This is a genomic window from Pseudooceanicola sp. NS-SX8, from assembly GCF_057380755.1.
The window spans coordinates 2,458,702-2,683,386 of record NZ_CM170819.1; the positions used below are offsets into that span (position 1 = coordinate 2,458,702).

The following is a 224,685-nucleotide window of genomic DNA, read 5'->3' on the forward strand; positions in this document are numbered from 1 at the left end:
CCGGAAGCAATCGACGAGTATAAGCCGATTCTTATGCGGCCTTGCTCTGAGCGTCCCATTGAAGAAACCTCAGCGGCTCCTTCTCCTAAACTACGGATTATTTGACGAGCGCGTGGGAGAAAACGGCCGCCGGCGTTGGTCAGTCGAACGCCGTAGCTATGCCGGTGGAAAAGCGATGCTCCCATGCGATCTTCTAGATCGCGTATGCATCGACTAATCGTCGATTGCTGTAGCCCGATGGCCAACGACGCCTTGCGGAAGCTCCCATGTTCAGCAGCAGCCAAGAAACAATGGAGATGGCGAAGCTCGACTAACTCGCACCGTTTACGCATGGCGCCAGTTCCTGTGCTGCCGTCGCGCTAAAGTCCCGGGCCGCAAACTGTGACACGCCAGAGTGCCTTGCCGCATATACAATCGGAGCCGAGCACTTTCAGCCGACCTCATTGTCCGCGCCAAGAAGGAAACTATGTGCAGGCGTAAAGGCAGCCATAGAAAACCAACTATATGCGATCGTTTCCCGAGCCTTGCGGCCGGGCTGTCAACTGTACAGCCCACATCTACCTCCTCCCGACACCCAACCGGCGCGGTCGCAATGATGTCGGCAGGTCTCCTGACTACCGGGTCAACGCGAAACTAACGTTCCCTGGAAAAAACCAGTTGCGTGATAGATCTTGCTCACCGTTTACAGTTGCGGGGGCAGTTTTGTTATGCGAGTTCGTGTCTCTAACTGCGAATTCCCTATTAGTTCCTTTCGGAAACCGACGTATTAGGAAGCTGACCATGGGGAAACGCTTCGGTCAAGTGATGCCAATAACGCAGGCGTTTTCCTGCTCGGTGCCGTTCGGGATCATTTCGAGACGCTGGGCAAAGCGTTCGACAAGGAAGACGTTGCACGTGCGGGCATTGACAAGCTCGGTGATCAAGTGAGTGCGCTGAATGCCGAGATCGCAAATTTTACGGATAAGGCGCTGATCCTGTTGCACAACAACGGCGCATTCAGTTCCTTTGGGCAGCAGTCTCGCTATAGGTTTGTCTTTAATGAACTGGGCGTGAACCCCGCCGGGGCGGTGGGTGAAACCGGCCTTCATGGTCAGCCTGTAACAAGTGAATTCATCTAGAAATCGAACGCCGATCTGATCTTTGCGATCGACCGCACCGCAGTGATGGAAGGCCGTCCGACTCTGACAATAGACCAGATCGCCAACCCGCTTCTTGAGGCCACAAAAGCATGGCAGGATGATCATGTGATCTTCGTCCATCCCGGGGCCTGGCGACAGTGACCGGGCCGAGCTTTTTGTCCATCATGATGGACGAGTTCAGCGCCGTTTATGACGATCCGGGCGCCTGCCCGAAAGCGCATTAAAGCGTCTGGAAAGTTTTGGGAGATACTCCAAAATACCTTGCTTTCTGTGAGGCAAAGCTGACGCCTTAGCAGCCTTCGTGCGAACCAAGCGTGTCGGGGTCTGTCACGATTGGCCAGTAGCGCCAGAGCCAAAGTCCAAAGCCCAGAGCCCAGAGCACAGAGGCGCTCAGATGGCCTGCCGTGGCGGAGATCACTCCGAGCTCGGGCAGGATGCGCAACAGGACCGAGATCAAAAGAAGGAGCATGGCGGCTTTGACCCGCCATCCGACCGGAAGCGTCAGCCCTGCGTGGAACAGGCCAGCGATGGAGAGCACCGCCAGAACGGCCATACCGATCCCGCCCATAAGCGCGAGATGCCATCCACCAGCAGGCATCACAGGCGCGCCGAGTGACGACGCCCCAAGCCAGATCAATCCAGCCCCCGCAAGCAGGGAGGGCAGGGTGAGCGCGATGAGTTCTGCGCGCAGCGCCTCGCGCCCGACAAAGCCTTCGCCTGCGCGGTCAAGAAACCCGGCCCCCGCCGCGATCATGAGCCAAGCGGTTACTGTCTCACTCAGGCCAAAGAGTTTGCCCAAAACGACAAGCGCCACAAGACCGGGTGCAAGGTTTTTTCGCCCCGGATGCGGGCGATAGGGCGAGGTTTCTTCGCTTGGGTCCAGCACGAGATTGGTCACAGGCACGGTGATCCGGGCCAGAGCAAGTCCGAGAATGCCCAAAAACACGAGGCCGCTGAATTTCATCGCTTCCCCCGCCAGATAGCTGTCGCCACGGATCATGAAAAAGCGGGTGATCGCCTCGGCCAGAAAGAACCCCGCAAGCCATGGCAGAAAGGGCAAGAGCCGGTCTGTGCGTTTGCGCCATGTGATCGCCATCGCGTAGAAAATCAGCCCGGCCATCCAGGCAAGATCGCAAAGGGCTGCCAAAGGTGTCAGCACATCAAGTCCAATGAGCCCGATCACACGCGCCATGCCCCAGACCGCAGCAAAACTCCAGAGGGCGCGGCCTTGGAGTTTGGGCGTGTCGGTCCATTCCGGAAAAGCTGTGGTCAAAAAACCGATCAGCGCGGCGCCAAAGGAGCCAACGATCATCTCATGCATATGCCAGACCGAAGAGGCGATCTCGGTCGCGCCGACCAGCAGATACCCCTGCACCGCGACCCAAAGAAACGGCCAGACGGCGGCATGTATCGCGGTCAGCGGAAAAAACAGGCGAAAGCCTTCGTCGCTGAGCACCGTTGTGAGAGGGGGCAGGGGCTGAGAGGTGTCTTTCATGCGATCCGCCTTTCATCGACGTCATGCACGTGGCGAAACAGCGCGTCTTCGTGTTGCCAGTGCTGGGTCAGATCGAACAACTCACGTTCACTGCGTGCGCCCGGTTGTCCTTCGATCTCGCGCAGACCCATAATGCCCTGACCCGTCGGGTGCATCACCGCGATGCGACTGGCGATGCGCGCGGCTTCGCTCAGGTCATGGGTCACGAAAAGCGCGCCAAACCGGCCCGATTGCGAGGCCTCGATGACAATGTCCTGCATCCGGCGTTTGAGAGCGGCATCAAGCGCGGTAAAGGGTTCGTCGAAATAGATGAAATCGGGATCAGCGACGAGCGCACGGGCAATGGCGATCCTTTGGCGCATGCCGCCGGAAAGCTCGACAGGGAATTTGGACAGGTCTTCGGACAGAAACCCGACGCGTTCTGCCGAAAGCGCCGCCATCTCGCGGGCGCGCCTTCGAGACTGACCGGACAGCCGTGCGGCATAGGCGACATTCTCAAGCGCCGTGGCCCAAGGCATCAGACGCGGGTCCTGAAACACCATGCCGTGACGCCGATAGGACCGGATCACGCGGCCCTCTTTCGGCTCTGTCAAGCCCGCTGCGACATGGGCCAAGGTAGACTTGCCACAGCCCGAGGGTCCGACCAGAGCCACCACCTCATGGGGGGCGATCTCAAGGTTGATCTTCGAGATCACCTCGCGCCCCAAAAACGCAAGAGAGATGCGGCGAAGTGTCAGCGCAGAAACAGTCATCGTTTGATCCCCCAGGGCCGCGCCGCCTCGCGCCAGCGTTCCACTTCCGCCCGGACCGGATGGACCAGCGCATATTCCACGGCGATCAGCCCGGCGACCGCGATGCCGATCCAGGCAAGCGCCTGAGTCACATCCATATACTGGCGCGCCTTGGCCAACTCGTTGCCGATCCCACCCACGGTAGAGAGCACTTCGATCATCACCGCCACCTTGACCGAGGAGGCCAGACCCAACAGCAACGCGGGGAACAAATGCGCCAGCATCTGACGAAACCCGACGCTCCAGAACCGGCGCAGGCGCGAGGCGCCAAACACCTCGGCCATGGCATCAAGTCCGCGATCACGCGTTGCGATACCTTCGGCCGTTCCCGCAAAGATCAATGGCACGACACCCACTAGAATGGTGACTATCACCATTCCGTCTGTTGCCCCGAACCAGATCAGCGCCAGAACCAGCCAGGCAATCGGCGGCACCCCCAAGATCACGGTCAAAATAGGCCGCGCGAGGCGCATGGTGGCCGGAGAATAGCCCGCAATCAGCCCGGCCAAGCCACCAACACAGGCCGAAAGCGCAAAGCCGATCAGCGCGCGACGCATGGTGGCGGCAAAAATCATCCAGTTCTCAGGTGTGCTCAGGATGTCCATGGCTGCGGTAAGGGTCGCCAGAGGCGCGGGCAGGATGAAATCGCCATAGGCCTCATGACCGGCCTGCCAAAGCGCAGCAAAAAGCGCGAGGGCGGCCAGACCAGACCAGCCGCCCCACATAAACCGCCCGGTGCGCCCGAGCCTGTCGAAAAGCGCCGTCATAGGCGATAAAATCCGTCATCGGGCAGCTTGCCGCCAATCGCGCGCGGCTCGACTTCGGCCACGGCTTTGTACATGGCTTCGAATTGCGGGCGCAGGCTTGCAGCACGATCTGCGGACAGGGCGGAATGCGGGATGGATTTTGCCAGCACGGGTGCGGGCATGCCGAGCGCATCTGCGGCGGCTTTCGCGGCCTCCATCGGATTGGCCATGACTTTAGGCAGGGTTGCCTCAATGGCGCTTTGAATGGCTTCGACCACGCCGGGGTTTGCCACGTCAAAATCCTTCATCACGGCAAGACCTGCCTGTGGTGCGACGGGGCCAAGGCCGGTGATTTTGCCCCATTCATCCTGAATGTTGATCGCGCGATAGACCTGTTGGCCCGCTTGCAACGCCCGCATTTCCGCCATGGTGGTGGCGGGTTCCGGCAACACGGCCGTTTCTGCGCGTCCCGAAAGCAAAAGCTGCACCGCTTCGATCGGCGTGGCGGCATTGACGATCTCCAGGCTGTCTTCAGGGACATCGGCGGCGGCCAGAACCCGGCGCAACAGGATGTCGGGTGTGTCGTTTCGGAAGGGGAAGGTGATCGAGCGGCCTTTGAGATCGGCAGGTGTCTTGATCGCCGGATCCTTGGTCATGATGTAATTGAGGCCAAGTGTCATGGCATTGACCATCTGGACCCCAAGGCCACGATTATAAAGGTTCGCGGCGGCATTTGAGGGCATGATCACGGTTTTCATCGTGCCCGACGTCAGGCCTGCGCGCAACTCGTCGGGGTCGCGCCAGGCTTTGAAAGAAACCTCTGTGGAGATGTCGGCAAATGCACCCAGAGCGACCGCATAGGCCAGCGTGATTGAGGGGCCCGCGGGTGGGCCGAAAAAGGTCAGCGTCTCAATCGGCGTTTGGGCGCGAAGGACTGCGGGCATGGAAAGCGCCGCCGCAGACAGGGCAGAGTTCAGCATAAAATGGCGACGATTGGGGCGGGCGCGCATATCAAAAGACTCCTCAAAGAGTTCCACAAGAGCGGGTTCCACACAGGTATATCTGATATTTTCTGTCAGAAATTGACAATCATCAATTGAATTCCCGGGAGCGCGACAATGTGAGCCGGATGATGCCTCCTGCAATCACGCAAAGTGCTGAGGGTATGAGATAGAGCCAGACCGCCCCGGGTATTGTGATGCTGGAAAGGGGGGCGAAGCCCTGCGCCGGACCGACCAGACCGTGCAGAAGCACCATTGCTGCAACGGTTGCGATCCACAACAGGCTGCGCCAAAGGGACTGCGTCAGCGCCACCGAGAGGATCATCGGGATAAGCCAGAGGATACCCCAGCCGGAAAATATCCCCAAAAGTCCGCTTGCGGTCATCAGAAAAGTTGCGCGCGGGTCAAAGGGCCAGAGCGCGCCACGCCATGTTGCGAGCATGGCTGCGAGGACGACGCAAAGGAACAGAGCGAAAAGATGGAGAGAAAGGCGTTTTGATTTCGACATGACGGGCTCCGGATCATTTTGAGGCTGAGGGTTTCAGGATTGAAATCTCTGCTGAAAAGAGCTTTGTCGGCCCATTCTGGCGTGAGGGAAGAAACATGTCTTCGAAAGTGGAATAAATATATTCATATTTTGCAATAGTTTGGAAGTATATTTCGATCAGAAGTCCTTGATGTAAGTCAAGGCCTCGGAGTTCAAATGGATGCACTCCTCCGAGCATGACACGTTTTGCGCCCCTTGTGATGACTGCGATTCTTGCGTTGAGCCTTATGGTTTCGGCAGGGATGTCGGGTTTTCTCAAAACTGCGCATGAGCTTACGCGTGTGGGACAAACAAGCATCGTCATCTGTGGTCAGAACGGGGCTGAAACTCTCACGCTGAATGCCGCAGGTGTCCCCGTTTCTCAAAAAGACACACAAGAATGCGCGCATTGCGCAGACTGTTCCCTCGTGCCGTTGGCCGCACTGTTCGCGCAGACCTTTAAGGGCCCGGCCGCGACACGAGGGAAACCCGTCCAGCTCACATTGACCACATTGCCGGAACGCAGCGAGCGCATCTGGCAACCGTCCCGTGGTCCTCCCAGCCAGAGCAAGGTTTGACACATGTCCTGTTTTCCCCATTCCTTTCCGATGTGCCTGAATAGGCTGATTTGTCTGTGTCTCGCACTGGTTTGCGCCGCCTTCGTGACCATCGGTAACGCTGCGGCCCAAACGGCCCAGCCCGTTCTCACCCGTTTTCTGCAAAGCGAATCCCCCGCCGATATCGTCGAGGGGGCCGATGCGTTTGGGGCGATGCGCAACGACATTGCGGTTGCGCCGATCCTGCAAGGCGACACGCAGCTTGGATGGGTGTTCATCACCTCAGATTTTGTCGGGACCACAGGGTATTCCGGTAAGCCGATCCACACGATGGTGGCAGTCGACAATGGGGCACGCGTTTTGGGTGTGAAACTCGTCAAACATGCAGAACCCATTGTGTTGATTGGTATTCCGGACACAAAAATCAAATCCATGGCCGCTGATTACAAGGGTGTGAATCTGGTCGAAGAGGCGGCCTCCGGTGGAGAGAGCCATGATCTCAACATCATCTCCGGGGCGACGGTAACGGTGATGGTGATTGATGACAGCATCATCCGCTCAGGTCTCAAAGTCGCCCGTGCTCTTGGGCTTGGCGGGCTGGAACAGGCCGAGGATACAGGGCCAAAATTTACCATCAATCCAGAGGCTAAAGCGCCGGAAAGCTGGATGGAGATGGAGGGCGACGGCACGGTGCGCCGCTTGTCTCTCGATGTGGGGCAGATCAATGCCGCCTTCGCCGATATGGGCGATCCGCGCGCCGCCAAGCGCGCCCTGACCGAGGCGCCGGAGACGGTGTTCATCGACATGCAAATGGCGCTGGTTTCTGTCCCCGGGATTGGCGAGGCTATTTTGGGAGATGCGGAAAACCGCAACCTTCAGAACTGGCTCGAAGAGGGGGAGCATGCCATCGCCGTGACCGGACGCGGGCTCTATTCCTTCAAGGGATCAGGCTATGTGCGCGGTGGCATTTTTGACCGGATCGTGCTCATTCAGGACGATGTGTCGGTACGGTTTCGCGACCGGGGGCATCGTCGGATGGGCGCCATCGCGGCCGCTGACGCGCCTGAATTTGGCGAACGTGATCTGTTTAAGATCCCCGCAGAGGTTGGCTTTGATCCGACCAAACCGTTCCGCATTCAGCTCTTGGTGCAGCGGGAAGTCGCCGCGATTGAAAAGGTCTTTACCACGTTCGATCTGGGCTATCAGTTGCCAGCGGCCTATCTGAGCGCCATCGCCGCCCCGGCACCGCAAGCGATTATCGAAGACACCAGCGAGGCTCAGGCGCAGGCGGCGCTCTGGCAACGTATCTGGAAAGATAAAACGCCACAAATCATCGTGTTGGGTGTCATGCTGGCGGTGCTGACGCTCGCGTTCTTTTTCCAGATGCAGATGACACGCTCGGCGCGGGTGACGTTCTGGTTTCGCATGAGCTTCCTCACGGTGACGCTCGTGTGCCTCGGCTGGATGTGGAACGCTCAGCTTTCCGTTGTAAACCTTATGGCGTTGTTCGGCGCGTTGATGACGGAATTCAGCTGGCAAGCCTTTTTGCTCGATCCGCTGACCTTCATCCTGTGGTTCTCAGTGGCGGCGGCGCTGTTGTTCTGGGGGCGTGGGGCCTATTGCGGCTGGCTATGCCCGTTCGGCGCCTTGCAAGAGTTGACGAACCAGATCGCACGACGCCTTGGCGTGCCGCAGATCACCCTGCCCTGGGGGCTTCATGAGCGGCTTTGGGCACTCAAATACATGATCTTTCTGGGGCTTTTCGCGGTGTCGCTCTATTCGATCGACCAGGCAGAGCATCTGGCTGAAGTGGAACCGTTCAAAACCGCCATTGTACTCAAATTCATGCGGGCCTGGCCTTTTGTGGCCTATGTCGCGGCGCTGTTGATTGCCGGGCTTTTTGTCGAACGGTTTTATTGCCGCTATCTCTGCCCGCTGGGTGCGGCTCTGGCGATCCCCGCCCGGCTGCGCATGTTCGACTGGCTGAAGCGCTACAAAGACTGCGGTAGCCCGTGTCAGACCTGTGCCCACCAATGCCCTGTGCAGGCCATTCATCCGACCGGAGAGATCAACCCGAACGAATGCGTCAACTGCATGCATTGTCAGGTGCTCTACCAATCCAAAGATTTTTGCCCCGTCGTCATCAAGCAACTGAAACGGCGCGCAAAAGTAAGTTCACCCGATTTGTCGGCGCTCAAAACCGCCGGGATCGAAAACCATCCTAACATCCGCACTTAGGGAAAGGAAAAACCATGTCTGAGATGAAGAAAAAAGGACTGAGCCGGCGCGGCTTTATGGGCGCAACGGCGACAGGGGCCGCATTTATTGGGGGGGCAGGCGGACGACTTGGCCTGTTGGGGGGCACTGCGGCTTTGACGGCTGCGGGTGCAGGATCGGCTATGGCGCAATCGGGCCATGGCGCGGCCATTCCCGGCCCGGGCGAGCTTGATGAATATTACGGGTTCTGGTCCTCGGGTCAGACCGGTGAAATGCGCATTCTCGGCATCCCTTCGATGCGCGAATTCATGCGGGTGCCGGTCTTTAACCGCTGCTCGGCCACGGGCTGGGGCTCGACCAATGAAAGCCTCAAGGTGCTGACCGAAAACATGTTGCCGGAGACCAAGGCCTATTTGGAGGCGCAGGGCAAAAAGGTGCATGATAACGGCGATTTGCATCACATTCACATGTCCTTCACCGAAGGCAAATACGATGGCCGTTTTCTGTTCATGAACGACAAGGCCAACACCCGCGTAGCCCGTATCCGGTGTGATGTTATGAAATGCGACAAGATCCTCGAAATTCCGAACGCCAAGGCGATCCACGGTCTGCGTCCACAAAAATGGCCGCGCACCAACTATGTCTTTGCCAATGGCGAGGACGAAACGCCGATGGTCAATGACGGTTCGGTGCTCGATGAACCGGAAAAATACGTCAACTTCTTCACCGCTGTCGATGCCGATGAAATGCAGGTTGCCTGGCAGGTGATCGTGTCCGGCAACCTCGACAACTGTGATGCGGATTATGAGGGCAAATATGCCTTCTCGACCTCCTATAACTCGGAAATGGGCATGACGCTGGCCGAAATGATGGAAGCCGAGATGGATCATGTCGTTGTCTTCAACATCGAAGAGATCGAAAAGGGTCTTGCTGCTGGCGACTACACCGAGATGAACGGCGTGAAGGTCATTGACGGGCGCAAGGGGCAGAACAAGAACTACACCCGCTACATTCCGATCCCCAACAGCCCGCACGGCTGCAACATGGCACCGGACAAAATCCATCTTTGTATCAACGGCAAGCTGTCGCCAACGGTGTCGGTGATCGACGTGCGCAAACTCGATGCCGTGTTCTATGACAACGCCGAACCGCGCTCTGTCGTTGTGGCGGAACCTGAACTGGGTCTTGGGCCTCTTCACACTTGTTTCGACGGTAAGGGCAATGCCCTGACCACGCTGTTTTTGGACAGCCAGGTGGTAATGTGGAACATCGACAAGGCGGTGCGGGCCTATAATGGCGAGGATGTCGATCCGATCCTGACCAAGAAGGACGTGCATTATCAGCCTGGCCACAACTCGACCTCCATGGGCGAAACCCTTGAGGCGGATGGCAAATGGTATATTTCGATGAATAAATTCTCGAAAGACCGCTTCCTCAACGTCGGCCCGCTCAAGCCTGAAAACGAACAGCTGTTCTCCATCAACGGCGAAGAGTTGGAACTGGTGCATGACGGTCCGACGTTTGCTGAACCGCATGACAGCATCATCGTGCACCGCTCCGTGGTGAACCCGGTGTCTGTCTGGGATCGCGAGGATCGGTTCTTTGCCGATGCCCGCAACCAAGGCATCGCGGATGGGGTCGATATGGATGACTGGCATGCCGAGGTCATCCGTGACGGCAACAAGGTCCGGGTCTATATGTCCGCGCAGGCCCCTGAATTCGCGATGGAGAAATTCACCGTCAAACAAGGCGATGAGGTCACTGTCTATGTCACAAACCTTGATGACATCGACGACCTGACCCACGGGTTCACCCTCAACAACCATGGGGTCGCTATGGAAGTGGCGCCGCAGGCGACGGCCTCGGCCACCTTCATTGCCGCGAAACCCGGCGTCTATTGGTATTATTGCCAATGGTTCTGCCATGCGCTGCACATGGAAATGCGTGGCCGTATGTTGGTGGAGCCTGCATAACATGCACAGGTTTGTCCTTTCCCTACTGATTGTTTTGATGCTCGGTACACCGCTTTGCGCCGAGCGGATCATAGTCATGCCGGGAGAGGACGCCCTGTCCCTCGCCGTGTCACAGGCTTCGGCGGGGGATGATCTCATACTGAGTGCCGGGCGCTATGCCGGTCCGATCCGTATTGATAAGGCGATGACGCTGAGTGGCGAATCTGGCGCCGTGGTGGATGCGGGCGAAACAGGATCCGTGATTACTGTCGATGCGCCGGATGTCACGATTATGCATCTGACGATCACCGGCTCGGGACGGTCGCATAGTGATATGGATGCAGGTGTCAAACTGACCCGCAAGGCCACCAATGCGCTGATTTTGGACAATGACATCCGCGATAACCTTGTCGGGGTCGATATCCATGGCGCGCGCGACGCGCGGGTGGTGGGCAACAGAATCCTTGGGTTGCGACTTGCGCGGATGAACGACCGGGGCAATGGTGTTTATGTCTGGAATGCGCCGGGCTCTGTGGTCGAGAATAATGAAATCCGCTACGGGCGGGATGGGATTTTCTCCAATACTTCGAAACGCAACACCTATCGCGGCAATCTGATGCGCGATCTGCGTTTTGCGGTGCATTACATGTATACCAACGACAGCACGATCGAGGGGAATATCTCCATCGGCAATCACCTTGGGTTTGCGATGATGTATTCTGACCGGATTGTGGCGCGGGACAATATCTCGATCAAGGACCGCGATCACGGGATCATGCTCAACTACACCAACCAATCGGATATCTTTGCCAATCTGGTGAGGGGCGGCACCGAAAAATGCACGTTCATCTACAATTCGCATCGCAATCTGCTGGCCGAGAATGTCTTTGACGGTTGCGAGATCGGCGTGCATTTCACGGCTGGATCAGAGCGCAACACGATCACTGGAAATGCCTTTATCGGCAATCGGACACAGGTGAAATACGTCGGCACCCGAGATGTCGAATGGTCCTATGAAGGGCGTGGCAACTTCTGGTCAGATCATGTCGCCTTCGATCTCGATGGCGATGCCCGCGCCGATAGTGCCTATCGCCCGAATGACCTGATGGACCATATTCTTTGGTCGCAGCCGGCAGCGAAACTGTTGCTTGGCACGCCTGCCGTGCAACTCGTGCGCTGGTCACAGGAACAATTTCCCGCCACTCAGGTGGGCGGTGTTGTGGATAGTCACCCTTTGACGCAAGCTCCAGTTCCCGATGTGCCAGCCCCCTATGAAACCCTCGCCCAAGCGACGCCGCTCTGGGCTAAAGGAGGTCGCGATGACGATTTTGACCCTCTCGCATCTCACTAAACGCTATGACAAATCGGCCAGCGCCGCCCTGAGCGATGTGTCCATGAGCCTCGCCGCGGGCGAACGTGTAGCGCTTTTGGGTCATAATGGGGCGGGCAAATCGACGCTGATGAAATGCGTGCTCGGTCTTATTCCCGCAAGCTCAGGTGCGATCGGTATCGCCGGACATGCGCCTGGCTCTGCCGTGGCACGGGCTTTGGTGTCCTACCTGCCGGAAAGCGCAGCCTTTCACCCGGCACTCACCGGGCGTGAACAGATCGGCCATTACCTGCGCCTGCGCGGTCGGCGGGCGCAAGAGGCGGAGACGCTTTTGGACCGTGTTGGTCTGTTGGAGGCGGCGGGACGCCGCATTGGCACCTATTCCAAAGGCATGCGCCAGCGGGTCGGCCTTGCTCAGGCGCTGATCGGAACGCCGCGTCTCATGGTGCTCGATGAGCCAACCTCTGGTCTCGATCCGATTTCGCGGCGCGAATTCTATGATATTCTCGATGAACTGGCCGGGCAGGGCACAGCGATCCTGTTATCCTCGCATGCGCTCTCCGAGGTGGAGGCCCGGACCGACAGAATTGTCATCTTGTCAAAAGGGCATCAGGTGGCGGAGGGCAGCTTGACAGAGCTTCGGCGCGGGGTGGCGCTTCCGCTCACGGTGTCGATGGTTCCACAGCCCGGTCAAGAGGCAGCGCTTGCCTCCGCTTTCCCCGAGGCCCGTCTGCGACATGGCACGCTGTCTTTCACCTGCAACGCCGGGGAGAAATCGATGGTCCTCGCACGGCTTGCCGCCAACGGCGCGTGGGTCGCGGATTTCGATATTCAGCCGCCCTCTCTCGATGACATCTATGCTCATATCAGCCGGAGGGCCGCGTGATGTTTGGTCGTATCCTCAGCACTGCACGCATCGAATTTTCTATCGCCCTGCGCAACCGCTGGGTGGCGGTCGGGGTGGTGCTCATGGTGCTGTTTTCTCTCGTTCTGTCGCTTGCGGGTGCCGGAAGTTCCGGGGCGCTTGCCGCCGATCCTTTGTCGATCACCGTGGCGAGCCTGACCTCTCTTTCGGTTTATCTCGTGCCACTCATCGCGCTTTTGATCTCATTTGATGCCATCGCCGGAGAGGTCGAACGCGGCACCCTACCGCTCTTTCTGACCTATCCCTTGAGCCGTTCAGAGATGCTTTTGGGCAAACTCGCCGCGCAACTGGGCGTGGTCGCCATAGCGGTGCTCTCCGGCTATAGCATCGCGGCGGCCTATGCGTTTGCCACGTCCGGAGCCGAGGCTATAGCCGGGCTGACAGCTTTGTGGCGGCTGATCTGGACCTCTGTGCTGTTGGGCGCGGCGTTTCTGTCGCTCGGGCATATGATGTCGGCGCTGGCACGGCGTCCGTCAGGAGCGGCAGCGTTGGTGATCGGGCTTTGGCTCATTGCCATCGTGCTCTACGATCTGGGTCTTTTGGCCGCCATTGTTGCCGATGATGGTGGCGTGTTCACAACCGATATTTTCCCCTGGGCGCTCGTGCTCAATCCCGCGGATGCGTTTCGTATTTACAATCTCGCGGCTTCCGATGCGGTTAGCGCCGTCTCTGGGCTGGCGGGGGCCGCGTCAAGTATCGCGATCTGGAAACCTCTCGCGTCGCTTTTGCTCTGGCCGGTTCTGGCCGCAGGTGCGGCGAGGTTTGTCTTTGGAAGGGTTATCCCATGAAAAACAAGACGAAAATCAAAATGTCCTGGTGCGTGCCGCTTTGTGTTGCCGTCTTTGCCTCCATGTCACTTGGCGGCTGCAAGGGAGATCGTATCGCGGGCCCTGCGCCAGTCGAGATGACGCCGGAAGCCGTGGGGTTTTATTGTCAGATGAACCTGCTTGAACATGACGGGCCGAAAGCACAAGTTCATCTTGAGGGAATGCCCGCCCCGCTGTTCTTCAGTCAGGTGCGCGATGCGATTGCCTATCTGAATATGCCAGAACAAAGTCACGCGGTCGTCGCCACTTATGTGCAGGATATGAGCGGTGCGCGTTGGGAAGCTCCGGGGGCGTGGGTCGAGGTCAGCACCCCGGTCTACGTCATTGGATCCGATGCACGTGGCGGAATGGAAGCGCCTGAGTTCGTGCCTTTCACAGACACCGTCGCCGCAGAAGCCTTCGTGCGGGAACATGGCGGACGGATCGAAGCCTTTGACGGGATCACCGCCGAAGACGCCCTCACCAATGCGCCGGGCGAGACCGGAGACGAGCAGGTTTCTGACATCGGCGCGCGGCTTGACGCGCTGTCGTCACAGAAAGGACTTTAAATCATGCAAAAGACACGGCAGATCACCCGCAGACGTTTCCTGACCATCGCGGCGGCATCCTGTCTGGGTGCTACAGGCGGGCTTTCGATGTCCACGGCACATGCTGCGCATTGGCGTGGCGTGGCGCTGGGCGCAGATGCTCAGATCATTCTCGACCACCCTGAGGCGACGCGCCTGATCGAGATGGCCCGCGCAGAAATTCGTCGTCTCGAAGCGGTGTTCAGCCTCTATGATCGAGGGTCTGAATTGTCTCGCCTCAATCGGGAGGGGCATTTGCAGGCTCCGGCCTTTGAGTTGCTTGAGTGCCTGGCCCTGTGCCGCCAGGTGCAGCGTGTCACCGAAGGGCGTTTCGACCCGACGGTGCAGCCGCTTTGGCAGGTCTTTGCCGAGGCCGCTGCACAGGGGCATGAACCGGCTCAAGACCGGATTGAGAGGGCGCGTGCGGTGATCGGTTTCCATCGGGTGAGCTTCGATGTAGGCGCTGTGCGCCTCGGGCCGGGACAAAGGCTGACGTTGAACGGCATTGCGCAGGGCTATGTTGCGGACCGGGTTGCAGCCCTTTTGAGCCGCGAAGGGATCGAAGATGTGCTGATCGACACGGGCGAGATCGTGGCGCTTGGCTCCGCACCCCAGAGTGATGGTTGGCCCGTGACGATTGCAGGGGAGCACGAGCAGCAACACCTGCGGAACCGGGCCCTGGCGACATCGGCGTGGCAGGGGACGGAAATTCGGGATGGAGAAGGTCATATCCTCGACCCGCGCCATGGTGGTTTGAGGCAGGGCGGCTTGATGCAGGTCTCGGTCAGCGCCACCTCGGCGGCAATGGCTGACGGGCTTTCGACGGGTTTGATCCTGACGAAGTCCCACGCCGAGGCGGAGCAGCTCTTGAGGAATGTCAAGGAAGCGGGTCTTGAGAGCGTTATGATCTGAACCAAGCGAAATTAAGCCAAATGAAATGGAGACACGTTCATGCGATACCTGAGTGCTGCACTTGTCGCTCTGCCGCTGATGACCACTTTTGCCTATGCTGGTGATCCCGCGATCGGCGAAAGTGATTTCAAGAAATGCAAAGCCTGCCATGCCATCACTGCCGAGGACGGGACGGCTATTCAGAAAGGCGGGAAGACTGGTCCTGATCTGTACGGCATTATTGGCAGACCTGCTGGCAGCTATGAAGGCTTTCGCTACGGCGACGGGCTTGCTGCGGCGGGAGAGGCCGGACTTGTCTGGGATGAGGAGAGCATTGCGACCTACATTCAAGACCCGAAGGCATTCCTGGCTGATGTGACAGGTGATGCTGGTGCCAAGACGAAAATGACTTACAAACACCGCAAGGGGGCTGAGGATATGGCGGCCTATCTGGCTTCGGTCAGCGGGTGAAGTTTTTCGAAGCCGGACAAGTTTTGAAAACGGATAAACTGGGGCGCTTTGGGGCGCCCTTGCTTTGTTGTGAAACGCTTTAGCTGTCGTCCGCCTCATCCAGCAGCTGTTCGACCCAACGCGCAAAGCCCCATGTCGCGGGCAAGCCCAGTGGTAGCGACAGCAAAAGCGCCCAGACCGGGGGCAGGGCTGTCAGGCCGAGGGCCTGAAACATCAGCGAAAGCATGAACAGGTTAATCGCCACGGCGGCGGCTGCGAAGGGGTAGAGCACCAGGGCGATTTTACGCCGAGACCAGCGGGCGTGAGGAAAGAGATCTTGTGAAGGGGGGCGGGTCATGGGACGTCTCCTATCAGACAGGGGCCGATTTCGCGTTTGGCAATCAGATGAACCCGGACACAGCTTTGATCTGCGCGCAGCCCCTCGATGGCGTAGCGGTCCTCTGGATCGGGCCGTAGCGCAACAAGCGGAGCGGTCAGGTCGATCCGCATCCGGGCAAAGCGCTCAGCCTCGGAGACAAGGCTCTCTTCCATTCCGGCGATATAGGAATGCACAAAACCCTGATGAAAGGGACCGGCATCGGGATCCAGCGCGATGAACCACAGCTCGGGGGCATCTTCCAGCGCCAGCACGAACCCAAAAGGATCACCATGTGCCAGAATGGCTGCACTCTGAGATGTGTGGCCATCACGGGCAATGAGGGAACGACGATGGAATGCCGCCACTTCGTCCTGAGCGAATATGACCAGTGTGCCGTGGTCGACGCCAGCACGCCATTGCCCATCGGTGCTCTGTGTCTCGGCCCTGGAGGGCAATGGTGCATGAGCGACCAGAATTGTGGCACACATCAATAACCCGGATTTGAGACCTGACACTTTCATAGTCGTAGAGTGCCGGTGCGAGATGCCTTGCGCATTGATAAAAGTCACTTGGGTCTGCGTTATCCGAGAAGCGGTCAAACATAAGGCCAGCCGCGATGGGGGATCGCGACTGGCTTTGACCTGACACCTGAAAGCGCCAGGTCCTGGGGCTTGGGATCAGTAGATGTCCTTTTGCGTGTTCAGCACGTTGAACTTGCCGGTGGGCGTGATGAGGCGCTCGTCCTTGATCACGTATTTGAGTTCCAATGTGGCGTCATCAACAACCACGATGGCGCTTTCTTTGTCCTTGGCATTCCAGACGGAGAACCAGACCTCGGTGCCCTGTTTGTTATATTCGGGTTGCACGACACGCGGCTGACCATCTGCGATGCCAGCCCATTCGCCGATCGGCAGGGTGACATAGTCTTCTTCGGTCTCGCGATCGCCATCCATCTCGGAAATGTTGAACACGGCCACAGTGGAAGTGATTTCCGCATCCGGGTTCAGCGGGGCATCGACATAGAGGTGATCGGAGTTCGGGTGGGTCTTGATAAATAGCGAACCGCCGCCCAGACCGTAGAAACTGTCGACCAGTTGCCAGGCCTGTTCCGTGTGACCTTCGGGGTCTGTGCCGATCAAAGCGATGGATTCGCCGCCAAGATGCGAGGTGGCCCAAACCGGCCCGAATACCGGGTGATCGAAGTTCGCGCCACGCCCCGGATGCGGGGTTTGGCCCTCTGTGTCGATCAACGCGGTCAGTTTACCCTCTTTCGTATCCACAACAGCGATCTTGTTACGAGCGTTGGCCGCCACAAGGAAATAGCGGTGCGTGCTATCGAGACCACCGTCATGGAGGAAACGTTCGGCTTCGATTTCCACCGTTTTCAGGTTCTTCAGATCGGAGTAGTCGACCATGAGAATCTTGCCGGTTTCCTTGACGTTGATGATGAACTCCGGGTGGAAATGCGAGGCCAGAATAGAGGCAACGCGCGGTTCCGGGTGGTAGGTCTGTTCGTCATAGATGTTGCCGCGGGTCGAGACGATTTTCAGTGGCTCAAGCGTGTCGCCGTCCATGATCACATATTGCGGCGGCCAATAGGCCCCGGCGACAGCGAACTTGTCCTCGTAGCCCTCGAATTTCGACGTTTCAACAGATCGCGCTTCCATGCCGATTTTGATCTTCGCGACTGTATTCGGCTCTTCCATCCAAAGGTCGATCATATTGACCAGACCATCGCGCCCGATCACGAAAAGATAACGGCCGGATGCGGAAATTCGCGAAATATGCACCGCATAACCGGTGTCGATGATCGACCGGATTTCATAGGTGTTGCCGTCGATCAGAGCGACTTGACCTGCATCGCGCAAAGTGACGGACATCAGGTTTTCGATGTCGATGTCGTTCATTTTTTCGGTTGGCCGATCTTCGGGCGCAACCACGACCTCCCAACTGTTTTTCATCTCTGGCATGCCCCATTCCGGCGGGGCCGGTGGGTCGAGCAGGATGTAGCGGGCCATCAGGTTGATCTCTTCCTCGGTCAGTTCCCCCGAGGTCCCCCAGTTGGGCATACCTGCCGGAGAGCCATAGGTCAGGATCGATTCGAGATAGTCATACCCGTGTTCACGGGTGATGTCGGGGGTCAGCGGCTTGCCGGTTGCCCCTTTGCGCAAAACGCCGTGACAGCCGGCGCAGCGTTGAAAATAAATTTCAGTACCAAGCTGGAATTCTTCCTGCGTCATGACAGGATCGCCCGGTTTTTTGCCCGGAAGTTCCACATTGATCTCGGCAAGCGTGGTCATGGACGGTTCATAGGCTGCAGCAGGATCGCTTGCGTGGGAATTGTCCTGGGCGAGAGCGGGCGTGACGGTGCCGGCAAAGACCAAGGCAACCGTCCCAAGCAACATGTGCTTTAGAGTGGTGGCTCGGGTGAACATCTCGTTTCTCCGTTAGCTGGTGAGGCCGAGGACACCCTCACGTCTACGTGATCGTCTCTCCTTGATTTTTGTTAAGGCTCTCGCAGACCAAATTTGAAAAAAACACTTTGACGCGCATAAAAACAGGATCCCAGTGATGAAACGGATGTTCTCACTGTTACTGGGCGAAGGGTTCCGCATTTTCTTTCTGAGCGCGGTACTCTTCGCCCTCATTTCTCTTTCGATCTGGCTGCTTGCCTATTTCGGCGGTCTCTCCCTGACACCGGACCGGATCACCCCGACCGATTGGCATGCGCATGAGCTTGTCTTCGGCTATGGCGGAGCGACCTTGGCAGGATTCTTTCTGACTGCTGTGCCAAACTGGACCGGAGCCAAGGCCGCCCGCCATGTCTATATCGGCGCGGGGGCTCTGATCTGGCTTTTGGGCCGTGTGGCGGTGTTTTATATCGACCTGTTGCCGCTTGCTGCGGTGGCCGTGGTGGACTTGGCTTTCGCGCCGTTTCTTGGCGTCAAAATCGCCACGCAGCTGATCCGCAAGCCGAAGCTGCAAAATCTGGTTTTTCTGATCTTTCTGACCCTGTTCTGGATCGGGGATGGTCTTGTCCAACTCGACTGGACCGGCCTCATGCCTGGACATGCCGGGATCGGGCTCAGGGTTGGGGTGCTGTCACTTGCGGCGATGATCATCGTTTTAGGTGGGCGCATTGCGCCCGCGTTTACCCGCAATGCGATGCATCGCGCCGGGATTGATACGAGGGAGCCCACTGAGCCGAAAATCTTCACGCCGATGGCGATTCTTTTGGCCATTGCGTTTCCCGTGGTCGAACTTGTTGCCCCTGACACGCTGGTCGCTGTTGTAATTTTTGTGACCGCCGGGCTGTTTACCCTGATTCGGGTCGCAAAATGGCACAACCGCTTTCAATGGACGCAGCCGATTCTCTGGACGCTGCACCTGTCCTATGGCGCGGTTGGTCTTGGTCTCTTGCTCTGGGGGCTGGCTGTCTCGGGTCTTGGAAACGAAATCGCGGCGCTGCATTTTCTGGCCGTGGGTGGCGTGGGTGGGATGACGATTTCCGTCATGTCCCGCGCGTCTCTGGGACATTCCGGGCGACCGCTTGTGGCCCCTAAGAGCGTTATCGCCGCTTATGTTTTGTTGCCCGTTGCCGCGGTGCTGCGTTGGTTGGGCGGGATGGATGTCGGTGGGCTTTACACGCCGCTTGTGCTGGTCTCCGGTCTGATCTGGTGCTTTGCCTTTGCGCTCAGCACAGGTGCGCTTTGGCCGATCCTGACCCGGCCGCGTCCGCCGCGCCCCCCGGTCGGCCCTCCGCCCAAGGAGTCGTAGGCGTATCCTCACGCGCCCCCAAAAGGGCCCAAAGCCCAGGATTGACTTTCGTTAAGGAGAGCGGACGAGACATGGGTCACAAGAGGGCATCCAATCGCTCAGCCAAGGAGACAGCGTCATGCGAGAAGTCATGACGAAGAGCATGGCCCGAAACGTATTTTACGGCGGTTCCCTGTTCTTCATCTTCATCTTTCTGGGGCTATCCGTTCATAGCCACATCTATATCCGGAACACATCGACGGATGCCGAAACCCTCACCGCCTCAGTGGTCGAGGGCAAGCATCTTTGGGAAAAACACGGTTGCGTCAATTGCCATACGATCTTGGGAGAAGGAGCCTATTTCGCGCCTGAGCTCGGCAATGTGATGACACGCTGGGGTGTGACGGACGACCCCGAAGCGGCCTTCGAAGGCCTCAAAGGCTGGATGATGGCCATGCCTACGGGCATCGAGGGGCGCCGTCAGATGCCCTATTTCGAACTGACCGACGAAGAATATCGCGCGCTCAGCGACTTCCTGCTCTGGACGGACACGATTCGGGCGCAGGACTGGCCCCCGAATGATGCGGGCTGAGGAGAAAAATTCATGAAATATCAAACTCAAAAAATCGCTCTGGCCTATTTCCTGACCGCGATGGCGCTCTTTGCTGTTCAGGTGACGATGGGCCTCATCATGGGCTGGATCTATGTTGACGGGAATTTCCTGTCGGAAATCCTGCCGTTCAATATCGCGCGGATGCTGCACACCAATTCGCTGATCGTCTGGTTGCTTCTGGGCTTTTTTGGTGCGGCCTATTACCTCATTCCGGAGGAAAGTGAGCGCGAGATTCACTCGCCGGCGCTGGCCTATATCCAGCTCGGGATTTTCATTCTCGGGACTCTGGGAGTTGTTGTGACCTATTTTTTCAACCTGTTCGAAGGGAATTTCCTTTTGGGCAAAGAAGGCCGCGAGTTCCTTGAACAACCGCGCTGGGTCAAGGCGGGCATCGTCGTTGCGGCGCTGATTTTCCTCTACAACATCTCCATGACGGTGCTCAAAGGCCGCAAGACCGCGATCACCAACATCATGTTGTTGGGGCTTTGGGGGCTGGCGCTTTTGTTCCTCTTCGCCTTCTACAACCCGTCCAACCTCGCGCTCGACAAACAATATTGGTGGTATGTCGTGCACCTTTGGGTCGAAGGTACGTGGGAATTGGTGATGGCGGGTATTCTCGGCTTCCTGATGCTCAAACTCACGGGCGTGGATCGTGAAGTCGTGGAGAAATGGATCTATGTCATCGCTGCGTTGGCCCTGTTCTCGGGCATTCTGGGCACCGGCCACCACTATTACTGGATCGGTACGCCGGGTTATTGGCAGTGGATCGGGTCGATCTTCTCCTCGCTCGAAGTCATTCCGTTCTTTGCAATGATGGCCTTTGCCTTTGTCATGGTCTGGAAAGGCCGTCGCGATCACCCGAACAAAGCCGCGCTTCTGTGGTCCTTGGGCTGCGCGGTTCTGGCCTTCTTCGGCGCCGGCGTCTGGGGGTTCCTGCATACGCTGCATGGGGTGAACTTCTACACCCACGGCACCCAGATTACCGCCGCCCATGGGCACCTCGCCTTCTTCGGTGCCTATGTGGCGCTCAATCTGGCGATCATCACCTATGCTATGCCACAATTGCGGGGCCGCGATCCCTATAACCAGGTGCTCAACATGGCCTCTTTCTGGCTGATGTCAGGTGGCATGCTGTTCATGACCTTCACGTTGACCTTTGCTGGCACGGTGCAAACCCACCTGCAACGGGTGAACGGTGAGTATTTCATGGATGTGCAGGATCAACTCTGGATCTTCTATGTGATGCGCTTCGGCTCCGGTGTGGCTGTGGTTCTTGGCGCTCTGCTTTTCATCTACGCCATTCTCGCGCCGCGTCGTGAAATCGTCACGCCCGGTCCGGTCGAGAAACGCCGACTGGAGAGCGACCCTGACCATATCGCCGCGGAGTAAAAGCAATGAAAGTCGCGAACATCACACAAGGCGAAGGGGCGGCAGCCGCCCCTTTCTACCTCCCGCAGGGTGACGAGGTCAGCGTTTTCGAAGCCGCCGCCGCCCATGATCTTCCTGTGCTGCTCAAAGGCCCGACGGGCTGCGGCAAAACCCGCTTTGTGGCCCATATGGCCGCGCGCCTTGGCCGCCCGCTTTACACCGTGGCCTGTCATGACGACCTGTCCGCCGCCGATCTCATCGGGCGTTACCTTTTGAAGGGCGGCGAAACCATCTGGGTCGACGGGCCTTTGACGCGGGCGGTGCGCGAGGGCGCGATCTGCTATCTCGACGAGGTGGTCGAAGCGCGCAAGGACGTGGCGGTGGTGCTGCATCCGCTCACCGACGACCGGCGCATCCTGCCGATTGACCGCACGGGGGAGGAACTGACGGCCGCGCCGGGCTTCATGCTCGTGGCCTCCTATAACCCCGGCTATCAGAACATTCTGAAAACCCTCAAACCCTCGACCCGTCAAAGATTCCTCGCGCTCGATTTCGATTTTCCCGCGCCGGAGCTTGAAATCCCCGTGGTCGCACAGGAAAGCGGCCTCTCCGAAGAGCGCGTCAAACCGCTTGTCCGGCTGGCCAATAAACTGCGCGCTATGAAGGGGCAGGACGTCGAAGAAGGGGTCTCGACCCGCCTCGTGGTCTATGCCGCCACGCTGATTGCGGGCGGGATGCCGATTGAGCGGGCCATTCTGACCGCGATGATTGAGCCGCTCAGCGACGATGCGGACACGAAACGCGGGCTCCTCGATCTTGTCACGGCCGTTTTCGGGTGAGGCAGGCCATGGGCAAGATCGAATTTGAGCCATGGGAACCCGAGGAAACCGTCGGGAAACTCTGGCACAAATGGGCCAGCCGCTTTGATGCGCCCGAGGCGTATGAGGGGGCCCGGGTCGATCTTTCGGGGATCGACGGGCGGCTGGCCGTTTTTTTTCGCGCCATGGGGGGCGATGCCTCGGTGGAGATCAAAGCGATCTCTGACGAGGCCTCCCATCACCGGCTTTCTCGTCGCCGCGCGCTGGGTAGCTTTGCCGATGACGTGCCGCGCGCCAGTTTCGATGGTGGTGCGTTGCGTCTTCCGGCGTCTCTCGCGGTGTTTCCGTTGGAGGCGGCGAATGGCTCGACCTATCTCTGGCTTGCCGCTATGGCGTCGCAAAGCATGGCCTGTGAAACAGAGGACGATCCGCTGCGGCGGGATTTGATCTGTCTGGGCCGAATCCACCGCACGCTCACAGAAACCTTTGACGAAGCGCCGGGTTTGAAAAAACTCTATGAGGAGCTTGCCGCCCTCTATCTGTCTCAGCGCCGCACGGCGGAATTGCCGGAGGCAGAGCGTCTTGTCGAAGCGCTGATACGTCATTTTCTGGGCGATCCAGCGCCGCTCTCGGACAAGGCAAAAAGTCTTCTGAATGCGGTTCTGAGCGAGGATGTCGGACAATGGCAGGCCCCGCGCAAATATCGTTCGTTTCTGCCTGTGCCGATCTGGGTCGAGCCGCGTGCGGCGCTCCGCTCTACCGGCGATGCCGTGGCGACCCATGAAGCCGAACGCTCTGATGAACAGGGCGAGCCGGAGGATGAAAAGACCCACCGTGCGCGTCGGCGTCGCTCCGATCAGGTGGAGCGCAAAGACAGTTTTATTCTGCACAAATTCGAAGCGATCCTGTCCTATGCACAATTCATCAACCTCAACCGCCGGGTTGAGGATGACGATGAGGACAGCGCTAAAAAAGCTGCCGATGATCAGGAAGAGATCAATCTCGGGGACATTCAAAAGACCCCTGCCGCCAAACTGCGCCTGCATCTCGATCTGGCACCGGAGGATGCGGATATCGAACGGTTGGCCGCCAAATGTACCTATCCCGAATGGGATGTAAAACGCGGAGTTTATCTACCGGATCATTGTCGTGTTCTGTCGCATGTCATCGCGCCCGAAGAGGGGGGTGTGGTCGTCTTTGATCGCCATGCACGCAAACGGATCGACGCCGTTAAACGGCAATTCGAGGCGCTTCGCCCGTCGATGATCTCGACGTCTGGACATCTTGACGGTGAAGAATTGGACGATGAGCGCGCGGTGCGGGCCGCCGCAGATTTTGCCGCGACAGGCGAAAGCGATGCGCGTGTCTGGCGTCAGAACCGGCCCTTGAAACGCGATCTCGCGGTGTCGATTCTTTTGGATGTCTCACGATCGACCGAAGCGACAGTCACCTGCCATCAGGGTAAGGCCCGCCCGGTGATCGACATCGAACGCGAAGCACTGACCGCGCTGGCCTGGGGTTTGGAGGCCTGTGGCGACGATTTCGCGATCCATGGCTTTTCCTCGATCAAACGAGATCGCGTGTTCATCGCGGGCGCAAAGGGGTTCGAGGAGCCAATGGGGCCGGCTGTCGAGGCGCGCATCGCCGCGCTCAAACCGGGGTTTTATACCCGTCTTGGTACCGCGATCCGACACGCAAGTGCCGATCTGTCCGCGCAGGGACGCAAACGGCGGCTGTTGCTGGTGATCACCGATGGAAAGCCCAATGATCTCGACCATTACGAGGGGCGACATGGGATCGAGGACAGCCGTATGGCAGTCCTTGAAGCGCGCCGCACGAGCCATGCGGTCTTTGGCATTACGGTCGACCGGAATGGCAAAGCCTGGTTCCCGCGGATTTTCGGGCAGGGGGGCTATGCGCTTGTGCCTGATCCGGATCGTCTGACCGAGGCGCTGCCGCGCATTTACGCGCAGATCGTGGGGCATTGAATGTCCCGAACAGAAGATACGGGCCTTTCCGAAGAGCTCCCGCATGACCTGATGATCTGGGTGCTGATCGTCTCGGAGATGCTGGTGTTCGGTGCGGGGTTATGGGCCTTTCTTGCCGTGCGCCTCTCCGATCCGCTCGGGTTTGCCGAGGCGGCGGCGCATCTGCATCCGATCACGGCAGGTCTCGGTACGATGCTTTTGGTGACGTCGGGCCTGTTCGCGGCCATCGGGGCGCGGCAGTTGACGCTCTGGCCGCTTGTCCTGGCAAGTTTGGGCGGCGTCGGGTTTCTCTGGCTTAAATCGCACGAATGGGTAGCATTGATCGCACAGGGCATTTCTACGGAAACCCATCCGTTTTTCACCTTTTACTACCTTCTGACCGGGTTTCATGCCGCGCATGTCATCGCAGGGATCGTGATCCTGATCGTCGTAATGCTACGTCGACGCGCCGTTGAAATCTCAGCCGGAGTGGCGTTCTGGCATCTGGTCGACCTGGTCTGGGTCGCGGTATTCCCGGTCATCTACCTGATGGGGGGAGCATGAGCGATCTGGTCCGGGCATGGCTGTTGCTGATTCTGGCTTCGGGGCTGACAACGGCTTTGGCGAGCGCTGGGGTGCGCGCGCTTTGGCTGGGGCCGCTTCTCTTGGCTTTGGCCTTTGTGAAAGCACGGGTGATCCTATCGGACTATCTGGACCTGAGACAGGCACCGCGAATTCTCTCCGGAATGACGCTTGCGGTGGCGCTATGGTTCGCCTTGGCTCTTGCTTTGGTTCTGATAGGATAACGTTTTAGCGCGCCCAAGAGGAAGAAGGGTCTTCTTCGACGTAGTCGCGCAAAGCCTCGATCTCTTTGATCTCGGCGGCGTTCTGTTTGATCGTGACGCCCTGTTCCTTGAGTTTCGCAAAGGCGCGCGAGAGGCTTTCGGGTTTCATGCCAAGTCGTCCCGCGATCAGCATTTTGTCATAGGGTAAGATGACCTGACAGGTGCCGCTGTCATGCTCGCACAGATCGAGCAGGAATTCCGCCACCCTCTGCGGAGCGGTGCGGGACTTGAGTTGTTCGACCTGAGACACGAGATCGTGCAGATGCGCATAGGTCGCGGTGAGCATGGAGATGGCGATCTTCGGATTGCTTTCGAGCATCTGGATCAGCGTATTGGCATTGACCGTGATCAGTTCACAATCGGTCACAGCCTCCGCCGACACCGGATAGCGCGCCGAGCGTAACGCCACCGCTTCGCCAAAGGAGTGCCCTTTGGTGAATGTGCCCACGACCGCCTCCGCGCCATTGGCGGCAATGCGGTAAAGTTTCACCCATCCGCTGGCAACGATATGGATCGCATCGGCTGGATCATCCTGGATAAAGATCGTCTCGCCACGGGTATGCCGTGTCACACGCGCCCCCTCTAGCAGGGGTTCGACCAATGCGGGGGGAGCGTTTTTGAGCAAAAGCGAGGTTCTTGCGATCTCTGCGATCTCCTTTTGCATGGCAGGCCTTTCGGAACATGAGCTATGATGGAAATTATCGCGGTGACCCTAGAGACGGGTTCAGGATATGGCAACCCGTACGCAGACGTGTCGCGGAGTGTTTTGACAATAATCAATGTATGACGCTACGACAGGCTTAGATTAATTTCTAAAGCGTTTCTCAAAAACTTGAGGCACTCAATTTTTGAGAAACGCAGCAATATCAATTTTGTGTGGAAACATTTTTCGCTCAATCTGATTCAGATTAAACGAAAAACGCTTTAAGTTAGATCGCAAAGGATGAGACAGTGGTCGGGAGAGGCATGTCATGAGCGGATGGGGCATTTTCATCCTCGCATTCGTTGCGTTCTTCCTGAGCCATGCGATCCCTGTGCGCCCGCCCGTAAAGCCGTGGATCGTCGCGCGGATCGGGGCGCGTGGGTTCGGCATTGCCTATTCGATCCTGTCGATCGCGATCCTCACCTGGCTGATCGTTGCGGCTTATCGCGCGCCATATGTGATGCTCTGGCCAACATTGATCTGGATGTCCCATGTCACGTTGACGATCATGTTGGTGGTCTGTCTGTTGCTCGCCGCCAGCATCGCGCGCCCGAACCCGTTCTCATTTGGTGGCGCACATAACGACAGGTTCGATCCTTCGCATCCGGGGATTGTGCGGTTGTCCAGACATCCGCTTTTGCTGTCGCTGGCGCTTTGGGCCTTTGCGCATGTCTTGCCCAATGGCGATCTGTCGCATGTGATCCTGTTTGGCGCCTTTGGGATTTTCGCCTTGATGGGCGGAAGGATGATCGACCGGCGGACGCGGCGACAGATGGCTGCGCGTGATGTCGATTTTGACGCGCTGCGGGCCGCGACCCGAAAGGGCCGTATCTGGCCGCCGCGCAAATCCATCCCCGCCGCGCTTTTGCGCCTCGTCCTCGGGCTGGGACTTTATGGGGTGCTCCTGAGCCTGCACGGTCCGGTGATCGGGGTCTATGTCTGGCCCTGAAATCGGGTTTGAGCAGAAATGCTTTAAAAGCTTATTGTTTTTGTCACCTATTGACTTATGTCAAGCCGTCCTTGCGTGCTACGCTGTAATTTATCCCCAAACCCAGCCCTCGATTCCGTGCCAGGTGGAAAACGCATTTTGACGCCGGGGGACATATGCAAAAGTTTACCTCATCTACTCTTTCCAGTCTTTTGATGAGTTCTGCGCTTGGGCTGTGCGCGACGGCGGGTCTTGCGGAGGACGATTATATTCTACTGGACACCATCACTGTGATTGGCACGGGTCTTCCGACCGAGGTGATGGAGAACCCGGCTTCGATCACGGTCATCAGCGCCGAAGAGTTGAAAAACACCGCGCCCGTGTCCATCGCCACCCTGCTGCGCGATGTGCCGGGGCTCCAGATCAATGAAGAAGGGATCGAACGTGTGTCGATCCGGGGCGAAACCTCGCGTCGTCTGGCAATCATGATCGACGGGCAAAAACTCACCGATCACACAAATTACGGTCAGCCCATTCTGGTCGATCCGACCACGATCGACCGCATCGAAGTGGTGCGCGGGTCGTCATCGGTGGTGTCGGGCAGCCGCGCCATCGGTGGGGTGATCAACATTATCACCAAGAAGGGCGCCGACAAACCGTTCGAACTGAGCACCACCGCGGGCTATATTTCCGCCACCGAAGGGTATCGCGCATCGGCCTCTGCCAGTGGCACGGTTCAGACGGCGTCAGGGGCGGGCGCGCTCGATTACCGGCTCGACATTGGCAAGATGGATCAGGGCAACCGCAAGACCCCGGATGGGGAGCTGGATCGTTCGTCTGTGTCCGACGACAATCTCGCCGTGCATCTGGGCTACCGCACCGGCAACCATTATTTCGGCCTCAAAGGGCAGGCCTACGATCTGGCGGCGGAGGTTTATACCGGCGATGAGGATTTCATCATCGGCCTGCCGCATCGCGATTTGCGCAAACTCTCAGCCTTTTATGAGGGCACGGATCTGACGCCATGGCTCAACACATTGCATGTCGATGCCTACCATCAGACCATTGATCGCGAATTTAACAATGATGTGACCGTTGCGATCAATCCGATGATGTCGATGAATATCCTGTCCAGCTCTGTGGATGAACAGGAAACCTCGGGCCTCAACATCAAGGCGGAGATGAAGTTCTCAGCGAACAGTCGGACTTTGGCGGGGATCGAATATGAAGATGATGCCCTCACCACCGACAAACAGACCGTGACGACGGTCATGGCGCCTGTCACCACGGTCCGTCATGACGAGGCGAAAATCCGCACGCTAAGCGTCTATGGCCAACATGAGATCTCACTCAGCGACACGCTGACCGCCAACTTGGGCGCACGCTGGTATGACGTTTCCGCCGATCATATCGCGTCTGTTGAAGATGGCGTCGAAGGGGATACTACCTCGAATTCCGATAGCCTTGTGCTGGGCGCGGCTGGGCTTGTCTGGTCCCCGAACAGCGCTCTTGCACTCAGGGCAAACCTGTCGCAGGGCTATATCTACCCAACGCTCGGCCAGATGTTCCTGACCACGACAGGTGGCGGTGTGACGCTTGAGGGCAACCCCGATCTGAAACCCGAACGGGCGACCACCTTCGAACTTGGGGCGCGCTATAATGCCGGGGCGACGACGCTGGATGCGACGCTGTTTTACACCGATGCCACCGATTACATCGCGACCGTGTCGGATGGCACGACAGGCACCTATGAGAATGTCGATCAGGCCAAAAGTTGGGGGCTTGAAGTCTATGCGGAGCATGATCTCGATCTCTGGCAAATGACGCCCTATGTCTCCCTTTCCGCCATGCGTCGCCAATTGCATTACGCCAATGGCTATATGACCTTTGACAGCGGGACGCCGGATCTTTCCGGTAAAATCGGGTTGCGCAAGGATTGGACGCTCGATCAGGTTTCCGGCACTTTCGATCTCTACGTCCGCGGCGAAAGCGGGGTGTCCTATCGCGATGACAGCGGCGCGATCAGTGATAGCACCGCAGGCTACGGCACACTGAACCTGCGCACGGATATGGATTTCGGCAATGGCCTGAGCCTTGTGGCCGAGATGATCAACCTGACCGACCGCAGCTATACCCCCTATGGTCAAATGCCGGGGGCGGAGCGTTCGATCAATCTGTTCTTGACCAAAACTTTCTGAGGTGTGCCATGCTTGAAGTCGCTTTGCTGATCTTGACGCTTGCCGCAGAGGGAGAGCCCCGGCTCACCCTCTCCCCCACGGAGGATATGGAGGACTGCCTGGCGATGCAGGATGTGGTGACGCAAATCCTCACGGAGGCGGGACAGCCGCCTCTGTTGACCCGCTGCGGCGAAACCGATGTGCGCCTGTCGCCGTTCATTCACGGCACCCCGCCCGAGGCGGAAATCCATCGCTACCGTGTGGAATTGCCCGCTGAGGACGGATACAGGGTGTTTCCTCTGACAGATGATCAATCCTGCACAGCCGACGAGGTGGCTGAGTTGGCGATCTATTGCACCAGATCTGCGCAATTTGTGCAGAACGATGGCTGACACATCCCATCCCACCAGTCGCGCCCGCAGGCCGCAGATGCCAGAGCAGGCGGCAAAGCCCGCAACCCTCAAAGACTTCTACGCCCGTGACACCGCAACCCCGCTGGCGGATGCCTTTGAGAGCAAACGCGCGGTGCATCCTTTCGTCGGTATGCGACCCGTGCCGCAGGACGAAGTGCCTGCGCTTTGGTCCGGTTTACATGCCGCTCCCCGCAAAAATCGCGCGGTGGCCTATGTGCATGTGCCGTTCTGCGAAAATCACTGTCTGTTCTGCGGGTTTTATCAAAATGCCTGGCGCGGCAGCGAAGGTGCGCCCTATGTCGATGCGGTCATTGCACAACTTGAGGCCTTTGCCCGCACGCCCGCCCGAGATGGGCCGCCTCTTCAGGCGGTCTATCTTGGCGGGGGCACGCCCACGGCGCTGGCCGCCGGGGACATCGCGCGTCTGATCACGGCGCTGCGCAGCAACCTGCCGCTTGCACCCGATTGCGAGATCACCCTTGAGGGCCGTGTACACTCCTTTGGACTTGAAAAGGCACGCGCGGCCTTTGACGCGGGGGCGACGCGTGTTTCTCTTGGTGTCCAGAGCTTTGAAAACGCGATCCGTCGCCCGCTTGGGCGCAAGGCGGAGCGGCGCGAGGTGATCCGATGCCTGGAGCGGCTTGTGGCGCTGGATTGCGGGGCCATTGTGGTTGATCTGATCTATGGCCTGCCGAAGCAGACGCCGGACCATGTCGCCTCAGACGTGGCGCTCTGTGCCGAGATCGGTCTCGATGGGTTCGACCTTTATGCGCTGAACCTCATCCCCGGCACGCCGCTTTTGACCGCGATCGACAAAGGCAAGATGTTGCCCGCCGCTAGGGCCGATCTGGGCGATTTCTTCACCGCAGGCGAAGAGGCAGCGCAGCGGGCAGGCTGGCGACAAATCTCGACGACCCATTGGCAGGGCAGCCTGCGTGAACGCAATGTCTATAATCTGGCGGTCAAGACCGGGGCCGATTGTCTGGCTTTCGGGGCCGGTGCCGGGGGCTTTGTGAATGGGGTGAATTATCGTATTCTCTCCGATCTTGCGGCTTATGCCGAAAACGCCGGGACAGAGGCTTGCCTCACGATGGGCATGATGCGGCCATCGTCGCGTGCGCCGCTTCATAATGCGATCAAATCCGGCATGGAGCGTGGGCGGTTCGATCCTGATTTGCTTGAGGCCGGTGCACGAAAGCTGACAGCAGGACGTGTCGAGGTGATGCCGCATCTTGCGCCGCTTTTGGCCCAATGGGTGCGGACGGGTCTTATGACTCGCCAACACAGATTTTACCCGCTCACGCGCGCCGGACGGTTTTGGCAGGTTGCGATGACCGCGCGTCTGATCGGCTGGCTTGATCAACATCCCGACTTGGAGGACATGATATGATTGATGACGTTACAACGCCGCAAACTCTGCAAGAGGCGCTTGGCGCCAATCCCACCGCAGCGCTCGAAGACATCGCGCGCGCGGCAAAAACCACACCTCTTGCGGTGCTCAAAGCACTTCCCGAGGGAGAGGTGGTGGAATTCGATGGCGCGCATATGGTGGCGGTGCTCGACGATATCGCAGATTGGGGTGAGGTGACCTTTGTCGTCAACACTGGACCAGTGATCCTGGAATGCAAGGCACCGCTCAAGGGCGGCACGGTTGGCCATGGCATGTATAATCTCAAAGGCAAGCCGACGGGCGGCCACCTCAATATCGAGGCCTGCGCTGTGCTGGCCTTTGTGCGACGCAAATTGTTTTCCATGGAAACGCGCTCGGTTCAGTTTTATGGTCACGACGGGCACTGCCTGTTCAAAATCTATCTCGGACGCGATGAAAATCGCCAGATTTTTCCAGAACAGATGCAGGCCTTCGATGCGCTGGAGGCGCGGTTGCAGAAGGCGAAATGAGGATGACAAAACCTGTTACGGGCGCACTTTCGGGGCGGCACATGCTCATTCTCGGGCCAGGCTATGCCGCCCGCGAGGTGGCCCGGAGGTTCGTGGCAGGAGGCGGGGAAGTCAGCGCGACCCTCAGAGCCACAGAGCATGGACCTGACCCGGAGAAAGCACATGTTCTTGAGGCCATCGGGGCAACACCCGTGGTTTTGGATGTTGAGGGGCGTTTGCTCTCTCCTTCTCTTGATGGGGTCACCGATCTTTTGATCTCCGTGCCGCCGTTAGGGGAGAGCTGTCCGGGGTATGAGGCGATCGCGACCATCCCGACACCGGATTTGCGCTGGATCGGCTATTATTCTTCGACGGCGGTTTATGGGGATTGTGGCGGCGCATGGATTGACGAAACCCGCATCCCCGATCCGCAAACCCGCGACGCCAAGGCGCGCCTCGTTGCGGAAACGCAATGGGCGGAGTTTGCCAAAGAGCGTGCTTCGGCCCTGGACATTTTGCGCATCGCCGGCATCTACGGACCCGAGGGCCGCAATCTGATCGCGCGGCTTTCTTTGGGGACGGCAAAAGCCATCCTGAAGCCCGGTCAGGTTTTTAATCGCATTCACCGCGATGATATTGCCGGAGCGACAGTCGCGTCGCTTTTGTCGCCTGAGAGGCGGCGCGTGATCAACCTTTCCGATGGTGCCCCCTGTGCCGCCTCTGATGTGATATTTGGTGTGGCCGAGATGCTGGGCCTGTCACGCCCTGAAAGCTGTCCGATCGAAGAGGCGGGGCTGCCACCCGTGGCGCCTGTGCGCCTTGCCGGGCTTTGAATTGACATACCCCGACTGGCGATCAGGATATGCGGCACTCCTGAAAGACGACATCGTCACGTTCCATTGATCCGTTCCCATTCAGACCCACCTCGCACACAAAACGCCCCGTCTCAGGGGCGTTTTGTGTGCATGTCGCTTGAGTTCAGATCATTTGAGGCTGTGACGTTTTAAAACGCCAGATTGGCCCCAATAAACACCGCACGGCCTGAACCGGGGATAAACACGGCCTGATTGGTGTACATGACCCGATCTGTCGCGACGATGGCCGAGGCATAGGTCTCATCTGTGACATTGGTAACTTCGGCGACGAGTTCCACCATGTCGCTGACCCGCCAGCGCGCGCCCAGATCGACCAGGACCGCTGACTCTTCCCAAGTCGTGTTCATATTGTCCACCGGCATCTTCTCACGCCAGGTCACCGTGCCGGAAAGCGTCAGGTTCTCCAGCGCATCCCATTCCAGACCCGCCGTCAAAAGATGTTCCGGTGCGCCGGCCAGTTGGTTGTCGCCGCGCGTCGCATCATTGTCGAAATGGAAGTCCTGCCAAGTATAGGCCAGACGCCCGCGCAGAACCGGGCTGAATTCGGCATTGAGGCCCAATTCGATCCCGTTGTGCACGGTTTTATCGGCATTGGTGGTGTAGGGGACGCCAGAGGAGGTGTTGAGCAATAGGAACTCATTGTCCAGCTCTGAATGATAAGCCACAACATCCCAGCCAAACCGATCCACGCGCCCGCGGTAGCCGATCTCGATCGTATCGGCCGTCTGGGCCTCCAGATCGGCGGCACTCACCGTGGTGGGGCTGGTGTTGACATTGCCGCCAACCGAAGAGATCAGATCGTCACTCGTGGGGGCGTCAAAACTGCGCGCAAGCGAAATCCAGGCGGTTTGATCCGCATTCGGTTTCCAACGCAGCGACAGCGAGGGGCTCCACCCGTCATAGGTGTTCTCAAAGTCAGAGCCATTGCCCCAGAGGTCTTTGTTGTCGCGGGTTGCGCGGGTGTAGGACACAGAGGGTGTCACGAGCCATTCGGACCCGATCGGCACATTCGCCCCGGCGTAGAGGCTGAGTGTCGAGACATCGAATGCGTTCTGACCGAATTGCGCCCCGCGATTGCCGCCGGAGTTCTCGTAATAATCCCGATCCGCCTCGCCATAGGCGTAATTGGCGGTCAGTTCCACCAGCGGCAGCTCATAGACATCCGGCACGTAGGCGTAACGTGCCATCAGGTTGGTGTCCCAGCCATTGGTGACCCGCACGCCGTGGGCAATCGGAAATGTGAATTCGTCATCCGTCTGGCTATAAGAGACACCGACATCATAGCGATGTGCGCCGTTTTCAAAGGTCGTGCGGGTGCCGATCAGCGTCTGTTCGGTCTCCCGCGCCGGTTTGTCGCGCACCACATTGGGACCGATCCCTGTGCCATTGCCATTGGCGCCGCCCTGAGCCGGGTTTTCGTTGATCACTGTGGAATCTGCATTCAGATCATCCCAGTTCAAGGGACCGGGAACTTCGAAATCCAGATCGGCGTGATTCAGGAACACCTGTGTCACAACACCGTTGCCCCAGTCGTAAGACATGTTGCCGCCGAAGATTTTGCGCTCCGAACTGTTGAATTCGCGCTCGCCATCCGAGGTGGAGACATCGAAGCGGAACAGAGCGGAGAGATTGCCGTCGTCAATCGCATGGCTGCCCTTAGCGCTATAGCTGTCGAAACTGCCCGCGCCAAAGGACAATCTGGTTCCCGGTTGGCTTTCTGCTGTCGGCGAGATGAAATTGAGCGCGCCACCCATGACCGAAGCCCCCAGACGGTTCGCCGAGGCGCCACGCCAGACCTCGATGGCCTCGGCTTGAGACGGGGCGGCGAGGCCGACGACGAATGTGCCATCGGCGCGGTTGATCGGCATGCCGTCCTGCAAAACGAGGATGCCGCGCTCTGTCGGGTTTTGTTGCAGGCCGGAGCCGCGAATCTGCAATCGCGGCTGGTCATGCCCGCCAAAGAATTCCTGCACCACGACACCTGGCGAGAATTTCAGCGCCTCGGCGAGGGTCGGGGAGGGGGCGGTCGCATAGTCCTCAGCGCCCACCACATCGGCGGCGAGAGGCACGTTTTGCATTTTTTCTTCCAAAAGCTCTGCCGTGCTCATCGCACCTGTGCCCTCGACCACAATGGGCTCAAGTTCGATAATCGCGCCCGGTGAGGCAGATTGCGCAAAAGCAGCGTCGTTCAAAACGGGCGTAATCAGCGCCGCTACGGCCACGCTGGACAATAGAAGTCTGGTGTCAGTCACCTGTGCTATCCCCTGTGTAAGACGGATGGCTGGCGACAGGCGGGCGACCGTGAATGTGTCATCTTGACCATTGCCAGGAATGGTCCTTGCCGCAATCTTACATAAAGTCGCACTGTTTTTGTCTTGATTAAAGTCAATGGTCGAATCATTTGCACATGTGAGGGTCTACCCCATGAAAGGAGGCCCGATGCATCACGATGAAGCGGCACATACATTCGACAGTTCCGATGCTTCATCACGATTGCCCTATTCATGTCCCCAACCGGCGAAACCCGCTCCACGTCCCGAGCGGGTTTCGCTTTTCTCTTATGTTCTGCGATTTCACAAAGACATCCTGTCGGCGCAGCCTGCGCGGCTTTACCGGGCTTGGATGGCTGAATTTCGGACGCCGTTCTTTCGTTCTTTCCTGTGCAACGATCCTGAACTCGTGGATCGTGTCCTGAGTGAAACCCCCGAAGATTTCCCGAAATCCACCCGCTTGTTCGAAGGCCTTCTGCCACTTCTGGGGCATTCTATTTTCATCACCAATGGCGAAGAATGGAGACGGCAAAGGCGCATCATAGACCCGGCTTTTGAAAGCGGTCGGGTGCGCGAGGTGTTTCCTGCGATGTGGGAGGCAGCCGTCGCGGCGGCTCAGCGTCTGGAAGCTATCGCGGATGGTCGCGCGCTGGATGTCGAACCGCAGATGAGCCATGTCGCGCTTGACGTGATTTTTCGCACACTGTTTTCCCTACCGGTCGGGGATGAGACGGCGCAGGCGGTGTTCGCCGCGTTTCGTGTGCATCAATCCTCCCAGCCGATGATCAATTCCGCCTCCTTCCTGCCCTTGCCGCGCTGGGTTCCACGCCTGCGGGCGCGCGCCACGCGAGAAAGCGCGCGTCATATCCGAGCGCTGATCGGACAGTTGGTCGACCGGCGCGCCGCAGAGATCGCGGCAGGCACGGCTCCCGACGATCTGGCCACGCGGATCATGACTACGCCGGACCAGGAGAGCGGTTCGGTTTTTAGCCGTTCTGAAATGGTCGATCAGGTCGGGATTTTCCTTTTGGCGGGGCATGAGACCACGGCGGCGGCACTTGGCTGGGCGCTGTATCTTCTGGCCCTGTCTCCGGAATGGCAGGATCGTGTGGCGATTGAGGCGCAGCGGGAGATTGACCCGGAAAAGATCTATTTTTCAACCGTGTCCAAACTTCGAGATGCCCGTGCGGTGTTTCGCGAGGCGATGCGGCTTTACCCGCCTGTGCCGATGTATCTGCGCGAAGCAGCCTGCCCAACACGGTTTCGAAGTCGCACCGTTCCGAAAGGTTCTCAGGTGGTGATCAGCCCATGGCATTTGCATCGGCATGAGCTGTTCTGGGACGATCCTGATGGCTTTGATCCGTCCCGATGGGAGACCAAAGCGGGGCGCGCGAGTGCACGGATCGCCTATCTGCCGTTCTCCAAAGGGGCGCGGGTCTGTCCCGGATCGGCCTTTGCCATGACCGAAGGCCCGTTGATCCTCGCCATGATGATGCGCCGGTTCCGCGTCTCTCTCGATAGGAGCAATCCACCCGTTCCGGTGGCTCAACTGACCGTGAGGGGACGCGATGGCATTCGGCTTTGTTTTCTGCCGCGAGAGCCGGGGCCGTCGAAAGATCCGCAAAAGGCTCAGCCTTGCCAGGCCGAGGCCTGAGGCGAAGCAAGCCGCAACAGATCGACCGCGCGCGCCGCGATTTGCGCGCTGATGTCTTCCACGCATTGCGGCAAGAGGTAAAATGCAGGCACCGGAGGCAGGACGATGGCCCCCATTTCGGTCACCGTCACCATATTGCGCAGCTGCGCAAGCGTCAGTGGCGCTTCGCGAGTCAACAGGATCAGGGGGCGGCGTTCCTTGAGCTGCACCCCCGCCGCGCGGGTCAGCAAATTGTCGTCAAGCCCATGCGCGATGGCTGCAAGTGTGCGCATGGAGCAGGGTGCAACGATCATGCCGTGCACCGGGGAAGACCCGCTGGCAATCGTGGCGCCGAGGTTCTCGGGCTGATGACATGTGCTGACTTGATCGCGCAAATCATCAAGCGCCTCCGGCCCAAGCTCCAGCTCAAAGGTGCGCTCCGCCATCTTTGAACATACAAGCTCAACTTTGGTTTCACAGTGGTTCAAAACACGCACAATATCGCGCGCCAGAATGGCTCCCGAGGCTCCCGACACCCCTAAAATTACAGTTTTCCTGCTCATAATCCCGCCTCTTCCAGCACATGCTCTGCCTGTGCGACATGGTCGGGGTTGAGCTGCATCACAGTGCCCCAGTCGCGTGAGGTTTCCGTCCCGATCTTTGTGGTGGCATCCAGACCGAGTTTGCCTGACAGCCCCTCTTTGGTGGAGGCAAAATCGAGATAATCCATAGGTGTATCTGTCAGGAGCATCACATCACGTGCCGGGTCCATGCGCGTGGCCAACGCCCAGGCCACATCATCCCAATTGCGCGGGTCGATGTCCTGATCCACCGCCACAAGCGTCTTCGTATAGGAGAACTGTGGCAACATCCCCCAAAGTGCCATCATCACCCGCCGCGCCTGTCCGGGGTAGCCTTTGTCGATCTGGATCACGGCCATGCGATAGGAACAGGCGGCGGGTGGCAGCCAGAGATCTGTGATCTCGGGGATTTGCCCGCGGATGACCGGCAAGGACAGGGTGTTGAACACCTCCCCGATAACCGAGGGTTCGTCTGGTGGACGCCCCGTCACAGTGCTGAGATAGAGCGGATCGCGCCGGTGCGTGATGGCACTTACCTGCATGACGGGGAAGGGTTCGACTGAATTGTAATAGCCGGTGTGATCGCCAAATGGGCCTTCGGGGGATGTCTCTGTCGGGTCGATCCAGCCCTCGATGATGATCTCTGCATGGGCGGGGACGAGTAGTGGCACGCTGCGGGCGGGGACAAGTTCGGTGCGCGCGCCGCGTAAGACGCCGGAAAATGTCAGTTCCGACACAGTCTCGGGAAGAGGCAAGGCGGCAGAGAGCAATGTCGCGGGATCAGCCCCAAGGGCAATGGCCACGGGCATTTTCTCCCTCTCGCTCTGCCATGTCCGATGATGTGCGGCCCCGCCGCGATGTGCCAGCCAGCGCATGATCAGCCTGTCGGCGTCAATCACCTGCGCACGGTAGACCCCAAGGTTGTAACGAGCGGTCTCTTCCATCGTGCTGCCAGCCGGTCGTGTGATTACCACAGGCCATGTGATGAGCGGCCCGGCATCTTTGGGCCATGGAGTCTGGATCGGCAGGGCATGCAAATCTATCGGCGCGTCGATGTCTTGACATGGTCCACTGCGGCGCAGTTTCGGGCGGGTCTGCAAGGCCGCGCGTAACATCGGCCAGCGCGACAGCGCGTCTTTCATTCCCTCGACGGGCGCAGGCGCGCGCAACGCGGCAAGAAAGGCGCCCAACTGTGGCACCTCATCCAAGGTCATGCCAAGCCCGGCAGCCACCCGATCGGGTGTTCCGAACAGGTTCGTTACGACGGGCATCTTGGCCTGCACTCCTCGGGACATGGCCCGTTCAAAGCGCAAGACAGGTCCGCTCCGGCGCAGCGCGGCCAGTTGAATGGCGGTCATTTCCTGTTCGACCGCAACGGGATGTGTGAGACGCACCAGATCGCTCTGGCTTTCGGTCCAGTGGAGAAAGGCGCGCAGATCGGTGAAAACGGGCAGGGTTCGCATGTGGCTCTCTTTTTCTTTGCGCTAGCAGCACGCCGTGGTTCGGGTCTTGACGAAAATCAAACGCCTGCCTCGAAAGATTACCTAGAAAACCGGCAGACAAGATGCAGATGAGACAAGGAGGCTTCATGCCTGCCAACATGCCCGGCGATGCTGTGCGCCTTCCAAAAGTGCTTGGAATGGCGCTGCGCCCTTTGCCGTTGTTTCCGCTGACGCATGTGCTGCAACGCATCACGACGCGAATGATTGCGGACCACCCCGCTATGCTGCGCCGCCTCGGAAGTTATGCGGATCGGCGGTTCCTGATCGACATTACCGATTTGCCACATGTCCTTTTGCTGCGCCCCGACGGCGGACGCATGACGGCTCACCGGCGCGGGGCAAGCCCGGATTACGACGTGCGAATTGCCGGGCCGTTGCCGCATTTTCTGGCGATGATGCATGGCTATGAGGATGGCGATGCGCTGTTCTTTTCACGCGATCTGACCGTCGAGGGGGATACCTCCGCCGCTCTGGCGCTGCGCAATGCGATGGATGATGCTGAGCTTGATCTGACCGAGGATTTGGCGGGCCTGTCCGGCCGGTTTGCCCCTCTTGTGCGCCGCATGTCGTCCTCGGCGGAACGCATGACGGGTTTGCCACTACACCGTGTCGATATGTTCGGAGAGATGCCATGATGGAACTTGTTTGCCCGGCGGGCACTCCCGCCGCCCTGCGTGCGGCCGTGACGGCGGGGGCGCATACCGTATATTGCGGCTTTGCCGACGAGACCAATGCGCGTAATTTCCCCGGACTGAATTTTTCGCGCGACGATTTGGCGGAGGCTGTGCGCTTTGCCCATGACAGGGGCTCGAAAGTGCTGGTGGCGATCAATACCTTCCCGCGCGCAGGGGCAGAACCCCTATGGCACGCTGCGGTGCGTGATGCCGAAATCTGTGGGGCGGATGCCGTAATCCTTGCCGATCTCGGGCTTTTGGCCCACACGGCCGAACACCATCCCGATCTGCGTCGTCACCTGTCAGTGCAGGCCGCCGCCGCCAACCCCGATGCGATCAATTTCTATGCCGAGACATTCGGTGTGCGGCGCGTCGTGTTGCCTCGGGTGCTGACTGTTGCGGAGATCGCCGCGATCAACCGGGAGATCGATGTCGAAACCGAGGTGTTCGTCTTTGGGGGGCTGTGTGTCATGGCAGAGGGGCGTTGTTCCTTGTCGTCTTATGCCACGGGTCAGTCACCCAACATGAATGGCGTCTGCTCTCCGGCAAGCCATGTGGTCTATGCCGAGGAAGGCGATGAGCTTGCGGCGCGGCTGGGCGGCTATACCATCCACCGCACGCCGAAAGAGGCTCCGGCCCCCTATCCGACGCTGTGCAAAGGTTGTTTCACCTCTGGCGCGCAGACCGGACATATTTTCGAGGATCCGGTAAGTCTTGATGCAACCGATCTCATCCCGCAACTGGATAAGGCCGGGGTCACCGCGCTCAAAATCGAAGGGCGGCAACGCTCTCGGGCCTATGTGGCTCAGGTCGTGCGCGCCTTTCGGACGGCGGTCGAGGCGCAGGAGGCTGGGGCGCCCTTGCCGAAATCGACACTGGCGAAACTGACCGAAGGTCAGGCTGCGACCACCGGAGCCTATGCGAAAACCTGGCGTTAAAGCGTCACGCCTTTAACCTGAGGCATCAGATAAAGGCGAGGTGCGTGCAACGCTTTAAACCGGCGCGGACATGGCGCTGCCCATAAAACACGTTGGACAGGAGTGTGACGATGGACCTTACAATCGGGCCGAACCCGTTTTTCTGGCAGGCCGAACGCGTGCGCGAGTTTTATACCGATCTGGTGCAGTCCGATGCGACGCGGGTCGTGCTTGGCGAGGTGGTTTGTTCCAAAAGGTTGCCGTTCTGGCAGGCTGAGATTCCGCAGGCGGTCGAGGCTCTTTTGGCTGCGGACAAGGAGGTTGCGATAACAAGCCTCGGTCTGATTACGCTGAAACGCGAACGCAAACTCACCGCCGATCTTATGGATATGGGCTTGCCCATCGAGGTGAACGATCTTTCTGCGCTTTACCACCTGCCTAAAGGCGTAGACTTCTGGGTCGGGCCTTTGGTGAATGTTTATAATGACAGCACGCTCAGGTTTCTGGCCGGGCGGGGCGCGACGCGGGTCTGTCTGCCGCCGGAACTGCCGATGGCAGCCGTGGTGGAGCTTTGCGCCGTGGGGCGTGACCTTGGTATCGCCATAGAGGTCTGGGGACATGGACGGTTGCCTCTTGCGATTTCGGGGCGCTGCTATCACGCGCGGCTCCATGATCGCGCGAAAGACAGTTGTCAGTTCGTCTGCGGAGAAGATCCCGACGGTCGGGAGGTCGAAACGCTGGATGATCAGAAATTTCTCGTGGTCAATGGCGTACAGACCTTGAGTTATACCACCGCGACCGTGGCCGCACAGATCGAGGAACTTGAGGCCGCAGGCGTGGCCGCAGTCCGCTTGTCACCGCAGATCGGTGATTTTTCTGCGCTTGTCGCGCGCTATGCGGAGCGGGTGTCTGGGCGTCTCTCGTCGGCGGAGTTGATCGCGCATCTCAAAGGGTTCGAGCCCAAGATGGAGCTTTCAGACGGTTTTTTGACGGGGCTCTTTGGCGCGGAATGGAGCGATGGCCCTAGGACATCCTGAGCGCGCGTGCGATCAGCTCTGGCGTTTCCGGCCATTCCATCAGGGGCGGCAGGATCACACCCTCAAAACCGCTTCGGGCAAAGCTGTGGGGCAGATCATCCAGAACATGCCCGGCGCGTTGCACAAAATAGGACAGGCAAATCGCCTGTCCTAGATGGCCGGAAATATCCTGCACGAAGGGCGGGTTTTCGAGAAAGCCAAGCCGGATAGCGCGAAAGTTTAGCCGGTTTGCAAGCGTGGCTTTCAACGTCCGGCAGGCCTCGGGATTGCCCTTGGAACTTTGTCCGCCATGTGCGGCAATGAGCAGGGTTGTGTCCTCTGTGGCCCACCCCTTGGCCTTCAAAACACGGGCCAGACGGGACACGATCAGATCGGGCAGGCCCGGCAAAAGCCCGAAAGGTGCCAGGGTCTCGAGCCCGTGGGGCGCGATGCGTTCGGCCAGAATATGCCGTATGAAATACCCATCGGACATGAAGAGCGGAAAGATCACGGGATGCCCAAGCCGTGCAATCTGCGCTTCAAGGGCGTCAGGGGCGGCAAGCGTGGCCCCAGCGATCACACGCTCCGGCAAGTGCGCGGCGACCCGTTCCGCGAGCGTGGCGATGCTGCGCTCTTGTGCCTCCGGGGCCGAAGGGCTGCCGTGGCTGACGATGAGAACGCTTGTGGAGGATGAGGGCGAGAACATGTCAGTGGCTCGTCCCGTCGGAAAAGGTGATCTTGTTCCAGACATTGTATTTGCCGGAGGGCTTTTTCATCGGCAGGCGCGTCACCTCTTCGAGTGTGGCCGCATCATAGACGATGACCGCGCCGTCTTCTTCCCAGATTGACACAAGGGCATAGCGCCCGTCGCGGGTAAATTCGATGTGTGCCACGGTTTTCCCCGGTGCGGGCGACAAGGTGCGGATAATCTCGAGGCTCTCCTTGTCGATGATATGCAACTTGTCCTTGTTGGGGCCAAAGAACACATCTGCCCAAAGGTAGGGCGTGTTTTCATGGCTGCGCAAAAAGAACCCCGGTCCCGCGGTTTCGATTTCCTTGAGGATGGTCCAGTTGTCCATGTCGATCACGCTCAGCAGACCTTCGCTCAGATGCGGTGTGGCCATGACACGTTTGCCCCCGGAGATGAAACTGATGCCCGAACCCAGATGCGGCATGCCCGGAAGCGGCAGATCAGCCTCTTCCGTGCCGCTTTCCAGTCCGACGACCACCCCGGTTTCCGCCTCTCGGTTGGCACCGATGAGATGGCTATAATCCGGCGTAAAGAAGAAATCGTCCAGAGGCGCGCTGACTGAAATGCGCCGTGGCGTGAACCGGGTTTCGGTGCGGGTTGAAATTTCCCATATTTCAGCGGCATCTTTCAATGACAGGATAAAGCTGTCGCGCTGTGGGGCCTGATAAACGGCGGCGACGCGGCTCGATTGGCCGCCTTTAGCCTCAATGGGGATCACCTGTGCCACGCTGAGATCATCGGTGGACAGGATGGTCAGCGTGTGGGGCAGATAATTGGCCACGGCGAGCCAGAGACCGTCCGAACTCATCGCGATGTTGCGGCTGTTGACACCGGCGCGCACTCGCCCGACCTCTTCCAGTGCCCAGATGTCGTATTTCTGCACCCAGCCATCGCGGGACATGACATAGACATAATGGCCATCGGGGCTGAATTTCGGACCGCCATGAACCGCAAAGGGTGTGGCAAAGCGGTCGAGCACCTCGAAGGTGTCGCCATCCAGAACGCTGACGTGATGATCGCCGGTCTCCACCACCAGAGTGATGTTCATCGGATCGGCGTCAAACGCCGGCGCTGTCACCGGTGTGTACTCCGGGGACAGACTGCGTGTTTCTTCGATTTCCTGCGCAGTCCATCGCGGGATGTCCGGCAAATCGGTTTTGATATAGGCGGCCACGGCGGCGATCTCCGCTTCGCTCAACGTGTCGTGAAAGGCGGGCATCTGGGTCGCCACACGACCGTTTGCGATCAGATCGGTTAACGAGCCGCCGCGCAACCGTGCCAAGGCTTCGGGGATCAGCGCGGGGCCGGTCCCGCCAAGTCGGCTTTCGGCATGGCAGGCGGCACAAAGATCCGCGTAAATCTCCTGACCGTTCGGTTCAGCCGTGGCTGTATGCGCGGAAAGAGCAAAGGCGGCACCCGCTAAAGTGCGGTACAGCAGGTCAGAAAAAGCGATATGCTGGGTCATGGCTTTTGCCTCGAAACGGGGTGACGGTCAGACGCTCGGAATCTGCAATGCCCAATTCTGCATTTGACATGTAACAGGCCGGATCTTCGGCCCAAGGGTCGCCAGACACTTGCAGAGCACGGATGCGGGTGTTGCCGCCGCAAACACGTTGAAAGGCGCAGTCGCCACAGCGTCCTTTGAGTGGACGGGGACGTTGGCGCAGGGTGGCCAGCATCCTGTCGGAGCCTTGCCACAGCTTGGTAAAGGGCGTTTCTTTTACATTGCCGATCCGATAGGCGGACCAATAGGTGTCCGGGTGCACATCGCCGGTCGGATCGATATTGGCGACCCCAAGCCCCGACGAATTGCCGCCCCAGGCTTCAAGATGCTGCGCGACATGCGCCGCCTGGTCCGTGTCGAAATGGCGTTGGACCCATTGCAGGAAATAGACTGCATCCGTGTCGTTGTTGCCGGTGACGATCTCCAGAGGCCGGTTATGCGACACGTCTTCCCAAGCACGGGCGATCAACGTGTCGAGCGCGCGCCGGGCCCGCAGATGAGCGGTGTCCTCGCCTCGGTTCTTGTCGCCGCGCCCGGCATAGACGAGATGGGAGAGGTAGAATTTATCGACGCCTTCGCTGTCACACAGGGCGAGCATGTCATCGAGCATATGGGCATTCTGTTCGGTGATGGTAAAGCGCAGTCCGACCTTGATCCCATGTTTCTTGCATTCGCGCAGGCCGGTCATGGCCTGAACGAACGCGTCGTCGCCGCCGCGAAACCAATCGTTGAAATCGCGCATTCCGTCGATGGAAATCCCGACATAGTCAAAGTTGAGATCGGCAATCTGTGCGGCCTTTTCCCGGTCGATCTTTGTGCCGTTGGTCGACAGCGCCAGATGTCGAAAGCTGAGATCGCGCGCATAACGGGCCAGATCGAAGATATCGAAGCGTGACAGCGGCTCGCCGCCCGACAGGATCAGTGCCGGAATTCCATATCCGTTGAGATCGTCCAGCACGCTTATGGCCTGTTCATGGCTCAGTTCACCAGGAAAAGGAACATCCGCCGATGTGGTGTAGCAATGGCGGCATCGAAGATTGCAGCGCCGCGTGAGGTTCCAGATCACCACAGGTTTGGTGCCTCCCGTTCCTCGACGGGTACGGACTGGGGTGGGGGTGGCGAGTTCGCGCATATATTGCGTCAGGCGAAACATGGCTCAGGCTCCTGTTTGCAGGCGCATTCCGGTCTTCTTCAGAATCCGCGTGGAATAGAGAATGTCATGCGCGCGGCAGGCCGGGCCGAGAATCTCGCGCAACGTGTTGCGATGTGCCTCGACCGCGTGCCGGTCAGGCCCGTGCAGCATGGCGAAAAGGTTGTAGGGCCAGTCCGGCATGGCACGCGGGCGCAGATAGCAATGGGTGACGAAATCGAGTGCGCCAATCTTTGCGCCAAGAATTTCGGACTGATCGTTGTCTACATCCCAGACGCTCATGCCATTGGCTGTCATCCCCAGTGCGTAATGATTGGGGGCAATGCCGATCCGGCGTACGACGCCCGTCTCGTGCAACTTGGTAAATCGGTCTATGACCTCTTGTTCGCTGAGGCCCAGGTCTCGGGCGACCTCGGCATAGGGGCGCGGGGAAAGAGGCAATCCGCTCTGCGTTGCCGCAAGTAATCTGCGATCCGTGTCATCCATCTTCATGCCGTCACCCTGAAGCCGATAAAAAACTCTTTCAGTTTCGGAAAGCGCATGACCCGCAAGCCGGTTTGTGCCTCGATCCGATCCGCGATCTCCGTGATCCTTTCCGGCCTGTCACAGGCCAAGACGAACCACATGTTCAGCCGGTGGTCGCGTTCATAATTATGCGCCACTTCCGGACAGGCATTGACCAAAGTCATGATCGCCTCGAAACGCGCTTCCGGCACCTCCATGGCGCAAAGACAAAACGCCCCGCCCATGGCGGCAGCATCTAGAAACGGGCCGAAACGGGTGATCGCTCCCAGATCACGCAACCGTGCCAGCCGCAGTAAGATACGGGCCTCTGTCGTCTCTAGATCTGTGGCAATTTCGAAAAAAGGGCGCGGAGCCAGGGGCAGGCCGTCCTGCAGCACGTTGATCAGCTTGCGGTCCAGCGGGCTTAACGCATCGGGTGGTAAAGGGGTGCGTCGCATGTCAGGCCACCCTGTCCGCAGAAATTTGTGCCCCGGTCTGTTTGTAGCAACGGACGGAAAAAAGCGTTTCATGGACACAGTCTGTCAACTCCGGCAGGTCGGCAGCCTGTGCCAGAGTGGCCAGTGCTTCATCGCGGCTTCGGGCATGGATCATGGAGTAAAGTCCGTGATCCCAAACCCCAGGTACGGTGCGGCGTTGATAGCAGAGAGTGACACCACGATGAGCTGCCAGAGCGCGACCCGCAGCGATCATGCGTGCTTCCGGCACAGTCCAGACCACCATGGCATTGGCCGACCAGCCCAGGGAGCGATGGCGCACGATGATGCCGACCCGCGTCAGGATACCTGCCGTTTGCAAGATGGCGATCCGGTCGATCACCGCGCGCTCAGACAGGCCCAGCATCGTGCCAAGCTCGGCAAAGGGTGCAGGGGTCAGAGCCAGCCCCTGTGACAGGGCATGAAGCAAGGGACGGTCGCTGTCGCGTAGAACGCTCAGATCCGCGTCGCGCTCCGACATCATGCCATGTGGCATCCCGGTCATGGAAAAGCCAAGGTCGATATTGAACGGGCGCAGCAAACGCAGATCAAGCACGGCGATTCCTGTGTCTGCCTCGATCTCTTTCAGCCCCCTTTCGAGTGCCGCTACATCGGGTGCGGTCAGCACGAACCATAGGTTGCGCTCATGTTCGCGCAGATAGGAATGGTTTACCCCCGGCACTGCGGCGACGCGGGTCGCTACCGCATCCAGTCTGTCTTCAGGCACCTGCATTGCGGCAAGAGTCGAGGCACCTGCGGTGTTCGGCCGAACGGTTGCACCGACACGCGCGATACGACCCTCTGAACGCAAGGTGTGCAAACGGGAGAGGACCTCCTGCTCCGTGGAACCGCACCGCCGGGCGATGATTTCAAAGGGGCGGGGCAGCAGCGGAAAATCGCGTTGGAACCCGTTCAGGAGATGTTGGTCGAGTTGAGGGAGATCGGACAACATAGCTCACAACCCCGGCTGGTGCGCGCGCGCAGTGAAGAAAATGCCGGAGGGGGCCTTCGCCGCGATCTCAGCCTTTTTCGCGAATGTTTTCGTGTCATAGACGACGACCTTGTCCTCATCACGTACCGAGATCCAGACCTCGGCTCCGCGCGGTGCGAATTCCATATGGAGTACCGCCTTGCCCGGCTCCAGCGTCTTGACGACCTCATGGGTGCGACTGTCCACGACCTGCACCACACCGTTGCGCGGTGTGGCGAAATTGACCCAGACATAGGGGGACGCGGGTTGCGCGATGACGAAGACCGGTTGGCCATGCATGTCTGTGCGCCCGATCTGCTCCAGCGTCTCACGATCCACCCACAGCAGCGCATATTGGCCGACAGCGGGCAGGACGAATTGCCCTTCGGTAAAGGCCCAGCCCTGAAGATGCGGCATTTTGTAAACCGGCAGGTCCTCATGATCTTTGCCATAGTCGTTCAGGAAACGTGTCGGGGTTGGAGGCTCGTCCCACAGGTCAATGGCGGTGACGCCTTTTTCGCCGAAAAGCCCGATCAGATAGGTATGAGCATCATCGGTGACTACCGCGTCGAACGGGTTCATGCCGACAGGGCCGAGATTTGTGATGGCCGGGCCCGTCCCCGAAAAATCGCCCAGAAACGCCTCACCAGTATCCCAGACGGTCCAGATGAACCGCCGCCCAGGCAGATCGGCCAGCCCGATGGTTTTGCCCTCTGCGGGCACATCGGCCACAAGATCGAGCGTCTCGGCGTCAAAGACCTTGACCCCGCCAGGTGTGTAATTTGAAACGGCGACCAGAGTGCCGTCATCGGAAATCGCGCCGCCGATGGAATTGCCAGCCTGCATGGTGCGCGCGACGATCTTTTGTGTCAGCATGTCGATCTTGGTCAACCCGCCGTCCCGGCCAAAGACATAGGCGTAGCGCTCATCTGGGCTATAAGTCATGGAGGCATGGGACATGTCGCCCAACCCCTCGACGCGCCCGATGGCGGCATGTTCGGAGCGGTCCACGACAAGTGCCGACCCGGTGGCGCGTTCCACGATCAGCCCGAGATCGCCAGTCGCGCAACAGGGGTCACCGGCGGATGCAACGGTGGTCACAAGCGTGATCACGGTGGCGCAGGCGGCAGAGAGGAGCGGATGTGTCATTTGTCTTCTTTCCTGTTCAAAAGATAGTCGGCGATCCAAAGCGCCTCATTTTCGCTCAAGAGCGGTCGCCACGGCGGCATGGCGGTGCCGGGCACGCCATCGAGGATGATGTAAGACAAGCCCTCACGTGGCAGGCCCCCGATGGCGGCCCGTGTCAGCGGACTGCCCAGCCCGCCTCTGAGCGTTAACCCGTGGCAGGACCCACAATCCTGGATCACCATGTGTTCAAGTTCCGCCGCGCGCTCTTCCGTGATCGGTGAATCCGCACGGAGATCCCCCCCGTGGGCAAGGCACAGACCGGAGAGGGTCAAAAAGGCTACGTGATGCAAAGGCCTAGGCATGAGCCACCTGTCTGGCGGCCTTGGCGATCTGTGCTGCATGATCGGGATGAAGCGCGACGACATGGCCGATGATAAACAGCACGGGAGCCTCTAGGGGTGTGTCTTCGAGATCGCTCGCGATCGTGGCGAGGCTGGAGAACAACCGGGTTTCGCGCGGAGTTGTGGCCGAGGCGATGGCCATGACCGGCGTGGAACCATGTAGTCCGTGAGCCATGAGGTGGCCGGCGATGTTGACCATGTTCATTGCCCCCATATAGACGACAAGCGTGGTCTCTTCGCTGGCAAGACTGGCCCAGTCGAGATCGAGCGCCGCGTCTTTGGCGCGATGCCCGGTGACATAACGCACGCCTGAGGCCAAGCCGCGATGCGTCAGGGGGACACCGGTTGAGCACGCCGCGCCCTGCGCCGAGGTGATCCCTGGCACATAACTCACCGACACGCCGGCGACTCTAAGATAGTCAGCCTCCTCGGAGCCACGCCCGAAGATCAGCGGGTCGCCGCCTTTAAGCCGCACCACATGCCGATCATTTTGCGCCTCTTCGACGAGAATCCGATTGATGTCCTGTTGCGGGACCCGATGATGTTGCGGGGTTTTGCCGACGTCGATGCAACGTGTTGTGTCAGGGACCAACGCCATGATTTCCGGGCTGACGAGTCGATCGAACACGATCACATCGGCGTCCTGGATGGTCTTGAGTGCCATGACGGTCAGCAGATCCGGATTTCCCGGGCCCGCACCGACGAGGCTGACATGCCCTTTCGGGCGAGAGGTTTCATTTGGCTGGTTGATCACTGGCTCAAACTTCATTTCGCGGCCTCGCTGCGGCTCGTGTAAACCGTCGCACGACTGGAAGCTCAAAGAGCAAAGACAGCTATGATGTCGATGGGGCTGAGACGCCATCCAGTTGGTGAGACTAAGTAAACCTGACCCGAGGAGGATTGCGACTGCCTTGACTTTCGTTAAAGCGCTGCGCAAAAATCTGGCAGCCGCCTTTGGGGACGTGCAGGACCTTACAGGGAGCGGGGCGGAACGTTTTAAAGCGTTTCTCAAAAAAAAACTTGAGGCACTCAATTTTTGAGAAACGCAGCACTATCAATTCAGTGCGGTAACGTTTTTCGCTCAATCTGTTTCAGATTAAACGAAAAACGCTTTAAGCAGTTGGCGCGCAGACGAAGCGTTCGAACCAGGCCAAAAGATCCGGGAGTGTGGCCGGGACTTCTTCAGCCAACCCGTCAGAGAATTCCAGAAACGCATCACGATTGAGGGCATTCACTCCGACGAGTACCGGAATATCCTGCATCAACGCTTGGGCGATCACATCACGAAACCCGCGTCCTTCCGCCTCGTGTTTGCCGAATTTGTTGATGATCAGGCACTCTGGCGGTGCGTCGGGACGCGCCAGATCTCTGGCCACATGAGCGACGGCGGTTTCCAGGGCCTCGGGGTTGAGACGACAGCCTTTTGCCCCTGTGCCGAGATGTTGAGATATGCGCAGCGCCGGTCCTTTGGGCAGGATTTTCACATCCATGTCGCAGGGTCCGTCACCGGGGCGTTCCGTGTTGATCTGAACCGTTCCTGCCGGGTGAAAGCCTCTGGAAATGAGCGTGTTCGCAACCTGAAGAAGCAGCCCATCCATATCTCCGCGTCCCGGTGCCATTGTGTAAGCGATTTTCATGTTCTGAGCCTTTCAAACGTCACTAAACGGCAAAAATTCCACCACGGCATTGGCGGGCAGCCTCTCTTGACCGGCCGGAATGAAAATATACCCATCGGCTTTGGGCAAGCCTGCAACGCGTGCGGAATGCGTTGTGCTGTCACAGGATATGATATCCCGACCGATGCTGTCGCAGCCGATGAGGCGGGCCGGGCGTATCTCGCAGCGGGTGCTATGGCAATGCAGAGGCACATCGGAAACGACATGGCGTTTTCGCGAAACCGGCTGGGTTTGACCGCAGAGATGTACCAATACATGCTGTCCGAACAGGTCCCATGTCGTGAGCGCGGACACTGGGTTGCCAGGCAGACCAAGCCAGATGGCCTGACGCAGCTTGCCCAGTGTCACCGGCTTTCCCGGTTTGATGGCGACGCCGCTGAACGCAATGTCCGCCCCCAGGGTACGTATGACAGGTTTCACATAATCTTTGTCGCCAACGGAGATTCCACCTGTGGTGACAATGATATCCGCCTTGCCAGCCAGGTCGCTCAACAGGTCGCTGAGCATGTCGGGATCGTCCCCAACTCTTTCGCAAGCGATCAGGGACAGACGTTCATCTGCAAAGCGCGCGCGCAGCATCGGCCTGTTCACGTCACGGATTTCAGCTGCCGCCAACGTGTCGCCGCAGCCCCGAATTTCATTGCCGGTGACGATCAAGGCGATACGAAGCTTGCGGCGCACACGGACCTCATATGCGCCAGCCGCCGCAAGCGCCGCAATGTCGCGGGGGCCAAGTTTTTTGCCGGCGTCGAGGATGCGGGTTCCGGGTGACATGTCTTCGCCCTTGCGGCGGATGTTTTCGCCTCGCACGGGCTTGCGGTCGAGATGGAGAGATGCATCTCGGCGTTCGACCCGTTCCTGAATCACTACCGTATCTGCTCCGAGAGGCAGAGGGGCGCCGGTAAAGATGCGCACGGTTTCACCGTTCATAAGAGATCTCCCCTTGCCATGGCTGCCTGCGGGAATCTCATCGACGATGGTCAGCCTCCATGGGGCCGGACCGGTCAGGCTTGATGATGCGAGGGCGTAGCCATCCATTGCGGAGGCGTCGAACGGAGGCGTTGCGCCGCGCGCGAAAACCGGTTCGGCCAGCACGCGGCCCTGTGCCGCATCGAGGGGAAGGAACTCCGTGTCTTCGATGGGCCTACAGTAGGTTGCGATCTGCTCAAGCGCTGTGTCGATGCTTGTCAGGCCTGACAGGATTTCCGGCGTATCGCAGCCGCATCCGGATTGGGAAAGAGTGTCGTCCAATATCATGATTTTACCAGTTTCTGAGGCGATCAGGTGACCATTGTCCGGATGCGCCGGGCGATCATTTTGTTGCGCAGGGACACCAGATCGTCAGGCGTCAACCGCGCCTTTGCGAAGGGCAGCAATAGCGCATTTTCCAAGATGATATGCTGTCGCAGACGATTTGCAAAAGCGTGCAGTACGGCACGCTCACGCGCATCGGCGCGCCGATGGCCTTGTGTCAGTTTGTTCAGAGTGTCGCGCAGTTCTGGCAGGCTTTCGGAGAGGTCCACATGCTGCTGATGAAGGCGTTCGAGTGTTGTCTCTATATCGTCTTCGGGAGTGCAACGCGCCAGGATGAGCGTGCCGAGATCTTCCTCCTCATCCTCCACCAGAACGGTTATTTCGCATGTAAGGACATGCAATACATTGGAAATATCTACTTTTTTCGGTAGTATCGCTTCGGCGATCCGGTCGATCTGATCGCAGACCGCACGAATGTGCATGTGGTCTTCTTTGATGAATTCAAGCGGTTCTACCAGCAGCTCCAGACGCGTTGCGGCGTCTCCCGGATTTCCGCGCCGGGTATTCGATACATCGTTCTTCATAGATGGTCCTCCTCCATTTTGACACCTGAGATGTCCGCAGAAGACACCAGAGCCTCGGCAAATGCTTTTGCGGCTTGTGTCCAGGCGGATTTTTCCAACGCGTCCGCAATCTGACTCTTGACGCTCTCAAAGGGCAGTTCCGCCCCTTCGGCACAAGCGTCCATGCGGATCACATGCCAGCCATGTCGGCTCAGCACCGGGTCTGCGCTGATCTCTCCTTCCGACATAGTACGCAAGGCTGCTTCGAATTCAGGCACGGTGTCGCCCGGGCCAAGCTGGCCCAAGGCACCGCCGGAGGTTTTCGAACCGCAATCGCTTTGTTCTGACGCGAGTCGAGAGAAATGTTTCGGATCGGCGCGGGCCTTGTCGGCCATCTCGCGCGCGCGGCGTTCAGCGAAAATCCGGGCCTCACTGTCGCGTGGATCGCAGGCACAAAGAATATGCGATACTTCCCAAAGCGGTGGGGCGCGGAAACGTGACGGGTCGCGGGCCCACTCGGCCCGGACCTCATCGTCGCTTGGCGCACGGGTTTCCATAGCCGTTTCGAGAAGGCCCCTAATCAGGGCATCCTCATAGGTTTCAAAGCGGCCGGGGCCAATTTCGTCGGGCATTGCCTCAATGCCCCGTTTGCGTGCTTCTTGCAGCAATAGCGTACGCATCGCGATAGCCTTCGCCGCCTTGCGCCAGGCAATGCCGGGTTTGCCCTTTGGCGCATCGTGGTTTTGTGCTTCGGCAGCTATCCGTGTGTAGGGAACGGTTTCGCCATTGACGATCAGATCGGGAAACAGCGGTGAGTTCATGTCCGTTACTCCGCCGGGGTGCGGGGGGCCTTACGGCGCGACCGCACGATCTGATAGCCAGTCCGGGTGAAGAAATAGCGAAACGGCGCTGCAAATCCAGACAGGATGTGCACCAGTCGTGTGAAGGGAAAGACAAGAAAGATCGTCAGCCCCAGCACGATATGCAGCTTATAGATCAAGGGGACATCCACGATATGTTCGGCGACGCCCGCCTCAAAGAGGAACACGCCTTGGGCCCATTCCATGAATTTGATCACCTCGCCATGCTCGGCGGTGGCAATCGAATAGGGTACGCTGATAAGCCCAAGCGCAAGCTGGGCGATCAGCATGAGCAGAATGGTCATGTCCCAAAAGCTCGACGTGACCCGGATACGCGGATCGGACAGGCGGCGATGCGCCAACATCACCCCTCCGACAATGGCGGCCACGCCGGCAGTGCCGCCCGCGATGGCGGCGAGCAATTGTTTTGCCTCTGCATGGATGCCAAAGGCTTCGTAGATTTCATGCGGCACCAGAAGACCGAACAGGTGACCGACGAAAATGAACAACACCCCGACATGGAACAGGATCGAACCGATCACCAGTTGTTTGCGGCGCAACAATTGCGACGATGAGGATTTCCATGTGAACGGGTCGCGCTCATAGCGTGCGATGCTGCCCATTATCCCGACACCGAGAGCGATATAGGGGTATATTCCGAAAAAGAAGTTATGCATGGCGGCCTCCCTTATTTGACCTGCGCTTGCGGCGTGGGTGTGACGGGTTGATCCATGCGCGACAGCATATCGCGCACCTGCGGGCATCCGGCGTTCGGATCGGGACCGAAGCGTACTTCGCTCTCTTCCCAGACCTCATCTAGCGCCTCCAGATCGTTGGGATCGACTTCCGGCTGATCCAGAAGCTCCGCCACGGCCTCCTTGTCTGCTTTGCCTCCGGCAATTTGCAGCAGGGCGGCGAAGACGGCTCCATAGGGGCTCTCACGCCGGACGAGCCGGGCATTGAGCGCCTCGAAAATATGCGCCGCATCAGCCAGAATGTCCTGAGCTTCGGCTCCGGGACGGGTGGACAGGAATTCCAGAAGAACCGGCAAATGATCCGGCAATTCCGTGGTGGCTGGTTCGAAGCCGCCGTTGCGATAGGTTTCCATCAGCGACACCATGGCACCGCCACGGTCACGACTTTCACCATGAATATGTTCGAACAGGTTCAGCGATAGGGTGCGGGAGCGGTCGAACAACATGACATATTGTTCTTCGAGGTCAAAGATGTCCCGGCTGGAGAGCTCCTCGACCAGCGGACGCAATGCCCGCCGCGCCGCCGCCGTGAGGCGGGTTTCAGAGGCCAGCACGCCACCAATCTCGGGCATGGCATGCTGCAAATCGCGGCTCGGGTAACTCAACAGCAAAGAAAGGGCCTTGAGTGTACGATCGGTCGGGGAAATATGGGCGTGATAGGTCATCCACGTACCTCCTGTGGCATTTTGAGCGGTTTTTTGGACCCTCCGAAGAGCGAGCCTTTCGACATGCCCGTCGAACAGCCGTTGCCATCGGTAAAGCCGCAGCCGCCGCGCAGATCATAGGCTTCTTCGACCTGTTCGCGATGCGTCGTCGGGATAACGAACCGGTCTTCGTAATCGGCAAGCGCCATGATTTTATACATGTCTTCGATGACGCGTCCCGACAGGCCGACACGTGCTGCGAGCCCTTCGTCGACAACACCCTCGACACTTTTCGTGCGCATATAGGCGCGCATGGCGAGCATGCGTTCCAGGGCTTGAGCCACGGGAGCTTCATCGCCTGCAGTGAGCATATTGGCGAGGTAGCGCAGCGGAATGCGCAGGTTTTTCACATCCGGCATGGCACCATCGGTGCCGATGGCACCGGCCTCAGCGGCGTTCTGGATCGGGGAAAGCGGCGGGATATACCAGACCATCGGCAAGGTGCGGTATTCCGGGTGCAGCGGGAAGGCGACCTTCCACTCCATTGCCATTTTCCAGATCGGGCTTTCTTTTGCGGCCTTCAGCCAGTCCTGCGGAATGCCTTGTTTTTGCGCCTCGGCAATCACTTCGGGGTCATGCGGATCAAGGAATACGCCAAGTTGGGCGTCATAGAGATCCATTTCCTCGGCTGCATTTGCCGCCTCTTCGATCTTGTCGGCATCATAGAGCATCACACCGAGATAGCGGATGCGCCCGACGCAGGTTTCTGAACAGACAGTCGGGTTTCCGCTCTCGATCCGGGGATAGCAGAGCGTGCATTTCTCGGATTTCCCAGTCGACCAGTTGTAATAGACCTTCTTATAAGGGCAGCCCGAGACGCACATCCGCCAGCCCCGGCATTTTTCCTGGTCGATCAGGACGATCCCGTCCTCTTCACGTTTGTAAATCGCGCCCGACGGGCAAGATGCCGCGCAGGCTGGATTCAGGCAATGCTCGCAAAGCCGGGGGAGATACATCATGAAGGTGTTCTCATATTCCCCGTAGATCTGTTTCTGAATGCCCTCGAAATTGTAGTCTTTCGAGCGTTTCTCGAATTCACCGCCGAGGATTTCCTCCCAGTTCGGACCCTTTTCGATCTTTTGAATCCGCTCGCCTGTGATTTTCGAACGCGGGCGGGCGGTTGGAAAAGCCTTGCCTTCGGGGGCCGATTTCAAGTGGTCATAGTCGAAATCGAACGGTTCATAGTAATCGTCGATTTCCGGCAGGTCGGGGTTGCCAAAAATATTGGCGAGGATGCGCCATTTGGCGCCTTGTTTGGGTTGCAGTTTGCCGGATTTCGTCCGGGTCCAGCCCCCGTTCCAGCGGGCCTGATTTTCCCAGTCGGTCGGATAGCCGGTGCCGGGCTTGGTTTCCACATTGTTGAACCACGCGTATTCGACGCCGTCGCGGCTGGTCCAGACGTTCTTGCAGGTCACAGAGCAGGTGTGGCATCCGATACATTTGTCGAGATTCAGCACCATGCCGATTTGTGCACGTATTTTCATTCCGCTGCCTCCTTCGGGGTGGCTTCATTGTCGAGCCAGTCGACCTTGTTCATCTTGCGCAGGATAACGAACTCATCTCGGTTCGAGCCCACGGTGCCGTAATAGTTGAAACCGTAGGACTGCTGGGCATAGCCACCGATCATATGGGTGGGTTTGAGCACCGCGCGGGTGACGGAGTTGTGAATCCCGCCACGCAGACCGGTTTTCTCGGAGCCCGGCGTGTTTACGATTTTCTCTTGGGCGTGATACATGAAGGTCGTACCGTCCTTCATCCGTTGCGACACCACCGCACGCGCCGTCAGCGCGCCGTTGGCGTTGTAAAGCTCGACCCAGTCGTTATCGACGATACCTGCGGTTTTGGCGTCATTCTCTGAAATCCAGATCACCGGACCGCCGCGATTGAGCGTCAGCATCAGAAGGTTGTCGGTATAGGTCGAGTGGATGCCCCATTTCTGGTGCGGTGTGATGAAGTTCAGCACGACATGCGGTGCGCCGTTTTCCGTGTTGATGTCCGCCGTCACGGTTTTGAGGTCCACCGGCGGGCGGTAAGACATGAAGCCCTCACCAAAAGCGCGCATCCACAGGTGATCCTGATAGAGCTGCTGGCGCCCTGTGAGTGTCCGCCACGGGATCAGTTCATGCACATTGGTGTAGCCCGCATTGTAGCTCACATGCTCGCTTTCGATCCCCGACCATGTCGGTGAGGAGATGATTTTGCGCGGTTGCGCGGCAATGTCGCGGAAACGGATTTTGTTGTGATGTTCGCCCTCGGCCAGATGCGCATGTTCGCGCCCCGTATATTTGCTCAGGGCCTCCCAGGCTTTCACGGCGACTTCGCCATTGGTCTCGGGTGCCATCATCAGAACCGCTTCGGCGGCATCAATCGCCGTGTCGATGATCGGACGCCCCTTTGCGGACCCGTCAAGACGCTCTCCGTTCAATTCCTTGAGCGCCTTGACCTCGTCTTCGGTGTTCCAGGAGATGCCTTTGCCACCGTTGCCGAGTTTGTCCATGAGCGGGCCGAGTGCCGTGAACCGGTCGTAGATTGCGGTATAGTCGCGCTCCACCGCAATATAGTTCGGTGCGGTTTTGCCGGGGATCAGATCGCATTCGCCTTTCTTCCAATCCTTGACCTGATCCTGAGCGATCTCCGCCGGCGTGTCATGCAAGATTGGCAAAGCGACCACATCGGTTTCCTGACCGAGATAGCCGGGCGCGATTTCCTGAAACTTCCGGGCGAGAGATTTAAAAATCTCCCAGTCGGATTTCGATTCATAGGCCGGGTCCACCGCCGCTTGTAGCGGGTGAATGAACGGGTGCATGTCCGATGTGTTGAGATCGTCCTTTTCATACCAGGAAGCCGTCGGAAGAACGATGTCGGAATAAACGCAAGTGGTGGACATGCGGAAGTCGATCGTCACCAATAGATCGAGCTTGCCGCGCGGGGCCTCCTCGTGCCACTTGGCTTCTTTTGGCAATTGCCGGCCTTCCTCCCCCATATCTTTTCCAATCACACCGTTGTCAGTGCCGAGCAGGTGTTTGAGGAAGTATTCATGCCCCTTGCCTGACGAGCCCAAGAGATTGGAACGCCATACAAAGAGGTTGCGTGGCCAGTTTTCAGGCGCGTCCGGGTCCTCGCAGGACATTTGCAGCGCACCCGACTTCAACTGTTCCGCAATGTAGGGAGCGACGTCCTGACCAGCGGCCTTGGCGGCTTTTGCCACCTCAAGCGGATTGGTCTTGAGCTGCGGCGCGGAGGGCAACCAGCCCATGCGCTCGGCACGGATGTTGTAGTCGATCATGCCCGCGTCCCAATCGCCCTCGGGGGCGGTAGGGGACAGGATTTCGCCAGCTGTCAGGGTCTCGTAGCGCCACTGGTCGGTATGGGCATACCAGGCTGAGGTCGCATTCATGTGCCTCGGTGGGCGGCCCCAGTCGAGGGCGAAGGCGACGGGAAGCCAACCAGTCTGGGGCCGCAGCTTTTCCTGACCCACATAGTGCGCCCAACCGCCACCGGACTGGCCGACACAGCCACACATCACCAGCATATTGATGATGCCGCGATAGTTCATGTCCATATGATACCAGTGGTTCATACCCGCCCCGATAATCACCATCGAGCGGCCATCGGTCTTCTCGGCATTCTGCGCGAATTCGCGGGCGACATGTACGATTTTGGCGCGGTCCACGCCGGTGATTTTTTCGGCCCAGGCCGGGGTGCCAGGAATATCTTCGTCGAAATCCTGTGTCACCCAATCCCCGCCAAGGCCCCGGTCCAATCCGTAATTTGCGCAGAACAGGTCAAAAACGGTGGCCACTGCCACTTCGCCTTCGGTGGTCATGATCCGCTTTACCGGTAGGTTTTTCGTCAACACATTGGGGCGTTTGTCGCCGGTGGAGAAGGCCTCGGTCGCATCAGCACCGAAATAGGGGAAATCCACGCCGACCACATCGTCATGGTCGCCATCGACAACGAGCGTCATCTTGAGCCGGGTGTCGGTTCCGGCGGCTTTTTCCTCAAGGTTCCATTCGCCTTGCTCGCCCCAGCGATAGCCGATGGAGCCATTGGGCGCGACCAGATTTCCCGAGCTTTCGTCGAGGGCGACGGTTTTCCACTCCGGGTTGTTGTCTTCGCCCAGCTTGCCGTTGAGATCGTCGGCACGCAGGAAGCGACCGGGGATGAGCTTTCCGTCTTTCTCTTCCAGTTTTACCAGCATCGGGAAATCGGAATATTTGCGGCAATAGTCCTCGAAATAGGGCGCCTGGCGGTCGAGATGGAACTCGCGCAGGATGACGTGACCAAAGGCCATCGCCAATGCCGCGTCGGTGCCTTGCTTGGCGTTGAGCCAGACATCTCCGAATTTCGCGGCTTCCGAATAATCCGGGCAAATGACAGCGGATTTCGCACCTTTATAACGCACTTCGGTGTAGAAATGTGCATCCGGCGTCCGGGTCTGTGGGACGTTTGAGCCCCAGAGCAAAAGGTAGTTCGAATTGTACCAGTCCGCCGATTCCGGCACGTCGGTCTGTTCGCCCCATGTCATCGGAGAGGCGGGCGGCAAATCGCAATACCAGTCGTAAAACGACATGCAGGTGCCGCCCAAAAGTGACAAATACCGGGTTCCAGCCGCATAGGAGATCATCGACATGGCCGGGATCGGGGAAAACCCGAAAATCCGGTCGGGGCCATAGGTCTTGACCGTATAGGCATTGGCGGCGGTTACGATCTCGGTCGCCTCATCCCATGTGGTGCGCACGAAGCCGCCCTTGCCGCGGGTTTCGACATAGCTTTGGCGCAGGATTGGGTCCTTCTGGATTGCACTCCAGGCCTCGATCGGCTCCATGGTTTCGCGCATCTTGCGCCAGACTTTCATGAGGCGACCACGGATCAGCGGGTTTTTCACCCGGTTGGCGGAATAGAGATACCAGCTGTAGGACGCGCCACGAGCACAGCCGCGCGGCTCATGGTTCGGAAGATCGGGGCGGGTGCGCGGATAATCGGTCTGTTGCGTTTCCCAAGTCACGATCCCGGATTTCACGTAGATTTTCCAGGAACAGGACCCGGTGCAGTTCACACCGTGGGTTGAGCGCACGATCTTGTCGTGACGCCAACGGTTCCGATATGTGTCTTCCCAGTCCCGGCTCTCGCGCGTGACTTGTCCGTGACCGTCCGCAAAGCTCTCAATCTCTTTCGGCTGGAAGAAGTTTAATCTGTCAAGCAAGTTGCTCATTTCGGCTCTCCTATGGGATGGCGAGAGGGGGTGTCGTTGCGGGTCGCGCGCAGGTGCGCGCGACCCATTTGGAACTCAGCAAGGGACTGGTGCGTTCTTGCGGCTGTAAAAGACCCATGTGATCACCACACAGAGCACGTAAAACATCAGGAAGGCCCAGAGCGCACCGTTCGGAGCGCCGGTCATACTGATCGAGGTGCCGTAGGCTTTCGGGATGAAAAAGGCACCATAGGCCGCAATCGCGCTGGTGAAGGCGATGATCGCTGCGCTTTCACGCTCGGATTGTTTGAGCGTTGCAGCGTCATCAAGCTGTGGCATCAGACGCGGGATTTCCTGACGCATGATCGAGGGGATCATTTGGAAAGTCGAAGCATTCCCTACTCCCGTCAGGAAAAACAGCGCCATGAAACAGGCAAAGAAGCCCCAGAAGTTACCATTGGGCATTGCCTCGGACGGCAGGAATTGCAGCACACCCCAGACCGCGACGATCATGCCGAGGAAGGTCCAGAAGGTGACGCGGCCACCACCGAAGCGATCGGAGATCCAGCCGGTCCCGGCACGGGACAACGCGCCCACGAGTGGTCCGAGGAAGGCATAAGACAGGGCGTTGACCTCGGGGAACTGGGTTTTCATCAACAGTGGGAAGCCTGCGGAATAGCCGATGAAACTGCCGAAAGTGCCCGTGTATAGGATGCACATGATCCAGTTGTGTAGGCGTGAGAAAATGATCGACTGTTCCTTGAACGATGCTTTGGCATCCGCGATGTCATTCATGCCGAACCAGGCCGCGATGGCGCTGACGGCAATGAAGGGCACCCAGATGAACCCGGCGTTCTGAATCCAGAGCTGGCTGTTGTCTGAGAGGGTGACGGGCTCCCCGCCCATGGCGCCAAACACACCGGCGGTGATGACCATTGGAACGAGGAATTGCATGACCGACACGCCGAGATTGCCCAGACCTGCGTTCAGAGCCAAGGCGTTGCCTTTGGTCTTTTTCGGGTAGAAATAAGCGATATTGGCCATAGAGGAGGCAAAGTTGCCGCCGCCAAAGCCGCACATCAGCGCCAATACCAGAAAGATCACATAGGGCGTTTCGGGGTTTTGTACGGAAAACCCGATCCCAAGTGCAGGCAACAACAGAGAGGCGGTGGACAGCGCGGTCCATTTGCGCCCGCCAAAAATCGGGATCATGAAGCTGTAAAAAATGCGCAGCGTTGCGCCGGAGAGGCCGGGCAGGGCGGCCAGCCAGAACAGCTGACCCGTGGAATATTCGAAGCCGATCGCGGGGAGTTTCGCGACAACGACGGACCAGACCATCCAGACCGAGAAGGCCAAAAGCAGGTTGGGAATGGAAATCCACAGGTTACGGGTTGCGATAGCCTTGCCGGTTTCGGCCCAGAAGGTTGCGTCTTCGGGCCGCCAATCGACCAGCGTGTGGGCGTGTTTTGTGTTTTGGGTTTGGGAAATCGCCATCGGGTTCTCCTCCACTTGGCGTAAGTCGAGTTGCCTGCGCCCTGCCGGATGCAGGGCGCGGGATGCTTATTCGGCAGGTTGCCCGTTACGTGACAAAAGTTTGCGGGCTTCGATTGCGTTCAACCCCTCTTCCAGAGCAGCATTTGCCTTGTCCGCGCGGCGACGCAGGGTCTCTATATTTGCCGCAGCGAAAGCGGCGCGTTCTTCATCTTCCTGTCGTGTCGAAAAGCGGACGAAGAAAGCCAGGAAAGAGGCGCAGATCACGACGATGCCCAAGACCTGAAAGGCTTCGGACCAGTCGATCATGTTCTTGAACAGGAACCCGGCCAGCACTGCACCTGCATTACCGCCCGCGCCGACCACACCGGCCACCGCGCCGAGGGCTTTCTTGTTGATGAAGGGCACCACGGAATAGGTCGCGCCTTCGGCCATCTGGGTGAACAGCGAGAAGACGATGAGGGACGGCAGGGCCAGAAAGAGCACATGCATCTGGCTGAAGATGATCAGGGCAATGCCCTCAAACAGCAGGCAGATGAACAGCCAGAAGCTCCGGCCTTTGAGCCCCCAGAGCGCGCCGAAGTTGTCTCCGAAAATCCCGCCAAGAGTCCGGGCAAACAAGTTCATCAGGCCGAAGGAGGCGGCGACGAACCCGGCAGCGACGAGCGACAGGTCGAAGTAATCGGCAAAATAAAGCGCTGCGACGTTGTTCACGGTCAATTCGATGCCGAAGCATGAGCCATAAATCACGAACAGCACCCAGACGCGTGGATCTTTGAGCGCGTTCACATAGTTGCCGGTGACTTTTTTCTTTTCTGGCATCCGGCCCTGAGCGCGCAGATCGTCAAAATTGCCGTCAGGAGCGTCTTGGGTCAGAAAGAAATAGGCAATGCCGATCAACAGGATGATGACCCCGACGACAACCATGGACAGGCGCCAGCCGACCGCTTCGGAAACGCCAAAACCGACGACAAAGACCGAAAACAGCAAGGGCATGACGAATTGCGTCACCCCGCCGCCCAGATTGCCCCAACCGGCGGAGGTCGCATTTGCCTGGCCGACGACATTGGGTGCAAACATCACGGTTGTGTGGTATTGGGTGATCACGAAAGCAGCGCCAATGCCGCCGATCAGCACGCGAAACAGCAGGAAACTCTCAAAGTTCCAGCTGAGCCCGATCCCCATCACCGGAAGAGATCCGATGATCAGAAGCCAAGTGTAGGCTTTTCGCGGTCCGATTCGATCACATAGCCAACCAATAAAGAGACGGGCGAAAATCGTGATTGAAACGGAACCGATAATGGCCCATCCGATCTGATCCTTTGTTAGCATCAATTCATCACGCACGACACTCATCAGTGGCGCGATGCCGAACCATGCGAAAAAACAGGAAAAGAACGCAAACCATGTCATATGGAAGGTTCTGATCTGTGGCATTTTGACGTTTAAAAAGTTTGACCACAATGCCGTGGCCTTGTTCTCTAGCTCCATCGTTTTTCCCCTAATGTGGCAGAGTAACGAAACGCCCTTCATGGGCTTGGCTGTGGTATGAACATGAGAGTCGAAATGTGGGTTGATCTATATCATAAAATATAAAAAATCCTTATAAATAAATGACTTACAGAAATTTGTCATGGTTTTGAGTGACATGTTTTGGTTGGGTTAAGCCGCATTTGCTCTACAGGTACTTGACATATTTCCGGCAAAGGCATGACACTTGTCGGCGCGCAACAGGAGGTTAGATTTCACATGCCAGTGTCGTCCTATCAGGATGTACGGGAGCTTCACTTGTTCTCAGATATGTCGGAAGAGAATTTCCAGCTTTTGATGCGTGCAGCCTATGTTCAGAACTTCCCGCCACAGCTCGAATTGATCGAGGAAGGAGCGGCCAGTGATTTTCTGCATATTCTGCTTTCAGGCTCCGTCGATCTGTTTTCGCAATGGAATGGTCGGGAAACCATTATGGCAACGCTGCGCCCCGTCAGCAGCTTTATCCTCGCCGCGACGGTCAAGGATGCGCCTTACCTGATGTCGGCCCGGACGCTGGAGAAAAGCCGGGTTGCCCTGATTCCCAGTGCGGATGTGCGACGGGTGTTTGAATTGGACAACGCCTTTGCCCGCGCGATGGTGACAGAGCTTGCGGAGTGTTACCGCACGCTCGTGAAGACACAGAAAAACCAGAAATTGCGTACTTCGCTCGAACGTCTCGCGAATTACATCTTGCGCCATCAGATCCGCGAAGGTGGGCAACAAGAGTTCGACTTGCCGTTCGAGAAACGCCGGCTGGCCTCTTATCTGGGCATGACGCCGGAGAATCTAAGTCGCGCTTTTAAAGGATTACAGGGCTATGGTGTAAGCCTTGAAGGCCAGCATGTGACGATTTCGGATCAGGCGACTTTGGAACGTTTCGCCAAACCTGACCGTCTTATGGATGATCCAGCTTATTAAGGAGAGAGACATGACCAAATCATTACCCGGTGCGGCCGGAGAGCTTGCCAAAACATATCCCGATGTCTGGGAGGCCTATTCTTCTCTTGGCAAGGCCGCCGCAGAAAGCGGCCCTTTGTCTGCGCGCGAACGACGCCTTGTCAAACTCGCCCTCGCAATCGGTGCCGGATCGGAGGGAGCCGTGCATTCTCATGCCCGACGTGCAAAAGCCGAAGGGATCGAGGTGGAAGCAATGACACAGGTTGCGCTTTTGGCGATCGGGCCGGTCGGCTTTCCGAGAGCGGTGGCGGCCAAGACCTGGATTGAGGATATTTCAGAGTAAAGCGTATCGCGCACGTGCGATATTCTTGAAATGCTTGCCCCCATCTGCCCCGAATTAAACCTGCCCGTTAGCCTTTGCCGGAATGCGAGCAAAGCGTTAAAAAGCTTTAATATGTGAGCTAGGGTCTGTTGAGATTCAGGATTCACATGTGACTTGAGTTCTGATTCAAGCTCCCAAAAGGGAGGTCAGAATGGACACGAGCAGGTTTGTCATCCGCGATCATCAGTGGGCCAAGATGGAACCGCATTGCCTTGGGCTAAAGGCGCATCCGGGGCGCACGGGTAGCGACCCGCGACTATTCATGGAAGCGGTATTCTGGATTGCGCGCACCGGGTCGCCGTGGCGCGACTTGCCGTCTGGATTTGGGAACTGGAATACGATCTATCGTCGGTTCCGGGATTGGGCGCGTGCTGGTGTTTTCGAGCGCATGTTCAATGACTTGTCTGATCAGCCCGACATGGAGATGGCGATGATTGACGGAACCATAGTCAAGGTTCACCGCGCTGGACAGGGCGCAAAAGGGGGACTCTCCGTCAGGCTATAGGCAAGTCGAAAGGCGGCTGGACGACGAAAGTCCTGGCGCTTACTGATGCGCTTGGGAACCTCGTGCGGTTCGTCCTTCTGCCGGGCAACCGTTATGACACGGTCGGCGTTGCGCCATTGATCCAAGGGCTGTCGTTCGATGCGCTCTTGGCCGACAAGGCCTTCGACAGCAATTGGATCATCGAGGAGATGAATGCGCGGGGCACGACCATATGTATATCGCAACGTCCGCAACGAAAGGCGCCCTTGGCCATTGACGAAGAGATGTACAAATGGCGACATCTGGTTGAAAATTTCTTTTGTGATCTGAAAGACTTCCGCCGCATCGCCTTGCGCACTGACAAAACCGACCTCAGTTTCGCCGCCATCATAAACGCCTGCGCTGCCTTACTGAACTCAAAGTGAATCTCAACAGACCCTAAAGCGTTTCGACTTTAACTTGATCTATCACATAAAGTCGAAACGCCCGCTCCGCTTGGACGTTGCACTGCGTTTCTGCTCAAACCTTGTATCAGGTTTAAACAGAAACGCTTTAGGTTCAGGACTTCGGTAACGGGGCTTTCCCCATCAAGAGATTTTTCGCACTCAGACTGATCCGCTAAGGCGGGTCTAATAGTTCTTTTTGGGCCGTCTCTGCGTTCTGTAGGCTTCCCGTTGAGGTCCTGCGGGCACACGCTTCGGTTCGTGGTCAGCGCGTCGGCCGCCAACATGATGCTGGTTCGATGTAATTCCAATGTGCCCATCTCATAGGCCTGCTTGACGGATGTCATCGACTGTCCTGATCACGGCATCATTGGAACCTCCTCCCTGCGGAAACTCGAAAGCCTGCGACCAAGCAAGCAACGATTAGAGCGTTTCTCAAAAAACTTGAGGCTCTCAATTTTTGAGAAACGGAGCAATATGAATTCAGTGTGGCAACGTTTTTCGCTCAATCTGATTCAGATTAAACGAAAAACGCTTTAAGGGCTCATCCGGTCAGGCCATTTTCGTTAAAGCACCTGGCTGGAAGGTTATGCCATTGACACAAATTCGATGGAGGATACATAGCCACCGGATCAAGTGTCTTTTAATCCGACTCCGCAAAATGCCCGAGCTCTGGAGTGCGACCTTTAAAGAGTTTCGCATCAGATAAAAGCAGTGCGCCGATACCGTTCAGATGGTGCACCGCTTTCGACCAAAACCGTGATCGAGGTTTCTGGGTCGATGGTTTTAGTGCAGTCCCTGTCTCGTCAGCAACTCGACCTCGGTGCGTTTGAGAGCCTATCTGGTGTTCGACCAATCGCAGGTTTCGTTGGTTGCGCCCTCCCGCAACCAATTGTGTGTGGGAAACTTGGCAGCACGTCGACCCTAGATGCGGTGCCACTTGAGTTTGTGTCGAGAGAATTTCCAATTAACCCCTTGGGGCGATAGTTCAGTCGTTGTCGATCGCGAGTTGCAGGCCGTCCCAAGCTGCATACTTGTCGCCTGTTTCACGGATGTGCGTATAACGTTTCAGGCTAACCCAAGACCTGTGTCCGCTGACGGCTGCGACATGAGGAATGTTCCAGCCCATTTCGAACAGCCGCGAAATGCCTTCATGGCGCAGATCGTGGAAGTGCAGGTCCTCGATCCCAAGGAGCTTGCAGGCGCGCGTGAAGTTGGCCGTGATCGCGTCCGGAGAGTAGGGGAAGATCTCAGCCTTGCTCTTCCGCATGCTGTCGATGATCCGAATGGCCTCCTCGGGCAAATCGACCCAGGTATCGTTTCCGAGCTTTTCGCCGGGATGCTTCATGTCACGGACCAGGATGCGCTTGTGCTCCTTCTGAAAGTCATCCCAGGTAAGCCGGGTGATCTCTGCCTGTCGGCGCGTCGAGAAGAGAGCGAAAACGATTACCTTGTGCATGGGCATGGCTTGAGGTGTTCTCTGGCGCCGATCAATGAAATGGGCCAGCAGCCGGTCGAGCTCATCGAGTGTGGGTCTGCGGGTCCGCTGCGCGGAACGGGAGATGATCCCCATACGGCGCGCGACGGTGATCGCGTCTCTCATCTCCCGGTCATCCAGTCGGAAGTCCCACATCGGTCGTGCTATGGCGAATATGGAGGCGAGATGGCTCGCATAGTTCCCGACTGTTTGCGGTTGTCCGGGCAGTGACTGAAGGAACTCGATGATATCCTTCGATTTGATGGTGGAACAGGGCAGATCGGCGATCGGGTAGGAGGCGATGGTCCTAAGGACTTGCGCCTTTGTGCGACCGATGTCCTTCACCGTTTCTTCGGTGTAGCGCTCGATCGCTTTGGACAGGGGAGGGTCGGATGCATTCAGTTCCTCCAGCGCTCCTGGCTTGGCAAGCTCTTTCTCACGCTTCTTTATCCAGGCGGTCGCAGCGGGGCGTCTGTCAAAGGTTTTCGTCTCATGATAAGTAGAGCCCTCTCGCATTACACGCACACGTGCTAGGTAGCTGCTACTGCCATCTTTACGTTTGCGCGTGGTAATCGAGCCCATGATGACCTCCTGACTTGGTACATGGGAATTCTATTTGGTACATTGTGCCAAGTCCAGCGTCGAAATCGGCGTGTTTGGTACAGAATAGGCGGGAACGAGACGAAGATGAGGCGCAGTTAAGTGACGGATAAAATTAAAAAATATGATTTATCAAAGGCCTCTCGCCTGTCCGTCGCACCCATGATGGATTGGACCGACCGGCATTGTCGCTATCTGCACCGGCTGCTGTCGGCAAACACGCTTCTCTATACCGAAATGGTCACTTCGCCCGCGCTCGTCCGTGGCGGTGCCCTGCACCTGCTGGAGTTCAACCCGGAGGAACATCCCGTCGCCCTGCAGCTTGGCGGATCGGATCCGGATGAGCTGGCGCAAGCTGCAAGGCTGGGGGCCGAGGCGGGCTATGACGAAATCAATCTGAACTGCGGCTGCCCGTCGGACCGCGTGCAATCTGGTACCTTCGGCGCCGTGCTGATGAAGCATCCCGATCTGGTTGCCGATTGCGTGGCCGCGATGCGTGAAGCCGTGGATGTCGAGGTAACGGTGAAATGCCGTATCGGCGTGGACGAGCAGGAGCCCGAAGAGGTTCTGCCGGAGTTCCTGGAAAAGATCCGCGGCGCGGGTTGCCGCAGGGTGACGGTGCATGCCCGCAAGGCTTGGCTGCAGGGCCTGTCGCCGAAGGAGAACCGGGATATTCCGCCCCTGGATTATCCTCTCGTGCTGCGCATGCACGAGGCATTTCCCGATCTGCACATGTCGATCAATGGCGGTATCGCGACCCTGGAACAGGCCGAGGCGCTGCTGGCGCAGGGGCTGGACGGGGTGATGATCGGTCGAGCGGCCTACCATGACCCCGCCAACATCCTCTGCCAGGCAGACCAGCGGATCTACGGGGCAGAGGCGGAGGCCATGACGCCGGAGGCGGCGGTGATGGCGATGCTGCCTTATATCGAACGCCACCTGGCGGAGGGGGGCAAGCTGGCCCAGGTCACGCGGCACATGCTGGGTCTCTTCCAGGGGCGTCCCGGGGCGCGGGCCTGGCGGCGGCACCTTTCGGAACAGGGGCATCGCACCGGTGCGGGTCCCGAGGTCGTGGAAGCGGCGCTGGAATTCGTCACCCGCGCCGCCGCCTGAGGTCATTCGGCGCCGAAGAAGTCGATCGTCTTGGCCGCCAGCGCGTCAAGCGCTTCCGTTTCCGTGAAAATGTTGAAGGAGTGGTCCATCTCGTCGGTGTACTTTTCCTCCGGGCCATCGTGGGCCTCCAGCAAAAGGTCGGCAGAGGCCGGGTTGACGATCTCGTCGGTGCTGCCCTGCGCGACGAGAAGGGGGCCGGAATAGGCTGCCAGTTCCGCGGGCGGATCGAAGGTGGCGACCTGATCGAAGAAGCGGGCCTTCAGCGTGACGGTCGCGCCCCAGGGCAAGTCGGTCGAAACCTCTGTCTGGGGCGTGGCGGCGGCGGCGGCCTCGTCGAACATCGCCTGTCCCAGAAGGCCGCTGTAGGTGTCCATCGGAGTTGCGACGGCGTTCCACAGGGCGACCTTGCCGAAGGCGCCGGAACGTCCGGCTGCCGCGGTGGAAACCAGCCCGCCCTGGCTCCAGCCCAGCAGGTAGATCGTTTCGTAGCCCTGACCCTTCAGCCAGTCGAGTGCGGTGAGCGCATCGGCCACCTGGCCTTCGAATGTGGTATCCGCGTATGTCCAGTTGGATGTGCTGTCGCCGGAACCACGGAAGTCGATCCGCAGACTGGCAAGCCCGGCTTCCGCCATCAGGCGGGCAGTGCGGGAAAAGACACCTTCGTCCGTGCCGGGAATGGCCAGTTCGTCCCGGGTGCCGGTGAAACCGTGCAGCATCAGGACGACGGGGGTGCCGCTCGCCTCGGGTGTTTCGAGGGTCGCCACGATGTCCTGTTCCGGGGCGGGGATGGTGACCGTGGTTTCCATGGCGTGAAGGGGCGTGGCAAGGGCAAGCAGCCCGGCCGTGGCGACAGACGTGGTGTGTTGGGCCCCACGGGGCCGGCGTGCTTCGGGACGGTGTGTTTTCAAGGGGGTCTCCATTCAATGGCAGCCTGACGGCCGGAAATGAGGCTAGAGCGCACGGCCTGCGGTGAGAAAGGAGAATGCGCCCGAGCAGGGCGCGGGACGGGACGCTGCCCTTGGATCGGGCGATGGCGCGGGCGGTTGCGCGATTCCTGTCCTGCCCGCAGCGGAGGGCGGCAAGGGCCGCGTCCGGTGGGGCCGGATCTGACCGCATTTCTGCCACTTTTCGGGTCGTTCGTGGATCCGCTCCCCTGTCTGGTCACCGAGCGGCCCTGCGGCGTCCCCTGCAAACCAACGCATTTGCATGTAATTGCGGGAATAATTTCGGGTGCACGGGGGCGGGCGCAAGGATCCGCCGGTCCCGTCCATGGTCCATGTCTTATCCCGTCTTGGCCTTAGGGCAGCCATATTCGCCTGCTTGAATACGGTGGCGTAAGAGGATTACCCCCCATGCTGGAGCTCATCTCTGTCGTCGCGCTGGCCGCGATCGGTGTCGCCTTCACATCCTATTCGGGTGAGAAGGAGAGCACCTCTGCTGCGCGTCGTTCGGCGGTGCAGGAGGCGGATGATCAGGTCGACAGCGTGGGGATCTTCGGCCATGACGTGGCGCGTCGCCTGCGGGAAAGCATGCGTGTCTTCGGGACGCGAAACCCGGAGGTCCAGGCAGAGCTGGACGAAGCCGATGCCCTGGCACGTCGCCTCTCGGCGCAGCTTGAAGCCGAGGAGGAGGCTCAGGAGGTCGAACAGGAAGAAACCGTTCTGGCCGGCGCCTTTGCCGAAGAGGAAATCCTGGCCTCCGAGACCGGGCGGCAAAGTGAGCTCACCGAAGACGGCTTCGAAGCTCCGCTTGAGGAGGCCTGGGTGTCCTCCCTCGGCGACATGCTCGAAGAGGTCGAGGCTGCACAGGAAGAGCCGATCGTGATCGAGGAGGGCGAATTTCTGGATGTGGCGCCCGAGGAAGCGCAGGCAGAGGCCGTGGACGACCGGCCCGCGCTGAATGCGCCGATCATCCGTGATTTCGATCCCGAACGTGATCAGATCGTGCTGGAGTATCGACCCGAAGAGGCCGGCAATGGCAAGGTGGGCATCATCACGGATGACCGCCATCCCGGCGCGGCATTGATCACCCTTGGCGGCAAGGTCGTGGCGATCGTCGACGGGGGCGAGGGCCGTGTCACGGCCGCCCATGTCGAGCTGGTTCAGGAAGATCGGTCAGACCACGCGGCGGCCTGAGCGCCAAAGGCAATCGTCGCGGATCATCGCCGCGGTTCGGCCTGTCGTTTCAGCGATCCGACCTATGCGCCCGTCCGGCACGTCCGCCCTTGCGGCTGCTCTTGAGCGGGCCGCGCGATGGCAACTGCTCCATTACGTCCTGCCGTTCGTCTTCGGACATGCGCGACCAGGCTGCGATTTCCTCGATCGAGCGCAGGCAGCCGATGCACAGCCGGGCCTCCGGGTGAATGACGCAGGTGTTCACGCAGGGAGAGGAGACCGCCTCCCGCCGCCAGACATCGCGGCCACTGGGTTCACCCTTGTCGCTCATCTGACCTTCATCCGGCGGACTTCAGGTGGCTCAGGCGGTCCAGTGCCCCCTGAAGGATGTAGGAGGCGGCGACATGGTCGATCACCTCTGCGCGGCGGCGGCGCGATGTATCGGCCTCCAGCAGGGCGCGTTCGGCGGCAACCGTCGACAGCCTCTCATCCCAGAAGGTCATGGGAAGATCGGTGAGTCGGGACAGGTTGCGGGCGAAGGCCCTTGTCGACTGGCAGCGCGCGCCTTCGGTGCCGTCCATGTTGCGCGGAAGGCCCAGGACGATGCCGCAGATCGCGCGTTTGCCCAGGATCTCCAGCAGGGCGGCCGCATCGACGCCGAACTTCTTGCGCCGGATGGTTTCCAGCGGGGTGGCGACGGACAGGAAGGTGTCGGACACGGCGACGCCGATGGTCTTCTCGCCGAAGTCGAGCCCGGCAAGGGCCTGCATCGGCGGAAGGGCGGCCGCGAATTCGGTGGTTTCCTCGAAGATCATTCGGTCAGTCCTGCGCTTTGGGCGGCGGTGTGGATCAGCTCCAGCGCGGCGGTGTTGCCGGCGAAGACCCGCTGTGCCTCGGCATAGATTTCCGCCGCGTGGTCGGTGTCGCCCAGCACCCCGAGGGAGGAGATGAGGCGCGCCCATTCCTGCACGGTACCACCTTCGGTGCCCAGACGTGTTTCCAGCTGGGAGACCATGCCGCGGATCATCTGCTGTCGATCCTCGGGGCTGAGGTCTTCGGCGGCGGCCATGTCCTCGGAGGAGGGGCCGGCCAGCGGGGCGTTGGTGGGCGCTGCGGGGGCGGGCAGGGTGTAGTTTTCCTCCCCTGCAAGGTCGGCGACACGGCCGATCTGGTTGCGGACAAGCGGCACCCAGGGCGCGTCTTGAGGAGAGCTGCGCAGCAGCCGGTCCCAGAGGTTGAAGGCAATGTCAGGCCGCCCCGTGCGCGCCATCAGCAGCCCGGAATAGTAGGTGGCAGAGCCATTGTTGGGGTCGAGGCGCAGGGCCTGTTGCAGGGCGGCGCCTGCCTCGGCAGAGATCTCTCCGCCCGCGGCGAGGATCAGGAGGTCGGCATAATCGGCGTAGTCCTGTGCGGCGGCCGTGGGACCCATCAGGCGCAGCATTTGCCCCTGCGCGCGCGCCGCCGCCGCGAAATTGCCCAGGGCTGCTTCGTTGCGCGCCAGGAGCTGCTGCCCGCGCTGGTCATCCGGGCGTTCGGCCACGGCGCTGCGCAGCTGCTCCATCAAGGTCTTGAAATCATCGGAGGGTTCTTCGGGCTGGAACCCCAGGGGCCGGGGGTTCGCTTCCAGCTCTGCCTGGGCGGGGAGGTCGCGCAGCATCTCCTGCGCGGCTTCGATGCGGGCGGCGCGCGGCATGTCGGGATAGCCCGGTGCGCCGAAATGGAGGTAGAGCGCCAGGGCGCCACCAACAAGGACGACAGAGCCGATGATCGCGGGCCAGAGGCCGGGCCCCCGGCGTTCCTCGGTACCGGCCTGAGAGCGTGCGGCGGTATCGGCTGCCAGCAGGCGCCGGGAAATTTCGGTCCGGACCCGGTTCGCCTCTTCCTGGGGCAGGGCGCCGCGCGCGAGGTCGCGTTCGACCTCCGCCAGCTGATCCCGGTAGATTTCCATGTCGTAACTGGCGGGCGCCGGGCCCGTTTGCGACCCGCCCACCATCAGGGCGCGGGCCAGCATCGCGGCCACGGCAAGGGAGAGCAGGGTGACAATTGTCCAGAAAAGCATCGAAAGATCCTAGCGACCTGAAGGTGTCTGCCGGTCTAACGCGGGTGACCGGCGCAAGAAAGCCCCCAAGCGACCAGTCGCGCGCCCATGTCGCAAGCGCAGCATATTGCGACGGATTATGGCGGGGCTATCCTGCGGGAAACTCTAGGGTCGGGCCGAGGTGCCCCCGGTACCCTGATTGCGATTCCACGTGTCAACACAGCGAGAGGCCATGAAACGCTACTCTGCCTTTGCCATTGCCCGCGAAGCGGCCCGATACCATTCCGGTTGGGAGCGCGCTTGGACTTCTCCCCAACCCAAGTCGCGTTACGACGTCGTGATCGTCGGCGCCGGTGGCCATGGGCTCGCCACGGCCTATTACCTGGGCAAGAATTTCGGCATCACCAATGTCGCGATCATCGAAAAGGGCTGGCTGGGCGGCGGCAATACCGGCCGCAACACGACCATCATCCGGTCGAACTATCTTGAAGATGACAGTGCCGCGATCTTCGAAAAGGCGCGCTCTCTTTACGAGGGGCTGAGCCAGGACCTGAACTACAACGTCATGTTCAGCCCGCGCGGCGTCCTGATGCTGGCCCAGACCGAGCATGAGGTGCGCGGCTGGAAGCGGACGGCGCAGGCCAACAAGTACCAGGGCGTCGATACCGAGTACATCGACGCCAAACGGGTCAAGGAAATCTGCCCGATCATGAACATCGACGGGCCGCGCTACCCGGTTCTTGGGGCGCTCTGGCAGGCGCGTGGCGGGACCGCGCGGCATGATGCCGTGGCCTGGGGTTATGCCCGGGCCTGCTCCGAAATGGGCATGCACATCATCCAGAAGTGCGAAGTGACCAACGTCATTTCCTCTGACGGCAAGGTCGAGGCGGTGGAGACCACCAAGGGCCGCATCGGTTGCGACAAGCTGGGAATCGTTGTCGCGGGCCATTCCGGCGTCCTGGCCGAAATGGCGGGCTTCCGGCTGCCGGTGGAGTCGATGGCGCTTCAGGCGCTGGTTTCGGAACCGATCAAACCCTGCATGGACGTGGTCGTCATGGCCAACACCGTGCATGGCTACATGAGCCAGTCCGACAAGGGCGAGATGGTCATCGGCGGCGGCACCGACGGGTTCAACAACTACAGCCAGCGCGGCAGCTTCCAGCATATCGAGGAAACCATCCGCGCCCTGATCGAGACCTTCCCGATGGTGTCGCGCCTGAAGATGCTGCGCCAGTGGGGCGGGATCGTGGACATGACCGGGGATCGTTCGCCGATCATCTCGACCACGCCGCTTGGCAACTGCTACATCAACTGCGGCTGGGGTACCGGCGGGTTCAAGGCAATCCCCGGATCGGGCTGGGCCATGGCGGACCTGATCGCCAAGGGCACGCCCGGACCGCTGGCCAAGGGCTTCGGCCTGGATCGCTTCCGCGAAGGGCGGTTCATCGACGAGAGCGTCGCTGCGGGCGTGGCGCACTGAGGCCCGGGATGAAATCCTACGCCATCATCAACACGCCAGAGGGCGGCCTACTCCGCCGGCAGGGGCATCTGCTGACCGGGCAGGCGGGCGGCTTCGATCGCCTCCAGCGCGGCACGGCGGGTGTTCAGGGGCGCTCCGTGGGCAAGCCCCAGGGCGTTGGACAGGCGGTCCCCGTCGCAGCCTTCGGGACGGCGTGCCAGGCCGATGCCGTGGAAGCCCTCTCGCAGCGCGGCGGCGAAATCCGGCGTTGCAGTCAGCCGCGCCAGGTTCGCCATGTAGCCAAAACCGAGGGGGCGGAGCGCCTCTCCCGGGCGGGCACCCAGCAGCACGTAGAGGCCCGGCTCCTCGGGCAGGCCGTCGAGGTCGTCCAGCAGGGCGAAGCGCAGGCTTCGGATGCCGTTTTCGGCATCGAGGAGCGGGAATTCGATCAGGTCGGTCATGCTGCTCTTTCTCCGTCGCGTGTGGATTGTCCGCGCTGTGGTAGGGAAACGGTAACACAAAATGTAGTGGTCCTGTTAACGGCAACATGCCGCAGCTGGGATGATGACGGCCAAGCGCCCGATTCCACGGCAGAACTTTCCATCGATGGATTCGGCACCGTAGGGTTTGCCGGGGCTGCAGATCCGGACTTTGCCGCCGGTGGGAACCTGTTGCGTCTTGGGGGCGTTTCCTCCCCGAAGCACGCAAGAAGAAAGGGATCCACATGGCCGAGAAATCCGGAAACACAGGACTTGCCTTCATCCTTGGCGCTGTCGTCGTCGTTCTGGCGGGCGTCATCTGGTATGTTTCGACCGGCGGGCAACTGCCCGGCGCGGACGAGCCTGAAATCCAGATCGACCTTCCCGACGGCGGCTGATCGCCGCGTGGCCTCCGCTTTTGCGGTGGCCAAGACCTCTTGCGACCAGGCGCCCCGGGTGCCCGGTCCCCGTATCGCCGAAAGCCGGTCGCAGAATGCGGCCGGCTTTCTGTCGTGTTGTGCTGCCGGGGCCATGCCCCCGGTTCTGAGAGTTGGAGAGCGCGATGCTGCTGCTTGAATGCCCCTGCTGCGGCAGGACCGGCGAAGAGACCGAATTCCACTGTGGCGGCGAGGCCCATATCACGCGCGAAGGCCCCGGGGCCGATGATGCCGCCTTCGAGGCCTACATGTTCGAACGGGTGAACCCGAAGGGCGTGCATTTCGAACGCTGGCGCCACGTCCATGGCTGCGGCAAGTGGTTCCACGTTGCCCGCGACACTGTCACGCTGGAAGTCTTCGGGACCTATCCGGCCGATACCACCACACCTCCGGAAGAGCTGCTGGAGAAGATCCGGGCGAAACGCCCGGGCTTCAAATGGCGTGAAATCGCATGAGCCGGACCGAAATTTCGACTAAAGGAGCAGGGGCGCGATGAGCAGCAGGCTTGCACGGGGCGGTCGCCTGATCGACCGCGGCGCGATGCGCGAATTTACCTTCAACGGCAAGCGGATGAAGGGCGTGGAGGGCGATACGCTCGCCTCCGCCCTGCTGGCCAATGATCAGGTGATGATGGGGCGCAGCTTCAAGTATCACCGGCCGCGCGGCGTTGTTGCTGCGGGTGCGGAAGAGCCGAACGCCCTGATGGGGATCGGCACAGGTGGCCGGTTCGAACCCAACCAGCGCGCCACGACGCAGGAGCTGTTCGACGGGCTGGAGGCGGCGAGCCAGAACCACTGGCCGAGCCTGGAATTCGACGTGGGCGCCATCAACTCCAAGATGTCGCGGTTCTTCCCGGCAGGGTTCTATTACAAGACCTTCATCTGGCCGCGCAGCTTCTGGGAGAAGCTTTACGAACCCATCGTGCGGCAGGCCGCGGGCCTGGGCAAGGCGCCGACGGAGGCAGATTCCGACGGCTACGAACACCTTTACGCCTTCGCTGATGTCGTTGTCGTCGGCGGTGGTGTCGCCGGTCTGACCGCCGCCCTTGAGGCGGGCAAGGCAGGCGCCAAGGTGCTGCTGCTTGAGCAGACGGGCCATTGGGGCGGGCGTACGCCGGTGGACGGCGGGCAGGTCGATGGCCTGGATGCCGGGGCCTATGTCGAGAAGCTTGTTGCCGAATTGACCGCGATGCCCAATGTCACCATGCGCCTGCGTTGCATGGGGTCCGGGGTTTACGACCATGGCTATGTCCTGGCCTATGAACGGCTGACGGATCACCTGAGCGACAAGTCCGGCCCGCGCCACCGCCTGTGGCGGATCCGTGCCGCGCAGGTCGTCGTGGCCGCCGGCGCGATCGAACGGCCGCTGTCCTTCGCGGGCAACGATCTGCCGGGCGTGATGCTGGCCGCAGCCGTGCGGGATTATGCGGTGAACTACGGCGTCGCGGCAGGCGACCGGATCGTCGTGGTGACCAACAACGACGATGCCTATCGGACCGCTCTGGCCATGAAGGCCGAGGGGCTGGAGGTTCCGGTGATCCTGGATGCGCGCGACGCGGGCGGCGGGGCGCTGGCGGAACAGGCGCGTGCAGCGGGGATCCGGGTCGAACCGGGGCGGGCCGTGGCCAAGGTGCTTGGCAGCAAGCGCGTGACCGCGGTGGAAACCTGCGGCCAGGCGGGCAGCGGCACCACCATCGACACCATCCCCTGCGACGTGGTGGCCATGTCCGGCGGCTGGTCGCCTGCGGTGCACCTGTGGTCGCATTGCGGTGGCAAGCTCTACTGGGATGACACGCGCGCCATGTTCCGTCCCGATCCGGAAAAGGCCCCGACGGGCGCCGACGGCAAGGGCTTCGTCCTCTGCGCGGGCGCCGCGAACGGGGCGCTGCTCCTGTCGGAAACGCTGGAGGATGCTGCGAAGGCAGGCCGCGCGGCCGCCGTCGCCGCGGGTCATGCGGCGGTTGAAGGGCAGGGCGCAAGCGTCGAGGAAGTCAGTGAAATTCCGCTGGCACCCGTCTGGATAATGCCGGCGGGCGCGTCCTACGACAAGCGCTCCAAGGCCTGGCTCGACTTCCAGAACGACGTGAAGGTCAGCGACATCCAGCTGGCCGCGCAGGAAGGCTACGAGAGCGTCGAACACGCCAAGCGCTACACCACGCTCGGCATGGCGACGGACCAGGGGAAACTCAGCAACATCAACGGGCTGGCGATCCTTTCTGATGCTTTGAACGAAGCGATCCCGCAGGTGGGGACCACCACCTTCCGGCCGCCCTATACGCCGATCTCGATGGGCGCCATTGCGGGCCAGGGCCGGGGTGAGACCTTCCAGCCGCTGCGCCGCACCCCTATCCACGCTTGGCACGAAGCCAACGGTGTGCAGTGGGAACCTGTCGGCCACTGGCGCCGTCCCTTCTGCTTCCCGAAGGCGGGCGAAAGCACCCATGACGCGGTGAATCGCGAGGTGCTGACGGTGCGCGAAAAGGTCGGTCTGCTGGATGCCTCGACCCTCGGCAAGATCATCGTGAAGGGGCCGGACGCGGGCAAGTTCCTCGATCTGCTCTATACCAACATGATGTCGACGCTGAAGCCCGGCAGGTGCCGCTACGGCCTGATGTGCAACGAGAACGGTTTCCTGATCGACGACGGCGTTGTCGCCCGCATCGACGAGAACACCTTCCTGTGCCACACCACCACCGGCGGCGCCGACAGTATCCATGCCCATATGGAAGAATGGCTGCAGACCGAATGGTGGGACCTGAAGGTCCATGTCGCCAACGTGACCGAGCAATACGGCCAGATCGCCGTCGTCGGTCCCATGGCGCGGCAGCTTCTGGAAGTGCTGGGCACGCCGGAGATCAGCAAGGAAGAGCTGCCCTTCATGGCCTGGGCGGACCGGGTCGTGGGCGGCATCCCGGTGCGGATCTACCGCATCAGCTTCTCGGGCGAGCTGTCCTACGAATTGTCGGTGCCGGCCGGGCAGGCTCTGGCGCTTTGGGAAGCGCTGGTGGAAGCAGGTCACGGCTTCGGCGTGGCGCCTTATGGCACCGAAGCGCTGCATATCCTGCGCGCCGAGAAGGGCTTCATCATGATCGGGGATGAGACCGACGGGACGGTGATCCCGCAGGACCTGAACATGGACTGGGCCATCTCGAAGAAGAAGGAAGACTACATCGGCAAGCGGGGCCAGGCGCGCAAGCATCTGGCGCTGAACCCGGATCGCTGGAAACTGGTCGGCCTGCAGGCGCCGGACGGGACGGTGCTGGACGACGGCGCCTACATCCTGGACGAGGGCCAGAACGACAAGGATCAGCGCAACATGCAGGGCCGCGTCACCTCGACCTACTGGTCGCCCACGCTGAAGACGGGCATCGCCATGGGCCTGCTGAAGGGCGGCATGGCCCGCGCGGGCGAGACGGTGCAGGTGACGACACTGGAAGGCGAACCGGTCTCGGCCGTGGTCGTCGACCCGGTCTTCTACGACAAGGACGGAGAAAAGCAGAATGTCTGAGTTCACGGGACCCGCGCCGGTTCAGGCGCTTGGCGGCGCGGCCTTCGACGGCTACGTCCGCATCGCGGAAGAACCGGTCCGCGCCATGTTCACCCTGCGCGGCGATCTGGGCGACAAGGCATTGAAGGCCGCGGCCACCGGCGTGGCGGCGGTGGAGATGCCGGGCCAGGCGCAGATTTGCGTCGCGGGCGAACAGGCGATCGCCTGGATGTCTCCGGACGAGCTGCTGGTCACGACCCCCTGGGGGGAGCATGACGCGGCCCTGACAAAGGTCCAGGAAAAGCTGAGCGGCGCATTCCTGAACGTCACCGACGTGAGCCAGGCGCGCGCACTCTTCTCGGTTTCCGGCCCGGACGGGCTGGTGCGGGAAGTTGTGGCCAAGCTCATGCCCGTCGACCTGTCGCCCGAGGCCTTCCCGGTGGGCAGCCTGCGCCGTTCGCGGCTTGGCCAGGTCTCTGCCGCGGTGTGGTGCGTGGCGCCGGGCCGGTTGGAGATCGTCTGCTTCCGCTCGGTTGCGGATTATGCGTTCAACCTGCTGAAGGATGCCGCACGACCAGGGGCGGAGGTCGGGCTGTTCGCCTGATCTTTTCGCCTGTTTCCGGCATCTTGCGGGATGAAGTTGAAGGAGCGGGGCCGCGATCTGGCCCCGTTTCGCATTCTGGCGCCCCGAAAGGGCCGCCGACCTGGCATGGCACCCGGCCAAACATGCCGATGTGCAGCCCTGCACCGGGATAATCCCTTGACCTTCCCCCGCTTCGAGTAACATCTAGGCGCAGAAGGTAAAACCAAATCCAGGAAAGGGGGCCCTCCCATGGCTTTTGAACTTCCCGATCTTCCCTATGCCCACGACGCGCTCGAAGCGCTCGGCATGTCCAAGGAGACGCTGGAATTCCACCACGACATCCACCACAAGGCTTACGTCGACAATGGCAACAAGGCCATCGCCGGCACCGAGTGGGAAGGCAAGTCCGTCGAAGAGATCATCAAGGGCACCTATGACGCCTCTGCCGTCGCCCAGAACGGTATCTTCAACAACGCTTCGCAGTTCTGGAACCACAACCAGTTCTGGGAAATGATGGGCCCGGGTGAAACCGGCATGCCCGGCGAGCTGGAAAAGGCCTTGGTCGAAAGCTTCGGCTCGGTCGACGAGTTCAAGTCCCAGTTCTCTGCCGCAGGTGCAGGTCAGTTCGGCTCCGGCTGGTGCTGGCTGGTGAAGGACACCGACGGCGCGCTGAAGGTCACCAAGACCGAGAACGGCGTGAACCCGCTGTGCTTCGGCCAGACCGCGCTGCTGGGCTGCGACGTGTGGGAACACTCCTACTACATCGACTTCCGCAACAAGCGTCCCGCCTACCTGACCAACTTCCTCGAGAAGCTGGTCAACTGGGAAAACGTCGCTTCGCGCATGTAATCCCTGAAAACGGCGCGGTCCTTTCCCGGCCGCACCGCTCAGTCGGTCCCCCGTTCCGGTCTCGGAGCGGGGGATTTTCTTTTGGGTCAGCCGGTTACAGCGCGAAGCTGTTGCAGGGCCTGCGGGGCTACTTCTCCTGTTCGAAGTGGCGGGAGAGGCTGTCGATTGCGCCTTCTGCATCTTCGACGACCCGGATCGACGACAGCATCGTGGTGTCGGCGAAACCCTGCGCGGCCATTTTCTCCAGCATGGAAATCAGCGGGTCCCAGTAGCCCTGGACGTTCATCAGGACGATCGGCTTCTGATGCAGGCCCAGCTGGCGCCAGGTGAGCACTTCGAAAAATTCGTCCAGCGTGCCGGCGCCGCCGGGCAGGACGACGGTGGCGTCGGAGTTCATGAACATGACCTTCTTGCGCTCATGCATCGTCTGGGTGACGACGAAGCGGGTCAGGTCGGTGCGCCCGACCTCTACCTGCAGGAGATGGGCGGGGATCACCCCGAAGGCCTCCGCCCCGGCGGCGAGGGCGGTGCGGGCCACTTCGCCCATCAGGCCGACGTCCCCCGCGCCATAGACCAGGCGCCACCCCTGGGAGGCCAGCATGCGCCCCAACTGCCCTGCCTGGTGCAGATAGGCAGGCTCCAACCCCGGACGTGAGCCACAATAGACACAGATGGATGCTTTCGACATGTCGGGAACCTCCTGAGGGGTTTGTACTTTTGACCGGTGTTTTCGCTATTGTTATAAGTTTTGAACCTTCTCCAAAGGGTCAATAACAAGTCTTTTCCGGGGGGATTTGACGTGAAGACGGCGAAATTCGGCGGATATTCCGGCGTGGCGGCAGGTGCCGTGGTGGTGGCAGCGCTTGTCGGGCTGGCGATCTGGCAGGGCTGGATCGGACCCGCCCCGTCGGAGCCCGAGGCCGAAGCGCAGGCCCCCGCCACCGATCCCGCACAGGCGCCGTCCGATGATGCCGTGCCCGATGCGGTGGCAGCCCTGCCGCAGAACGAGGCCCCCGCCGAGGAAGAGGCGACGCCGACCGAAGAGGCCGTGGCCGAGCTTCCCCCGCCGCCCAGTTTCGATGTTGTCCGGGTTGAACCGGACGGAACCACGCTGATCGCGGGCAAGGCGGCGGCGGACTGGTCCGTTGCGGTGCTGGTGGATGGCGTTGAGCAGGGCAAGACCCTGGCCGGTGGCGACGGGCAGTTCGTGACCTTCCTGACCATCGGTGCCTCTGCCCAGGCGCGGGTGGTGACCCTGTTGATGACCGATCCCGCGGGAGAGACCGAGATCGCGTCGGAGGGGGAGGTTATCCTGGCCCCGACGCCGCAGGTCGTGGCGGAGGCCGATGCGCCCGAAGCGCCGGAGGCCCCGGGCGCTGCTGAGGCCCCCGAAGCCGGGACGCAGCTGGCACAGGCGCCCGAAGGCGCGGCGCCCGCCGCTCCGACCGGTGATGACATGGTGGCAGAGGCGCCCGAGGGCCCCGTGACACCCGCCACCCCCGAGGCCACTGCCGACATGACACAGGACATGGCGCAGGCACCTGCGCCGGAAGCCTCTCCGGCGGTGCCGGGGGCGACCCTGGCTGCCGATGACGCCACCCCGGGCACCACGCCCGGCGCGCCGGACGAGGCCGATGCGGCGCAGACCGCCCCGACGGTCCTTTTGTCGGATGCCAGCGGCGTGCGCGTCTTGCAGAACGGAAACGCCCCTGCCAGCTCGGGGACAATCGCCCTCGATTCAATCTCTTACAACGCGGCCGGAGATGTCGTCCTGTCTGGCCGCGGCACGCCCGGCAGCTTTGTCCGGGTCTACCTGAACGAGGTTGCCCGTGTCGAAGGCCAGGTGGCCGAAGGCGGCGATTGGCAGAGCGAGCTGCCGGATGTGGAGAGCGGGATCTACCGCCTGCGGGTGGATGAGCTGGCCGAGGATGGCAGCGTGCGCAGCCGGGTGGAGACGCCCTTCAGCCGGGCCGCAAGCGAGGAAGTGGCCACGGCTTCGGCCGACAGTCCCGTGACGCGGGTGACGGTGCAGCCAGGCAATACGCTTTGGGCGATTGCGCGGGATCGCTATGGTGAGGGCGTGCTTTACGTGCGGGTTTTCGAGGCCAACCGCGACCTGATCCGCGATCCGGACCTGATTTACCCGGGCCAGGTCTTCACCGTGCCCTCGCCGCAGGAATAGCGGTTCAGCCGGCTTCGGGCAGGGTCAGCGCGTGCCCATGCTCCTGCGCGCCGCCGTCGCGGGCACGGCAGCAGGCGCGGACTTCCGGATCGCCCTGGCAGCAATCATCCAGCAGGTAGTGGATCAGCCCGCCCATGGCGGTGCGGTCCAGGCGGTAGAGAACCTGGCGCCCACGCCGTTCGGCGGCGACCAGGCCAGCCTGTTCCAGGATGTTGAGGTGAAACGACAATCTGGACGCAGAGGCCGCAACATGGCGGGCGATTTCGCCGGCAGGCAGGCCCTTGGCCGGGGTGTCGCCATCGCCGTCCGGCTGCATCGTCGCGGAAAGGGCGCAGGTGCCGCCATGGCCAGCGCTGACCAGAAGCCGCACGATCTGCAGCCGGGTTTCGTTTGCCAGGGCAGAGAGAGCGCCGAGGGCGCGGTCCTGTTCCATCATCGTCCTGCCTTCCTGGCCCGGGTGGCGTCAGCGATCGCGCGGGACCCGGTTCATTTCAATTACTCATGAAGTGTTGAACTATCCCTGCAATAGGGTATATGGAGCCGCCGGGCAAGCCCAAGTCCGCCAGCCGCCGGAGACAGACCATGATGAATCGCACCACCACGAACACGGACCTTCCGGACAATGCGGGCCGGATCCTGCTGCGGGTGGCGCCCTATCTGTGGCCCAGGGAGCATGCCTGGGTGAAGCGCCGCGTGGTGGCGGCGCTGGTGGTGCTGGTCATTGCCAAGCTGGTCACGGTGGGCACGCCCTTCCTTTACAAGGCTGCGGTGGATGCGCTTGCGGGCGAGGGTGACAGCGCCGCCTGGCTTCTGGCCTATGGCGCGGTCGGCCTGACCGTTGCCTATGGCGTGGCGCGCGCCGGGGCGGTTGGCTTCCAACAGCTGCGCGACGTGATCTTTTCCCGGGTCGGACAGCGCGCCCTGCGGCAGCTGGCGCTTGAAACCTTTACCCATATTCACCGCCTTTCGATGCGCTATCACCTGACGCGCAAGACCGGCGGCCTGTCCCGCATCATCGAACGGGGCGTGAAGGGCGTGGAATTCCTGCTGCGGTTCATGATCTTTTCCATCGGGCCGCTGATCCTGGAACTGCTGATGGTTTCGGTGGTCCTGGCCGTTGTCTTCGACCTGTCTTACGTTCTGGTGATCGCGGTGGTCATCGGCCTTTACACCCTGTTCACCTTCAAGGTGACGGAGTGGCGGGTCAGCCTGCGGCGGGAAATGAACCAGCAGGACACCGACGCCAACCAGAAGGCGATCGACAGCCTGCTGAACTTCGAGACGGTGAAGTATTTCGGCGCCGAGGCGCGGGAGGCACGGCGCTATGACCATGCCATGTCCCGCTACGAGACTGCGGCGGTCAAGACCCAGAATTCGCTGGCCTTTCTGAACTTCGGGCAAAGCGTGCTGATCACGGCGGGCCTGGTCATCGTCATGGTGATGGCAGCCGTGGGCGTGGAGCAGGGCCGGCTGACCGTGGGCGATTTCGTCATGGTCAACGCATACATCATCCAGATTTCCATGCCGCTGAACATGCTGGGCACGGTCTATCGCGAGATCCGGCAGAGCCTGGTCGACATGGGCGAGATGTTCCACCTGCTGGATCAGCCGGCAGAGGTGCAGGACAAGCCCGGCGCCCCGGCGCTGCAGGTCACGGGGGGCGAGGTCGTGCTGGACGATGTCCGCTTTGCCTATGATCCCGACCGGCAGATCCTGAAGGGCGTGAGCCTGCGGGTGGCCCCGGGGGAGAAGGTGGCGCTTGTCGGTTCGTCCGGGTCGGGCAAGTCGACCATCGGGCGGCTGCTGTTCCGGTTCTACGACGTGACGGGCGGGGCTATCCGGATCGACGGGCAGGACCTGCGCGAGGTGACCCAGGACAGCCTGCACGAGGCCATTGGCGTGGTGCCCCAGGATACGGTTCTGTTCAACGATACAGTGGGTTACAACATCGCCTACGGTCGCGATGGTGCCGGCCCCGAAGAGATCGTGCAGGCCGCCAAGGCCGCCCAGATTCACGATTTCATCATGTCCCTGCCGGAGGGATACGAGACCAAGGTCGGCGAACGCGGGCTGAAGCTTTCGGGCGGTGAAAAGCAGCGGGTGGGCATCGCGCGCACCCTGCTGAAGAACCCGCCGGTGCTGCTGCTGGACGAGGCGACGAGCGCGCTGGACACCGACACCGAGCGGGAGATCCAGGCGGCGCTGAACCGCGCAGGCGAGGGGCGCACGGTGCTGGTGATCGCGCACCGCCTGTCCACTATCGCGGACGCGGATCGCATCGTGGTGCTGGAAAAGGGCGAGGTCGTGGAGGAGGGCAGCCACGCGGAGCTGCTGGCCCGCCACGGCCGTTATGCCGCCCTCTGGGCGCGGCAGTCGGCAGAGAACGACGAGGCCGCCTGAGGCCATCTCCTAACGAAATCTTGCGGCACCGTGTCCAACGTCGGTACTGCAGCGCAGCGACTCGGCGCCCCGGACCCTGGTTAACAAGGGTTTCGGGGCGTTTTTGCAACGTCGGTATCACGTCGGTATTGCGTCGGTATTGCGGCAGTGCAGAGAGGGCGGGAGGGCCCGGGTTAACGGCGCGCGCGGTGGGGGCGGTTGGTAATGGTGGATTGGGGGCGGTTGGTAATGGTGGATTGGCATCCACCCTACGGGCGACGCGGCGGGGGCTTTACTCAGCCGCGTTGCGGGGTGGGCTGTCGCTTTCGTCGCTGTCTTCGGGCACCTCGACAGGGGCAGGCGGTTCCGCGGGGTGCGGGGCGGCGGTGGCCAGCGGGGGTTCGAGCGGCCAGAGGATTTCCGGCGCGCGCATCCGGCGGGCGGCGCGGCGCAGGGCCCAGTCACGGCCCGCGCGGCTGGCGGAGCCGAGGGAGAGCCGGGCCAGCAGGCGGAAGAACCCGTTGGCATAGGTGCCGAACCAGACCCGGAGGGCCAGCATCGAGGGGGTGAAGACGAGTGTCAGCACCGTGGCGATGCCCAGGCCGAAGACCACCGCCGTGGCGAGCTGTTTCCACCAGAGCGCCGTCGGGCTGTCGATGGAATAGCCGCCGCCCCAGAAGTCGAGCGAGAGGCCCAGCATCATCGGCGCGAGACCTGCCATGGTGGTCACCGTGGTCAGGATGACGGGGCGGATGCGGTCCTCTGCCGTGCGGATGATCGCCTCGATCCGGGGCATGTAGCCGGAGTATTCCTGGTAGGTGTCGATCAGCACGATGTTGTTGTTCACCACGATGCCCGCCAGGGCGACGATGCCGGTGCCGGTCATGATGATGGAGAACGACTGATCCATCACCAGCATGCCGATGAGCACGCCCGCGGTGGATAGCACGACCGCCACCAGCACCAGCAGGGCGTTGTAGAAGGAATTGAACTGCGCCAGCAGGATGATGAACATCAGCGCCAGCGCGGCGGAGAAGGCGGACATGAGGAAGGTGGCGGATTCCTCCTGGTCTTCCTGGTCGCCGGTCCATTCGGTGGTGACCGAGGCGGGCAGCGTGCCGTCGGCGCGCGCGGTGTCGAGCCATTCGGTCAGCACCTCGATGCGTTCCGAGGGGGTCATGGGCACGCGGATCGCCTGGCCCGTGCGCGGATCGGTGCCGTCGGTCATCTGGCCCGGCGCCACGCCCGCCTTGACGTCGAAGTAGCGTTTCTGATCCACCCGCTTGATCTGCGCCAGCTTTTCGACGGGCGTGCGGGTGATGAAGTTGCTGAGCGGCACGAGGCCCTGGGCCGTGCGCACCTTGAGCGTGTCGAGGGTGGCCAGGACGCGGTCCTCTTCCGGCAGGCGGACGCGGATCGGGATTTCCTCATCCGAGGTATCGACCGGCATGGTGTCCAGTTCGAGGCCCTGGGTGATCAGCTGCACCATGGCGCCGACGGTGGCGACATTGGCGCCGTAGCGGCCGGCCTTTTCGACATCCACGTCGATCTGCCAGTCGATGCCGGGCAGGGGCAGGGTGTCTTCGATCAGGGTGAGGCCGGGGGTTTCATCGAAGCGGGCGCGGGCGGTGCGGGTGGCGGCCAGCAGCTCTTCCCAGTTGTCGCCCTTCAGCCGCAGGTGCACGGGCTTGGCGGAGGCGGGTCCCATGTTGGCGGAGAGGATTTCCGTCTTGATGCCCGGCACGCGGGAGGTGGCCTCTGTCAGGTCGGCGATCACCAGGTCGCCGTCAAGTTCGGGCCGGTCGCGGCGGTCTTCCCAGGGGACGATTTCCAGCTGGATCTGGCCGATGGTGTCGAGCGGCGGTTCGGCGCCGCCGGTGTTGGTTGACAGGCCGCCGTCGCCGGCGAAGGCGAAGGCGTTCAGGACGCCGGGGTGATCCAGGACGATCGCTTCGACCTGGCGCACCAGGCTGTCCTTCTGGGCGAGGGAGAGGTTGCCGCGGGCGCGGACGTAGACGATAGCCTGTTCCGGTTCGCTTTCGGTGAAGAATTCGGTGCCGTTGTTGTTGGCGCCGTAGAAGCCGAAGACGGCAATGACGAAGCCGATCACGGCACCTGCGGTGACCAGGGGCATGACGGGGTTGGCGGTCAGCAGCCAGATCACCCGGCCGAAGATCGTCCGGCGGTGCCCGGCGCGGATGCGGGGGCGGCGCAGGGTGACGCGGGCCGCGCCCAGGGTGACGGAGGCGGCGAAGGCCGACAGCAGGAAGAGCACGATCCCCGGCAGGGCGGCGGCCGGGCCGGGCAGGGGCGCCTGGCCGAAGAAGCCGGGGTTCACCACCAGCATGGCGCCCAGGTACATCCCCAGGAGGGAGGGCGGCACGAGGAGCGCGCGGACCCACCAGGGGAAATGCGCCCGCAGCCAGTCCGATCCGCGGGTGAAGCTGCGGGAGATGCGCCCGGTGACCCCGCCCATCACCGGCAGGTAGATCAGCGCCACCACGAGGCTGGCCGCCAGCACGAAGATCAGCGTCACCGGCAGCATGCCCATGAACTGCCCCGGCACACCGGGCCAGAAGAGCATGGGCAGGAAGGCGCAGAGCGTCGTCGCGGTGGAGGAGACGACGGGCCAGAACATGCGCTTGGCGGCCTCGACATAGGCGTGCATCGGGCCTGCGCCTTCGGAGATCCGCTTGTCGGCGTATTCCACCACCACGATCGCCCCGTCGACCAGCATGCCGACGGCCAGGATCAGGCCGAACATGACGATGTTGGAAATGGTGATGTCCATCAGCCCCAGAAGGACGAAGCAGAGCAGGAAGGAGGTGGGGATGGCAAAGCCCACGAGGATGGCGGGGCGCGGGCCGAGGGCCGCCAGCACGACGATCATCACCAGGGCGATGGCCGTCAGGACCGAGCCTTCGAGCTGATCCACCATGGAGCCCACGACGCGGCTCTGGTCATTGGAGGTGCCGACCTTGACCGCTGCCTTCAGCTCGGGCGGCCAGTCCGCGGCGGCCTCTGCCACCACGCGCTTCACCTCCTCGGCGGTGTCGATGATGTTGAAGCCCTTCCGCTTCACCACCTGCAGGGCGATGGTGTTTTCACCGTTGAAGCGCGCCGTGCCTTCGCGGTCCTCGAAGGTCATGCGGATGGTGGCCAGTTCGCCCAACGTCACCACGCGGTCGCCGTTGAGTTTCACCGGCAGGGCGTAGATGTCGCGGACATCTTCGAAGGAGCCCGGGATCTTGACCGCGAAGGTGCCGCTTTCGCCCTGCACCTCTCCCGCGGCGATCAGCTGGTTGTTGTTCTGGACGACCGAGATCAGCTCATCCGCGGTGACGTTGTAGCTTTCGAGGCGGAGCGGGTCGATCAGCACCTCGACCATCTCGTCACGCTTGCCGGCGATGCCCGCCTCCAGCACGGCGTCGATGCCTTCGACCTGTTCCTGCAGGTCTTCGGCCACGCGGGCCATGGTGCGTTCGGGCACGTCGCCCGTCAGGTTGACGATGATGATGGGGAATTCGGAGAAGTTGATTTCATTGACGGAATAGCTGTCGGCCCCATCGGGGAACTTGGCCTCTGCCTTGCCCATGGCATCGCGGACCTCGGCCATGGTTTCGGTCTTGTCCCAGCCGAATTCGAATTCCAGCGCGATACCGGCGTAGCCTTCGGCGGCGGTGGCTGTCATCTTTTCCAGGCCGTCGAGGTCCTGAAGCTCCGTCTCCATCGGTTTGACCAGCAGGGTCTCGCTGTCCTCGGCGGAGATGCCGGGGAAGGGGACGGAGACGAAGAGCGCCGGGATCTCGATGTCCGGTTCGCCCTCCTTCGGGAGGGAGACATAGGCAAAGCCCCCCGCCAGCAGCGACAGCGCGATGAAGGCGAGGATCATCCGGGCGCGCGCGGCGGCCCAGTCGATGACGGAGGTCATTGGGTGGCCTCTTCTGCCGTCTTGAAGCTGGGGATCACGGGCACGCCTGCGACGACGTATTCCTGCCCGATGGTGATGATGTCGGCGGTCTCCGGCAAGCCGGTGAGCCAGATGCCCTTCACCTCGTCCCGCAGGACGTCGACGGGGGCGAATTCGGCCAGGTTGCCCTCGCCCACCAGGCGCACGCCCAGGGTGCCTTCGTCGTTCAGGGTCAGGGCCGATTGGGGCAGGAAATGCGCCAGGACCCCATCGGCGGAGATGGCGATGGAGGCGGTCTGCCCTTCGCGGATCGACAGATCGGGATTGGGCACCGAGATTTCCACCTTGAAGGTGCGGGTGGTCGTATCGGCGGAGCGCGACAGGAAGGTGACCTGGCCGATCAGTTCCCGCCCCGAGGCGGTGAGGCGGGCGCCGGCGGTAGCGCCGAGGATGACACGTTCGACCTCCGTTTCCGGCAGGTAGCCGGTGAGGCGGATCGGATCGAGGGCGATCAGCGTGGCGCATTGCCCGCCGATGGAGAGGTAGGAGCCGAGCTCTGCCGTGTCATCTTCGAGGATCCCGGCGAAGGGCGCGTGGATCGAGAGGTTCTCGATCTCCTTTTCGGCGGAGGCGATGGCGGCCTGGGCGGCCTGGATCGCGGCGGCGGTGCTTTTCAGCCCGGCCTGGGCCGCGGCGACGCCTGCCTCGGCCGAGCGGACGGTGGCGCGGCGGGAAGCCAGCGTGGTGGTGGAGGCAAAGCCCCCCTCGGAAAGCTTTTCCGCCGCCGTCAGGTTGATCTGCGCCTCTTCAAGCACGGCTTCCGCCTCTGCCAGGGTGGCGGCGGCGGTCGGTTCGGAGGCCTGTGCCTCCGCCAGGACGGCGCGGGCTTCGAGCAGGGCTGTTTCGCGGGTACCGGGATCGAGCTGGCACAGAAGCTGCCCCGCTTCGACAAGCGAGCCCTTGGGGAGCGGCGCGGACATGACGGTGGAGGCGGTTTCCGACAGCAATGTGACCGAACGTGCGGCCTCTGTCTGGCCGCGCAGGAGGACGGCGGAATTCACCTGCTGGGCGGTGGAGTGGAGGGCCACGACACGGACGGCGCCAGGGGTGTCTTCGGGTTCGGGTGAGTTGTCGTCCACAACTTCTGCGGGAGCCTCACCATCTTCGCCCTCGGGCGTTTCCTCGATCAGGCCGAGGCGCATCTTGACCGCGTCCGAGGGCTCTGCCTCGTCCCGGGCGACGGCAAGGGCCTGTCCAAAGCCTTCTCCGCTGGCGAATGTGACCAGTGCGGGGCGTTCGATCAGCACGAGGTAGAGGAGGGCGACCACGAGGATGGCCGAGACAAATGGAATGAAACGCATGGGCTCCTCCCGCAGTTCCGCTCAAATCGTCTTCGACTTAGGGTTGCGGCGGAGGTCTGCCAACCCCTGTCGGGGAATCCGCCGTCAGCTTGGGCCAGACGCCGCGTTGCAGCAACACATTTCCGCGAGGCCCGGGGTGCCTGGCACGGGTTCGGCGGGCGGGGCGGCCGGTTTCGGGGCGGGCTGCGCGAAGGGCGGGCAGGCATGCCGTTGCATGCGGTGGAAAGAGCGGGATCCGAGGGGGCGCGGCGTGTCGTGCCGTCTGCCGGTGGGCAGGCCGTGGGCCGGGTGTGGGTGGCTCGGCGGCTCTGCGCCAATGCCGCCCTTGGCACGCCTGAGGTGACGGGGTAAGAGGGGCCAAATGCCGAAGGGGACAGCCGTGAGCGACGCCGACAGTTTCATCGATGAAGTCAACGACGAGGTCCGCCGCGACCGTCTGTTCGCGCTGATCAAGCGCTACGGCTGGATTGCCGTGGTGCTGGTCCTGCTGATCGTGGGGGGCGCGGCCTGGAACGAATGGACCAAGGCCAAGGAGCGCGCCCAGGCAGAGGCCTTTGGCGATGCACTGCTGGATGCGCTGGACGAAGACGGATCGGATGCACGGATCGCGGCGCTGCAGGCGGTGGATGCGGAGACGGCGGACCAGCAGGCGCTGGTGGCCTTCCTTGCCTCTTCCGAGGCTGCGGCCGGGGCGGAGGATCCCGCACGGGCGGCCGCGGCGCTGGACGATCTGCCGGTGACGGGCTTCTACGCCGACATGGCCCGGTTCAAGCAGCTGCTGCTGCAGGCGGGCGACGTGCCCGCAGCAGAGCGGCGCGATGGCTTCGAAAGCCTGGCGGTGGCGGGCAACCCCCTGCGGCTGCTGGCGGAAGAGCAGGTGGCGCTGACCTATGTCGAGGAAGGCAACACCGAGGCCGCCCTGGACCAGCTGCAGCAGATCCTGACCGATGCGGAGGTGACGCAGGGCTTGCGTCAGCGGGCAAGTCAGTTGATTGTGGCCCTGGGCGGCGATCCGGCGACGGCAAGCTGAACCCGCGCGGCCCCGAGGGGCCGTGCATGACGGATTTTCCGGCGGGGCCAAGTGCCTAAGCCGGCAAGAAAAGCCGGAGCGGCCAAGCCGCCCGGACAAGGACAGGCAGAAGGTGACGCGCGGCATGGCGAAGCAGGGCAGCTCACTGCAGATGAATGGCGGACCGGCCCGGGGGGCAGGCACCGCGAAGGGGCGCGCCGCAAGGTTGCTGCCGCTGGGTCTGGCGACGGTTCTGGCGCTGTCGGCCTGTGCCGAGCGCGAGGTGAAGCTGATCGGCCCGCGGGAAGAGCTCCGCTCTGTGCTGAGCGAGCAGGTGCCGGGTGATATCCCGACCGTTCCGGAAAACCGCGCGGCGCCGATTTCGCTGCCTGCGGTCACGGCCAATGCAAGCTGGACCCAGGGTTCCGGGACGCCGGCGACGCGGGTATCGAACCCGGCGCTCGGCCCCGCACCCGTCCTGGCCTGGAGCGCCGATATCGGCGAGGGCAATGGCCGCAAGGTGCATATCACCTCCGATCCGGTTGTGGCCGATGGCCGCGTCTTCACCCTGGATGCCACCGGCCATGTCAGCGCCGTGTCGACCGCGGGCGCCCTGCTGTGGCAGGCCAGCCTGGTCCCGGCGCAGGACAAGGCGGGCGAGGCGTCCGGCGGGGGCATCGCCTATGGCGACGGCAAGCTTTTCGCGACCACCGGCTTTGGTGAGCTGACCGCGCTGGATCCGGCGACGGGCGGCGTGATCTGGACCCAGAAACTGCTGGCCTCGGCCACCGGTGCGCCGACGGTCTACGGCGACCTGGTCTATGTCACCGCGGGCGAGGATGAAGCCTGGGTGCTGGAGGCCAGGACCGGCCGGGTGAAATGGCAGATCTCCGGCACGCCGGACGTCAACAACTTTGCCGGCGCGCCGAGCCCGGCCCTGACCGACAAATACGCGATCTTCGGCTTCGGCTCCGGCGAGATCCGCGCGGCCTATCGCCAGGGTGGTCTTGGCGCCTGGTCGACCATCGTGTCGGGCCGCCGCCTGGGCTATGCCCGGTCCAACGTCGACGACATCACCGGCGATCCGGTGGTGGTGGGCGATACCGTCTACACCGGCAACCTGTCCGGCCGCATGGTGGCGCTGGACCTGGCCACCGGCACCCGCAAGTGGACCGCCGACGAAGGCCCGATGGGCCCGGCCTGGGTCGCGGGCGGATCCGTCTTCATCGTCACCGACAACAACGAGCTGGTCCGCCTGGACGCCGGCACGGGCGAACGGATCTGGGGCGTGAGCCTGCCCTTCTTCGAGGTGCGCAAGCCCCGCAAGCAGGAAGCCGTCTATGCCCATTACGGTCCGATCCTGGCCGGTGGCCGGCTGGTCATTGCCTCGTCGGATGGCAAGCTGCGCTTCTTCGATCCGGTCAGCGGTGCCGCTGCCGGGGAGGCGGAGCTGCCGGCGGGGGCCGCATCGGCGCCCGTCGTCGCCGGTGGCGTGCTTTACGTGCTGAACAAGAAGGGCCAGTTGCTGGCCTATCGTTGATCGCCGGGGCCGGGCCCGCGGCATTTGCCGGGCCGGGCCGAGGGCGACAGCTCTTTCCGGGCGCGGGGTCGCAGATCGCGGCTTTGCGCCCTTCGCCGTTGAAATCCTTTGCGGCCCCGGGTTTTCTGGGGTAAGCGGCGCATTCGCAACCCGAGGTTTCGTCATGTCCTTCACCCTGGCCATCGTGGGCCGCCCCAATGTCGGCAAGTCGACGCTGTTCAACCGCCTGGTCGGCAAGAAGCTGGCCCTGGTGGATGACCAGCCCGGCGTGACGCGCGACCTGCGCGAAGGTCCGGCGCGCCTGGGCGACCTGGATTTCACCGTGATCGACACGGCCGGCCTGGAAGATGCCACCGACGACAGCCTGCAGGGCCGCATGCGGCGCCTGACGGAGCGGGCGGTGGAAATGGCCGACATCTGCCTGTTCATGATCGACGCCCGCGTCGGCGTGACCGCGACGGATGAGCTGTTTGCAGAGATCCTGCGCAAGAAGGCCGACCACGTGATCCTGGCCGCCAACAAGGGCGAGGGCGCTGCCGCCGACGCCGGTGTGCTGGAAGCCTGGAACCTGGGCCTGGGGGAACCGCTGCGGATCTCTGCCGAGCATGGCGAGGGGATGGCGGATCTGTTCGGGGCCCTGCTGCCGCTGTCGGAACATTTCGCGGAACGCACCGCAGTGGCCGTCAGTGCCGCGCCCGAGATGGACGTTTCGGTGCCCGAGGGCGATGACGAGGAGGCCGATCTTGCCGCCGCCGAGGAAGCCTGGAAACCCAGCGAGCAGCGCCCGCTGCAGATCGCCGTGGTGGGCCGGCCGAACGCGGGCAAGTCCACGCTGATCAACAAGATCCTGGGTGAGGACCGCCTGCTGACGGGGCCGGAGGCCGGGATCACCCGGGATTCGATTTCCCTGCGCATCGACTGGCAGGGCACGCCGATCAAGATCTTCGACACCGCTGGCATGCGCAAGCGCGCCAAGGTGCAGGACAAGGTCGAGAAGCTGTCGGTGGCCGATGGCCTGCGGGCGGTGAAGTTCGCGGAAGTGGTGGTGGTTCTGCTCGACGCGGCCATTCCGTTTGAACAGCAGGACCTGCGCATTGCCGACCTCGCGGAGCGCGAGGGCCGCGCCGTGGTGGTGGCGGTCAACAAGTGGGACATCGAGGACGAGAAGCAGGAGAAGCTGAAGGCGCTGAAGGAATCCTTCGAACGTCTTCTGCCGCAGCTGCGCGGTGCGCCGCTGGTGACCGTTTCGGCCAAGACGGGGCGTGGGCTGGACCGATTGCATGGGGCCATCCTGGCCGCGCACCGGACCTGGAACCGCCGTGTCTCCACCGGGCGTCTGAACCGCTGGCTGACGGGCATGCTGGAGCAGCACCCGCCGCCCGCCCCGGGCGGTCGCCGGATCAAGCTGCGCTACATGACCCAGGCCAAGACCAGGCCGCCGGCCTTCGTGGTGATGTGCTCTCATCCCGACAAGATGCCCGACAGCTATTCGCGCTACCTGGTGAACGGGTTGCGTGCCGATTTCGACATGCCGGGGACGCCGATCCGACTGACCCTGCGCAGCCAGGGGGATCGCAACCCCTACAAGAGCAAGACGAAATCGACCCCGTCACGGCTGCGCAAGCACCTTGGCAAGGGCCGGGCGGACGAGAAGCCCAAGCCCAAGCGCGGCAGCCGCCCCACGGGTGGGCGGCCCCTGGGCAGGAAGCCGGTGAAATGAGGAAACGCCGCGGAGGGATCCGCGGCGTTTTTCTTTGCGGCTGAGGGGCGGGGAGGGATCGGGGCGATCGGGACGGTGGCCATCCTGCGGTCCCTCGTAGGGTGGATGAAATCCACCGTCCGTGTCCCACCGTCCGCGTCCCGCCGCCCGGAGGCAATGCGCCGTAGGGTGGGTGCAACCCACCATCCGCCTCACGCCCCCCGTGCCTCCGTCACTGCGCGCCATTCCAGTGGCAACAGCACCAGCAGGACCACCGCCGCGATCCCGGCAAAGAGCCAGCGGCCCGCATTGGCATTGTCGATCACGATCCCAAGCACGGCCCAGAGCATGGCGCCCAGGTAGAAGGGCCGGGGCGCGGGGGAGATCCGGGCCACGGCGATGGCGATCCAGCTGGCCAGCAGCAGGAAGGCGGCATGGATCCAGAGCTCCGGCGTGGCGCCATAGCCGGTGGCCAGCACCGCCGTCGCCACGCAGGCGGCTGCCGTCAGCCATCCCGCATAGAGCCCCAGCGGTGCCTGCAGCCAGAGCCTGTCGCGGCGCGAAAGCCCGGCGGGCAGCCGGAAGAGCGCCCAGAGCGCCGTGCCCAGCATGATCCAGATCAGCACGGTCGCCCAGGCGGGGGAGAGGTTGGCGATGGGGATCCAGGCCGCGCCCACCACCAGCGAGGCAAAGAGCGGCCAGCGCGGCGCGTCCCAGGTAGGATCTTCGGCCCGTTTCAGCAGCCCGTAGCCCGCCATGGCGATGAGCCAGGCATAGATCACCGTCCAGATCACCGCGAAGGTCAGCCCCATCGGCTGGATCGGCGGATCGACCTGCGGCACCGGGAACTGATCGGCCGTGAAGCCCGAGAAGCCGGGAGAGACCACCGGCGAGAGCATGAAGGCCAGCGTGGCGCAGAGGGTGAGGATGGCTTTCATCCGGAACATCGGATCCTCCTTAAGTCGTTGAGGTACATACGCTTGAACTCCCGTTTCGGTTCAGTCGCAAGGGCCTGCGCGGGCGGAATTTGCCGCTTGACTTGGAGTACACTCAAACCCCTAGGGTCCGGAGCGTCTTGACGAGAAGCGAGCAGCATGAAGATCGGCACCCTGGCGAAACGCAGCGGGCTTTCGGCCCATACCATCCGCTATTACGAGCGGATCGGGCTCCTGCCGCCGCCGGATCGCGATGCGGGCGGGCAGCGGGATTACGATGCCGCGATCCTGACCTGGATCGGCTTCCTGCAGCGGCTGAAGGTGACAGGCATGCCCCTGCGGGAGATGCGCCGCTATGCGGATCTGCGCGCCGAAGGGCCTGCCACCGGACCCGCGCGGCGGGCGTTGCTGGAGGCCCACAGGGCCGATGTACGCGCCCGGGTGGCGGAGCTTCAGGCGGCGCTGATCGTCCTCGACACCAAGATCGACGGCTATGCCGCAGAGGAAAAAAGGACGCAAGATCATGAGTATGACGGAAAAGGCCCCGCAGCGGGCGGGGGAGGCTGACGACCGGCTGGCACGCGGGCAGCGCGCGCTGGCGGAGATCGACGGCGAGGGGGGAGAGGCCGTGGTGGCGGCGCTGGCTGACATCGCGCCGGACTTCGCCCGTTACCTGCTGGAGTTCCCCTTCGGCGATATCTACACGCGGCCCGGCCTGTCGCTTCGGGATCGGGAGATCGCGACGGTCGCGGCGCTGACGGCCATGGGTACGGCAGAGCCGCAGCTGAAGGTGCACCTGGCAGCGGCGCTGAACGTCGGTGTCAGCCGGGAGGAGATCACCGAGATCCTGATGCAGATGGCCGTCTACGCGGGCTTTCCCGCCGCGCTGAACGGGCTTTTCGCCGCGAAGGAGGTCTTTGCCGCCCGAGACAGGGCATCTGCTGCCTGAGGCTGGTGCCAGAGGCTGGCGCGGCCCCGCCGGAGTGGGGCCGCGCCGATGCGGATGTCAGTAGAGGCAGACCAGTCGCCCGTTGACCTCTCCGCGGTGCAGGCGTTCGATGCCCTCCGGGATCTCGTCCCAGGTGATGGTTTCCAGCTTGGGCGTCAGCTTTCCCTGCGCCATCCAGTCGAGCACGGTGGCGATGTCTTCCTTGCTGCCGCCGTTGGAACCGCGCAGGTCGACCTTCTTGATGATCATCGGATAGGTGTTGATCGCCGCTTCCAGCTTGCCCATGCCCACGAGGACGACACGGCCGTTCATGCCCACGGCTTCGATAGCGCCGGCGGTGGTGGTGCCGAAACCCGCGAAATCGATGATCAGGTCCAGCTCATCCTCCTTCAGCTCTGTCACGTCCTTCACCACCTTCCTGGCGCCGAGGCTGCGGGCGTAATCCCAGTTTTCTTCCTTGATCTCGGCCACGTAGAGCTCCGCGCCGTTCAGCACGACCAGCTGCGCCGCGAACTGGCCCAGCCCGCCCAGACCGATGATGCCGACCTTTTCGCCAGCCTTGATCCCGCCCCGGGTCAGCGCCCCCTGGGAGGTCATCCCGGCGTCCGTCGCGGCCGCGGCGCGTTCGATTGGCATGCCTTCGGGAACGGGCACCAGGGCCTTTTCGGTGGTGACGATCTTCTCTCCGAAACCGCCGTCGATCACGAAGCCCGGGGTTTCCAGCATCGGCCAGATGGCGACGCGGTCACCGGGTTTGAAATCCTTCACCTCGGGGCCGACCTCCTCGATCACGCCGGCGACTTCGTGGCCCATGGTCACGGGAAGGTTGGGGATGTTGGCGAGCCATTTCTCATCCTCCAGCACGCCGCAGTCGGTGTGGCACAGGCCCGCCGCAAGGACCTTGATCTTGACGTTGTCGCCGCTCACCACGGGTTCGGGTTTTTCCACGGCTACAAGGGGTTGGTGAGTTCCGGTGAAGCTCCAGGCTTTCATGGCGCGGGTCCTTTCGTGACGACGTGAGGCGTGTCTGGATGCATCGCGCAGGTCCGTTCGGGCCGCGTGACGCGCACGCTTGGGCGCCATTCTAATACGGATGCGTATCTCCACAATGACACGAGTCAAATTGGTGGACTGTCAGCGGATTTTTGATGCGGATCGGGACAAAGGAAAACCCCCGCCGGGGGGCGGGGGTTTCTGTGCCTTGGCATGGCCCGGAAGCCGGGTGTGACAAGGTCGCGATCAGACCAGTGTGCCCTCTGCCGTCAGGGTCAGCTTGCCGCCGAGATAGGGCGACAGCACCTCGGGCAGCTTGACGGAGCCGTCTTCCTGCTGGCCGTTTTCCAGCACGGCGATCAGGCAGCGGCCCACGGCCAGGCCGGAGCCGTTCAGCGTGTGGACGTATTCCGGCTTGCCGCCCGCGGCGGGCTTGAAGCGGGCGTTCATGCGCCGGGCCTGGAAATCGCCGCAGACGGAGACAGAGGAGATCTCGCGGAAGGTGTTCTGACCGGGCAGCCAGACCTCCAGGTCATGGGTGCGGCGCGCGCCGAAGCCCATGTCACCGGTGCAGAGCGCCATGGTGCGATAGGCCAGACCCAGCTTTTCGAGGATCCCCTGGGCGCATTCGGTCATGCGGTCCAGCTCTTCGCGGGACTTGTCGGGGTGGGTGATGGAGACCATCTCCACCTTCTCGAACTGGTGCTGGCGCAGCATGCCGGCGGTGTCGCGGCCCGCCGAACCTGCCTCGGAACGGAAGCACTGGGTGTGGGCGCACATGCGCAGCGGAAGCGAATTTTCCTCGACGGTGGAGTTGTTTACCACGTTCGTCAGGGTCACCTCGGCGGTCGGCACCAGCCACCAGCCTTCGCGGGTCTGGTAGCTGTCCTCGCCGAACTTCGGCAGCTGGCCGGTGCCGAGCATCATCTCCTCGCGGACCAGCACGGGGGTCCAGGTTTCCTCGAGCCCGTTTTCATCCACGTGGGTGTTGAGCATGAACTGCGCCAGCGCCCGGTGGATGCGTGCCACGGCGCCCTTCAGCACCACGAAGCGGGAGCCGGAGAGCTTGGCGGCCAGTTCGAAGTCCATGCCCGGGATGACACCGGAGAGCTCGTAATGCTCCTTCGGCGTGAAGGCGAAGTTGGGGATGGAGCCCCAGCGGTGGACCTCGACATTGTCGGCCTCATCGGCGCCATCAGGGGTGTCCTCGAAGGGCAAGTTCGGGATTCCCATAAGAACTTCAGTCAGTTGCGCATCCAGGTCCTTGGCTTCGGCCTGCATGGCGGCAACCGCCTGCTTCTTCTCGGCCACCAGCGCGCGGAGGCGTTCGAACTCCGCCTCGTCGCCCCTGGCCTTGGCGGCGCCGACCTGTTTCGAGGCGGCGTTCTGCTCCGCCTGGGCGGCCTCTGCCGCCTGGATCTTGGCGCGACGTTCCTCGTCCAGCGCCAGGATGGAGGAGGACATGGACCCGGTTCCACGGCGGGACAGGGCGGCGTCGAAAGCGGCCGGATTGTCGCGGATGGTGCGGATGTCATGCATGTCTTGCACTCCTTTGGTGTGAGTCGTGGGGGCCTTATGCAGGAAATCCTTTCCGATGGGTACCGGGGAGTGCGGGGCGGTGGTTGACCGGCCTCCGGCTGTGGCCGGGCGGTGCCCCGGTGCCCTCCGGACAGGCTGTATCGCGTCGGTATCACGTCGGTATAGCGGCGGTGCGTATCAGTTCGGGGGATGGGGGATTCGAAGGGTTAATCCGGGGGCGGGGTGCGGAAAATTTTTCGCGGGGAGAGGGGGCTTTGCCCCCGTCCGCCCCGGGGGCGGACTCCCCCAGAGTATTTCTGGCCATCGAATGAGGGAAGGGGGCGGTGCGGCGGCGGGGGATGTCGTGCACCGGGCGGGGGTGGGGGCAGGTGTTGAGGTGGGGTGTTGGGGGCGCTGCCCCCGGTCGCGGCAGGCCGCGACCTCCCCCGGGATATTTGGGGCCAAAAAATGGGAGGGGCGTGGCGCGGGGTTGGGGCGTTTGGGGGCGGGGTAGGGTGGATGCAATCCACCTTTGGCGGGGGGGCCGGGAGGGGGGATCGGGCTTTGGGCGGAATGGCGGGGGCGACCCGGGGAGGTGTCGGGGTGGCGTTGGGGGCGGCGTTGGGGGCGGCGGGGTGAACCCCGCCCTACGGGGCGGTTGTGGGGGGCAGGCGGAGCGCCGTCGGGGATGACGGGGCATGACAATTGCGTCAGAGGGGGCGCGTGGCTGGGAAATGCGGGGATTTGGCGGGGGGCGCCGGCGCCATCCGATCTTGCAATCCCCACCGGCCCCACATAGGTTCCGGCCAAATTTGCGGGGAGAGCCCGCCGATCACCCTTGCCTGACAGAAGGAACCCTCGATGGACCCCGCAGCACTCGGACAATTCCTGCCGCTGATCCTGATTTTCGCGATCATGTACTTCCTGCTCATCCGCCCGCAGCAGAAGAAGATGAAGGAACATCGCGCCATGGTCGACGGCGTGCGCCGTGGTGACCAGGTGATCACCCAGGGCGGGCTGATCGGCAAGGTGTCCAAGGTCAAGGAAGACGGCGAGATCGAGGTCGAGATCGCAGAAGGCGTCAAGGTGCGCGTCGTCAAGTCGACCCTGGCCAACGTCGTTTCCAAGACCGAGCCGGCCGCCGAGGCCAAGTAAGGCCCAGCCGTGCAACCGCTGGCGCGACCGCTGGCGCAAGCGGTGACGTGAGGTGCGGCAGGGGCCGGCGGGCAGAGCGCCCGCAGCCGCCACCGCACCGGACCGAACCGAGACAGATCAAGGCAGCGGCGCCCGGGACGTGACCCCGTGGCGCCCGCCGCATGCCTGACGAAAGGGCCGACATGCTGCAAATCGATACGTGGAAACGGGTCCTGATCTGGGGGCTTGTCGCCCTCGGTCTGCTGCTGGCCCTTCCGAATGCCTTCTACGGACGCGTGGAAGCCTATAATGACAAGGTGCAGGCCCAGGCGGGCGATACCTCCGGCGTGACCGGCTGGCCGTCCTTCCTGCCCTCCGGCCTGGTGAACCTCGGGCTTGACCTGCGGGGCGGGGCGCACCTGCTGGCGGAGGTCCGGGTCGCGGAGGTCTACCAGACCCGCATGGACGGCCTGTGGCCCGAGGTCCGCAACCTGCTGCGCGATCACCGCGACGAGGTCGGCACCATCCGCCTGCAGCCTTCCGAAGACGGCACCCTGAAGATCAGGATCGGCAATGCCGAGGGCCTCGATCGCGCGGTGGAACTGGTGCGCGGGCTGGCACAGCCCGTGAGCTCCCTCACCGCCGCCGGCGCCTCCGACCTGGTGGTCAGCGGGCAGGGCGACGAGATCACCGTGCAGCTGTCGGATGCGGAGAAGGAAGCGACCGACGACCGCACCGTGAAGCAATCGTTGGAGATCATCCGCCGCCGCATCGACGAGGTGGGCACGCGGGAGCCGACGATCCAGCGCCAGGGCACCGACCGGATCCTGATCCAGGTGCCGGGCATCGGATCCGCCTCCGAGCTGAAGGACATCATCGGCACCACCGCGCAGCTGAACTTCCAACCCGTGGTCACCACCACCGGCAATGGCGACACGCGCCCCGGCGCGGGCCAGGAAGTGCTGCCCGATGCCAACCAGGAGGGGCTCTACTACGTGCTGGAGAGCGCGCCCGTCGTGTCGGGCGAGGAGCTGACCGATGCGCAGCCGAGCTTCGACCAGAACGGGCGGCCTGCCGTCAGCTTCCGCTTCAACCCCTCGGGGGCGCGGAAGTTCGGCGATTACACCGCCGAGAACATCGGCAGCCCCTTCGCCATCGTGCTGGATGACGAGGTGATCAGCGCCCCGGTGATCCAGGCGCATATCGCCGGCGGGTCGGGGATCATCACCGGCAACTTCACCGTCGAGGAAAGCACCAACCTGGCCGTTCTGCTGCGCGCGGGCGCACTGCCTGCCGGGCTGGACTTCCTGGAAGAGCGGACCATCGGGCCGGAACTGGGCGCGGACAGCATCCAGGCCGGCAAGATCGCATGCATCGTGGCCGGGATTGCCGTGCTGGTGTTCATGGCGCTCAGCTATGGCCTGTTCGGGATCTTCGCCAATATCGCGCTGATCCTGAACGTGGGCATGATCTTCGGCCTGCTGTCGATGATCGGTGCCACGCTGACCCTGCCGGGGATCGCGGGGATCGTGCTGACCATCGGCATGGCGGTGGACGCCAACGTGCTGGTCTTCGAACGGATCCGCGAAGAGCTGAAGACGGCCAAGGGCCCGGCCCGCGCGATCGAGCTGGGCTACGACAGGGCCCTGTCGGCCATCATCGACGCCAATATCACCACCTTCATCGTGGCGGTGATCCTCTTCGTGCTGGGGTCCGGCCCGGTGCGGGGCTTTGCCGTCACCCTGGCCATCGGTATCGTCACGTCGGTCTTTACCGCCATCTACATCACCCGCCTGCTGGTGGTGATGTGGTTCGAGCGGAAGCGACCCAAGACTTTGGAGGTGTGAGATGCGCCTGAGACTTGTTCCGCAGGAAACCAACTACAACTTCTTCAAGTACCGCTGGATCACCTTCGGGATCTCGGCCGTGGCCATGGTGGCCTCGGTCATCCTGTGGCTGACCGTCGGGCTGAATTTCGGCATCGACTTCCGCGGGGGCACCACGATCCGCACCCAGTCGGAACAGGCGGTCGACGTGGGCGCCTACCGTGACGCCATCGCGCCGCTGGGGCTGGGGGATGTCGTGATCTCGGAGGTGTTCGATGCCTCCTTCGCGCAGGATCAGCACGTGGCGATGATCCGGATCCAGGCGCAGGACGAGCAGGAATCGGTCTCTGCCGATACGGTGGCAGAGGTCGAAACCGCGCTGCAGGGGGTGGATGACACGATCCGCTTCACCAGTGTCGAAAGCGTCGGGCCGAAGGTGTCGGGCGAGCTGATCAAGACGGCCTTCCTGGCCGTTGGCGCGGCACTGGCGGCGATCCTGCTCTACATCTGGCTGCGCTTCGAATGGCAGTTCTCGCTGGGGGCGGTCTTTGCGCTGTTCCATGACGTGCTGGTCACCATCGGGATCTTCAGCCTGCTGCAGATCCGGTTCGACCTGACCACGATTGCGGCGCTGCTGACCATCATCGGCTATTCGATCAACGACACGGTGGTGATCTTTGACCGGCTGCGGGAAAACCTGCGGAAGTTCAAGACCATGGCCCTGATCGACGTGATGAACCTGTCGGTCAACGAGACGCTGAGCCGGACGGTCATGACCTCCGGCACGACGCTGCTGGCGCTGATCGCCCTGCTGGTGCTGGGCGGCGACGTGATCCGCAGCTTCGTCTTCGCCATCACCTGGGGTGTGATCATCGGCACCTATTCCTCGGTCTACGTGGCCAAGAACGTGGTGCTGTGGCTGGGCGTGAAGCGCGACTGGACGAAGAAGCCCGGCGGTGGCGCCGGGACGAAGTTCGCCAATATCGACGCCTGATCCGGGCGGCATGAGAAAATGAGAAAATGAGAAAAGGGGCCGGGGTGCAGCGATGCGCCCCGGCCTATTTATTTTGGGCCGTTTTATTTTGGGCCTGCTTGCTTTTGCAGTCCCGTTCCACGGGGCCTGGCCGCGCAGATCGTGACCGGGGCACCACTGGTCCTTGGCGGGGTGATCCCCTATGGTCGGGCCGGACACAGCGCCCGGAGGGATGCCATGCAGTTGACCGAAATCGCCTATGACCAGGCCCGCCCGATCGACGGCTACGGGCCGGGGTTCTTCCGCATCGGCGGGGAGGCCCTGCCTGCGCCGCTGATGGTGCTGGCCAATTCCACCCGCGACTGGGCGGGCTACGAGGATCTGTCGCCGCTGCTGGCGCTGGCGGGACAGGTGGACGTGCTGCTGCTGGGCACCGGGCCGGAGATGACGCCCGTGCCCACGGCCTTCCGCACGGCGCTGGAAAACGCCGGGATCGGGGTCGAACCCATGGCCTCACCCACGGCGGCGCGGTCCTTCAACGTGCTGCTGTCCGAAGGGCGCCGGGTCGCCGCCGCCCTGCTGCCTGTCTGACGCGACAGGCCCGCAATTTCACTGGGCCCGCTCTTTCACTGGGCCGGAAATACTCCCGCCGGAGGCATTGTCCGGCCCGCGGCATGACCGACATCAAGGACGGCGCGCTGCCCTTGGGTTCTTTTGCTGGCTGCGGGAACGGGTTAAGGGAATCCCATGGAGATGAGAGTGAGCGATCTGGCTGTCGCCCGTGGGGGGGTGCCGCTGCTGGAGGGGGTCAGTTTTGCGCTGACACCCGGGCGGGCACTGATCCTGCGCGGGCCGAACGGATCGGGCAAGACGACGCTGCTGCGCGCGCTGGCGGGGCTGCAGCCGGTGCTGGCGGGAGAGCTGTCCTTCGACCGGGAGGCGGTGGCCTATGGCGGCCATGCCGACGGGCTGAAGGCGCAGATGAGCGTGGTCGAGAACCTTTCGTTCTGGGCCGCCGTCCACGGGCTGCGCGACATCGAACCCGCACTTGCGGCGTTTGACCTGCTGGCGCTGCGGGAGCGGATGGCGGGCAGCCTTTCGGCCGGGCAGAAGCGACGGCTGGGGCTGGCGCGGATGATGGTGACCGGCCGGGCGCTGTGGCTGCTGGATGAGCCCACGGTATCGCTGGACGCGGCGTCGGTCGGGCTATTTGCCGAGGCGGTGCGCGGGCACCTGGCGCGCGGCGGCATGGCGGTGATCGCCACCCATATCGACCTCGGCCTGCCGGAGGCGGAGGTGCTGGACGTCGGCCCGCTGAAGGCCCGGGCGCCGGCGGAGGCGCTGGATGATTTCGATGACCCCTTCGGAGAGGCCTTCCAGTGATCGCATTGCTTCTGAGGGACCTGAAACTGGCGGTGCGGGCCGGGGGCGGTTTTGGCCTGGGCCTGGCGTTCTTCCTGATCCTGGTGGCGCTGGTGGCCTTCGGCGTGGGGCCGGAGGGCGCGTTGCTGGCGAGGATCGCGCCGGGGATCCTGTGGGTGGGCGCGCTGCTGGCCTGCCTGCTGTCGCTCGACCGGATCTTCGCGCTGGACCGGGAGGACGGGAGCCTGGACCTGCTGGCCACGGCGCCCTTGCCGATGGAGGGCATCGTCACCGTGAAGGCGCTGGCGCATTGGATCACCACCGGGCTGCCGCTGGTGATCGCGGCGCCATTGCTGGGGGTCATGATGAACCTGCCCGGGCCGGGGTATGCCTGGCTGTTCCTGTCGCTTCTGGTGGGCACGCCCGCGCTGTCGGTGCTGGGCACCTTCGGCGCGGCGCTGACCGTGGGGCTGAAACGCGGCGGGCTGCTGCTGTCGCTGATCGTGCTGCCGCTTTACGTGCCCACGCTGATCTTCGGCGCCGAGGTGGCGCGGCGGGGCGCGGTGGGGATGGAGGTCTCTGTCGCGCTGGCGCTTTTGGCGGGGATCACCTGCGGGACGCTGGCCGTGCTGCCCTTTGCCAGCGCCGCCGTGCTGCGGGTGAACCTGCGATGACCCGAGGCCCGCAATGACCCGAGACCTGCAATGACCCGAGACCTGCGTGAATGTTACTGTCCCCGGGGGACGAAAGAGGATAGCCGATGGGCATGAATTCGATCTGGGAATATGCCAATCCGAGGAAGTTCATCGAGACGTCGCAGAAGGTGCTGCCGGCGGTCACGGTGCTGTCCGTGGCCTGTCTGGTTGTCGGGCTGGTCTGGGGTTTCTTCTTCACGCCAGAGGATTACCGCCAGGGATCCACGGTGAAGATCATCTACCTGCATGTGCCGAGCGCGCTGATGGCGATCAATGCCTGGTTCATGATGCTGGTCGCCTCGCTGATCTGGCTGATCCGGCGCCATCATGTGAGCGCGCTGGCCGCCCGGGCGGCGGCGCCCATCGGGGCGGTGATGACCATGATCGCCCTGGCCACGGGCGCCATCTGGGGCCAGCCGATGTGGGGCACCTGGTGGGTCTGGGATCCGCGGCTGACCAGCTTCCTGATCCTGTTCCTGTTCTACCTGGGCTACATCGCCCTTTGGGCCGCGGTGGAGGATGACGACACGGCGGCCGATCTGACCTCGATCCTGTGCATCGTCGGTTCGCTCTTTGCGGTGCTGAGCCGCTACGCGGTGCTGTTCTGGAACCAGGGCCTGCACCAGGGGGCGTCGCTGTCGATGGACAAGCAGGAACATGTGGCGGATGTCTTCTATTACCCGCTGCTGGTCTGCATCGCGGGCTTCGTCCTGTTCTTCGTGGCGCTGGTGCTTCTGCGCACCCAGACGGAGATCCGGGCGCGGCGGATGCGGGCGCTGATCGCGCGCGAGAGGAGGGGCTGAGATGCCGGAGCTGGGAAAATACGCCGCCACGGTGCTGTCGGCCTATGGCGTGTCGATCCTGTTGCTGGTCGTGCTGGCGGGCTGGAGCCTGTGGCGTGCCCGGCGCATGCGCGCGGCGCTGGCGCTGGTCGAAGGCCGCATCCGGGCCGCGAAGGCTGGGGCCGTGACAAGTGAGCCCGTGAAAAGCGGCGGCGAGAACGGGGAAAAAGGGATGGGCCGGTCATGAAATTCAAGCCGCTGATGCTGCTGCCGCCGGTGATCTTTGCCGGGCTGGTGGCGCTGTTCTACCTTGGCATGCAGCGGGAGGATCCCGACCAGTTGCCGACCGCGCTGGCGGGCAAGCAGGCCCCGGCCGTCCAGGTCACGCCGCTGCCCGGGCTGGTGCCCTTCACCGATGCCACCCTGCGCGACGGAGAGGTCAAGCTGGTGAACTTCTGGGCGAGCTGGTGCGCGCCCTGCCGGGTGGAACATCCCAACCTGATGACCCTGACCGCCACCGAGGGCGTGCCGGTCTACGGCGTGAACTACAAGGACAAGCCGGAGGCGGCCAAGGGATTCCTGGAGGAGCTGGGCGATCCTTACGCGGGTGTCGGCGCCGATGCGGCGGGGCAGATGGGCCTGAACTGGGGTCTTTACGGCGTGCCGGAGACCTTCGTGATCGACGGGGCGGGCAATATCGTCACCCGTTTCGCCGGGCCGATCACCGAGCGGGTGTTGGAAAGCACCATCCGCCCCGCCATCGCCCAGGCGCGCGGCGAGTAGGGTGGATGCCAATCCACCTTTGGCGGCGGTGGATGCCGGGTGTCGGACGGTGGATGTCGGGGGTTTGAGCGGTGGATTGCATCCACCCTACGCTGGTGGGGGGATATCGGCTTTTGAATGGTGGATTGCATCCATCCGACGCCCGTAGGGTGGATGCCAATCCACCGTCGGCAGAGACCGACGTCGGACCTTGAACGGTGGATTGCATCCACCCTACGCCGCTGATGCGCGCAGGTAATTCTGCAGGCCGATGTTGCCCGGGTCGGTGACGAGCTGTTCGCGGGCGATACGGCGGGCCTCGGTGCGGTTGCCGGCGATCTCCTCTGCCCAGATGCGGGTGACCCAGAGCCGGCCTGAGGTCGGGAACTGCTGGTTGCCGTAGCGGGTGAAGTTCAGCGCATTGACGGGGCTGTCGGTCATGATGAAACCGCGCGATAGGAAGTAGAGGACGTCTTCGCCGCCCTGGTCCATCTCGTAGGCGCGGCGGCAGGCGCGGACGGACGCCCGCCAGCGGTCCAGATCCTGCAGCACGACGCAGCGGGCCAGCCAGGCGTGGCGCATCGAGGGATCACGGGCGAGCGCGGCCCTGTAGAGCGAGAGCGCCTTTTCGGAATGCCCGGCCTGGAAGAGCGCCCAGGCGGCAGAGGTCCTGTCCCACGGCGTGGTGAAGAGGCGGGCCGCGCGGGAGAGGTCCCGGCCTGCCTGCCCGGTCAGCCCCAGGCTGGCATGGGCGCGGCCGATCTGCAGCCAGGCGCGGGCGCGTTCATCCCGGGCCCAGCGGGTGTCGCGGGCCAGGGGCGTGCAGGCGTCCACGGTGGCCCGGGCTTCGGCCGCCGGATCCGCGTCCCAGCAGGGGGTGAAGATGTCGGCCCGGGCCGCAAAGGGCGCCCCGGTCAGAAGCAGAGGCAAGAGCCCGGTCAAGAGCAGGGAGAAAAGCTGGTTGAAAATCTGGGGGGCAAGGAAGGGGCGCGGCTGCATGGCGGGGGTCCTGTCGTGTTCAGGACAGAGCTAGCCGCGCCCGGGAGCCCCGCCAAGGGGGGCGGGGCCGGGTGACGGGATTTGTCACCGGCGCAGGCTTGGGTGAGGCGGGGGTCAGGCGTGGTGGTGGTGCTCTTCGTGGTCATGCCCGTGATCGGTTCCATGGCCCCCATGCCCGTGCCCATGCCCATGGTGGGTCATGCGGGGATCCATCATGCCCTCCTTCACGCCGTGGCGGATCAGCCAGAGGTTCACCGGCCAGGCGGCCAGCAGGCCACAGGTGAGCGAGGTGATGAGCGAGACCCAAAAGATCGGCTCCCCCATCCCGGCATTGCCCGCAAGGGAGAGGTCGACGGCGATCGCCACCACCTCCATCACCGTGATCGAGGGGGTTTCGGCCTTCACCGCGTCGCGCAGGGCGGTGGACAGGGGGGTGCCGCCCTGGACCTCTGGCCCGACGGTGAGGGCAAAGCCCATGGCATAGGCCAGCACGAAGGTGATGGCGGCGGTGGCGGTATTGCCGAGGCCGAGGAGGCCCACGGCGATGAGGACGCCGATGATCTCCCCCAGGCCGCAACCGGAGTAGCAGTGGGCGACGGAGCGGAAGGCGCGGCGCCAGTCGTGGTCGTCCGGGATCTCCTTCCGGCCGGTGCGCCAGTAGATCAGCAGGCCGAGGGGACCGGAGTAGAGCACGGTCAGGCCCCAGACCACCTTCATCAGCGGCATGAGGTGGGCGTTGTTGCGCCGCAGGTCGTGCAGCGTCAGGGCAAGGGAGGGCAGCATGAGGGCGACCCAGGCGAGGAGGAGGAGCGCGGGTAAGGTCATGGAGATCAACGGCGATCTTTCGCCAAGGTTCCCCGGGGCTATTGCAAACGGTCTGGTATGGATCGGGGGAGCCGCTAGGCTCTGCCCGGGGCGCGTCCCGGCCCCGAGGCAGCAGGGGGGCAGAAGATGCCTGACAACAGATCCACCTACAGGATGGTGGTCATGAGCGATCCGACGGTGAGCAGTGCCATGGATGCCTTCGAGGCGCGCGGCGCGCGGATGAAGTCGGCGGCGGATGCCATGGGCAAGCTCATGGCGGGGTTCTACAAGATGTCGGTGCGGCACCGGATCGAGCAGGTGATGAACGCGCCGGCGCTGCAGCAGCGGATCACCCGCGCGCTGGAGGCGCAGCCGGGCATGGGCGTGCTGGTGGTGTTGCAGATGCGGGTGGTGCCCGGGCTGCTGACGGACCAGTATTTCGACATCACCGCCTATCCCGGCGCGGTGGCCCCCACGCCGGAACTGGCCCTGCAGTGGTACAGGGACAGTGACAAGATCCTGCCGGTGCCCGACGTGGGGCGGCTGGTCTTCGATTTCGTCTGGATCGACCGCTGGCGCAATGTGCCGCGTGTGGTGTCCGACAAGTCCCTGCCGGACAACGTCTGCGTCATCGGGGAGCGGGCCTTTGGTGCCCTGCATGGGGCCGGAGCGCGGCCCTGATCCGGCCCTGATCCGGCCCTGACCCGGGCAATCAGAGGCGGTAGCCGCGAGAGACCGGGAGCGTCACCCCGGTGATCCCCGGCGCGGTGGCCAGGTAGCGCACGGCCTGGGCGATGTCTTCGGGCGTGGGGAGGCTGTCGAGCGCGGAATCTTCCAGGATGGTGGCGATGACCTCCTCGCTGCGGGGCGCGTGGGCGCGTTCGACCATGCCCGGGGAGACGGCGTTGACGCGGATCCCCTGGGGGCCGAGCGCCTTGGCAAAACCGCGCGTGTAATTGTCCAGCGCGGCCTTTGTCGCGCCGTAGGTTACCGCGCTTGGGGGCGGGAAGGTGCTGTTGATGCTGGTGATGTTCACGATCGCCCCGCCCGGGGGCATCAGGGTGCCGGCGGCGGACATCAGCGCGGCCGGGGCAAGCGCATTGACCCGCATCTGGCGTTCGGCGGAGGCGATGTCGAAGGCGCGGTGGTCCTCAAGCTCCACCGTGCCTGCGGCATTGACCAGCAGGTCGAGCCGGCCCGTGGCCTGCATCACCTGGTCGATGAGCTGAGCCGGTGCGGCAGGGTCGGAGAAATCGGCGGGCAGGGCGAGGGCGCCGGGCAGGCTGTCGGCCAGCGCGCGGGCGTCCGGCTCCGCGCCGCGATAGGTGAAGACGACGCGGTGGTCGCGGGCGAGGTCGCGGACGATGGCGGCGCCGAGGCCGCGTGCGCCGCCGGTGACGAGGGCGGTGGGGAGCGATGTATCGGTCATGAAGCCAGACAAGCCCGTATGGCGGGGAAGTGCAAGCGGAGGTGCGCGGGAAGCCGGGCGGGGGCATGCGCAAGGGGGTCGTCGGGGGCGGGTGTGCCGCCCGCCTCACGGAATGCAAAAAGGGCGCCCGGAGGCGCCCTTTTCGTGAACTATCGAGGCAGGATCAGGACTTGGCCAGATCGCGCAGCACGTAGTGCAGAACGCCGCCGTGCTCGATGTACTCTTTCTCGATCGCGGTATCGATGCGGCACTTCAGGGTGATGTCCTTGGTGGTGCCGTCGCCGAAGGTGATCGTCGCGGTGACTTCCTGCAGCGGCTTGACGTCGCCGAGGTTCAGGATGTCCACGGTTTCATCGCCCTTCAGACCCAGGGTCTTGCGGGTGTCGCCGCCGGTGAACTCGAACGGGATGACGCCCATGCCGACGAGGTTCGAACGGTGGATACGCTCGAAGCTTTCGGCGATCACGGCCTTGACGCCCAGCAGGTTGGTGCCCTTGGCCGCCCAGTCACGCGAGGAGCCCGCGCCGTACTGTTCGCCACCGAAGACGACCAGCGGGGTGCCGGCGTCCTGGTATTCCATCGAGGCCTCGTAGATGGAGGTCTGCGCGCCGGTGGGCGACAGGGTGTAGCCGCCTTCGACGCCGTCCAGCATCTCGTTCTTGATGCGGATGTTGGCGAAGGTGCCGCGCATCATGACTTCGTGGTTGCCACGGCGGGAACCGTAGGAGTTGAACTCCCGCACCGGAACCTGGTGGTCCAGCAGGTACTTGCCGGCCGGGGTGGTGTCCTTGAAGGAACCGGCGGGCGAGATGTGGTCGGTGGTGATCATGTCACCCAGGATCGCCAGGACCTTGGCGCCGGAGATGTCCTTCACCACGCCCGGTTCCGCGCCCATGCCTTTGAAGTAGGGCGGGTTCTGGATGTAGGTGGAGGTCGGCGGCCAGTCGTAGGTTTCACCACCCGAGACTTCCACGCCCTGCCACTTTTCATCGCCCTTGAAGACGTCGGCATACTTGGCCTGGAAGGCTTCGCGGGTGACGACCTTTTCGACCAGTTCGGCGATTTCGGCGTCGGTGGGCCAGATGTCCTTGAGGTAGACATCCTTGCCGTCCGGCGTGGTCGCGATCACGTCGTTGGCCAGGTCGATGTTCATGTCACCGGCCAGGGCGTAGGCGACGACCAGCGGCGGGGAGGCCAGGTAGTTGGCGCGCACGTCGGGGGAGATCCGGCCTTCGAAGTTCCGGTTGCCGGACAGGACGGAGGTGGCGATCAGGTCGTTGTCGTTGATCGACTTGGAGATCTCGGGCTGCAGCGGGCCGGAGTTGCCGATGCAGGTGGTGCAGCCGTAGCCGACGAGGTTGAAGCCCACGGCATCCAGGTGCTCGGTCAGGCCGGCGGCGTCGAGGTACTCGGTCACGACCTGGGAGCCCGGTGCGAGCGAGGTCTTGACCCAGGGCTTGCGGTTCAGGCCCAGCTCATGCGCCTTCTTCGCAACCAGACCCGCGCCGATCAGCACGTAGGGGTTGGAGGTGTTGGTGCAGGAGGTGATCGAGGCGATCACGACGGAGCCGTCGTTCAGTTCGTAGTCTTCGCCTTCGACGGCGGCGGACTTGATCAGCGGCTTGTCGGCGACGACGGTGTCACCCTCGGCTGCCATGTCCTTGGCGGCGGAGGACATGTCCACGCCGCGGAACTCTGCCACGACCTTCTTGAAGGCATCGGCGGAGGAGGTCAGCGCAACGTAGTCCTGCGGACGCTTCGGACCGGAGATGGCGGGAACGATGTCGTTCATGTCCAGTTCGAGGGTCGAGGAGTAGATCGGGCTGTAGTCAGCATCACGCCAGAAGCCGTTTTCCTTGGCGTAGGCTTCGACCAGGGCGATGCGGTCCTTGTCGCGGCCGGTCTGTTCCAGGTAGCGCAGGGTTTCCGCGTCGATCGGGAAGAAGCCGCAGGTGGCGCCGTATTCGGGCGCCATGTTGGCGATGGTGGCACGCTGCGCCAGGGGCAGGTTGTCCAGGCCTTCACCGTAGAATTCGACGAACTTGCCGACAACGCCGTGGGCGCGCAGCATTTCGACGACCTTCAGCACCAGGTCGGTGCCGGTGGTGCCTTCGACCATGGCGCCGGTCAGCTTGAAGCCCACGACTTCGGGGATCAGCATCGAGATCGGCTGACCCAGCATGGCGGCTTCGGCTTCGATGCCGCCAACGCCCCAGCCCAGGACGGCCGCGCCGTTGACCATGGTGGTGTGGCTGTCGGTGCCGACCAGGGTGTCGGGGTAGGCGACTTCATCGCCGTTCTGGTCCTTGTCGGTCCAGACGGTCTGGGCGAGGTATTCCAGGTTCACCTGGTGGCAGATGCCGGTGCCCGGGGGAACCACGCGGAAGTTTTCAAACGCGGTCTGGCCCCACTTGAGGAAGGTGTAGCGCTCCATGTTGCGCTCGTACTCGCGGTCCACGTTCATCTGGAAGGCGCGCGGGTTGCCGAAGTTGTCGATCATGACCGAGTGGTCGATGACGAGGTCGACGGGAACCAGCGGGTTGATCTTCTTGGCGTCGCCGCCAAGCGCCTTGATGCCGTCACGCATGGCGGCGAGGTCGACCACGGCGGGAACGCCGGTGAAGTCCTGCATCAGAACGCGGGCCGGACGGTAGGCGATTTCCTTGGGGTTCTTGCCACCAAGCTTGCCCCAGTCGGAGAAGGCCTTGATGTCGTCGACGGAGACGGTCTTGCCGTCCTCGAAGCGCAGCATGTTCTCCAGCACCACCTTCAGGGCGGCGGGCAGCTTGGAGAATTCACCCAGACCGGCTGCTTCGGCCGCGGGGATCGAGTAATAGGAAATGCTGTTGCCGCCGACAGACAGCGTCTTGCGCGTCTTGGCGGTGTCCTGACCAACTACGATGGGCATGGAGATGGCTCCCTTCCGATGAGAATGAGGGGTTCGTGCTGACCTGCTTCTGCCCCAAAGGCAGGGGCCGATCAAGGGCCTTCCGTGATTTTAGTATACCTTTGTGCACAAATTGGCTGGAACGGCGGTGCAGAAGGGGGGCAGGAATGGGGATGGGGGCCCAAACCGGGCAATCCACGCGGAAAATGTTTACCGATTGGTCACCGTTGAGTCACACTTCGGGGCTGCTTCGGGGCTCTCTCAAAACCTTGATTGGCACTTGAGGGGCCGGTTGGGTAGGTACGATACAAGGGATGTCAGACGAGAGTTCTAGGAATGATTGCAAGCCGCAGGGGTGCTCTGCTGGCCGGAGCGTTGACCGCAGGTGCGGTTCTGGCGGGGGTGCCCGTCCTTGGTCATGCACAGACGCCGGAGAGCCAGCCCGCGCCGGCCCGCTCGCCCGTGGTGGTGGAGCTGTTCACCTCCCAGGGGTGTTCGTCCTGCCCGGCGGCGGATCGCATGCTGGAGCAGATGGTCGGCCATCCGGAGGTTCTGCCCCTGGCGCTGCATGTCGACTACTGGGATTACCTGGGCTGGAAGGACGGCCTGGCCGATCCGAAGTTCACCCGCCGCCAGAAGGCCTATGCGCGGTCCCAGGGGTCGCGGATGATCTACACCCCGCAGATGGTGATCGACGGGGCGGCCTTCGTGAAGGGCGCCCATGCGGTCGAGGTGGCCGAACAGATCGCCATGGCGCGGATCCGGCAGGCCCATGTCAGCCTGCAGGTCGAACGCGGCGCTGGCGGAGGCTTCCGGGTGGAGGCCGACGCCCTGCCGGGGCTGGCCGCGGGCGCCCCGATGCAGGTGATGCTGGTGCAGTACCTGCCGCACAAGTCGATAGAGATCCTGCGGGGCGAGAACGCGGGCAATCAGATCGACTACGTCAATATCGTCACCTACTGGCAGGCCGTGGGCGAATGGGATGGCACGACGCCGCTGTCGCTGGACCTTGAGGCGCCGACGGATCAGCCTGGCGCGGTCCTGTTGCAGCGCACGGGGATGGGCCGGATCGAGGCTGCGGCGCGTTTGCCCTGAGGTGAGCTGGGCCGGGTAAGTTGCTGCCGTCCAAGATGAAAAGGGCCGCCCGGGGGCGGCCTTTCGCATGTCGGGCGGTCGCCCTATTGGCCCGATTTGCGGCCTGAAGTCTGAGCCGCCTTCTTGGCCGTCTTGCGGGGCTTGTTCTTCCAGCGGCGGTGGATCCAGAACCATTGTTCGGGGTGCGCCCGCGTCATCGCTTCGAGGGAGTCGTTCAGCGCCTGGGACATCGTCTCGGGGTCGCTGTGGGTCAGCTCCTCTTCCACGACGACGTGGAAGGACAGGCCGTCGGGCTGGCGGATGCCGTAGATCGGGAAGAGCCGGGCGCCGTATTTCAGGGCCATTTCCGTGGCGGAGGTCGCGGTGCGGGCCGGATGGCCGAAGAAGGTCAGGTCGGCGCCCTGGTTGAAGTACTGATCCGACAGAAGGGCCACGATATTGCCGCCGCGCAGGAATTTCACCATCTCCGCCAGGCCGCGCCGCCCGCGCGGGAAGAGCGGCTGCGCGATGGATCCCATGGCGGTGACGTAGTGGCGGTTGAAATAGAGGTTGTTCAGCGGCCGGTAGAGCGCGCCGACATCGCCGTAGCGGGCGGAGATCTTGGCCCGGAAGGCGTCGTAGTTGCCGAAGTGGCCGGAGACGAGCAGCACGGGTTCGCCCGCCGCACGCGCCGCATCCAGCGCGGCAAGGCCCGGGCCGTCGATGGGCGCATCGGCCAGGCGCGCCTTGAATTCGGGACCCGAGTAGATCTCGATCAGGGTGCGGCCGGCGTTGTCGGCTACGGCGTGCTGCATCCGGCGGACCTCTGCCGGGGTCAGGTCGGGGCGCACCAGGGCCAGGTTGTCGCGCACACGGCGATTCCAGCCCGCCAGCGGGGCCACCAGGTGGGCGACGAGCCAGCCCATGAGCGGCACGCGCACCCGGTAGGGCAGCGCGAGCGCCAGGCGGACGAGCCCCCCAAGCAGGAGGTTGACGATATACTGGCCGATGCGGAGGCCGACCGGCAGTTCGGCGGGATCGGTGATGTCACGGGCCATGCTGGGCGTTGTCCTTCCTGGCAACCAACGGGGCGAGATGGCCGGTCAGTCGCGCCGGGCCGCGGCCCCGGGGGCGTCGGGTTCGGGCAGAACCGGCGCCTCGGGTGCGGGGGCGGCCTTCACCTCGGCCAGGTCCGGGGCGCGGGAGGCCCGGGTTTCGCGGTGCCAGACATAGACGCCGGCGCCGGCGATCACAAGCGCACCCAGGACGGTGGCCCGGTCGGGATATTCCCCGAAGGCGAAGATCCCAAAGAGCGTGGCGGTGATCAGCCCGGCGTAGGAGAAGGGCGCCAGCATCGCGGCCTCCCCCAGGGAGAGCGCGCGGATCAGCAGGAGCTGCGCCGTGGTGCCCAGCCCCGCCAGCGCCAGCATCAGCAGCGCGACCTTGGGCGAAGGGACTTGCCAGTTGGCCGGCAGGAGCAGCGTCAGCAGGATGGAGCCCAGCAGGGCGGAGTAGAGAAGCGAGGTCCAGGGATCTTCGCGGTGGCCGATGTGCCGGGTGGCAAGGGCGAACCCGGTATAGGCGAGCGCGGCGGTCAGCGGGAAGAGCGCATAGGGCGAGAAGACGGAGGTGCCGGGGCGGATGATGATCATGGCCCCGATCAGGGCCACGCCGATGGCCACGAGGCGCCGGGGCCCCAGCTTTTCCCCCAGGAAGAGCGCCGCGCCCAGGGTGATGAGCAGCGGGTTGATATCCATGATCGCGGCGCTTTCGGCCAGGCCCAGGTAGTTCAGGCCGAGGAAGAAGGCCGAGGTCGCCCCAAGCTGGCAGATCGACCGGAAGAGCTGCAGCCCGGGAAAGGACGTCCGGGCCACGCTGCGCAGGCGCGGGGCCACGATGACCAGCACCAGCACGACCTGCCCGGTGTAGCGCGCCCAGAGCGCAAGCACTGTATTGGCCTCTGCCGAGATGGCCTTGGCGCAGGCGTCCATGGCACTGAAGCAGAAAATCGCGAGCAGCATCAGCAGGATGGCACGGGCTGTCTGTGTCATGGGTGTCTCCGACAGGGGGCTCCGACAGGGGGCGCCGGGGACGGTAGGAGCGCGGCGGCGAACTGTCCAGAGGCGTCCGCAGGTCAACTTGCCCAATGGTGGGGCGTTCATCGGCCCGCCAGGTGGGCCGGGGGCTGGCCCGGGTTCGGCCAGTGATTGGAACGGTGATTGGGCCCGTAACCATGCCGGTCAACTGCGCGGGCAACTGGCCGGGCCCCTCGCCGGAGAGGCGCGGGGGCCTGTAGGCAAGGGGCGCCGCGTTGCCTGAAGGTGCGCCCAGGACGGGTGGGGCGTGATCAGCCTTCCTCTTCTTCGTCATCGCCGGCCAGCAGGAGGAGTTCGCCCGCGGCCTCCAGCTCCCGGATGGCGGCGACGACGGCGTTCATGGCCTCTTCCGCGTCCTTGGGTTTGACCTTGCCGCGGTCTGCGACTTCTTCACGCAGGCTGTCGGCGAGACGGGCGGACATGTTGCCCAGGATGTATTCGGCGGCCGCCGCTTCCTCCCCCGCGGTGGAGGCGGCAAGGGCGGTGACCAGCATGATCGGATCGAGCTGGCGCACGACCTTGGGAATGTCGCGCGGGGCCACGCGGGCGGGGATGTTGGTGTAGGTGAAGATCGCCTTGCGGACCTTTTCAGCGAAGTCGCTGTCGGTTTCGTCCAGCCCTTCGAGCACGTCGTCGCGGGTGGCGGCGGTGGAATAGTTGAGGATCGCCCCGACGCGTTCCACCGGATCCTTGTCGAAGACGCTTTCGGGCTGGGCATCCAGCTGGGAGGCCAGCGACAGGCCGATGCGGTCCAGCGCCTCCGGCGAAATGCCGGAGGTCAGTGATATGGCGTAGGTGATGCGCCGTGCGCGCGGCCCGGGCAGTTTCGACAGCAGTTCGGCCGCCTTGCCGGTGTCGAGCTTCGACAGCACGACCGCCGCGATTTCTATCGATTCATGTTCGGCGATCGGGCGCAGCTTCTTGATGTCGAGCGCGCGGACCCGTTCCCAGGGATCGCCGGTCTGGCGCACGCCGGCTTCCTTGCGCAGGCGGGCGGCGGTATGCGGGGAAATCTTGCCGTCCAGCACCGAGAGCGCCCCGGCCACGCCGCGCGGGAAGGTCAGGCCAAGGCCCTCCATCTCCTCGACGAATTCCTCCACCACGGCGGAGAGCGTTTCCCGGTCGATGTGGCGCATGTTGCCGAGCATCATGGTGAGGTCGGCCTGGACCTCCTCGGGCAGGTCCTTGAGGGGAACGTCGAGGCCATGGTTAAGCAGAAGGCGCACGATGACGGCGGCCTTGTGCTTTCGGCTCATCCGGCCGGGCTGTGGTGGCGCGGTAGGCTGGAAGGTTCCCAGCGGAGCGAGATCGCCCATTCATCCCCTCGTTCTGTAACGGCCCTCGTTCTGAAACGGGCTGCAGGTGCGGCCAGATAAGCAGCGAAGGGTTTAGAAAGGCTGAAACCGCGCCGGGGTGGCCTCAGCTGGAGACGATCTGTTCGCAGGCGCCGGTTTCGGCGTTCCACTGGCTGCCTTCGGCGCAGGCGGGCGTCTTGTCGCAGTCGCGGGTCTGGGCCGTCGAGAGGGTGGGGGCCGTCGAGAGGGCGGGGATGATGAGCATGAGGGCAGTCAGGGCTTGGCGCATGGGGAAGTCCTCCGGCTGGGCGGAGACAGGGTAGCACGGGGGACGGTCTTGCCAAAGCGGGGACGGGGTGCGCCGCGGCCCACCCATTTTCTGGCCCGAAATATCCCCGCCGGAGGCATGATCCGGTTGGGCCGGGCGGCGGCCACGGAAAAGGGCGCCTCCCCGCCGGGAAGCGCCCCTTCTTTAGTCACCGGCTGTCATTCCCGGATCGCGGATCAGCTTTCGCCGAAGACCCGCTTGAAGATCGTGTCGACGTGCTTGGTGTGATAGCCCATGTCGAATTTCTCGTTGATGCCATCGACGCCCAGAGCCTTGACCACGTCTTCGTCAGCCAGCAGCAGTTCGCGGAAGTCGAGACGTTCCTCCCAGACCTTCAGCGCGTTGCGCTGGACCATGGAATAGGCGTCTTCGCGCGACACGCCGGCCTGCGTCAGGGCCAGCAGCACGCGCTGCGACATCACGAGGCCGGGGAACTTGTTCATGTTCGCCAGCATGTTCTCGGGGTAGATGATCATCTTGTCGACGACGCCCGCCAGACGGTTCAGCGCGAAGTCGAGGGTGATGGTCGCATCCGGGCCGATGCCGCGTTCGACGGAGGAGTGGGAGATGTCCCGCTCATGCCAGAGGGCGACGTTCTCCATCGCCGGCACGACGGTCATCCGCACCAGCCGGGCGAGGCCGGTGAGGTTCTCGGTCAGGACCGGGTTCTTCTTGTGCGGCATGGCCGAGGAGCCCTTCTGGCCCATCGAGAAGAATTCCGCGCCTTCCAGAACTTCGGTCCGCTGCATGTGGCGGATCTCGATCGCGACGTTCTCGATCGAGGAGGCGATGACGCCCAGGGTGGCGAAGAACATGGCGTGACGGTCGCGCGGGATGACCTGGGTCGAGATCGGTTCGGGCTTCAGGCCCAGTTCCGCGCAGACGTGCTCTTCGACGGCGGGGTCGATGTTGGCGAAGGTGCCGACAGCGCCGGAAATGGCGCCGGTGGCGACCTCTGCCCGGGCGGCTTCGAGGCGGGCCTTGTTGCGGTCCATCTCTGCGTAGAAGCGGGCGAAGGTCAGGCCCATGGTGGTGGGTTCGGCGTGGATGCCGTGGGAGCGGCCGACGCGCACGGTGTCCTTGTGTTCGAAGGCGCGTTTCTTCAGCGCGGCCAGCACCTTGTCCATGTCGGCCAGCAGGATGTCGGCGGCGCGGACCAGCTGGACGTTGAGGCAGGTGTCGAGCACGTCGGAGGAGGTCATGCCCTGGTGGACGAAGCGCGCCTCTTCGGAGCCCACGTGTTCGGCCAGGTGGGTGAGGAAGGCGATGACGTCATGCTTGGTGACGGCCTCGATCTCGTCGATGCGGGCGACATCAAACTCGACATCCTTGGCCTTCCAGACGGCATCCGCGTTTTCCTGCGGGATCACGCCAAGCTTGGCCTGGGCATCGCAGGCGTGCGCCTCGATCTCGTACCAGATGCGGAACTTGGTGGCAGGCTCCCAGATGGCGGTCATCTCGGGGCGGGCATAACGCGGGATCATCGGCGACGTCCTTCTTTGCAAGGCTGCGGGATTGCTGGCCTCTTAAGCGAGGGAGGGCGCGGGGACAAGGTGCCCTGAGGGCAGCGGGGCGCGAAAGCACCCGAGGGGCCGGGAAGCGGCCGGGAAACGGGGTCGGGAAACGGGGGAGAAAGGGAAAGGGGCGCCCGGTGAGAGGCGCCCCTTCGAATGATTGCGCGGCGTGCCGCGGCCGGACCCCGAAATGTGGGCCGGATCAGAAGCCGTAGCGGTAGCCGACGTTCAGGGTGGTTGCCTTGACTTCGAAGTTCTCGGTCCAGCGCTGGAACTCGGCACGTTCGAAGGATTCGACGTGCTTCAGTTCGGTGAAGAGCGAGCCGACGGGCAGGGCGTAGCGGATGCCGAGGGACACCATGCCGCCGCCCATGTTGTCGGTGTTTTCGTAGCCGTAGCCCGGGTAGCTGTACTCGTAGTGGGATTCCACGGTGCCGAGGCCCAGGCCGACGTAGGCAGTCATCTTGTCATCGACGGTGAACAGCTTGCGCGCGTTCAGCATGGCCCAGCTGGTGGTGACGTGTTCGTCATCCCAATAGGCGTACTGCTGCTTGGCGGTCGACATGTCGACACCGAATTCCCAGCCTTCGATGCCGGTGTAGTAGGCGCCGATCGACAGCGCGCCGCCACCGTTCATCGTGTAGTCGTAGTGGCTGTCGTAGTAGTAGTCATAGCTGTCGACGGTCGCGTTGAAGGCGTAGCCGAGGGAGCCTTCGACGGCGAATTGTGCCTGGGCGGCGGAGGCGCCCATGATGGCGATCAGGGCCAGGGCGGTGGTTTTCAGATGCATGGTCGTAGTCCCGTGGTGCGGTCTGGTGGAGGAGATCGACATGGGGAAATCCCCTTTCCCATGTCGGGTGGTCACTCCTGGCGTTGGCTGTGCGAGGGTGGCGCGCGAGGGTCGCCCGCACGTCGCAACTGGCTGTTCTGCAGGAGAATTCTGTGAGAGCGCGCCCCTACAGGGGGGCGCGCGCCGGATCAGAAGGCGTAGCGGTAGCCGATGTTGAGCGTGGTGTACTGAACGTCGGACTTGTCGCCGTAGTAGACGTAGCCGGTGTCTTCGAAGGCATCGACGTACTTCAGCTCGGTGAAGATGGCGCCGGTGGGCAGGGCGTAGCGCAGACCGGCCGAGAGCATGCCGCCGGTGACGGTGTCGTCGCTCTTTTCGCCGTACCAGTCATAGGTGGCGTTGATGCGACCGAGGCCCAGGCCGACATAGGCGGTCAGCTTCGGGTCGATGGTGATCAGCTTGCGCGCGTTGGCAAAGAGCGCCTGTTCCCGTACGGTGATGCCGGGGTAGTAGGAAAGGGGCGCTTCGTTGCTGGACAGTTCCAGGCCGAATTCCCAGCCTTCCAGGCCGGTGTAGTAGCCGGCGATGCCAAGGGCGGTGGCCCCGTCCAGGTGGGAAGTGTTGCTGCCGCCCGAGGCGTATTTCCAGGTGATGTCGCGGTCTGCGACGATCCCGAGAGAGCCTTCCAGGGCGAACTGCGCGGAAGCCTGAGTGGCGCAAACGACGGCGGCAAGCGCCAGTGCGGTGGTCTTGAGTTTCATCTTGCGTTCCTCGGAGTGAGTAGGGGCCGTTGGTCTTGCCTTGCTCCGCCTGGGTGGCCGTGCCTGGGATAGAGCGGTGGACAGCGGGTGAAGAGACTGGGGGGGGGAAGAGACTGGCCGGCTGGTAGGGGGACGGGCCGCCGTCAGGCGGCCCATCCGGTGTCCTGTTCTGCCGGGCGGGCCCGCAGATCAGAAGTCGTAGCGGTAGCCGACGTTGATCGTGGTGTTGCTGACTTCGGTGGTTTCGTCCCACTGCGGGTAGTAGGCGTCGTCGAAGGCTTCGACGTACTTGATCTCGGTGAAGACCGAACCGGTGGGCAGGGCGTAGCGCACACCGGCGGAGATCATGCCGGCGAATTCCTTGTCCGGGGTGGAGCCGTAGTAGTCGCCGGGCTCTTCGTAGGAGTACTTGGTCCAGGCGGCACCGAGGCCGAAGCCGACGTAGCCGGTCATCTTCTCGTCGATGGCGAACAGCTTACGTGCGTTCAGCATGGCGAAGAGGTTCGCCTGATAGTCGTCATCGTCGTAGGTGTACTGACGCTTGTTGGTGCTGACATCCAGACCGAATTCCCAGCCTGCGAGGCCGGTGTAGTAGCCAGCCAGCGAGAAGGACGCGCCACCGTTGATGGCCCAGCCGTAGGTGCCGTAGCCGTAGTCCCAATCGATGACATCATCCAGCGCGTAGCCGATGGAGCCTTCAACGGCATATTGTGCAGAAGCCTGGGTGGCGCAAAGCGCAGCCGCCATGGCCAGGGCGGAAATCGTGAATTTCATTTTTACCTCGTGAGTCAGTCACTTGGGAGGTCCCCTGCTCGCAACCTCAATAGTTTAAACGAGCGTTTTCTCCCAATACCGATGGTTCTATTCAGCGTCAGCGGCGGGTCAAGACAACACGGCAACGTACTTGTATACCTGCAATGATGGGTGTGCGGAATTTGCCACGGTTTTCGCGCAGGAAGTGTACCGGTGGGTAAGTTGGCGTCACGCGGGACGCCGTGGGGTGCCGGTTGCGGGGCGGGTTCGGAGGCGGGGCCCGTGGCCGAGTCGCGGGGGGCCGCGCACCGGGGCGGGCGCCCTTCGGAGACGGGTTTCGCGCGGTGACCGCGCGGGGTAGGGAGTTGGGCCAGGCCCATCGGCCTGGGAACTGGTCGAAGGATCTGCCGGGAGGGGACGCAATGCATCGAGATGGGGCCCATGGAGATGGGGAAGCCGGGCCGGACGGGATCGCGGATTTCGCGGGGGCCTGGCAGTTGGCACGCCGGATCGAGGACCGGTTGAGCGGCCAGGCGGGCCGGTTCGACGGGCAGGCGCTGCTGACGGAGGAGGGCGCGGGGCGCTGGCTCTGGCGGGAAGAAGGCCGGCTGCGTTTCGGCGCAGGGGCGGAGATCCGGGCGGAGCGGCGTTACCTCTGGCTGCCGCAGGGCGCGGGAATCGCCGTTCATTTCGACGATGGCCGCTTCTTCCACGCCTTCGATCCGCAGCAGGCCGCACCTGGGGCCGCGCATTTCTGCGACCCGGACGACTACCGCGCGCACTACGATTTCCGGGACTGGCCGCGCTGGCAGGTGACCTGGGAGGTGCGGGGGCCGCGCAAGGATTACCGCATGACCACCCTTTGCCGCAGGCCCGCCGCCGGAGGTTAGCGGATTTGCCAGTGCCAATTTGCAGCTTTGCAAAGGGCGGGAATTTGCAGCGGCGGATTTTGCAATTTGCTTGCCCGGTAATCCGGCAAGGAACTTGCGCCAAACCGCCGCATGAGGCATCACGGGGGGAACGTTTTTGCCGGATATGGAGAGGATAACACATGTCCCACGCGATCAATGAGCGGGTTCTGAGCGAAACCTTCGGCCCGACCGAAGGTGCAGCACTGCGCATCAAGCAGGCCGTGCTGGTGGTCATGGGCATCGCCCTGCTGGCCATCATGGCCAAGATCCAGGTGCCGGTGCCCGGGTCCCCCGTCGCCATCGGCATGGGCACCTTCGCGGTGCTGGGCCTTGGCGCCGCCTATGGCCCGCGCCTCGGCCTGGTGACGATCATGGGCTACATGCTGCTGGGCATGCTGGGCCTGGATGTCTTCCAGTCCTCGACCGCCGATCTGAATGGCGTCGAATACATGATGGGCAGCACCGGCGGCTACCTGCTGGGCTACGTGATGGCCACGGTCGTTCTGGGCGTCCTGGCGCGCCGCGGCTGGGACCGGTCGGTGATGTGGATGGCGCTGGCGATGCTGATCGGCAATGTCGTGCTCTACATCCCGGGCCTGGCATGGCTGGGCAGCCTCTACGGCTGGGACAAGCCGATCCTGGCCTGGGGCCTGACGCCCTTCATCCTGGGTGACGCGCTGAAGCTGGCGCTGGCAGCCCTGGTTCTGCCGCTGGCCTGGAAGCTGGTGGGCCGCGCCCGCGGCTGATCCACAGCCACAGACGATACGAGAGGGCGTCCTTCGGGGCGCCCTTTTTCTTTGCCCGTTCGATGGCCCGTCCGATTGCCCGTCCGGTGGCCCGTTCAATGGGCAGTCGGGGCGGCGCGCAGCCCCGTGCGGCGGGATCCCCCTCGCGCCGGTCCGGGGCAGGTCCTAGGCTTGGTCGAGCGTCGGAACGGAGTGAAGAGATGGCGACGGAAGATGTGGTGGCCGCGCGCCCGGTGATCCTGCAGCAAAAGCTGCCCTACGAGGTAACGGAGCGCCTTCCGGGCATGTTCCCGATGCCGCCTGCGGACTGGATCATGGTGGACGATGCCTTTGCCGCCCAGATGGCGGAGCGGGAGAGCCTTTTGCGCGACTGCCCGGAGCGGGTCTGGCAGATGGAGGAGGCCGCCCGGACCGCGGCGGAAGAGCTGCTGGAGGAGGTGCTGGAGGCGCTGCGCGCGCGTGACGACTACACGGTCGGGGCGGAGGTGGTACGGCGCCCGGATGGGGTCGAGGTGGCGCTGGAGCGCAGCGCGCCGCTGGCCTTGCTGGGCCGGCTGGTGCAGCAGGATTTCTGCCTGCTGGAAAAGCGCGGCGATGAGCATGTGTTGACTGGCGCGATCCTGTGCTTCCCGGCGAACTGGACCCTGGCGGAGAAGTTCGGCCATCCCCTGATCCGGATCCATGTCCCGGTGCCGGTCTATGACGAGATGCTGGCGAAACGGGTGCAGCGCCTGTTCGACGGGGTGCAGGCCGGGCGGCCGCTGTGGCGGGCCAACCACCTGCGCTATGCCGATCCGACGTTGTTTGCCCCCATGTCGGAGAGGATGACGCGGGAGGAACGCCACCCGCGGGAGGGCGGCTATTTCCGCAGCGAACGCCAGAGCCTGTGGCGCCTGCCCAAAAGCGGCGCGGTGGCCTTCGGGATCCATACCTTCATGGTGCGGGCCTGAGACGCGGGGCCTGAGACGCGGGGCCTGAGACGCGGGGCCTGAGAAGCGGTGCCTGAGAAGCGCGCCCTGGTGTGGGGGCGCAGGGCCGAGCCTTGCCTTAGGCCATAAAAAAACCGCCTGCCACGAGGGCAGGCGGGAACCGAGGTTGGGGGAAGTCAGTCGAGAGAAGCTGCCGTCAGATCGGCAGCAGGGCCAGGGTTTCGGCAACCACCTGGGTTGCGCCGGTGCCCACGGCGGCGAAGACCGCCGAGAGGGTCAGCGCATGGGTGGAGATGCGGAAGTCCTCTCCCTTGATCATGTTGTAGGCCAGCAGCGCGCCGGCGACCGGCGGGTTCAGCAGGGCCACGGTGGCGTTGACCGTGTAGGTCGCCACCTTGTGTTCCAGCCGCTTGGGATCTTCTTCCTCCTCGGTGTCGAGCTCGGCCCGGAAGACATCGCGCAGGTCCTCTTCGGAGGCGGCGGTGCGGCCGGAGACACCTGCCGGATCGGTGCCGACCCAGGTGTTCTGGCGACGGGCCTTCAGTTCGGCCCGCAGGGCGTCGAAACGTGCGTCGAGGTGGCTCGTTTCGGACTGGATTTCCGGGAAGACGGCGGCCGCAAGGGTCGGGCGCAGCGGGCTGGAGGCCATGCCGCTGGGGGCGCCACCGGCCCGCGACGGGTGCATGGGGTGCTCCATCGGGGTGACATCGGTGTCACGCAGGGAGATCGGCGTGAAGGCCGACTGGAAGCGCGCGGAGGTCAGGACCGTTTCCCGTTCCAGCCACTGCACGTAGGGCGCGCCGGTTTCGGCGATCAGCCGGTGGACCAGCTCTGCCAGCATGGCCTTGGAGGCCTCGGGGTGGCGGCTTTCATCCCATGCGGTGTCGCAGACGGAGATGTGGACCCAGAAGGTCGGGTTTTCCAGCGCCTGGCGGGAGGCGTCGGAGAGATGGGTGCGCGGACCGGAGGACAGGACACGCAGGGTGTCCGGGTCGGCTTCCGGGGCGTCGAAGATCTGAAGTTCGACCAGCGTGTTGCTGGAGGCGATGGCGGCCTGGTCGAAATCGACCTGGGCCACTTCGCCCTGCTGACCGAAGGCGCGCAGGACGGCCTTTACCGGCTCGATCAGCTGATCGACCGCGACATCGCTGTCGTCGGTGAAGATGAGGCCGGCCTGATGGCACTGAGCGTTGTGAGACATTGTATCTGTCTTTCGTTCCCGATGAGGTTCTCTCGATGGTTGTCACTGTGACGGGCGAATCGGGAGAAAGTTGGTCACAAACCCGGGAATTTAACGTCTCGTTAGGAATTTTCGTGACGCTTCGCCGGGTTTCGGCCTCAGTGCGGCGAAATCATGTCTGAATTGCCTTTGAAAGGGCGTAATTCGGGTGGGGAAAGCCAATTCGCCTGTGTACCGCAGGGTCAACGACCCCTGGGAGCGGGCTGTGGATGAATCGTTTCGAGGCGAATACCCGTCAAGCGGGTGAAATCCGGACCGATCTCAGCCAGGATACGCCGCCTGGGGCCTGAATTTGCAACTATGTGGCGGGAATGTGGCGGAAAGGTTAACTAATATGTCAGCTTTGGCGCGAAGGATTGGCGCCGAAACCGGTTCTGTCGCCACCGGGTGCGCAAGTGCCTCGGACGGTTCGGAGACCTATCCTTTGGGGTAGGTCGCGGGCGGGAGACCGTTTCCGGGCGCGCAACAAATCGCCCCCGTATGGCACGGGCGCGGGACCTGGGGCCCGTTTTCGGGCGCTGAAGCTGGCGGATTTCAACCTGCGGTGGCGCGCCTGGGGCGCCGAAGGAGCGGTGGCCTATCCGAAAGTGCGATTTCGGGCGCGGGAGCCTGTGACGCCTCAGTCGCGGCCCTCGCAGGGCGGCCTGGGCCATATTTGGCCGGGGCTGGAATTCGGGCGCTGGAATTCGGGGGCAGGTAAGTGGAGGCAGGTATTCAGGGCGAGCCAATCGGGGCAGGGGCCGAGGGCCGGTACCGGATGGGCAAAGAAAAAGGGGCGCCCTGGGGCGCCCCTTCCGATCCGTGATCCTGATAGGGATCAGCAGGAGTAGTACATTGCGTATTCCACGGGGTGCGGAGTGTGCTCGTACTGTTCCAGCTCTTCCATCTTGAGGGCGATGTAGCCTTCGATCTGGTCCTTGGTGAACACGTCGCCGGCCAGCAGGAAGTCCATGTCGGCTTCCAGCTCGGTCAGGGCTTCGCGCAGGGAGCCGCAGACGGTCGGGATGTCGGCCAGCTCTTCGGGCGGCAGGTCGTACAGGTTCTTGTCCATGGCTTCGCCGGGGTGGATCTTGTTCTTGATGCCGTCGAGGCCGGCCATCAGGAGTGCGGCGAAGCACAGGTAGGGGTTGGACGAGGGATCGGGGAAGCGAGCTTCGACGCGCTTCGCCTTGGGGGATTCCGCCCACGGAATACGGACGCAGCCGGAGCGGTTGCGTGCGGAGTAGGCGCGCAGAACGGGGGCTTCGAAGCCCGGGATCAGACGCTTGTAGGAGTTGGTGGACGGGTTGGTGAAGGCGTTCAGCGCTTTTGCGTGCTTCAGGATGCCGCCGATGTAGTACAGCGCCTCGTCGGAGAGGTCGGCGTACTTGTCGCCTGCGAAGAGCGGCTTGCCGTCCTTCCAGATGGACATGTTGACGTGCATGCCGGTGCCGTTGTCGCCGGCGATCGGCTTGGGCATGAAGGTTGCCGACTTGCCGTAGGCCTGAGCCACGTTGTGGATGACGTACTTGTACTTCTGCAGTTCGTCAGCCTGCTTGGTGACGGTGCCGAAGATCAGGCCCAGTTCGTGCTGGCAGGACGCCACTTCGTGGTGGTGCTTGTCGACCTTCATGCCCAGACGCTTCATGGTCGAGAGCATCTCGCCACGGATGTCCTGGCCGTCGTCGATCGGGTTGACCGGGAAGTAGCCGCCCTTGACGCCGGGACGGTGGCCGGTGTTGCCCATCTCGTAGTCGGTGTCGGTGTTCCAGGAGGCGTCCAGCGCGTCGACCTCGTAGGAGACCTTGTTCATGGTGTTCGAGAACTTGACGTTGTCGAACAGGAAGAACTCGGCTTCCGGACCCATGTAGGCCGCGTCGCCGATGCCGGAGGAGATCAGGTAGGCTTCTGCCTTCTGGGCGGTACCGCGGGGGTCACGCTCATAGGGCTCCATGGTGTCGGGTTCCACGACGGAGCAGTGAATGCAGAGGGTCTTCTCGGCGTAGAACGGATCCAGGTAGACCGACTCGGTGTCCGGGATCAGTTTCATGTCGGAAGCTTCGATGGACTTCCAGCCGGCGATGGAGGAGCCGTCGAACATGAAGCCTTCGTCGAGGAAGTCTTCGTCGACCTGATCGGCCATCACGGTGACGTGCTGCAGTTTGCCCCGCGGATCGGTGAAGCGGATGTCGACGTATGCGACGTCCTCGTCAGCGATCAGCTTCAGAACATTGTCCTTGCTCATTCCCTTTTCCCTTCGGTTTTGAGTCTCTTAAAGTGCGTCCGTACCGGTTTCGCCGGTCCGGATGCGAATGGCTTGCTCGACCGGCGAAACGAAGATCTTGCCGTCGCCGATTTTCTCGGTCTTGGCGGCATCAATGATCGCCTGGATCGCGCCATCCACCTGGTCGTCGTCGAGAACTGCCTCGATTTTCACCTTCGGCAGGAAGTCGACGACATATTCTGCGCCGCGATAGAGTTCGGTGTGACCCTTCTGGCGACCGAAGCCCTTGACCTCGATCACGGAGAGCCCCTGAACGCCCACGTCCTGAAGCGCCTCCTTCACCTCATCAAGCTTGAACGGCTTGATGACCGCTTCGATCTTCTTCATGGGAAACTCCTCACAGTAACGTCGCATCGGTCAGACCACTTTCGCAGCGCCCTCACAATTGGCTAGAGTGAAACGCGCGGAGTGGCCAGAGATGGCGTGAAAATCGCGCGTTAATTTGTGGCGGGTCGCTCAAAAAGTGAGCAGTCTGGGAAAAACATGACAAATCTCCTGACCGGTGCGCAGATGCGTGCGGTGGAAACGGCGGCGATGGCGGCCGGAGAGTGCAGCGGCACGGCCCTGATGGAGGCCGCGGGCGCCGCCGTGGTGGCGCAGATTTATCACGTATGGCCAAAGCTTTACGATTCGGAGGAGCTGCGGGCGCTGGTGCTTTGCGGGCCCGGCAACAACGGCGGAGATGGATTCGTCGTGGCGCGGCGGCTGGCGGAGCGCGGCTGGCGGGTGTCGGTCGTGCTTTTCGGCGATCCGGAGCGGCTTTCGGGGGATGCGGCACGAAATTGCACGCTATGGCGGCGCATGGGAGAGGTCCTGTCGCCAGAGGCCTTGCCGGGCCTGCTGAGCCGGGGTGCGGCGGCGGATCTGGTGGTGGATGCGCTGTTCGGGACCGGGCTGGCACGGCCCCTGTCGGCAGAGGTCGCAGAGGCGCTGGTCGCGGCCCTGCGGGCCTCCGCGCGGGGCGTGGCGGTGGATATCCTTTCGGGGCTTTGTGCCGATTGCGGCCAGGTGCTGGGCGGGGTGGAGGCCGTGGCGGTGGATCTGACCGTGACCTTCCACAGGGCGAAGCCGGGGCATGTGCTGGGCGCGGGGGGCGCCCTGTCGGGGCAGCTGGCGGTTGCCGATATCGGGCTGGACGGCGCCCGGGACGCGGCGCGGGCCGGAGGTCCGGTGGCGCATCTGGTCGGGGCTGCCGATTGCGCGATGGTCGCGCGGAAGGATGTTGGGGGGCACAAGTATGTTCATGGTCACGCCCTGATCCTGACGGGTGGGCCTGGGCGGACGGGCGCGGCCCGCCTTGCGGCGCGTGCGGCGCTGCGCGTGGGGGCGGGGCTGGTGACGCTGGGGGTGCCGCCGGCGGCCCAGATGGAAGTGGCGATGCAGATCACCGCGCTGATGCTGGCCCGGGTGCCCGATGCCGCGGCGCTGCGGGATCTGCTGGCGGATCCGCGATACAATGCGCTCTGCCTCGGGCCGGCCCTGGGGCTGGACGACCGGGCGCGGGATCTGGTCGCGGCAGCGCTGGAGGCGGAGCGGCATGCCGTGCTGGATGCCGATGCGTTGAGCCTTTTTGCCGGGGATCCGGATGCGCTTTTTGCACGGACCCGGGGCGGGCAGGTGGTGCTGACCCCGCATGGGGGCGAATTCGCGCGCCTCTTCCCCGATCTGGCGGCCCGGCTGGCGGAGACGCCGGAGGCGGGGCCGGGCTATTCCAGGATAGATGCGGTGCGGGATGCGGCGGCGCGCGCGGGCTGCGTGGTGCTGCTGAAGGGGGCCGATACGGTGATTGCCGCGCCCGATGGCAGCGTGCGGGTGCATGCGGCCCTGCGCGAGAGGGCCTGCCCCTGGCTGGCCACTGCCGGGGCGGGGGATGTGCTGGCGGGGCTGATTGCGGGGCTGATGGCGCGCGGCATGGCGCCGCTGGATGCGGCCGCCCGGGGCGCATGGCTGCACGTGGAGGCCGCCCGGCAGACGGGCCCGGGACTGATCGCGGAAGACCTGCCGGAGAACATGCCCGGGGTTTTGCGCGGCCTTCTCGAATAAACGAGTGAGTATATAGTGGGGCAAATCTGCCTGCAGCAGGGTGCGTTGCGCCGCGAGGGGCGGAAGATGCCGGGAAAGAAGGCAGTGGCGAGGCTGCAGCGGGGGCGCGTTGGCTCTGTTAATTGACTAGTGTTCAATTGGGGCCTAGATCCGGTATCGGGCCTCCCTCCAAAGGGGCCCGACTTCCCTGCCCAGGACATGCCGATGACCCTCAAGATTTCCGATCCCGCCGACCTTTCCGCTGCCGAAGCGCGGCGTCTCATTGCCCGCAGGGCCCTGTCCGCCGAAGAGCTGGCGGAGGCCTGCATCGCGCGGGTCGACAAGATGGACCATGCCGTCAACGCGCTGGTCGCGCGTGATTTCGACGGGGTGATCGAGGGCGCGCGCGCCGCCGATGCCGCCCAGGCGAAGGGCGAAACCCTGGCCCCGCTGCACGGGCTGCCCTTCGGCGTGAAGGACATGATCGACGTGAAGGGCCTGCCGACGACCTTCGGTTCGGAACTGTTTCGCGACAATATCGCCAAGGGCGACGACCCGATCGTCGCGGCGATGCGCAAGGCCGGTGCGCTGCCCATCGGCAAGACCAACAACCCCGAATGGAGCGCCGGTGGCAACACCCGCAACCGCGTCTATGGCGCGACGGCAAACCCCTATGACCTGACGAAGACCTGTGCCGGGTCCTCGGGCGGATCCGCGGTTGCGCTGGCCTGCGGATATGCGCCGCTGGCGACCGGGTCGGACACCGGCGGGTCGCTGCGCAACCCGGCGGCTTTCTGCGGTGTTGTCGGCTACCGGCCCAGCCCGGGCATCGTGCCGGGCAACAGCCGTCCCATGGGCTACATCCCGATGTCGACCTCCGGCCCGATGGCGCGGACGGTGGAGGACACGGCGCTGATGCTGTCTGTGCTGGCCCGCCCGGACATGCGCGACCCCTACAATGCCGTGATCGAGGGCCGCAACGCCTGGGATCCGGCGGGCTTCGCCCAACTGCCGCGCTGTGACCTGTCTTCGCTCAAGGTTGCCTGGACCGAAGATTTCGGCTTTGCCCCGACCGAGGGGATCGTGCGCGATCACTTCACGACGGTGGTGAAGGCGCTGACCCCGGCCTTTGGCCAGTTCGAGGCGGAGACGCCGGATTGCACCGATGCCGACCGGATCTTTGCCGTGCTGCGCGCGGTGCTGTTCCTGGGCATGCACGGCAAGCGCGTGGACGAAACGCCGGAGCTGGTGGGCCCCAACGTGATCGACAACGTGGCCGAGGGCCGCAGCTATACGGCCGAGGACACCGCCGATGCGCTGCTGAAGCAGGGCAACTACTACCACCGCTGGCAGAGCTGGTTCGAAAAGTGGGACGTGATCCTGTCGCCCGCCGTGACGATCAGCCCGCGCGACTGGCATGAGCTTTACCCGACCGAGATCGATGGCGCCCCGACGCAGAGCTACTATCACTGGCTGGCCATGGCCTATGCCTCGACCATCGCGGGGCATCCGTCGATCACCATCCCCTGCGGGTTCGATGCCAGGGGCATGCCCTTCGGGCTGCAGATCACCGGGCGCCGTTATGCCGACCGTCAGGTGCTGGCCGTCGCGGCGGAGCTGGAAGCCGTGATCGCGGGCATTCCGGACCTGGCGCCGCGCGCGCCCGATTTCGAGGCCCTGGCCGCCGCTGGCCCGCTGAGCGCGGTCGAAGGCTTCCTTAGCCTCTGAGGCCTGCGGGCGGATCGGTCCGGCGCAGAGCCTACAGAAGAAAGCAGAAAGGGCGCCTTGCGGCGCCCTTTCATTTTTCGATCCGTGAGTGGATTGGGTCAGTCGGCGTATTCGGCGACCATGGCACGCAGTTCCTGCACGCGGTCCTGGGGGACGTCGGTCAGCAGTTCGCCCATGTCGGCCGTGGCGTCCTTGAAGGTGGCCAGTTCGTCCGCCGTGGGTTCGTAGACGGCGATGCCTGCGGCCTCGAGATCCTTCTTGTGCTGCTCTTCGGTGGTGTCGACGAAGTCGAAGACCTCTGCCAGCGCGGCGTCGGAGGCTTCGGTCACCTGGGCCTTTTCCTCATCCGAGAGCGCGTCCCACCAGGTGGTGGAGGCGAGCGCCAGACGGGCGGAGATGATCACCTTGGCATCGGTGAAGTTGGTGAAGAGGTCCGACTGGCCGAAGGCAAGCGGCACGATGGAGGCGTTGACGTAGCCGTTGGCGATTCCGGTCTGGATGGCGTTCGGAACTTCGGAGAAGGGAATGACAACGCCGCTGCCGCCCATCATTTCGAACATCTTCAGCTGGTTCGGGTCGAGCGCGCGCATGCGCAGGTCGGCCATGTCGGCGGCCGTCTTGACCTCGTGCTTGTTGTTGAAGATGCCGAGCATCGCACCCGAGGGAACGACGGCCAGCACGCGCATGCCTTCCGCTTCGAGCTTGGCGTTCACTTCGTCCAGGTAGCCGGATTCGGTGAAGAACTTGTAGACTTGGGCGGAGGAGTCGAAGGTATAGGGCAGCTGCATCACGCGCATTTCGGGCACGAACTGGTTGCCCATGGCGTAGTTGGACATGGAGAGATCCAGGATGCCGGCGCGGATCTGGTCCAGACGCTCATCTTCGCCGCCCAGGGAGTCGCGGGGGAATTCCTCGGTCGACCAGCCTTCTTCCTTCAGTGCGGTCAGCAGGTTGTCGACATAGCGATAGGTCGCCTGCTTGTCCCGGTCGGGGGTCGCATCAAGGGCGACGCCGATCGACTGCGCCTGTGCGGTGCCGGCCAGCGGCGTGGTGAGGGCAAGGGCAGCGGCCGTTGCGAAAAGGAAACGTTTCATTGGTCACTCCGTCATGTTGGATTCGAATTCTTCGGCGTAGGCGGTTTCGCGGGCGAGAACGCGCGGCGAGATCAGGGCGCCGAGACCGGCCAGCCCGTGAAGCAGGATGAGGATGGTGGCGACCGGCAGGGCGGAGGCCATCCAGGCCGTCGACACTTCGAGCCCTTCGGACGTCCGGCCAAGCTGGCGTTCGACGAAGGGAACCGCGTAGTGCAGCACCGGCAGGAAGAAGACCCAGGAGCCGATGAAGCGCGCAACCACCTGTGCCTTCTGGCGCCAGATGACGCTGGCGGGCGGGTGGACCATGGCCGGGTCGGCATGGGTGTGGAAGGCGCAGGAGGCGCCCAGCAGGCCACCCCAGACCATCAGCCAGCGGGCCAGTTCCTCTGTCCAGAAGGGCGGGGAGGCGAAGACGTAGCGGGCCACGACCTGCAGCATCATCACGGCGAGCATGCCGAGGAAGAGGAAGGCGGCCAGGCGTTTCGCGATCCGGTTGAGGACTTCGGACAGGGTGTAGAGCGCATCGGCGAGTTTGATCATCTGTCCGCTCCTTATTGGATGAAGCCGGTGAGGCGCGGCAGGACGAGGCTGATTTCCGGCACGAAGGTCAGGATCAGCAGCACGGCCAGTTGCACCAGCAGGAAGGGGGCGGCGGCGCGGGCGATCGACCAGTAGGGCGTGCCCGAGACGGTGGAGACCACCAGCAGGGCCGCGCCGAAGGGGGGCGTGACGATGCCGAGGGTCAGGTTCACCACGATGACGATGCCGAGGTGGACGGGATCCATGCCCATGGCCAGCCCCGGCGGCACCAGAAGCGGGACCAGCAGGGCCAGGGCCACCGGCACTTCGAGGAACATGCCTGCGACGAGGAAGACGGCGTTGAGCAGCAGCAGGTACTTCCAGCCTTCGAAGCCCAGGCCCACCAGCAGGTCCGCGATCTTGCCGGGGATCTGTTCGAGCCCGGCCAGGTAGCCGAAGATGGCCACGGCGGAGAGCAGGATGAAGATCGAGCCCGACAGGATGGCGGTGCGTTCCAGGCTTTCGACCAGCTTTGCCCAGGTCATTTCCTTGTAGATGATGCCCGCCAGGATGGCACAGCAGACGGCGACGCCCGCGGCTTCGGTCGGCGTCATGATGCCGAAGACGATGCCGGCCAGGATGATGATCGGGATCACGGTGGCGGGCAGGGCATAGACGAAGCGGCGGCCCAGTTCGCGCAGGCCGATGCGTTCGCCCGTGGGGTGGTCATGGCGATGCGCCATCCAGGCGTTGGCCCCGAAAAGCGCCAGGGCCATCAGCAGGCCCGGCAGCAGCCCCGCAACGAAAAGCGCCGTGACGGAGGTGTTCATCAGCGCGCCGTAGAAGATCATGACGATGGAGGGCGGGATGATCGGCCCGATGACCGAGGAGGCCGCCGTGACGGCGCCCGCGTAGGAGGCGGTGTAGCCCGCCTTGCGCATCGCCGGGACCAGCGTGTTGGAGACCGAGGCCGCGTCGGCCACGGCGGATCCCGAAATGCCGGCGAAGAAGACGGAGGTCAGGATGTTCACGTGGCCGAGCCCGCCCTTCAGCCGAGCCATCAGGCCCATGGCCAGTTCCAGCAGGGCGCGGGTGACACCGGCGCGGTTCATGATTTCGCCTGCCAGGATGAACAGCGGCATCGACATGATCGAGAAGAGGTCGATGTGGGCGATGATCCGCTGCGGCGCGGCGGCAAGGAAACGCACCCGGTCTGCCGCGACAAAGGTCAGGATCGAGGCTGCGCCTATCAGATGCGCAAGCACGGCTCCGCCGAACAGCAGGAGGGTTGTTAACACGAGGATCGCGATTGCCGCCATGGTGGCTCCGGGTCAGGAATTTGATCGTCTGCAACCCGACGGGCTGCAGGGAAGTGTTGAACTTTTTATTGAACGGTGATCAATAAGGAGCTGAGAAAACTTCGGCTGGAGTGGTCTCGGTTTCAAAAACGATGACTGTTTGGGCGAAATTTGGAGGCGACAGCTGAGTGGCTGATCAAAAAACAGGCAAAAAGCCCCGGGGGCGCGCTGCTGCAGTCGGTCTGACCAAGGAACGAATCGTCGAAGCGGCGGTGCGGCAGATCGATGAAAAGGGCCTGGCCAGCTTCTCGATAAGAGAGCTGGCGCGGGTGCTGGGCGTGTCGCCCGGCAACATCTACTGGCATGTCGGCGGTGCGAAGGAAGACCTCTTTGCCGAGATTTCGGCCTCGATCACCGTATCGGTGTCGGAGAACCTGGCGCCGGGCATGGATTGGCAGGCGCGGCTTCGCACCGTCTTCCTGGCCTATCGCGACCTGGTGCGGGATCATGCCAATGTTGCCCCCTTGCTGGGCGCGCAGCTGAAATCGAACGGGGTCGCCAACCTCGCCTGGGTCGAAGTGGTCCTGGGCGCGTTGAAGGAGGCCGGCTACTCGGGCGAGATGCTGCGCGACGCCTTCAATGCGCTGATCGGCGGGCTTGCGGGTTTCGTCACGATGGAATTCGCCCCGGGCCCCACGGATGTAGACGAGGCCTGGGAAAAGACCTTTGCCGAGCGGATCACCGCGATCGACGCCGAGCGTTTTCCGCTGACCCATGCCGTCCTGCCCGACGTCGCCAACCGCATCTTCGTTCTGCGCTGGCAGAACGGCGCGAAAATTTCATACACCAGCAGTTTCGAATTGCTGCTGGATCTCCTGATCGAGGGGCTCGCCGCGCGGGCGCCCGATCGCAAGACGCTCTGAACAAGGATCCAACATGAGCTCCATTCCCGCACTTCCCTTCTCCAAGGTTCGCCGCATCGGATCGACCGTCTACCTGTCCGGGGAGCTGGGCTTTGCCGCGGACGGCACCATTCCCGCCGGGATCGAGGCGCAGACCCGCAACTGCCTGGACCGGATCAAGGCCACGCTGGAGGGCGAAGGCCTGTCGCTGGCCAATGTCGTGTCCTGCACCTGCTTCCTGGTCGACACGGCGGATTTCGGCGCCTTCAATGGGGTCTATGCCGAGTATTTCGCCGATCCCCTGCCGGTGCGGACCACGGTGCAAAGCGGCCTGATGATCGACGCGAAGGTCGAAATCACGGTCATCGCCGAAGCATGATGTCGAGGCCGGGGCGGCATGCCCCGGCCTTTTCTTCTTTTGGCCCCGGGAGGCGGGGCCGCGAAAGGCAAGTCCATGTCTGAAATTCTCGTCCTCGGCGCCGGTATGGTCGGCGTTTCCACCGCGCTGGCGCTGCAGGCGCGCGGTCATGCGGTGACCCTGGCAGACCGGCGCGCGCCGGGGCAGGAAACCAGCTACGGCAATGCCGGGGTGATCCAGGTGGAGGCGGCGGAGCCCTATGCCATGCCGCGCGACCTTGGCACGCTGCTGAGCTTTGCCACGGGGCAGAGCAACGACGTGGTCTTTTCGCTGGCTGGCGTGCGGTCGATGGTGCCGGCGCTGTGGCGCTACATGCGCGCCTCCGCGCCGGCACGACACCGGCAGATCGGGGCGCACTACAGCCAGCTGACCCGCCGTGCGACCGAAGATCACGCGCCCCTGATCGCGGCCGCCGGGGCCGACAACCTGATCACCCGGGATGGCCTGGCGATCCTGCTTCGCGACGAGGCATCCTTCCGCGATGCCGTGGCGGAGGCGGAGCGCCTGAAGGCGGATTACGGTGTCCAATCCAAGATCTTCGACGGTGCCGCCTGGCGGAAGGAAGAGCCCGCGCTGCTGACGGATCCGGCAGGGGTGGTGCATTATACCGACAGCTGGACGGCCTCCGATCCGGGCGGGCTGACGGCGGCCTATGCGCGCCTGTTCGAGGCGCGCGGCGGCAGGATCCTGGAAGCGGATGCCGACAGCCTTCGCCGCCAAGGTCAGGGGCAGGGCTGGTGCCTTGATGGGCCCGATGGCGTGACGGAGGCGGAGCAGGTCGTGCTTTGCCTCGGGCCCTGGACGGGCGCCTATCTTGGCCGCTTCGGATTGAAGGTGCCGATGATCCTGAAGCGCGGCTATCACGGTCACTACGATGCGCCCAAGCGCCCGCGCCGCCCGTTCCTGGATGCGGCGAACGGTGTCGTCGTGGGATCCATGGCGAAGGGGGTCCGGGTGACCACGGGTGCGGCACTGGTGCGCCAGGATGCGCCGGCCGATCCCCGGCAGCTGCGCCGGGCGGAACGCGGCCTTGCCTCCCTGATCGAGCTGGGGCCGAGGGTGGAGGAGCCGCAGTGGTACGGCACCCGGCCCTGCCTGCCGGGCATGCTGCCCATGGTGGGGGCGGTGCCGGGGCAGGCCGGGCTCTGGACCAATTTCGGCCACGGGCACCAGGGGTTCACCCTCGGCCCGACCACGGGCCTGCTACTGGCGGAAGCCATGGCCGGAGAGGGAGGCGCCCTGCATGCGGCGCTCAGCCCGGCTGCGCAACTGTGACATTCCATTCGTTCAAGAGAGGCTTCCATGCTGACTGATCGCTATTCCCAGCTTGATACGGCGCTGGATGCGGCGCTGGATCGCTACCATGCGCGCAACCCCGGCAGCCTTGCGGCGCTGGCGCGGGCCAAGACCGTGATGCCGGGGGGCAATACGCGGTCGTCGCTTTGGGTGAACCCTTTCCCGCTGTGCATCGAGGGTGGTGAGGGATGCCGGATCCGCGATGTGGACGGGCATGTCTACGTCGACCTTCTGGGCGAGTTCACCGCCGGGATCTTCGGCCATTCCTCAGCGGTGCTGGCGCAGGCGCTGGCGGATGCCCATGCGCGGGGCATCAACCTGTCGTCTCATACGCCCTACGAGGTGGAGCTGGCGGAACGGCTGGTCGCGCGCTTCCCCTCGATGGATCTGCTGCGCTTTGCCAATTCGGGCACGGAAGCGAACCTGATGGCCCTGACGGCTGCGCGGCTGGTGACGGGGCGTGGCCGCGTCGTGGTGTTCGAAGGGGGGTATCATGGTGGGGTGCTGACCTTCGGGCACGGGAATTCCCCGGTGAATGTGCCGTTCGATTTCGCCTGTCTGCCCTATGACGACATCGCCGCGGCAGAGGCCGAATTCGCGGCCCGTGGCGAGGAGATCGCAGCGGTCCTGATCGAACCGATGCAGGGGGCAGGGGGCTGCCGCCCGGCCAGCCCGGCCTTCCTGCAGAAGCTGCGGGATCTGACCGCGCAGAGCGGCGCGGTGCTGATCTTCGACGAGGTCCAGACGGCGCGGATGTCCCTCGGCGGTGCCCAGGCACGGCTGGGGATCACGCCCGACATGACGACGGTCGGCAAGTTCTTCGGCGGTGGACTGGCCTTCGGCGCCTTCGGCGGCAAGGCCGAGATCATGGAGCGGTTCGATCCCGCCCGTCCGGATGCGCTGCCCCATGCGGGGACCTTCAACAACAACAGCCTGACCATGGCCGCCGGTGTCGCCGCGCTGGACACCTACCTGGGCGCCGAGGCGCTGGATGCGCTCTTTGCCCGGGGCGAGGCCCTGCGGTCCGACCTGAACGCGCTGTTCGAGGAGATCTCGTTGCCCTTCGAGGTGACGGGGATGGGCTCGATCATGAACATCCACGCCCGCAGCGAGGCCGGGGCCGAGGTGGATCGCAAGCTGCTGACGCTGCTGCAGCTGACCCTGCAGGAACGTGGCTACTACATTGCCGCGCGCGGGCTGATGGCCCTGTCGCTGGCAGTGGGTGACGCGGAGATCGAGGGCCTGCTTGCCGCCCTGCGCAGGGGGCTGCCGCTATGACCGGGATCGCGGATATCGTCATTCGCGGCGGTCGCGTGATGGACCCGGAGACGGGCATGGACCGGATTGCGGATGTGGCCATCCGGGGCGCGGCCGTGGTTGCCATCGGCCCGGATCTTCCCCCGGGGCGGGAGGAGCTGGACGCCACGGGCAAGATCGTGGCGCCCGGGTTCGTCGACATCCACGCCCATGGCCAGACCCTGGCGGCCGATCGCATGCAGGCCTTCGACGGGGTGACCACGGCGCTGGAGCTTGAGGTCGGCGCCCTGCCGGTGGCCGAATGGTATGACACCCAGGGGGCCTGCCGCCGCGCGCTGAACTACGGCACCTCCGCCGCCTGGCTCTTTGCCCGGCAGAAGGTGATCTCCGGCATTGCCCCCAGCGGGGCGCAGCCTTCGATGCAGGCCATGGGGCAGGGGGCGGAGGATCGTCGCTGGGCCATGGATCCCGCCACCGACCTCCAGGCGGAGGAGATCACGGCGCTGGTGGCCGAAGCCCTGGACGAGGGCGGGATCGGCATCGGCATTCCCAACGGCTATGCCGCCGGCACGGGCATCCGCGAACTGACCCGGATCTGCGAACTGGCGGCGGGCCGCGACAGCGTCACCTACACGCATATCGCCAATATCTCGAACATCGATCCGAAATCCTCGCTGGAAAGCTACCTGCAGATCATCGGCCTTGCGGGGGCGACGGGCGCGCATATGCACGTGTGTCACCTGAATTCCACCTCTCTCACGGATGTCGCGCGGTCGGTCGAGGTCCTGAGCAAGGCACAGGCGCAGGGGCTGCCGATCACGGTGGAGGCCTATCCCTATGGCACCGGCTCTACCGTCGTCAGCTGGGATTTCCTGACCAGCGAGGGGTTCGAGGCGCGCACCGGCGCGGAATACAACCAGATCCAGCTGGTGCGCAGCGGGGCGCGCTTCCGCGATGCCGACGACATCCGGCGCGCCGCCGCCGAAGCGCCGGCAGACCTGATCATGTGGCACTTCCTCGATACCGACCAGAACCCCGAGCATGAGCGGCTTCTGGATCTTTCGGTGACCTATCCCGGCGGTTCCATCGCCTCCGATGCGCTTCCCTGGACGATGCCGGACGGCGGTTTCTACGATGGGGACGCCTGGCCGCTGCCCGATGATGTCACCTCTCACCCCCGGTCTTCGGGGACCTTCACGCGGTTCCTGTCTCGCTACGTGCGCGACCGGGCCGTGATGCCGCTGATGGCGGGGTTGGCAAAGTGCACGCTGATCCCCGCGCAGGTGATCGAACGGGCCGCACCGCAGATGCGCCGCAAGGGACGGCTGCAGGTCGGCTGTGACGCGGACATCACCGTGTTTGACCTGGATGCCCTGGCGGATCGTGCAACCTTCGAGGAGATGAACCGCCCGGCGGAGGGCGTGTCGCATCTACTGGTTGGCGGGGTGCCCCTGATCCGCGACGGCGTGCTGGATCGCGACGCTGCGCCGGGAACGGCCGTGCGGGGATCGGGTTCGCGGGAGGCGGGCGCATGGTGACCCCGGTTCTGCTTGTCACCGGGTTCCTGGGCGCCGGGAAGACCACGCTGATCAATTCGATCCTCGAAAGCGGCGTGCGCCGTGTCGCGGCCATCGTCAACGATTTCGGCGCGATCAACATCGATAGCGAGATCATCGAGGGCAAGGCCGACGCCGTTGTCGGGCTGGCCAATGGCTGCATCTGCTGCTCCCTTCAGGGGGATCTGCTGCGCAGCCTGAAGCAGGTGCTGGTGCAGGACCCGCCGCCCGAGGCGATCGTGATCGAGGCCTCCGGCGTGTCCGACCCCCGCGGCATCCTGGAGACGGTGCAGGATCCGGTGCTGTGGAATGCGGTGCGGCTGGACGCTATCCTGTGCGTGGTGGATGCCCAGGCGCTGGCCGATGATCCCGCGCGGGCGGAGGATCCGCTGTGGAAGGCGCAGGTCGGGGCCTCCGACTTCGTGGTGCTGACAAAGACCGATGGGGCCGATCCGGAGGGGCTGGCCGCGCTGCGGACCCGGATCAGCAGCGCCTATCGCCTGAAGATGTTCGAGACCGACAGCGAGGGCCTTCCGACGGATCTGCTGTTTCTCGACACGCCCGTGGCACGCGCGCCGTTGGCGCCGGGCCGGGTGCAGGATGCGGGGCGCTTCACTTCCCTGGAATGGACGACGCCGGGGCGGCTGCCTTTCGCGGGCTTCCAGAGCCTGATCGAAAGCCTGGCGCCGGTGCTTCTGCGGGCCAAGGGCGTTGTCGCCCTGCGCGAACGATCGGAGCCCCTGCTGTTCCAGATGGTCGGGCGGCGTGCGGGGTTCGAACCCTCCGGCGCGGCAGCGCCGGGGTGCCGCCTTGTGCTGATCGGCGAGGCGGAGGCCTTTGACCCCGAAGAGGTGCGCGCGCGGCTTGACGCGCTGGCGATCTAGGACTGATGAAGGAACGACGACATGACCCCCAGTGATCTGACGGGCAAGGTGCAGACGGTGACGGGCCTCGTGGCGCCGGAAACCCTTGGCGCGACCCTGATGCATGAACATCTCTTCATCGACCTCAACCCGCCGGCCTATCGCGCAGAGGTCCTGCCCGAAGGGGTGTCCGACGCGGCGATCGACCTGTGCAACTGCTTCCGCGCGGCCTACGGGCAGGGGCATTTCACCGACAACTACCGCATCGACGACTTCGCCGTCGTCCGGGGGGAGATCGAGGAGATGCAGCGCGCCGGTGGCAGCTGTGTCGTGGATCTGACCGTCGGTGGCCTGGGCCCGCGTCCGCTGCTCCTGCAGCGGATGGCGGAGGAAACGGGTGTCGCGCTGGTGATGGGCTGCGGTCACTACGTCGAGGAATACCAGCTGGCGGAAACCGCCGAAATGACGGTGGATCAGCTGGCGGCGCAGATGACGGGCCAGATCCTTGATGGCGCCTGGGGCACCGAGGTGCGCGCGGGCATCATCGGGGAGATCGGGTGCCAGACCCCATGGACCGAGCGCGAGAAGCGCGTGATGGATGGGGCGATCGAGGCGATGAAGGCCACCGGAGCGGCCCTGAACGTGCACCCGGGCCGCGAGGCCGATCAGCCGCAGGAGGTGGCCGATCATGTCCGCGCCCGCGGCGGCCGCATGGATCGCCTGATCCTGAGCCATATCGACCGGACGATCTTCGACGAGGACACGCTGTTCCGGCTGGCCGATACCGGCTGCATGATCGAATATGACCTCTTTGGCTGGGAAACGAGCTACTACTGGCCGAACCCCGACATCGACCTGCCCAATGATGCGATGCGGGTGAAATGGCTGCGAAAGCTGGTGGAACGTGGGCATCTGGACCAGATCCTGATCAGCCACGACGTCTGCACCAAGGGGCGGCTGGAACGCTTCGGTGGGCACGGCTTCCAGCATATCTTCGCCAACGTGGTGCCGCTGCTTCTGCGGCGCGGCTTCGATCAGGCGGAGGTCGACCAGATCCTAGTCGCCAATCCGGCGCGACTGCTGACTTTCGTCTGAGGCTCTGCGGGCGTCCGAGGTTCTGCGGGCGTCTGACGCGTTGCGGGCGTCTTGCATCGCGAGGTTCTGGACTGGCTCGTGCGGGTGTATGCGGCGGCGCATGCGCCGAAGTCTGGGCCGGTGTCTGGAAGAGGGCCGCGTCAGAAGGGCGGGGCGCTCCGGCGGCGGCGCCGGAGTGTTGGTACCCAAGGTCGGACTCGAACCGACAAGACCTCGCGGCCGGAGGATTTTGAATCCTCTGCGTCTACCATTCCGCCACTTGGGCCCGGGAGGCGAGCCTCCGGGCCTTCGGTTTATCCAAGGGCCGCCGCCGCGTCCAGAGCGAATGCGGCGCGCGGTGCGGCCCGCGCCGGGGTGGCGTGCTGCAGCAGGGGCAGGGGCCCTCGACGTCCCGTCGCGCGCTGCCTAGTCTGCTCCGGACAATGGGCAGAGAGACCGGACAGGAGAGGGACATGACGCGGCACGGCTATGAAACGGGGCGGTTGAACCTGCCTTTCGTGGGGATCTGTACTTTCGGAAAATATCCGCTGGTCGAGGACTGGAATGCCATCGATGCCGATGTCGCGGTGATGGGGGCGCCTTTCGATGCCGGGACCCAGTGGCGGGCAGGGGCCCGCATGGGGCCGCGCGGCGTGCGCGAAGCCTCGACCCTCTTCTCCTTCGGGCATGCGGGGGCCTATGATCACGAAGATGACGTGACCTACCTTGATCCGGCGAAGGTCAGCATCGTCGATATCGGGGATGCCGACATCATCCATACCGACACGATCCGCAGCCATGAGAACATCGAACACGGTGTGCGCCGGATCCTTGCGGCGGGGGCGCTGCCGGTGGTCATCGGCGGGGATCACTCCGTCAACATTCCCTGCATCAATGCCTTCGAGGGGCAGGAGCCGTTCCATCTTGTGCAGATCGACGCGCATCTGGATTTCGTCGATGAACGTCACGGCGTGCGCCATGGCCATGGCAACCCGATGCGGCGGGCGGCGGAAAAGCCCTATGTCACGGGGCTGACCCAGGTCGGGATCCGCAACGTGTCCTCCACCGCGCGGGATGGGTACGAAGATGCCCGGGCCATGGGGTCGGATATCCTGTCGGTTCGCCAGGCGCGCCAGCTGGGAACCGAAGCCCTGCTGCGACGCGTGCCCGAAGGAGAGCGCATCTACCTGACCATCGACATCGATGCCTTCGATCCGTCCATCGCCCCCGGCACGGGCACGCCCAGCCACGGTGGTTTCCTCTACTACGAGGTGCTGGAATTCCTGGACGGGCTCGCGCGCCGAAACGAAATCGTCGGGATCGACCTGGTGGAAGTGGCGCCCGATTACGACCCGACGGGGTCGACCTCCATCCTTGCGGCGCAGCTGCTGATGAACCTGATCGGGCGGGTCCTGCACCATCGTGACCCGGCCTGAGGTGGAGGCGTCCCGCAGAGGGCGCGACAGGGAAGAATCGTGAACCTCCGGGCGCGACTCGCATGCTGACAATCGATTCGGCGGCCGGTCAAGGAATGTGGCGGATTCGTGTGAAATTCTACTCAAGGTAGTTGCTGGGTATTCCCGGGATGACTTTGGGGAGAATCGAATTTGGTAAACAAGGCCTCAATGTGGGCAGAATGGGGCAATCGGGCAGGCTGGTTAATGTTTCGACCGAGGAAACCGAATTCGCTTCACTCCAGGTCCGCCTGACGCCGGAAAGTCAAATTAGTTTCGATATTGTAGCGATTTGTCGCGAAACCCGCGTCTCTGAACCGTGAACAATTGCAACTGGTGCGTGTCTGAATGTGGCGTGAATGAGGCGGAACATACGCGAACGTGGACACTTGGTCGCCATGTTTCGGCCCTTTTTCATTTTGTGCAGCGCGGCTTACCGGGTATCACGAAATTGCCCGACTGGGAGGGCACCCTTAGGGACCTGGGGCGGTTCCGTGGAATTGTCATGCATCGTGGAGGTGCGGATCCGGCCAAGGTGGCGGAAACCGGTTTCGACCGGCAGGCAAGTTTTGCCGTTTCCCTGCCAGGTGCTGATGCCCTGATACCACGATGTGATCGAAGCGAAGTCGCGTGAGCCTGGTCCGCTCGCGCATCTGCCGGGCCTGATGGGAGGATTCCGGCGCAGAAAAAGGGTGACGCAAATTATGGGCGGTTCTCACAGCTACGGCGGATCTTATGGGGGATCCTATGGTGGATCCTACGGCGGTCACGATGATGATTGCGACCCCTATGGCGGCAGCTCCTACGGTGGCGGCTCCACGCCCACGCCGGACGGCTACGTGGACGGCACATCCGGCGCGGACATCATCGACGCCTCCTATTCCGGGGACGCTGATGGGGACTACATCGACAATGGCGATGCGATCCTGAGCGGCGAGACCGGCGATGACGACATCGTCCTGGCCGGTGCGGGGGCCGACAGCGTGCTGGCGGGCGCAGGCGATGATGAGGTCTTCGCGGCATCCGGGGACGACAGCGTCTATGGCGGTTCCGGCGATGACGAGATTTCGGGCGGCCTGGGGGACGACTCCCTTGAAGGCGACGCCGGAGATGACGTGATCTACGGCGACACCGGCTCGGCGCCGGAGGCGGTGCGCGAAAGCTTCGAATGGGACAAGCTGCCCGATCCCGACGACTGCGGCGGCAGCATCGACAGCAATGACGAGCTTTCGGGGACGCTGACGCAGGACACCGGCGAGGTCACCGTGACCTTCACCCAGCAGGTCACCGGCACGCCGGAGACGACCTATTACGAGGTGAACGGCTACACCGACGGGATCGAGGATGACGGCAACGGGGTCGACAGCAACTCGACCATGTCGTCCTACCTCAACGCCAATGGGGAAAGCGCGACCTATACCCTCGACTTCTCGCAGGAAGTGGATGACGTCTCCTTCCGCGTAAACGACATCGACTACCTGTCCGAGGTGACGATCCGCGCCTATGATGCCGATGGCAACATGGTGGAGATCCAGGTCGATGCCGGAGATCTGGTCACGGCCACCGACGAGGACAGTGCCGCGGGCAGCGAAACGCTGCTGTCGGCCACCCCGAACGCGGGCGGCGCCGATACCGATCCCGATTATTCCGCGCTGATCACCATCCCGGGCCCGGTCACCAAGATCGAGATCGTGCACACCCAGGTCGACAACGGCACGACGGGCATCACCGTCACCGACATCTATTACGACGTCACGCCCGACTACGAGGATGCCAGCGAAACCACCGCCGCGGATGGCGCCGATGCAATCAACGGCGGGTCCGGCGACGATACGATTTTCGGTGAAGGCGGCAACGACACGATCACCGACGCGGCCGGCGCCGACCTGTCCTATGGGGGTGCGGATGCGGATACCTTCATCGGCGGGTCCGATGGCGACCATGTCGATGGCGGCGAAAGCGGCGATGACAACGACACGCTGGACCTGACCGGCCTGGGCAAGGTCGATGTGGTCTACGAAGATGACGATCCGGAAGCGGGGACGGTCACCTTCTACGATGACGAAGACAACGTCACCGGCACGATGACCTTCGAAAACATCGAGAATGTCCTGACCGACACGATCGAACCGCCGACGCCTGCGCAGGACGGCTATGTCGAAGGTACCGCGGCAGGGGAACTGATCGACGAAGATTACACCGGCGATCCCGAAGGCGACATGGTCGACAATGACGATGCGATCCTGTCCGGGGACAGCGGGGATGACGACTACATCCTGGCCTATTCCGGCGATGACACCGTCCTGGCCGGAGAGGGCAGCGACGAGGTCTATGGTGGCGCAGGCAACGACGATATCACCTCCGGCTCGGCCAGCCAGTACAACGACCACGAGACCTTCGCGGGCGTTCCCTACGAAACCGGTGATGCGCAGCTTGACGATACCGACTACGTGGACGGCGGATCGGGCGACGACACGATCGCGACGGGCGACGATTCCGACACGATCCTCGGCGGGGACGGCGATGACAGCATGGATGGCGGCCTGGATGACGACGTCATCTACGCCGGGGCCGGCAACGATACCGTGGATGGTTCCCTCAACGGGGTGATCGACGGAACGCTCGGAAATGACGAGATCTACGGCGGCTCCGGTGATGACAGCCTGGTGGCCGGGATCGATGCCTTCTCCGACTACGAGGGCGATGATCCGAACCTGCCGTACTACTGGGATGCGGATGGCAATACCTCCGATCCGAATACGGCGGACGGCATGGACACCGTCTATGGCGGGACCGGCAACGACACGATCCTGACCGGTGACGATGCCGACCTGATCGAGGGCGGCTCCGGCGAGGATTCCATCAATGCCGGCATCGACGATGACGAGGTCTACGGCGGTCAGGGGGCTGATGTCATCCTGGGCGGTCACGGCTCCGACACGATCGAGGGCGGCTCCGGCGACGACAGCATCGACGCCTCCGCCGCCACCAGTTCCATGGATTATTCCAATGAGCCCGATGACACCGACCCGGTCCCCGAGAACGACATGGATGTCGTCAGCGGCGGTGCGGGCAAGGACACGATCATCGGCGGCGATGATGACGACAGCATCGACGGTGGCTCCGGCGACGACTACCTGGATGGTGGCATCGACGAAGATACGCTGATCGGCGGCCTTGGCGCGGATGAGGTCTATGGCGGCGACGGCATGGACGAAATCTACGGCGGCGCGGGCAACGATCTGCTCGACGGTGGCGGAGAGAACGACACGATCGAGGGCGGCTCCGGCGACGACACGATCATCGGCGGGCAGGGGGCGGACAGCCTCACCGGCGGTGACGGCGCCGACAGCATCGTCTCCGACAACGGGGACGACACGCTGATCGGTGGCGCGGGCAACGATACGCTGAAGGGCGGTTCGGGCAACGACACGATCCTGGGTGGCTCGGGCGATGACTCGATTATCGGCGGCTCCGCCTCCGACTCGATCGAAGGCGGCATCGGCGCCGACTACATCGATGGTGGCCAGGGGGACGATTCCGTCACCGGCGGCTCCGGTGACGATACGATCTACGGCGGCTCCGGCGTTGATACGATCTATGGCGGCGCGGGTGCCGACAGCATCCATGGCTCCGACCAGTCCGATACCGTCTACGGCGAAGCGGGCGAGGATACGATCTACGGATCTGCCGATGCGGATGAGGTCTATGGCGGTGCGGACCGCGACAGCATCGTCGGTGCCACCCTGGGCGATTACATCGACGGCGGATCTTCGGGCGATGACTACGACACGCTCGACCTGACCGGCTACAACCTCGCCGGTGGTCATATCGAGATCAAGTACACCTCCGACGACAAGGAAGACGGGATCGTCGAGTTCTACGATGCGGACAGCAACCTGTCCGGCACCGCCGAATTCCACGATATCGAGAACATCGTTCCCTGCTTCACGCCCGGATCCATGGTGGCAACCCCGCGCGGCGAAGTCCCGGTGGAGGAGCTGCAGGAAGGTGATCGTGTCATCACGCGCGACAACGGGATGCAGCAGATCCGCTGGGTCGGCAAACGCCACCTGAACGGGGCGGAGATGCTGCGCGCGCGCCATCTGCAGCCGGTGCTGGTGCGCAAGGGCGCCCTGGGCTACGGCCTGCCGGAACGCGACATGGTCGTCAGCCCGAACCACCGGATGCTGATCAACAACGACAAGACCGCGCTCTACTTCGAGGATCGGGAGGTCCTGGTGGCCGCCAAGCACCTGACGGGGCTCGACGGGATCGAACGCCTGAACACCACGTCGACCACCTACGTGCACTTCCTCTTCGATCAGCACGAGGTCATCCTGGCCGATGGCGCCTGGTCCGAAAGCTTCCAGCCGGGGCATCAGACCATGGACGGGCTGGGCAATGCGCAGCGCAACGAGATCTACGAGCTGTTCCCGGATCTGCGCCTGCGCAAGGGGCTCGAAGATTTCCGGGCCGCGCGGAAGACCCTGAAACGGCACGAGGCTGATCTGTTGATCACCGGCTAGGCTTTGCAGCCGGATCGGCGCCACAGGGGCGGGGCCGATCCGACCGCCGGGGGAAACCCCGGCGCAGCCGGCCGGTCAGCTGCGTCGGAAGGTCAGGGGGACAATGATCATCCGATTGCATCAGATCCATGCCGCGGGGCGGGCGCACTGCGTCCGTGATCCCGGGGCCGGTTCCTGTCACGCCGCCGGCCGGTCATCGAACCGGCCGGCGAAGACCACAGGGCCATGAAGCGGCGCAAATGCGACAGCTTTGTGGCTAAGTATCGTGAACGAAAAGTAAAATTCCCTTATAGGTGGTGCCGTAGGCGAATCAGTTTCAGCCTTGATCGGTGCCTGTCTTCCCCCGCTTGCATGACCGGCCTGCGCGAGGCGTGACGTTAACGACACATCGTTACTCCATTCGCCCGGGTATTGTTCGCATCGGGGCGACAAAGAAAGTTTCTGCACTTGCATTGCAGGAATATCCGCAGGCAATCCTGCGGCGATGATTGAGTTTTCTCTAAAACTTGGCGTACAAACAGCTTGGGGGCGCCAGACCGGGCGCATCCGGGGATCCCGGGAACCGGCCAGTCTGTACATAACAACAAACACAGCCGGCGCATTGCGTCCGGCGGGTAGACATTTGCGCTTCGAGGTGCGGACATGAGCGGTTACGGCGGAAGTTACGGCGGCGGATCCCGAGGCGGGTCCGGATCCGACAGCAGCGGCAGCACGATTTACGGGTCGTCCAACAACGACAGCCTCAGCCCGGATTGCAACGATGGCGACGACACCATCTATGGCTATCAGGGCCAGGACACGATCGACGGCGAGAAGGGCGATGACGTCCTTTACGGTGGCGACGGCAATGACACGATCTACGGCAGCTCCGGCGACGACAGCATCGATGGCGGCACCGGCTCCGACAAGCTCTACGGCGGGGTCGGCAACGACACCCTGGACGGCGGCGATACCAACGACACGCTTTACGGCGGGGCGGGCAACGACTCCCTGACCGGCGGCAATGTCAGCGACAAGCTCTATGGCGGGTCCGGCGATGACACCCTTTACGGGGGAGAGGCCGAGGACACCCTGGATGGCGGCGCCGGCAACGACTACCTCGACGGTGGCAACAGCCGTGACACGATCACCGCGGGCGCCGGACAGGACACCATCTATGGCGGCCTCTCCGAAGACTCGATCAGCGCGGGCTCCGGTGACGATGAGGTCTATGGCGGCGGTAGCCGTGACACGATCTACGGTGGAGAGGGCGACGATTCCATCGACGGCGGCTCTGGCGAGGACCTGATCAAGGCCGGCAAGGGCGACGACACGGTCTATGGCGGCCAGGGTCAGGACACCATCTATGGCGGCTCCGGCGATGACTTCCTGGACACCGGCGACAGCGGCTGGAACCGCTCCACCGACACGATCTACGGCGGCCAGGGCAACGACACGCTGCAGTCCAACGGCAACCAGGACAAGCTCTATGGCGGGTCGGGCGACGACACCTTCACCGTGGTCGCGGACGAGACGAACCTGAACAACCTCTACGTCTACGGCGGCGAGGATCCGGGCGACACCGACTGGGACGTTCTGGACCTTTCCGAGTATTACGAGAAATACCCGGGTCTGCAGGTGATCTACGAATCCGGTGCCCCGGGGGATGAGAACGCCACGATCCTGCTGAAGACGGCGGATGGCCAGGAACTGGGCCGGATCACCTATACCGGCATCGAACAGATCAAGACCTCCAGCACCGACGGCGCCATCTGCTTCGCGCCGGGCTCGCTCATCGCCACCATGCGGGGCGAGGTGCCGGTCGAACAGCTGCGCGCCGGGGACCGGGTGATCACCCGCGACAACGGCATGCAGGAACTGCGCTGGATCGGCCGTCGGGTTCTCAGCCCGAAGGAACTGGCCATCGCGCCGCACCTGCAGCCGGTGCTTGTCCGCGCCGGAGCGCTTGGCCATGGCCTGCCGCATACCGACCTGGTGGTCAGCCCGCAGCACCGCATGCTGATCCGCTCCGACCGGGCTTCGCTGCTTTATGAGGAAAGCGAAGTGCTGGTCGCTGCCAAGGACCTGGTCGGCATGGCCGGTGTCGAACGGCTGGCGAACCGGGAAGTCACCTACCTGCACCTGCTCTTCGACCAGCATGAGGTCATCCTGGCCAACGGTGCCTGGTCCGAAAGCTTCCAGCCCGGCGACTACTCGATGAAGACGCTGGACCGCGCCCAGCGGGCAGAGATCCACTATCTCTTCCCCGAACTGGCCGAGACCCGCGCCCTTTCGACCTTCGCCTCTGCCCGGCGTAGCCTGAAAAAGCACGAGGTCGAGGTGCTGCGCGCCGAAGGTGGCCTGGCCCGGGAGGGTGTCAGGGACGGTGGCGCCGATATTCTTGCCATGCCTCAGGTGTATCGAGGTCGGTAAGCGCCCGCGTGCCCGGCAGCGGCACCAGTCGCACACGATCCATGTTGGCGGCGATCACGGGGGAGGCCCCGCGGTCGCCGCCAATCGTTTCAAGCTGCGGCAGGAGGTCGGCGGGAAAGAGCACCGGATGCCCGGGCCTTCCCTCGCTCGCGCCGCGCAGGATCGGCAGGGGCTGCCCCTGAAGCGCCGCCGCGACGGTCGCAAGCTCCGCTGGGCCCAGGTCGGGCATGTCCGACGGCAGGATCATCACCCCGCGGCTTTGCGCAGGCAGCGCCCGCACGCCGGTTCGGATCGAAGCCGCCATGCCTTCCTCGGCATCCGGCACGTCGACCAGGGTCACCGGAAGATCGTTCAGGACAGCGGCCCGGGGATGGCTGGAGGCGGGCAGGGTGACCAGGACGGGGCCCGTCCCCGCCGCCAGGGCCGCACGGGCCTGGCGACGCAGAAGCGGCGTTCCGTCGATCTCCTCCAGAAGCTTGTCGCGCCCGCCCATGCGCCGCGCGGCACCTGCCGCCAGCAGCAGGATCGGGATCATCGTCCGGCCTCTCGCCTCAGCGCGCGCAGAACGTAGAGCCGTATGGCGGAGGCCAGCCCGATCTCCAATCCCCGGTCTTCGTCAATATCGGCGGCCAGCTGGTTGATCGGCTTGTCCGCCTCCTCCGCAAGCCGGCGAAACTCCAGCCAGAATTCATCTTCGAGCGATACGCTGGTCCTGTGGCCGCGCAGGGTGAGGGATCGCTTGACGGGACGTCCGCTCATGCCTTGTCCGGCGTGTCTTTGTCGCGCCGATGTCCGTCCAGGTGCTTCTGCGCGCTGTCGGCCTGCTGCGCGTCGCGGGCCTTTTCGCCCTGCGTGCGGCCGAATTTCACGGCGTTTTCCGTGCCCTTGGCGGCCTTGTCTGCCCGCGCCTTCGCCTTGCGAAACTTGTTGAGGTTGGTGACATTGCTCATGGGGCCCTCGCTTCGGGCAAGAATGCCAGTTGCCCGCCTGCGCGTCCAGAGCGTCCCGTTCGGGAAGGGCACCCCGGATCCGGACGGGACCACGAAAAACGGCGCCCCGAAGGGCGCCGCCTGGATCCGTCATTGATCGTTGGATCAGTCCTTGGGACCGATCATGTCCTCGGGGCGGACGACGCGGTCGAAGGTCTCTTCGTCCACGAAGCCAAGGCCGATGGCCTCTTCCTTCAGGGTGGTGCCGTTCTTGTGCGCGGTCTTGGCGACCTTGGTGGCATTGTCGTAGCCGATGGTCGGTGCCAGCGCGGTGACCAGCATCAGGCTCTCCTTCATCAGCTTGTCGATGCGCGGCAGGTTCGCCTGGGTGCCCACGACCATGTTGTCGGTGAAGGCCGAGGCGCTGTCACCCAGCAGCTGCATCGACTGCAGCACGTTGTAGGACATCATCGGGTTGTAGACGTTCAGCTCGAAGTGGCCCTGGGAGCCTGCGAAACCGATCGCCGCGTCGTTGCCCATGACATGGGCGCAGACCATGGTTAGCGCTTCGGCCTGCGTGGGGTTCACCTTGCCCGGCATGATGGAGGAGCCCGGCTCGTTCTCCGGCAGGATCAGCTCACCCAGACCCGAACGCGGGCCGGAGCCCAGCAGACGCATGTCGTTGGCGATCTTGAAGAGCGACGCGGCCACGGTCTTCAGCGCGCCGGAGAACATGACCATCGCGTCATGGGCGGCCAGCGCTTCGAACTTGTTCGGCGCGGTGACGAAGGGCAGGTCGGTGATTTCCGCCATGTTTGCGGCGACCTTCTCGGCCCAGCCCTTCTTGGTGTTCAGCCCGGTGCCGACGGCGGTGCCGCCCTGGGCCAGCTCGTAGATGTCGCCGAGCGCGGACTTCACCCGCTCGATGCCCTTGCGGACCTGATGCGCATAGCCGGAGAATTCCTGGCCCAGGGTCAGCGGGGTCGCGTCCTGGGTGTGGGTCCGGCCGATCTTGATGATGTCCTTGAACTCTTCCGACTTGGCTTCCAGCGCGGCAGCCAGCTTTTCCAGGCCCGGGATCAGCACGTCGCGCGCCTGCATGGCGATGCCCACGTGCATGGCGGTCGGGAAGGTGTCGTTGGACGACTGGCCCATGTTGCAGTGGTCGTTCGGGTGCACCGGGGTCTTGGACGCCAGTTCGCCGCCCAGCATCTCGATCGCGCGGTTCGAGATGACCTCGTTCGCGTTCATGTTCGACTGGGTGCCGGAACCGGTCTGCCAGACGACCAGGGGGAAGTTGTCGTCGAACTTGCCGTCGATCACCTCACCGGCGGCCGCGATGATCGCATCGGCGATCTCGGGCTCCATGTTGCCCAGTTCCTTGTTGGCCATGGCGCAGGCCTTCTTGATCACGCCCAGGGCACGGATGATCGGAACGGGCTGGGTTTCCCAGCCGATGGGGAAGTTCATGATCGAACGCTGGGTCTGCGCGCCCCAGTACTTGTCGGCGGGAACTTCGAGAGGGCCGAAGCTGTCGGTTTCGGTGCGGGTCTGCGACATGTCAGGTCTCCAAACTGGAACGTCGCGCCCGGTTTACCGCAAAGCGGCCCAGTTTCAATGCCGTTCCCGCTAACTATACGCCCGCGTCCGCACTTTTCGTGTACCATCGCATGCCGGATCACCTTGGCGCGATTGCCCTGCGCCCCGGCAGGGCCCCTCTTGAAGCCCGCCGGGATTGGTGCATTTCATCCCCCAGACACCTGAAATGACGGAGAAGACAATGGCTGGGTTCTGGACGAAGCTTTTCGGTGGCGCAAACAGCGGTCCGCGCGCCCGCAAGGTGACCCCGACCGTTCGTTCCGAGGTGGCCCTGGCCCAGCACCCGGTTGTCCATCTGGAGCCGAAGGGAGAGAGCAGGTACCTGAAGCTGCCGCTCTGGGTCGAGGTGGAGCATGACAGCCCCGAACCGCCGACCTACGAACACATCTTCTGGGATGTGGAGCCGGTGGGCGAATACCTCTACTACCTCGCGGGTGAGTTCGAGAAGAACGAGAAGGGCCTGTTGCGCTTTGGCACGGCGCCGCTGGAATTCCGGGTCGAACGGAATTTCGAGACCGACGTTCTGGAACATGTCCGGACGGAGCTGCCCGGCAGCGAGGGGCGCGACTGGCGTGAGCTGTTCGAAGGTGAAACCTGCGCCTCCATCGTGGATCGGATCGCGGCGGTGCGCCCTGATCCCGGGCCCGATGGCTGGACCGTGCCCCATGTGACGGGGATCGACCTTGGCAAGGGGCTTGCACTGATGCGGGTCGAACCGGATGCAGAGGGCGAAGGCGTGCCGCGCCTGACGCTGGTCTATCGCAAGGTGGTGCCCGAAGGGCCCGAGGTTCCCGTGGAATACGTTGTGGAGGTCGTGTGCGTCTCCCGCCGGGCAGAGCAGGACATCATCCCGCTGCTGGATGGCTTCCGGGAGCTGATCAATCGCTATCGCGACATGCCCTACATCCCCGTGCATGGCTCCTTGCGGATGTAAGGGCCGCGTGACGGGCTGACCCAATGGAAAAGGCCGCGCCCACCGGGTGCGGCCTTTGACAGTTTCAGACCCTTTCGGATCAGTGGGTCTGGCGGCGGAATTCGAAGACGCGGGCCGGTGGCAGGTTGGCCCAGACCGTTCCGCGTTTGCGGGCCGCGATGCCCATCTCCGCCTGCACCTCCGGCGGGATGGGGGCGTTCGGGCTGTAGGTGATCTGCGCGAAGACACCATCTGGCGCCATCACCTTGAAGGCATTGCCGACGACCTCTCGCTGGATCTGCGGCCGGGCCAGGACGGGCACGCCCGAGATCACGCAGCCAAGGTTGCTCACCCCGATGCTCTCGATCTCCTGCGCGGGCTGGTTCAGGACGCGCACGCCGGGAAACTTGGCGCGCAGCTCCTCGCAGAAGCGGGTGTTCAGCTCCATCAGGATCAGCCGCTCCGGCGCCACGCCGCGCTCCAGGATTGCCCGGGTGAAGGATCCGGTTCCGGGGCCGATCTCCAGGATCGGGCCCTCCACCTGCTCCACGCCGGCGGTCATCATCCGCGCCACGGCGGAGGAGGAGGGCGCAATCGCGGAAACCTCCTTCGGGTTTCGCATCATCTGTCCGAGAAATACGGCGAAGTCGCTGGCCACCTGTCTGCTCCCCTGGGTTGCCGAACCTGCCAATGTCTTGGCGGGGCGGGGGCCGTCGGACAAGCAAAATGCCTTGATTTTACAAAAAATTCACCGAAGGTTCCGCGGCCCGAAGCCGGGATGTCACGGGGACGCGGGGGCGTTTCGCGCCCCTTTCATGGCGCAACGCAAAACGGCGACCCGTGGGCCGCCGTTCCTGCAATCTGTGGCGGGGCATTCCGCGCCCGGCAAGGCTACTTGCGGAAGGCGTCCAGCCGCACGACCTCTGCATCGGTGCCGGAGGAAGGGGCCTTGTCGCCGTCTTCGTCGCTCTTGCTGCGGTCGCGCAGCGGGCTGGGGGACTCGGGCGGCGTGGGATCGTCATCCTCGTCCTCTTCCTCGTCGTCCTGTTCCTGCGTCTCGAAACGCAGGCCGAATTCGACAGAGGGATCCACGAAGGTCTGGATCGCGTCATAGGGGATGAACATGCGTTCGGGATTGTCCCCGAAGTTCAGCGTCACGGCAAAGCCTTCGTCGCTCACTTCAAGGTCGGCAAACCAGTGTTGCATCACCACCGTCATCTCGGTGGGATAGCGTTCGCGCAGCCAGTCGGCCAGTTCGACGTCCGGGTGGGTCGTTTCGAACGTGATGAAGAAATGGTGCGCGCCTGGCAGCCCGTTTTCGGCAACGTCGGTCAGCACATCCTGGATCAGGTTGCGCATCGCACGATGCATCAGGTTTCCGTAGTCGATAGATCGGGCCATGTCAGTCTTCCGGCGGGGCTCACTTTCGGCTGAGCATAGGGGATTCTAAGCAAAACGGAAGGCGATCCGACAAGATTCTCCGCACTCTACCGCCGCTTGCGTGCCAGCCGCGATCTAGCCGGGCATCCAGTGGCTGAGCCAGCCGAACCCGGCCATCACGCCAAGGCTTGTCAGCAACCCCGCGCGAAGTCGGAAAACAAGCGCCAGGGCGATCAGGATCAGCCCGGCGGCCACCGGGCGGAAACTGGCCAGCACGGGCACCGGCAGGGGCAGGGCGCCCATGCGGTTCACCACGTCAAAGACGACATGCAGGGCGAACCACAGCGCCAGGGCGCCGATCACGCCGACAACGGCGGCGGTGATCGCCTCCAGCGCGGTGCGCAGCCGGGGCTGGGACAGAAGGCGTTCCACGTGGGGGGCGAAGGTGAAGATGAAGCCGAAGCAGGGCACGAAGGTGACCCACAGGGTCAGCAGCCCGGCGGCAAGGCCCAGGCCCGGCCCCGCGCGCAGCGCCGCCGCAACCATGGCCACGAACTGCGTCACCAGGATCAGCGGGCCGGGCGTGGTTTCCGCAAGACCCAGGGCGTCGATCATCTGGCCTGCGGTCAGCCAGCCGTGGCGCTCCACCGTGACCTGGGCCATCCAGGCCAGCAAGGCATAGGCGCCGCCGAAGCTCAGCACGGCAAGCCGGGCGAAGAAGGCGCCCAGCTCCGCCAGGAACTCCGTACCTGCCAGCCGCAGGGCCAGGACCGGCGCCAGCCAGGCCGCGGCCCAGGCAAGGGCGGTGACAAGGCTGTGCGCGAGGCCGGGCCCGGGGGCGATTTCGGCCCGCAGGCCCCGGGTTTGCGCATCCGGCGTGCCTGCCAGCGACCCGCCGCGCCACAGGCCCCAGCCGCCTGCGGCCAGCACCAGCAAAGGGAAGGGCAGGCCGGCGGCGAAGATCGCAACGAAGCCGCCGATGGCCCAGGCGCGTCGCGGCCTGTCCGGCAGCGCCTTTTGCGACAACCGCCAAAGCGCCTGGCACACCAGGGCGACCACCAGCGCCTTGATGCCGAGGAAGGCCGCCTGAACCTGCGGAACCGTGCCCCATTCGACATAGGCCAGCGCCAGCGCGGCAATGACCAGCGCGCCGGGGATCACGAAGAGCAGCCCCGCCAGCAGCCCGCCGAGGGTCCCCTTCAGGCGCCAGCCCGCATAGGTTGCCAGCTGCATCGCCTCCGGTCCCGGCAGCAGCATGCAAAAGCTCAGCGCGCCAAGGAAGGCCTGTTCGCCCAGCCATCCGCGCCGCTCGACCAGTTCTGCATGCATGACGGAGATCTGCGCGGCAGGCCCGCCAAAGCTGACGATGCCGATGCGGCCGAAGGCCCGGATCATGTCGCGCCAACCGGGGACGTTACCGGGCATATCGCGCCGGGCGGCGGGGCGTGCGGGCAGGGGCGGCATGGTCTCTCCTCGATCATCGCGCGGGCCGGGTGCCATGCGGTCGGCGCCATCTTTCCCGGCTCCCCGTCCGAGGGTCAAGCGACAGCTGGGCGCCCCCGGCGCCCTGGATCAGCCCTGATCGACACGCCGCAGAAACGTCCGCTCCTCCGACATCAGGAAATCTTCCGTCTGGGCAAAGTCATAGGCCCGCCGCCCCAGGGGATCGCGGGCCAGCCGGCTGCGGTAGGCTTCGTATTCGGCAAGGGAGGGGATGTCGTAGATCCCGTAGGCCAGGGTGGAGGAGCCTTCGCACGGCGCGAAGTAGCCCACCAGCGCCGCCCCGTTCCGGGGGATCGCCTCGCCCCACATTCGGGCGTAGTCTTCGAACTGTGCACGGCGGGTGGGGCGAATGCGGTACTGGATGACACATGTCAGCATGTCGGAGCCTTTCGATTTCAGGATGGGCCCTTCCTGCCACGCTGGGCCGCGCCGATGGGTCGGTCCGGACCGACGCATTTCACCGTGGCAGATGGCAGGATCGCAGGGGACGACACCCAGACCGTGGCGGAGGACCGATGACACGACATTCTGACCCTGTTTCTGGCCATGCCTCCGGCCATGGCCCGTCGCAGCAAGGCCTGCGCGACGGCCCCGAGATTACCCGCATCGCCGCCCTGATGGGCGACCCGTCCCGGGCATTGATGGCGCAGGCGCTGATGTCCGGGCTGGCCCTGACCGTCACCGAACTGGCGGCAGAGGCGGGCGTGGCGCGCACCACCGCCTCGGGCCACGTGGCGCAGTTGCTGGAGGCAGGGTTGCTGTCGGTCGCGTCACAGGGGCGGCACCGCTACTACCGTCTGGCAGGGGCGGATGTGGCGGCGGTGCTCGAAGGGTTGATGGGGCTGGCGGAGCTGCGTGGTCCGCGCCGCTGCCGTCCCGGGCCGGGGGACGCGGGCCTGCGGCGCGCGCGCAGTTGCTATGATCACCTCGCGGGCGAACTGGGAGTTCAGATGCACGACAGCCTTTCCGCCCGGGGGCTTCTGCGCCCCGGCCCCAAGGGGTTGCTGCTGACGGAGGAGGGCGCGGCGGTCCTGGCGCCGCTGCTGCCAGAGGCACGTCCCGGCTGCGCCTGCCGGCAGTGCCTGGACTGGTCTGAACGCCGGATGCACCTGGCCGGTCCGCTGGGCCGGGCCCTGCTGACGGGACTTCTGGAACAGGGTTGGGCACGGCGCGGCACCGGCCGGGAGATCCGGCTGACACCGCCGGGCGAACGCGCCTTCGCCGCGCTCTTCCGGCTGCCTCAGGGCAGCGGCGCCGTGTGGTAGAGCGTCACCCGGATCCCGCCGTGATCCACGGGTGGGGTCGTCGGCAGGAAGGGCAGGCGGCTTGCCCGTGCCAATCCGCCGTCCGAGGTGATGATCGCCGCGCGCCAGCCCCGGAACCGCTCCCTCAGGACCTCACCCATGCGGCCGTAAAGGGCAAACAGCTGCTTGCGATCCCCGATCCGGGCGCCATAGGGCGGGTTGATGATCACCAGTCCGGGCGGGCCTGAGGGACGCTGCAGATCCGACAGCGCCTGATGCGTAAAGGTGATTGCCTCCGCCAGGCCGGAAGCCGCCGCATTGCGCCCCGCCATCTCCACCGCGCCCGCGTTGCGGTCCGATCCGAAGAACCCGGGCAGATCGCCGCGTGGCGCGGGCGCTTCCGCGCGGATCCGGTCGTAGAGCTCGGGTTTGAAGGTCGCCAGCTGTTCAAAGGCAAAGCTGCGGTCGCGCCCGGGCCAGAGGCCCGCCGCGATCTCCGCCGCCTCGATGACGAAGGTGCCGGAGCCGCACATCGGGTCCAGCACCGGTTCGGCGCCGGTGTAACCAGCCTGTCGCAGGAACATCGCCGCCAGCGTTTCGCGCATCGGCGCCTTGCCCACGGCGGGCTTGTGCCCGCGCTTGTGCAGGCCTTCGCCGCTGGTATCGACGCTGAACTGGACGTAATCGCGTTGGATGCGGGTCTTCACGACCACCGCGGCTTCCGCGTCGATCTGCGCGCCAAAGCTTTCCGACAGCGCGCGCTCGATCCGCTCCTGCGCGGCACCGGCGTGGTAGATCCTGGATTTCTGGGAGGTCGAGACCTCCACCTTCACCGGCACGTCCGGGCGCAGCACCTCGCCCCAGGGGAAGGCGCGGGCGCGCTTGTCCAGCTGGGACAGGTGCACGGCCGGGAAACCGCCGATGCGGGCCAGCACGGCATTGGCGCCGCGCAGTTTCAGGTTGGCCCGCCAGGCGGTGGTCCATTGGCCCTGGAAGGTCACGCCCCCGGGCACGGCTTCGGCACGGGAAAACCCGGCTTCGCGGGCTTCCTCCGCCAGGACCTCTTCCAGTCCCGGGGTGCCTTGCAGGAATATCTCGAATGCAGCGCTCATCCGGCGCTGATAGCGCGGAATTGCCGGGGCGGCGAGGGATCTTCTGGAGGTTTGGATGCTTTTCCCGCGACCATCGGCATATCAGGCCGCACGCATTCCGCGGGCGACAAGCAGCATGGCAGGAGGGGGATAAGTGCAGGTTTCTGTTGCCAGGTACCTGCGAACCCCGCCTTACACTGCTAGGCGCAAGGACTTAGATTTCGATGTTTCTAACTGCTTACGCAGCCAGAGCCATCGGAGCACGATTGTTGTTGGCAATTGTACATAGCGAACCGATAACGGTGGTATCTCACCGGGACAAAGCTACATCTTTACACGTTCGTCGATCCTATTTCGGCCCCATGATCCCCCAACAAGGGATGTTTGGTGGAGCCGCCGGGTACCGCCCCCGGGTCCGATCCGCTTATTACATGCGCGTTTATGCCCATAGTCGCCGAGGCGACAGCACAGATATAGGGCGCGCAGCGTGGAATTTGAAGGGGGATTTTTCAAATTGCGCCATACGGGCGGGCACAGGCGCCGCCCCCGTGGGCCCCCATGGTGGCCCCAGATCTCCCGCACTTCCCGCTGGTTTCGCGGCCCCACACGGGCCATCCTGTCGCAGGCCCGCCACGGCAGGCCGGGCGTCTAGTTAACGCTAACACACCCCATTGTGACCGGGGCTTTCTCTGCTATGGTGCGCGCGAACGCCGCACTGCGGCGGGGGTGCCGGCAGGGCCTGCGCCCCGGAAACGACAAGCGGAAAGGAACCCCGATGGTCTCGCGCGTGATTCCCGTCGATCCCTTCGATCTGGTCATCTTCGGCGGTACCGGCGATCTCGCCCGTCGCAAGATCCTGCCCGGCCTGTTCCGCCGGTTCTGCTCCGGCCAGATGGAAGATGGCAGCCGCATCATCGGCGCCGCACGGTCCGAGCACGAGACGGAAGAATTCCGTCAGATGGTGGCCGATGCCATCGCCGAATTCGATCCCAAGAGCGGCACCAAGGAACAGCTGGCAGCCTTCCTTCAGCAACTGGAATACGTCCAGGTGGATGCGCTCGGCACGGGCGGCTGGCCGGAACTGGCGGCGCTGATGCGCCCGGGCGTGGTGCGCGCCTTCTACTTCTCCGTTGCGCCCAGCCTCTTCGGTGCCCTGGCGGAACGTCTGCACCTGCACGGCATTGCGGACGATCAGACCCGGATCGTGGTGGAAAAGCCCTTCGGTCATGACCTGGCTTCGGCGCAGGCGCTCAACGCCGACCTGGCCGCGCACTTCGACGAAAGCCAGATCTACCGGATCGACCACTACCTGGGCAAGGAAACGGTCCAGAACCTCATGGCGGTCCGCTTCGGCAACATGCTGTTCGAACCGCTCTGGAACTCCCAGTACGTCGATCACATCCAGATCACCGTGGCCGAAACCGTCGGTGTCGACGGACGCGGCGAATACTACGACAAGTCCGGCGCCATGCGGGACATGGTGCAGAACCACCTGATGCAGCTTCTGTGCCTGATCGCGATGGAGCCGCCGGCGAAATTCGACCACGACGCCGTGCGCGATGAAAAGCTGAAGGTGATCCGCGCCCTGAACCAGGTCCCGCTCGAAGACGTGGTGCGCGGTCAGTACCTCTCCGACGGCGCCGAGAAGCCCGGCTATCTGGAACATGTGGGCGATCCCGACAGCAAGACCGAAAGCTTCATCGCGATGAAGCTGCAGGTCTCCAACTGGAGGTGGGCCGGAACCCCCTTCTACATGCGCACGGGCAAGCGGCTGCGCGCGCGCAGCTCCGAGATCGCCGTGGTCTTCAAGGAGACCCCGCATTCGATCTTCGGGGCAGAGGCCGGGCGTCACCGCAACGTGCTGACCATCCGCCTGCAGCCGAACGAGGGCATGGACCTCTTCGTCACCATCAAGGAACCCGGCCCGGGGGGCATGCGGCTGGTGGATGTGCCGCTCGACATGACCTTTGCCGATGCGCTCGGCCCCGATGCGGAAGATGTGCCCGACGCCTACGAACGGCTTATCATGGACGTGATCCGGGGCAACCAGACCCTGTTCATGCGCGGGGACGAGGTCGAGGCCGCCTGGGCCTGGGCCGATCCGCTGATCCAGTCCTGGGTCGATCGCGGGGACAAGCCCGTGGCCTATGAAACCGGCTCCACCGGGCCGGAAGAGGCGCTGGCGCTGATGCATCGCGACGGGCGTCGCTGGCGCGAAATCCGCGCCTGAGGTGGCGCGGACCTGCCCGGCGGCGGATCGTGGCCGGGTCAGGCAATGGTTACCGGCGCGGCAATTGCCGTGCCCCGGATCCGGCCCATATGACCGGATCGGACATCAGGGCGGGCAGGGCCTTCGCAGGCTCGCCCCAGCCCGCAAGGAGGGGACCCGAAAGGGTTAGGTATCATGGAATTCAAGGAATATCCGGATCGCGACCTGCTGGCGCTGACGCTGGCGGACAGCCTGGCATCGGAACTGGGCGCAGCCCTGCGGCACGAGGATCGCGTGACCTTCAGCGTGCCGGGCGGCACCACGCCCGGCCCGATCTTCGATGCGTTGACGGCGGTGAAACTCGACTGGGATCGCGTCGATGTCGTGCTCAACGATGAACGCTGGGTGCCCGAAAGCTCCCCGCGTTCCAACACCGCGCTGCTGCGTCAGCGCCTGCTGACTGGCCATGCCGCCGGGGCCAGCCTGCTGCCGCTCCATTCCGAGGTCGACGCGCCCGAACAGGCGCTTTCGTCGCTCTCTGAAGGGCTGCGACCCTACATGCCGATCAACGTGCTTCTGCTGGGCATGGGCACCGATGCCCATACCGCCAGCCTCTTCCCCGGCGCCGACCGCCTGGCAGAGGCGCTGGCGCCCGATGCGCCGATCCTGCTGCCCATGCGCGCCGATGGCGCGGGGGAGCCGCGGATCACGATCACGGCCCGCTACCTGAAGGGGGCGCTGTCCACCCATGTGGTCATCACGGGCGAGGAAAAGCGCCGCGTGCTGGAACAGGCGCGCGGCAAGAAGCCGGAAGAGGCGCCGATCGCCGCGATCCTGCCCAATGCGGTGGTCCACTGGGCCCCGTGACATGACATCCCGGCCGGACCCGTTCCGGCCGGTTCTCTTTCCGACGCCCGCGCAGATCGGCGGGCAGACGCCATTCGACAACAGGGTTCCTACCATGTGGCAGACCATTTCCGCCCTCGCCGCGCGCTACGCCGACCGTCCCATCCTTTCCCTCTTCGAGGCGGACCCGAACCGTTTCGCCGATTTCTCGATCCGGGCGGAAGGGATGCTGTTCGACTACTCCAAGACGGGTATCTGCGAAGACGTCCGCACGGCCCTGCTGGCGCTGTGCGATCAGGTCGATCTGCCGGCCCGGCGCGAGGCGATGTTCTCGGGCCGCAAGATCAACGAAACCGAGGGGCGCGCCGTGCTGCACACGGCGCTGCGCAACCTCTCCGGGGATCCGGTGCTGGTGGACGGTGCCGATGTCATGCCCGGGGTTCTCGAAACCCTGGCCCGGATGGAGGCATTTGCGACGGCCGTGCGCAGCGGTGACTTCGCCGGGCAGGGCGGCCGTATCACCGATGTGGTCAACATCGGCATCGGTGGGTCCGATCTGGGCCCCGCGATGGGGGAAATCGCGCTTTCGCCCTTTGCCGACGGTCCGCGCTGCCACTTCGTGTCCAATGTCGACGGGGCGCATGTCCATGATGCGCTCAAAGGGCTGGATCCGACAACGACCCTGGTCATCGTCGCCTCCAAGACCTTCACCACCATCGAAACCATGACCAATGCCGAAACCGCACGGGCATGGATGGCCGAAACCGTCAGCGACACCGGCGCACAGTTTGCCGCCCTCAGCTCGGCCCAGGACCGGACCGCCGCCTGGGGCATCGACCCGTCCCGCGTCTTCGGCTTCGAAGACTGGGTGGGCGGGCGCTACTCCATGTGGGGGCCGATCGGCCTGTCTCTCATGCTGGCCGTGGGGCCTGACAACTTCCGGCAGTTCCTGGCCGGCGGCCATGCGATGGACCGCCACTTCCGCAGCGCCGTCCCGGCCGAAAACCTGCCCGTCCTCCTGGCGCTCACCGGCATCTGGCACAACCAGGGCCTGGGTCACGCCACCCGCGCCGTGCTACCCTACGAACAGCGCCTCGCCCGCTTCCCCGCCTACCTCCAGCAGATGGAGATGGAGAGCAACGGCAAGAGCGTCGCGATGGACGGCTCCGCGCTCGACATCAATTCCGGTCCCATCGTCTGGGGGGAACCGGGCACCAACGGGCAGCATGCCTTCTACCAGCTGATCCACCAGGGCACCCGTGTCGTGCCCTGCGAATTCATGGTGGGCCTGGAAGGACATGAACCCGATCTGAAGCACCAGCACGATCTGCTGATCGCCAATTGCCTGGCGCAGTCCGAAGCGCTGCTGCGCGGCCGCTCTCTCGAAGAGGCGACGGCGATCATGGCGGCCAAGGGACTGGAAGGTGCAGAGCTTGATCGCCAGGCCCGCCACCGGGTCTTCCCGGGCAACCGGCCGTCCACCACGCTGCTTTATGACAAGCTGACGCCCTATGTCCTGGGCCAGCTGGTCGCGCTCTACGAACACCGCGTCTTCGTCGAAGGGGTGATCCTGGGCATCAACTCCTACGATCAGTGGGGCGTGGAGCTGGGCAAGGAACTGGCGGTGAAGCTGTCTCCCATCCTGTCCGGTGAAGAAGGGACCGAGGGCAAGGACGGCTCGACCGCGGGCCTCGTTGCGGCCATCCGCACCGGTGCGCTGTAGCGCCCTGTAACACCCACTGCCCGAAAACGAACTGAAGGGTCCTCCGCCGCGCGTCAAGCGCGTCGGCAGGGCGTGCGCTGCCCGGATGCTGTCTGCCCGGATGCTGTCTGATTGTGAACCGGAGGGTCTCCCGAAAAAAAATCGGGAGACGGGCCCGGTAGCCCGTCTCCCCGACCTGCCGAAACGCGAATGGGTGGGGCGCGTAGGGTCTTCGGCAGGTCACCCCTGAAACCACTCGTCCGAACCTCGGGAAACCACGTCAGGGACAAGACGTGTGTTCGGATGGCGCCCTCAGGGCAAAACAGTTGGACCCAACAGGGGTCTAGGTAAAACGACTACTACACGAGGCCTCGGGAAAGACCTCGGGTGAAGATACGGAGGCTCGCGCCATCCGGTTTCAAAAAACTTGTCAGAAATTCATATTTTTTGCCGCCCAGGCAAATCACCCTGCAACAAGCTGATAATTAACAGGAAAATTCCAGGCCTCACGGCATCGGCCCGCCTTCACGACATCGGAATGTCGAAATCCGGCGCTGCCAGCGTGAAACCCGCGAAATCGAACGCCGGTGACACGGTGCATCCGACCAGCGACCAGTCCCCCAGGCTTTCCGCGGCCTGCCAGTGATCGACGGGCACGATGCCCTGGGGGCGCTGCCCGGCGCCCAGGTCGGGACCCAGGATCAGGGCCTCTGCCGGGCCTTCGTCGGTTGCCGACAGGCGCAGGCGGACGGGGGCCCCGGCGTAGTGGTGCCAGATCTCGGCAGCATCCACCCGGTGCCAGTGGCTCGCCCCGCCGGCCTTCAGCAGGAAGTAGATGCAGGTCCCGGCAGGGCGCGCATCCCCCGCGGCCCCGGCGATCCAGGTCTGCCTGAAGTAGCCACCCTCCGGGTGGGGTTCCAGCTGCAGCAGCGCGATGATGTCATCTGCGGTCATGGCTGGGGCGGGCATTGCGGACATGGACTGTCTCCGGAGTGTTGCTGGGGTCATATTCTGCAGCAGGCGCATGGCCGACTTGTCGCCGCGCACCTTGCCGGGGCCTGCCTTCGTGAATAAGTAGGGAGTGCCGAAAGACGCAAGACCGGTCTGGTTAGCCCGGTCCTCTTTCTCCGGCGGAAGCGCGCGAATTGCGACGTCTGGGGAAAGGGCAGTCAACGTTTCGATTCCACGGCGTGACCCATTGGGCCGCGCGGAATCGGGATCCTCCCGCCGCTTGCCCGCAACCAGCTGAGGAGAGATCCATCATGACCACCACCACGCCCCTCGTTTCCACCCAGACCGACGCAAGGCCCGAAACCGAAGCAAGGACCGAAACCGACGCAAGGACCGCCGCGCGGCGCGCGAAACGCGGCCTGCTGATCGCGCAGGTCTTCATTGCCCTGATCATGGCGCTGCTGATGACGGGGATCTTCTCGGCCCTGCCGCACGGGCTGCAACCCGGCTGGTTCGGTCGCTGGATGACCCACTATGGCACCGCCGTGCCCGTCGCCTTCGTCCTGAGCCAGATCGTAGGCCCGCTGGCCTTCATGCTCTCGGGCAAGGTCACCGCGCTGCTGGACCGGATCGAGGCGCGCGCCTGATGAGGCGGCGCCCGGGCCGGGCGATGGTTTCCATTGACCGGGTCGCGACCGGTTTGCTATCGGCAAAGGGTCGAAAACTGAGGGCCGGTGTGGTGATCCCGGCCGCTGGATCCTTCCGGCATGCGTCGTTTCAACGTTCCCACGGCATTCCCTCCAACCGGGGTGGCATGCCTGTGCACGGCAGGACCACCCCCCTCTCAGGATCTTCGAATGACCCGACTTGCGACGGCCGTGGCCCAGTTCTTCATCTCCGTCATGATGGCGACCATCATGACCTTTCTTTATGGCGTGGTGCCGCACATGGGGTTCGCCCCCGGCTGGCAGCTGGCCTGGGGGCGGCTGTTCCTCAGCGCCTGGCCCATGGCCTTCGCTTTGTCCTTCGTGGTGGGCCCGCTGGGGTTCCGGCTGTCGGTCCTGACTCTGCGCCTGGTGGGCATATCACCCTTCCCGCCACGCTGGTGACCGGGGTGCGCCCTGGGGGCGCTCTGCCGTCCCCGTGCGCGCCGCCGCCCCTGATGTGATGCGCCCCTGCTTCAACCCGCCCCAAATACTCCCGCCGGAGGCCTCAACCGGCGCAGCCCGGCGATGCGGCAAGGAAAAGGGCGCCCCGGATAACCGGAGCGCCCAATGACTGCGTTCAGCCTCGAACCTGTTGCGGCCCGAATTACTTCAGGCCCAGATTACTTCAGGCCCGGATCACTTGAGGCCCGGATCACTTGAGGATCGAGCGCCCGGCGTATTCCGCGGTCTCGCCCAGCAGCTCTTCGATGCGGATCAGCTGGTTGTACTTGGCCAGCCGGTCGGACCGCGCCAGCGACCCGGTCTTGATCTGACCGCAGTTGGTGGCCACGGCCAGATCGGCGATGGTCGCATCCTCGGTCTCGCCGGACCGGTGGGACATCACGTTGGTGTAGCGGGCACGGTGGGCCATATCGACGGCCTTCAGCGTCTCGGTGAGGGAACCGATCTGGTTCACCTTGACCAGCATGGAGTTCGCCACGCCCTGTTCGATGCCCATGGCCAGGCGTTCCGGGTTGGTGACGAAGAGGTCGTCGCCCACCAGTTGCACCTTGTCGCCGATGGCGTCGGTCAGCAGTTTCCAGCCTTCCCAGTCGTCCTCGGCCATGCCGTCCTCGATGGAGATGATCGGGTAGGCCTCGACCAGCTTCTTCAGGTACTCGACGTTCTCGGCGGAGGTGAGGGAGAGGCCTTCGCCCTTCATCTCGTACTTGCCGTCCTTGTAGTACTCGGTCGAGGCGCAATCGAGGGCCAGGTAGATGTCCTCGCCGGGCTTGTAGCCGGCCTTTTCGATGGACTTCAGGATGAAGTCGAGCGCCGCGGTGGTCGAGGCCAGTTCCGGGGCAAAGCCGCCCTCGTCACCCAGGCCGGTGGACATGCCGGCGGCCGACAGCTCCTTCTTCAGGGTGTGGAACACCTCGGAGCCCATGCGCACGGCGTCACGAATGTTCGTGGCCGACACGGGCATGATCATGAATTCCTGGATGTCGATCGGGTTGTCAGCATGTTCGCCGCCGTTGATGATGTTCATCATCGGCACCGGCAGGACCCGGGCAGAGGTGCCGCCGACGTAGCGGTAAAGCGGCTGACCGGAGAAATCGGCCGCGGCCTTGGCGACGGCCAGGGACACGCCCAGGATCGCGTTGGCGCCGAGGCGCCCCTTGTTGTCGGTGCCGTCCAGTTCGATCATGGCGGCGTCGATGCCGACCTGTTCGGTGGCGTCGAAACCGACGATGGCCTCTGCGATCTCGCCGTTCACGCTCGCCACGGCTTCCAGCACGCCCTTGCCCATGTAGCGGGACTTGTCGCCGTCGCGCTTCTCGACCGCCTCGTGGACGCCGGTGGAGGCGCCGGAGGGGACGGCCGCGCGGCCCATGGTGCCGTCTTCGAGGATCACGTCGACCTCGACCGTGGGATTGCCACGGCTGTCCAGGATCTCGCGTGCGGTGATGTCGATAATGGTGCTCATCTGGAAAATGTCCTCTGTCCAGGGGCTCTTGCCCCGGGTTGTAGAGGTCTCGTGCCCACTTGGGAAGGCGCCGCCGGAAAGAATAGCGCAAACAGGCACATGTTAGCGGCGAATGCGCCCTGCCTGCACCGGGGGCGGGTGCACGGACGCGGCGTCGCGACCGGGCGCCATCAGGCCAATGGAGGGCAGTGCGGCGTCACCCGCGGGCGACGGTTCAGGGCAGGGGCGTGCTGCGGGCCTGGATCATCACCTCGCGCGCCAGCCTGCGTTCGCGCAGGAAGGTATAGAGCCCGGAGCCCAGGATCAGGGCCGACCCGAGGTAGGTGAAGGCGTCCGGCACCTCGCCGAAGATCAGCGCCCCCATGATCAGGGTGAACAGCAGGCGGGTGTAGCGGAAGGGCGTGATGGCGGAGGCCTCTCCGATCCGGGTGGCCAGCAGCATCGTGTAGTACCCGGCCGCCATCAGCAGGAATGAGACCAGCATCAGCAGCGACTGAAGCGCATCCATGCCGACCCATCCATCGCCCATCAGCAGGAGCAGGATCCCGCCCGCCGGGATCAGCACCCCAAAGGCCAGCGCCGCTGCCACGGTCGTGGGCAGATCCTTGGGCATGCGCGGCGACAGCAGGTCGCGCGCGGCCACGGCAACGACTGCGCCCAGAACCAGAAGCGCCTCGGGGCGGAAACCGGCGGCGCCGGGGCGCAGCACGATCAGCACGCCCAGGAACCCCACGGCCACGGCAGACCAGCGGCGCCAGCCGACCTTTTCCCCCAGGAAGACCGCCGCCCCCAGCGTGATCGCCAGGGGCATCGCCTGGAAGACCGCGCCAACGGTGGCGATCGGCACCATCGACAGGGCCGCGATGAAGAACAGGGTCGAAAACCCTTCGGAGAGCGAGCGGAAGATCACCGTGGGATGGCGCGCGGCCCGCCCGAACACCGGATAGCCCCGGATCAGGCAAATGCCCCCGAACAGGATCACCCCGCCCACGCCCAGCAACACCATCACCTGGCCCGGCGGCACGGTGCCCGTCAGGTACTTGTTGAACCCGTCTTCAAGGGTGAAGAAGAGCATGGCGAGGATGACGAGGATGATGCCTCTGACGTTCTGCATTGGGAAATTCCGTTACGGCACCGTCCACCGCTATCACCGCACCCCCGGTGCGGCAAGATGAGCGGGCCCCGCGCATATCGGCTCTGCAACCGGCCTGCGATCCATCTGCAATCGGACCCCGCAGGGCGGGGCCTGCTACGCGCGGGTTACTTCCCCGGCGGCCGCTTGATCGGCACGCCGTAAAGTTCCAGCCGGTGCCCCTGCAGCCGGTAACCCAGCTTGGCCGCGATCCGTTCCTGCAGGGCCTCGATCTCCGGATCGACGAATTCGATCACCTGCCCGGTGGTCACGTCGATCAGGTGGTCATGATGTTCCCTCAGCGCGTCTTCGTAGCGCGACCGGCCGTCGCCGAAATCGACCTTCTCCAGGATCCCGGCCTCCTCGAAGGCCTTCACGGTGCGATAGACGGTCGCCAGGGAAATGCGCGGGTCGATGGCGGCGGCGCGGGCATGCAGCTCCTCCACGTCGGGATGATCGCGCGACTGGTCCAGCACGTCGGAAATCACCCGGCGCTGGTCTGTCTTGCGCAAGCCCGACTCCTTGTAGCGCTTTCGGATCGTTTCGCGTCTGGCCATCAGTCTTCCCGCTGTTCTGTCTCCTCTTTTCTCACCCGGGGGCACAGGCGGCAAGCGGTTTGGCCGTCCGCAGGGGCATGGTGGCGGCCCCGTATGTTGCGCATGCGCCACCCCCGGGCGCAGATCGCGCCGCGATCGGGGCCCCGTCCGGGTCTGTCGCGCCCCTGTTACACGGGGGCCCCATTCCCGGACCGACCAAGATCCGGAGCCTGCTATGCACAATCACCTCTCCCGCGTATCCCTGCTGGCCCTCGTTGCCATGGCCCCGGGCCTGCTGGCCGCGCCCGCCCTGGCCGACAGCGCCTGCGATCCCTCCGCCCCGGCGGATGGTGCCACAGTCACCTGCACCGGCTCCGGCAGCGGCATCGTGGACGAGGAGGCGGGCCAGCTCACCATCACCGTCGCCACGGGCGCGGTCGTAACGGCGGAGGAGGACGAACAGGCCTTCTTCGTCGAAGATGACCTGACGCTGACCAACAACGGCACCATCACCGCAGCGGACGATCACGCGGTGGAGGCCGACGACGACGCCGAGATCACCAACAACGGCACCATCACCTCCGAGGATGGCGATGCGCTCCACCTCGACAAGGACGCCACCATCACCAACACCGGAACCATCACCGGGGAGGATGAGGGGATCCAGGTCAGCAACGACGCCGATATCACCAACTCCGGCAGCATCACCGGCGGCGACCGCGGGATCGACAGCGACGACACCGGCGTGTTGTGGAACCAGACGGGCGGAGAGATCACCGGCGAAGGCAGCGATGGCGTGCGCTTCGAAGGGGATGGGGCGGAAATCACCAATGACGGCACCATCGAAGGCGCGGACGAGGCGATCCAGGTGGCCGATGATGCCGTGATCACCAACAACGGTACGCTGATTTCCGGCGAAAAGGGGATCCAGGCGGAGGACGGTGCAACCGTGACCAACACCGGCACGATCACTGCCGGGACCGAGGGGGTCGAGGCGGGCGATGACGCGGTCATCCTCAACACCGGCACCATCACCTCCGACGACGATGCGATCAACGCGGGCGAGAATGCCCAGATCACCAACTACGGCACCCTGAAGGTGACCGGCGATCAGGACGGCATCGACATCGACAGCGGCACGGTCACCAACTACGGCACCATCCTGGCCACCGGCAGCGAGGACGGGATAGATTTCGACGCCTCCGACGTGGCGACCTCCACCATCACCAACTACGGGCTGATCCAGGGCAGCATCGGCATCAACGTCGAACTGGGCCATGACCAGGAAGAGGCCAACACCCAGTCGCAGGTGGTGATCAACTATGGCACCATCACCGGCACCTCCGGGCTGGCGCTGCAGCTCGGGGCGGGCGACGACACGCTCGAACTCTATTCGATCGACATCGATGGCGATGTCGACCTGGGCGAGGGGACGGATAGCCTGATCGTGCATTCCACGGTCGGGACCGGCACCGTCACCTTCCGGTCCGATCCCGAAGAGGTGGATCTGACGGATGCGCCCGATACCGCGCTCTATGGCAACAACACCCTCGTCGTGGCCTCCGCCGTGCCCTTCGCCGGGGCCGATGACATGGCGGGGCAGGCGGCGCTCGGATTCGGCAAGTCGGTGCTGGGGGCCGTGCCTCAGACGGGCGGCGTGACGCGCAACGTCCTGGCCTTCGCGGATGCCCCCGGCGCGGGTGGCTGGTGGGGCGCGGGGTCCATCGCGGCCTTCGATGGCGACAGCGGCGCACGGCTGACCCTCGGCCGCGATTTCGCGGGCCTGGGTGTCTTCGTCAGCCACGGGCGGCAGAAGGCCGATACCTCCGATGATCACCATTTGGTAGATACCGACACCCTGCTTGGCCTGCGCATGGCCCGCGCGCTCGGCACCGGGGACCTCTCTGCCGTGGCCTACCTCGGCTTCGGCACGTCCGAGATCACCAGCGCCACCTCGCTCACCGGGGATGGCACCGCCGACACCCGCAGCTTCGGCCTGGCGGCGGCCTGGACCAGCACCCCGCTGGACAACGGCCTGGGCTTCACCGCCCGTGCCGGTGTCGAACGCAAGCGGATCGAGGGCTTCTCGGTCTCCGGCCTGGGCGGCGCCAGCTTCGCGGAGCGCGATGTGACCACCGGCTACCTCTCGGCAGAGGCGCAACTGGTCCGCACCGTCAGCGCCGGCACCGTGACCCCCTTTGTCGGCGTCGACGTGATCTTCACGGATGCGGAGGACGTGACCATGACCCTCGGTACCGGCGCGGCGACCTTCGGCACCGGCGGGCAGGGCAGCTTCACCCAGCTCACCTTCGGGGCGGAACTGCGCGCCTCCCGCGCGCCCTGGTCGGTGCGCTTCGAAGGTCAGCTGGACGAGGACGGGAATTCCGGCGCGCAGGTCTCTGCCGCCCTGCGTTTCTGATCCCGGCATCAAAGGGCAGGGCGGCGCGGGCCGCCCGGCCATCCTGCGCCCGGGCCCGGACCTTTATTCAGGACCGGCCGAAGCGCAGCCAGCGGCGCCGGGGGGCGTCCGAAAGCCCGCCTTCCGGGATCGACCGGCGCTTGCGGGATCTCGGGCCGCGGTCCTGCTTCTGCATCTCGAAGTGCAGCGTGCCTAGGACGATATCCATCTGCTCCGCCGTCAGCTGCGCGCCCTCTGCCTCCGCCACGCCGCCGGCATCGCTCAGCCGGATGGGCGCGTCGGCCGGCAGATGGCGGTTCACCACCTCTGCCGCCGCGCGGTTCTTCTCCCTGATCCGCTCGCGCAGCCCCTCCGAAATGACCGGCGGCTCCGCCCGGATATCCGGCAGCCGTTCCACCAGGGCATCGGAACAGCGCGCGCCCATCTGCGCACCGAAGGTACGGTTCACCGACTTGATCAGGCGGCGTTCCTGCTGCGTCAGCGACCGGTTGCTGGTGCGCAGGACATCCCGCCGCGCGGCATCGCCCAACAGGTCGGGGGCGCCGAAAACCTCGAACAGGCGGGCGGAAATCCCGTGGCCCAGGACGGAGTAGTTCAGCACCTCGATCCCGATCCCCTCCGCCTTGCAGGCCTCTATCACCCTGACCGCATGGTTCAGGTGCGATTCCCGGGCCAGAAGATCCTTCATCTCGCCGGTGAACCCACCGCGCTTGATCAGCTGGGAATAGAGCGATTTCAGCATGTCCACGGGTTCGCGCAGCGCCAGGACGATGGTCACCCCGCAGGTCTCGCCCAGCGCGGCCAGCGCCGGCAGTTGCGGCAGGATCGACCAGAAGACGACCTCGTTGGAAAAGACGTAGCTGCGATATCCCGGGGCCGCCTTCATCGCCTGCAGGATGGTGTCGCGCACCCAGGGCGCATCGCTGTCCCTGTAGCCAAGGTTGCCGCTGGTGATCCGCCTGTCGGCAGCCTCGCTCGCGGCACGGTCCTCCGGGTAGCAGATCCCTGCGGCCCGCAGGGCATCGCGCGTCAGCGTCAGGTCGTTCTGCACTGCCGTGGTGCCGGTCTTGGGGTGGCCGATGTGAAGGAAGACCTTCGGTTTTCCGGCCTGCGTCGCGGGCTCTGCCATGTCGTCACCTCCCGCCGGGCCGGACCTTTTCACGGGGCAAGACATGCCCCCAACTCGTATCAACCCCTGCATAAGTGTCTGATCTGTCGATGGGAAGCCCTACGCTGCGTCGCAGGCGTCCGCATGCCGACGCGGCCTCAAGGCCTGGGGCGGTCACGCAAAAGGGGCGCCGCAATCGCTTGCAGCGCCCCCCGTTTCGCGGTCGCCCGCGGGATCATTCCAGTTCGATGGTCCCCGGCGGCTTCGACGTGCAGTCGTAGAAGACGCGGTTGATGCCCTTCACCTCGTTGATGATCCGGGTGGAGGTCTCGCCCAGGAAGTCATGGGTGAAGGGGTAGTAATCGGCGGTCATCCCGTCGACCGAGGTCACGGCCCGCAGCGCCAGCGCGTAATCATAGGTGCGCCCATCGCCCATCACGCCCACGGTGCGCATCGGCAGGATCGCGGCAAAGGCCTGCCAGATCTCGTCGTAAAGGCCATGCTTGCGGATCTGGTCGATATAGACCGCGTCGGCCTTCCGGAGGATCTCCAGCTTGTCGCGGGTGATCTCGCCTGGGCAGCGGATCGCCAGGCCCGGTCCGGGGAAGGGGTGGCGCCCGATGAAGCTGTCGGGCAGGCCCAGTTCGCGGCCCAGGGTGCGGACCTCGTCCTTGAACAGCTCGCGCAGCGGTTCCACCAGCTTCAGGCCCATCTTCTCGGGCAGGCCGCCCACGTTGTGGTGCGACTTGATGGTGACCGAAGGCCCGCCGGAGAAGCTGACGCTCTCGATCACGTCCGGGTACAGGGTGCCCTGTGCCAGGAACTCGGCGCCCTCGATCTGGTCGGCGTATTTCTGGAACACGTCGATGAAGAGCTTGCCGATGGTCTTGCGCTTGACCTCGGGGTCGGAAACCCCTTCCAGCGCGCCCAGGAACAGGTCGCTCTCATCCGCGTGGATCAGGTTCAGGTTGTAGTTCTCGCGGAACATCTTCACCACCTGCTCTGCCTCGTTCAGGCGCAGCAACCCGTGATCCACGAAGACGCAGGTCAGCTGGTCGCCGATGGCCTCGTGCAGCAGGATGCCGGTGACGGAGCTGTCGACGCCGCCGGACAGGGCGCAGATGACCTTTTTGTCACCCACCTGTTCGCGGATCTTGGCGATCATCTCTTCGCGGTAGGCGCCCATGGTCCAGTCGCCGGTGAAACCCGCGTCACGGACGAAGTTTTCATACAGCGTGGCACCGTTCGGGGTGTGGTGCACCTCGGGGTGGAACTGCACGGCGTAGAAGCGGCGTTCCAGATCGGCGGTGATGGCAAAGGGTGCGCCCGGCGAGGTGCCGTAGACGGCGAAACCGGGGGCGATCTTCGACACGTGGTCGCCGTGGGACATCCAGACCTGCTCGCGGCCCGTGCCGTCCAGGAACCAGCCGTTCAGCAGGTCGATCCGGTCTTCGGTCGGGGTCACGTAGGCGCGGCCGAATTCGGCGGTGTGGCTTTCGCCCGCTTCGACCATGCCGCCAAGGTCCTGCATCATGACCTGTTGGCCATAGCAGATGCCCAGGATCGGCACGCCAAGGTCATAGACCTCTTTCGGCGGACGCGGGGACCCTTCGCGCACAACGCTGTCGGGCCCGCCAGAGAAGATCACGGCCTTGGGCGCCAGCTCGGCAAGCAGGGCGGCGTCGACCTTCTGGTAGGGATGGATTTCGCAATAGACGTTCAGCTCCCGCAGGCGCCGCGCAATCAGCTGCGTGACCTGGCTGCCGAAGTCGATGATGAGGAGGCGGTCATGGGATGTCTGGCTCATGAACACGCCATAGTGCGCGGCGCGGGCTTAGGCAAGATGCGCTGTGCGCAGGGCAGGGTGGCGCGGGGCGGAGGGCAGCGAAATGCCATGGCGTTCCGCCTGTGGTTGATCTGGGCGAAAAGCCTGTTAACCTTTCTCCGCAACGCGCCATGCGCCCCCGCTTCGGTCTCTGATCCGGTGAGGGCAATGTCGAAGAACGGAGACCTCCCATGACCTCCCCGATGCCTGAAACCTCGCCCATGTCCCAGGGTCTTGCGCCGTCCTCGATCCTCGTCGCCTCCGATCTGTCGATGCGCTCCGAACGGGCCCTGCGCCGGGCCTTCCAGCTGGCGCGGACCCATGGGGCAAGGCTGACGGTGGTCTGCGTCATCGACGCGGATCTGCCGGACCGGATCGCCGAGCGGAACCACGAGGCCGCGCATGAGGAGCTGGAACAGCTCTGCACCGCCATCGACCCGGATCAGGCGGTATCCCTTCAGATCGTGGTGGCGGATCCGCTGCAGGGCATCCTGGCCGCGGTGGATGCCTCCGGCGCCGATCTGCTCGTTCTGGGAACGCACCGGGATCGCCCGGTCTGGGATCTTTTCTACGGCACCACGATGGAACGGATCGTCCGCGCCAGCAGCCTGCCCGTGCTTCTTGTCCAGGATGCGCCGATCGCGCCCTATGCGCGGGTGCTGACCGGGATCGACATGTCGCCGGCCTGTGCCGCCGCGCTCTGCCATGCGGCGCAGATGGCGCCGGATGCCACGCTCCGGTCCTTCCACGCCGTGCATGTGCCCTATCGCGGCCTCATCGCCCGTTCCGGCAGTCCCGAGGCGCTGGCGCCCTTCCTCGAAGAGGCGCGCGCCGCGCTCTCCGCCTGGTGGGAGGTGACCGATCTGCCCGCGCGCTGCCCCCGTCCCGAACCAGAGGCTGCCAGCCGCACCCTGCTGCTGTCGCGCCTGCTGGACAGCTACAAGCCGGATCTTCTGGCCATCGGCGCCCATGGGCGCAGCCCGCTGTCACCGACCCTTCTGGGCGGTTTCACCGAAGAGTCCCTGCGCCATCCGCCCTGCGATGTCCTGGTGGTGCGGCGCTGATCCATGCAGGCGTGGCCGCTGGCAGGGTGACCTGTCAGGCTGCGTGGTCGGGGTGGCGTTCCTCCGCCACCACCAGCGCCAGCAGGCCAGAGGCCAGGACCGTGCCCGGGATCGTCAGCATCGCCGGGCCGAAGGCGCCGCCGGACTGGTCGATCATCCAGCCCACCAGCGGCTGGAACACCAGCGCGCCGCCGATCCCCACCATGTTGACGAAGGCGATCACGGTGCCCGACACCTCCTGCGGGTGGCCTTCCTTGGCCATGGCGAAGGTCAGCATCTGCGCCCCGTTGAAAAGCCCCGCGACGAAAAGCGCCGTGGCCAGTGCCGGCAGGCCCAGCCCGGGCCAGAACAGTGCCGCGCCATAGGCCACCGCCGTCACCAGGATGCTGCCCGTCAGCAGCCACTTGCGATGCCCCAGCCGGTCCGACAGCCAACCAGCACCCACGCTGCCCGCGGCCATCCCCCAGAAGATCATCGACACCGCAAGCTCCGCATCCGCATCGCTCAGCCCCCGGTCCGCCAGGATCTCCGCCTTGCCCCAGAGCCCGCCATAGACATTGACCGGCATGTAATAGAGCGCGCCCAAGAGCGCGATCAGCCAGATCCGCCGGTCCCGGACAAGCGGTTTCAGCGGCGCCAGGGGATGCGCACCCGGGGTCACCTCGGGCGCGTCGCCGCCGTCATGAAGCACCAGCACCGCCAGCGCGAAAAGGACCGCCCCGGCGATGGCGATCCAGGTGAACACCCGGCTCCATCCCGCCACCGCGATCAGCTCGCTCAGCCAGACGGCGCCCACGGCGGTGCCCAGCATGCCCAGCGCATTGACCACCCCCGACAGCAGCGCAAAGCGCGCGGGCGGGAAGCGGTGGTTCACGATATAGAGCGCACCGACAAAGGCAAAGGACGCGCCAAGGCCCGTCAGCAGCCGCCCCGCACCGGCCAGCACCGGGTTGCCCGCAGCGGCGAAAAGCGCGACCCCGCCCGCGCAGGCGGCAATCGCCGGCAGTACCAGACGCCTTGCGCCGAACCGGTCCAGCGCCAGGCCCACGACGATCTGCATCGGCGCGTAGATCCAGAAGAACAGGCTCGACAGGGTGGAAAACCCGCCGCTCGTCAGGCCGAAATGTTCCGCGATTTCCGACGGCGCAAGGCTCGGACTGATCCGCGCCACGAACTCGAACAGAAAGAACAGCGCCCCGGCCACGAAGGCCGCCCAGGCGCCGGCCTTCGCCCTGTTACCCGTGATCATGCGCGCCTCCTTGCCGTTCCGAAGCCGGACCTTTACCTGTCTGCCCGGCAGAGGCAAGCACCCGCAGCCCGTGTCGCTTTTGCCCCGCCGATGCCGCTTGCGGTGCGGGGCCGGGCGCGCGGAGGGGCTACAAACGAACCCAGTTTCCGACGGAGGACGGCACGATGACCGAAGCAGCAACCCCCAGGCGGACACGCGGCGGCGGCGGGGCGGCACGGCGTGCGGCCCGCAGCGCGGTGACCATCGACTGCGCCCCCACCATCCAGCGTGGCATCCCGCTGATGGACATGCTCTCGGACGAGGCGCTCGACATCATCGAAACCAATGCCGAAAGCGTGCTGGAAGAGGTCGGCGTCAACTTCGTCAACAACCCCGCCGCGCTCGACCGCTGGCGCGAGGCCGGCGCCGATATCCAGGGCGAACGCGTGCACATTCCGCGCGGCCTGGCGCGCAAGCTCTGCGCCACGGCGCCCTCCAGCTTCACCCAACTGGCGCGCAACCCCGCCCGCAACGTCGAAATCGGCGGCAAGGGCCTCGTGCTGGCGCCGGTCTACGGCCCGCCCTTCGTGCGCGACCTCGACGGCGGCCGCCGCTACGCCACGATGGAGGATTTCCGCACCTTCGTGAAACTCGGCTACATGTCGAAATGGCTGCACCACTCCGGCGGCACGGTGTGCGAGCCGACCGACGTGCCGGTGAACAAGCGCCACCTCGACATGATCCACGCCCATATGACCCTGTCCGACAAGCCCTTCATGGGGTCGGTGACCGAACCCAGCCGCGCCCAGGACAGCGTCGACATGTGCAAGATACTCTTCGGCGAAGAGGTGGCGACCTCGCAACCGGTGATGACCTCGCTCATCAACATCAACTCTCCCCTGACCTTCGACGACGTCATGATGGGCGCGTTGGAGGTCTATGCCGCCAACATGCAGGCCACCATCATCTCGCCCTTCATCGTCGGCGGCGCCATGGCGCCCGTCTCGGTGGTGGGCACCCTGACACAGGTCCTGGCAGAGGCGCTGGCCGGCATCGCCTATTCCCAGCTGATCCGCCCCGGCGCGCCGGTGATCTTCGGCGCCTTCGTCACCTCGATCGACATGAACTCGGGCGCGCCCACCTTCGGCACGCCCGAAGCCTCGCAGATCCTCTATGGCGCCGGGCAGCTCGCCCGGCGCCTGGGGCTGCCGTTCCGGTCGGGTGGCGGGCTCTGCGGGTCCAAGCTGCCCGATGCCCAGGCCGCCTACGAAAGCGCGAACACCCTGAACGCCGCGCTCATGGGCGGGGTGAACTTCATGCTGCACGCCTGCGGCTGGCTCGAAGGCGGACTGGTCTCCTCCTTTGAGAAATTCGTGCTGGATGCCGATCAGCTGGGCGTGCTGCACCGGCTCGCGGCGGGTGTCTCCCACGATGAAGAGGCCCAGGCGATGGATGCCATCCGCGAGGTGGGGCCGGGGGGGCACTACCTTGGCTGCGGCCATACCCAGCGCAATTTCCAGACGGCCTTCTGGCGGTCCGAGGTGCTGGACAACAAGCCTTTCGAGACCTGGTTCGAAGAGGGCGCGCGCGACAGCCAGCAACTCGCGGCCGCGCGAGTGAAGACGCTGCTGGACAGCTATCAGCAGCCCGCCCTGGATCCCGAAACGGCAGAGGCGCTGGCGGCCTTCGTCGCCCGCCGCAAGGCAGAGATGCCCGACGCCTTCACCTGATCCCGGCCGGTGGTCCTCGCGGTATCCCTGCGCCGGGCCTGGGTGCACCTGACCCAGGCGCGTCCGCCTGGGGCGACCGAAGGTGGGTTGGCACCCACCCTACGCCCATGGCAGGCGGCGGCACCACGCCACCACCGCCCCCTGCGCGTTTCCACTCGCTTTCACGCCGCGGCGTTCCCTAACCCCGAAGGCCGGCGTGCCCGCTTGGGGGCCACCCACCGTCGCACCGAGGTCATTCCCTCACCCAAAAGGCCCGCACCGTCTCGTGCGCGTTTCACCCCACCGTCACGTCGCAGCATTCCCAAACTTCGAAGGCCGCCCCGTAGGATGGGTGCCAACCCACCGCCACGCCGAGCTCATTCCGAAACCCCGAAACCCACGCCGCCTCGTAGGGTGGGTTTCAACCCACCGTCACGCCGCGTCCATTCTCAAGCTCCGAGGTCCGCGTCCCCCGTAGGGTGGGTGCCAACCCACCGTCGGCCTCGCCAACCCACCGCCACGCCGAGCTCATTCCGAAACCCCGAAGCCCGCGCCGCCCCGTAGGGTGGGTGTCAACCCACCGCTACCCCCAACCATCACTCCCCAATCCCCCTCCGGTCGCCCCCTCGCGCCCGTCTCTCACCCGGGATCCCCGACCATCCGTGCCTCCCCGATGAGGGCGGAAAGCACCTTCACGTGCCGTTGCGGGGAATACCCCGCGGCGCGGGTGCGGCGCTGCTGGTCCAGCTCGATCTCCCGCTCCATCAGCATCATCGCGGCAGCGCCGTGGCGCTTCGGCAGCGGCTGGCCCAGAAGCGCCGCCAGGTGCGCCTCGCGCCGGTAATCCTGCGCCGCGATCCGTGCGGCCCGCACCAGCAAGGCCGGGCGCCGCAGCTGCGCCATCATCGACTGGATATCCTGCATCTTTCACCTTCCCTCCGGGTCATCAGGTCCGGATCCGATGCTGTCACAACCTTGCCGGGTGTTGCGTCCTCGGGGGACCCGCGAACGGTCCGGCAAGAATAGTTTATGTTTTCGAAACAATGTTTGACGGGAGGGTTAACGCTTAACCTTTATTAAACCTTAACGCCGTTTGCTGTGGATAAGCTGGGGATAACCTTCAGCGCGATATGTCCGAACGAGGCCAGGATGAACTGGACTGACACTATCGAGGGACCGACTGTCCGGAAGCTGCCTGCCTGGCTGCCGGAGGGGGCAAGGCACTACCTCTGCCACACGGCAAATGGCATTCCCATCCGCCAGCTGGCGCGGGAAACGGGGCGGCATCCGTCCACGATCCTGCGCCAGATCCGGCGGTTCGAAACCCTGCGTGACGATCCGCTGGTGGATTGCGCGCTGTCCCGGTTCAGCCGGGACGGGGGCGACGCGCCGCAGGCGGGCCAGACAGAGGAACGACCGAAGATGAATGCTGCTGCTGCACGGGACGACTTCCAGCCTCCCATCACCGAACCGATCCTGCGCCGGGATGCTCTGCCCATCCTGCGCCACCTTGCACGGCCGGGGACCGTGCTGGCCGTCGCCCAGGACATGGACAAGGCCGTGGTGGTCCGCGACCGTATTGATGGCTCCCCCGACCGGGTCGACGTGGTCTCTCGCCAGCTGGCGGAGGCGATGGCCCTGAAGGACTGGATCACCTGCAAGACCCCGGGACGGGTCTGCCGCTACAGCATCACCGCGCAGGGCAGGGCGACCCTCAACTCCCTGATTGCAAAGACGGAAAACTCTGCCCGCGGCTTCGCCGAAGGCGCCGCGCCATTCGAGCTGCGTGGCGCGGCCCTCGCCGGGGAGGAGGAAGAAGCCGGTCGCCCCCGCGCCTTCATGGCCGACAGCCCGCTTGCCGCGCTGGCCCGGCGGCGCGACCGCGACGGGCAGCCTTTCCTGCGGGCGGAACTGGTGCGCGCGGGCGAACGCCTGCGCGAAGATTTCGAACTGTCGCAGATGGGCCCCCGCGTCACCCAGGACTGGGACCGCTTCATGACGGCGGGCACCTCCGCCGGGCCCGTCTCCGGCCCGACCGTCCTGCGCGGCGCCGAGGGGGCGCGCGAAAGGGTCGCCCGGGCCCTGCGTGAACTGGGCCCCGGCCTGGGGGACGTCGCCCTGCGCTGCTGCTGCCACCTCGAAGGGCTCGAAACGGCGGAACGGAAAATGGGCTGGTCCGCGCGCTCGGGCAAGATCGTGCTGCGGATCGCGCTGGAACGGCTTGCCCGCCACTACGCCGAAGAACCCAGCGATGCGCGCCTGATCGGCTGAGGGGCACCGCGCGCCCGGGGCAAAGCCGCGCCCGGCCGGAAAGACATCTGGCGCGCCGATCCGGCCCCAGGATGTTAGGAGATGTTAACGGCAGGTCCGGATTGGTTCCGGATCTGCCGTTTTCACATCTGCCCATTCCGCCGTGCGGGCGGGCGGAGCGGCAATCGGTCAGGCGCGGCAAGGCGCCGAAAAGGACCCCACAGCCACCTGGCCTGGCGACAGCGCCCTCAGATTCCGCTGACCAGCAGCCCCACGACATAGGCCACCAGCGCACAGGCGGTGCCGACGAAGATCGTCTCGCCCAGCGTCCGCAACAGCCGCTCTCCCGTCGCATTCCAGCGCAGCAGCCCCAGCGCCGTCAGCGCCGCCAGAGTGGTGCAGATCGACGCCAGGAACACCCCGTTGGTCGGCGGGTAGAGGAAATAGGGGATCAGCGGCGCGGCCCCGAAGATGACGAAGGAAAAGAAGGTGAACAGCCCGTTGATGGCCGGGCTCTCCTCCGCCGGATCATGCATGCCGAATTCATAGGTCATCATCAGGTCGGCCATGATCGGCGGGTGGTTGATCATGATCTCCGCCGCCAGGTTCGCCTCCACCGGGTTCAGGCCGCGCTGGCGCAGGATCACCTCCAGTTCGTCGCGCTCCTGCTTCGGGTTCTCCGCGATCTCCCGCAGCTCCATCCGGCGGCGCGACAGGTACAGGTCGCGCTGCGCCCGGCCGCTCAGGAACTCCCCCAGGCCCATGGAAACCGCATCGGCAAAGAGGTTCGCCAGCCCGAAGATCATCACGGCCGCCCCCCCGATGGCGGCAACCCCGTCCGCCTGCGCCCCGGCAAAGCCGGACACGATGGCGAATGTGGTGACGATCCCGTCATTGCCCCCGTAAACAATCTGCCGCAGGAACTCCTGCGCGCGTCCAAGGTGGTGTGCCTCGCGTCTGTGCTGGGCCCAATCCATGGCTCTTTCCTCGTACCGAAACAAACGCTTCCGGGGATAGCCCCGCAGGGCGCGAAATCAAAGTGTGAACGACTCGCATCTCGGGCGGGCCGGGCCCTTGCCTGCCGCCGCCGATCCGGATAGCAATCATCTCACCTTTCCAAAATCGCCCTGCGGAATAGTTGTACCTTATGAATGTCACCCTGCGTCAGCTCACCTACTTCACCTCTCTCGCGACCCACCGGAATTTCGGTCGCGCGGCGGAGGCGGTGCATGTCTCCCAGCCCGCGCTCTCTGTCCAGATCCGGGAGATGGAGTCGAACCTGGGCGGCCAGCTGGTGGAACGGCGCGCGCGGGATGTCGAGCTGACGCCTTTCGGGCGGCTGGTGCTGGCCCAGGCCGAAAAGATCCTGTCGGAGGTGCAGGTGCTGCGCGATATCTCCCGCTGGAACGAGGGGCTGGCAGGGCAGCTGCGGCTGGGGATCATTCCCACGGTCGCTCCCTATCTGCTGCCGGCGGCCCTTGCCGCCCTGCGCGGGCAGGACATCGGCCTGTCTGTTCAGGTGCAGGAGGGCAAGACGGCCCGCCTCCTGGATGATCTGCAGGCGGCGCGCCTGGATGCGGTGGTTCTGGCCCTCCCGCTGGAGGCGGATCAGGGCCTTGTGGCCCAGCCGCTTTTCCAGGATCGCTTCCTGCTTGCCGGGACGGCCTCGCGCCTGGCGCCGCTGGCCGGGTGGGAAGAAAGCCTGCGCCCGGATCAGATCGGCCCGGCGGAACTGATGCTGCTCGAAGACGGTCACTGCCTGACCGACCAGGCGCTGGAGGTCTGTGGCAGGGGCAGGGGCCATGCCCAGATCAACATGGGCGCCTCCTCCCTCGCGACCCTGTCGCGGCTGGTGGAGGCAGGCTTTGGCTTGACCCTCCTGCCGGAGCTTTCGCTGGAACGTGAAGCCGGCGGGCTGGAGCTGCGCCGCTTCGCCTCGCCCGAACCCTATCGGCAGATCGCCCTGGTCCGCCGCGCGACGACGCCCGATGACGGCTGGTTCCGCGCCCTGGCGGAGATCCTGACCAGCGCCGGCGAAGAGATCACCGCCGCGACCCGCAGCTGACCCCGCTCATCGGATGCCTCTCGCACCCCGTAGGGTGGATGCCAATCCACCATCCCTGCCACGCCCCGACGCCCTTCGACCCGTGCTATAACGGCGAAAAATCGTGCTGCACTGCGGCACCCTTGATCAGCCAAACATTAACCCTCGAACCCGCCCGAATTTCTCCTGCCATCATGGTCGCTTCGGGGGCAGGTCCCCCGCATCCGCTCTTACGGACCGACGCGATACAGCCGTGATACCGACAAAATACCGACATTCAAAAATGCTATAGTCATTTCTGCAGGGGGCTGGGGCTCCGGGTGCCTCACGGCACGAAAAAGGGCGCGGAAACCCGCGCCCTTTTCTGTCAGATCGGTCCTGCGAAGGATCAGGCGGCGGCCTGCTTCTCTTCGAGGTACTTCATCAGCGTCTCGGGGGAGGACTCGCCATAGGGGTCTTCGCCGTGGTTGTCGCAGATGCCGGGCTCTTCGAACCATGCTTCGACCACACCGTCGTTGATGATGGCCGCATAGCGCCAGGAGCGCATGCCGAAGCCCAGGTTGTCCTTTTGCACCAGCATGCCGACGCGGCGGGTGAACTCGCCGGAACCGTCGGGGATAACCTTAACGTTTTCAATGCCCTGGGCCTTGGCCCACTGGTTCATGACAAAGCTGTCGTTGACCGACATCACGTAGATGTCCTCGATCCCCAGCTCCTTGAACTTGGCCGCGTTGTTTTCGAAACCCGGCAGCTGGTAGGTGGAGCAGGTGGGGGTGAAGGCGCCGGGCAGGGAGAACAGGATGACCCGCTTGCCGGCGAAGTAGTCGGCGGTGGTCATGTCCTGCCAGCGGAAGGGGTTCGGGCCGCCGACGCTCTCGTCGCGGACGCGGGTGCGGAAGGTCACATTGGGGAGTTTGGAGCCGGGCTGCATGGCATCATCCTTTATTATGATGGTCATAATTCCCGGTTTTTCTAGAATGGTTCCAATTCCGGTGCAAGGCACTTTCCGCGCTGCGGCAAGGTACCTGTCAAAAATTGTCGTGTACGTGCACGCCCTTGCAGCAGGGGCCGGCGCAGCCTTTCTGCACCTGCATGGCCTCCTTGCACCACTTGCATCGCTGGCATGCGATGCTGGCCCTTCCGCTCGCCGCGGTATATGGTAGCACCCAGCCCGATGAGGAGCCCGCGAGGAAGCCACGACATGAGAGATCTCAAGATCCCCGAGCAGCGCCACCCCGAGAAGGCGCATCGCCCGGACAATGCCCAGCCGAAGAAACCCGACTGGATCCGCGTCAAGGCGCCGACCTCCAAGGAATATACCGAGACCCGCAAGATCATGCGCGAGAACAAGCTCGTCACGGTCTGCGAAGAGGCAGGCTGCCCCAACGTGGGCGAATGCTGGTCCCAGGGGCACGCCACCATGATGATCATGGGCGATATCTGCACCCGCGGCTGCACCTTCTGCAACATCGCCACCGGCCGTCCCGATGCGCTCGACGTATTCGAACCCGGCCGCGTCGCCCATGCCGTTGAAAAGCTTGGCCTGAACCATGTCGTCATCACCTCGGTGGACCGGGACGACCTCGACGATGGCGGCGCCGATCACTTCGCCCAGACGATCCGTGCGGTGCGCCACCGCTCGCCTTCGACCACGATCGAGATCCTGACGCCGGACTTCCTGAAATGTGGTCCCGCCGCGCTGGAAGCGGTGGTGGAAGCCAAGCCCGACGTCTTCAACCACAACCTGGAAACCGTCCCCGGCCTCTACCAAGAGGTCCGCCCGGGCGCCCGCTACTTCCATTCGCTGCGCCTTCTGCAGCGCGTGAAGGAGCTGGATCCGACGATCTTCACCAAGTCCGGCATCATGGTCGGCCTGGGGGAGGAACGCCCGCAGGTCCTTCAGGTGATGGATGACATGCGCTCTGCCGATATCGACTTCATGACGATCGGCCAGTACCTGCAGCCGACGCCGAAACACCACGCCGTTGCGCGTTTCATCACGCCGGATGAATTTGCCAGCTATGAAAAGGCGGCCTTCAACAAGGGCTTCCTGATGGTATCGGCCACGCCGCTGACGCGCTCCTCCTATCACGCCGGCGACGATTTCGCCCGCCTGCGCGACGCCCGGATGAAGAAGCTCGGCCTCGCCTGAAGCTGGCCCGAGCTGCACGGCTGACGCTTTCTTAGCATTTGAATGAGATAACCCCGGGGGTGGTTCGACCACCTCCGGGGTTTTCGCTTGGGCCTTTCCTGCCGCCCTTCATAAGAGCAGGGTATGGCGATGCGCAGATGGCCCGCCTTCATCGAACTCCACCTGATGCAAGGCATCAATATCGAAACGTATCCAGTTGAAAATAAACGAAAGTGACTGACATCCAATGCGGATCCGCGTCAGTCCTGCGGCCCGCCGGACACCGCCGGAACAGCCTTCAGGTACATGGCAATGGCCATCCTGTCCTCGTCGGACAGCTGGCTGGTGTTGGCGACCACGTCGGCCATTTCGCCGCCCACCACGTCGAAATCGGGGGTGAAGCCGGAGGACAGGTATTCCGCGATCTCCGCCTCGCTCCAGCTCAGGCCGCCCGAGGTGATGTTGGGGATCCGCCCCTGGCCCGACGGGTTGGGTGCCCCGCCCAGCCAGCGATCCTTGTTCAGCCCGCCCAGGGCGTTCCGGGGGGTATGACATTCGGCACAATGGCCAAGCGCTTCGACCAGGTAGCGCCCCCGGGCCAGCTCGGCGCTGTCGACGGGATCAAGGACGTAATCATCGTTGAAGAACAGGATCTTCCATCCGCCAAGCGCGCGGCGGATGTTGAAGGGAAAGGCGACGTCGTGGTCCCGGTTGGGGGTGTCGTCTGCGGGCAGCGTCTCCAGGAAGGCACGCAGGTCCGCCACGTCCTGGGGCTCGGCCTTGGCGTAGCTGGTATAGGGGAAGGCGGGGTAATAATGCTGCCCGGCAGGCGACACGCCCCGCATCATCGCATTGGCCAGGTCCTGCACCGTCCAGGCGCCGATCCCCGCCCCCTCGGAGGAGGAGATGTTGGGCGCGTAGAAGGTGCCGAAGTCGGACGGGAAGGCCCGGCCTCCCGCCAGGATCAGCTTCGCCTCGCCTTCGGCCCCCGGCGCGGAATGGCAGGAGGCACAGCCGCCGGCATAGAAGACCTCCTTGCCGTGCTCGGGATCGCCGGTCAGCCCGGCGGTCACGTCATCGTCAAGCGGGTTCGGCGCGGTCAGAAGCCAGCCGACGCCGCCCAGAATGATCAGCAGAAGAACGAGAAAGCTCAGGATCTTGCGCATGTCGGTGCCCCCCGGCGGTGTGGCGGGCGTGAATGCCCGCAACCTCAGGGTTACCTGCGCCACGGCATCTGGCAAGCACGAGGTGCTGACGTTCCCGTGACTTTTTTGCGTCACGGGATCGCCTGCTCATCGCAGCACCCCATGCCCCCGCACATGCTCCGGCACCAGCCAGTCCGGGAAGCCGAAGACCTGCTCCAGCCCCCAGATGGCAAAGCAGATCGCCACCACGGCCAGGATCAGAAGCACCCGTTTCGCTGATGGCGGGTTGCGGGCCCAGCGGACCGCGCGGAGGAGCCAGGGGTTCATCCCGTGAACCGGACCTTGCCGATGCAGGGCAGGTTGCGATTGCACTGGGCGTAGTCGATCCCATAGCCCACCACGAACTCGTCGGGGATCTCGAAGCCGATCCAGTCGGCCCGGAAATCAACCTCCCTCCGGGAAGGTTTATCCAGCAATGCCACGGTCTTGAGCTGCTTCGGGTGGCGCGACTGAAGCAGGTGGATCACATGGCTCAGCGTGTAACCGGTGTCGACGATATCCTCGACCACCAGCACGTTGCGGCCCTCGATCTCTCCGCGCAGGTCCTTGAGGATGCGCACCTCGCGAGAGCTCTCGGTGCTGTTGCCGTAGGAGGAGGCCTCGATGAAATCGACCTCCACGTCACGATCCGACAGTTCCCGCACCAGGTCGGCGATGAAGACGAAAGAGCCGCGCAGCAGCCCCACGACGACCAGCCGCTCATCGGCCGGGAAGGTCTGGCGTATCTCGCGGCACAGCTCCTCGATCCGGGCGGCAATCGCCTTTGCGGAAATCATTTCGTCGATGACATATGGACGGCTCACGGCCTACCCCCTTGAATGTTGCGCCCTAGTGTAGGACAGACCACGCCGAGTAAAAACCCGAACCGTGCACAACCAGAGCCGGGACCCATGCCGACCCATTCAGAGACCCGAAACCTGCCCTATGGCGCCCAGCAGATGTATGATCTGGTGGCCGACGTCGCCTCCTACCCGAAGTTCCTGCCGTGGTGCGCCGCGGCGCGGATCCGCAAGGTCACGCCGGAAGGCGATCATCAGGTGATGGATGCCGACCTCGTGATTTCCTTCAAGGTTTTCCGAGAGAAGTTCGGCAGCCGCGTCGTGCTCTGGCCCGACGACATGAAGATCGACACCGAATACCTTGATGGTCCGTTCCGCTACATGAAGTCGAACTGGGCCTTCCGCGAGGCCGAAGGCGGCGGGTGCGAGGTCGATTTCTTCGTCGATTTCGAATTCAAGAACGCCGTGCTGCAGGGGATCATCGGCGTGGTATTCAACGAGGCTATGCAGCGTATCGTACGGGCCTTCGAACGCCGCGCCGCAGAGCTCTACGGCTGAAGCCGCCGCAGGGTTTCCAGAAGCATTTCAAGCGCATGGAGGGTCGCCCGGTGGCGTACCTCCGCCCGGCCCAGGGGGCCGAAGTCCACCGTCTCGCTGCGCGTGTAGACCGGCCCGGAGACGGCAAAGCATACCCGCCCCTCCGGCGCATCATCGGCAGGGCCGGGGCCTGCGACCCCGGTGGTCGCAACGGCCAGATCGCAGCCCAGGTGGGACCAGGCGCCCTCTGCCATTTCCTGCGCCACGTCTTCGGAAACGACGCCGAACTCCGCCAGTGTCCTTTCCGAGACGCCCAGCACTTTCCGCTTCACCGCGACGGAATAGCTTACCACGCCCCCCTCGACGACGTCGGAGGACCCCGGCACGTCGGTCAGCGCCGCGGCGATCAGCCCGCCGGTGCAGCTTTCGGCTGTGGCAAGTTTCAGGCCGGCCTTGCGGCAGGCCTCCAGCACGGCCCGGGAAAGCATGTCGGGGGCAGGCGCGTCGGTCATCGCATCAGCACCAGGTGGGAAAAGGCGGCGAGAACGATCACCAGCAGGGCGGCGAAGATCCCGGCGATGAGGTCATCCAGCATCACGCCCATGGCATCGTTGCGACGGTCTGCGCGGCCAACCAGCCAGGGCTTCCAGATGTCGAACAGGCGGAAGGCCAGGAAGGCGGTGATCCAGCCGGGCCAGAGGGCGGTGAGCGCCGCCGGGGCCTCCAGATGGCCCATCCAGAAAGGCACGTAGGTTCCGATGGAGACGGGCAGGAAGGCCACCCATTGGCCCACCACCTCGTCCACGACGATCTCTGACGGATCGTGGTTGTCCTTGCCGGCGGTTTCCGCCTTCACGGCCCAGAGGCCCGCATACCAGACGATGATCAGCGCCACGATCAGCAGGATGGGACCGCCCAGCAGGTGCAGCGCCGCACCCAGCAGCAGCCCCACGGCGCTGCCCCATGTGCCGGAGGCGGGTTTCAGGTGCCCGGTGCCCAGCACCGTTGCGATCAGGTGGGAGAGTTTCATGCGGGTGCCCTCATGCTTTGATCAGGCCCGGATTTTATCAGGCAGGCGGTCGCTATGGAGGCGATGCCCTCCTTGCGGCCCGTGAACCCCAGCCGTTCGGACGTCGTCGCCTTGACCGAAATGCGCCCGGGCTCCAGCCCGGTGATTTGCGCCATGCGTGCCTGCATCGCCGCGGCATGGGGGCCGACCTTGGGTGTCTCGCAGACCAGCGTGCAGTCGATGTTGGAGATGACAAAGCCCATTTTCGCCGCCAACGCCACAGCATGGCGCAGGAATATATGGCTTTCGGCGCCCTTCCACTGCGGATCGGATGGCGGGAAATGGCGGCCGATGTCGCCCTCTGCCAGGGCGCCATAGATTGCGTCGGTCACCGCATGCATGCCGACATCGGCGTCGGAATGGCCTAGCAGCCCCTTGTCATGCGGGATCTGGACCCCGCAGAGCCAGACATGGTCGCCCTCGGTGAACGCATGCACGTCGTAGCCGTTGCCCAGCCGAATATCCATCTTGCCTCTCAGTATGCTTTCCGCCCGGGCGAAATCGCCGGGATGGGTTATCTTCAGATTTTCTTCTGCGCCCTCGGTGATGGCAACACGGATCCCCGCGTGCCGTGCCACTTCGACGTCATCGGCGGCCCCGCCGGGATGTGCGGCATGGGCGGCCAGCAGCGGCTTCAGGGCGAACCCCTGGGGCGTCTGTGCCCGGAATAGGCCCTCGCGCGGCTGCACGCCGGTCACCGCGCCTGCCTCGCCATGCCAAAGCGCATCGGTGACCGGCAGGCCGGGAGCCGCAGCATCCGCTCCGTTCCGCAGGGCCTGCAAGACGCCGTCTATGACGCCCACGGGCACACAGGGGCGCGCGACATCATGGATCAGGACGGTACCGACCCGTGCCGGGTCCAGCGCGGCAAGCCCCGCGCGAACCGAGGCGTCGCGGCTGTCGCCGCCCCGCACACGGATCACGTCGAAGGGCAGGGCGATCGCCATGTCGTCCGGGTGCAGAACCACCACGATGGGGGACAGCCCCGCATCGCGGATTGCCTCCAGCGTCCAGTCGGCCACCCGGCGTCCGGCAAGGGCGCACCATTGCTTCGGCAGTGGCCCACCGGCCCTTGTGCCGCGTCCCGCAGCGACGATAATGGCGGCGTTTTCCACGCGTCGCGCCCCTCTTTGTCGTGTCAGTGCCCATGTTCTGAAGCAGAGGAATAGGGCGCGTCGGCGTCGGGAGCAATGGTAGGCGGGCCGGGTCTTTGCTCAAAGAGAAGGCATTTGACCCGTCAGACATGTCGCAATCGGATGCGTTTTGTTGTTACCGTCCCGAAGTTGGTCTAACGCATAAGCTGTTGCTCAAGGATTAAGCATGCCTGTCCTGAACCTGTTTCAACATGCCACGCCTCCGGTTTGCCTTGCTCCGTTGGCCGGAATCACGGATCGCCCCTTCCGCGACCTTGTCGCGCGCTTCGGTGCGGACCTCGTGGTTTCGGAGATGGTCGCGAGCCAGGAGATGGTTCAGGCAAAGCCCGGTACGCGGGAACGGGCGGAGCTCGGATTCGGCGATGCGGCGACCTCCGTGCAGCTTGCCGGCCGCGATACCTACTGGATCGGAGAGGCCGCGCGCATGGTCGAGGGGCAGGGCGCCGGTATCATCGACATCAACATGGGATGCCCCGCCAAGAAGGTCGTGGGCGGGCTTTCCGGCTCTGCCCTGATGCGGGACCTGGATCACGCGCTGCGCCTGATCGAGGCGGTAGCCGAAGCGGTTTCCGTCCCGGTGACACTGAAGATGCGGCTTGGCTGGGACGATGACAGCCTGAATGCGCCGGAGCTTGCTCGGAGGGCAGAGGGCGCCGGTGTCCGCATGGTCGTGGTGCACGGGCGGACCCGCTGCCAGTTCTACAAGGGGCGTGCCGACTGGACCAAGATCCGGGCGGTGAAGCAGGCGGTGCAGATCCCGGTGGTGGCCAATGGCGATATCACCGACGCGACAAGTGCGGCAGAGGCGCTGCGCCTGTCCGGTGCAGACGGCATCATGGTTGGCCGTGGCGCACAGGGTCGGCCCTGGCTGCTGGCGCAGCTGCGCGCCGGGCTTGCCGGTGCGCCGGTGCCAGAGGCACCCGATGCCCGCGCCTTCGTTTCAATGGTTTCAGACCATTACGAGGCCGGGATGAGCTTTTACGGTGCGGACCTCGGGAACCGGGTCCTGCGCAAACATCTCGGCTGGTACATGGACCTGGCCGCAACCGGGGCCGAGCTGAGGGGGCGCGTTCTGCGCGCGACGACCCCCAACGAGGTGCTGGATCTTCTGCCGGAGGCGCTTGCCGCCGGACCGACTGACACCCCAAGACCGGAGGCCCGTGCCGCATGAATACGCGGTCTAACCCACTGGAACTCGAAGATATCGCAGAAACCCTGGCCGAAGTTGAGGAAAGCACCCTTTGGGCGTCTCTCCCGGTTCCGGCGCTTCTGCTCGATCCCGAGGATTCCATCGTATCCATAAATTCCGCCGCGGAGGGGTTCCTGAATACCTCGGCCAAGTCCATCCGTGGCCAGAAGGTCTGGGAAAAGGTCCTGATCGACAGCCCGCTTGAAGAAGCATTCGAACGGGCCCGTGCGAGCTCTTCACCGCTTTTCGTAAACGATGTCGACGTGGGCACGGGGGATCGCGCCCCGCTGCATTGCAACCTGCAGGTTTCTCCGCTGAACGATCACGAGGGTTTCATGCTCTTCCTGATTTCGCCCCGCGAGCTGGCGGGACGTATGACGCAGGATCACAGCGTGAAATCCGCGGCGAAGTCCGCGATCGGCATGGCCGAGATGCTGGCGCATGAGATCAAGAACCCGCTGGCCGGCATTACCGGCGCGGCGCAGCTGCTGTCGATGAACCTGTCCAAGGAAGACATGGAGCTGACCGACCTGATCGTCGAGGAAAGCCGCCGTATCGTTAAGCTGCTGGAGCAGGTGGAGCAATTCGGCAACCTGACGATGCCTGACCTGAAGCCCGTGAACCTGCACGATGTTCTGGACCGGGCGCGCCGGTCCGCCCTGCTGGGCTTCGGGGCGAACATGAAGATCATCGAGGACTACGATCCCTCGCTGCCGCTGGCCTACGGCGATCCCGACCAGCTGCTGCAGGTGGTTCTGAACCTGGTGAAGAACGCGGCTCAGGCGGCCGGGCCGGAGGGGGGCAAGATCCGCCTTCATACATTTTTCGAACATTCCTTCCGTCTGCGCAGGGCGGATGGAAAGGGAAAGAGCCTGCCTTTGCAGATCGAAATCGAGGATGACGGCCCCGGCCTGCCGGAAGACATTGCCGGCGACATCTTCGATCCCTTCGTCAGCGGGCGGGAGAACGGTACGGGGCTTGGCCTTGCGCTGGTGAGCAAGATCATTTCGGATCACGAGGGCTGGATTTCGGTCACCTCGGTCCCGGGAAAGACGGTGTTCCGCATTTCGCTGCCGCGGGCACCCAAGGAACTTGAGAAGGAGAGTGAGTGATGGACGGCACGATTCTGGTTGCAGATGACGATCGCACGATCCGCACGGTTCTGACCCAGGCGCTGACCCGCGCCGGCTGCAAGGTGCATGCCACCTCGTCGCTGACCACGCTGATGCGGTGGGTTGGCGAAGGGAAGGGCGACGTGGTTATTTCCGACGTGATGATGCCCGACGGCAATGGCCTGGAAATGCTGCCGAAGATCGCCCAGGACCGCCCCGGCCTGCCGGTCATCGTGATCTCGGCGCAGAACACCATCATGACCGCGATCCAGGCGGCTGAGGCGGAGGCCTACGACTACCTGCCCAAGCCCTTCGACCTGCCTGACCTGATGAAACGTACCGCGCGTGCGCTGGAGCAACGCCAGAGATTGCCTTCCAAGACCGGTGGCGAAGAGGTCAAGGAACGCCCGGACGAGCTGCCCCTGGTGGGGCGCACCGCCTCCATGCAGGCGCTGTACCGGCTGGTCGCGCGAGTGATGAACACCGATCTTCCGGTGCTGATTGCCGGTGAAAGCGGGACGGGCAAATCCCTGATCGCGAAGGCGATTCACGATTTCTCCGATCGTCGCAACCTGCCTTTCGTGGCTGTCTCCGCCTCTGATCTGCAGGATCTGGAGGGCCCGGCCCGTATACTGGCCAAGGCCAAGGGCGGGACCGTCCTGTTTGATGAGATCGCGGATATCGACAACGAGGTGCAGGCCCGCATCGTGCGCATGATGGATGGCCCCACCGACATGCTGCCGCGCTTCATGGCGACCTCCCAGATCGACCTGAACCGGGCGATGGAAGAAGGGCGCCTGCGGCAGGATCTGTTCTACCGCCTGACCGGCGCCACCATCAACGTGCCCGCGCTGCGCGAACGTGTCGATGACATCCCCCTGTTGGTGGAGCACTTCCTTCAGCGGGCGGAGCGCGAAGGTGCCCTGCGTCGCTACCTGGCCGAAGATGCGCTGGAAATGATGCGCACCTACAGTTGGCCCGGCAACGTCCGGCAGCTGGAAAACTCCATCCGCCGTCTTGTCCTGACGGCGCGAACGGATGAGATCAGCCGCACCGAGGTCGAATCCGTCCTGGGCAATCAACCGGAAACGGAGCCGCTTCTGGGTGGCCAGGGAGAGAGCGAGAAGCTGTCAGGGTCTGTCGCCCGCCATCTGCGTCGCTACTTCGACCTGCATGGCAACATGTTGCCTCCGCCGGGGCTTTATGCGCGGATCCTGAAAGAGGTGGAATTGCCCCTGATAGAGATCGCCCTGGAGGCCACGGGCGGCAATCAGGCGAAATGCGCCGATCTGCTCGGGATCAATCGCAATACTTTGCGCAAGAAGATCACCGATCTGGATATTCGCGTGACACGCCGCCGGAAGTTGATGTAAAAGCGCCACAGAACCGTGGCCGACGGGGGACAGCCCCCGTCAGAGCCACAAGATATGGCGTTGGCGCAACAAGGCGCCACATCAGGGTGGGAGCAGCCTGTGGCCACGCGGGCACGACATCTGAACTGGAACCGGCTGCTCAAGCTGCGCCGGCAACGCAGGGTGCAGAATATCGCGACCCTGGGGCTGGTCCTGCTGGGCCCGGTGCTGGTCTTCTCCACCTTCCTCGTACTCGGCCCGTTCGATCAGGGCGGCTCCTCCATGGGGTTGCGCCTGATCCTGCTGGCGGATTTCGTCTACGTCATGGTTGTGGCGGCCCTGGTCGCGCAGCGCGTTGCCCGGATGATCGCGGCCCGAAGGGCGCAATCGGCGGGGTCGCGGCTGCACCTCAGGCTGACCGGCGTCTTCACCCTCATGGCGCTGATCCCGACGGTCTCTGTCGCGGTCTTCGCGGCCCTGACCATCAACATTGGTCTTGAAGGGTGGTTTTCGGACCGCGTGCGCGAGGTTGTGGGCACATCCCTTGCGGCGGCACGGGCCTATGAGGATGAACACCGGCAGGACCTTACCAAGGATGCGAAGGTCCTGGCCTCCGCCCTGGACGGCGCCAAGGATACCAACTTCTTCATTGGCGACGGAGAGCTGCGCCAGCTGCTTTCTTCCGGCCAGGCACAGATCCAGCGCGGCCTGCAGGAAGCCTATGTCATCGATGGGGTTGGGGAAATCCGCTCTCGGGGTGAGAAGTCCTATCTTTTCAACTACGAAGAACCAACGCCGGAGCAGATCAACGCAGCCTGGACCGACGGCATCGAGATCATCGAGGACTGGGACAACAACGAGTTCCGCGCCATCGTGCCGCTGCAGCGCTTCCCGGACAGGCTGCTTTACGTGACCCGCTCCGTTGACGGCAAGATCCTGAACCTGCTGGACGACACGCAGGAGACGGTTCAGCTTTACCAGCAGTTGGAAAGCGAGCGCGGCAGGGTCCTGTTCGAATTCGCGCTGCTCTACCTTGGATTTGCAGTGATCCTGATCCTTGCGGCGATCTGGCTGGGGCTTTGGTTTGCCGAGCGGCTTTCGCGGCCGGTGGGGCGCCTGACTTCTGCGGCACAACAGGTGGGCGCCGGCGATCTTGACGTGCGCGTCTACGAGGAGACGGGGAACGATGAGTTTTCCCTGTTGTCCAGGTATTTCAACCACATGACGCGCGAACTTAAGCGGCAGCGTGAAGAGCTTTTGGAGAATACTGCCCAGATCGAGGCGCGCCGTAGGCTGTTTGATTCCGTGCTTGGTTCGGTGACCTCGGGTGTGGTCGGGCTGGACGTGGAGGGGCGCGTCACCTTCGTGAACCGTTCGGCCGAGACGCTTCTGGCCTGGGATGAGCAGCAAGAGGCGCGACACATTTCCGTCGCCGTTCCGGAGTTCGGTCATCTCTTCGACACGCTGCGCCACGGCGGTGGCCAGGTGGTGCAGGAGGAAATCAAGGTGACCCGCGGCGGTCGGCTGGAAAACCTGCTTGTCCGCATGGCCACGCGCCGCAACGCCGAAGACCGCCGGGAAGGCTACGTGATCGCCTTCGACGATGTGACCGACCTTGTTTCGGCGCAGCGCATGGCGGCCTGGGGGGATGTTGCCAGGCGGATTGCCCATGAAATCAAGAACCCGCTTACGCCGATCAAGCTGTCTGCGGAACGGATCCGACGGAAATTCGGTCGCTTCCTGGCGGAAGAGCAGGCCAGTGACCTTGAAAACCTGACGGATGTGATCGTCCGCCAGACCGATGACCTTCGCCGTATCGTGGATGAGTTCAGCAAGTTCGCACGGATGCCGGAGCCGACACGCCGGCATGAGGATCTGTCGAAACTGGTTCAGAATGCCGTCCTGCTGCAGCAGTCGGGGCAGCCGGACGTGGAGATTTCCTCCGATCTCGCGCCGGGGAATTACGCGGCGGAGCTGGATGCGACGATGATCAGCCAGGCGCTGACGAACCTGATCAAGAACGCCGGCGAGGCGACCCATGCGCTGTCGGAGCGGGGGGCGCCTGATGGTTGGTCGCCGGGTATCCGGGTGACCCTGTCGCGCGAAGAGGGGGATGGCTTGCCGGAGGCAGTGATCTGCATTTCCGACAACGGGATCGGCTTGCCGGAAGACCGCGCGCGGCTGTTCGAACCCTACGTGACGACCCGCGACAAGGGCACGGGCCTGGGCCTGCCCATCGTCAAGAAGATCATCGAAGAACATGGTGGAAGCCTGACCCTGGAAGATGCCGCTCCCTTCGCCGGGGGCGCGCATGTCGGGGCCATGGCCGTGATCCGGCTGCAATTGACACCGGATGCCGCCCAATGACAGGAAAGAGGTAGTAATGAGCGACATTCTTATCGTGGACGACGAGCGGGACATCCGCGAACTGATTTCCGATATTCTCCAGGATGAAGGTTACGCGACCCGAACGGCCGGGAATTCCGAAGAATGCATGACGGCCGTCGAGGGGGAGCAGCCCGCACTGATGGTTCTGGATATCTGGCTGAAGGACAGCCAGATGGACGGCATCGACATCCTGAAGACCGTGAAGCGCGATCATCCGGACATTCCGATCATCATCATCTCGGGCCATGGCAACATCGAAATCGCCGTGGCGGCCATCAAGCAGGGCGCATACGACTTCATCGAGAAGCCCTTCAATATCGACCAGTTGCTGGTCGTGATCCGCCGCGCGATGGAGACCAGCCGCCTGCGGAAGGAAAACTCTGCCCTGCGTCGGCGCGGCGGCGATGCGGCAGAGATGATCGGGGCTTCTGCTGCCTTCCGGACGATGATCGGCCAGCTGGACAAGGTTACGAAATCCAACGGCCGGGTGATGCTGCGCGGCCCCTCGGGGGCAGGCAAGGAGGTCGCCGCGCGTTATGTGCACGCCAACTCGAACCGGGCGGATGCGCCCTTTGTCGTGGTGAACTGTGCGCAGATCGAAGCAGACCGGATGGAAGAAGTGCTCTTCGGTCGCGAGAGCGGTGATCGCGGGATCGAGCCGGGCCTTCTGGAGCAGGCGGATGGCGGCGTGATCTACTTCGATGAGGTCGCCGACATGCCGCTTGGCACCCAGTCCAAGATCTTGCGTGTCCTGGTCGATCAGCAGTTTCTGCGTGTCGGCGGGGCGGAAAAGATCAAGGTGGACCTGCGGGTGCTTTCCTCGACCTCGCGAGAGCTGGAGGCGGAGATCGACGCAGGCCGTTTCCGCGAAGAGCTGTTCCATCGTCTGAACGTGGTCCCCGTTGCCGTGCCGTCCCTGACGGAGCGGCGGGAGGATATCCCGCTTCTGGCTGGTCATTTCATCGAAGCGCTGCACCGTTCGCAGGGCCTGCCGATGCGGGAGCTGTCGGAGGAGGCGGCCGCGCTGATGCAGACAATGGCTTGGCCGGGGAACGTCCGTCAGCTGCGCAATGTCATTGAACGGATCCTGATCCTGGGCGACAGTTCCGAACAGATCGATGTTGCCGAAGTGCCTGCGGAAGATGAACGTGCGACCGATGCCGAAGGCCGGGTGATCCTCTCGGGTGCCTTGGCCATGCTGCCACTGAGAGAGGCGCGTGAAGCCTTCGAGCGGGAGTATCTGCTGACCCAGATCAATCGCTTCGGTGGCAACATTTCCAAGACTGCGCAGTTTGTCGGAATGGAACGCTCTGCCCTGCACCGCAAGCTGAAGAGCCTGAATGTCGTGACCACGAACCGGTCCGGAGGCCGCATCGCGCGGGTCGAGGATGAGGAAAGCGGCGCATCTTCCGCGGCCCGATGAGCTTTGTGCAGAACCTTGCGAGTGCCCCGCAAGGTTCTGACTTTCCATTGAAATAGTGGATTTTCAGCGTGTCAGCTTTAGCGCGCCGCCGGTAATCTCGACATGGTCGAAGCGGTTCAGGTAGGACATGCCGAGCAGGGGCATGTCCAGCTCTCCCTCGTTGACCATCGCGCGCACATTCTGATCGGTGACACCGCCGAGGGTGACCGTCCTCAGACGGATGGGCGCGGTGGCGACGGTCCCGTTCGCCGTTCCTGCCCGGCCGGAAAAGACCAGTCGATCCAGGTCGATACCGGCCGCTCGGGCCGCATCCCGGGTCAGGACGATATCGGTGGCCCCGGTATCGACGAGAAAGGTCATCGGCTCTCCGTTCACGGTGACACGGGCGTAGTAATGGCCATCGGCCTGCTGCGGCAGGGTAATGACCTGTCCACTGTCGCTGATCGTCTGCGCGGGCGTGATGGTGTTCCTGACCTGGTCCCAAAGGCCGATCCCGGCCAGGACGGCGACGAAAATCAGCGCCCAGAGCAAGGCATGACGCATCATCTGACCGATCTTGTCGCGGTTGGAGACGAAGAAATAGCCACCGATGGCGGTCAGGAGCAGGCCTAGGTAGGCGAGGTTGCCGATATCAATTCCGTTCATGACAGCGATATAGGCGGGCCGGACGCTGGTGTCATCCGGTCAGGACGCGAAACCGAAGGCCTTGAGCCCATCCAGCACGAACTGGACCGACAGGGCGGCCAGGAGCATGCCCAAAAGCCGCGTGACGACGTTGATGCCGGTCCGCCCAAGCGCGCGCTCAAGTAGCCCTGCAGTGAGACCGAGCACAAAGACGATGGCAAGCACGGCAAGGGTGACGGCGAGGGTGAGCAGCAGCCCGGAAATCCCGGGGCTCTGTCCGGCAAGAAGGATCACGGTGGCGATGGCCCCCGGCCCGGCGATCAGGGGGATCGCCATGGGGAAGACCGACGGATCGGGATGATCCGCCTCTGCCTCGGCGCTGTCGGAGGTGTTCTCACGTCGTTTCGTGCGGCGCTCGAAGAGCATGTCGAGCGCAGTCAGGAAAAGAAGCAGGCCGCCCGAGATCCGGAAGGCGGGCATCGAAATCCCGATGAAGCCCAGGACCTGTTCGCCGGCGATGGCGAAGACGGCCAGGATGGCGAAGGCGATAAGGCAGGCACGCAGCGCGATCGCACGACGCCGCTTCTCTGACTGCCCCTGGGTCAGCGCAGCAAACAGCGGGGTCAGGCCAATCGGGTCGATGATCACGAAGAGCGTGACGAACGCGGTGATCAGAAAGCCGCCATCCATGCCGTCTCCTCCCCTGAGTTTCGCGCCTCGCCTCAGATTGGCAAGTCAGACCGGGCAGGGCAAGCGATCAGGCTTCGGCGGCTTCCAGTTTCTCAAGCGCGGCCATCCAGAGAGCCTCCGCCTTGTCCATGGCTTCCCGCAGTTCGGCGTACTTTCGGTTCCAGACCTCCAGCTCTCCGACCTTGCCATCTTCGTAAAGGGCGGGATCGGCCAGCTTCCTGGAGAGCTTGTCTGCCATATCCTCCAGCTTCTTCACCCGCTCTTCGCATTTGCGGACGTCGGAGCGCAGGGTCAGAACCTGATCGCGGGAGGGGCGCTTGGGCTTTTCCTTGACCTTTTCCTTCTTTTCCTGGGGCTTGTCGCTTTGCAGCAGCATCGCGCGGTAGCTTTCAAGGTCACCCTCGTAGGGGGCGACGCGACCGTCCTTGACCAGCCAGAGCCGGTCGGCCACGAGGCTGAGCAGGTGCATGTCGTGGGACACCAGGATCACGGCGCCGGTGTAGTCGGTCAGGGCCTCGACCAGGGCTTCGCGGCTCTCGATGTCCAGGTGGTTGGTCGGTTCGTCGAGGATCAGCATATGCGGCGCGTCCAGCGTCGCAAGCAGGAGCGAAAGGCGCGCTTTCTGTCCGCCGGAGAGTTTCCCCACGAGCGTTTCCGCCTGTTCTGCACCCACGCCGAACCCGGCAAGGCGCGCTCTCAGCTGAGCGGGGGCTTCGGTCGGTCGTTCGCGGCGGACGTGGTCAATGGGCGTTTCGTCCAGGTGCAGTTCCTCGACCTGGTGCTGGGCGAAGAAGCCGATCCGCAGCTTGGAGCTGCTCACCATGTCGCCCTCCATGGCGGCGAGCCGGCCAGACAGGAGTTTGGACAGGGTCGACTTGCCTTCGCCGTTGCGGCCAAGCAGGGCGATACGGTCATCCTGATCGATCCGCAGGTCCAGGCGCGACAGCACGGGCTTGCCGTCATAACCGACGGAGACACCTTCAGTTTTCAGGATCGGCGGGGAGAGCTCTTCCGGCTGGGGGAAGGAGAAGCGGCGCAGGGCCGCTTCCTGCGGCCGCGTGATGGGGGTCATCTTCTCAAGCGCTTTCACGCGAGACTGTGCCTGCTTTGCCTTGGACGCTTTGGCCTTGAAACGATCGACGAAGCTTTGAAGGTGCGCCCGGCGGGCTTCTTGCTTGTTCGCTTCGGCTTCGGCGACGGCCAGCTTCGCGGCGCGCGTCTTGGCGAAGGTGTCGTATCCTCCGGAGTAGAGGGTCAGCTTGCGGTCTTCCAGATGCAGGATGTGACCGACTGCGCGGTTCAGCAGGCCGCGGTCGTGGGAGATGACCAGAACGGTGTGGGGATAGGACGCGAGGTAGCTTTCCAGCCAGAGCGCACCTTCCAGGTCCAGGTAGTTGGTCGGTTCGTCAAGCAGCAGGACGTCGGGCTGCGAAAACAGCACACCGGCAAGAGCGACGCGCATGCGCCAGCCACCGGAAAAGGCCGAGCAAGGCATCTTCTGCTCGTCATCGTCGAAGCCAAGACCTTTCAGGATGCTGGCGGCGCGCCCTTCGGCGGACCAGGCATCAATGTCTGCCAGACGGGTCTGGATATCTGCAATCCGGCCTGCGTCGGTCGCGGTTTCGGATTCGGCCAGCAGGCCGGCCCGTTCCGTATCGGCCGCCAGAACCGTGTCGATCAGGGAAACCTCGTTGCCGGGAACCTCCTGGGCTACGCCACCGATGCGGGCGCGCGAAGGGAGCGTGATCTCGCCACCGTCGAGGGTCAGCTCTCCGCGGATCAACCGGAAGAGGGTGGTCTTGCCGGTGCCGTTCCGGCCGACGATGCCGACCTTGTGGCCTTCGGGCACGGTAACGGACGCCTCTTCGAGAAGGGGGCGACCGGCGACGGAGTAGGAGATGTTCTGGATGCGCAACATGTGCGCTCTGTGCCCGAAGGTGGCTGGGGCGTCAATCGGCTGCGACGAGCTTGTGCCGTGCGGATGCGCGCGGCGGGGTGTCGGATGCGACCTTGGACAAATTCGGTGCGTCAGCCCGGCTGTTCGGCGTTCTCAGGACTGTGCGCGCAGGTGATCAAGGGCGTCAGCGGCGCTGACAGCCTCGCAACCTCCCGACGCTTCATGCGGGGCAGGGCGCGCGGGCCGTAGCAGGTTTCCACCGGGATCTGCCCAGCTATGGCGAGGGCCAGGTCAGGTCGCAGTTGGCTCAGCTCTGCGCAAGGCTCCGGGCCCAGGGCGCGGAGCGCGACGGGACCGGGCCAGAGGCTTTCGATGGCCACACCCTTCGCCAGGATCAGGGAGTGTTCCGGCAAGAGTAGGTGGTGATAGGTGACGTGCCGGACACCCGGGCGATGCGACTGCCGGCAAACTTGCCTTCTGCAAGAAAGCCGGCGGGCACAATGCGGGGCCCATCCGGCGTTGCAAGCGCAACGCCATACTGGCGGGAGGGGCGAAGTTCCCGCCCGCTGTTGAAGCTGCCTGCGCGAAAGACGACCGGACGACGCCAGAGATGCGCGGCCAATTCAGCCTGACGCAAATGCCGTTGACCGGTCCAGACCATGGTCTGTGGACCCTTGAACGTCGTCAGGACCTGGTCTCCGGCTTTGAGATCCTCCACGGTGCGGCCCCCTTCGGGCGTCGCGATCAGTGTGCCGGACACGAGGCAGGGAATACCCATGGCCACCAGCGTAGAAGTGTCGGTGCTGGTGCCGTAGCTGACATTTCCAAGCAGGACCGAAGAGCCATTCGGAAATGTCAGCCGGGTTGCCGCTGCCATCGACCATGTCCGAGACTTCGATCCAGTCCGCTGTCTCTCCGCCCTCGTTCCCCGCGTAGATGGTGTCGTCTCCATCGCTGTCGAGGATGTAGAACCGGTCGTTGCGAACCTCGCCCCAGAGGGTGTCATTGCCGGAGCTGGCCCAGATCGTGTCGTCGCCGGAGCCGCCGTTGACGGTATCGGCACCGCCTTAGGCGAAAACGTCATCTGCTCCGTTTCCGCTGTAGACGAGGTCTGCACCCTCTCGGGCCCCGATGGTGTCGCTGCCAGCTGCCCCATAGATCGTCTTGTCGCCGGTCAGGATCGTGCAGATCCGATCGTCGACATGGTCGTCTCCGACCTCGTCGGATGTAGCGTCTCCGTCCAAGGTGACGTCGTCATCGGTGATGGTGTATGGATGGGCATCGGCTGTACTGTCCCAGTCGCCGGGAAGGTAGATTTCTGCTCCCAGGCTGAGGGAGGAGCCGGAAACAGGCTGGATCGTCCCGGGTGCGATACCCTTGAAGACGTAGGTGGTCATGATGCGTTCCACGAGGCTGCGAAACCCACTGCTAGTCCAACTTGCATATGGTCGCGTTAGGGATGCCTGGACGTCTTTTCAAACCGGGCACCTCATGTTAGGCGGGGCGCGATCCTGCGGCATCCATTGCCGCTTCTGACAGAGAGACCGAGACAATGGCCACGGAACGTACCCTTTCGATCATCAAGCCCGACGCAACTCGCCGCAACCTGACCGGCAAGATCAACGCCAAGTTCGAAGATGCCGGCCTGCGCATCGTCGCGCAGAAGCGGATCCAGCTGACCGAAGCTCAGGCTGGCAAGTTCTACGAAGTGCACAAGGAACGCCCCTTCTACGGTGAACTGTGCGAGTTCATGGCCTCCGCGCCGGTCGTCGTGCAGGTGCTGGAAGGCGAAGGCGCCATCGCGAAGAACCGCGAAGTGATGGGCGCAACCAACCCCGCCGACGCGGCCCCGGGCACCGTTCGCGCCGAGTTCGCAGAGTCCGTCGGTGAAAACTCCGTGCACGGTTCCGACGCACCGGAAACCGCCGCGCAAGAGATCTCCTTCTTCTTCTCCGGCCTCGAACTGGTCGGCTGATAGTCCGGGCGAAAGCTCGTACCAGGACATTCGGAACGCGCATCCTTGATCGGGTGCGCGTTTCTGTTTTCGGAGGCTTCGGAGGGTTTGTCTGACCCTGCGTTGCCGTCAATATCTTTCGCTCAGGCCGATCCGGGACAGGAAGTCGTCCAGTTCAGCGGGCAACGCACCTGGGACCCGGCATTTCGCTGAGCGATGCTTGAGCTCGTCGAACTGCTCCCGCATCTTCTCCTTTTCCGCCCGATCCGCATCCATCCAGGGCCGCCCCTGAAGGCCGAGGCAAAGAGCCATGTAGCCTGCGAAATGCGGTTTCATTCCGGATTGCAGAGCGCGCAGATAGCTTTCATCCGGACCGAATTCACGCAGTTGCTCTGCAGAGGTGATCCCGGCGCGGGCAAAGGCCGTCTCCATGGCCGGCCCGAGGTTCCTGATGGTGCGAATGTTCGTCATAGCGTCAGCATGATCTGAAATCGTTCTGTCGGCAAAGTCATGATTGCCTGCTGGGGGGCGGGATGGGGCGACTTCATGCATGCGGGAGGGAGCAAAAAAGCCCTAAGTCTTTCGACTTAGGGCTTTTTATGGCTCCGGCGGTAGGGATCGAACCTACGACCAATTGATTAACAGTCAACTGCTCTACCGCTGAGCTACGCCGGAGCATTTGGCGTTGGATGGTGGCGTCTTGTGCCCCCGTCCTGCGGTGTGGGCGGGGTATAGCAACGAGATTCCGGCTCGGCAAGGGCATTCGCGACAGAAAAGCACGTTTTTTTCGGGGCGCGAATCTGCCCTTGGCAGAGGGCGCTTCATCGCAGGCGAAAGACGGCGTCAAAGTGCAGTTTTTCAAGGGCGATGACCCGCTTTCTCTGAAATAGATCAATGAGATGGGCGAGGACGTTCCGGCTCGCTGCCGGCAGGAGGGAAGGGGAAATGTCGTCATAGATCCGCTCCGCCAGCTGGGCCGCAGTGGCGGGGCCATGGCCGAGGGCTTGCAGGATCGAGGCTTCGCGCGCTTCACGGTGCCCGATCAGCCAGGCAAGGCGCTTTTCCGGCTCGCGTATTTCGGCACCGTGCCCGGGCAGGTAGAGGCGTGCCGGCACGTCCTGCAGGCGGCGGCAGGAGGCCATGAAATCCGTGAGGTCGCCATCCGGGGGCGAAACCAGCGAGGTTGACCATCCCATGACCAGGTCGCCGGTGAAGACCGTCCCTTCGTGGACATAGCACAGATGGTTGCCGAAGTGTCCGGGCGTCCAAAGTGCCCGAAGGGTCCAGTCATCGCCCTGGATCACGTCTCCATCTTTCACGGTCACGTCTGGCAGAAAGCTTGTGTCGACACCTTCGCCTCCGCCCAGATCGGCAGTCTGAGCAAGGCGGTCCATGATGTCCGATCTGCCGGCGCGCGCATCGCCGAAGGCAAGGATTGGAGCGCCGGTCGCCTCTGACAGGGGGCGCGCCAGCGGCGAGTGGTCGAGGTGGGCATGGGTGACAAGGATGTGTGCAATCCGCTGACCCGGCTCCACTGAGGTCAGGATGGCGTCGAGGTGGCGATCATCATCGGGGCCCGGGTCAATGACGGCCAAATCACGTGTCCCGAAGAGGTAGCTGTTCGTGCCCGCGCCGGTGAAGGGGGACGGGTTAGGAGCGAGTATGCGGCGGATGCCCGGGGCAACTGACATGGCAACGCCCGGTGTAGGAGAGAATTCGTCCTGGTCCTGCATGCCGCTTTCCTCTGCCACGCGTGGTGACTAGGGTAGCGCATGTTCTTCGACTGGCTCAAACGATATGTCCCCAGAGGCCTTTACGGGCGCGCCGCGCTCATCCTGGTCTTGCCGGTGGTCACGCTTCAACTGGTGGTCTCCGTCGTGTTCATCCAAAGGCATTTCGAGGGCGTGACCGAACAGATGAGCCGTGCGGCGGGCCGCGATGTGAACCTCGTCCTGTCCGAGGTTCTGGACGGAGAGGGCCAAACGGCGGCAGAGGTGCTTGCGATGGAAGTTGCAGAGGTGCCTGCCTCGGCGGTGCCGGTCGCGGATTCGCTTCGTTGGTTCGATCTTTCGGGGCGTGTGGTGATCCGGACATTGAGGGACCAGATTGACGAGCTTGTCGCCGTGGATCTGCCCGACGATCATGACGTCAGTCTTTACCTGAAGCAGGACGGTCCGGCCGGAGGGTACCTGAAGCTGAGCTTTGCGCGTTCGCGGCTCTCGGCCTCCAACCCGCACCAACTTCTGGTGAACATGATGTTCTTCGGTGTCCTGATGACGGTGATCGCCTTCATCTACCTTCGGAATCAGCTGCGCCCCATCACACGGATGGCCGCAGCGGCCGAGGCTTTCGGGCGGGGGCGCACGATCCCCTACAAGCCGACCGGGGCTGTCGAGGTTCGGGCCGCAGGGCATGCGTTCCTGGACATGCGGGCCAGGATAGAGCGCCACATCGAGCAGAGAACTCTTCTTCTGTCGGGGGTCAGCCACGACCTGCGTACGCCGCTGACACGGATGAGGTTGGCGGTTTCCATGCTGGACGAGGCGGATCGGGTCGAGCTTGAACGCGATATCGATGACATGCAGCGCATGTTGGATGAGTTCCTGTCTTTCGCCCGGGGCACCTCGGAAGAGGTCCAGAGCAAGGTCGATCCCCTCAAGCTCGTGCAGGAGGTCGTGCACGATGCCCGACGGGCGGGGCAACCGGTCGATCTGATTCTGCAGCAGGGGGAAGGGGAAGTGTCCCTCAGCCCGGTTGCCATTCGTCGCGCGCTGGAAAACTTGGTTGGCAATGCGGTGCGCTATGGCAAGAGAGCCGAGGTGAGCGTGGAACTGAGCCCGAAGGCCTTGCGGATCCGGGTGGAGGATGACGGCCCCGGGATCCCGCCGGAGCAGCGGGAGGAGGCCATGCGCCCATTCAGCCGGCTCGACACGGCGCGCAATCAAAATCGCGGTACGGGGGTCGGTCTGGGTCTGTCGATCGCGGTGGATATCGCCCGAGCCCATGGCGGCGTCCTGCGTCTTGGTGAAAGCGAGAGACTGGGCGGGCTTTGTGCCGATCTTGTCATCGCCCGGTAGAGGAAAGGCGGGAAGGATCGCCATGTCCCGCCATGGTTGCACCTTGCCTGGACTCTGGAACATTCGCCCCTAAGATGTTGGGACCATGCACAAAGGAACGTCTTTCTGTCGCTGGTCTGCTGGGGTAAAACCGGGACGCCGCCCTCTATCGCGGCACAGAAAGAGACCACCGGATGACAGACGACGACCGCTCGTTTCCGCCCCCTCAGGAGGCTGGATTCCACAAGGCCAACTGGCCATTCTATTGGATCACCCAGACGTCCAATCGCTACATGCAGGTGATGGAGCGTCGTTTGAAGACGATCGGCATGGATGTGGCTTATTGGCGGGTGCTGATGTCGCTCTATGAGGATCAGGCGCTGTCGATTTCGGAAATTTCCAACTACTGCATCATAAAGCCGAACACGGCGACGAAGATTATCCAGCGGATGACGGTGCAGGGGCTGGTGACGACGGGACAACGGGCGAGTGACGGGCGCGTCACCGAGGTGCGGTTGACCGAAGCCGGCCACGAGATGCGTCGCAAAGCGCGCAGCATCGCCGACGAAGTGTTCATCAAGGCTTTCGAGGACCTCTCCCGCGAGGAGCAGATGGTCATGAACCTGCTGCTGGAAAAGGTCTATCGCAAACTGGACTAGATTGACGGTGGTGTGAGGGGCAGTTGGGCGCGGGCGTTCAGGCAATCGGTATGAGAGCCTTCAGTCGTCCTCGATCCCAGTCGGGCGGGGTGGGAGAGACGACGTCCCCGTGACCGTAGGCGTGTGCTATCAGTAACAAGTCATGCTGCATCTGTTCCCGTTGCGACCATTTTTGCCAATGCGTCGCATAGCGTTCGCCATTCTCAAGGAGGGCGTTCGCAGCAGTTCCAACCCGGAGCTTCCTGTTGAGTTGCTTCGTGGATCGGGCTGGAAGGTGGATCATCGAAAGCTCTGACGGGATCTTGCGCAGCAATGCCTTGGTGGAGGCGACGTGGTTGCCCATGTGAATTTCGCTCGTCTTGTGGCCGTAGCGAAGGTTGATGAACGTCTTGCCAAAGGTGGGTCCTTGATCGTGCCAGGTCAGGACCCTGTCGTCATCCGTGATTTCATGCGCGGAGGTGTCCTCCAGGATCGCATGCTGGACGTGAATGGTCAGACTTGCAGCCGCACGGTGAATCGACAACCGGCTGAGCAGGTCGGAACGATCTTTCGCGATCAGAAACTCGTCGGCATCGAGGAAAAATAGCCAGCCGTTACTATAACTTGCACTGACCTCCTGATGGATTTGCGTCATCAGTTCTGCCTGATCGTGGCTGGGTGTGTCGTAAAGTCGGAGATCGAAGCGAGGATCATTCTCCGACAGGGACAGGAGGAACTCGCGCGTGCCATCATCGGACATGTGATCGTACAGGATCACCCGGTCCGCTATGGCCGAAAGATGGCGGGTCCAGATGTCGATGATGTCGCGCTCGTTTCGGATCATGGCTCCGATGACAATCGGTCCATCAGTCACGGGCAAAAGACTGGAAATGCCGCGGCAGATCACGCGTCGGGCGGGATAGGGCGTCTTGGCCATGATGCGTCCGGCTTCATTTGTTGGAGGCAGAAAAGCCTGTCCTCTGGAAGATGTAAAGTCCGCACCGGCATGGCGCTCAGGAAAGATCGACCATCCAAGCAAGAACGCCCGCAGTGGTTTGCGGGCGTTCCTGATGGGTTTCTCGGGTGGGACGAGATCAGGCGAATTCGGGCCGCTCGCGTTTCATCTTGCGAACCATGGCATCGAAGAGCAGCGTCGCGAAGGATGCGCTTTCCTTCAGGCGCTGCGCATCCGCGGCGCACTTCTGCTTGATCTCTTCGGGCAGCTGGCTGTCGGGGCCGGGGATGGCTGCTGCCGCACACTGGATTTCCGCGGCGCGCTGGAAGGTCCAGAGGAGGAAGAAGGTCAGGGGAATGTCGGCCTCCATGCAGGCGACGCCATGGTTTTTCAGAACCAGGACGTGCTTGTCGCCAAGGGAGGAGAGCATGCGATCACGCTCTTCGTCGTAGATCGTGATCCCCTCGAAGGCATGGTAGGCGACACGACCGTACAGCTGCGCCCCGTAGAAGGAGTTGTGGTCGATTCCATAGCCTTTCATCGTGATGGCGGAAACGGGCGTGGTGTGCGTGTGCACGACGCAGCCGACGTCCGGGCGATGTTCGTGGATCACGCCATGCAGTGCGAACCCCGCCGGGTTGGGCTTGTATTCGCTCTCTCGCTTCAGCTTGCCATCGACCCCGACCACCAGAAGATTCTCAGGGGTGACTTCATCGTAGTGCAGGCCCATCGGGTTCACGAGGTAGGCGTGATCAGCGCCGGGCAGGCGAACGGAGATGTGGTTGAAGATCAGCTCGGTCCAGCCAAGATAGCTGACGAGATGGTAGAAGTCGGCCAGCTGAACGCGCAGCTCTGCCTCGGTCATGCCTTCCATCGGGTTCGACATGTCATTCATGGCGTGGTCCTTTCAAGCGAAGTATGGGTGAGAAGTCCGGACAGGGCGGCCTCGGCCGATGCGCCCGAAAGTGGCAGCGAGGGAGCCGTGTCCAGGGCCTGCACTATTGCGGAAAGGCAGGGCGTTGCGCTCGGTCCCGCGAGCGTCATTGCGGCGCGGCAGATCGCGTCGAGTTCAAGCGGCCGCCCTGCGCGGGCATCCTGAAGCATCGAGGTGGGGAAATCTCCGGCATCGCGGAACAGGTCGCCCAGCCATTGGTTGGGCGGCAGGGCCTGGCCCAGATCGGCGGAAGCCCAGGCCCGTAATTCATCCGCAACGGTGAAGGCGATCTGAAGCAGCTCCTCGCGGTGGCCAATGTCGTGCAACGTGCACCCGATCAGCGCAGAGAGGGGGTTGGTGGCGACATTCGCCATCAGCTTCACGAGGACCTTTTCGCGGATGTCCGGGCACAGGTCGGTCTTCACGCCGCCGGCATTCAACGCCTCGAGCAGCTTGTCGATGCGGTTGGCATCCGTGCCGGGGGCAACCGGGGCAAGGGAAAGCGTGGGCGTGTTCGTCGAAATTGCCCTGCCGGCTGCATCCGTCTGGACGGTCATGAGCAGGACTGCGCCCAGGATTTGTTCCGGGCGGAGCCTCCGGGCAAGCGTGCCGTCGGGATCCGTGTGCGGGACGCCGCGATCCGAGGGCAGGTAGAACCAGAAGGGCAGGCCGTTGACCATGGGAACGACCAGCGTGTTCGCCCCGATACCTGCCGCGTTGGCCTCTACCGCCGCACCAAGTTGCTGGGCCTTCACGCAGAGGAAGACGGCGTCCTGCACTTCGCTCAGGGCCTCTGTGCAAATCGGTTTCGCTTCGTGCAGCGTCCCACGATCATCCAGTGCGATGCCGTTGGTCCGGATCGCATCCAGTCTCTTGCCGCGGGCCGTCAGCGTCACCTCGGCGCCGGAGCCAGATATGAGGGCAGCCATGGCGGTGCCGATATTGCCCGCGCCAATGATCGCAATCTTCATTTCTCAACCTTTCAGGTCAGCAGCAGCACGAGGCCGGGTACCGCGGTCAGCAGCGCGACGCGGACCACGTCCATGGCCACGAAGGGCCCGAGGCCGCGAAAGATGGTGCCCAGCTTCACATCGGGAACCACGGATCGCAGGACGAAGGCATTCATGCCCACGGGCGGAGTGATGTAGGAGATCTCGGTTACCATCACGACAAAGATGCCGAACCAGATCAGGTCGATCCCCTGCGAGGCGACGATCGGATAGAAGACCGGGACGGTCAGCATGATCATCGACAGGCTTTCCAGGACGCATCCGAGGACGAGGTAGATGCACAGGATCACGAGGATGGTCACCATTGGTGTCCCCCCGAAGAGCCCAAGGAAGGCCTGAATGTCCCGGGTCATGCCCGACATGTTGACGTAGTTGGTGAAGGTCAGCGCGCCGAAGAGGATGAAGAACATCATGGCGGTGGTCTTCATGGTGTCGAAGAGAACGGAAATCATGCTCTCGAAGCTGAACTTGCCCGAAAGGATCACCAGCAAAAGGGCGCCACCGGCCCCCATGCCGGCGCTTTCGGTCGGGGTGAAGACGCCGAGGTAGATGCCGCCCATCACGAAGACGAACAGGATCAGTGCGCCTGCCGTGCCTTTAAGCGCCTTGAAGCGGTCCATCAGCGGCAGCTTCTCTTCCATCGGCAGGTCGATGCCCTGCATCCAGATCGAAATCCGGACCGCGATGGAATAGCCGATCACGCCGATGATGCCGGGGATCAGGCCGGCCATGAAGAGCTTGCCGATGTCTTGCTGGGTCATGATCCCGTAGAAGACCAGGATCACCGAGGGCGGGATCAGGATGCCGAGGGTACCGCCCGCCGCGATCGACGCGGTCGAAAGCTGATCCGGGTAGCCGAAACGGCGCATCGAGGGCAGGGCGATCCGGGTCATGGTGGCGGCGGTCGCCATGGAGGAGCCGCAGACGGAAGAGAATGCGCCGCAGGCCACGACCGTTGCCGTCGCGAGGCCGCCCTTGCGGTGGCGCAACCAGGCATAGGCCGAGGTATAGAGCTCCTCCGCGATGCCGGATTGCACCACGAAGTTGCCCATCATCAGGAAGAGGGGAAGAACGGAAAGGGAGTAGTCTCGGCCGTTGTCGAAAAAGGCCGATCCGAGAAGGGACAGGGCGGGCGTCCAGCCGATGATGGAGGCGACGCCAACAAGCCCCACGCCGGCAAGCGCGAAGGAGATCGGAACGCCCAGGAGGAGGAGGACGCTGACGACGGCCATGCCGACGGGCCAGTATGACAGGAATTCCACGGGATCAGGTCCTGTTCTTGAGCTGCTGGAAGAGCCGGTAGGTCGGTACGGCAACGGAGAGGAGGGCGCCCGCGGCGGTGCAGATCGCACAGAAGTAGCCGAGCGGAGCAATGGGGATGCGCAGCGTGTTGGTGGATCCGCCGTAGCTGCCGATCTGCGACGCATAGATCCAGATCCGCCAAGCGACGGTGGACAGGATGACGGCGGAGAATATTCCCGTGGCCATCAGTCTCCAGGGTTGGATGCGGGCAGGCAACTGGTCGGTAACAAGATCGACTGTCACATGGTCATTGGCCAGTGAAACCGCCGGCAGGCCAAGGAAGATGATCGCGGCCAGAAGCAGTTCGGTAAGCTCGGCCGCGCCGGGCAGCGGCGAATTGAAGAGGTATCGACCGATCACGTCGACGACGGTCAGCCCCATGAGCGCGGTCAGCATCAGGCCGCCGAGGATCGCCAGAACCGTCCGGAGGTTGAGCCCCGAGACGGGGGCCGACAGCATTTCTGCTGTCGGCTCTTCGGTCGCATGGATCGACGTTGTCGGTCTCATTCTGCGGCCATTTCCTTGGCGATCTCGTCCTTGAAGTAGGCGTAGGCCGCAGGAATATCGACACCGGTTTCAGCCGCTTCGGCCAGCTTGGCATCGACAATCGGCTGCAGGGCGGTCGTCCAGCTGTCCAGTTGTTCCTGGGTGGCCGGGGTGACCTCGATCTCGCCTTCCATGGCGGCGAGGCCCTTGGCGTCCTGTGCGTCCCACATCTGGCCGGCCATGCGGGCCAGTGCCTCACCGGTGACGCTGTCGATCTGGGTCTGCTCTTCCGGGGTCAGGCTGTCCCACTTGGCCTTGTTCATGACAATGTAGAACGAGGTGTTGTAGAGGCCGCCAGGCACGGAGACGCCAACGTTCAGCTGCGGAATGAGCTTGAAGAAGTTGACGGATTCGTAGGGGAAGAGGATGCCATCCGCCACACCCTGCGAAAGCAGCTCATAGGCCTTGGAAGAAGGACCTTCGACAGGGACCGCGCCCAGTTTCGTCGCGATTTCATGGACGATGCCACCGCCGACACGCAGCTTGGAGCCGTCCAGAAGATCGGTCGCGGATGCGTCGCCATCCTTCAGGAAGATTTCCCCAGGCCCGTGGGTGAAGACCGCGAGCACCTTGACCTGATCGTATTCGCCGGCGGCCTTCAGGTACTTGTCCCAGGTGTTCCAGTAGGCGACTGAGGTCGCTTCCGCGCTGTCACCGAGGAAGGGCAGTTCGGCCAGGTTGGTCGTCTTGAAACGACCGGGGTTGTAGCCCTGAACGCCAAAGGTGATGTCGGCCACGCCATTCACGGCAAAGTCGAAGTGTGCGGCGGGCGGGCCGAGAGGAGCAGGAAGGATCTGTGCGGTGACGGAACCGCCGGTCGCATCTGCGATCTGTTCGGTCATCGGGACGATCACGTCGGAGACGAGCGGGTGCGACGGCGGGAGCCAGTTTGCAACGGTCAGCACGGTGTCGGCGGAGGCTGCGCTGGCTAGCGTCAGGCTCAGCGCGGTCGCTGCGAAGAAGTGTTTCATTTTACGCGTTTCCCTGTTGGTTTGGTCATGTTGCCCCGGTGGACCCGGAGGGGGAGATGCGTGCGCCGATCAGCTCGCCGCGCGCAGATGGTGAAAGTCACGTCCGAACCAGATCAGTCCGGAGGTCTCGCCTTCGGCAAGGGCGATCGCCTCGACCTCGCAGAAAAAGACGGAGTGCGTGCCGACCTCGGATCGTGTGGTGATCCGGCAGTCGAAGGCGGCAATGGCGTCGGTCAGGACCGGGGCGCCGGTGGTGCGCGTCGTCCAACCGGTTTCTGCGAAGCGATCTTCGGTGCCGCTTTTCGCAAAGATCCCGGACAGATCCTGGTGTTGGGAGCCCAGGACGTTGACGCAAAGCGTGCCGTTCTCGGCAAAGAGGTCGTGGCTGCGATTGTTCCGGTTGACGCAGACCAGCAGCGTGGGCGGTGTGTCGGTAACCGAACAGACGGCAGAGGCCGTCATGCCGTGCCGCCCCGCCGGGCCATCCGTGGTCAGGACAGTCACGGCGGCGCCCAGGCGCGACATGCCTTCGCGGAACAGGTCCCTGATCTCCATCATCGCCTCCATCAGATATCCAGGACCAGGCGCGGGCCCTTGGCTCGGGAACAGCAGGCACAGATCAATTCGCCCTCTTCGCGTTCGTCGTCCGTCAGGAACTGGTCGCGGTGGTCGATCTCGCCTTCAAGCACATCGGTCACGCAGGTGCCACAGATTCCCTCCTCGCACTTCACCTCGATCTTGACGCCGGCCTTGGCCAGGGCCTTGGCGATGGTGTCGTCTGGGCCGACGGTGACGGTGATCCCGCTTTCTTCACAGACCACTTCGAAGCTTTCCCCAGCAGTGTCGACATCCGCCGAGAAATATTCGCGGTGGATTTGCTTCGAGGCATATCCGGCCTTTTCGGCGGCTCCAATCACCCAATCCATGAAGCCCTGCGGACCGCATACATAGATGTGGGTTCCTGCCTCCGCCTTGGGCAGATCGCGGGGGAGGTCGAGAGGTTCGGCGCCCGCGCCATCGTCATGATGCAGGACGATGTTCGCGCGGAACGGCAGGGTTTCGATCAGGTCCAGGAAGGCTGTCCGCTCCGCGGAGCGGGTGGCGTAGTGCAGGGTGAAGGGCGCGTCGCGATCATGCAATTCCCACGCCATGGCCAGCATCGGGGTCACCCCGATGCCGCCGCCGAAGAGAACCGAATTTGTCGCTGCGCCATCCAGGGGGAAGTGGTTCCTCGGACCTTCCACATGGACCTTCTCGCCCGGCTTCACCAGTTGATGGAGGGCAATCGACCCACCGCGACTTTCGGGATCCTTCAGGATCCCGAGCTTGTAGCAGCTGGCGTCCGCCGGATTTCCGCAAAGGGAGTACTGCCGCCACAGCGGACCTTCCGGAGTATCGACCAGCAGGTCGATATGGGCGCCCGCCGTGAAGGGCGGAAGCGCCCCGTCGCCCTTCAGGGTCAGTTGCATGATGTCGCCACGGTCGTCGATGCGTTCGGCAACCGTCAGGATCATGGTGTTGGTCTCGTTCATGTCCTTCATATCCTCACCGCATGAACAGGCCGCCGTTGTAGTCCCAGCAGGCGCCGTTGACGAAGGCGGCCGCAGGACTGGCGAGCATGGCAACGAGTTGACCGACGAAGGCGGGATCGCCCAGTTGGCCGACGGGAATGTTCTTCAGCATCTGGGGCATGTTCTCTCCCACCAGCTCATGCACCATCGGGCTGTCCAGGGGACCGGGAGAGATGCAGTTGCAGGTGATGCCGTACTTGGCCAGATCGCGGGCAAATACCTTGGTCAGGGTCATGATGGCCCCCTTGGAGGCCGCGTAATGCGCCCCGGTGGTGGTGCCGCCGTTCTGTCCGGCAAGGGATGCCATGTTGATGATCCGGCCATAGCCCTGGTCGATGAAGTGCCGTGCGAAGATCTGGCTGCCGGCGAAGACGCCGCCCGCGTTGATCCCCATGACCGCGTTGAAATCGGCTGGATCGATTTCCATCAGCGGCTGCGCCCTGGTGACGGCCGCGTTGTTGACCAGCACTTGGATGGAACCCCAGCGGTCCACGACCTTTTCGAGGACTGTCTGGAAGTCTTCGGGCTTGGACACATCAAGCGTGGCGGTCAGCGCCGTCTCGGAAGCAAGGTCCAGCTCTTCGGCCAGCTTGTAGGTCGCGTCGGCGTCTACGTCGGTGATGATGACGCGGAAACCGGCGGCGTGAAGGGCGCGGGTGATCTCGGCCCCGACGCCGTTTCCGGCGCCGGTGATCACGGCGGTCTGCGTGTCGAGGGGAAGGGGCTTCGACATCAGAACAGATAGCTGATCGAGGTCAGCATCCCATCGGAGTTGAGCAGGCGGATGACCTTGTCCCGGATCATGAAGCCCTCTTCGGTGACCTTCAGCTTCCAGGTGACATTGGCCGCGAACATGCGCTGACGGCCGAACTTGTCTTCGACCACGTGCTGGGCGGCGCGGACGGTGACGATGTCGCCCTCGGTGTCCGTGATGACAAAGCGCGACAGGGTGCGCACGCTGTCCGCAGGCGGGGCCGACGAGATCGAGAAGCCCGCCTGGAAGCGTTCGACGCGCATCTTGCGCATCTTGGCGTCATCGTAAGCCACGTTGAGGTAGTTGGCGAAATCGTCGCCTTCCTTTTCTACCGGGATGACGTAGTGACCACCCTCGGTCCACAAGTCCAGCCAAGCATCATATTCGCGCATGTCCAGAAGATCGGCTTCCTTCCAGAGGAATGCCACCACGTCCTGGAGGTTCACATCGGTTGCGACCATGTCTTTCATTGGTCCATCACCTTCTTCCACTGTTTGTAGGCGGCGCGCATGCCGGTTTCGGCGGAGATGTCGCCGACCGGCAGGCCATTGGCAGACGTTTTTTCGAGCCCCAGCCCACGGTTCACCATCACGTCGACGTCTTCTGCGCCGGCGGAGCCCCGCTGTACCCGTTCCCAGACTTCCGCATCGTCCGGGGAGCCGAAACCCATCGGCCCCTGGAAGTGTTCGTGCAGGCGCATCCGCATCTGGTTGGCCGCCTCGGGGCCGCCATCCATGCCAAGGGCGATGTGACGGATCTCGGTCTCATCGACCTTCACCGGGCGTAGGATGCGGAAGAAGGAGAGGGAACAGCCGGCATTCGGGAAGAGGTTCAGGTTGAATCCGCATCCACCGACAGCACGAACGATGCGGCGCACCTTCTCGTCGTCGTAGCCCTGTTCGGCCAGATCTGCCGCCAGGTCCTGGAACCGTTCGGGGATCGCCGCATCCAGGTTTTCGTCCAGGTCGATCAGTTCCGGCATCATCACCATGACGGAGTGGCCGTTGCCAAGGTCTTCGACGTAGCCGTCGTCGTCGTCCATGAACGAGAAGGTCTCGCTCGCTTCTCCGTCGAGGCTTTGCAGGAACGACTTGTGGACGATGGGGAAGTGGTAGGCGTCGGTGGTGTTTTCTAGCTGCACCTTCCAGTTCATCGGGACCTTGAACTGATGCTCTCCGAGCGTCTTGATCGGGAACCCGCCGCCTTGCTTCATGAACAGCTTGATCCAGGGCTTTGCGTTGCCCAGGAAATCTTCCAGAGGCTCCGCATCATGGTCGAAGGTGGCAAAGATCATGCCTTCGAAGATCTCGACCCGCAGCTTCTTCAGGCCGTAGTTTTCCTTCTTGAAATCATCGCTGTACCCCTCGGAGTAAGGGATCGCACGCAGGTCGCCGTTCAGCGCGTAGCCCCAGCCGTGATAGGGACACTGGAAGGAAGACGTCTTCCCCTTCTTCACCTCGCAGACGGAGGCCGCGCGGTGGCGGCAGCGGTTGACCAGAACGTGCACCTCGTTCTTGCGGTCACGCGACACGATCACGGGTTGGGTGCCAACCCAGGAAAGCTTGAAGTTGCCCTTGCCGGGGACCTCGGATTCATGGGCAACCCAGACCCAGCACTTGCCGAAGATCTTTTCCATCTCGACGTCGAAGAGCGCGGGATCTTCATACATCGGAGTGGCGACGCGGTCGCCCTTCATCAGGCTGTCGGTCTGCGGACCGCTGGGAAATTCGTCCAGGGACATTGGCTTACCTTTCAGTTGCTCGCGGCGGGTGCCGGAATTTGGGCGGGTGCGTCCCAGTCAGAGACCGGACGTGCATAGAGATTGCGGGTCGAGAAGCGGTGCATGCGCCATGCGCCTTCCTCGAAGAGAAAGTCGATTTCCAGTCGGGCGGCCATCAGGAAGCTCTGCCCGTCTTGGAAGGTGGGGGTCTGCAGCATGAGCCACCGGCCCGTCAGCGTCCCGTCCGCGTTGTGCGTGATCGCTTCCGAGGACAGAAAATGCGCGTTCATGGCGAAATGGGGCGGCGAGGTGCAGAAGGTGCCAAGCCAGCCGGTGATTGCTTCGCGCCCGTGGTGGGCGCCGAAATCCTTGGCGTAGCGGTCTCCTGCGCCGCCCCAGACCGCGCATTTGGTGAAAAGCGCACCCAGGGCGTCAAGGTTGGTGGTTGCGTCCAACCGGTCGCAGATGTCCATGTAGTCGGACAGGCAGCGACGACAGGCGCTTTCGGCCTCCAACCGGTCGAGCCGCTTCAGGATTTCGGCGGTGTCGGTCACAGGTCGGGGATCTCCAGCGCGCGGCCCATACGAGCCTCGACGGTCATGTACTTCCACAGGCGATCGTTTTCCGTCACGACGATTGTGCGCAGCAGGTTGCAGGCGGCCTGCACATCTTCGCGGGTCGGGAAGTCGGCCAGGATGTACCAGGTGTAGGGGAAGCCCTGGGTCGCGCCGACAAGGGTCTGGTCGTCGTCGAAGGTGCCGACGATGGTGACGCCTTCCATCTTGTTGATCGAAGACATCAGCTCCTGCGTGGCACGCCAGACCGGACCGATCTGATCGAAGGGAAGGGAGAAGAAGGTCGGGTGATTGTTGAAGCACAGAAGGGTGCGGATTGGCTTGATGTCGCTCATGTTTCGTTCCTGTTCGTCTGGTGGCGTTTGAAGGCTCGGGCGGGTTCAGGGGTAGCCGGGGGGCGTGTTTTCGCCGAACATCGCCGCGCCGGCGGCTGTCCATGTGCCTTCGCCCATGAAGGCGTGTTGCGCGACACAGGCTGCGTCGATCATCATCCGGCCTAGCGGGTGCCCCTGCATCATCGCGCCCGCGCCGCCCATCAGGAAGGCCTGGCGGGCAACCTCGGCACCGTCATGCGCGGCGACGGTGGATGCGAGGCGAAGCTTCACATGGGTTTCGGGGCTGACCTCTGCATTGTCCTTCAGCTCTTCCCATGCGGTGGCGGTGGCGTCGTAGAACTGGGCACGTGCACCGGCCAGCGTCCCTTCCGCCCTGGCAAGATGTGCCTGGACGTAGGGCCTGGCGCCCGGGTTCGGGGCGCCGGTGATCGATGCGCGCTGCGCCGCGTCGGACCTGATGAAGTCGAGCGCTTCGCGCGCGGCGCCAAGTGCGACGACCGCCAGGACCTGTGCGGCCAAAGCCATGGCCGGATAGCGAAAGATCGGATCATCCATCTTCGACTTGGATCCGCGAATGAAGGTCCAGTCTTCGGGGACGACCACCTTGTCGGCCACTAGGTCGTGCGATCCCGTCCCCTTGAGGCCGAGCGTGTGCCAGGTTTCGTCGATGGTGATCTTGTCCTTGGGCATGACCGCGGTACGGGGCAGGGGCGTGCCCTCTCCTTCGATCTTGATGCCTCCGCCAAGAAGGTCCGCACCCATGGAACCAGAGCACCAGGACCAACGGCCGGAGACCTCAAGCCCGCCTTCGACGCGGTAGGCCGGTTGCGGCGGGAACAGGCCGCCGGCAAACACGGTATCCGGGTTTTCGCCATAGATCTTGTCGAAGGTTTCCCCAGGCAGCGCTGCAAGATACGTCGAGGAAACGCCGAAAGAGGCAACCCAACCAGCAGAAGGATCCGCGGCGGACAGATGTTCGATCAGCTCAAGGAACTCCATCGGCGAAATTGCATCGCCGCCAAGGCGTTCGGGCACGAAGGCGCGATAAATTCCGATCTTGCGGAAGCCATCGACGATATCGTCGGGGATGTGGCGCAGGGTGTCGAATTCTGCGCGACGCGACCGGATCTCGTCACAGAGCGAGGCCAGCAGGGCTTCCTTGCCCAGGGTGGGAGCGGGTTTGTTCATTGGCTGTCCTTCGAAATGTCGGCGGGGGCGCAACGGTCGGCAAGCTTTTCGGCAAGGGCACACAGACGGGCGTCGTCCCCTTTGGCCGCGACAAGCTGAAGGCCGGCAGGCAGTCCATCCGCGGTTCGGATCGGCAGGGTCACGGCCGGGTGGCCGGACAGGTTGAATGGGCGGACCAACAGGGTCAGCGGAAGCAAGGCGCGCGGATCCGTGGCCTGGGCCAGCGTCGGGGGCACTGTCGGCATTGTCGGCAGCACAAGGGCATCGATCCCGTCCAGTGCTGCATCAACTTCGGCGGTGAAACGCGTGCGGACGGCTTCGGCCTGGGCGAGCTCTTCCGGCGTTACCGAGAGGGCCGCGCGAATCCGGGCCTGCACGTCGGGGCCAAGCGTGGCATCAGAGCGGGCGAGCTGGCCGAACTCACCGGCGAGTTCGTAGTTGATGACGGTCAGGCCGGCCCGGTAGGCATCGGCGAAGGAGGGCAGGGTGACCCGCGGCAGGTCCAGACCTGTCAGGGCAGATGAAACAGCCGTCTCGATGTCCTGATCAACGATGACGTCTTCGGGCAGCTCGATCCGGCAAAGCCTGGGTTCCGTGATTTCGGTCGGTGTGAAATCGGGCAGCATCATGGCTGCGGCTCGGCTCAGCATCGGTGCCGTGGCGGCGAATGGGCCTATGACGTCCAGCGATGAACCACGCGGAACGGCGCCCTCGCGATCGATTGCGCCGAAAGTTGTCTTGAGCCCGAAGACACCGCAGCAACACGCGGGTTGGCGGACCGAGCCACCCGTGTCCGTGCCAACCGCGAAGTCGGCCAGACCTGCCGCGACGGCTGCGGCGGAGCCCGAGGACGATCCACCCGGAATTCGGTCGGGCCAGCCCGGGTTGGGTGCGGTGCCTGCGAAGGCATTCACGCCGGTGACGCCGAAGGCAAGCTCATGCATGGTGACGGTGCCGGTTACCTGGGCGCCGTTTGCCAGCAGGGTATCGACGATGTGGGAGTGTCGCGTTTCAAGAGGCGCTTCGGCAAAGGCGGCGGAGCCACAGCGCGTCGGCAGGCCGGCAACCCCGAGGCATTCCTTTATCAGGACGGTCGGGCCGCTCTGTCCCAGGATGAGTTCATTGGTGATGATGTGGCTTGCTGGGTTGGTCATCGTCGGCTTGCTCAGAATTGATAGGTGAATGTTACCGTAAGTGGCGCTCTTCACCAGTCGCGCGTTCAATTCGGCCCGCCGATAGGCGCAATTGATCCGCGTCGATCCTCCGAATATGGCCTGTATGGCATTGATTTAATGATGTTTGATGAAAGATTGCGCAGGCTTTGCTCGATGCAGGCCTCTGGATGTCTGCGCAAAGAAAAGCGGCCGATTTCGTGATGTTTGCGCTCACTTTTTCTTAATGCACCAGGCCTAACGAGCGTGCCGGCCATCTCAATAAGCTGCGGCAGCGTGCTTGTAAGATATTGGGAAAAAGAAATAATTTCTTCCGGCTTGCGCCCTATTAGTGTCTCTTCTCCGAATCTTTATAGGCTTTGATGCGGGTCTTCGTGGCGGTAGGGGCCTATGTGAGGCGAGATATCGCGCCAGGACCAAATGTACCCACGAAGCGTGAGTAAATATATGAATATTACCTTAATTTAGGTGTCGATTTTGGCAAAGAGTGAATATTCACGCAAACAATTCGGGCATTTTGGAACTTCGGTCGTGGTCTCAGCTGTCTCGAACTGTCCGTGATGCCCCCTCGGCCCGCTCTCTGGCGCAAGTTCAGGGGAGAGCGTGCCGCGCGGACCAGCCGCGCAGCGTTTGGGACACGCCGTCCTTGGGCGCGCAAGACCGGCAGAGTGACAGAGGTAACCCGCCGAGTAATTCGCTCGCGCAGCTGGGCCGTGGCTGCGTTCCGCTTGATCCCGCCCCTCGGCCAGGGCTGCTCTTCTAGTCCGTCCGGCCGTCGTCGGGGCGAAGGCTGGAACAAAGCTTCATGTCCAGCGCCAGAACCACTTCGTCGAGGGTCATGCGCCCAACCGAGTCCCCAAGAGCATCGGCCAGTGCGCCCCATGTGCGTTGGCCCATCAGGCCATCGATGGGTCCGATGTCGTAGCCGCCGGACTGAAGCAGCCGCTGGATCGTCAAGCCCGGGGTCGTGCTGCGATCAATGGCCCCGAGACCGCAGGTTTCCGGTGGCATGAGGTTCGGGCCGAGTTGACCGCCGTCATGGAGCGTCGGGTCCGGATCAACCGCGCCATCTGCCTCGGGGAAGGCGACCGGGCGGTCGGGATCGGCAGGCTGCACCGGGGGCGGGGCATTGCGTGCTGCTTCGGCTTGTTCCTGGGAAGACAGGATTCCTGCAGCAGCGGCCAGACCGGCGCTCGCCTTGGGATCCCTTTCGTCACTGTCTATGGCCGCATCGGCGGGTAGCCCCGTCTGGGCGATGAAGATGGGAGGCGCGGCAAAGTCTTCCTCGGTGATCTCTTCGCCAAGCAGGCATCGCCCCAGTGCGTCGGAGATCCGCAGCGCGGCAACGGGGGCCAGACCATCGAAGGACTGGCTGCAGTCCCCGGTCTCTTCGGTGCAGGTGAAGGAGACCTCCCACTCGGGCAAGGGTCTGCCATCCGACAGGTTTCCCGTCAGATCCATGAACAGGCGGTAGGAATAGCCGGAAATCCGGCCCTGTTGCCAAAGACCCGGATAGCGCGCGGATGGAACATCCACGAAGCGGCGCTCGACGGCCTCTGCTCCGGGGAGCGGTGTGTCGAAGGACGTTCCGACACAGGGTTGGGCGTAAGCGAGGTCCGCAGGCAGGAACACAACAAGAGAAAGGGAAACCAGGGCTGCCTTCGTGGTCTTCGTCATTCGGGGATCCGGATTAGTGGGCCGGTTGCTTTGAAGGAAAGCGATGCAAGCACGACCGCGTTTGTATTCGCCGTGGTGGAGGTGTTCACCTCTCCCGTGGCCTCGTAGATGCCTTCCGGCCAGCCCTTCCCGGGAACCGCGGTCTCGGCGATCGCATCGACGAGTTGCGCGGTGTAATCCGTTCCGAAAAGCGCGTCCCAGCCGAAAGCGGCCTTTGTCGCGACCGTGCGCAGGCTGTCGATGCGCTCCCCCTGGAACGTCAGAACCGCCCAGGGAGCGCCGCCGCCCCAGACAGATGCATAGGCGAAGTAGGGTTTCTCGCTCAGGTGGGATTCTGTGACGGCGGTCAGCTGTCCGGTGTCTTTGAAACGGGCTTCCTGCGCCTTGTAGATTGCCGTGGCGAAGCGGAGCGAACGCGAGTCGAAGCCGAATTCCAGCCCGTCGAAAAGGTAGGGCTCGGAAACGACGAAGGCAGGGGTGGTCGCGCGATGCAGGCGGGTGTCGACGGGAATGGGTTGACCGTAGACATCCTTGACCATCAGGTTGCTGCGAACTTCATAGGCGCGGGACGCGTCGAAGCCGAACATCATCAGGCCCTTGGCGGCATATTGCTCGTATCCGACGCGACCCTCCTGGTTTTCCCGCAGCTTGCCGTCGACGACATTCATCCCCATCAGCTCACCGTCCTTGACCATTCGATCCAGGCGCCAGTGATCCAGAAGCGCTTCGACCTTCGGGGCCAGTTCGGGATGGTTTCTTTCCACCAGGCCGAAGGCGGAGATGATCCGTGCGATATCCAGCGCGGACCAGCCCAGCCCGAGCTCTGACGGTTTGTTGGCATAATCGACCAGTTCCAGCGTCCTGGCGTGGTATGCCTTGTTCGGAAGGCTGTCGTCGAAGAGACGAATCTGGCCCAGGCTTTCAACAACCCGGTCGATCCGGCCGGAGGCATCTTCCGCGTTGATCAGTCCAAGGCGTTCGGCTGACAGGATGGCGACAAGGTAGGACCCGGTTTCCCACATGGTGGTCGAGGGATAGTTCTGCACCGAATTCGCCAGGCCGGTTTCCTCGTTCAAGTTGTTTTCGAAGTAGGTCCAGGCGATCCGCGCATAGTCCATTTCCTTGTCGGAAAGGGGGGCGGGGCTGCGCAGGGGCAACGGCGAGAGGTCTTCGTAGGGCTGCATCGGGTCCGTGGCTTTGGGAGCGGAGGCATCTGCTGCGGCCAGCGTTTCCTCGATGTTGCGTGCAGGGTCTCCCAGCTTTTCGAGCTGCAGCACCAGGGCAAGCCCCAGGACGAGAGCGACGAGGAAGACGATGTGGCCGCGTGCACGGGTCAGGTTCTGGCGAAAGCTCACTTGCTCTCCTCCTCTTGGGGGACGGGCTCTTCGGTGACGGGCGGTTGCCAGAGGGCGGCATAGATCATGCCCCCCATGGCAAAGCAGTTGTTGATGCCCCATAGGCAATTTGTGACAACTCCGGTCAGACTGTGTTGCGTACCGCCGATGATCAGGGCGCCGATGCCCCAGATCGCCCCGGCGAGGGTCAGAACCAGCACGGCGAGTTGCGGCTTCACCAATCGCAGGAAGGTATCGGCATTGCGATCCTTCGGCGTGACGGTGAAGGAGATCTTCTTGCCCTGCATCACTGTCCAGATAGCCTTCAGCCCAAGTGGGAAGAAGGAAAGGTAGCTTGCCTTCGCAGCGTAGCCCGCGATTCCCCAGGTGCCGACCATCATCGCAAGCTCAAGCGAGACCAGGAACGGGATCACATGGGCGAAGAACTCGTTGGTGTAGGCGGAGACGGGGGCGATCCCGGTGAACAGGTAGATCACGGGCGCGAACAGGAAGATCACGTTCCAGATCGACCCGAGGTAGGAATAGAAGGTCGCGCCGTACATCAGGCGCTGGCTGAAGGTCAGGCCCTTGCGGAACAGCGGATTGTCGTGAAACAGGATGTCCAGGCTGCCACCGGCGTACTTGTAGCGTTGGATCGTCCAGGTCAGCAGATCCTGGGGGGAGAGCATCTTCGACTCGACATAGGGGTGCTGATAGGACTTCCAGCCCCGCTCAGTATCCGAGTGGAGCACGATAGACGTGTAGATGTCTTCCGAGACGTGGAACTTGTAAGGTGTCAGCACCTCTTCGGTGACGGCCTCGGTCCGGATTGCGGCCATCAGCTCGGGCGAGACGCGGTTTTCCTTGGATTGAAGGGTGATCTCCTCTTCCGCGGCAATCACTCGCTTTTCGACATTCTCACCGAACTTGCGCAGCGCGGCTTCCATCACCGCTTCGCGACGGTGGATCGACCCGGCACCACAGCAAAACGAGGCATTGGACCGGTTTCTGCGACGCTGGATCACGTCGTAGAACATCTGTGGATCGTTGACGAAGGGATCTTCACCGACGCGGAATTCGCCAAGGATGCGTTCCAGCCCGCGGCCCAGCGTGCGGCCGACGGGTCCCATGCGGCGGGCAAGGACATCATGCAGATGCTCGCCTGCCGGGAGATCGTAGAACCACTGCGGGGTCTGGACCCAGGCCATCTTCGGGTCGCGGAAATAGCCGAGTGTCCGTTCCAGCAGGGTCGGGAAGGGGCGGGTATCGGCATCGCAGATGACGATCAGGTCGCCGGAAGTCTGCTCCATCGCGTTGCGAAGGTTGCCGGCCTTGAAGCCTTCGTTCGTTTCGCGGGTGATGTATCCGACGCCTTCCTCTTCGGCGACCTTGCGCATCTCGGGGCGCTTGCCGTCGTCCAGGACATGGATCTTCACGTCGATGGGGTGCGGATAGGCCATCGCTTTGGAATCGTGAATGCCGAGGCGGACAAGTTCCGGTTCCTCGTTGTAGGTCGCAAAGAGGATGTCGACGGCGATCGGTCGGTCCCCGTCGGGCGCGGCCGGATCAACATCGGAAAGCTTCGAAGGCGCTTCGGCAATGTCCAGCGGCTGATCCTGCCAGAGGTTGAAGACGAACAGGATCAGGCCGATGTAGGCAAAGGTTTCTGCCAGGACCAGTGGAATGGCGAACCACATCGCATCGGGATTGAGCGACCCGTTCCAGCGCCACAGGATGTACCAGCCGCCGATCACCAGGGTGATGGTTGCCAGGAATTGCCACAGGGCCTCCCGCCAGGGCGAGTACGGCAGAGGTTCAGGCGGGCGTCGCCCTTCGAACGCGCGGAAATAGTCGTCCATCAGTTATCCCTGCTTGTGTGCGGCGGACCGGATCTGCGCCATTTTCCAAGGGGTGGGCCCAAGGCCGATCGTCCAGGCCATCGGCTTGAACTTCGAAAGCGCCAGGGCAAGGCCGAAGGCCCCGGGCAGGGCGATCACGAAACGGGTGATCACCAGAACGCTGGGCGAGACCAGTCCGCTGTAGCCCGACTTGTAGGCCAGGATATCGAAGAGATCGATCACGGTGGGGTGCAGCAGGTAAACGCCAAAGGTGTACTTGGCCAATTTCGACCACTTGGGCGACCATTCCCCATATTGCCCGCCCATGAAGACCGCGAACATGAAGATCGGCATCAGGAAGTGACCGTAATAGTCCCAGCCCTGACGAATGCCCCAGTGGCCCTCGAAGACAGCCGTGGCAAAGAAGGGCAGGGTTGCCAGATAGGCCATGGAGGCGAAGTAGAAGGCGCCTCGCCGGATCAGCTTCGACTCGCCGCGTGGAATGCCGTCGTTCCAGAGGGAATAGAGCGAAAACGCGGCGAGGCCATAGCCCACGTACCCCCAGACCTTGGTGACGCGAACCAGGTATTCGCGTGTGAGCGACGGGATATCGAGCGACCAGAGCCAGGACTGGACATGATCCATCGCGCCCAGCGTGGCGAAGAGCATCACCCCCAAAAGCGGGTAGCGCATCGCGATGCGCATGACCGGGAAGAAAAGGAAGATCGCGAAGAGCGTGGGCAGAAAGTGCATGTGGTACTGCGACTTGCCCAGAAGGAAGTAGGAGACCCAGACCTTGGGTTGTGCAAGCTGGCTCAGGTACCAGTCATCGTAGTTGAAGGCATAGGCCTTGGCCAGGCGGAACAGCGCATAGAAGACCGTCCAGAAGGCGAAGGGAACCAGAAGCCTTTCTGCCTGCGTGACAATCGCATCCCGATAGGTCGGGCGCCTCTTGTCCACCCGCATGGCCATGAGGAAGAGCGAGAAGAAGAAGAACATCTCCGAACCGGAGAATTCCCCGAGCGACCGAAGGAAGACGGGTAGGACCCGTTCTCCTACCGTTGCATCGGGGAAGGGCTGTCCCGAAAAGTTGGTGGTGGAGTGGATCAGGACCACCCCCATTGCGGCGCAGACGCGGTTGGCGTCGAACCAGACCAGCCTGGATTTCGGGGCTTTGCTCATCACTGGCTCCAGGGGGATTGGCACGATTGCGGCAGGACCACGCGCGGCTCGGGTTTCGCGAAGGTCAACTGGTCGGGTCGGCAATCGGTGGCTGCGATCCCGTCCTCACGTTGCAGCGGATGACAGAACTTGAACTCTTCCCAGGGCACGGCCGGTGTGGGCTGCGGAAGGTTACCGCAGTTGCAGCACGAAACCTCGCGTTCCATGCTTTCGGGCAGGCACTTGTTGGCGCGAATGTCAGTGTTCGCGTAAGCGGTGTCCCAGTAGCTGGTGTTGTCGTTCAGGTAGCTCAGGATCGGCCCCTCGGCCTTGTAAAGCAGCGCCGCCAGGATGATCCCGTTGTTGTTCGCCGTCTGCAGCGGGATGAACCCGTTACCGTTTTCGTAAAGACCTTCGTAGAAGCCCTTCTCCGGGTCCGACAGGTCGGCAACGGTCTCGAAGAGGAGGTCGGTGTAGGGATCATCCCAGAGAGCCCACATTCCGATCGCGGCCTTGGATGCGACGGCGGCCCGGTCGGGCTGATAGACGTCGGACGGATCGAGCGTGTTCCAGGCGTAGCCATCGGCGAAAATGGAGTCGTATACGAAGTAGGGCTTGCCATCGACCTGGTGTTCGGAGCGCGCGGTGATGATCCCGGTCGCCTCGAACCGCCGCTTCTGCACCTCGAAGATGCGATGCGCGAATTCCGCACGCCACCCCATGCTGGCGACACCCGGGCCATCGGGATCCTGCGTCGGCAGGTCCCAGCCAAGCTCCAGCCCGTCAAGCAGGTAGCTTTCGGTCAGGACGTAGTTCTGATTGTGGAAGACGCGGGGATCGCGGCCGTCATAGGGCACGTCGATGTCGTAGATGCGCGTGTCGGCAAGGGGTTGGGGATCCAGCGCGCCACGCACGTCGAACCCCCAGAGCGCAAAGCCCTTGGCGGCATATTCCTCGTAGCCCAGGCGGCCTTCCTGCACGTAGCGCGTTTGACCATCGCTGCGCACGAGAGAGCCGAAGAGCCGCCCGTCATCGCCGATGATGTTGCAGAAGTTCCAGCGCATCGGAATGTTGTCGACGCCATTGGCGAGGTAGGGGTACCGCTCTTTGAGAATACGCAGCCAGACCAGCATTCGGCCCATGTCGAGGACGGAGTAGCCGACTTCGCCGGGCTTGTTGGCGTAGTTCACCTTTTCCCCGGTCTGGGTGTTGTACACCTTGTTCGGCGCCTCGCCGCGGAACAGGTCAAGGTTCCGCAGCGTCCGGATCAGCTTCGTCGCGCGGGTGTCGAACTCCCGCTTGTCGATGATCTTGAGCTCGTAGGCCGAAACCAGCCCGCTGATGTAGGAGGCAGTATCCCACAGCGTCGTCGAAGGGTAGGAGCCCACGGCGTTCACAAGGCCGGTGTCCGGCTGGTACCGCTCAACGAAGTAATTCCACGCGGTGCGGGCCATGTCCATTTCGCGTTCGGTCAGGGTTCCGTGCCGCCCGAAATAGGCGGGGAAATCGATGGCGGTTTCAACCGGCGTGCTCATTTGCGGAGTGACGCTGGCATCGGCGGACGGTTCTGCTTCGGCGGCCGCATCAGAAGCCTGCGCGATGGCTTCGCCCTTGTCATCCGACAGGACGGCCGGCCCGAAAGCAAAGGCGGCCATGGCAAGCACGAGGAAGCTGGGGATGTAACTTTTCAACTGGGTACTCCGGTCCTTGTCAGGCGCAGTTTTCGCTGTTGAGGCTCTCCGCCAGCTCTCCGATCTCGGTATGCATCAGGCGGATCTGGTCTAGCAGCGAGCTGACGAGCTCCGCCGCATCTTGTCTCGCGTTCGGCAACGATTCCAGCAATTTGGCGTGATTGGAGAGCTTGTTGCACCCAAGCGTTGCCGAGATGCCCACAAGGGAGTGGAAGGCACGATTGAGCGCGACGTCATCCTGGTCGGCTTCGTCCGCGCCGGTTTCCCGTTCAAGCGTCGCGAGGTGACGTCCCAGATCCGAACGCGTGGCGTTCAGGATCCCGCTGAGGGTCTCGGCACCGAAATCCTCTTCCATCTCTGCAAGCTTGTCGCGCAGCGCTTCGCTGTCCGCGAAACGGGCGGAGGCAGGCTTGGCCGGGCTCTCTTCGTCGGCTTTCTCGGGCGCGGTTGCAGTGTCTTTGGGGACGTCTGCGACAGCGGGCTCCTCCGGGAGGAGGGGCGCTTCGGTCTCTTCGGTCTCCAGCTCTGCTTCATCGCGTTCGACCGCGTAGCCCTTCCAACGGGACAGGACCTGTGCAAGCTGCGGAAGCATGATCGGCTTTGTCAGCACTTCGTCGAACCCGGCGTCCAGATAGAACTGGCGCTGGTCGCTGCCGGCGTGTGCAGTAAGCGCGATGATCGGAAGTTTCGC

Annotated in this window: 207 protein-coding genes, 2 tRNA genes, 1 other RNA gene, 2 pseudogenes and 1 riboswitch (2 of these 213 cut by a window edge); of the genes and pseudogenes, 92 read left to right on the plus strand and 120 right to left on the minus strand. The window is 63.4% G+C overall.

The features are described from left to right. Window positions 1-332, minus strand: the 5' end (the start) of a protein-coding gene (locus AC2IR1_RS11230; RefSeq protein WP_486476347.1) for a LysR family transcriptional regulator. It extends 649 nt beyond the left edge of the window; only the first 332 of its 981 coding nucleotides appear in the window; the start codon lies at window positions 330-332; the stop codon falls past the left edge of the window. Window positions 333-583: 251 nt separating this feature from the next. Next, window positions 584-778, minus strand: a riboswitch (cobalamin riboswitch). Between the two features lie 82 nt (window positions 779-860). Between AC2IR1_RS11230 and AC2IR1_RS11235 the strand changes: the two genes are divergently transcribed. Beyond that, window positions 861-1,118, plus strand: coding sequence for a hypothetical protein (locus AC2IR1_RS11235; protein ID WP_486476408.1), 258 nt, complete (start codon window positions 861-863; stop codon window positions 1,116-1,118). A gap of 310 nt (window positions 1,119-1,428) precedes the next feature. On the opposite strand, the gene AC2IR1_RS11240 is transcribed toward AC2IR1_RS11235, so the two are convergent. From AC2IR1_RS11240 to AC2IR1_RS11260, 5 genes are read right to left on the minus strand one after another with little or no spacing between them, the layout of a single operon-like run. Further along, window positions 1,429-2,634, minus strand: coding sequence for an NnrS family protein (locus tag AC2IR1_RS11240; RefSeq protein WP_486476348.1), 1,206 nt, complete (start codon window positions 2,632-2,634; stop codon window positions 1,429-1,431). Continuing rightward, window positions 2,631-3,386 (minus strand): ABC transporter ATP-binding protein, encoded by a 756-nt coding sequence (locus tag AC2IR1_RS11245; protein ID WP_486476349.1) that lies wholly within the window; start codon window positions 3,384-3,386, stop codon window positions 2,631-2,633. The genes AC2IR1_RS11240 and AC2IR1_RS11245 overlap by 4 nt, the downstream gene beginning before the upstream one ends. Then, window positions 3,383-4,192, minus strand: coding sequence for an ABC transporter permease (locus AC2IR1_RS11250; RefSeq protein ID WP_486476350.1), 810 nt, complete (start codon window positions 4,190-4,192; stop codon window positions 3,383-3,385). Before AC2IR1_RS11250 ends, AC2IR1_RS11245 begins: the two co-directional genes overlap by 4 nt. Further along, a complete protein-coding gene (locus AC2IR1_RS11255; protein ID WP_486476351.1) occupies window positions 4,189-5,208 on the minus strand; it encodes an ABC transporter substrate-binding protein in 1,020 nt (339 codons plus the stop codon). The genes AC2IR1_RS11250 and AC2IR1_RS11255 overlap by 4 nt, the downstream gene beginning before the upstream one ends. Window positions 5,209-5,263: 55 nt before the next feature. Next, window positions 5,264-5,680, minus strand: a complete 417-nt coding sequence (locus AC2IR1_RS11260; protein ID WP_486472060.1) for a hypothetical protein — start codon at window positions 5,678-5,680, stop codon at window positions 5,264-5,266. Between the two features lie 599 nt (window positions 5,681-6,279). Between AC2IR1_RS11260 and AC2IR1_RS11265 the strand changes: the two genes are divergently transcribed. From AC2IR1_RS11265 to AC2IR1_RS11300, 8 genes are read left to right on the plus strand one after another with little or no spacing between them, the layout of a single operon-like run. After that, the gene (locus tag AC2IR1_RS11265) at window positions 6,280-8,493 is read left to right on the plus strand and encodes a 4Fe-4S binding protein (RefSeq protein WP_486472061.1); all 2,214 of its coding nucleotides are present in this window, start codon (window positions 6,280-6,282) and stop codon (window positions 8,491-8,493) included. Window positions 8,494-8,507: 14 nt separating this feature from the next. Beyond that, a complete protein-coding gene (gene nosZ / locus AC2IR1_RS11270) occupies window positions 8,508-10,445 on the plus strand; it encodes a TAT-dependent nitrous-oxide reductase (protein ID WP_486472062.1) in 1,938 nt (645 codons plus the stop codon). Window position 10,446: 1 nt separating this feature from the next. After that, window positions 10,447-11,775, plus strand: a complete 1,329-nt coding sequence (locus AC2IR1_RS11275) for a nitrous oxide reductase family maturation protein NosD (protein WP_486472063.1) — start codon at window positions 10,447-10,449, stop codon at window positions 11,773-11,775. Continuing rightward, the gene (locus AC2IR1_RS11280; RefSeq protein ID WP_486472064.1) at window positions 11,744-12,640 is read left to right on the plus strand and encodes an ABC transporter ATP-binding protein; all 897 of its coding nucleotides are present in this window, start codon (window positions 11,744-11,746) and stop codon (window positions 12,638-12,640) included. The genes AC2IR1_RS11275 and AC2IR1_RS11280 overlap by 32 nt, the downstream gene beginning before the upstream one ends. Then, complete coding sequence (locus tag AC2IR1_RS11285; RefSeq protein ID WP_486472065.1) at window positions 12,640-13,467, plus strand: ABC transporter permease; 828 nt, start codon at window positions 12,640-12,642, stop codon at window positions 13,465-13,467. Before AC2IR1_RS11280 ends, AC2IR1_RS11285 begins: the two co-directional genes overlap by 1 nt. After that, window positions 13,464-14,054 carry a nitrous oxide reductase accessory protein NosL gene (locus AC2IR1_RS11290; RefSeq protein ID WP_486472066.1) on the plus strand — a complete coding sequence of 197 codons (591 nt, stop codon included), beginning with the start codon at window positions 13,464-13,466 and terminating at the stop codon, window positions 14,052-14,054. Before AC2IR1_RS11285 ends, AC2IR1_RS11290 begins: the two co-directional genes overlap by 4 nt. 3 nt (window positions 14,055-14,057) lie before the next feature. Beyond that, entirely contained in the window at window positions 14,058-14,984 is a 927-nt protein-coding gene (locus tag AC2IR1_RS11295) for an FAD:protein FMN transferase (RefSeq protein ID WP_486472067.1), read from the plus strand. Between the two features lie 39 nt (window positions 14,985-15,023). Then, on the plus strand, window positions 15,024-15,434 hold the full coding sequence (locus AC2IR1_RS11300) for a c-type cytochrome (RefSeq protein ID WP_486472068.1): 411 nt from the start codon (window positions 15,024-15,026) through the stop codon (window positions 15,432-15,434). Window positions 15,435-15,513: 79 nt separating this feature from the next. On the opposite strand, the gene AC2IR1_RS11305 is transcribed toward AC2IR1_RS11300, so the two are convergent. The 3 genes from AC2IR1_RS11305 to AC2IR1_RS11315 form a co-directional block, all read right to left on the minus strand. Beyond that, window positions 15,514-15,771, minus strand: coding sequence for a hypothetical protein (locus tag AC2IR1_RS11305; RefSeq protein WP_486472069.1), 258 nt, complete (start codon window positions 15,769-15,771; stop codon window positions 15,514-15,516). Further along, the gene (locus AC2IR1_RS11310) at window positions 15,768-16,361 is read right to left on the minus strand and encodes a hypothetical protein (protein ID WP_486472070.1); all 594 of its coding nucleotides are present in this window, start codon (window positions 16,359-16,361) and stop codon (window positions 15,768-15,770) included. Before AC2IR1_RS11310 ends, AC2IR1_RS11305 begins: the two co-directional genes overlap by 4 nt. Window positions 16,362-16,469: 108 nt before the next feature. After that, a complete protein-coding gene (locus AC2IR1_RS11315; RefSeq protein ID WP_486472071.1) occupies window positions 16,470-18,227 on the minus strand; it encodes a cytochrome D1 domain-containing protein in 1,758 nt (585 codons plus the stop codon). A gap of 136 nt (window positions 18,228-18,363) precedes the next feature. On the opposite strand from AC2IR1_RS11315, the gene AC2IR1_RS11320 reads away from it, so the two are divergent. The 7 genes from AC2IR1_RS11320 (at window position 18,364) to AC2IR1_RS11350 (ending at window position 25,120) form a co-directional block, all read left to right on the plus strand. Continuing rightward, entirely contained in the window at window positions 18,364-19,569 is a 1,206-nt protein-coding gene (locus tag AC2IR1_RS11320) for an NnrS family protein (protein WP_486472072.1), read from the plus strand. Window positions 19,570-19,687: 118 nt separating this feature from the next. Continuing rightward, window positions 19,688-20,140, plus strand: a complete 453-nt coding sequence (locus AC2IR1_RS11325) for a c-type cytochrome (RefSeq protein WP_486472073.1) — start codon at window positions 19,688-19,690, stop codon at window positions 20,138-20,140. Between the two features lie 12 nt (window positions 20,141-20,152). Further along, window positions 20,153-21,550 carry a cbb3-type cytochrome c oxidase subunit I gene (locus AC2IR1_RS11330; protein WP_486472074.1) on the plus strand — a complete coding sequence of 466 codons (1,398 nt, stop codon included), beginning with the start codon at window positions 20,153-20,155 and terminating at the stop codon, window positions 21,548-21,550. Window positions 21,551-21,555: 5 nt separating this feature from the next. Beyond that, window positions 21,556-22,368: an AAA family ATPase gene (locus AC2IR1_RS11335; protein WP_486472075.1), complete on the plus strand. Its 813-nt coding sequence runs from the start codon at window positions 21,556-21,558 to the stop codon at window positions 22,366-22,368. Between the two features lie 8 nt (window positions 22,369-22,376). Beyond that, complete coding sequence (locus AC2IR1_RS11340) at window positions 22,377-24,335, plus strand: nitric oxide reductase activation protein NorD (protein WP_486472076.1); 1,959 nt, start codon at window positions 22,377-22,379, stop codon at window positions 24,333-24,335. Further along, window positions 24,336-24,878 carry a cytochrome c oxidase subunit 3 gene (locus AC2IR1_RS11345; protein WP_486472077.1) on the plus strand — a complete coding sequence of 181 codons (543 nt, stop codon included), beginning with the start codon at window positions 24,336-24,338 and terminating at the stop codon, window positions 24,876-24,878. Continuing rightward, window positions 24,875-25,120 (plus strand): cytochrome C oxidase subunit IV family protein, encoded by a 246-nt coding sequence (locus AC2IR1_RS11350; protein ID WP_486472078.1) that lies wholly within the window; start codon window positions 24,875-24,877, stop codon window positions 25,118-25,120. The genes AC2IR1_RS11345 and AC2IR1_RS11350 overlap by 4 nt, the downstream gene beginning before the upstream one ends. A 4-nt stretch (window positions 25,121-25,124) precedes the next feature. Here AC2IR1_RS11350 and AC2IR1_RS11355 read toward each other — a convergent pair whose 3' ends face one another. After that, a complete protein-coding gene (locus tag AC2IR1_RS11355; protein ID WP_486472079.1) occupies window positions 25,125-25,823 on the minus strand; it encodes a Crp/Fnr family transcriptional regulator in 699 nt (232 codons plus the stop codon). 307 nt (window positions 25,824-26,130) lie between these two features. On the opposite strand from AC2IR1_RS11355, the gene AC2IR1_RS11360 reads away from it, so the two are divergent. From AC2IR1_RS11360 to AC2IR1_RS11385, 6 genes are all read left to right on the plus strand, one after another. After that, window positions 26,131-26,811 carry an NnrU family protein gene (locus AC2IR1_RS11360; protein ID WP_486472080.1) on the plus strand — a complete coding sequence of 227 codons (681 nt, stop codon included), beginning with the start codon at window positions 26,131-26,133 and terminating at the stop codon, window positions 26,809-26,811. A 155-nt stretch (window positions 26,812-26,966) separates the two neighbouring features. After that, entirely contained in the window at window positions 26,967-28,988 is a 2,022-nt protein-coding gene (locus tag AC2IR1_RS11365; protein WP_486472081.1) for a TonB-dependent receptor, read from the plus strand. Between the two features lie 8 nt (window positions 28,989-28,996). Next, window positions 28,997-29,359: a hypothetical protein gene (locus tag AC2IR1_RS11370; protein WP_486472082.1), complete on the plus strand. Its 363-nt coding sequence runs from the start codon at window positions 28,997-28,999 to the stop codon at window positions 29,357-29,359. Next, window positions 29,352-30,770 carry a heme anaerobic degradation radical SAM methyltransferase ChuW/HutW gene (hutW, locus tag AC2IR1_RS11375; RefSeq protein ID WP_486472083.1) on the plus strand — a complete coding sequence of 473 codons (1,419 nt, stop codon included), beginning with the start codon at window positions 29,352-29,354 and terminating at the stop codon, window positions 30,768-30,770. The genes AC2IR1_RS11370 and hutW overlap by 8 nt, the downstream gene beginning before the upstream one ends. Next, entirely contained in the window at window positions 30,767-31,279 is a 513-nt protein-coding gene (hutX, locus tag AC2IR1_RS11380) for a heme utilization cystosolic carrier protein HutX (RefSeq protein WP_486472084.1), read from the plus strand. Before hutW ends, hutX begins: the two co-directional genes overlap by 4 nt. Before the next feature lie 2 nt (window positions 31,280-31,281). Continuing rightward, complete coding sequence (locus AC2IR1_RS11385) at window positions 31,282-32,091, plus strand: Rossmann-fold NAD(P)-binding domain-containing protein (RefSeq protein WP_486472085.1); 810 nt, start codon at window positions 31,282-31,284, stop codon at window positions 32,089-32,091. 170 nt (window positions 32,092-32,261) lie between these two features. Here the strand turns inward: AC2IR1_RS11385 and AC2IR1_RS11390 are convergent, their stop codons facing one another. After that, window positions 32,262-34,385 carry a TonB-dependent receptor family protein gene (locus AC2IR1_RS11390; protein WP_486472086.1) on the minus strand — a complete coding sequence of 708 codons (2,124 nt, stop codon included), beginning with the start codon at window positions 34,383-34,385 and terminating at the stop codon, window positions 32,262-32,264. A gap of 187 nt (window positions 34,386-34,572) precedes the next feature. Here AC2IR1_RS11390 and AC2IR1_RS11395 point away from each other — a divergent pair, with 187 nt between their 5' ends. Then, entirely contained in the window at window positions 34,573-36,057 is a 1,485-nt protein-coding gene (locus AC2IR1_RS11395; protein WP_486472087.1) for a cytochrome P450, read from the plus strand. On the opposite strand, the gene AC2IR1_RS11400 is transcribed toward AC2IR1_RS11395, so the two are convergent. Then, window positions 36,033-36,599 (minus strand): UbiX family flavin prenyltransferase, encoded by a 567-nt coding sequence (locus AC2IR1_RS11400; RefSeq protein WP_486472088.1) that lies wholly within the window; start codon window positions 36,597-36,599, stop codon window positions 36,033-36,035. The two genes, AC2IR1_RS11395 and AC2IR1_RS11400, sit on opposite strands and share 25 nt — an antisense overlap. Then, on the minus strand, window positions 36,596-38,080 hold the full coding sequence (locus tag AC2IR1_RS11405) for a UbiD family decarboxylase (RefSeq protein ID WP_486472089.1): 1,485 nt from the start codon (window positions 38,078-38,080) through the stop codon (window positions 36,596-36,598). Before AC2IR1_RS11405 ends, AC2IR1_RS11400 begins: the two co-directional genes overlap by 4 nt. Before the next feature lie 125 nt (window positions 38,081-38,205). Here AC2IR1_RS11405 and ubiT point away from each other — a divergent pair, with 125 nt between their 5' ends. The 3 genes from ubiT (at window position 38,206) to ubiV (ending at window position 40,747) form a co-directional block, all read left to right on the plus strand. Then, window positions 38,206-38,754: a ubiquinone anaerobic biosynthesis accessory factor UbiT gene (ubiT, locus tag AC2IR1_RS11410; protein WP_486472090.1), complete on the plus strand. Its 549-nt coding sequence runs from the start codon at window positions 38,206-38,208 to the stop codon at window positions 38,752-38,754. Then, window positions 38,754-39,731: a ubiquinone anaerobic biosynthesis protein UbiU gene (ubiU, locus tag AC2IR1_RS11415; RefSeq protein ID WP_486476409.1), complete on the plus strand. Its 978-nt coding sequence runs from the start codon at window positions 38,754-38,756 to the stop codon at window positions 39,729-39,731. Before ubiT ends, ubiU begins: the two co-directional genes overlap by 1 nt. Window positions 39,732-39,841: 110 nt before the next feature. Then, a complete protein-coding gene (gene ubiV / locus AC2IR1_RS11420; protein ID WP_486472091.1) occupies window positions 39,842-40,747 on the plus strand; it encodes a ubiquinone anaerobic biosynthesis protein UbiV in 906 nt (301 codons plus the stop codon). Here the strand turns inward: ubiV and AC2IR1_RS11425 are convergent. The 19 genes from AC2IR1_RS11425 to AC2IR1_RS11515 form a co-directional block, all read right to left on the minus strand. Then, complete coding sequence (locus AC2IR1_RS11425; RefSeq protein WP_486472092.1) at window positions 40,734-41,432, minus strand: cobalamin biosynthesis protein CbiX; 699 nt, start codon at window positions 41,430-41,432, stop codon at window positions 40,734-40,736. The two genes, ubiV and AC2IR1_RS11425, sit on opposite strands and share 14 nt — an antisense overlap. Before the next feature lies 1 nt (window position 41,433). Next, entirely contained in the window at window positions 41,434-42,942 is a 1,509-nt protein-coding gene (locus AC2IR1_RS11430; RefSeq protein ID WP_486472093.1) for a cytochrome D1 domain-containing protein, read from the minus strand. Further along, window positions 42,917-44,134, minus strand: a complete 1,218-nt coding sequence (nirJ, locus tag AC2IR1_RS11435; protein ID WP_486472094.1) for a heme d1 biosynthesis radical SAM protein NirJ — start codon at window positions 44,132-44,134, stop codon at window positions 42,917-42,919. The genes AC2IR1_RS11430 and nirJ overlap by 26 nt, the downstream gene beginning before the upstream one ends. 3 nt (window positions 44,135-44,137) lie before the next feature. Beyond that, the gene (gene ahbB / locus AC2IR1_RS11440; RefSeq protein WP_486472095.1) at window positions 44,138-44,623 is read right to left on the minus strand and encodes a siroheme decarboxylase subunit beta; all 486 of its coding nucleotides are present in this window, start codon (window positions 44,621-44,623) and stop codon (window positions 44,138-44,140) included. Further along, window positions 44,620-45,093: an Lrp/AsnC family transcriptional regulator gene (locus AC2IR1_RS11445; RefSeq protein ID WP_486472096.1), complete on the minus strand. Its 474-nt coding sequence runs from the start codon at window positions 45,091-45,093 to the stop codon at window positions 44,620-44,622. Before AC2IR1_RS11445 ends, ahbB (AC2IR1_RS11440) begins: the two co-directional genes overlap by 4 nt. 1 nt (window position 45,094) lies before the next feature. Beyond that, on the minus strand, window positions 45,095-46,081 hold the full coding sequence (gene ahbB / locus AC2IR1_RS11450) for a siroheme decarboxylase subunit beta (protein ID WP_486472097.1): 987 nt from the start codon (window positions 46,079-46,081) through the stop codon (window positions 45,095-45,097). Window positions 46,082-46,084: 3 nt separating this feature from the next. Then, window positions 46,085-47,248, minus strand: a complete 1,164-nt coding sequence (locus AC2IR1_RS11455; RefSeq protein ID WP_486472098.1) for a cytochrome D1 domain-containing protein — start codon at window positions 47,246-47,248, stop codon at window positions 46,085-46,087. Further along, window positions 47,245-47,652 (minus strand): c-type cytochrome, encoded by a 408-nt coding sequence (locus tag AC2IR1_RS11460; protein ID WP_486472099.1) that lies wholly within the window; start codon window positions 47,650-47,652, stop codon window positions 47,245-47,247. The genes AC2IR1_RS11455 and AC2IR1_RS11460 overlap by 4 nt, the downstream gene beginning before the upstream one ends. Then, window positions 47,582-48,397 carry a uroporphyrinogen-III C-methyltransferase gene (gene cobA, locus AC2IR1_RS11465; protein ID WP_486472100.1) on the minus strand — a complete coding sequence of 272 codons (816 nt, stop codon included), beginning with the start codon at window positions 48,395-48,397 and terminating at the stop codon, window positions 47,582-47,584. Before cobA ends, AC2IR1_RS11460 begins: the two co-directional genes overlap by 71 nt. Window positions 48,398-48,740: 343 nt before the next feature. Continuing rightward, a complete protein-coding gene (locus AC2IR1_RS11470) occupies window positions 48,741-49,265 on the minus strand; it encodes a DUF2478 domain-containing protein (protein WP_486472101.1) in 525 nt (174 codons plus the stop codon). A gap of 12 nt (window positions 49,266-49,277) precedes the next feature. Further along, complete coding sequence (locus AC2IR1_RS11475) at window positions 49,278-50,561, minus strand: molybdopterin molybdotransferase MoeA (RefSeq protein WP_486472102.1); 1,284 nt, start codon at window positions 50,559-50,561, stop codon at window positions 49,278-49,280. 23 nt (window positions 50,562-50,584) lie between these two features. Next, window positions 50,585-51,142: a hemerythrin domain-containing protein gene (locus AC2IR1_RS11480; protein ID WP_486472103.1), complete on the minus strand. Its 558-nt coding sequence runs from the start codon at window positions 51,140-51,142 to the stop codon at window positions 50,585-50,587. Further along, window positions 51,139-51,942 (minus strand): peptidylprolyl isomerase, encoded by an 804-nt coding sequence (locus tag AC2IR1_RS11485; protein WP_486472104.1) that lies wholly within the window; start codon window positions 51,940-51,942, stop codon window positions 51,139-51,141. The genes AC2IR1_RS11480 and AC2IR1_RS11485 overlap by 4 nt, the downstream gene beginning before the upstream one ends. A 5-nt stretch (window positions 51,943-51,947) precedes the next feature. After that, window positions 51,948-52,658 carry a respiratory nitrate reductase subunit gamma gene (gene narI / locus AC2IR1_RS11490; protein WP_486472105.1) on the minus strand — a complete coding sequence of 237 codons (711 nt, stop codon included), beginning with the start codon at window positions 52,656-52,658 and terminating at the stop codon, window positions 51,948-51,950. Between the two features lie 11 nt (window positions 52,659-52,669). After that, window positions 52,670-53,401, minus strand: a complete 732-nt coding sequence (narJ, locus tag AC2IR1_RS11495; protein WP_486472106.1) for a nitrate reductase molybdenum cofactor assembly chaperone — start codon at window positions 53,399-53,401, stop codon at window positions 52,670-52,672. Further along, the gene (gene narH / locus AC2IR1_RS11500; RefSeq protein WP_486472107.1) at window positions 53,398-54,924 is read right to left on the minus strand and encodes a nitrate reductase subunit beta; all 1,527 of its coding nucleotides are present in this window, start codon (window positions 54,922-54,924) and stop codon (window positions 53,398-53,400) included. Before narH ends, narJ begins: the two co-directional genes overlap by 4 nt. Next, entirely contained in the window at window positions 54,921-58,655 is a 3,735-nt protein-coding gene (locus tag AC2IR1_RS11505; protein ID WP_486472108.1) for a nitrate reductase subunit alpha, read from the minus strand. Before AC2IR1_RS11505 ends, narH begins: the two co-directional genes overlap by 4 nt. A gap of 75 nt (window positions 58,656-58,730) precedes the next feature. After that, a complete protein-coding gene (locus AC2IR1_RS11510; RefSeq protein ID WP_486472109.1) occupies window positions 58,731-60,128 on the minus strand; it encodes a NarK family nitrate/nitrite MFS transporter in 1,398 nt (465 codons plus the stop codon). Between the two features lie 66 nt (window positions 60,129-60,194). Next, window positions 60,195-61,616: an MFS transporter gene (locus AC2IR1_RS11515; RefSeq protein ID WP_486472110.1), complete on the minus strand. Its 1,422-nt coding sequence runs from the start codon at window positions 61,614-61,616 to the stop codon at window positions 60,195-60,197. Between the two features lie 219 nt (window positions 61,617-61,835). Here AC2IR1_RS11515 and AC2IR1_RS11520 point away from each other — a divergent pair, with 219 nt between their 5' ends. The 3 genes and pseudogenes from AC2IR1_RS11520 to AC2IR1_RS11530 all read left to right on the plus strand — a co-directional run bounded on the left by AC2IR1_RS11520 (window position 61,836) and on the right by AC2IR1_RS11530 (window position 63,843). Continuing rightward, window positions 61,836-62,573, plus strand: coding sequence for a cyclic nucleotide-binding domain-containing protein (locus tag AC2IR1_RS11520; RefSeq protein WP_486472111.1), 738 nt, complete (start codon window positions 61,836-61,838; stop codon window positions 62,571-62,573). Between the two features lie 10 nt (window positions 62,574-62,583). After that, complete coding sequence (locus tag AC2IR1_RS11525; RefSeq protein WP_486472112.1) at window positions 62,584-62,895, plus strand: carboxymuconolactone decarboxylase family protein; 312 nt, start codon at window positions 62,584-62,586, stop codon at window positions 62,893-62,895. A 235-nt stretch (window positions 62,896-63,130) separates the two neighbouring features. Next, window positions 63,131-63,843: pseudogene (locus AC2IR1_RS11530) on the plus strand (IS5 family transposase). A gap of 1,006 nt (window positions 63,844-64,849) precedes the next feature. Here the strand turns inward: AC2IR1_RS11530 and AC2IR1_RS11535 are convergent. Beyond that, window positions 64,850-65,920, minus strand: a complete 1,071-nt coding sequence (locus AC2IR1_RS11535; RefSeq protein ID WP_486472113.1) for a tyrosine-type recombinase/integrase — start codon at window positions 65,918-65,920, stop codon at window positions 64,850-64,852. Between the two features lie 132 nt (window positions 65,921-66,052). Between AC2IR1_RS11535 and dusA the strand changes: the two genes are divergently transcribed. Further along, entirely contained in the window at window positions 66,053-67,051 is a 999-nt protein-coding gene (dusA, locus tag AC2IR1_RS11540) for a tRNA dihydrouridine(20/20a) synthase DusA (RefSeq protein WP_486476410.1), read from the plus strand. A gap of 2 nt (window positions 67,052-67,053) precedes the next feature. Here dusA and AC2IR1_RS11545 read toward each other — a convergent pair whose 3' ends face one another. Then, window positions 67,054-67,959 carry an alpha/beta hydrolase family protein gene (locus tag AC2IR1_RS11545; RefSeq protein ID WP_486472114.1) on the minus strand — a complete coding sequence of 302 codons (906 nt, stop codon included), beginning with the start codon at window positions 67,957-67,959 and terminating at the stop codon, window positions 67,054-67,056. Window positions 67,960-68,403: 444 nt separating this feature from the next. On the opposite strand from AC2IR1_RS11545, the gene AC2IR1_RS11550 reads away from it, so the two are divergent. Next, on the plus strand, window positions 68,404-69,186 hold the full coding sequence (locus AC2IR1_RS11550; RefSeq protein WP_486472115.1) for a hypothetical protein: 783 nt from the start codon (window positions 68,404-68,406) through the stop codon (window positions 69,184-69,186). Window positions 69,187-69,235: 49 nt separating this feature from the next. Here the strand turns inward: AC2IR1_RS11550 and AC2IR1_RS11555 are convergent, their stop codons facing one another. From AC2IR1_RS11555 to ccmI, 3 genes are read right to left on the minus strand one after another with little or no spacing between them, the layout of a single operon-like run. Continuing rightward, on the minus strand, window positions 69,236-69,496 hold the full coding sequence (locus AC2IR1_RS11555; protein WP_486472116.1) for a DUF1289 domain-containing protein: 261 nt from the start codon (window positions 69,494-69,496) through the stop codon (window positions 69,236-69,238). Window positions 69,497-69,503: 7 nt separating this feature from the next. Continuing rightward, a complete protein-coding gene (ruvX, locus tag AC2IR1_RS11560; protein WP_486472117.1) occupies window positions 69,504-69,980 on the minus strand; it encodes a Holliday junction resolvase RuvX in 477 nt (158 codons plus the stop codon). Further along, the gene (gene ccmI, locus AC2IR1_RS11565; protein ID WP_486472118.1) at window positions 69,977-71,224 is read right to left on the minus strand and encodes a c-type cytochrome biogenesis protein CcmI; all 1,248 of its coding nucleotides are present in this window, start codon (window positions 71,222-71,224) and stop codon (window positions 69,977-69,979) included. The genes ruvX and ccmI overlap by 4 nt, the downstream gene beginning before the upstream one ends. Window positions 71,225-71,435: 211 nt before the next feature. Between ccmI and AC2IR1_RS11570 the strand changes: the two genes are divergently transcribed. After that, window positions 71,436-72,683: a sarcosine oxidase subunit beta family protein gene (locus AC2IR1_RS11570; RefSeq protein ID WP_486472119.1), complete on the plus strand. Its 1,248-nt coding sequence runs from the start codon at window positions 71,436-71,438 to the stop codon at window positions 72,681-72,683. Window positions 72,684-72,730: 47 nt separating this feature from the next. On the opposite strand, the gene AC2IR1_RS11575 is transcribed toward AC2IR1_RS11570, so the two are convergent. Next, window positions 72,731-73,123, minus strand: coding sequence for a hypothetical protein (locus AC2IR1_RS11575; protein ID WP_486472120.1), 393 nt, complete (start codon window positions 73,121-73,123; stop codon window positions 72,731-72,733). Between the two features lie 263 nt (window positions 73,124-73,386). Between AC2IR1_RS11575 and AC2IR1_RS11580 the strand changes: the two genes are divergently transcribed. The 5 genes from AC2IR1_RS11580 to AC2IR1_RS11600 all read left to right on the plus strand — a co-directional run bounded on the left by AC2IR1_RS11580 (window position 73,387) and on the right by AC2IR1_RS11600 (window position 78,496). After that, a complete protein-coding gene (locus AC2IR1_RS11580; RefSeq protein ID WP_486472121.1) occupies window positions 73,387-73,539 on the plus strand; it encodes a hypothetical protein in 153 nt (50 codons plus the stop codon). 164 nt (window positions 73,540-73,703) lie between these two features. After that, a complete protein-coding gene (locus tag AC2IR1_RS11585; protein ID WP_486472122.1) occupies window positions 73,704-74,033 on the plus strand; it encodes a sarcosine oxidase subunit delta in 330 nt (109 codons plus the stop codon). A gap of 37 nt (window positions 74,034-74,070) precedes the next feature. Beyond that, a complete protein-coding gene (locus tag AC2IR1_RS11590; protein ID WP_486472123.1) occupies window positions 74,071-77,085 on the plus strand; it encodes a sarcosine oxidase subunit alpha family protein in 3,015 nt (1,004 codons plus the stop codon). Beyond that, complete coding sequence (locus AC2IR1_RS11595) at window positions 77,078-77,668, plus strand: sarcosine oxidase subunit gamma (RefSeq protein WP_486472124.1); 591 nt, start codon at window positions 77,078-77,080, stop codon at window positions 77,666-77,668. The genes AC2IR1_RS11590 and AC2IR1_RS11595 overlap by 8 nt, the downstream gene beginning before the upstream one ends. A 228-nt stretch (window positions 77,669-77,896) precedes the next feature. Next, window positions 77,897-78,496, plus strand: a complete 600-nt coding sequence (locus AC2IR1_RS11600; protein ID WP_486472125.1) for a superoxide dismutase — start codon at window positions 77,897-77,899, stop codon at window positions 78,494-78,496. A gap of 127 nt (window positions 78,497-78,623) precedes the next feature. Here AC2IR1_RS11600 and AC2IR1_RS11605 read toward each other — a convergent pair whose 3' ends face one another. Then, window positions 78,624-79,184, minus strand: a complete 561-nt coding sequence (locus AC2IR1_RS11605) for an LOG family protein (protein ID WP_486472126.1) — start codon at window positions 79,182-79,184, stop codon at window positions 78,624-78,626. A gap of 111 nt (window positions 79,185-79,295) precedes the next feature. On the opposite strand from AC2IR1_RS11605, the gene AC2IR1_RS11610 reads away from it, so the two are divergent. Then, the gene (locus AC2IR1_RS11610) at window positions 79,296-80,678 is read left to right on the plus strand and encodes a LysM peptidoglycan-binding domain-containing protein (RefSeq protein WP_486472127.1); all 1,383 of its coding nucleotides are present in this window, start codon (window positions 79,296-79,298) and stop codon (window positions 80,676-80,678) included. A 4-nt stretch (window positions 80,679-80,682) separates the two neighbouring features. Here the strand turns inward: AC2IR1_RS11610 and AC2IR1_RS11615 are convergent, their stop codons facing one another. Continuing rightward, a complete protein-coding gene (locus AC2IR1_RS11615) occupies window positions 80,683-81,114 on the minus strand; it encodes an ArsR/SmtB family transcription factor (RefSeq protein ID WP_486472128.1) in 432 nt (143 codons plus the stop codon). Between the two features lie 146 nt (window positions 81,115-81,260). Between AC2IR1_RS11615 and AC2IR1_RS11620 the strand changes: the two genes are divergently transcribed. Then, window positions 81,261-83,078, plus strand: coding sequence for an ABCB family ABC transporter ATP-binding protein/permease (locus AC2IR1_RS11620; protein ID WP_486472129.1), 1,818 nt, complete (start codon window positions 81,261-81,263; stop codon window positions 83,076-83,078). Window positions 83,079-83,349: 271 nt separating this feature from the next. Here the strand turns inward: AC2IR1_RS11620 and AC2IR1_RS11625 are convergent, their stop codons facing one another. Further along, window positions 83,350-86,988, minus strand: a complete 3,639-nt coding sequence (locus AC2IR1_RS11625; RefSeq protein WP_486472130.1) for an efflux RND transporter permease subunit — start codon at window positions 86,986-86,988, stop codon at window positions 83,350-83,352. Continuing rightward, window positions 86,985-88,328, minus strand: coding sequence for an efflux RND transporter periplasmic adaptor subunit (locus AC2IR1_RS11630; RefSeq protein ID WP_486472131.1), 1,344 nt, complete (start codon window positions 88,326-88,328; stop codon window positions 86,985-86,987). The genes AC2IR1_RS11625 and AC2IR1_RS11630 overlap by 4 nt, the downstream gene beginning before the upstream one ends. 379 nt (window positions 88,329-88,707) lie before the next feature. On the opposite strand from AC2IR1_RS11630, the gene AC2IR1_RS11635 reads away from it, so the two are divergent. The 3 genes from AC2IR1_RS11635 to der all read left to right on the plus strand — a co-directional run bounded on the left by AC2IR1_RS11635 (window position 88,708) and on the right by der (window position 92,597). Continuing rightward, window positions 88,708-89,358, plus strand: a complete 651-nt coding sequence (locus AC2IR1_RS11635; RefSeq protein ID WP_486472132.1) for a hypothetical protein — start codon at window positions 88,708-88,710, stop codon at window positions 89,356-89,358. 124 nt (window positions 89,359-89,482) lie between these two features. Then, window positions 89,483-90,877, plus strand: a complete 1,395-nt coding sequence (locus AC2IR1_RS11640; RefSeq protein WP_486472133.1) for a PQQ-like beta-propeller repeat protein — start codon at window positions 89,483-89,485, stop codon at window positions 90,875-90,877. A gap of 163 nt (window positions 90,878-91,040) precedes the next feature. Next, the gene (der, locus tag AC2IR1_RS11645; protein ID WP_486472134.1) at window positions 91,041-92,597 is read left to right on the plus strand and encodes a ribosome biogenesis GTPase Der; all 1,557 of its coding nucleotides are present in this window, start codon (window positions 91,041-91,043) and stop codon (window positions 92,595-92,597) included. Between the two features lie 191 nt (window positions 92,598-92,788). On the opposite strand, the gene AC2IR1_RS11650 is transcribed toward der, so the two are convergent. Further along, on the minus strand, window positions 92,789-93,523 hold the full coding sequence (locus AC2IR1_RS11650) for a TspO/MBR family protein (RefSeq protein WP_486472135.1): 735 nt from the start codon (window positions 93,521-93,523) through the stop codon (window positions 92,789-92,791). A gap of 147 nt (window positions 93,524-93,670) precedes the next feature. Between AC2IR1_RS11650 and AC2IR1_RS11655 the strand changes: the two genes are divergently transcribed. Together AC2IR1_RS11655 and AC2IR1_RS11660 are read left to right on the plus strand one after the other, a co-directional pair. Continuing rightward, window positions 93,671-94,078, plus strand: a complete 408-nt coding sequence (locus AC2IR1_RS11655) for a MerR family transcriptional regulator (RefSeq protein ID WP_486472136.1) — start codon at window positions 93,671-93,673, stop codon at window positions 94,076-94,078. Then, window positions 94,035-94,460, plus strand: a complete 426-nt coding sequence (locus tag AC2IR1_RS11660) for a carboxymuconolactone decarboxylase family protein (RefSeq protein WP_486472137.1) — start codon at window positions 94,035-94,037, stop codon at window positions 94,458-94,460. Before AC2IR1_RS11655 ends, AC2IR1_RS11660 begins: the two co-directional genes overlap by 44 nt. 57 nt (window positions 94,461-94,517) lie before the next feature. On the opposite strand, the gene AC2IR1_RS11665 is transcribed toward AC2IR1_RS11660, so the two are convergent. Both AC2IR1_RS11665 and serS read right to left on the minus strand, forming a co-directional pair. Further along, window positions 94,518-95,453 carry a zinc-binding dehydrogenase gene (locus tag AC2IR1_RS11665; RefSeq protein WP_486472138.1) on the minus strand — a complete coding sequence of 312 codons (936 nt, stop codon included), beginning with the start codon at window positions 95,451-95,453 and terminating at the stop codon, window positions 94,518-94,520. Between the two features lie 246 nt (window positions 95,454-95,699). Continuing rightward, window positions 95,700-96,992: a serine--tRNA ligase gene (gene serS / locus AC2IR1_RS11670; protein ID WP_486472139.1), complete on the minus strand. Its 1,293-nt coding sequence runs from the start codon at window positions 96,990-96,992 to the stop codon at window positions 95,700-95,702. An 840-nt stretch (window positions 96,993-97,832) separates the two neighbouring features. On the opposite strand from serS, the gene yajC reads away from it, so the two are divergent. The 9 genes from yajC to AC2IR1_RS11715 all read left to right on the plus strand — a co-directional run bounded on the left by yajC (window position 97,833) and on the right by AC2IR1_RS11715 (window position 104,526). Then, entirely contained in the window at window positions 97,833-98,126 is a 294-nt protein-coding gene (yajC, locus tag AC2IR1_RS11675; RefSeq protein ID WP_486472140.1) for a preprotein translocase subunit YajC, read from the plus strand. 182 nt (window positions 98,127-98,308) lie between these two features. After that, entirely contained in the window at window positions 98,309-99,952 is a 1,644-nt protein-coding gene (secD, locus tag AC2IR1_RS11680; RefSeq protein WP_486472141.1) for a protein translocase subunit SecD, read from the plus strand. A 1-nt stretch (window position 99,953) separates the two neighbouring features. Continuing rightward, window positions 99,954-100,925 (plus strand): protein translocase subunit SecF, encoded by a 972-nt coding sequence (gene secF / locus AC2IR1_RS11685; protein ID WP_486472142.1) that lies wholly within the window; start codon window positions 99,954-99,956, stop codon window positions 100,923-100,925. A gap of 216 nt (window positions 100,926-101,141) precedes the next feature. Beyond that, window positions 101,142-101,495 carry an Mth938-like domain-containing protein gene (locus AC2IR1_RS11690; RefSeq protein ID WP_486472143.1) on the plus strand — a complete coding sequence of 118 codons (354 nt, stop codon included), beginning with the start codon at window positions 101,142-101,144 and terminating at the stop codon, window positions 101,493-101,495. Between the two features lie 156 nt (window positions 101,496-101,651). Further along, complete coding sequence (gene ccmA, locus AC2IR1_RS11695) at window positions 101,652-102,287, plus strand: heme ABC exporter ATP-binding protein CcmA (RefSeq protein WP_486472144.1); 636 nt, start codon at window positions 101,652-101,654, stop codon at window positions 102,285-102,287. Continuing rightward, window positions 102,284-102,940, plus strand: coding sequence for a heme exporter protein CcmB (gene ccmB / locus AC2IR1_RS11700; RefSeq protein ID WP_486472145.1), 657 nt, complete (start codon window positions 102,284-102,286; stop codon window positions 102,938-102,940). Before ccmA ends, ccmB begins: the two co-directional genes overlap by 4 nt. A 92-nt stretch (window positions 102,941-103,032) precedes the next feature. Next, the gene (locus AC2IR1_RS11705) at window positions 103,033-103,764 is read left to right on the plus strand and encodes a heme ABC transporter permease (RefSeq protein WP_486472146.1); all 732 of its coding nucleotides are present in this window, start codon (window positions 103,033-103,035) and stop codon (window positions 103,762-103,764) included. A gap of 1 nt (window position 103,765) precedes the next feature. Further along, on the plus strand, window positions 103,766-103,990 hold the full coding sequence (gene ccmD, locus AC2IR1_RS11710) for a heme exporter protein CcmD (RefSeq protein ID WP_486472147.1): 225 nt from the start codon (window positions 103,766-103,768) through the stop codon (window positions 103,988-103,990). After that, a complete protein-coding gene (locus AC2IR1_RS11715) occupies window positions 103,987-104,526 on the plus strand; it encodes a DsbE family thiol:disulfide interchange protein (protein WP_486472148.1) in 540 nt (179 codons plus the stop codon). The genes ccmD and AC2IR1_RS11715 overlap by 4 nt, the downstream gene beginning before the upstream one ends. A 213-nt stretch (window positions 104,527-104,739) precedes the next feature. Here AC2IR1_RS11715 and AC2IR1_RS11720 read toward each other — a convergent pair whose 3' ends face one another. Together AC2IR1_RS11720 and AC2IR1_RS11725 are read right to left on the minus strand one after the other, a co-directional pair. Then, complete coding sequence (locus AC2IR1_RS11720; protein WP_486472149.1) at window positions 104,740-105,504, minus strand: hypothetical protein; 765 nt, start codon at window positions 105,502-105,504, stop codon at window positions 104,740-104,742. 114 nt (window positions 105,505-105,618) lie between these two features. Continuing rightward, complete coding sequence (locus tag AC2IR1_RS11725) at window positions 105,619-106,329, minus strand: DUF4396 domain-containing protein (RefSeq protein ID WP_486472150.1); 711 nt, start codon at window positions 106,327-106,329, stop codon at window positions 105,619-105,621. Window positions 106,330-106,455: 126 nt separating this feature from the next. On the opposite strand from AC2IR1_RS11725, the gene AC2IR1_RS11730 reads away from it, so the two are divergent. Then, window positions 106,456-106,989, plus strand: coding sequence for a hypothetical protein (locus AC2IR1_RS11730; RefSeq protein WP_486472151.1), 534 nt, complete (start codon window positions 106,456-106,458; stop codon window positions 106,987-106,989). A 31-nt stretch (window positions 106,990-107,020) separates the two neighbouring features. Here the strand turns inward: AC2IR1_RS11730 and AC2IR1_RS11735 are convergent, their stop codons facing one another. Beyond that, window positions 107,021-107,737, minus strand: coding sequence for an SDR family NAD(P)-dependent oxidoreductase (locus AC2IR1_RS11735; RefSeq protein ID WP_486472152.1), 717 nt, complete (start codon window positions 107,735-107,737; stop codon window positions 107,021-107,023). Between the two features lie 163 nt (window positions 107,738-107,900). Beyond that, a complete protein-coding gene (gene acnA / locus AC2IR1_RS11740; protein ID WP_486472153.1) occupies window positions 107,901-110,645 on the minus strand; it encodes an aconitate hydratase AcnA in 2,745 nt (914 codons plus the stop codon). A 315-nt stretch (window positions 110,646-110,960) separates the two neighbouring features. Here acnA and AC2IR1_RS11745 point away from each other — a divergent pair, with 315 nt between their 5' ends. Then, window positions 110,961-111,719 (plus strand): DUF1223 domain-containing protein, encoded by a 759-nt coding sequence (locus AC2IR1_RS11745; protein ID WP_486472154.1) that lies wholly within the window; start codon window positions 110,961-110,963, stop codon window positions 111,717-111,719. Window positions 111,720-111,802: 83 nt separating this feature from the next. On the opposite strand, the gene AC2IR1_RS11750 is transcribed toward AC2IR1_RS11745, so the two are convergent. The 8 genes from AC2IR1_RS11750 to AC2IR1_RS11785 form a co-directional block, all read right to left on the minus strand. Next, on the minus strand, window positions 111,803-112,756 hold the full coding sequence (locus AC2IR1_RS11750) for a lysophospholipid acyltransferase family protein (protein WP_486472155.1): 954 nt from the start codon (window positions 112,754-112,756) through the stop codon (window positions 111,803-111,805). A 45-nt stretch (window positions 112,757-112,801) separates the two neighbouring features. Then, complete coding sequence (locus AC2IR1_RS11755; protein WP_486472156.1) at window positions 112,802-113,749, minus strand: DMT family transporter; 948 nt, start codon at window positions 113,747-113,749, stop codon at window positions 112,802-112,804. Window positions 113,750-114,045: 296 nt separating this feature from the next. Continuing rightward, on the minus strand, window positions 114,046-115,110 hold the full coding sequence (locus AC2IR1_RS11760; protein WP_486472157.1) for a FliG C-terminal domain-containing protein: 1,065 nt from the start codon (window positions 115,108-115,110) through the stop codon (window positions 114,046-114,048). A 103-nt stretch (window positions 115,111-115,213) separates the two neighbouring features. Beyond that, entirely contained in the window at window positions 115,214-115,378 is a 165-nt protein-coding gene (locus AC2IR1_RS11765; RefSeq protein WP_486472158.1) for a hypothetical protein, read from the minus strand. Between the two features lie 215 nt (window positions 115,379-115,593). Next, a complete protein-coding gene (purB, locus tag AC2IR1_RS11770; RefSeq protein ID WP_486472159.1) occupies window positions 115,594-116,901 on the minus strand; it encodes an adenylosuccinate lyase in 1,308 nt (435 codons plus the stop codon). Between the two features lie 232 nt (window positions 116,902-117,133). Further along, window positions 117,134-117,763 carry a hypothetical protein gene (locus AC2IR1_RS11775; RefSeq protein WP_486472160.1) on the minus strand — a complete coding sequence of 210 codons (630 nt, stop codon included), beginning with the start codon at window positions 117,761-117,763 and terminating at the stop codon, window positions 117,134-117,136. Between the two features lie 146 nt (window positions 117,764-117,909). After that, window positions 117,910-118,482, minus strand: a complete 573-nt coding sequence (locus AC2IR1_RS11780) for an outer membrane protein (RefSeq protein ID WP_486472161.1) — start codon at window positions 118,480-118,482, stop codon at window positions 117,910-117,912. A gap of 189 nt (window positions 118,483-118,671) precedes the next feature. Further along, window positions 118,672-119,256 (minus strand): outer membrane protein, encoded by a 585-nt coding sequence (locus AC2IR1_RS11785; RefSeq protein WP_486472162.1) that lies wholly within the window; start codon window positions 119,254-119,256, stop codon window positions 118,672-118,674. Window positions 119,257-119,657: 401 nt separating this feature from the next. Between AC2IR1_RS11785 and AC2IR1_RS11790 the strand changes: the two genes are divergently transcribed. From AC2IR1_RS11790 to AC2IR1_RS11800, 3 genes are all read left to right on the plus strand, one after another. Further along, window positions 119,658-120,125: a DUF6314 family protein gene (locus AC2IR1_RS11790; RefSeq protein ID WP_486472163.1), complete on the plus strand. Its 468-nt coding sequence runs from the start codon at window positions 119,658-119,660 to the stop codon at window positions 120,123-120,125. Between the two features lie 161 nt (window positions 120,126-120,286). Next, on the plus strand, window positions 120,287-120,892 hold the full coding sequence (locus AC2IR1_RS11795) for a biotin transporter BioY (protein ID WP_486472164.1): 606 nt from the start codon (window positions 120,287-120,289) through the stop codon (window positions 120,890-120,892). 200 nt (window positions 120,893-121,092) lie between these two features. Beyond that, complete coding sequence (locus AC2IR1_RS11800; RefSeq protein ID WP_486472165.1) at window positions 121,093-121,842, plus strand: heme-dependent oxidative N-demethylase family protein; 750 nt, start codon at window positions 121,093-121,095, stop codon at window positions 121,840-121,842. 175 nt (window positions 121,843-122,017) lie between these two features. Here the strand turns inward: AC2IR1_RS11800 and AC2IR1_RS11805 are convergent, their stop codons facing one another. The 3 genes from AC2IR1_RS11805 to AC2IR1_RS11815 all read right to left on the minus strand — a co-directional run bounded on the left by AC2IR1_RS11805 (window position 122,018) and on the right by AC2IR1_RS11815 (window position 125,651). Then, window positions 122,018-123,022 (minus strand): hypothetical protein, encoded by a 1,005-nt coding sequence (locus AC2IR1_RS11805; RefSeq protein ID WP_486472166.1) that lies wholly within the window; start codon window positions 123,020-123,022, stop codon window positions 122,018-122,020. Between the two features lie 856 nt (window positions 123,023-123,878). After that, window positions 123,879-125,285, minus strand: a complete 1,407-nt coding sequence (glnA, locus tag AC2IR1_RS11810) for a type I glutamate--ammonia ligase (RefSeq protein WP_486472167.1) — start codon at window positions 125,283-125,285, stop codon at window positions 123,879-123,881. A gap of 27 nt (window positions 125,286-125,312) precedes the next feature. Continuing rightward, complete coding sequence (locus AC2IR1_RS11815) at window positions 125,313-125,651, minus strand: P-II family nitrogen regulator (protein WP_486472168.1); 339 nt, start codon at window positions 125,649-125,651, stop codon at window positions 125,313-125,315. 156 nt (window positions 125,652-125,807) lie between these two features. Between AC2IR1_RS11815 and AC2IR1_RS11820 the strand changes: the two genes are divergently transcribed. Next, window positions 125,808-127,367 (plus strand): NAD(P)H-hydrate dehydratase, encoded by a 1,560-nt coding sequence (locus tag AC2IR1_RS11820; protein ID WP_486472169.1) that lies wholly within the window; start codon window positions 125,808-125,810, stop codon window positions 127,365-127,367. Window positions 127,368-127,571: 204 nt separating this feature from the next. Next, on the plus strand, window positions 127,572-129,074 hold the full coding sequence (locus AC2IR1_RS11825; RefSeq protein ID WP_486472170.1) for an amidase: 1,503 nt from the start codon (window positions 127,572-127,574) through the stop codon (window positions 129,072-129,074). Between the two features lie 98 nt (window positions 129,075-129,172). Here AC2IR1_RS11825 and AC2IR1_RS11830 read toward each other — a convergent pair whose 3' ends face one another. The 3 genes from AC2IR1_RS11830 to AC2IR1_RS11840 are packed head-to-tail and all read right to left on the minus strand — an operon-like array spanning window position 129,173 to window position 132,006. Further along, window positions 129,173-130,168: a TRAP transporter substrate-binding protein gene (locus AC2IR1_RS11830; protein ID WP_486472171.1), complete on the minus strand. Its 996-nt coding sequence runs from the start codon at window positions 130,166-130,168 to the stop codon at window positions 129,173-129,175. Between the two features lie 3 nt (window positions 130,169-130,171). Continuing rightward, a complete protein-coding gene (locus AC2IR1_RS11835) occupies window positions 130,172-130,708 on the minus strand; it encodes a TRAP transporter small permease (protein ID WP_486472172.1) in 537 nt (178 codons plus the stop codon). An 11-nt stretch (window positions 130,709-130,719) separates the two neighbouring features. After that, the gene (locus tag AC2IR1_RS11840; protein WP_486472173.1) at window positions 130,720-132,006 is read right to left on the minus strand and encodes a TRAP transporter large permease; all 1,287 of its coding nucleotides are present in this window, start codon (window positions 132,004-132,006) and stop codon (window positions 130,720-130,722) included. A gap of 167 nt (window positions 132,007-132,173) precedes the next feature. Between AC2IR1_RS11840 and AC2IR1_RS11845 the strand changes: the two genes are divergently transcribed. From AC2IR1_RS11845 to AC2IR1_RS11875, 7 genes are all read left to right on the plus strand, one after another. Beyond that, window positions 132,174-132,908: a TetR/AcrR family transcriptional regulator gene (locus AC2IR1_RS11845; protein WP_486472174.1), complete on the plus strand. Its 735-nt coding sequence runs from the start codon at window positions 132,174-132,176 to the stop codon at window positions 132,906-132,908. Between the two features lie 13 nt (window positions 132,909-132,921). Then, entirely contained in the window at window positions 132,922-133,266 is a 345-nt protein-coding gene (locus tag AC2IR1_RS11850; RefSeq protein ID WP_486472175.1) for a RidA family protein, read from the plus strand. 75 nt (window positions 133,267-133,341) lie between these two features. After that, the gene (locus AC2IR1_RS11855; protein WP_486472176.1) at window positions 133,342-134,580 is read left to right on the plus strand and encodes an NAD(P)/FAD-dependent oxidoreductase; all 1,239 of its coding nucleotides are present in this window, start codon (window positions 133,342-133,344) and stop codon (window positions 134,578-134,580) included. A 27-nt stretch (window positions 134,581-134,607) separates the two neighbouring features. Then, window positions 134,608-135,879, plus strand: coding sequence for an aspartate aminotransferase family protein (locus tag AC2IR1_RS11860; protein WP_486472177.1), 1,272 nt, complete (start codon window positions 134,608-134,610; stop codon window positions 135,877-135,879). After that, window positions 135,876-137,396: an amidohydrolase family protein gene (locus AC2IR1_RS11865; RefSeq protein ID WP_486472178.1), complete on the plus strand. Its 1,521-nt coding sequence runs from the start codon at window positions 135,876-135,878 to the stop codon at window positions 137,394-137,396. Before AC2IR1_RS11860 ends, AC2IR1_RS11865 begins: the two co-directional genes overlap by 4 nt. Continuing rightward, a complete protein-coding gene (locus AC2IR1_RS11870) occupies window positions 137,390-138,298 on the plus strand; it encodes a CobW family GTP-binding protein (protein ID WP_486472179.1) in 909 nt (302 codons plus the stop codon). The genes AC2IR1_RS11865 and AC2IR1_RS11870 overlap by 7 nt, the downstream gene beginning before the upstream one ends. A gap of 21 nt (window positions 138,299-138,319) precedes the next feature. After that, window positions 138,320-139,372, plus strand: coding sequence for a phosphotriesterase family protein (locus AC2IR1_RS11875; RefSeq protein ID WP_486472180.1), 1,053 nt, complete (start codon window positions 138,320-138,322; stop codon window positions 139,370-139,372). Between the two features lie 179 nt (window positions 139,373-139,551). Here the strand turns inward: AC2IR1_RS11875 and AC2IR1_RS11880 are convergent. Beyond that, window positions 139,552-139,637 (minus strand) — tRNA-Leu (locus tag AC2IR1_RS11880). Between the two features lie 187 nt (window positions 139,638-139,824). Here AC2IR1_RS11880 and speB point away from each other — a divergent pair. The 3 genes from speB (at window position 139,825) to AC2IR1_RS11895 (ending at window position 147,746) form a co-directional block, all read left to right on the plus strand. Further along, a complete protein-coding gene (speB, locus tag AC2IR1_RS11885; protein WP_486472181.1) occupies window positions 139,825-140,787 on the plus strand; it encodes an agmatinase in 963 nt (320 codons plus the stop codon). A gap of 722 nt (window positions 140,788-141,509) precedes the next feature. Beyond that, complete coding sequence (locus AC2IR1_RS11890; RefSeq protein WP_486472182.1) at window positions 141,510-145,334, plus strand: Hint domain-containing protein; 3,825 nt, start codon at window positions 141,510-141,512, stop codon at window positions 145,332-145,334. A 642-nt stretch (window positions 145,335-145,976) separates the two neighbouring features. After that, on the plus strand, window positions 145,977-147,746 hold the full coding sequence (locus AC2IR1_RS11895) for a Hint domain-containing protein (RefSeq protein WP_486472183.1): 1,770 nt from the start codon (window positions 145,977-145,979) through the stop codon (window positions 147,744-147,746). Here AC2IR1_RS11895 and AC2IR1_RS11900 read toward each other — a convergent pair. The 4 genes from AC2IR1_RS11900 to fumC all read right to left on the minus strand — a co-directional run bounded on the left by AC2IR1_RS11900 (window position 147,691) and on the right by fumC (window position 150,235). After that, a complete protein-coding gene (locus AC2IR1_RS11900; RefSeq protein ID WP_486472184.1) occupies window positions 147,691-148,281 on the minus strand; it encodes a nucleotidyltransferase family protein in 591 nt (196 codons plus the stop codon). The two genes, AC2IR1_RS11895 and AC2IR1_RS11900, sit on opposite strands and share 56 nt — an antisense overlap. Further along, window positions 148,278-148,505 carry a ribbon-helix-helix domain-containing protein gene (locus AC2IR1_RS11905; protein ID WP_486472185.1) on the minus strand — a complete coding sequence of 76 codons (228 nt, stop codon included), beginning with the start codon at window positions 148,503-148,505 and terminating at the stop codon, window positions 148,278-148,280. Before AC2IR1_RS11905 ends, AC2IR1_RS11900 begins: the two co-directional genes overlap by 4 nt. Beyond that, on the minus strand, window positions 148,502-148,696 hold the full coding sequence (locus AC2IR1_RS11910) for a DUF4169 family protein (protein WP_486472186.1): 195 nt from the start codon (window positions 148,694-148,696) through the stop codon (window positions 148,502-148,504). The genes AC2IR1_RS11905 and AC2IR1_RS11910 overlap by 4 nt, the downstream gene beginning before the upstream one ends. A gap of 144 nt (window positions 148,697-148,840) precedes the next feature. After that, window positions 148,841-150,235: a class II fumarate hydratase gene (gene fumC, locus AC2IR1_RS11915; protein WP_486472187.1), complete on the minus strand. Its 1,395-nt coding sequence runs from the start codon at window positions 150,233-150,235 to the stop codon at window positions 148,841-148,843. Window positions 150,236-150,440: 205 nt separating this feature from the next. Between fumC and AC2IR1_RS11920 the strand changes: the two genes are divergently transcribed. Further along, on the plus strand, window positions 150,441-151,208 hold the full coding sequence (locus tag AC2IR1_RS11920) for a hypothetical protein (RefSeq protein ID WP_486472188.1): 768 nt from the start codon (window positions 150,441-150,443) through the stop codon (window positions 151,206-151,208). A gap of 79 nt (window positions 151,209-151,287) precedes the next feature. Here the strand turns inward: AC2IR1_RS11920 and AC2IR1_RS11925 are convergent, their stop codons facing one another. The 4 genes from AC2IR1_RS11925 to AC2IR1_RS11940 all read right to left on the minus strand — a co-directional run bounded on the left by AC2IR1_RS11925 (window position 151,288) and on the right by AC2IR1_RS11940 (window position 154,448). Then, window positions 151,288-151,809, minus strand: a complete 522-nt coding sequence (locus AC2IR1_RS11925; RefSeq protein WP_486472189.1) for a class I SAM-dependent methyltransferase — start codon at window positions 151,807-151,809, stop codon at window positions 151,288-151,290. Window positions 151,810-152,078: 269 nt separating this feature from the next. Next, entirely contained in the window at window positions 152,079-152,588 is a 510-nt protein-coding gene (locus AC2IR1_RS11930) for an SspB family protein (RefSeq protein WP_486472190.1), read from the minus strand. Window positions 152,589-152,702: 114 nt separating this feature from the next. Further along, entirely contained in the window at window positions 152,703-154,031 is a 1,329-nt protein-coding gene (gene chrA / locus AC2IR1_RS11935) for a chromate efflux transporter (RefSeq protein ID WP_486472191.1), read from the minus strand. Window positions 154,032-154,139: 108 nt separating this feature from the next. Next, complete coding sequence (locus tag AC2IR1_RS11940; protein ID WP_486472192.1) at window positions 154,140-154,448, minus strand: NIPSNAP family protein; 309 nt, start codon at window positions 154,446-154,448, stop codon at window positions 154,140-154,142. A gap of 137 nt (window positions 154,449-154,585) precedes the next feature. Here AC2IR1_RS11940 and AC2IR1_RS11945 point away from each other — a divergent pair, with 137 nt between their 5' ends. Beyond that, window positions 154,586-155,335, plus strand: coding sequence for an ArsR/SmtB family transcription factor (locus AC2IR1_RS11945; protein WP_486472193.1), 750 nt, complete (start codon window positions 154,586-154,588; stop codon window positions 155,333-155,335). Here AC2IR1_RS11945 and AC2IR1_RS11950 read toward each other — a convergent pair. After that, complete coding sequence (locus tag AC2IR1_RS11950) at window positions 155,311-156,426, minus strand: THUMP domain-containing class I SAM-dependent RNA methyltransferase (protein ID WP_486472194.1); 1,116 nt, start codon at window positions 156,424-156,426, stop codon at window positions 155,311-155,313. The two genes, AC2IR1_RS11945 and AC2IR1_RS11950, sit on opposite strands and share 25 nt — an antisense overlap. A 132-nt stretch (window positions 156,427-156,558) precedes the next feature. Beyond that, window positions 156,559-156,908, minus strand: a transfer-messenger RNA (tmRNA) gene (gene ssrA / locus AC2IR1_RS11955). Window positions 156,909-157,180: 272 nt separating this feature from the next. On the opposite strand from ssrA, the gene zwf reads away from it, so the two are divergent. From zwf to pgi, 3 genes are all read left to right on the plus strand, one after another. After that, the gene (gene zwf / locus AC2IR1_RS11960; protein WP_486472195.1) at window positions 157,181-158,635 is read left to right on the plus strand and encodes a glucose-6-phosphate dehydrogenase; all 1,455 of its coding nucleotides are present in this window, start codon (window positions 157,181-157,183) and stop codon (window positions 158,633-158,635) included. Window positions 158,636-158,809: 174 nt separating this feature from the next. Beyond that, complete coding sequence (pgl, locus tag AC2IR1_RS11965) at window positions 158,810-159,481, plus strand: 6-phosphogluconolactonase (protein ID WP_486472196.1); 672 nt, start codon at window positions 158,810-158,812, stop codon at window positions 159,479-159,481. A gap of 94 nt (window positions 159,482-159,575) precedes the next feature. Further along, entirely contained in the window at window positions 159,576-161,183 is a 1,608-nt protein-coding gene (gene pgi, locus AC2IR1_RS11970) for a glucose-6-phosphate isomerase (RefSeq protein WP_486472197.1), read from the plus strand. A 504-nt stretch (window positions 161,184-161,687) separates the two neighbouring features. Here pgi and AC2IR1_RS11975 read toward each other — a convergent pair. Beyond that, complete coding sequence (locus AC2IR1_RS11975) at window positions 161,688-162,116, minus strand: cupin domain-containing protein (RefSeq protein WP_486476411.1); 429 nt, start codon at window positions 162,114-162,116, stop codon at window positions 161,688-161,690. Window positions 162,117-162,424: 308 nt separating this feature from the next. On the opposite strand from AC2IR1_RS11975, the gene AC2IR1_RS11980 reads away from it, so the two are divergent. Together AC2IR1_RS11980 and AC2IR1_RS11985 are read left to right on the plus strand one after the other, a co-directional pair. Beyond that, complete coding sequence (locus AC2IR1_RS11980) at window positions 162,425-162,760, plus strand: DUF2798 domain-containing protein (protein ID WP_486472198.1); 336 nt, start codon at window positions 162,425-162,427, stop codon at window positions 162,758-162,760. A 210-nt stretch (window positions 162,761-162,970) separates the two neighbouring features. After that, window positions 162,971-163,222, plus strand: a complete 252-nt coding sequence (locus tag AC2IR1_RS11985; RefSeq protein WP_486472199.1) for a DUF2798 domain-containing protein — start codon at window positions 162,971-162,973, stop codon at window positions 163,220-163,222. Window positions 163,223-163,472: 250 nt separating this feature from the next. On the opposite strand, the gene eno is transcribed toward AC2IR1_RS11985, so the two are convergent. The 3 genes from eno to AC2IR1_RS12000 all read right to left on the minus strand — a co-directional run bounded on the left by eno (window position 163,473) and on the right by AC2IR1_RS12000 (window position 166,436). Beyond that, the gene (gene eno / locus AC2IR1_RS11990) at window positions 163,473-164,747 is read right to left on the minus strand and encodes a phosphopyruvate hydratase (RefSeq protein WP_486472200.1); all 1,275 of its coding nucleotides are present in this window, start codon (window positions 164,745-164,747) and stop codon (window positions 163,473-163,475) included. Window positions 164,748-164,961: 214 nt separating this feature from the next. Next, complete coding sequence (locus tag AC2IR1_RS11995; protein ID WP_486472201.1) at window positions 164,962-165,861, minus strand: DMT family transporter; 900 nt, start codon at window positions 165,859-165,861, stop codon at window positions 164,962-164,964. A gap of 146 nt (window positions 165,862-166,007) precedes the next feature. Beyond that, the gene (locus AC2IR1_RS12000) at window positions 166,008-166,436 is read right to left on the minus strand and encodes a Fur family transcriptional regulator (RefSeq protein ID WP_486472202.1); all 429 of its coding nucleotides are present in this window, start codon (window positions 166,434-166,436) and stop codon (window positions 166,008-166,010) included. Window positions 166,437-166,650: 214 nt separating this feature from the next. Between AC2IR1_RS12000 and AC2IR1_RS12005 the strand changes: the two genes are divergently transcribed. Beyond that, complete coding sequence (locus AC2IR1_RS12005) at window positions 166,651-168,834, plus strand: beta strand repeat-containing protein (RefSeq protein ID WP_486472203.1); 2,184 nt, start codon at window positions 166,651-166,653, stop codon at window positions 168,832-168,834. 67 nt (window positions 168,835-168,901) lie between these two features. Here AC2IR1_RS12005 and AC2IR1_RS12010 read toward each other — a convergent pair whose 3' ends face one another. Continuing rightward, window positions 168,902-169,963 carry a hypothetical protein gene (locus tag AC2IR1_RS12010; protein WP_486472204.1) on the minus strand — a complete coding sequence of 354 codons (1,062 nt, stop codon included), beginning with the start codon at window positions 169,961-169,963 and terminating at the stop codon, window positions 168,902-168,904. 214 nt (window positions 169,964-170,177) lie between these two features. Next, complete coding sequence (gene guaA, locus AC2IR1_RS12015; RefSeq protein ID WP_486472205.1) at window positions 170,178-171,749, minus strand: glutamine-hydrolyzing GMP synthase; 1,572 nt, start codon at window positions 171,747-171,749, stop codon at window positions 170,178-170,180. 209 nt (window positions 171,750-171,958) lie between these two features. On the opposite strand from guaA, the gene AC2IR1_RS12020 reads away from it, so the two are divergent. Then, entirely contained in the window at window positions 171,959-172,831 is an 873-nt protein-coding gene (locus tag AC2IR1_RS12020; RefSeq protein WP_486472206.1) for a universal stress protein, read from the plus strand. Between the two features lie 34 nt (window positions 172,832-172,865). Here the strand turns inward: AC2IR1_RS12020 and AC2IR1_RS12025 are convergent, their stop codons facing one another. After that, a complete protein-coding gene (locus AC2IR1_RS12025) occupies window positions 172,866-174,080 on the minus strand; it encodes an MFS transporter (RefSeq protein WP_486472207.1) in 1,215 nt (404 codons plus the stop codon). A 164-nt stretch (window positions 174,081-174,244) separates the two neighbouring features. Between AC2IR1_RS12025 and AC2IR1_RS12030 the strand changes: the two genes are divergently transcribed. Next, complete coding sequence (locus tag AC2IR1_RS12030; RefSeq protein WP_486472208.1) at window positions 174,245-175,789, plus strand: trimethylamine methyltransferase family protein; 1,545 nt, start codon at window positions 174,245-174,247, stop codon at window positions 175,787-175,789. A gap of 618 nt (window positions 175,790-176,407) precedes the next feature. Here AC2IR1_RS12030 and AC2IR1_RS12035 read toward each other — a convergent pair. After that, window positions 176,408-176,692 carry a DUF6477 family protein gene (locus AC2IR1_RS12035; protein WP_486472209.1) on the minus strand — a complete coding sequence of 95 codons (285 nt, stop codon included), beginning with the start codon at window positions 176,690-176,692 and terminating at the stop codon, window positions 176,408-176,410. A 225-nt stretch (window positions 176,693-176,917) separates the two neighbouring features. Here AC2IR1_RS12035 and AC2IR1_RS12040 point away from each other — a divergent pair, with 225 nt between their 5' ends. Then, window positions 176,918-178,039 (plus strand): DUF6456 domain-containing protein, encoded by a 1,122-nt coding sequence (locus AC2IR1_RS12040; protein ID WP_486472210.1) that lies wholly within the window; start codon window positions 176,918-176,920, stop codon window positions 178,037-178,039. A gap of 227 nt (window positions 178,040-178,266) precedes the next feature. On the opposite strand, the gene AC2IR1_RS12045 is transcribed toward AC2IR1_RS12040, so the two are convergent. Beyond that, on the minus strand, window positions 178,267-178,995 hold the full coding sequence (locus AC2IR1_RS12045) for a VIT1/CCC1 transporter family protein (RefSeq protein ID WP_486472211.1): 729 nt from the start codon (window positions 178,993-178,995) through the stop codon (window positions 178,267-178,269). Window positions 178,996-179,165: 170 nt separating this feature from the next. Between AC2IR1_RS12045 and AC2IR1_RS12050 the strand changes: the two genes are divergently transcribed. Then, on the plus strand, window positions 179,166-180,083 hold the full coding sequence (locus AC2IR1_RS12050; RefSeq protein WP_486472212.1) for a LysR substrate-binding domain-containing protein: 918 nt from the start codon (window positions 179,166-179,168) through the stop codon (window positions 180,081-180,083). Between the two features lie 367 nt (window positions 180,084-180,450). Here the strand turns inward: AC2IR1_RS12050 and AC2IR1_RS12055 are convergent, their stop codons facing one another. Then, window positions 180,451-180,993, minus strand: coding sequence for a redoxin family protein (locus AC2IR1_RS12055; protein ID WP_486476412.1), 543 nt, complete (start codon window positions 180,991-180,993; stop codon window positions 180,451-180,453). Between the two features lie 270 nt (window positions 180,994-181,263). Here AC2IR1_RS12055 and lipA point away from each other — a divergent pair, with 270 nt between their 5' ends. Continuing rightward, a complete protein-coding gene (gene lipA, locus AC2IR1_RS12060) occupies window positions 181,264-182,214 on the plus strand; it encodes a lipoyl synthase (RefSeq protein ID WP_486472213.1) in 951 nt (316 codons plus the stop codon). 239 nt (window positions 182,215-182,453) lie between these two features. Here lipA and AC2IR1_RS12065 read toward each other — a convergent pair whose 3' ends face one another. The 3 genes from AC2IR1_RS12065 to hpt all read right to left on the minus strand — a co-directional run bounded on the left by AC2IR1_RS12065 (window position 182,454) and on the right by hpt (window position 184,174). After that, the gene (locus AC2IR1_RS12065; RefSeq protein ID WP_486472214.1) at window positions 182,454-183,359 is read right to left on the minus strand and encodes a c-type cytochrome; all 906 of its coding nucleotides are present in this window, start codon (window positions 183,357-183,359) and stop codon (window positions 182,454-182,456) included. A gap of 126 nt (window positions 183,360-183,485) precedes the next feature. Further along, window positions 183,486-183,665, minus strand: a complete 180-nt coding sequence (locus AC2IR1_RS12070; protein WP_486472215.1) for a hypothetical protein — start codon at window positions 183,663-183,665, stop codon at window positions 183,486-183,488. After that, the gene (gene hpt / locus AC2IR1_RS12075; protein ID WP_486476413.1) at window positions 183,662-184,174 is read right to left on the minus strand and encodes a hypoxanthine phosphoribosyltransferase; all 513 of its coding nucleotides are present in this window, start codon (window positions 184,172-184,174) and stop codon (window positions 183,662-183,664) included. The genes AC2IR1_RS12070 and hpt overlap by 4 nt, the downstream gene beginning before the upstream one ends. A gap of 114 nt (window positions 184,175-184,288) precedes the next feature. Between hpt and AC2IR1_RS12080 the strand changes: the two genes are divergently transcribed. Continuing rightward, window positions 184,289-184,735 (plus strand): type II toxin-antitoxin system RatA family toxin, encoded by a 447-nt coding sequence (locus AC2IR1_RS12080; protein ID WP_486472216.1) that lies wholly within the window; start codon window positions 184,289-184,291, stop codon window positions 184,733-184,735. Here AC2IR1_RS12080 and AC2IR1_RS12085 read toward each other — a convergent pair. From AC2IR1_RS12085 to AC2IR1_RS12095, 3 genes are read right to left on the minus strand one after another with little or no spacing between them, the layout of a single operon-like run. After that, the gene (locus AC2IR1_RS12085) at window positions 184,726-185,226 is read right to left on the minus strand and encodes a CinA family protein (RefSeq protein ID WP_486472217.1); all 501 of its coding nucleotides are present in this window, start codon (window positions 185,224-185,226) and stop codon (window positions 184,726-184,728) included. The two genes, AC2IR1_RS12080 and AC2IR1_RS12085, sit on opposite strands and share 10 nt — an antisense overlap. Further along, window positions 185,223-185,744, minus strand: coding sequence for a phosphatidylglycerophosphatase A family protein (locus tag AC2IR1_RS12090; protein WP_486472218.1), 522 nt, complete (start codon window positions 185,742-185,744; stop codon window positions 185,223-185,225). The genes AC2IR1_RS12085 and AC2IR1_RS12090 overlap by 4 nt, the downstream gene beginning before the upstream one ends. Next, window positions 185,741-186,898: a bifunctional 2-C-methyl-D-erythritol 4-phosphate cytidylyltransferase/2-C-methyl-D-erythritol 2,4-cyclodiphosphate synthase gene (locus tag AC2IR1_RS12095; protein WP_486472219.1), complete on the minus strand. Its 1,158-nt coding sequence runs from the start codon at window positions 186,896-186,898 to the stop codon at window positions 185,741-185,743. Before AC2IR1_RS12095 ends, AC2IR1_RS12090 begins: the two co-directional genes overlap by 4 nt. Window positions 186,899-187,103: 205 nt before the next feature. On the opposite strand from AC2IR1_RS12095, the gene dusB reads away from it, so the two are divergent. The 5 genes from dusB (at window position 187,104) to ntrX (ending at window position 194,401) form a co-directional block, all read left to right on the plus strand. Beyond that, window positions 187,104-188,108 carry a tRNA dihydrouridine synthase DusB gene (gene dusB / locus AC2IR1_RS12100; RefSeq protein ID WP_486472220.1) on the plus strand — a complete coding sequence of 335 codons (1,005 nt, stop codon included), beginning with the start codon at window positions 187,104-187,106 and terminating at the stop codon, window positions 188,106-188,108. Beyond that, the gene (locus AC2IR1_RS12105) at window positions 188,105-189,238 is read left to right on the plus strand and encodes a two-component system sensor histidine kinase NtrB (RefSeq protein WP_486472221.1); all 1,134 of its coding nucleotides are present in this window, start codon (window positions 188,105-188,107) and stop codon (window positions 189,236-189,238) included. Before dusB ends, AC2IR1_RS12105 begins: the two co-directional genes overlap by 4 nt. Continuing rightward, window positions 189,238-190,611 carry a response regulator gene (locus AC2IR1_RS12110; RefSeq protein ID WP_486472222.1) on the plus strand — a complete coding sequence of 458 codons (1,374 nt, stop codon included), beginning with the start codon at window positions 189,238-189,240 and terminating at the stop codon, window positions 190,609-190,611. Before AC2IR1_RS12105 ends, AC2IR1_RS12110 begins: the two co-directional genes overlap by 1 nt. 99 nt (window positions 190,612-190,710) lie before the next feature. Then, window positions 190,711-192,957 carry a sensor histidine kinase NtrY-like gene (locus AC2IR1_RS12115; protein WP_486472223.1) on the plus strand — a complete coding sequence of 749 codons (2,247 nt, stop codon included), beginning with the start codon at window positions 190,711-190,713 and terminating at the stop codon, window positions 192,955-192,957. Window positions 192,958-192,973: 16 nt separating this feature from the next. Next, on the plus strand, window positions 192,974-194,401 hold the full coding sequence (gene ntrX / locus AC2IR1_RS12120; RefSeq protein WP_486472224.1) for a nitrogen assimilation response regulator NtrX: 1,428 nt from the start codon (window positions 192,974-192,976) through the stop codon (window positions 194,399-194,401). Between the two features lie 63 nt (window positions 194,402-194,464). On the opposite strand, the gene AC2IR1_RS12125 is transcribed toward ntrX, so the two are convergent. The 6 genes and pseudogenes from AC2IR1_RS12125 to AC2IR1_RS12150 form a co-directional block, all read right to left on the minus strand. Next, window positions 194,465-195,046, minus strand: coding sequence for a retropepsin-like aspartic protease family protein (locus AC2IR1_RS12125; protein WP_486472225.1), 582 nt, complete (start codon window positions 195,044-195,046; stop codon window positions 194,465-194,467). Window positions 195,047-195,085: 39 nt separating this feature from the next. Next, entirely contained in the window at window positions 195,086-195,715 is a 630-nt protein-coding gene (locus AC2IR1_RS12130; protein WP_486472226.1) for a MarC family protein, read from the minus strand. Window positions 195,716-195,782: 67 nt separating this feature from the next. After that, window positions 195,783-197,633: an ABC-F family ATP-binding cassette domain-containing protein gene (locus AC2IR1_RS12135; RefSeq protein WP_486472227.1), complete on the minus strand. Its 1,851-nt coding sequence runs from the start codon at window positions 197,631-197,633 to the stop codon at window positions 195,783-195,785. Between the two features lie 373 nt (window positions 197,634-198,006). After that, window positions 198,007-198,489 carry a Hint domain-containing protein gene (locus AC2IR1_RS12140; RefSeq protein WP_486472228.1) on the minus strand — a complete coding sequence of 161 codons (483 nt, stop codon included), beginning with the start codon at window positions 198,487-198,489 and terminating at the stop codon, window positions 198,007-198,009. A gap of 121 nt (window positions 198,490-198,610) precedes the next feature. Continuing rightward, window positions 198,611-198,667: pseudogene (locus tag AC2IR1_RS12145) on the minus strand (hypothetical protein); the annotation flags it as partial. A 12-nt stretch (window positions 198,668-198,679) separates the two neighbouring features. Next, window positions 198,680-199,009 (minus strand): hypothetical protein, encoded by a 330-nt coding sequence (locus AC2IR1_RS12150; protein ID WP_486472229.1) that lies wholly within the window; start codon window positions 199,007-199,009, stop codon window positions 198,680-198,682. A gap of 155 nt (window positions 199,010-199,164) precedes the next feature. Here AC2IR1_RS12150 and ndk point away from each other — a divergent pair, with 155 nt between their 5' ends. Next, window positions 199,165-199,587, plus strand: coding sequence for a nucleoside-diphosphate kinase (gene ndk / locus AC2IR1_RS12155; protein WP_486472230.1), 423 nt, complete (start codon window positions 199,165-199,167; stop codon window positions 199,585-199,587). A 108-nt stretch (window positions 199,588-199,695) separates the two neighbouring features. On the opposite strand, the gene AC2IR1_RS12160 is transcribed toward ndk, so the two are convergent. The 3 genes from AC2IR1_RS12160 to AC2IR1_RS12170 form a co-directional block, all read right to left on the minus strand. Continuing rightward, the gene (locus AC2IR1_RS12160) at window positions 199,696-200,037 is read right to left on the minus strand and encodes a TfoX/Sxy family DNA transformation protein (RefSeq protein ID WP_486472231.1); all 342 of its coding nucleotides are present in this window, start codon (window positions 200,035-200,037) and stop codon (window positions 199,696-199,698) included. 129 nt (window positions 200,038-200,166) lie between these two features. After that, window positions 200,167-200,241: transfer RNA gene (locus AC2IR1_RS12165), tRNA-Asn, on the minus strand. 146 nt (window positions 200,242-200,387) lie between these two features. Next, on the minus strand, window positions 200,388-201,299 hold the full coding sequence (locus tag AC2IR1_RS12170) for an MBL fold metallo-hydrolase (protein WP_486472232.1): 912 nt from the start codon (window positions 201,297-201,299) through the stop codon (window positions 200,388-200,390). A gap of 39 nt (window positions 201,300-201,338) precedes the next feature. On the opposite strand from AC2IR1_RS12170, the gene AC2IR1_RS12175 reads away from it, so the two are divergent. Both AC2IR1_RS12175 and AC2IR1_RS12180 read left to right on the plus strand, forming a co-directional pair. Next, window positions 201,339-202,643 carry an ATP-binding protein gene (locus AC2IR1_RS12175; RefSeq protein WP_486472233.1) on the plus strand — a complete coding sequence of 435 codons (1,305 nt, stop codon included), beginning with the start codon at window positions 201,339-201,341 and terminating at the stop codon, window positions 202,641-202,643. 173 nt (window positions 202,644-202,816) lie between these two features. Next, window positions 202,817-203,281, plus strand: a complete 465-nt coding sequence (locus tag AC2IR1_RS12180; RefSeq protein ID WP_486472234.1) for a MarR family winged helix-turn-helix transcriptional regulator — start codon at window positions 202,817-202,819, stop codon at window positions 203,279-203,281. A gap of 37 nt (window positions 203,282-203,318) precedes the next feature. Here AC2IR1_RS12180 and AC2IR1_RS12185 read toward each other — a convergent pair whose 3' ends face one another. The 21 genes from AC2IR1_RS12185 to AC2IR1_RS12285 form a co-directional block, all read right to left on the minus strand. Beyond that, window positions 203,319-204,197, minus strand: coding sequence for a glycosyltransferase family 2 protein (locus AC2IR1_RS12185; RefSeq protein ID WP_486472235.1), 879 nt, complete (start codon window positions 204,195-204,197; stop codon window positions 203,319-203,321). Window positions 204,198-204,354: 157 nt separating this feature from the next. Next, window positions 204,355-205,110, minus strand: a complete 756-nt coding sequence (locus tag AC2IR1_RS12190; RefSeq protein ID WP_486472236.1) for a class II aldolase/adducin family protein — start codon at window positions 205,108-205,110, stop codon at window positions 204,355-204,357. After that, entirely contained in the window at window positions 205,107-206,120 is a 1,014-nt protein-coding gene (locus AC2IR1_RS12195) for a ketopantoate reductase family protein (protein ID WP_486472237.1), read from the minus strand. The genes AC2IR1_RS12190 and AC2IR1_RS12195 overlap by 4 nt, the downstream gene beginning before the upstream one ends. An 11-nt stretch (window positions 206,121-206,131) precedes the next feature. After that, window positions 206,132-207,412: a TRAP transporter large permease gene (locus AC2IR1_RS12200; protein ID WP_486476414.1), complete on the minus strand. Its 1,281-nt coding sequence runs from the start codon at window positions 207,410-207,412 to the stop codon at window positions 206,132-206,134. Window positions 207,413-207,425: 13 nt separating this feature from the next. Continuing rightward, on the minus strand, window positions 207,426-207,968 hold the full coding sequence (locus AC2IR1_RS12205) for a TRAP transporter small permease (RefSeq protein ID WP_486472238.1): 543 nt from the start codon (window positions 207,966-207,968) through the stop codon (window positions 207,426-207,428). Beyond that, window positions 207,965-208,978 (minus strand): TRAP transporter substrate-binding protein, encoded by a 1,014-nt coding sequence (locus AC2IR1_RS12210; RefSeq protein ID WP_486472239.1) that lies wholly within the window; start codon window positions 208,976-208,978, stop codon window positions 207,965-207,967. Before AC2IR1_RS12210 ends, AC2IR1_RS12205 begins: the two co-directional genes overlap by 4 nt. 69 nt (window positions 208,979-209,047) lie before the next feature. Then, a complete protein-coding gene (locus tag AC2IR1_RS12215; RefSeq protein ID WP_486472240.1) occupies window positions 209,048-209,533 on the minus strand; it encodes a flavin reductase in 486 nt (161 codons plus the stop codon). Between the two features lie 11 nt (window positions 209,534-209,544). Continuing rightward, window positions 209,545-210,510, minus strand: coding sequence for a PDR/VanB family oxidoreductase (locus AC2IR1_RS12220; RefSeq protein WP_486472241.1), 966 nt, complete (start codon window positions 210,508-210,510; stop codon window positions 209,545-209,547). A 13-nt stretch (window positions 210,511-210,523) separates the two neighbouring features. Then, a complete protein-coding gene (locus AC2IR1_RS12225) occupies window positions 210,524-211,282 on the minus strand; it encodes an SDR family NAD(P)-dependent oxidoreductase (RefSeq protein WP_486472242.1) in 759 nt (252 codons plus the stop codon). Then, window positions 211,282-211,773, minus strand: coding sequence for an aromatic-ring-hydroxylating dioxygenase subunit beta (locus AC2IR1_RS12230; RefSeq protein WP_486472243.1), 492 nt, complete (start codon window positions 211,771-211,773; stop codon window positions 211,282-211,284). The genes AC2IR1_RS12225 and AC2IR1_RS12230 overlap by 1 nt, the downstream gene beginning before the upstream one ends. After that, window positions 211,770-213,044, minus strand: coding sequence for an aromatic ring-hydroxylating oxygenase subunit alpha (locus AC2IR1_RS12235; protein ID WP_486472244.1), 1,275 nt, complete (start codon window positions 213,042-213,044; stop codon window positions 211,770-211,772). Before AC2IR1_RS12235 ends, AC2IR1_RS12230 begins: the two co-directional genes overlap by 4 nt. Window positions 213,045-213,055: 11 nt before the next feature. After that, window positions 213,056-213,577 carry a nuclear transport factor 2 family protein gene (locus AC2IR1_RS12240; protein ID WP_486472245.1) on the minus strand — a complete coding sequence of 174 codons (522 nt, stop codon included), beginning with the start codon at window positions 213,575-213,577 and terminating at the stop codon, window positions 213,056-213,058. Continuing rightward, the gene (locus AC2IR1_RS12245) at window positions 213,574-213,933 is read right to left on the minus strand and encodes a hypothetical protein (RefSeq protein WP_486472246.1); all 360 of its coding nucleotides are present in this window, start codon (window positions 213,931-213,933) and stop codon (window positions 213,574-213,576) included. Before AC2IR1_RS12245 ends, AC2IR1_RS12240 begins: the two co-directional genes overlap by 4 nt. Before the next feature lie 45 nt (window positions 213,934-213,978). Beyond that, entirely contained in the window at window positions 213,979-215,121 is a 1,143-nt protein-coding gene (locus tag AC2IR1_RS12250; RefSeq protein WP_486472247.1) for an acyl-CoA dehydrogenase family protein, read from the minus strand. Then, on the minus strand, window positions 215,118-216,344 hold the full coding sequence (locus AC2IR1_RS12255) for an amidase (protein ID WP_486472248.1): 1,227 nt from the start codon (window positions 216,342-216,344) through the stop codon (window positions 215,118-215,120). Before AC2IR1_RS12255 ends, AC2IR1_RS12250 begins: the two co-directional genes overlap by 4 nt. A 708-nt stretch (window positions 216,345-217,052) precedes the next feature. Further along, complete coding sequence (locus tag AC2IR1_RS12260; RefSeq protein ID WP_486472249.1) at window positions 217,053-217,970, minus strand: peptidoglycan-binding domain-containing protein; 918 nt, start codon at window positions 217,968-217,970, stop codon at window positions 217,053-217,055. Next, entirely contained in the window at window positions 217,967-219,325 is a 1,359-nt protein-coding gene (locus tag AC2IR1_RS12265) for a DUF3131 domain-containing protein (RefSeq protein ID WP_486472250.1), read from the minus strand. The genes AC2IR1_RS12260 and AC2IR1_RS12265 overlap by 4 nt, the downstream gene beginning before the upstream one ends. Continuing rightward, on the minus strand, window positions 219,322-221,163 hold the full coding sequence (locus tag AC2IR1_RS12270) for a glycosyltransferase (protein ID WP_486472251.1): 1,842 nt from the start codon (window positions 221,161-221,163) through the stop codon (window positions 219,322-219,324). The genes AC2IR1_RS12265 and AC2IR1_RS12270 overlap by 4 nt, the downstream gene beginning before the upstream one ends. A 3-nt stretch (window positions 221,164-221,166) precedes the next feature. Next, entirely contained in the window at window positions 221,167-222,324 is a 1,158-nt protein-coding gene (locus tag AC2IR1_RS12275; RefSeq protein WP_486472252.1) for an acyltransferase, read from the minus strand. Next, window positions 222,324-223,994, minus strand: coding sequence for a DUF3131 domain-containing protein (locus AC2IR1_RS12280; protein ID WP_486472253.1), 1,671 nt, complete (start codon window positions 223,992-223,994; stop codon window positions 222,324-222,326). The genes AC2IR1_RS12275 and AC2IR1_RS12280 overlap by 1 nt, the downstream gene beginning before the upstream one ends. Window positions 223,995-224,013: 19 nt before the next feature. Then, window positions 224,014-224,685: the final stretch of an ATP-binding protein gene (locus AC2IR1_RS12285; RefSeq protein WP_486472254.1), read on the minus strand. 1,869 nt of this gene lie beyond the right edge of the window; 672 of the gene's 2,541 nt are visible here — the last part of the coding sequence; the start codon falls outside the window, past its right edge; the stop codon is at window positions 224,014-224,016.

Coding starts and splice junctions, on each gene's coding strand:
- AC2IR1_RS12235 (WP_486472244.1), bottom strand. CDS start 213,044: ATGTCCCTGGACGAATTTCCCAGCGGTCCGCAGACCGACAGCCTGATG.
- eno (WP_486472200.1), bottom strand. CDS start 164,747: ATGAGCACCATTATCGACATCACCGCACGCGAGATCCTGGACAGCCGT.
- AC2IR1_RS12160 (WP_486472231.1), bottom strand. CDS start 200,037: ATGACGAACATTCGCACCATCAGGAACCTCGGGCCGGCCATGGAGACG.
- AC2IR1_RS11505 (WP_486472108.1), bottom strand. CDS start 58,655: ATGAGCAACTTGCTTGACAGATTAAACTTCTTCCAGCCGAAAGAGATT.
- AC2IR1_RS12220 (WP_486472241.1), bottom strand. CDS start 210,510: ATGAACGAGACCAACACCATGATCCTGACGGTTGCCGAACGCATCGAC.
- AC2IR1_RS11285 (WP_486472065.1), top strand. CDS start 12,640: ATGTTTGGTCGTATCCTCAGCACTGCACGCATCGAATTTTCTATCGCC.
- nirJ (WP_486472094.1), bottom strand. CDS start 44,134: ATGTTTCGCCTGACGCAATATATGCGCGAACTCGCCACCCCCACCCCA.
- AC2IR1_RS12275 (WP_486472252.1), bottom strand. CDS start 222,324: ATGAGCAAAGCCCCGAAATCCAGGCTGGTCTGGTTCGACGCCAACCGC.
- AC2IR1_RS11590 (WP_486472123.1), top strand. CDS start 74,071: ATGAGCAGCAGGCTTGCACGGGGCGGTCGCCTGATCGACCGCGGCGCG.
- fumC (WP_486472187.1), bottom strand. CDS start 150,235: ATGTCGCAGACCCGCACCGAAACCGACAGCTTCGGCCCTCTCGAAGTT.
- AC2IR1_RS11650 (WP_486472135.1), bottom strand. CDS start 93,523: ATGTTCCGGATGAAAGCCATCCTCACCCTCTGCGCCACGCTGGCCTTC.
- AC2IR1_RS11860 (WP_486472177.1), top strand. CDS start 134,608: ATGCTGACTGATCGCTATTCCCAGCTTGATACGGCGCTGGATGCGGCG.
- nosZ (WP_486472062.1), top strand. CDS start 8,508: ATGTCTGAGATGAAGAAAAAAGGACTGAGCCGGCGCGGCTTTATGGGC.
- AC2IR1_RS11325 (WP_486472073.1), top strand. CDS start 19,688: ATGCGAGAAGTCATGACGAAGAGCATGGCCCGAAACGTATTTTACGGC.
- ccmA (WP_486472144.1), top strand. CDS start 101,652: ATGGAGATGAGAGTGAGCGATCTGGCTGTCGCCCGTGGGGGGGTGCCG.
- AC2IR1_RS12010 (WP_486472204.1), bottom strand. CDS start 169,963: ATGGCAGAGCCCGCGACGCAGGCCGGAAAACCGAAGGTCTTCCTTCAC.
- AC2IR1_RS11335 (WP_486472075.1), top strand. CDS start 21,556: ATGAAAGTCGCGAACATCACACAAGGCGAAGGGGCGGCAGCCGCCCCT.
- AC2IR1_RS11905 (WP_486472185.1), bottom strand. CDS start 148,505: ATGAGCGGACGTCCCGTCAAGCGATCCCTCACCCTGCGCGGCCACAGG.
- AC2IR1_RS12205 (WP_486472238.1), bottom strand. CDS start 207,968: ATGAGACCGACAACGTCGATCCATGCGACCGAAGAGCCGACAGCAGAA.
- zwf (WP_486472195.1), top strand. CDS start 157,181: ATGGTCTCGCGCGTGATTCCCGTCGATCCCTTCGATCTGGTCATCTTC.
- hpt (WP_486476413.1), bottom strand. CDS start 184,174: ATGATTTCCGCAAAGGCGATTGCCGCCCGGATCGAGGAGCTGTGCCGC.
- AC2IR1_RS12020 (WP_486472206.1), top strand. CDS start 171,959: ATGACCTCCCCGATGCCTGAAACCTCGCCCATGTCCCAGGGTCTTGCG.
- AC2IR1_RS11615 (WP_486472128.1), bottom strand. CDS start 81,114: ATGATGGAACAGGACCGCGCCCTCGGCGCTCTCTCTGCCCTGGCAAAC.
- ubiV (WP_486472091.1), top strand. CDS start 39,842: ATGGACCTTACAATCGGGCCGAACCCGTTTTTCTGGCAGGCCGAACGC.
- narH (WP_486472107.1), bottom strand. CDS start 54,924: ATGAAAATACGTGCACAAATCGGCATGGTGCTGAATCTCGACAAATGT.
- AC2IR1_RS12045 (WP_486472211.1), bottom strand. CDS start 178,995: ATGGATTGGGCCCAGCACAGACGCGAGGCACACCACCTTGGACGCGCG.
- AC2IR1_RS11715 (WP_486472148.1), top strand. CDS start 103,987: ATGAAATTCAAGCCGCTGATGCTGCTGCCGCCGGTGATCTTTGCCGGG.
- ntrX (WP_486472224.1), top strand. CDS start 192,974: ATGAGCGACATTCTTATCGTGGACGACGAGCGGGACATCCGCGAACTG.
- AC2IR1_RS11395 (WP_486472087.1), top strand. CDS start 34,573: ATGCATCACGATGAAGCGGCACATACATTCGACAGTTCCGATGCTTCA.
- AC2IR1_RS11330 (WP_486472074.1), top strand. CDS start 20,153: ATGAAATATCAAACTCAAAAAATCGCTCTGGCCTATTTCCTGACCGCG.
- AC2IR1_RS11445 (WP_486472096.1), bottom strand. CDS start 45,093: ATGCGACGCACCCCTTTACCACCCGATGCGTTAAGCCCGCTGGACCGC.
- AC2IR1_RS11625 (WP_486472130.1), bottom strand. CDS start 86,988: ATGACCTCCGTCATCGACTGGGCCGCCGCGCGCGCCCGGATGATCCTC.
- yajC (WP_486472140.1), top strand. CDS start 97,833: ATGGACCCCGCAGCACTCGGACAATTCCTGCCGCTGATCCTGATTTTC.
- AC2IR1_RS11550 (WP_486472115.1), top strand. CDS start 68,404: ATGCTGGAGCTCATCTCTGTCGTCGCGCTGGCCGCGATCGGTGTCGCC.
- AC2IR1_RS11795 (WP_486472164.1), top strand. CDS start 120,287: ATGTCCCACGCGATCAATGAGCGGGTTCTGAGCGAAACCTTCGGCCCG.
- AC2IR1_RS12055 (WP_486476412.1), bottom strand. CDS start 180,993: ATGCAGCCCGGCTCCAAACTCCCCAATGTGACCTTCCGCACCCGCGTC.
- AC2IR1_RS12085 (WP_486472217.1), bottom strand. CDS start 185,226: ATGACCGACGCGCCTGCCCCCGACATGCTTTCCCGGGCCGTGCTGGAG.
- AC2IR1_RS11595 (WP_486472124.1), top strand. CDS start 77,078: ATGTCTGAGTTCACGGGACCCGCGCCGGTTCAGGCGCTTGGCGGCGCG.
- AC2IR1_RS11665 (WP_486472138.1), bottom strand. CDS start 95,453: ATGAAAGCCTGGAGCTTCACCGGAACTCACCAACCCCTTGTAGCCGTG.
- AC2IR1_RS11735 (WP_486472152.1), bottom strand. CDS start 107,737: ATGACCGATACATCGCTCCCCACCGCCCTCGTCACCGGCGGCGCACGC.
- hutW (WP_486472083.1), top strand. CDS start 29,352: ATGGCTGACACATCCCATCCCACCAGTCGCGCCCGCAGGCCGCAGATG.
- AC2IR1_RS11720 (WP_486472149.1), bottom strand. CDS start 105,504: ATGCAGCCGCGCCCCTTCCTTGCCCCCCAGATTTTCAACCAGCTTTTC.
- AC2IR1_RS11300 (WP_486472068.1), top strand. CDS start 15,024: ATGCGATACCTGAGTGCTGCACTTGTCGCTCTGCCGCTGATGACCACT.
- AC2IR1_RS11820 (WP_486472169.1), top strand. CDS start 125,808: ATGACAAATCTCCTGACCGGTGCGCAGATGCGTGCGGTGGAAACGGCG.
- AC2IR1_RS11950 (WP_486472194.1), bottom strand. CDS start 156,426: ATGAGCGCTGCATTCGAGATATTCCTGCAAGGCACCCCGGGACTGGAA.
- AC2IR1_RS11275 (WP_486472063.1), top strand. CDS start 10,447: ATGCACAGGTTTGTCCTTTCCCTACTGATTGTTTTGATGCTCGGTACA.
- AC2IR1_RS11910 (WP_486472186.1), bottom strand. CDS start 148,696: ATGAGCAATGTCACCAACCTCAACAAGTTTCGCAAGGCGAAGGCGCGG.
- AC2IR1_RS12080 (WP_486472216.1), top strand. CDS start 184,289: ATGCCGACCCATTCAGAGACCCGAAACCTGCCCTATGGCGCCCAGCAG.
- AC2IR1_RS11980 (WP_486472198.1), top strand. CDS start 162,425: ATGACCACCACCACGCCCCTCGTTTCCACCCAGACCGACGCAAGGCCC.
- AC2IR1_RS11945 (WP_486472193.1), top strand. CDS start 154,586: ATGACACGACATTCTGACCCTGTTTCTGGCCATGCCTCCGGCCATGGC.
- AC2IR1_RS11705 (WP_486472146.1), top strand. CDS start 103,033: ATGAATTCGATCTGGGAATATGCCAATCCGAGGAAGTTCATCGAGACG.
- AC2IR1_RS11870 (WP_486472179.1), top strand. CDS start 137,390: ATGGTGACCCCGGTTCTGCTTGTCACCGGGTTCCTGGGCGCCGGGAAG.
- AC2IR1_RS11835 (WP_486472172.1), bottom strand. CDS start 130,708: ATGATCAAACTCGCCGATGCGCTCTACACCCTGTCCGAAGTCCTCAAC.
- ahbB (WP_486472097.1), bottom strand. CDS start 46,081: ATGTTGTCCGATCTCCCTCAACTCGACCAACATCTCCTGAACGGGTTC.
- AC2IR1_RS11455 (WP_486472098.1), bottom strand. CDS start 47,248: ATGACACATCCGCTCCTCTCTGCCGCCTGCGCCACCGTGATCACGCTT.
- ruvX (WP_486472117.1), bottom strand. CDS start 69,980: ATGATCTTCGAGGAAACCACCGAATTCGCGGCCGCCCTTCCGCCGATG.
- AC2IR1_RS12110 (WP_486472222.1), top strand. CDS start 189,238: ATGGACGGCACGATTCTGGTTGCAGATGACGATCGCACGATCCGCACG.
- AC2IR1_RS12250 (WP_486472247.1), bottom strand. CDS start 215,121: ATGAACAAACCCGCTCCCACCCTGGGCAAGGAAGCCCTGCTGGCCTCG.
- AC2IR1_RS11775 (WP_486472160.1), bottom strand. CDS start 117,763: ATGTCGATCTCCTCCACCAGACCGCACCACGGGACTACGACCATGCAT.
- AC2IR1_RS11975 (WP_486476411.1), bottom strand. CDS start 162,116: ATGACCGCAGATGACATCATCGCGCTGCTGCAGCTGGAACCCCACCCG.
- AC2IR1_RS11580 (WP_486472121.1), top strand. CDS start 73,387: ATGGCCGAGAAATCCGGAAACACAGGACTTGCCTTCATCCTTGGCGCT.
- AC2IR1_RS11295 (WP_486472067.1), top strand. CDS start 14,058: ATGCAAAAGACACGGCAGATCACCCGCAGACGTTTCCTGACCATCGCG.
- AC2IR1_RS11370 (WP_486472082.1), top strand. CDS start 28,997: ATGCTTGAAGTCGCTTTGCTGATCTTGACGCTTGCCGCAGAGGGAGAG.
- AC2IR1_RS11825 (WP_486472170.1), top strand. CDS start 127,572: ATGACCCTCAAGATTTCCGATCCCGCCGACCTTTCCGCTGCCGAAGCG.
- AC2IR1_RS12070 (WP_486472215.1), bottom strand. CDS start 183,665: ATGAACCCCTGGCTCCTCCGCGCGGTCCGCTGGGCCCGCAACCCGCCA.
- AC2IR1_RS11520 (WP_486472111.1), top strand. CDS start 61,836: ATGACACTTGTCGGCGCGCAACAGGAGGTTAGATTTCACATGCCAGTG.
- speB (WP_486472181.1), top strand. CDS start 139,825: ATGACGCGGCACGGCTATGAAACGGGGCGGTTGAACCTGCCTTTCGTG.
- AC2IR1_RS11515 (WP_486472110.1), bottom strand. CDS start 61,616: ATGGAGCTAGAGAACAAGGCCACGGCATTGTGGTCAAACTTTTTAAAC.
- AC2IR1_RS11890 (WP_486472182.1), top strand. CDS start 141,510: ATGGGCGGTTCTCACAGCTACGGCGGATCTTATGGGGGATCCTATGGT.
- AC2IR1_RS12245 (WP_486472246.1), bottom strand. CDS start 213,933: ATGAGCGACATCAAGCCAATCCGCACCCTTCTGTGCTTCAACAATCAC.
- AC2IR1_RS12125 (WP_486472225.1), bottom strand. CDS start 195,046: ATGAACGGAATTGATATCGGCAACCTCGCCTACCTAGGCCTGCTCCTG.
- AC2IR1_RS12000 (WP_486472202.1), bottom strand. CDS start 166,436: ATGGCCAGACGCGAAACGATCCGAAAGCGCTACAAGGAGTCGGGCTTG.
- AC2IR1_RS12135 (WP_486472227.1), bottom strand. CDS start 197,633: ATGTTGCGCATCCAGAACATCTCCTACTCCGTCGCCGGTCGCCCCCTT.
- AC2IR1_RS11430 (WP_486472093.1), bottom strand. CDS start 42,942: ATGACCCAGCATATCGCTTTTTCTGACCTGCTGTACCGCACTTTAGCG.
- AC2IR1_RS11995 (WP_486472201.1), bottom strand. CDS start 165,861: ATGCAGAACGTCAGAGGCATCATCCTCGTCATCCTCGCCATGCTCTTC.
- AC2IR1_RS11750 (WP_486472155.1), bottom strand. CDS start 112,756: ATGGCCCGTGACATCACCGATCCCGCCGAACTGCCGGTCGGCCTCCGC.
- AC2IR1_RS11400 (WP_486472088.1), bottom strand. CDS start 36,599: ATGAGCAGGAAAACTGTAATTTTAGGGGTGTCGGGAGCCTCGGGAGCC.
- AC2IR1_RS11555 (WP_486472116.1), bottom strand. CDS start 69,496: ATGAGCGACAAGGGTGAACCCAGTGGCCGCGATGTCTGGCGGCGGGAG.
- AC2IR1_RS12090 (WP_486472218.1), bottom strand. CDS start 185,744: ATGAAACTCTCCCACCTGATCGCAACGGTGCTGGGCACCGGGCACCTG.
- AC2IR1_RS12260 (WP_486472249.1), bottom strand. CDS start 217,970: ATGACGAAGACCACGAAGGCAGCCCTGGTTTCCCTTTCTCTTGTTGTG.
- AC2IR1_RS12270 (WP_486472251.1), bottom strand. CDS start 221,163: ATGGACGACTATTTCCGCGCGTTCGAAGGGCGACGCCCGCCTGAACCT.
- AC2IR1_RS12180 (WP_486472234.1), top strand. CDS start 202,817: ATGACAGACGACGACCGCTCGTTTCCGCCCCCTCAGGAGGCTGGATTC.
- AC2IR1_RS11925 (WP_486472189.1), bottom strand. CDS start 151,809: ATGCGAAACCCGAAGGAGGTTTCCGCGATTGCGCCCTCCTCCTCCGCC.
- AC2IR1_RS11755 (WP_486472156.1), bottom strand. CDS start 113,749: ATGACACAGACAGCCCGTGCCATCCTGCTGATGCTGCTCGCGATTTTC.
- AC2IR1_RS11865 (WP_486472178.1), top strand. CDS start 135,876: ATGACCGGGATCGCGGATATCGTCATTCGCGGCGGTCGCGTGATGGAC.
- AC2IR1_RS11600 (WP_486472125.1), top strand. CDS start 77,897: ATGGCTTTTGAACTTCCCGATCTTCCCTATGCCCACGACGCGCTCGAA.
- AC2IR1_RS11830 (WP_486472171.1), bottom strand. CDS start 130,168: ATGAAACGTTTCCTTTTCGCAACGGCCGCTGCCCTTGCCCTCACCACG.
- ubiU (WP_486476409.1), top strand. CDS start 38,754: ATGGAACTTGTTTGCCCGGCGGGCACTCCCGCCGCCCTGCGTGCGGCC.
- AC2IR1_RS11405 (WP_486472089.1), bottom strand. CDS start 38,080: ATGCGAACCCTGCCCGTTTTCACCGATCTGCGCGCCTTTCTCCACTGG.
- ubiT (WP_486472090.1), top strand. CDS start 38,206: ATGCCTGCCAACATGCCCGGCGATGCTGTGCGCCTTCCAAAAGTGCTT.
- AC2IR1_RS12140 (WP_486472228.1), bottom strand. CDS start 198,489: ATGGCAGCGGCAACCCGGCTGACATTTCCGAATGGCTCTTCGGTCCTG.
- AC2IR1_RS11305 (WP_486472069.1), bottom strand. CDS start 15,771: ATGACCCGCCCCCCTTCACAAGATCTCTTTCCTCACGCCCGCTGGTCT.
- AC2IR1_RS12065 (WP_486472214.1), bottom strand. CDS start 183,359: ATGCGCAAGATCCTGAGCTTTCTCGTTCTTCTGCTGATCATTCTGGGC.
- AC2IR1_RS11315 (WP_486472071.1), bottom strand. CDS start 18,227: ATGTTCACCCGAGCCACCACTCTAAAGCACATGTTGCTTGGGACGGTT.
- AC2IR1_RS11385 (WP_486472085.1), top strand. CDS start 31,282: ATGACAAAACCTGTTACGGGCGCACTTTCGGGGCGGCACATGCTCATT.
- AC2IR1_RS12005 (WP_486472203.1), top strand. CDS start 166,651: ATGCACAATCACCTCTCCCGCGTATCCCTGCTGGCCCTCGTTGCCATG.
- AC2IR1_RS11760 (WP_486472157.1), bottom strand. CDS start 115,110: ATGGGCGATCTCGCTCCGCTGGGAACCTTCCAGCCTACCGCGCCACCA.
- AC2IR1_RS12150 (WP_486472229.1), bottom strand. CDS start 199,009: ATGACCACCTACGTCTTCAAGGGTATCGCACCCGGGACGATCCAGCCT.
- acnA (WP_486472153.1), bottom strand. CDS start 110,645: ATGCCCATCGTAGTTGGTCAGGACACCGCCAAGACGCGCAAGACGCTG.
- AC2IR1_RS12170 (WP_486472232.1), bottom strand. CDS start 201,299: ATGCAGGACCAGGACGAATTCTCTCCTACACCGGGCGTTGCCATGTCA.
- AC2IR1_RS11280 (WP_486472064.1), top strand. CDS start 11,744: ATGACGATTTTGACCCTCTCGCATCTCACTAAACGCTATGACAAATCG.
- AC2IR1_RS11855 (WP_486472176.1), top strand. CDS start 133,342: ATGTCTGAAATTCTCGTCCTCGGCGCCGGTATGGTCGGCGTTTCCACC.
- AC2IR1_RS11510 (WP_486472109.1), bottom strand. CDS start 60,128: ATGGCGATTTCCCAAACCCAAAACACAAAACACGCCCACACGCTGGTC.
- AC2IR1_RS11815 (WP_486472168.1), bottom strand. CDS start 125,651: ATGAAGAAGATCGAAGCGGTCATCAAGCCGTTCAAGCTTGATGAGGTG.
- AC2IR1_RS12215 (WP_486472240.1), bottom strand. CDS start 209,533: ATGGAGATCAGGGACCTGTTCCGCGAAGGCATGTCGCGCCTGGGCGCC.
- pgi (WP_486472197.1), top strand. CDS start 159,576: ATGTGGCAGACCATTTCCGCCCTCGCCGCGCGCTACGCCGACCGTCCC.
- AC2IR1_RS11250 (WP_486476350.1), bottom strand. CDS start 4,192: ATGACGGCGCTTTTCGACAGGCTCGGGCGCACCGGGCGGTTTATGTGG.
- AC2IR1_RS11900 (WP_486472184.1), bottom strand. CDS start 148,281: ATGATCCCGATCCTGCTGCTGGCGGCAGGTGCCGCGCGGCGCATGGGC.
- ccmI (WP_486472118.1), bottom strand. CDS start 71,224: ATGCTTTTCTGGACAATTGTCACCCTGCTCTCCCTTGCCGTGGCCGCG.
- AC2IR1_RS11850 (WP_486472175.1), top strand. CDS start 132,922: ATGAGCTCCATTCCCGCACTTCCCTTCTCCAAGGTTCGCCGCATCGGA.
- cobA (WP_486472100.1), bottom strand. CDS start 48,397: ATGAAGTTTGAGCCAGTGATCAACCAGCCAAATGAAACCTCTCGCCCG.
- glnA (WP_486472167.1), bottom strand. CDS start 125,285: ATGAGCAAGGACAATGTTCTGAAGCTGATCGCTGACGAGGACGTCGCA.
- AC2IR1_RS11575 (WP_486472120.1), bottom strand. CDS start 73,123: ATGACCGACCTGATCGAATTCCCGCTCCTCGATGCCGAAAACGGCATC.
- AC2IR1_RS11640 (WP_486472133.1), top strand. CDS start 89,483: ATGGCGAAGCAGGGCAGCTCACTGCAGATGAATGGCGGACCGGCCCGG.
- AC2IR1_RS11660 (WP_486472137.1), top strand. CDS start 94,035: ATGAGTATGACGGAAAAGGCCCCGCAGCGGGCGGGGGAGGCTGACGAC.
- AC2IR1_RS12185 (WP_486472235.1), bottom strand. CDS start 204,197: ATGGCCAAGACGCCCTATCCCGCCCGACGCGTGATCTGCCGCGGCATT.
- AC2IR1_RS11805 (WP_486472166.1), bottom strand. CDS start 123,022: ATGTCTCACAACGCTCAGTGCCATCAGGCCGGCCTCATCTTCACCGAC.
- guaA (WP_486472205.1), bottom strand. CDS start 171,749: ATGAGCCAGACATCCCATGACCGCCTCCTCATCATCGACTTCGGCAGC.
- AC2IR1_RS11800 (WP_486472165.1), top strand. CDS start 121,093: ATGGCGACGGAAGATGTGGTGGCCGCGCGCCCGGTGATCCTGCAGCAA.
- AC2IR1_RS12210 (WP_486472239.1), bottom strand. CDS start 208,978: ATGAAACACTTCTTCGCAGCGACCGCGCTGAGCCTGACGCTAGCCAGC.
- AC2IR1_RS11240 (WP_486476348.1), bottom strand. CDS start 2,634: ATGAAAGACACCTCTCAGCCCCTGCCCCCTCTCACAACGGTGCTCAGC.
- AC2IR1_RS12190 (WP_486472236.1), bottom strand. CDS start 205,110: ATGAATGACATGTCGAACCCGATGGAAGGCATGACCGAGGCAGAGCTG.
- AC2IR1_RS11605 (WP_486472126.1), bottom strand. CDS start 79,184: ATGTCGAAAGCATCCATCTGTGTCTATTGTGGCTCACGTCCGGGGTTG.
- AC2IR1_RS11785 (WP_486472162.1), bottom strand. CDS start 119,256: ATGAAATTCACGATTTCCGCCCTGGCCATGGCGGCTGCGCTTTGCGCC.
- AC2IR1_RS11765 (WP_486472158.1), bottom strand. CDS start 115,378: ATGCGCCAAGCCCTGACTGCCCTCATGCTCATCATCCCCGCCCTCTCG.
- AC2IR1_RS11535 (WP_486472113.1), bottom strand. CDS start 65,920: ATGGGCTCGATTACCACGCGCAAACGTAAAGATGGCAGTAGCAGCTAC.
- AC2IR1_RS12040 (WP_486472210.1), top strand. CDS start 176,918: ATGAACTGGACTGACACTATCGAGGGACCGACTGTCCGGAAGCTGCCT.
- AC2IR1_RS11260 (WP_486472060.1), bottom strand. CDS start 5,680: ATGTCGAAATCAAAACGCCTTTCTCTCCATCTTTTCGCTCTGTTCCTT.
- AC2IR1_RS11655 (WP_486472136.1), top strand. CDS start 93,671: ATGAAGATCGGCACCCTGGCGAAACGCAGCGGGCTTTCGGCCCATACC.
- AC2IR1_RS11460 (WP_486472099.1), bottom strand. CDS start 47,652: ATGTCGTCGCGCTTCATCCCGATCATGCAGCACAGATCGCCAAGGCCG.
- pgl (WP_486472196.1), top strand. CDS start 158,810: ATGGAATTCAAGGAATATCCGGATCGCGACCTGCTGGCGCTGACGCTG.
- AC2IR1_RS11725 (WP_486472150.1), bottom strand. CDS start 106,329: ATGACCTTACCCGCGCTCCTCCTCCTCGCCTGGGTCGCCCTCATGCTG.
- serS (WP_486472139.1), bottom strand. CDS start 96,992: ATGCATGACATCCGCACCATCCGCGACAATCCGGCCGCTTTCGACGCC.
- dusB (WP_486472220.1), top strand. CDS start 187,104: ATGCCTGTCCTGAACCTGTTTCAACATGCCACGCCTCCGGTTTGCCTT.
- AC2IR1_RS11365 (WP_486472081.1), top strand. CDS start 26,967: ATGCAAAAGTTTACCTCATCTACTCTTTCCAGTCTTTTGATGAGTTCT.
- lipA (WP_486472213.1), top strand. CDS start 181,264: ATGAGAGATCTCAAGATCCCCGAGCAGCGCCACCCCGAGAAGGCGCAT.
- AC2IR1_RS12230 (WP_486472243.1), bottom strand. CDS start 211,773: ATGAAAGACATGGTCGCAACCGATGTGAACCTCCAGGACGTGGTGGCA.
- AC2IR1_RS11920 (WP_486472188.1), top strand. CDS start 150,441: ATGACGGAGAAGACAATGGCTGGGTTCTGGACGAAGCTTTTCGGTGGC.
- narJ (WP_486472106.1), bottom strand. CDS start 53,401: ATGACCTATCACGCCCATATTTCCCCGACCGATCGTACACTCAAGGCC.
- ahbB (WP_486472095.1), bottom strand. CDS start 44,623: ATGAAGATGGATGACACGGATCGCAGATTACTTGCGGCAACGCAGAGC.
- AC2IR1_RS11730 (WP_486472151.1), top strand. CDS start 106,456: ATGCCTGACAACAGATCCACCTACAGGATGGTGGTCATGAGCGATCCG.
- purB (WP_486472159.1), bottom strand. CDS start 116,901: ATGATCCCGCGTTATGCCCGCCCCGAGATGACCGCCATCTGGGAGCCT.
- AC2IR1_RS12175 (WP_486472233.1), top strand. CDS start 201,339: ATGTTCTTCGACTGGCTCAAACGATATGTCCCCAGAGGCCTTTACGGG.
- AC2IR1_RS11360 (WP_486472080.1), top strand. CDS start 26,131: ATGAGCGGATGGGGCATTTTCATCCTCGCATTCGTTGCGTTCTTCCTG.
- AC2IR1_RS12130 (WP_486472226.1), bottom strand. CDS start 195,715: ATGGATGGCGGCTTTCTGATCACCGCGTTCGTCACGCTCTTCGTGATC.
- AC2IR1_RS11780 (WP_486472161.1), bottom strand. CDS start 118,482: ATGAAACTCAAGACCACCGCACTGGCGCTTGCCGCCGTCGTTTGCGCC.
- AC2IR1_RS12225 (WP_486472242.1), bottom strand. CDS start 211,282: ATGTCGAAGCCCCTTCCCCTCGACACGCAGACCGCCGTGATCACCGGC.
- AC2IR1_RS11840 (WP_486472173.1), bottom strand. CDS start 132,006: ATGGCGGCAATCGCGATCCTCGTGTTAACAACCCTCCTGCTGTTCGGC.
- AC2IR1_RS11320 (WP_486472072.1), top strand. CDS start 18,364: ATGAAACGGATGTTCTCACTGTTACTGGGCGAAGGGTTCCGCATTTTC.
- AC2IR1_RS11355 (WP_486472079.1), bottom strand. CDS start 25,823: ATGCAAAAGGAGATCGCAGAGATCGCAAGAACCTCGCTTTTGCTCAAA.
- AC2IR1_RS11525 (WP_486472112.1), top strand. CDS start 62,584: ATGACCAAATCATTACCCGGTGCGGCCGGAGAGCTTGCCAAAACATAT.
- AC2IR1_RS11620 (WP_486472129.1), top strand. CDS start 81,261: ATGATGAATCGCACCACCACGAACACGGACCTTCCGGACAATGCGGGC.
- AC2IR1_RS11875 (WP_486472180.1), top strand. CDS start 138,320: ATGACCCCCAGTGATCTGACGGGCAAGGTGCAGACGGTGACGGGCCTC.
- AC2IR1_RS11985 (WP_486472199.1), top strand. CDS start 162,971: ATGACCCGACTTGCGACGGCCGTGGCCCAGTTCTTCATCTCCGTCATG.
- AC2IR1_RS11425 (WP_486472092.1), bottom strand. CDS start 41,432: ATGTTCTCGCCCTCATCCTCCACAAGCGTTCTCATCGTCAGCCACGGC.
- AC2IR1_RS11480 (WP_486472103.1), bottom strand. CDS start 51,142: ATGAAGAACGATGTATCGAATACCCGGCGCGGAAATCCGGGAGACGCC.
- hutX (WP_486472084.1), top strand. CDS start 30,767: ATGATTGATGACGTTACAACGCCGCAAACTCTGCAAGAGGCGCTTGGC.
- AC2IR1_RS11265 (WP_486472061.1), top strand. CDS start 6,280: ATGTCCTGTTTTCCCCATTCCTTTCCGATGTGCCTGAATAGGCTGATT.
- AC2IR1_RS11790 (WP_486472163.1), top strand. CDS start 119,658: ATGCATCGAGATGGGGCCCATGGAGATGGGGAAGCCGGGCCGGACGGG.
- AC2IR1_RS11340 (WP_486472076.1), top strand. CDS start 22,377: ATGGGCAAGATCGAATTTGAGCCATGGGAACCCGAGGAAACCGTCGGG.
- AC2IR1_RS11940 (WP_486472192.1), bottom strand. CDS start 154,448: ATGCTGACATGTGTCATCCAGTACCGCATTCGCCCCACCCGCCGTGCA.
- AC2IR1_RS11290 (WP_486472066.1), top strand. CDS start 13,464: ATGAAAAACAAGACGAAAATCAAAATGTCCTGGTGCGTGCCGCTTTGT.
- AC2IR1_RS11345 (WP_486472077.1), top strand. CDS start 24,336: ATGTCCCGAACAGAAGATACGGGCCTTTCCGAAGAGCTCCCGCATGAC.
- AC2IR1_RS11930 (WP_486472190.1), bottom strand. CDS start 152,588: ATGGCCCGATCTATCGACTACGGAAACCTGATGCATCGTGCGATGCGC.
- AC2IR1_RS12035 (WP_486472209.1), bottom strand. CDS start 176,692: ATGCAGGATATCCAGTCGATGATGGCGCAGCTGCGGCGCCCGGCCTTG.
- AC2IR1_RS11690 (WP_486472143.1), top strand. CDS start 101,142: ATGCAGTTGACCGAAATCGCCTATGACCAGGCCCGCCCGATCGACGGC.
- secD (WP_486472141.1), top strand. CDS start 98,309: ATGCTGCAAATCGATACGTGGAAACGGGTCCTGATCTGGGGGCTTGTC.
- AC2IR1_RS11470 (WP_486472101.1), bottom strand. CDS start 49,265: ATGAAAATCGCTTACACAATGGCACCGGGACGCGGAGATATGGATGGG.
- AC2IR1_RS11245 (WP_486476349.1), bottom strand. CDS start 3,386: ATGACTGTTTCTGCGCTGACACTTCGCCGCATCTCTCTTGCGTTTTTG.
- AC2IR1_RS12195 (WP_486472237.1), bottom strand. CDS start 206,120: ATGAAGATTGCGATCATTGGCGCGGGCAATATCGGCACCGCCATGGCT.
- AC2IR1_RS12105 (WP_486472221.1), top strand. CDS start 188,105: ATGAATACGCGGTCTAACCCACTGGAACTCGAAGATATCGCAGAAACC.
- AC2IR1_RS11745 (WP_486472154.1), top strand. CDS start 110,961: ATGATTGCAAGCCGCAGGGGTGCTCTGCTGGCCGGAGCGTTGACCGCA.
- AC2IR1_RS11630 (WP_486472131.1), bottom strand. CDS start 88,328: ATGCGTTTCATTCCATTTGTCTCGGCCATCCTCGTGGTCGCCCTCCTC.
- AC2IR1_RS12030 (WP_486472208.1), top strand. CDS start 174,245: ATGACCGAAGCAGCAACCCCCAGGCGGACACGCGGCGGCGGCGGGGCG.
- AC2IR1_RS11350 (WP_486472078.1), top strand. CDS start 24,875: ATGAGCGATCTGGTCCGGGCATGGCTGTTGCTGATTCTGGCTTCGGGG.
- AC2IR1_RS11895 (WP_486472183.1), top strand. CDS start 145,977: ATGAGCGGTTACGGCGGAAGTTACGGCGGCGGATCCCGAGGCGGGTCC.
- ccmD (WP_486472147.1), top strand. CDS start 103,766: ATGCCGGAGCTGGGAAAATACGCCGCCACGGTGCTGTCGGCCTATGGC.
- AC2IR1_RS12025 (WP_486472207.1), bottom strand. CDS start 174,080: ATGATCACGGGTAACAGGGCGAAGGCCGGCGCCTGGGCGGCCTTCGTG.
- secF (WP_486472142.1), top strand. CDS start 99,954: ATGCGCCTGAGACTTGTTCCGCAGGAAACCAACTACAACTTCTTCAAG.
- ndk (WP_486472230.1), top strand. CDS start 199,165: ATGGCCACGGAACGTACCCTTTCGATCATCAAGCCCGACGCAACTCGC.
- narI (WP_486472105.1), bottom strand. CDS start 52,658: ATGCATAACTTCTTTTTCGGAATATACCCCTATATCGCTCTCGGTGTC.
- AC2IR1_RS11585 (WP_486472122.1), top strand. CDS start 73,704: ATGCTGCTGCTTGAATGCCCCTGCTGCGGCAGGACCGGCGAAGAGACC.
- der (WP_486472134.1), top strand. CDS start 91,041: ATGTCCTTCACCCTGGCCATCGTGGGCCGCCCCAATGTCGGCAAGTCG.
- chrA (WP_486472191.1), bottom strand. CDS start 154,031: ATGCCGCCCCTGCCCGCACGCCCCGCCGCCCGGCGCGATATGCCCGGT.
- AC2IR1_RS11485 (WP_486472104.1), bottom strand. CDS start 51,942: ATGAACTCACCGCTGTTTCCCGATCTGATCGTCAATGGCGAAACCGTT.
- AC2IR1_RS11570 (WP_486472119.1), top strand. CDS start 71,436: ATGAAACGCTACTCTGCCTTTGCCATTGCCCGCGAAGCGGCCCGATAC.
- AC2IR1_RS12050 (WP_486472212.1), top strand. CDS start 179,166: ATGAATGTCACCCTGCGTCAGCTCACCTACTTCACCTCTCTCGCGACC.
- AC2IR1_RS11475 (WP_486472102.1), bottom strand. CDS start 50,561: ATGATATTGGACGACACTCTTTCCCAATCCGGATGCGGCTGCGATACG.